Origin of the sequence: Aminobacter sp. SR38, assembly GCF_014843375.1 — a bacterium.
Classification (GTDB): Bacteria; Pseudomonadota; Alphaproteobacteria; order Rhizobiales; family Rhizobiaceae; genus Aminobacter; species Aminobacter ciceronei.
The window spans coordinates 566,156-789,684 of sequence record NZ_CP062112.1; the positions used below are offsets into that span (position 1 = coordinate 566,156).

A 223,529-nucleotide genomic window follows, 5' to 3' on the forward strand; every position below is an offset into this window, starting at 1 on the left:
GACGTCTTCCTCGGCCTGTCGGCAGCCGGTGTGCTGAAGCCGGAACTGCTGTCGGAGATGGCGGACAAGCCGCTGATCCTGGCGCTGGCCAACCCGAATCCCGAGATCATGCCGGAAGTGGCGCGCGCCGCCCGTCCCGACGCGATGATCTGCACCGGACGCTCTGATTTCCCGAACCAGGTCAACAACGTCCTGTGCTTCCCCTACATCTTCCGCGGCGCGCTCGATTGCGGCGCGCGTGCCATCAATGAAGAAATGAAGATGGCTGCCGTGCGCGCAATTGCTGCGCTCGCGCGCGAAGAACCGTCCGATGTCGCGGCGCGCGCCTATTCCGGCGAGACGCCGACCTTCGGCCCCGACTTCCTGATCCCCTCGCCCTTCGACCCCAGGCTGATCCTCAGGATCGCGCCTGCCGTTGCCAAGGCGGCCTGCGAAACCGGCGTGGCGACCCGGCCGATCGCCGACTTCAACGCCTATGTCGACAAGCTCAGCCGCTTCGTCTTCCGCTCCGGCCTGGTGATGAAGCCGATCTTCTCCAACGCCAAGCAGGCAACATCCAAGCGTGTCATCTACGCCGACGGCGAAGACGAGCGCGTGCTGCGCGCCGCCCAGGTGGTGCTGGAGGAAGGGCTGGCCAAGCCGATCCTGATCGGGCGTCCGCATGTCATCGAGGTCCGCATCAAGCGCTACGGTCTGCGCATCCGGCCGGCTGTCGACTTCGACATCATCAATCCCGAGGATGATCCACGCTACCGTCACTATGTCGACCACCTGATCGACCTCGGCGGCCGCCAGGGCATCACGCCCGAGGCGGCGCGCACCATGGTGCGCACCAACAACACGGTCATCGCGGCCATCGCGCTGAAGCGCGGCGATGCCGATGCCATGATCTGCGGCCTGGAAGGCCGTTTTGAGCGGCACCTGCGCAACGTCACGCTGATCGTCGGCGCCCGCGACGGCGTCAAGGATCGCGATCTGTCGGCGCTGTCGATGCTGATCTCGCAGCGCGGCGTGCTGTTCTTCACCGACACCTACGTGACCGTCGATCCGACCGCCGAAGAGATCGCCGAGATGACGATGCTGGCGGCCGACGAGATCCGTCGTTTCGGCATCGAGCCCAAGGCGGCCTTGCTGTCGCATTCGAATTTCGGGTCACGCGACTCGCAAAGCGCGCAGAAGATGCGGGCGGCGGCGGCGATCCTGAAGCGCATCGCGCCGGAACTCGCCAGCGACGGCGAAATGCATGGCGATTCCGCCCTGTCGGAAGTGCTGCGCCAGCGCGTCTATCCGCATTCGACGCTGAAGGGCGAAGCCAACCTGCTGGTCTTCCCAAATCTCGATGCGGCGAACATTGCGCTGACCACGGTCAAGACGATGATGGACGCGCTGCATGTCGGGCCGATCCTGCTCGGCACCGCGCAGCCGGCACACATCCTGACGCCTTCGGTTACCTCGCGCGGCATCGTCAACATGACGGCACTCGCCGTCGTCGAAGCGTCGCAGCGCGCGCACGCGGCGTCCTGATCGGGCACGGGTTAGCCGTCTCCAAAGAAACGGTTAACCTCGTCGGCGCTAGGGTTCGAACTGGGCATGTTCCGCGCGTCGCGCGGCGATGGAAAGCGGGATGTTCGGGCGCGGCAGAAGCAAATTCCCGGTGAAGCGACCAGCCATCGCATTGTTGGCCGCAGTCGCCGTGTCATTGCTGACCACCGGATTGTCGCAAGCAGTCTCGGCGGAATGCCTAGAACTCGAGGTCGAACTGGCCAACTTGCCGACCCAGGCAACCGGCAGCTTCGCCCAACCCGACGAGTTCGCCGCTGCCGCCGCCACCCAGCAAGACCAGATCGACCTCGCCCGCATCAGGGCTTCCGACCTCGGCTGCGACAGGGCGATCTCGGGCGACGTCATCGCTCAGTGCGCCGCGCTGAATGCCAAGATCGCTGAGATGCAGGACAATCTCGGCAAGCTCGACGGCCAGACCGCGCGACCGAACAGGAACGTCCGGCGCGAGCGCATCCGCATTCTTGATGCGATGCAATTCGCGGGTTGCAACGACCAGGGCGAGAAGACGGAAGAAGGCGCAAGCAACGATCCCGCGACGGAGCAAGCCGGCGCGACCGTCATCCGCGGCGGCGAGGCGACCAGCCTGAGCTTCAATGAAAGCTATCCGCAGCACATCGTCATCGGCCGCAGCCAGCAACAAGGCTTGGGCGAATACCGTACCTTGTGCGTGCGCACCTGCGACGGATACTTCTTCCCGATGTCGAATGCAGCCGATGTTTCGGATTTCCAGCGCGACGAGAAGAATTGCGAAGCCAGCTGCCCTGGAACCGAGATCGAGCTGTTTTATCACCTCAATGCCGGCCAGCCACAGGAGAGCATGGTTTCAGCCCGCTCCGGACAGCCCTACCGCAATCTTGCGACAGCCTATCGCTACAAGCGCCTCGACCTGCCGCGCGTTCCGGCCTGCGGCTGCAATGTCAGCCTGGACAGGAATTTTTCGGTCATCGCCGGCGAAGGACGCCCGGTACCGAGCACCCCGCAGGCCAGGCCGGTGGAGGAACCGCAGGCGCCGGTGGTGCCTCGTCCGGCACCAGATCCCAACCGCAAGGTCAGGGCCGTCGGGCCAACGTTCCTTCCCGACCCACAAGCGGCAACAGATCTGCGAGTTCCGGGCCCGACTCAAGACCGGTGAGCGCCAGCCTGAGCGGCATGAACAGCGCCTTGCCCTTGCGGCCGGTCGCTTTCTTCACCTTGGTCGTCCAGTCCTTCCAGACATTGCCGTCCCACGGCTCTTCGGGCAGAAGGTCGAGCGCCTGGCCAACGAATTCGCGGTCCTCGTCGGCGATCTCGGCAGCCGGCTGCGGCCCTTCGCGCAGGATGCGCCACCACGCCACGGCGTCCTGGAGCCTGTCAAGATTGCCGCGAACGGCCATCCAGAACGCTTCGGCATGGTTGCCGCTGACACCGAGCACCATCAGGCGATCACGCACCTCGTCAAAGGACATGTGGTGCAGCAGCGCCCGATTGAGCACCACCAGTTCCTCAGGATCGAACTTCGCCGCCGATTTCGAGGTCGCGGCCGGATCGAACTTCTCGGCAAGGTCGCGAAGGTTGGGCACCGCGGTGACATTCTCCGACGTGCCGACAAGCACGGCGAGCGAGGCAACCGACATCGGTTCGATGCCGCCGTCGCGCAGGCTCTCGATCGACAGCGCACCTGTGCGCTTGGACAGGCCCTCGCCGGACGCCGTCGTCAGCAGATTGTGGTGACCGAAAACAGGAGGCTCGGCGCCGAGCGCGCGGAACAGCGCGATCTGAACACCGGTGTTGGTGACATGGTCGTCGCCACGGATGACGTGGGTGATCTCCATCTCGATATCGTCGACCACCGATGGCAGCGTGTAGAGATAGGTTCCGTCCTCGCGCACCAGCACCGGATCGGACAGCGACGCCAGATCGACGGTCTCCTCGCCGCGCACGATGTCGGTCCAATGGACGTCGGTGCGCTGGGTCTCGAACGGATCGGAGACGAAATTGGGCAGCAGGAAACGCCAGTGCGGTCTGCGCCCGTCATGTTCGTAGGACAGGCGCTCGGCATCGGTGAGCTTCAGCGCCTCGCGGCCATAGACCGGCGGCAGGCCGCGCGTCCGCCGCACCTTGCGGCGCAGGTCGAGCTCCTCGGGCGTCTCATAGCAGGGATAGAGCACGCCTGATGCCTTGAGCTTGTCGACGGCGGCGTCGTAGCTGGCAAAGCGGCGCGACTGGTATTCGGTCTGGTCGGGAAAGATTCCGAGCCAATGCAGGTCGTAGAGAATGGAGTCTGCGAATTCCTGGCGCGAGCGCTCGACATCGGTGTCGTCGAAGCGCTGGACAAACCGCCCCTTGTGCTTGAGGGCGAAGAGCCAATTGAACAAGGCGGTGCGCGCATTGCCGATGTGGATGCGGCCGGTGGGCGAAGGGGCGAAGCGAACTGTAACTGTCATGATCGGGGCGTAGCGGATGGCTTTTGCGTTGACAAGGCGGCGCCCCCGCACCTCTGCACCAGAAATAAAGCAACCAGAGCGCGAATGGAAGCCGACCAATGGGGCTACATCTTCTTGCGGGCCGCTTCAGCATGACGAACGGGCCGCGATCTCTCGCGGCCCGCTCCAGATCTAGACGAGCCCTTTGGTGAGCTCCAGCGCCTGGCGTTCGAACAGGCGGCGGTAGATGCCGCCTTCGCGGCGTACCAGCGCCTCGTGCCGGCCCTCCTCGACGATCTCTCCGCGATCGAAGACGAGCAGCCGATCGAGCGCCCTCACCGTCGACAACCGGTGCGCGATGATCAGCGTCGTGCGCCCGACCATCAGGCGCTCCATCGCCTGCTGGATCAGCACCTCCGATTCCGAATCGAGGCTGGATGTCGCCTCGTCGAGAATCAGGATCGGCGCATCGGCCAGGAAGGCACGGGCAATCGCCACGCGCTGGCGCTCGCCGCCCGACAGCTTGACGCCACGCTCACCGACCAGCGTGCCATAACCCTTGGGCAGACGCTGGATGAATTCGTGCGCGCTGGCGAGCTTTGCCGCGCGCTCGATCTCGGCCTGCGTCGCGCCCGGCCTGCTGTAGGCGATGTTCTCGGCCAGCGAGCGGTGGAACAGGATCGGCTCCTGCTGCACGATCGCGATCTGCGAGCGCAGCGACGACTGTGTCGCCTTGGCGATGTCCTGCCCGTCGATGGTGATCTTGCCGCCGCCGACATCGTACAGCCGCTGGATCAGCTTGACGAAGGTCGTCTTGCCCGAACCGGAATGGCCGACGAGACCGACGCGCTCGCCTGGTTTGATCGACACCGAGAAGTCCCGGTAGAGCGGGTTCGCATGCGTGCCGTAGTGGAACGTCACATGCTTGAACTCGATGCCGCCGTCGCCGATCTGGATCGGCTTGGCGCCAGGCCGATCGGCCACACCGAGAGGCTGGCCTTGGATGTCGACGAGTTCCTCCATGTCATTGACCGAACGCTGCAGGTTGCGGATGTGCATGCCGACATCGCGCAGATAGCCTTGGAGCAGGAAGAACGAGGTCAGCACGAAGGCGATATCGCCTGCACTGGCCTGCCCGCTTGACCACAGGAAAAGGGCGAAGCCGATGATCGCGGCGCGCAGCAGAACCAGCGTGATGTTCTGCGACGTACCGTTGATCGTTCCGCGCATCCAGGTGCGCCCCGTGCGGTGACGCCACTTGGCGATCACCTTGGCGAGACGCCCTTCCTCACGCTCCTCGGCGCCAAAGGCCTTGACCACCGAATTGCAGCTGACGGCGTCGGCCAAGGAGCCGCCGAGACGCGTGTCCCAGCTGTTTGCAAGGCTGGCCGCCGGGGCGACGAAACCGAGCGACATCACCACCGTCTGGGTAATGAAGACCAGCGAGCCCACGGCAATGATCAGGCCCATCATCGGCCAGTGCCATCCCAACAGGATGGTCGAGCCAACAAGCATCACGAAGGACGGCAGCAGCGCCACCAGCAGCGTGTCGTTGAGCAGGTCGAGCGCCCACATGCCGCGCGTCACCTTGCGCACTGTCGAGCCGGCGAAGCTGTTGGCGTGCCAGTCGGTCGAGAAGCGCTGGACGCGGTGGAACGCATCCTGGGCGATGTCGGACATCATCTTGAGCGTCAACTCGATGATGCCGGCAAAGGCGATGTGGCGGAACACCAGCGAGCCAGTGGCAAGTGCCAGCAAGGTGAAGAAAGCGGCGAGCGCCGCATTCCATGCCACCTCGTCAGTCGCCGCGCCACTGGCGACGGCGTCGATCAGCCGGCCCGAATAGAGCGGCGTCAACACGTCGGCCATCGTCGAAATGAGCACGGCCGCCGAGATAACGACGAGCCGGGCCGGTTGGCGTTGCCAGTGCCTGAAAGTGAAACCCAGAACGCTGCGGAAAGCGCCGCCGCGCAGGTCGATACGAAAACGAGCCATGATGCGTTGAGGCGCCGAAACCCGACGCCACCCCTGGAAAAAAGATGTTCAAAGGCGCGACGAATAATTCTTGCTCAATCAGGAAGTCGCGGTACGGCAGCGTCAGATAAAAGGGACGCCGAAGGTGGTTCGCGAGGTCAACGACCTCGGCGTGAACCCCGGGAGGACATGTCATATTCTGGCATTCAGACCTCCCTGATAGTGGCCGCGAAGAATTTGCTTATATCGAAGCATTTTTGCTTAGCCAACCCCCGCGCTGGACCGAAGCGTGTTGTGCCAGTTTCGCAGGCATCATTGGGTGGCACTTGCGCAACAGATAAGTCCATGCTTATCTCATTTCCATGAACGAATCCGAGATATTCCGCGCCCTGTCCGATCCCACCCGCCGTGCCGTACTGGACCGACTGACAGCAGGCGAGAAAAACGCGACGGAACTACGCCAGGGGCTGGAGATCTCACAGCCAGCGATCTCACAGCACATCGCCGTGCTGCGCGGCGCAGGCTTGATCAAGGAAGCGCGTGCCGGCCGGCATGTGAACTACAGCGTCAACCCCGACGGGCTGCGGCCGCTTTTCGACTGGCTCACCCGCTATCGCAGCTTCTGGCCGGAACGTGTCGAGAGGCTGAAGACACTGCTCAAGGAGATGGACCAATGACGGACGCCCAAAGGCAGGAAGAGACAGACGACACCATCGTCGTCGAATGCGAACTGGAAGCCACGCCTGAAAAGGTCTGGCGCGCGCTGACGGTACCGGAGTTCGTCGCAACCTGGCTCGATGTGCCGGCGGCCGACAAGGTCACCGCTGATACGACCGGCCCGGCCTACCGCATCATCGAGGCTCTGCCGTTCTCGCGCGTTCGCTACGCCTGGAACGACGCAACGGTGAGCGAACCCGAAACGGTCGTGACTTTCGACCTCGAAGCGCAGCCGGACGGCGGCACGTGGTTCCGCCTGACCCATAGCGTCGAGACGGCCAGAACCATTGCTTCGCCGGCGAATTCGAACAGCCCGCCGCTGATGCGCGCCGCCGCCTAAGCCCAAACAGTCTCCATTGATGAAAGGAAATTCGCGCATGCGCGACACGATGCAACTCGTCCCTATGGTGGTGGAACAATCGCCGCGCGGCGAACGCTCCTTCGACATTTTTTCCCGGCTGCTGCGCGAGCGGATCGTCTTCCTCAATGGCGAGGTCGACGACAATTCGGCCTCGCTGATCTGCGCGCAGCTGCTGTTCCTTGAGTCGGAAAACCCTACCCGCGAAATCTCGTTCTACATCAACTCCCCGGGCGGCGTGGTCACCAGCGGCTTTGCCATCTATGACACGATGCAGTTCATCCGCTGCCCCGTATCGACTTTGTGCATGGGCACGGCGGGCTCGATGGGCTCGTTCCTGCTGATGGCCGGCGCACCCGGCAGGCGCATCGCCCTGCCCAATGCGAGCGTAATCCTGCACCAGCCCTCCGGCGGCTTCCGTGGCCAAGCCTCCGACATCGAGCGCCATGCCGAAGACATCATCAAGCTCAAGCGGCGCATGACCAGGCTCTATGCCGAGCATTGCGGGCGCACCGAGGAAGAAGTGGCGCGCGTGCTCGACCGCGATTACTTCTTCACGGCGGAGGAAGCCAGGGATTGGGGTATCGTCGACCACGTCTATGACCGCCGCGAGACCGTGGAGAGCATATCCGGGAAGTAGTCGGCTAAACGCCAACCACGGCTGGTGCCGGCTGAACATGGCTTCGCGCGCGGATCCGCCGCGAAGCCAACAGCAGAACAAAGGAAATGGCCAAGCAGTAGACCGCCATCGCCACGATCTGGCCGGGGTAGCTGACGCCGCCGTCGATCAGGAACCCGGTCAGGCCCGGCCCGATTGCCGAGGCGAACACGCCGGCAGAAACGATCAGCGCCCTGATCGAGCCAAGGTGCCTGAGGCCATAGACTTCGGGCCATATGGCACCGAACAGCGTCGTCGACAGGCCATTCGAGATGCCGAGCAGCGCCATGAAGCCGAAGGCGCTCCACTGCGCGTCGACAAGGCCCAGCACCAGGCAGGCCAGCCCCAGAGGCAAGAGCACGAAGTGCAGCAGCGAGACGCCGGAAAAGCGGTCGATGAGCTGGCCGACGACAAGCGTGAAGGCGGCGTTGACCACCGCCGTCACCAGAAAGGATGAGGCAAAGACCTCGAGCGACCAGCCACGCAATTCCACCAGATAGACCTGGTGGAAGAACAAGGTCGTCACGATCAGCCCCGGCGCCATGACGCCGAGCAGCAGCACGTAGAAGATCGGATCGCGAACCACCTCGGCGCGCGTCCAGTCGCGCGCGTCGATCTGGCGTGCCACGGGATCGGACGAGCGCGGCTTACGGTCCACGGCGACAAGCAGCACGATCGCCGGCAGGGCGATGAAGGCAATCATTGCTGCCGCAAGCAGCCAGCCGTTGCGCCAGCCAACGGAGGCGGCGATCAGCACGAAACCCATCGGGATGATAGCGTCGCCGGCGTTGTGGCCGAGGATGACGGTCGACAGCGCGCGCCCCCTTTGCGCCGAAAACCAGCGCGCGGTTGCGGTGTAGGCGGTGTGCACCATCATGCCCTGGCCAAACAGCCGCAGCAGATAGATGGCGACGAACAGGATGACGAGGTGTTGCGACAGTGCCATCGATGCACTCGCCAGCGCCAGCATCGGCACGATGAACAGCGCCACCTTCTGTGCGCTGAAGCGATCGACGATCTGGCCGAGCCGCGGCAGGCTCAAGGCGCTGGCCAGCGTGGCGACCATGTAAAGCGTGCCGAACTCGCCATGGGACAGCCCATAATCGCCACGGATGTCACCGGCCGACAGCGCGATGAACGAGGTCATGCCGAAGGTCGAAAAGAAGGTGAGCAGGAACCCGCCGACCAGCCAGCGCGGATTGTCCCGAACGAAGGAGATGTAGGACACGCCTCTGGTCTATCCTTGGGCTGCCGGCTGCCTCGACAGGCGCATGTACATGCCGTCAGTCGAGGTCACGAAGCCGAATTGTTCATAGAGGCTGTGCGCGTCCGAGGTTCTGAGCGAGAAGCCGGTCACGCTCGCAAGCTCAGGATGGTCGATGAGCGCTTGGATCAGCTTCTTGCCGATGCCGAGGCCGCGCCGCTCAGGCCAGACGATGACGTCGGCGACATAGGCAAAGCAGGCATAGTCGGTGATGGCGCGGGCGAAACCGACCTGCTCGCCGTCGATATAAGCGCCCAGGCACAGCGAATTGTCGAAGGCCCGGCGATGGATGTCGTCGGTCCGGCCCTCGCCCCAATAGCTCGCCTTGATGACGTCCGACGTCTTGTCGAAGTCGATGCGCGACACGTCGAAACTGATCTCGACCTCGGTCATGAACCCTCCGGTCTGCTGGCGGTTTTCAGTTCAGTTCCAGCGACTTAGCCACGATCCCTGAATCTGTTCGTGATCGGGTAGCGGCGGTCGCGGCCGAAATTCTTCCTGGTGATCTTCACCCCGGGTGCTGCCTGCCGCCTCTTGTATTCGGCGATGTAGAGCAGGTGCTCTATCTTGTGGACCGTATCGCGATCATGACCGCGGGAGACGATGTCGTCGACGCCCATCTCGTTCTCGACCAGGCATTCGAGGATGTCGTCGAGCACCGGATAGGGCGGCAGCGAATCCTGGTCGGTCTGGTTGGGCCTGAGTTCCGCAGACGGCGCCTTGTCGATGATGTTTTTCGGAATGACCTCGCCCGAGGGGCCGAGCGCGCCCGGCGGCACATGCGTGTTGCGCCAGCGCGACAGCGCATAGACCTGCATCTTGTAGAGGTCCTTGATCGGATTGAAGCCGCCATTCATGTCGCCATAGAGCGTGGCATAGCCGACCGACATCTCGCTCTTGTTGCCGGTCGTCACCACCATCGAGCCGAACTTGTTGGACACCGCCATCAGGATCGTGCCGCGGGCGCGGCTCTGCAGGTTCTCTTCGGTGATGCCTTCCTTGGTGCCCTCGAACAGCTGCGTCAGCGCATGCGAGAAACCGTCGACCGGCTCATGGATGGGCACGATGTCGTAACGGCAGCCGAGCGCCCGGGCGCAATCCTCGGCGTCCTTGAGCGAATCCTTCGAGGTATAGCGATAAGGCATCATGATCGCCCTGAGCCGCTCCTCGCCGAGCGCGTCGACGGCGAGTGCCGCGCAGATCGCCGAATCGATGCCGCCGGAAAGGCCAAGCACGACGTTCTTGAAGCCGTTCTTGTTGACGTAGTCGCGCAGGCCCAGCAGGCAGGCGCGATAATCGGCCTCCTCGCGCTCGGGGATTTTCGACATTGGCCCTTCGACGCAGGCCCAGCCTTCGTCGCCGCGCTTCCAGGTTGTCATCGCCACCGTCTCTTCGAACTGGCTCATCTGGAACGCCAGCGAATGGTCGGCGTTGATGGCGAAGGAGGCGCCGTCGAAGACGAGTTCGTCCTGCCCGCCGAGCTGGTTGGCATAGAGCAGCGGCAGGCCGCTCTCGATCACCTGACGGATCGCCACCTGATGGCGCACGTCCATCTTGGCGCGATAATAGGGTGAGCCGTTGGGCACGAGCAGGATTTCAGCACCACTCTCGGCCAGCGTCTCGCAGACGCCGAGCTCACCCCAGATGTCCTCGCAGATCGGGATACCGATGCGAACGCCACGGAAATTGATCGGACCCGGCATGTCGGGACCGGGCTGGAACACACGCTTTTCGTCAAACTCGCCATAGTTAGGCAGGTCGACCTTGAAGCGCTCGGCAACGATCTTGCCGTCATCGGCAACGACGACCGCGTTGTGCACGCCGCTCTTGCGCTTGAGCGGCACGCCGATGATGACGCCGGGGCCATTGTCCGATGTGTCCTTGGCGAAATCTTCCGCCGCACGCTCGCAGGCAGCCAGGAAGGCCGGCTTGAGCACCAGGTCCTCCGGCGGATAACCGGCGAGGAAAAGTTCGGTGAACAACACCAGATCGGCACCCTGTCGCGCCGCGTCCGCCCTCGCCTCGCGCGCCTTGGCGAGATTGCCGTTGATGTCGCCGACCGTCGGGTTGAGCTGGGCAACGGCGATGCGCAGGATGTCGGGAGATTTTTTCGTCATGTCAGCGGTTTAGCCTGCGTTGTGAAGTCGGGCAATCGAGTTCGGTTGGGCCATCATTCGCCCATGTAGCTCGCCAATTCCTCGGCCGGACGGTTGACGCCGATCGACATGGAGAGGATGCGCGAGATATGCGCCCGTGGCAGCTTGGTCGCCTTTGCCCATTCGTTGATCTGAGCCTGGATCTTGGCCTGATCCTTCTTGGAGGACGCTGCCTCGCCGATGTCGAGCCCCGCGTCGCGCAGGGCCAGGATCATGTCTTGTGACAGGATGAACGTGTCCCAGCCCAGCCAGCGCAACAGATATTGGCCGGTGTTGCCGCCGAGCCTGCTGCCGTGCTTGCCCAGATAGCCCGTCAGCCCGACCTGGTCGTCGGCCGGCCAGCTAGCCAAGAACTTGCCGAAGCTGCCATGCTCCTGCGAGACGCGTTCGACGAAGGCGGCATTGTCGCGCACCGAGCGGATCTTTTGCGGATTGCGCACGATGCGCTTGTCGGAGGCGAGGTCGTGCCAGAAGTCATCGGGCTGGAACAGCAGCCGCTTCGGCTCGAAATGAAGGAAAGCCTCCTCGAAGCCGGGCCATTTCTGCTCGATGACACGCCAGACGAAACCGGCGGCAAAAACACGCTCCGCCATCGTCGACAGGATCCGGTCGTCAGGGACCTTGGCAAGCGTCGTATTGTCGAACGCCGGCCCCAGCAGCGACTTCAGCACCGCATCGCCGCCCTTGCGCTCCTCAGCGCGCACCCTGATCCTGGCGAAGTCCATCATTCCATTCCCCCCGCAACCGCATCTTGGCGACATCGCCAGCCATCTTCATATAAGGATTCGTGGCTGCCAAGCAGCCGGTTGGAAAGCGGGGGCGTGCAAATGAACAAGACTGTGGCTGACCTTGCCGGAAGATGGCTGAAGCGCGCACCGGAGCATTTGAGCGAACTCGAGCACAAGGTCCTGCAGAGCGCGATCGATCGGCAGCCGGTTTCCCGCAACGTCAATGACAGCGTCGCTCACAATGAGAGCCTGGGCGAGCGACTTGCCGACGGCATCGCCCGCGTCGGCGGCTCCTGGAGCTTCATCCTCTGTTTCCTCGGTTTCCTCGTCGTCTGGACGGTGCTCAATGCCTGGCTGCTGGGATCCGGCTCGTTCGATCCCTACCCGTTCATCTTCCTCAACCTTATCTTGTCTATGCTCGCGGCCATCCAGGCACCCATCATCATGATGTCGCAGAACCGGCAGGCCGAACGCGACCGCATCGATGCCTCGCACGACTATGCCGTCAACCTGAAGGCCGAGATCGAGATCATGGCACTGCACGAGAAGCTTGACGAAATCCGCTTCCAGGAAATCATCCTGTTGCGCGAGCAGGTGCAGCAGCTGACCGTCCAGGTCCAGCGTATCGCCGACGCTTCCGCAGGTCAGTCGCCCACCCGATGATCGACACGCTCCATCACCTCGTCGAACGCTTCGGGCTCCTCGCCGTCTTCATCGGTTGCATGGCCGAAGGCGAGAGCTTTGCCATCCTCGGCGGCTTCTTTTCCCACCAAAGATTTTTCGAACCCTGGAACGCCTTTGCCGTGGCAGCGACGGGCGCCTTTCTGGGAGACACGCTTTTTTTCATCCTCGGACGGCGGTTCTCCAACCATAAATGGGTGCGGTTGCTGCGCCGCAGGCCCGGCTTCAGCCATGCCTTCCGCCTGGTGCAGGCACATCCCAACCTGTTCGTGCTAGGCAACCGCTATGTCTACGGCATGCGGCTCGCCGGCGGCATCGCCGCAGGCCTGTCGCGCATCCCGGTTCCGCTGTTTCTTGCGCTCAACGGCCTCTCCGCGCTCGTCTGGGCAGGCATCTTCGTCAGCCTCGGCTACGTATTCGGCCTTGGCGCCGAGCATATCCTTGGCGATATGCTGAAGGCGCACCACCGGCTGTTTCTGGGACTCGGCATCGGCGTGGCCGTTGCGCTGGCAACGTGGCTGTTGGCCCGCCACATCGCCCGGAAGCAACCGACGGATTAGTCCGAGCCCACGAGTTCCCGGTCGCCGCGATCGAGGATGAGCGGAATGATCAGGTCTTCCTCGTCATCCAGATGTCGCGTCAGCATTGCGACAAGCCGCGCATTCTCGTCGGCATAGGCATCGGCGGCAAAACGTTGCTTGTCCTCGTTCTCCTGCAGCGCCCGAATGAATGCATTGGCCGAACCGGCATTGCGCTCCAGCGCCTCGTGGATGAGGTGATGGTCTGCATCGAGGATGTCGAAGCCGCGCTTCAGCCTGCTTTCGGCCTTGGCGAAGATAGGGAAATAGTGATGGTCCTCGACATTGTGGTGGCCATCGAGATTGCCGAGGAAATGGTTCAGCCGCGGCGCGAACCAGCGGGCGAATTGCTGCGCGTCCATGCGGCCCTCGCGATAATCGCCAATGCCTGCGGTCAGCATGCCGCCCAGCTCGCGGAACATGTCGTGACGCTGCAGCCACATCGAGGCCATGCCATGGACGTTGTCGTGGGCGCGCCAGTCCTCGCGCGGATACTTGGCGACGAGCCAACGCAGGTCCTCCGGCAGGCCGGCGCGCGTCTCGAGGTGGTGGATATCGGCCTTGTCAGCCATGTCGGTCTCCTTTGGTAACCGACATGTAGGTACGCGACCTTCAGATCGGAAGCCCGGCCAGGCGCTCGGCGATGGCATAGACCCAGACGCCCAGCACGATGACGATCGAGATCAGCACGGCGAGCGAGCCGCAGTCCTTGGCAAGTTGGATGTCGATGTTGAATTCGCGGCTGACGGCGTCGCACGCCGCCTCGATGCCGGTGTTCAGCACCTCGACTGTGATCAGGAACAGGATCGATCCGATCAGCAGCGCGTAGCCGCCCCAGGTGCCTGCCACGAACCAGCCGATCGGCAGGGCTGCGACGAGCAGCATGATTTCCTGCTGGAATGCCGCCTCGGAGCGGATCAGTCGCGAGAATGCCCGCACCGAGTTCTGGAAAGCCTTGACCAGCCGCTCCATGGAATGCCCTTTCAATTCGATCGAAGCGGCATCATTTAGCGGCTCGACGCTCAGTCGAACAGATATGAATCGTTGGCAAAGAAGCCGTGATCGACCGAATCGTGCACGCGACGGCCCTTCGCACCCTCACCTGCCGCACCGTAAGCGAAGAAGATCGGCATCAGATGTTCGTCGGTCGGGTGGTTCTCCCCAGGGAAAGGCGCCTTGTCCTTCCAGTGCAGCAGCGCTTCGGTATCGCCGAGCGCCAGCCTGTCGGCGAACCATTCGGTGAACGCATGCACCTTGCCGCCCAGCGCGGGATCGGGTTCGGCTCCGCGCCGAAGCCGACTGAAATAGGCGCGCAGATTGTGGGTGATGTGGCCTGAGCCGATCAGCAGTACGCCTTCGTGGCGCAATGACGCCAGCGCCTTGCCGATGGCATGATGCCAAGCGGCATCGCGACTGGGGTCGATCGACACCTGAACCACGGGAATGTCGGCGTCGGGGAACGCCAGCTTGAGCGGCGTCCATGTGCCGTGGTCATAGCCGCGCTTCTCGAACGTATGCGGCTTCAGGCCGGCTTGATCGAGCATGCCGAACACTCTTTCGGCCAGGGCAGGTTCGCCGACGGCCGGATAGATCATCTTGTAGAGCTCGGGCGCGAAGCCGCCGAAATCGTATATCATGCCCGGCTTGGGGTCCGTCACGACGGCGACGCCGTCGGTCTCGAAATGCGCCGAGACGATCACAATGGCTTTGGGCTTCTCGACGAGACCCGAGAGGCCTTCGAAATAATGGCGCGCCGGCGTGTCGGCCAAAACGATGTCGGGGCCGCCATGCGAAATGAAAAGTGTGGGCAACGAGGTCATGTCATGTCTCCTTGCCCTGAAATATACGCGCTCCTCACTGTTTCGAGCAGAGCGCCGAACCACGACGAAGCGTTCAACAATCGAGAACGATCGACAGTCTCCCGTTCAATCCTCCAGCACTTTGAGCGAAGGCGACGACCGTTCGTATCGCGGCAAGTCGTCATCGACCTCGTAATATGAGCCTTTGTCGGCGATGAAGATGTGATAGCCGCCAACCAGCGACGACGACTCCTCGAACGAACCGGCCATGATCGAAACGTAGCCTTCGTCGTTCGGCTTCCAGAGCATCACCGATGCCGCAACGACTGCAGAAGCCGCGCCGGGCGAAGCTTGACGCGGCAAACCACGTCACGTTCTCACCGCCTTCGATATCGACCATGTCGTCATTGATATTGGTTGCAGCGTAGTAGTGGCCGCTCTGCTTCCGGCACATGTTGCAAAAATTGCGCGACCGGCTCTGGATCGTCGGCAACAGTTCCGTTGTGCCAGTCGGCAAACACCCGAGACAATCCCATCCCAGGCCGGCTACTCATAAATGCGATCGTGGTGCACGTCATGAACGACAATGAACATACAACAACGCTCAGGCCGGCACGGAGCGGGGACGGACGAGCGGTGTTTGACGTGACGCGACATTCGTGCGTGAGCTGGCGAAGGAGCACTATTCCGCCGAACAGACTGCCGGATGGGTGGGCGATCGGACGCCGGACACTTACGAAGCCCTCATTGCCAAAGGGCTGATGGTTGTTGCCGAGCGAGGCGACAGGATCGTCGGCTTCGTCGATTCCGAGCCAGGTGAGGTGACGCGGCTGTTCCTTGTTGCCGACGCGGCAGGATCAGGTCTCGGCAAAAAACTGCTCGAAATCGGCATCCGGAATGCACGAAGGAACCATGAAGGGCCGGTCCGGATAGAATCGACTGTCAATGCCGAGGGCTTCTATCTCCGCCACGGCTTTCGCGCGATCGAGCGAGGCTATTTCTCCCATGGTGTCGGTGGCGACCCGATCGAGATCGTGCACATGGAACTGTGAGCTGCACCGTCTTGCACCAGCAAGGTCGGATCGCTACATCCGCGACATGAAGGTAAAAGACGCCGATATCATCATCGTGCCCGGATACACCAATTCGGGGCCCGCCCACTGGCAGAGCCGCTGGGAAGAAAAGCTGTCGACCGCACGCCGCGTCGAGCAGGACGAGTGGTCGAAGCCGGTCCGCGGGGACTGGACGGACAAGGTCGTCAAGGCAGTGAACGCGGCGGAGCGGCCGGTGGTGCTCGTTGCCCACTCGCTCGGCATTCCGACGGTCATCCACGCCATTCCAGGCTTCAAGAAATTCGTGGCCGGCGGCTTCTTCGTGGCGCCGCCTGATGTGTCCAACCCGGCCCTCAAGCCGAAGCACCTGATGACCTTCGGCCCCTACCCGCGCGATCCGCTGCCGTTTCCGTCAGTCGTCGTCGCTAGCCGCAACGACCCGTATTGCGCGCTCGACGTCGCCGAGGACATCGCGGCGGCCTGGGGCTCGCTGTTCATCGACGCCGGCGATTCAGGCCACATCAACGCCGATTCCGGCCATGGGCCGTGGCCGGAGGGATCGATGGTATTCGCGCAGTTCCTGTCGCGGCTGGAAAGCTAGCCCAAAGACTTCTTGAGGTCCGCCAGAAGACCCGCGGCGCCGGCCGCGATCAGCTGGTGCTCGGAGCCTGTCGCCAGCAACTGGTAACCCATGTCGACGAAACGTCCCGCGATCCTGGGATCGGTGACGTAGATGCCGGCATGCTTGCCGGCGGCACGGGTCCGCCTGCCGACATCGGCGACCGTTTCCATCATCGCTTCGAGTGTCGAGTTGATCGTCTCGCCCTTCGTCCAGGCGATGGAGAAATCACCCGGCCCAAGGAAGATACCGTCGATGCCGGGCGTTTCCAGGATGCCGTCGAGCACGGCAACCGCCGCATGGGTCTCGACCATGGCAAAGGAAACGGTGCGGGCATTGCTTTCCTTCAGCCACTTGACCGAATCCTTGCTGCCGTGACGCGGTGCTGCGAAGGTTGGGCCCCAGGAGCGTTCGCCGAGCGGCGGATATTTCATCGCGGCGGCAAAGCGCCGGGCATCCTCGACCGAATTGACCATCGGCGCGATGACCGCCTCGGCACCAAAGTCGAGCGCGCGGCTCGCCATGTCGAATCGGCCAACCGGAACCCGGACGATCGAATGCTTGCCCGCCCGGAGCACCGGCGCGATCGAGCGCAGCACGCTGTCTTCATTGTGGCCGCCATGCTGCATGTCGAGGGTGACGGCATCGAAGCCTTGCCCGGCAAGGATTTCGACCGTCAGCGCATCCGGCACGCCGGACCAGGCGGTGATGATGGTCTCGTTGGCGTGCAGTCTCTCGGCAAGCGACATCTTTCTCTCCCTCAGGTCGTAGCCATTTCAACCGGAAGCTGGCGTCGGCGCAAACAAAAACCGCCCGGGATGCGGGCGGTTCGTTGGTCCAGGGCTGCAGAAACTCGCGCCCCGGCATCCAGCATTTGGTCTTGATCAGGTGTTCTTGATCTGGTCGATCGCCTGCGCCATCAGCTCGTCCATGGTGCGGCGGATCTGATGATCGGACTGGTCGACGCCGGCGGCGTCGAAATCAGCGCGGATCTTGCGGAAGACGTCATGGTCGCCGGCTTCCTCGATGTCGGAAACCACGACTTCCTTGGCGTAGGCCTCGGCGTCGGCACCCGACTTGCCAAGCTTTTCGGCAGCCCAGAGGCCGAGCGCCTTGTTGCGCCGCGCGTTTGCCTTGAAGCGCAGTTCTTCGTCGAAGACGAACTTGCGCTCAAAACCTTCTTCGCGGTCCTTCATGTTGCTCATGGCAATCCTCCAGGGAGTGGGAAATCGATTCGACTTCCGGTGCATATGATATCGACTTCCTCAAACCAAAAGCCCGCCGCCCGGTCAATACGTCTCTTTTGAGCTGTTTGCCTGTGCGGTGCGGCATTTCCGCAGCAAAAGGCGTTAATTGGCAGGAAATGATGATTGAGCAATTGGCCCGATTAAGATAGAGACCGGCCTTGAAACCCACAGCCGCCGCGGCTTTGCGGCGTGAGAAAGGGACCGGTAGCTTGCCGTCCACCCTTCCAACCAGAGAAACAATCAAATGAAGAGTCGCCGCCGCATCTACGAAGGCAAGGCCAAGATCCTTTATGAAGGCCCCGAGCCGGGTACCCTGATCCAGTTTTTCAAGGACGACGCCACCGCTTTCAACAAGAAGAAGCATGAAGTCGTCGACGGCAAGGGCGTGCTCAACAACCGCATTTCCGAGCACATATTCAACCACCTGAACCGCATGGGCATTCCGACCCACTTCATCCGTCGGCTCAACATGCGCGAGCAGCTGATCAAGGAAGTCGAGATCATCCCGCTCGAGGTCGTTGTCCGCAACGTCGCCGCCGGCTCGCTGGCCAAGCGCCTCGGAATCGAGGAAGGCACCGTGCTGCCGCGCTCGATCATCGAGTTCTACTACAAGGCCGACGCGCTCGACGACCCGATGGTCTCCGAAGAGCATGTCACGGCCTTCGGCTGGGCGAGCCCGCAGGAAATCGACGACATCATGGCGCTGGCCATTCGCGTCAACGACTTCCTCTCCGGCCTGTTCATGGGCGTCGGTATCCAGCTGGTCGACTTCAAGATCGAATGCGGCCGCCTGTTCGAGGGCGACATGATGCGCATCGTGGTCGCCGACGAGATTTCGCCCGACAGCTGCCGCCTGTGGGACGTCGCCACCCAGGACAAGCTCGACAAGGACCGCTTCCGCCGCGACATGGGCGGGCTGGTCGAAGCCTATCAGGAAGTGGCGCGCCGTCTCGGCATCATGAACGAGAACGAGACGCCCCGTCCGACCGGGCCGGTCCTCGTCAAGCACTGACAAATCCAAGCACGGGCGCGAGTAACTTCGCGCCCGACTGTTTTCCATTTCTGCTCCGGAGTGAAATGCCCGTGATCAAGGCCCGCGTCACCGTCACCCTCAAGAACGGCGTGCTCGACCCCCAAGGCAAGGCAATCGAACATGCGCTCGACGGCCTCGGCTTCGGCGGCGTCGGTTCGGTACGCCAGGGCAAGGTCTTCGACGTCGAAATCGACGGCGCCGACAAGGCCAAGGCGGAAGCCGACCTCAACGCCATGTGCGAGAAGCTTCTGGCGAACACGGTTATCGAGAATTACGCAGTGGAGATTGCCTGACGTGAAATCAGCGGTCGTTCTCCTCCCCGGCCTGAACCGCGACCGCGACATGATCGCGGCGCTGACCAAGATTTCGGGCAAGGCGCCCGTTACCGTCTGGCAGACCGACACCGAAATCCCCGATGTCGACCTGATCGCCATTCCCGGCGGCTTCTCCTTCGGCGACTACCTGCGTTGCGGCGCGATCGCAGCCCGCATGCCGGTGATGCGCGCGGTGGCCGAGAAGGCCGCCAAGGGCGTGCAGGTCGTCGGCGTCTGCAACGGCTTTCAGATCCTGGTCGAGGCCGGCCTGCTGCCGGGCGCCCTGATGCGCAACGCTTCGCTGAAGTTCGTCTGCCGCGAAGTAAAGCTCGAGATCGCCAACGCCAACACCGCCTTTACGCGCAACTACGCGGCCGGCCAGATCATCCGCTGCCCGGTGGCGCATCACGACGGCAACTATTTTGCCGATCCCGAGACGCTGGCGCGCATCGAGGGCGAAGGCCAGGTCGTGGTCCGCTACGCCGAGGGCACCAACCCGAACGGCTCGATCAACGACATTGCCGGCATCATCAATGACAAGGGCAACGTGCTCGGACTGATGCCGCATCCGGAAAACCTGATCGAGGCAGCGCATGGCGGCGACGATGGCCGCGCGTTGTTCGAGAGCGCACTCGGGCTGCCCAAGGCAGCCTGAGCGAACCTCCTCCCCTCACCCTCTAAAAAGGCTGGTATCGGCGCATGAAGACTCTGCGGATTCTGGCGGCAACGGCCGCGGTCATCGGCCTCGCCGCCTGCAATTCCGGCCCGAAGACGCCGCCGCCCTCGTCATCCGGCAAGAGCGCTTCGCTGCGTTCGATGGAACAGGTGGCGATCGCTGCGCACAAATGCTGGTTCGCCAGCAAGGATCCGGCCTTCAAGAAGTACCAGATGGCCAATGAGCTCAACAATTTCGGCGGCACGCCGCGGTTCCTGCTTGTTCCCGCCAAGCAGTATGGCGCGCGCCCACTGCTTGTCGTGCAGGCGCAAGGCAATTCGAGCCAGGTCCAGGTGTTCGGTCCGCTGATGAGCGAAGCGCTCGGCGCCCGCATCGGCTCTGATATCAATCGCTGGCGCAGCGGCGACGCATCCTGCGGCGCGGCCGCCTGATCACTCCGGACTGCCAACTCACCCGCCTCTTGTGCCCACTTCGGGGCAAAAGAGGTGGAGGCACCAGGGGCGCGCCTCCACCTAAACCGAACCGTCCGTGGGTCGTGACGGCCCGTGACCATGGGAGTGGGCCGCATCGGCCCGAAAGCCGAACCCGGCTTTCGAAAAATCCGATGCAAAAACGCAAGGATCGAGAGCGCCCACTTATGCGTCCTCACGGACGCACGGCGCTCTAGTCGTAGAAGGGGCGCAGCCCTTCGCGATAAGCGTCGCAGCGTGAAATTCCGATATCGGCGAGCTGGTCGTCGGTCAGCTCCAACAGTGCCAGCCTGGTGCGCCGCCGCTCCATGCCAAATGCCAGCCAGCGCACGAAGCCGCGAAGCCCGCCACGCTTCCTGTGCGGAGATGCAGCCGTGGCAACTCCACCAATTGCATCAATTGTACTCATATCCATTGTCCGCATTGTGTCTATTGGTAACGATTGATCCTATGAATTGACTCACGGACGATAGCAATTTAGGAATTGTCACCATGACAATTTGGCTTCCAGACCTTACATCAGGCTCCGGCCCGCTCTATCTCAGGTTGGCCGAGCGTATCGAGAACGATATCGACAACGGCATACTCGCCTCCGGTGCCAAGCTGCCGCCGCAGCGTGACCTGGCCTACGACATCGGCGTGACTATCGGCACGGTCGGTCGCGCCTATGCGCTGCTGCGCGAACGCGGACTGGTGAGCGGCGAGGTCGGCCGCGGCACCTTTGTGTTGGAACGCAACGGCATCCAGCCATCCATCATCGAGCCGGTTCCCCTGCCCCATGAAGGATCGCGGTCAGTGGAGGCGCCAGCGGGCAAACTGCATTTCGACAGCACGGCTGCGCCCAATGTCGGGCAGAACAGTGCAATCGAGACAATCACCTCGGCGATCTGCCGCGATTATCCCGACGACGTTGCGAGTTACGCCCGGAACTTCCCCGAGCACTGGTTCAGGGCCGGCAGCGCCTGGCTGTCGCGCAACGGCTTTGCCCCCTCGCCCGACACGATTGTGCCGACGCTTGGCGCGCATGCGGCGATCGTTTCGATCATCGCAGCGGTGACGCAACCCGGCGATTTCATCGTGTTCGAGCACCTGACCTATACGCAGGTGGCGCGCAGCGCCGGACTGATCGGGCGGCGCATGGCGCTTGTCCGGTCAGACACCCATGGCATCGACCCCGCTGATTTCGAGGCCGTCTGCGCACAGAAGCATCCGAAGGTCGCCTTCCTGATGCCGACAGTGCAGAACCCGACCGGCGCGACCATGCCGGCCGAGCGTCGCGCCGCGATCGCCGACGTCGCGCGCAGGTACAATGTGCTGCTGATCGAGGACGATCTGTATGGCGCCCTGACCGATGATCGCACGCCGCTGCTGGCGGAATTCGCGCCCGAGCGGGTCTTCGTGGTCGGCGGCCTGTCGAAATCGGTCGCCGCCGGCGTACGCGGGGGCTGGCTGTCCTGCCCGGCGCATTTCCGGCACAGCATCCGCGTCGCCCACAAGATGGTCACCGGCGGCATGCCGTACCTTCTGGCGGAACTGTGCGCGCAACTGGTGCTATCAGGCGAAGCTGCGGCCATTCGCGCCCGCTCGATCGCCGAGATCAATGCGCGTCTCGACATCGTGCGCAAGACGCTCGCCGGCTGCGACTTCAACATCGCCTCCAACATCCCCTTCGTCTGGCTGGCCCTGCCGGAGCCATGGAATTCCGGGACGTTCAAGAATGCCGCCTATGGCCAGGGCGTGCTGGTCGACGACGAGGACGAGTTCAAGGCCGGCCGCTCCGACCAGGTTTTCCACCGCGTCCGGATCGGCATTTCGGCACCGCGCACGCGCAGCGAGGTCGAAGGCGGGCTGATCAAGCTGCGCCGCCTGCTCGACGAGGGTGACGCCGGCTACGACAGCTTCGGCTGAAACCCAGAGATCTCGGGCGGATGGCCGTTTCCGCGCCAGAAAGGGTGACTTTCTGGCCATTGGCAGTATATCCCGGCGCAATCATGCGCTATGGAGCCACCAACGCTCCCCAACGGATTCTGCGATCTACGATGACCATTCAGAATGACGTGAAGATCACCGGCGAACTCATCGCCGCGCACGGGCTCAAGCCGGACGAATACCAGCGCATCCTCGACCTTGTCGGGCGCGAGCCGAGCTTTACCGAACTCGGCATCTTCTCGGCGATGTGGAACGAGCACTGCTCCTACAAGTCGTCGAAGAAGTGGCTGCGCACGCTGCCGACCAAGGGTGACGTCGTCATCCAGGGCCCCGGCGAAAACGCCGGCGTCGTCGACATCGGCGACGGCGACTGCGTGGTCTTCAAGATGGAGAGCCACAACCACCCCTCCTACATCGAGCCCTATCAGGGGGCTGCGACCGGTGTCGGCGGCATCCTGCGTGACGTCTTCACCATGGGCGCCCGCCCGGTTGCCTCGATGAACGCCCTGCGCTTCGGTGCGCCCGACCACCCCAAGACCCGCCACCTGGTTTCGGGCGTGGTTGCCGGCGTCGGCGGTTATGGCAACGCCTTCGGCGTGCCGACCGTCGGCGGCGAAGTGAATTTCGACGCGCGCTACAACGGCAACATCCTGGTCAACGCGTTCGCCGCGGGCCTCGCCAAGACCGACGGCATATTCCTGTCGCAGGCCAAGGGCGTCGGCCTGCCGGTCGTCTATCTCGGCGCCAAGACCGGGCGTGACGGCGTCGGTGGTGCGACCATGGCCTCGGCCGAGTTTGACGACAAGATCGACGAGAAGCGCCCGACCGTGCAGGTCGGCGATCCATTCACCGAAAAATGCCTGCTCGAGGCCTGCCTCGAGCTGATGGCTTCAGGCGCCGTTATCGCCATCCAGGACATGGGTGCCGCCGGCCTGACCTGCTCGGCCGTCGAGATGGGCGCCAAGGGTGACCTCGGCATCGAGCTCGACCTCGACAAGGTTCCGGTGCGCGAAGAGCGCATGAGCGCCTACGAGATGATGCTGTCGGAAAGCCAGGAGCGCATGCTCATGGTGCTGCGTCCCGAGAAGGAGAAGGAAGCCGAGGCGATCTTCGTCAAGTGGGGCCTCGATTTCGCCATCGTCGGCAAGACCACTGACGATTTGCGTTTCCGCGTCATCCACCAGGGCGTCGAAGTCGCCAATTTGCCGATCAAGGAGCTCGGTGACGAGGCGCCCGAATATGATCGCCCGTGGGTCGAGCCGGCCAAGCGCGCGCCGCTGGCTGACGACGACATACCACAAGCCGATGTCGCTGACGCACTGCTCAAGATGCTCGGCGGTCCAGATCTTTCGTCGCGCCGCTGGGTCTACGAGCAGTATGACACGATGATCCAGGGCAACACGCTGCAGCGCCCCGGCGGCGACGCCGGCGTCGTCCGTGTCGAGGGCCACGCCACCAAGGCACTGGCGTTTTCGTCCGACGTGACGCCGCGCTATTGCGAGGCCGATCCCTATGAAGGCGGCAAGCAGGCGGTCGCCGAATGCTGGCGCAACCTGACCGCGACCGGTGCTATGCCGCTCGCCGCCACCGACAACCTCAATTTCGGCAATCCCGAGCGCCCTGAGATCATGGGCCAGTTCGTGCGCGCAGTGACCGGCATCGGCGATGCCTGCCGCGCGCTCGGCTTCCCGATCGTCTCCGGCAATGTCTCGCTCTACAACGAGACCAACGGCCAGGGCATCCTGCCCACACCGACCATCGGCGGCGTCGGCCTGATCGACGACTGGTCGAAGATGGCCAAGGCCTGCTTCGCTCGGGAAGGCGAAGTGATCCTGCTGGTCGGCGGCCCGGCCCAATGGGGCAGCCACCTGGCACAGTCGATCTACATGCGCGACCTGCACGGCCGCACCGACGGCCCGCCGCCGACGGTCGACCTCGAACATGAGAAGAAGGTCGGCGACTTCGTGCGAAAGCTGATCCGCGGCGGCATGGCCACTGCCGTGCACGACCTGTCGTGTGGCGGCCTTGCCGTGGCTCTTGCCGAAATGGCGATGGTCTCCGGCATCGGGGCGACTGTTCCGGGCCTCAGCGGCACCAACCCCATCCCGGTGTTCTTCGGCGAGGACCAGGGTCGTTACCTGGTCACCGTCAAGCTTGACCCGCAGTCGTCCGAGATGCAGGAATTGTGGAACGAAGCCAAGGCGCTCGGTATCCACGCGCCGTGGATCGGAACGACCGGCGGCAAGGAACTGAAGCTGGGCGAGGCACGGGCGGTGAGCGTCGACGAGTTGACCTCGGCTCACGAATCCTGGTTCCCTCGCTTCATGGACAACTGAGCGGGAACGACGACATGGCAATGGACGCACACGACATCGAGCGGATGATCAAGGACGGCATTCCGGATGCCCGGGTGACCATCCGTGATCTCGCCGGCGATGGCGACCACTACGCCGCCGAGGTCGTCTCTGAAAGCTTCCGCGGCAAGACCCGCGTGCAGCAGCACCAGATGGTCTACGACGCGCTGAAGGGCAACATGGGCGGCGTGCTGCACGCACTCGCCCTACAGACCAGCATTCCGGAATAGCCTGATGTCAGGCGCGGCTTCTCAGGGACTGCCCCGGAGAATGTCGCGCCTGCTGGCGCTCGCTGCCTGCGCAGTTATCGCCCCGACCGGGGCCGGCAGGACTCAATCTTCAACCGACTATCAAGCTATTGCCGCGGCGCGGCAGTTTTTCGCCAAGTTCGACCGCGGCGACTTCGCCGGCGCCTACCTGCACTTTGCCAAGCGCAGCCAGGCGGTCATCGGCTACGATTCCTGGCTTGCTTCATCAGCGACGACCGATCCTGTCCAGCAAAGACGTTTCACCAGGACTGTCACCTACGAGCAGCCTGAAGGTCGTCTTGTCGCCGTCGAGTTCGACGGAGAATCGGCTGCGGGCGACAAGGAGTGTGGTTATGTCGTTGTCGATCGTCTGGGCTTGGTCGTCCATGTCGACAGCACCAGAATTCCGGCGGCAGTCCTGAACGGTGTCTCCCGGGAAGAGCTGCTGAAACTCTCTTCATTGCCTGGGTGCGGCTGAGAGGCTGTGTCTCGATCAGGCTGCCCCTTGCACAGGCAAGTTACATGTCTGAAAACGAACCGATCGCGCGCCGCGCCTACGCCACCTTTGCCGACCGCTACGACGCGGCAGCTCCCACCAAGCCCCACAATGCACTCTATGAGCGGCCGGCGTCGCTGGCCCTGCTCGGCGATGTCGCCGGGCTCGACGTGGTCGATGCCGGCTGCGGCTCCGGCATCTGCTCGGAAAAGCTGGCGCGCGGCGGCGCCCGGGTCCGCGGCTTCGACATCACGCCCGAAATGCTGGAACTGGCGCGCAAGCGCTGCGCCGGTCTCGACGTCGCGTTCCACCAAGGCGATCTGGCCAGGCCCCTGGATTGGCTGGCGAGCGGCAGCACCGACGCGATCCTGTGTTCGCTGGCGCTCGACTATGTCGAAGACCTCAAGCCTGTCTTCGCCGAGTTTCATCGCATTACGCGCAGCGGAGGCCGGCTGGTGTTCTCGATGGGCCACCCGATGCGTGACTGGGCCGATCCGCGCGCACGCGGCGGCGCCGACTATTTCGCGACAAACCGCTGGGGCCTGCATTGGGGCGGCTTTGGCGAGCCCAGGCCTTACGTCGAATCCTACCGTCGCCCGCTGCAGGACATTTTGAACGGCCTGAGCGATGCCGGCTGGCGTCTCGACCGTTTTGTCGAACCGCTGCCGGTGGCCGAGATGGCCGCCGTCGACCCCGAACACTTTGCCGAGCTCAGCCATTCGCCTGGGTTCATCTGCGTGCGGGCGATCAAGTAGGCCAGAAGGCCGAGGCCCTCGACATCGATCGCCCGATCTTTTATCCGGGACATTCCACAGAACAGGGGCGCGCGCTGATGTCATTGATCAACGACCTGGTCCAAGGCGTCGTCGACGGCGTGCTGAAGGACATTCTGAAGAAGCCGTCGAGCACCTCGAAGCGCGCCCGCCGCCGCAAGCGGACGACATCGACGAGTTCGGCCACGCTGCGCCAGATCGAGAAGCTTTTGAGGCCAGCCAAGAAGCAGACCAGTCGCAAGCGCACGGTCCGCTCGCGCTCGAAGGCACGCCGCAGCAGCTGACTGACGCCGCAACGCAGGTGCTGCAAGGCAAAAAGGTCACATTTCCGGATTTCGGGTCGACCCGACGCTTGGAATGCTCGACTGTTGCAACCACATAGTGGCAGATGCTAGCAGTCTAACGAACATTGCCGGTCCGCCGGCCAGATCTGAGGTTTAGGTGCGCCATGAGCGGAATCAACGAATACATCGATAGCGAAGTGAAGAGCCAGGATGTCGTGGTTTTCATGAAGGGCACGCCCGGCTTCCCGCAGTGCGGCTTTTCCGGCCAGGTCGTCCAGATCCTCGACTACCTCGGGGTCGACTACAAGGGCGTCAACGTCCTGACCTCGAACGAGCTTCGCCAGGGCATCAAGGACTATTCCAACTGGCCGACCATCCCCCAGCTCTACGTCAAGGGTGAGTTCGTCGGCGGTTGCGACATCATCCGCGAGATGTTCCAGGCCGGCGAACTGCAGTCGTTCCTGGAAGAGAAGGGTGTGAGCGTCAAGGGCGCCGCCTGACCTAAGAATTACCGGCTCCGGCCTGTTCCGGGGTCCCGTTTGTGGCAAATGCGCCGGCTTGCCCGGCGCATTTCCGTTTGAATTGGATTCCGAATGGAACAGAAAGTCGCTCCCAGCGTCCGTCAGGACGCATTCCCGATTCCGCGTTGGGAATTCATCGCGCTGGCCGCCGCATTGATGGCCGTCAACGCGCTTGCCGTCGACATCATGCTGCCGGCGCTGCAGCAGATCGGTGCTGCCCTCAACGTCGAGAGCGAGAACCACCGGCAATATGTGATTACCGCCTATTTCGCCGGCCTCGCACTGGCGCTGCTGGCCTATGGCCCGATCTCCGACCAGTTCGGCCGGCGCAAGCCGCTGCTGTTCGGCCTCGGCATCTATGTGCTTGCGGCCTTCGCGGCGGCATTCGCGCCAAGCTTCGAAACGCTGCTTTTGCTGCGCTTCGTCCAGGGCATAGGTGCTGCGTCGACGCGCGTCATTGCGGTGTCGGTGGTGCGCGATCGCTTCGGCGGGCGGCAGATGGCCGAGATCATGTCGCTGATCTTCATGGTGTTCATGGTCGTGCCGGTGGTGGCGCCCGCCATGGGGCAGATCGTCATGCTGTTTTCGGAATGGCACATGATTTTCATCGTCATGGCGGTGTCGGCGCTGGCGATCACGCTGTGGGCGGCGATCCGCCTGCCTGAGACGATGCATCCCGAGGACCGGCGGCCGCTGTCGGTGATGTCGATCGCCCGGGGCTTCCGCACCGTGCTCACCACGCGCATGTCGCTGTGGTACACGCTGGCCTCGATGACCATCTTCGGCGCACTGTTCGGCTTCATCAACTCGGCGCAGCAGGTCTATGTCGGCCTCTACGGACTCGGCGTGTGGTTCCCGGCAGTGTTTGCGGCCATTGCCGGCATGATGTCGGTGTCGTCGTTTCTCAACTCGCGTCTCGTCGTCAAATTCGGCATGCGCAAGCTGTCGCACGGCGCCCTGATCGGCTTCCTGCTGGTGAGTGCGATCTGGCTCGTCTGGTCGCTGACCGGGCCGGTGCCGTTTCCAGCCTTCATCGTGCTGTTTGCTCTGGCGATGTTCCAGTTCGGCTGGATCGGCTCCAACTTCAACTCGATCTCGATGGAGCCGCTCGGCCATATCGCCGGCACGGCATCCTCGGTGCAGGGTTTCATGCAGACCCTGGGCGGTGGCATGATCGGTGCGGCCATTGGCCAATCCTTCGATGGCACGACGGTGCCGCTGGCGATCGGTTTCTGCAGCGTCGCCTCGATTGGCCTGGTGATGGTGCTGATTGCCGAGAAGGGCAAGCTGTTCCGCGGCCAGCACGATCCGAAGCCGACAGTTGCCGAGGTCCACTGACAGCGTCGACGACGTACAGCCCCTGAAACAGAAACAGCCCGAAAACCTCAAGGTTTTCGGGCTGTTCGTTTTGGTGACCCTGTCGACCTCAGCCAGCCATCAGGCTGGTGAAATCGAACAGCTTGCGATCGAGCAGATGCGACGGACGGGTGTTGGACAGCGCCCGCAGCATGGTGTCCTTGCGGCCCGGCATGCGCTTTTCGATATCGTCCAGCATCGCCTTCATGGCGTTGCGCTGCAGGCCTTCCTGGCTGCCGCAGAGGTCGCAGGGGATGATCGGAAACTTCATGCCCTCGGCGAATTTGGCCATGTCGGCCTCGGCACAGAAGGCCAGAGGCCTCAGAACCATGACGTCGCCCTCGTCATTGAGCAGCTTGGGCGGCATGGCGGCGAGGCGTCCGCCATGGAACAGATTCATGAAGAAGGTCTCGAGAATGTCCTCGCGATGGTGGCCGAGCACCAGCGAGGAACAGCCCTCCTCACGCGCGATGCGGTAGAGGTGCCCTCGCCTGAGCCGCGAGCACAGTGAACAATAGGTGCTGCCCTCCGGCAGTTTCTCGGTAACGACCGAATAGGTGTCGCGATATTCTATGCGATGGGCGATGCCATTGGCATTGAGATAATCGGGCAGCACGTTCTTGGGGAAGTTCGGCTGGCCCTGGTCGAGATTGCAGGCGAGCAGATCGACCGGCAGCAGGCCGCGCCATTTGAGATCCATCAGGACCGCGAGCAGGCCATAGGAATCCTTGCCGCCCGACAGCGCCACCAGCCAGCGCTCGCCTGACCTGGCCATGGCATAGTCTTCGATCGCCTGGCGCGTCTGGCGCAGCAGTCGCTTGCGCAGCTTGTTGAACTCGACCGAGGACGGGGCATCGCGATAGAGCGGGAATGCCCCCTCCGCAGGCTCGGTCAGCGCGTCCTGTTCGTGAATGCCCATCGGTCTGGTCCTTCAATCCACGGCGCGCAGATACGGGACAGCGCTGCCGCCAGCGGTATTCCGCAAATTCAGGCGGCGCGCAAGACATGCGCCCCAAACGAAAAGAGCGGCCGTTGCCGGCCGCCCTTTGAAATTCGATGCTATCCCGGCGCATCGCCAAGATGCGCCCAAGACAGCGAGATTGAACGCGGCGCGAAGCACCGCGCTCTGGGGATTAGCGCGAATAGAATTCGACGACGAGGTTCGGTTCCATCTGCACTGCGTACGGAACGTCCGACAGGCCGGGAACGCGAGCGAAGGTCGCGACCATCTTGTTGTGATCGACTTCGATGTAGTCAGGAACGTCACGCTCGGCGAGACCAACCGACTCGAGAACGATGACCAGCTGCTTCGACTTCTCGCGGACTTCGATCACGTCGCCAGCCTTGCAGCGGTAGGACGAGATGTTGGTGCGCTTGCCGTTGACGTTGACGTGGCCGTGGTTGACGAACTGACGGGCAGCGAAAATGGTCGGCACGAACTTGGCGCGGTAGACGACCGCATCCAGACGCGACTCGAGCAGGCCGATCAGGTTCTCGGAGGTGTCGCCCTTGCGGCGGTTTGCCTCTTCATAGGTCTTGCGGAACTGCTTTTCCGAAACGTCGCCGTAGTGACCCTTCAGCTTCTGCTTGGCACGCAGCTGCAGACCGAAGTCCGAGAGCTTGCCCTTGCGGCGCTGGCCGTGCTGGCCGGGGCCGTATTCACGCTTGTTGACCGGGGACTTCGGACGGCCCCAGATGTTCTCGCCAAGACGGCGATCGATTTTGTACTTAGCGGATTCGCGCTTGCTCATCGCATTTCCCTTCAAAACGTTGCACCCGGAACTTCATGTTCCAGGCGAGGAAAACGCGCCCTCCTCTGGCCCCCGTTTTCGGAGCCTGACAGGATCTTCCACGCACGCATTGCGGAAAAGGTCCACGGGACACGTCAAATGAAACACCGGGCGTTTCGGCCCGGCGTTGGTGGCTAACTAGGCGAAACCGGCTGCAATGTCAACGCTTCCAAGGCAGCCGGCTCACTTCGCATCATGGAAGATGATGCCGAGCGTGAAGCGCTCGCCAGAGCGGATGCGGCTGACGCCGTGGCGCATCTTTACCCGATAGTCGCCGCGCGAACCAGTCTTGGGCCGGTCGTTGACCGCAAACAGCGCGCCATGACCGATGCCGAGCGGAACCACCTCGGCGCGCGACTGCATGCGCGGACGCTGCTCGGTCATGACGAATTCGCCGCCTGCGAATTCGGATTGCGGGTCGGAGAGCAGAATCACCAGCTGGACCGGAAACAGGTGCTCGCCATAGACGTCCTGGTGCAGGCAGTTGTAGTCGCCGGCACCGTATTTCAGGAGAAGCGGTGTCGGCCTTGTCTGGCCGTCGGCGTGGCATTCGGCAAGGAAAGCGTCGAGTTCGCAGGGATAACGCCTTGCGAGCCCCATGCGCTCGTTCCAGCCATTGGCGAAGGGCGCAAGGTGCTCATAGAAGCCGTGGCGCAGGCCCGAGATCACTTCAGGAAGCGGGTTGGCGAAGTATTTGTACTCCCCCGCCCCAAAACCATGACGCTGCATGACGATGCGGCTGCGGAATTGCGCGTCGCGGTCATAGAGCGCGCGCAAGGCCTGGCAGGTCTCGTTGTCGAGCAGCGGACCGGTCGGCGCGACACCAAACTCGTCGAGCTCAGCCAGGATTCGCGGCCAGTCCAGGCCGGCAACGGTGATGTCTGCATTCATGGCGGCGCTCCATAGCTATTGGAGGCCGACGCTATGCCCTCGGGGCTGGCGCCGCATTCCGATTCCTGCGCGGCAACGGTCAGGCACCGAGATCGAACGCCTCCCGCGCCTGGCGCATGTTGTCACGATTGCTTGCGGCCCAGCCGCCGAGCGACGCGATCGGCACGGCAAGCGACTGGCCGAGCTCGGTCAGCCCGTATTCGACCTCCGGCGGGGTTGTCGGCCGCACCGTCCGGGTGACCAGCCCGTCACGCTCCAGCGAACGCAGGGTGACCGTCAGCATGCGCTGCGAGATGCCTTCGATCGCGCGCTTGAGCGCGTTGAAGCGCACCGGCTGCTCCTGGAGATTGATGATGACGAGGATGCTCCAGGTGTCCCCGACACGGTCGAGTACCTCGCGGATCGGGCATGTGCTGCGGCCGTCGGTTTCGAAGCCGGGGGTGGTGTGAAGCAGCGGCACCGCGGTTGCGGGTTTTGTCGGGGCGTTCATGTGGTTCCTCTGACGTAACCTGGGCACGAAATCATGCGTTCTTTTCGCCCTCTTCGGTTCGATCTAAATAGTTATCGTTGGTAACCTGATTACAAATCATACCTGCATTCGCCTGAAATGGCAAAGCAGGCGAACAAGGAGAAGATCATGAAACTCGCTCTCATCGGCGCATCCGGCTTCGTCGGCAACGCGGTGCTCAAGGAAGCCGCTTCGCGTGACCACGAGGTCACAGCCATCGTGCGCACCCCGTCCAAGGTCGCCGCCCTCGACGGCGTCACCGCTGTCAAAGCCGACGTCAACGACATCGACGCGCTGAAGGCCGCGATCTCGGGCAGCGACGTCGTCGTCTCCGCCTTCAATGGCGGCTGGGGCGATCCGGAGATCTATGCCAAGCATCTCGCCGGCTCGAAGGCGATCGTCGCAGCCGCAAAGGCCGCCGGCAAGCGCGTCATCGTCGTCGGTGGCGCTGGCAGCCTCGAAATCGACGGCAAACAGCTGGTCGACGGCCCGCACTTTCCCGAAGCCTACAAGGACGGTGCACGCGCCGCGCGCGACGCCCTTGCGGCCCTGCGCGGCGAGACCGGTCTGGAATGGTCGTTCCTGTCGCCGGCAATCATGATGGCCCCGGGCGCACGCACCGCAAAATTCCGCACAGGTGGCGACCAGCCGGTGTTCGATGCCAATGGCGAAAGCCACATCTCGGTGGAAGACCTGGCCGTCGCCATCGTCAACGAGGCCGAAACGCCTGAGCATACGGGCAAGCGCTTCACCGTCGGCTACTGATCGGCTCGCCGAGGCTCAGTGCCACAAGGGTTTGCCGGACCTCAGTGCTTTGTCCTGTGCTCCGGCAAACCCTTGTGGCTGGTCTCGGCGAACTCCTCGAGTTCCTTTTCGGTCATCGATTCGTACATTTCCTTCGATGCGCCGACGAGTTCGCTCTTCTTGATCTCGCCGCGCTTGGCGGCGAGGGCTGCTCCAGCGGCTTTCTGCTGGGCTTTGGACACGGCTGGCATGGCGTTTCTCCTTACCTCTGGGCCTTAGGACCTCTGGGCCTTTGGACCTCTCGGCTTTGGGAAACGCCTGCCGGACCGTCATGTTCCTTCGACTGTCAGTCCAAAGCCCTGCATCAGCCGGCGCGTGGCAAAATCGGTGCGCTTCGAGGTGAAGACGGCGATGTCGCGGCCGGCGTCGTCGCGCCACTCGCGCGAACCGTCGAGCAAGGACAGCGCGCGGCGCGCGATCGCCTCAGCCGGATCGATCCAGTCGACCGGCCAGGGCGCTGTCTTGCGCATGCGGTTGACCAGGAAAGGATAATGCGTGCAGGCAAGCACGACGATGTCGGTGCGGCGGCCGTCCTGCTCGACGAAGCACGGGGCGATTTCCTCGGCTACCGCCTGTTCATCGACGAAACCCTCGCGCATGTAGGTCTCGGCCAAGGCTGCCAGCCTGTGGCTGCCGACGAGGCGGACATGGCACTTCGACGCCCATTGGGTAATGAGGTCGCGCGTGTACTGGCGTTTCACCGTGCCCGGCGTGGCCAGCACCGAAACGAGGCCCGAACAGGTGCGCTCGGCCGCCGGCTTGATGGCCGGCACGGTGCCGACGAATGGGTGGTCGGGAAAACGCTCGCGGATCGCCTCGATGACAAGCGTCGAGGCGGTATTGCAGGGAATGACCGACAGCTCGGGCTTGAAGCGCTCGAGCAATTCGTCGAACAGGCCAAGGATGCGCTGCTTGAGCGCCGGCTCCTCCCAGTTGCCATAAGGAAATGCCGCATCATCGGCGACATAGACAAAGCGGCGGTCGGGCATCAGCACACGCGCCTCGCGCAGCACGGTCAGCCCGCCAATGCCGGAATCGAACATCAGGATCGGGCGGTCAGTCATTGTCGAGCCCTCTGCCGCCGACCGGCGGCGTGTCGTCCTCGTCGCTTCCGGCGCCACCCGAATGGGCGGCGAGGTCAACCTTGGCCTTGCGTTCGGGATAACCCTTGCCGCGCGGCTCCTTGGGCGAGAAATAGTCGAGCGAGGCAACGACGCCGCGCAGCACCTTGAGCTCGGGGGAGAAGAAGCCGGCCCGGGTCAGCACCGAGCGCAGATTGTCGACCATCTTCGGCTTCTTGGTCGCCGGGCGGAAATAGCCGCGCGCCTCGAGGGCGGATTCGAGGTGATTGAACAGGCCGTGCAACTCGTCCTTGGTCGCCGGCTTCATTTCCGGGCCAGAGAAATTGGTCTGGGTCTCGTCTTCCAGACCTGATTTCATCCACTCATAGGACATCAACAGCACCGCCTGGGCGATGTTGAGCGAGGCAAATCTGGGATCGACCGGGAAGGTGACGATCTCGTCGGCTAGGCTCACTTCCTCGTTGTAGAGACCGAAACGCTCGCGCCCGAACAAAATGCCGGTGCGAAGACCTGACGCGGCGCGGCCGCGCAGCATGCGGCCGGCCTCGACGGGACCGCGCACTTCCTTGAAGCCGTCACGCTCGCGCGCGGTGGTGGCGAAGACGAAGTTGAGGTCGGCAACCGCCGATGCGAGGTCGGGGAAGACCACGACGGCGTCGATGACGTGATCGGCGTTGCTGGCAGCGGAGCGCGCCTTCTCGTTCGGCCAGCCGTCGCGTGGATTGACCAGGCGCAGTTCGCCGAGGCCGAAATTGGCCATGGCGCGCGCCACCATGCCGATGTTCTCGCCGAGCTGCGGCTCGACGAGGATGATCACGGGGGCCGCTGTTGGCATGGGGTTTTCTGACATTGTTGCGATTGAACCGAGAATTGCGCCTTTTGCGCGTCCCTGACATATTCGCGCGCGAAAATGAAGTTCCGGTAAGGGCGAGCCATGGCGGACGATCTCGCGGAACAGATCCGGGCCTTTGTCGGCGACGATCCCAATGTCGGCGAAATCCGTATGTTCGGCGGCACCTGCTTCACGCTCAACGGCAACATGATGGTCGGCACCCTGAAGGACGGCGTCATGCTGGTGCGCGTCGGTGAGGAACAGGAGCCCGCGGCTCTCGCCTTGCCGGGCGCCAGGCGAATGGACTTCACCGGCCGCGAGATGAAAGGCTTCATCATGGTGGCGCCTGATAAGCTGGACGACCGGGCGATCGAGAGCTGGATCGCCATGGCGTCCCGCTTCGTCGGGCCGATGCCGCCGAAGACGGGCTCAGCCAGGCAAAAATGACCTGCGGCACCAGCGACGGCCAACGTCGCAGCCAGGCATTTCATACAATGTCAGCAAACAGGCCGAAGGTCGCAATCGCAATCATTTGCGCCGTCCGATTCGCTTTGGTATAGGGGCCGCACTCCCAATCGTGAACCCTCCGGGACCGGCTGGTTCCAGGCAAAAAGAGGCAATTTCCTATGGCGAAGATCAAGGTGGCCAAGCCCGTCGTCGAACTCGACGGCGACGAGATGACCCGCATCATCTGGCAGTTCATCAAGGACAAGCTGATCCACCCCTATCTCGACATCGACCTCGAATATTACGACCTCGGCATCGAACACCGCGACGCCACCAACGACCAGGTGACCATCGACGCTGCCAACGCCATCAACAAGCACGGCGTCGGCGTGAAGTGCGCCACCATCACCCCTGACGAGCAGCGCGTCGAGGAGTTCAAGCTCAAGAAGATGTGGAAGTCGCCCAACGGCACGATCCGCAACATCCTCGGCGGCACGATCTTCCGCGAGCCGATCATCATGAAGAACGTGCCGCGCCTGGTTCCGGGCTGGACCAAGCCGATCATCGTCGGCCGTCATGCCTTCGGCGACCAGTACAAGGCAACCGACTTCAAGTTCCCGGGCAAGGGCAAGCTGTCGATCAAGTTCGTCGGCGACGACGGCCAGGTGATCGAGCACGACGTGTTCGACGCCCCGGGCGCCGGCGTGGCGATGGCCATGTACAACCTCGACGAGTCGATCCGCGAATTCGCCCGCGCCTCGCTGAACTACGGCCTGCTGCGCAACTATCCGGTCTATCTGTCGACCAAGAACACCATTCTCAAGGCCTATGACGGCCGCTTCAAGGACATCTTCCAGGAGGTCTACGAGAAGGAATTCGAGACCGAGTTCAAGGCGCGCAAGCTCTGGTACGAACACCGCCTCATCGACGACATGGTGGCTTCGAGCCTGAAGTGGTCGGGCGGTTATGTCTGGGCGTGCAAGAACTATGACGGCGACGTGCAATCCGACACCGTGGCCCAGGGCTTTGGCTCGCTCGGCCTGATGACTTCGGTGCTGATGACCCCGGATGGCAAGACGGTGGAAGCTGAAGCTGCCCACGGCACCGTCACCCGCCACTACCGTCAGCACCAGAAGGGCGAGGAAACCTCGACCAACTCGATCGCCTCGATCTTCGCCTGGACCCGTGGCCTCGCCCACCGCGCCAAGCTCGACGACAACGCCGATCTGAAGCGTTTCTCCGAGACGCTGGAACGCGTCTGCATCCAGACGGTTGAAAGCGGCTTCATGACCAAAGACCTGTCGCTGCTGATTGGCCCCGACCAGCCCTGGCTGTCGACCACCGGTTTCCTCGACAAGATCGACGAGAACCTGCAGAAGGCGATGGGCTGATCTGCAACACGACAAGGCCGAACCCAGTGCATGCCGTTCATGTGACGTTTGCGACCGCGAACTATTCACAGGCCAGCAAATTGCTAGCAAAGACGGCATGCCGGTTCGGCCTTGATACCGTTGTCTACACACCGGACCATCCGGTGCTGCGCGATTTGGCGCAACGTTACCCGGCCATAATGAGCGCACGACGCGGTGCGGGCTATTGGCTCTGGAAGCCATTTGTCATCATGGATGTACTGAACAGCGTGCCGGATGGCACGCTGGTTCTCTACACCGACATCGCCATGACATTCATCGCCGACCCCGCGCCGCTCATCGCGCTGGCTGAAAAACACCCTGTTTGTCTCTTCCAGATGGGCAGCGCGATGCTGCAGTCGACATGGACAAAGCGCGATTGCTTTGTCGAGCTGAACGCCGACACCGATGAGTTCTGGTCGCTGCCGCAACTCGTAGGCGGCATTCAGCTTTACCGGGCTGGGCCGGAAGCAAGGCAGTTTGTGTCACGCCTTTCCGAAGCCATGACAAGCGAGGCATGTCTCACTGATGCCCCGAACATACACGGGCTTCCGAACCTGCCTGGCTTCGTCGACCATCGACATGACCAGTCGGTGCTGACGATCCTTGCGAAGAGACGCAACGCAGCGCTGTTTCCCGATCCGTCGCAGTTTGGTCCATGGCAGAACGAGCCAGGCGAACAGCCATTCGGCGAGACAGTCTTTCTCCATCGCCGGCGGAACCAGCCGCTCCACAAGTGGGTGATCCGGCGGCTTCGCCGTCAATATACCGGTGGCCGCGAGTTTATCTGACGACCGCCGGATTTCCCTGCGCCCCCAACTCAGGCCAACGGCAGGTGGATGTCGGTCAGGAGCTCTGATGGCGCCACGTCGCGCGGGTTGTTGAGGTATTCCTCGAACATCAGCGCGTCGCGCAGTTGGCGACCCGATTTCGGCAACCATTCGGCATAGAGCCATTTGTAGGCCATGTGCATCTCGGCATACGGCCCCTTGTGGCGCAGCACGGCGTATTCGCCGCCCTGGATGGCGCGGCGCTCGAGCGGTGCGGCGGCAGGTGCTGACGCATCGGCGCTGACGCAGGCGACCGAGCGCAGTCTGTCCTCCGCAACGAGATCGGGATCGTCGAGATAGATACCGATCATGCGCATGTCGGGCCGCGCCTGGCCGCGGGCGTAGAGCGTGCCGAACAGCTGCTCGAAGGCCTTGCCGATCTGCATGTAGGAGCCCTGATGGGGAACGCCGACGAGGCTGGTGTCGGATACGGTACGGATCTGAACGTCGAACATGTGGGAAGCCTTTCCTCTGTGGGTTTCAAAGAGCTTGTGGCTTCCCTCCCTCCGGTAGCGCGCCGGCGGCATGCCGTAGACGGCCTTGAAGATGCGGTTGAACGACTGGACGTTGGGATAGCCGGACCGTTTCGCAATCTCCAGGACAGTCAGATCCGTTCCCACGATGTCGCCGGCGGCGCGGTGCAGCCTGAGGCGCTTGACCGTGGCGGCAGCCGTTTCACCGTAGATGGCGCGGTAGATCCTGTGCCAGTGGTAGCTCGACATGCAGGCGATGTCGGCCAGGCAGTCCATATCCAGCTCCTCGTCGAGATGCGCGTGGATGTGAGCCGAAACCCTTCTCAGGCGGGTTTCATAGACTGCCCATGCCGTTTCACCGTTCATGCCAACCCCTTGCAAATCGATCGGCCGGACAGAAACATAGCCTGATTTGACAAATCCTGCTGAGTTCAAACCGGAGGTCCCGCACGCCTGCCGCATGACGATCCACGCCCCCCAAACCAGTGGGATAGCGGATGAGGACTGGAAGCGATACAGCTTGAGATTGCAGGCAAACAGCGTTCAGGGGCCAAGCCGATGCTGCATCACGTCGAAATCTATGTGTCGAACCTGGAGAGATCGCATGCCTTCTGGGCGTCTCTTCTCGCGCAGATCGGCTATGAGGAAACCGGGCGCTGGAACGATGGCTTCACGCTCGCCCACGGCAACCATGCCTATCTGACCTTCGTGCAGGTGGCCGAGAAACACGCCCATCGCCCCTATCACCGGTCCGGCGTTGGCCTCAATCATCTGGCCTTTCGCGTGGAAGACAGGACGACCGTCGACAGGCTCAGGCAGGTCTGCCGGGACAACGGCATTCCCTGCCTCTATGACGAGCGTTATCCCTTCGCCAATGGCGGCAGCGACTATTACGCACTGTTCATCGAGGACCCCGACCGGATCAAGGTCGAATTTGTCGCTGCTTTTGAAGACTGATCCGCCGGCCAGCGACCTGGACGTCGAGACGGCCAAATGAAAAGGGCGGGTGCCGAAGCTCCCGCCCTGTCGATTCCCAAGCCTGATCCAGGATCAGCCGGCCATTGCCTGGGCGACAGCCTCGACAGCCTCGTCGGCCTTGGTGGCGTCGGGGCCGCCGGCCTGAGCCATGTCGGGGCGGCCGCCGCCACCCTTGCCGCCGAGGGCCGCAGATGCCACGCGAACCAGGTCGACGGCACTGAGGCGGTCGACGAGATCGGCCGTGACAGCCACGACAGCGCTGGCCTTGCCATCTTCCGACACGCCGATCAGCGTCACCACGCCCGAACCGAGGCCGGCCTTGCTTTCGTCGGCCAAGCCCTTGAGGTCCTTGGGGTCGACGCCTGACACAACTTTGCCGAGATACTTCACGCCAGATATCTCGCGCACCGCATCGGCGGAACCGCCCTGCCCGCCACCCATGGCGAGCCGCTTGCGCGCTTCGGTCAGCTCGCGTTCAAGCTTCTTGCGTTCATCGACCAGGGCTTCGACACGCGTCAGCACGTCGGCTGGCGACACCTTCAGTGCTGCTGCAACCGTCTTCAGGCGGCGGTCCTGCTCGTCGAGGTGACGGCGCGCCGCCTCGCCGGTCAGCGCCTCGATGCGACGCACGCCGGCAGCGACGGCGCTGTCGGAAATGATGCGTACCAGGCCGATGTCGCCGGTGGAGCGGACATGGGTGCCGCCGCACAGCTCGACCGAATAGGGACGGTTGGCCTTGGCACCATGCAGGCCGGTGCCCATCGAGACGACCCGAACCTCGTCGCCATATTTTTCGCCGAACAGCGCCATCGCGCCCTCGGCAATGGCATCGTCGACGCTCATCAGGCGCGTGGTGACGGGGCTGTTCTGGACCACGATCTCGTTCGACATGCGCTCGACTTCCTCGAGCTCCTCGGCCGAGATCGGCTTGTTGTGCGAGATGTCGAAGCGCAGGCGCTCAGGCGCAACCAGCGAGCCCTTCTGCGCGACATGGGTGCCGAGCACCTCGCGCAGCGCCTCGTGGATCAAGTGGGTTGCCGAGTGGTTCGACCGCAAACGCGTCCGCCTGTTGTGGTCGACCTTGAGCTCGACGGCAGCGCCCGTCTTGAGCTTGCCCTTGGTGACCTTGCCGTAATGAACGAACAGGCCGTCGGCCTTCTTCTGGGTGTCGGTCACCTCGACGGCGAAGCCTTCGCCTGAAATGGTGCCGGTGTCGCCCATCTGGCCGCCCGACTCGCCGTAGAACGGCGTCTGGTTGACGACGATGGCGACGATGTCGCCCTCGTTCACGGCATCGACAACGGCGCCGTCCTTGAGCAGCGACAGGATCACGCCTTCGGCCTGCTCGGTCTCATAGCCGAGGAATTCGGTGGCGCCGGTCTTTTCGCGGACGGAGAACCAGACGACCTCGGTCGCAGCCTCGCCGGAGCCCGCCCAGTTGGCGCGCGCCTCGGCCTTCTGCCGCTCCATCGCATCGGTGAAGCCGGCGAGATCCACCGAAATGCTGCGCTGGCGCAATGCGTCCTGCGTCAGGTCGAGCGGGAAGCCGTAGGTGTCGTAAAGCTTGAAGGCGGTTTCGCCGTCGAGCATGTCGCCCGAGCCCAGCGTCTCGGTGGCATCTGCCAGCAGGCCCAGGCCGCGGGCGAGCGTCTTGCGGAAGCGGGTCTCTTCGAGCTTGAGCGTCTCGGTGATGAGTGCTTCGCCACGGACGAGCTCGGGATAGGCCTGCCCCATCTCGCGGATGAGTGCGGGCACCAGTTTCCACATCATCGGCTCCTGCGCGCCGAGAAGCTGCGCATGACGCATGGCGCGGCGCATGATGCGGCGCAGCACATAGCCACGGCCCTCATTCGAGGGCAGCACGCCATCGGCGACGAGGAAGCAGGACGAACGCAGGTGATCGGCCATAACGCGGTAGGAGGCGACATTGCTATCATCCGGGCCACGGCCGATCGCCGAGGACGCGGCATCGATCAAGGTGCGGAACAGGTCTGTCTCGAACACGGTCTCGACGCCCTGCAGGATCGAGGCCATGCGCTCGAGGCCCATGCCGGTGTCGATGGACGGGCGCGGCAGCGAGATGCGCTCTTCCTTCGTCACCTGCTCATATTGCATGAAGACGAGGTTCCAGAATTCGAGGAAGCGGTCGCCATCCTCCTCGGGGCTGCCGGGAGGGCCGCCCCAGATGTGCTCGCCGCGGTCGATGAAGATTTCCGAGCACGGGCCGCACGGGCCGGTATCGCCCATCGCCCAGAAATTGTCCGAGGTGGCGATGCGAATGATGCGGTCGTCGGTGAAGCCGGCGATCTTCTTCCAGTGGTCGGCCGCCTCGTCGTCGGTGTGATAGACGGTGACGAGCAGCTTGTCCTTCTTGAGCCCGTACTCCTTGGTGATCAGGTTCCAGGCAAGCTCGATCGCCTGCTCCTTGAAATAGTCGCCAAAGGAGAAGTTGCCGAGCATCTCGAAGAAGGTGAGATGGCGCGCGGTGTAGCCGACATTGTCGAGGTCGTTGTGCTTGCCGCCGGCGCGCACGCTCTTCTGCGCGGTTGCGGCGCGCGAATAGGAGCGCGTCTCGAGCCCGGTGAAGACATTCTTGAACTGCACCATGCCGGCATTGGTGAACATCAAGGTCGGGTCATTGCGCGGGACGAGCGGACTGGAGGCTACGACCTCGTGTCCGTTCTTCTTGAAGTAGTCGAGAAATGTCGACCTGATCTCGTTCACGCCACTCATATTGCCGCCTTTGATCGCCGCCCTGAACAGATGCACCCCGCCCTTTGCAGGCGGAAATTGGAACTGGCCTTTTAGCCGCCCACCTTAACCCTGTCCAGAAACACCGGACCGGCAATAGCCCGCAATTCCGCCGCCCGATCAGCGAAGCCGTCTTCACAAACGCAAACCGCCGGCACAATGGCCGGCGGTCGCTCAAATCGTCTGTCTTGGGTCTGGTCCAGCGTTCGCCGGACCGGCCCCGAATGCGCCTACATCGCGCCAGCTTCGTCGCCGTCGTCTTCCTCGCGCGAGCCGTTCTCGAGGAACTTCTCGGCGATCAGACCGGCATTCTGCCTGAGCAGCTGTTCGATCTCACGCGCCGCGTCGGGATTGTTGCGCAGGAACAGCTTGGCGTTCTCGCGTCCCTGGCCGAGCCGCTGCGAATTGTAGGAGAACCAGGCGCCCGACTTCTCGACCACGCCGGCCTTGACGCCGAGATCGACGAGCTCGCCGGTCTTGGACACGCCTTCGCCATACATGATGTCGAACTCGACCTGCTTGAAGGGCGGGGCCAGCTTGTTCTTGACCACCTTGACGCGGGTCTGGTTGCCGACGACCTCGTCGCGGTCCTTGACCGAGCCGATGCGGCGGATGTCGAGGCGGACCGAAGCATAGAACTTGAGCGCATTGCCGCCGGTGGTGGTCTCCGGCGAGCCATACATGACGCCGATCTTCATGCGGATCTGGTTGATGAAGATGACCATGGTGTTGGAGCGCGAGATCGAGGCCGTCAGCTTGCGCAGCGCCTGGCTCATCAGGCGGGCCTGCAGGCCGGGCAGCGACTCGCCCATCTCGCCCTCGATTTCGGCGCGCGGCGTCAGCGCTGCAACCGAGTCGACGACCAGCACGTCGATGGCGCCGGAACGCACCAGCGTATCGCAGATCTCCAGCGCCTGCTCGCCCGTGTCGGGCTGCGAGATCAGCAGGTTCTCGAGATCGACGCCGAGCTTGCGGGCATAGACCGGGTCGAGTGCGTGTTCGGCGTCGACGAAGGCGCAGATGCCGCCCTTCTTCTGGGCTTCGGCCACGGTGTGCAAAGCGAGCGTCGTCTTGCCCGAGCTTTCCGGCCCGTAGATTTCAATGATGCGTCCGCGCGGCAGGCCGCCGACGCCAAGAGCTATGTCGAGGCCGAGCGAGCCGGTGGAGACCGTTCCGATCTCGACAACCTGCTCATTGGCGCCCAGGCGCATGATCGAGCCCTTGCCGAAGGCGCGTTCGATCTGCGACAGCGCCGCGTCCAGAGCCTTGGATTTGTCCACCGAATTATCCTCTACAAGCCGCAATGAATTCTGAGCCATGATACATCACCCCGTGGTCGTCAATGAAGGCCGGCAGATCCGGTGCCGATATAATTTTGTATCTGTTTTGTTCTCATTTGGCAAGAGCAGTCAACATACTGATATTTATGGCTAATCACACGCGTGTTCTTTTTTTGTTTTAGAACTGCACGTGATGCGATGTCGCATATGGCGCGAAACGCCGCCGTGAAAATGCGCCCGCGCCGCGATTCGGTTGCCGCCCGCCTCGCCAGACACTAAGTTCCACGCCCGAAACCTCTGCCGGACACCTGCATCATGACGTCACCCAAGATCCTCGCCATCGGAGGCGCCCATGTCGACCGGCGCGGCCGCATGACGGCACCGTTCGTGGCGGGCGCCTCGATCCCCGGCTCGATGAGCGAGGAGGTTGGCGGCGGCGCTTTCAATGCGTTGCGGGGTGCTGTGCGTCGCGGGGCGACCGGCGCCTTGATGTCGGTGCGCGGCGGCGACGCGGCGGGCGACGCCGTAGCGTCGGAGATCGCCGCCAACGGCATCGAGGACCTGTCGGCCATCTTCCTCGACCGGGCGACGCCGAGCTACACCGCCCTGCTCGACCGCGACGGCGACGTGGTCGCGGCACTGGCAGACATGAGCCTCTACGAACTTGCCTTCGCCAAGCAGCTCAGGCGCGCCAAGACGCGTGAGGCGATCGCCGGCACGGATGCCGTGCTGTGCGACGCCAACCTGCCCGAAGCAGCGCTGGCCAAGCTCGGCGAGATTGCCGACAAGCCGCTGTTTGCCATTGCGATTTCGCCCGCCAAGGCGGTGCGCCTGGCGCCGATCCTCGGCAAGCTCTCCTGCCTCTACATGAACCGGCGCGAGGCGGCGGTGCTGGCTGATGTCGCTGCCGATTCCACGCCCGACGCCTTCGCCCGCGGCCTGCGCGCCACGGGGCTCATGCGCGGCGTCGTCACGGCAGGCGGCAGCTCGGTCTTTGCCTATGACGCCGCCGGCCTGATCGAGATCACACCGCCTGCCCCACGCTGGATCGTCGACGTGACCGGCGCCGGCGACGCGCTGGCGGGGGCAACGACGGTGGCGCTGCTGCGCGGCCTGCAGTTGGAGCGGGCGCTGCGCGAGGGCATTGCTGCTGCCGTGCTGGCCATAGAAAGTGCCTCGGCGGTGCCCGATCTCGCCCAGGCAGACTTTGACGCGGCGCTGGCCCTTGTGCCGCAAGCCCGGGAAATGGCATGACGCGGACCAAGGAGACCAACATGACGCCTGAAACCGCCCGCCCCTTCATCGACATCCACGCGCCCGTCGCCGCAGCTCTTGCCGCCGGCAAGCCGGTTGTCGCGCTCGAAAGCACCATCATCACCCACGGCATGCCCTATCCCGACAATTCGGCTATGGCGGCCAATGTCGAGAAGATCATCTCGGACGAAGGTGCGGTGCCCGCAACGATCGCCGTCATCGGCGGCCGCATCAAGATCGGCCTGTCGGACGGCGAGCGCGAATCGCTGGCCATGACCGGCGGCGCAATGAAGCTGTCGCGCGCCGACATCGCCTATGCGGTTGCCGAAGGCCGCACCGGCGGCACGACCGTGGCGGCGACGATGATCGCGGCCCATCTCGCCGGCATCAAGGTGTTCGCGACCGGCGGCATCGGCGGCGTGCACAAGGGCGCCGAGAAGAGCTTTGACATCTCGGCCGACCTCGACGAGCTGGCGCGCACGCCTGTCATCGTGGTCTCGGCCGGCGCCAAGGCGATCCTCGACATCGAAAAGACGTTGGAAGTGCTGGAGACGCGTGGCGTGCCTGTTGTCGCCTACGGCTCCGACATCGTGCCGGCCTTCTGGTCGCGCAAGTCGCCCTATGCGGCACCGCTGCGCCTCGACACAGCTGACAAGATCGCCCGCCTGCATGCGACGCGCGCAGCACTCGGCCTCGACGGCGGCCTTTTGGTCGCCAACCCGGTGCCGGAGAGCGACGAGATCCCGACTGAAACGATGGCCAGCTACATCGAAGCGGCCCAGAAGGCGGCCGAGGCGCAAAACATCTCGGGCAAGGCGGTGACGCCGTTCCTGCTGGCCAAGATTCTCGAACTGACCAACGGCGCCAGCTTGAAGACCAACATCGCCCTGGTCGAGAACAATGCGCGGCTGGCGGCCAAGGTGGCGATCGCGCTGGCCAAGGCGTGAACCGCATTCACGTCAATATTAGAGCTTCATAATATACATTCCGAACAAGCAGGCTTAAGCTGCGGCGCGGCCAGCCTGCCGTCCGGGATTGCCCGGCGGCATCATCGGGGTTTGCGTGATGTCCGACAGTGGCGGGCGTTGCCGACTTCTCAGCATGCAGGCATTCGCGCGCTGCTGCGCTGCCGTAGCGTCTGCGTTGCTGGCATTGTCTGTCATGACCACCCCGGCTTTGGCGCATCGGGCGGCTTCAGGCTGGAACTATCCGCCGGCCTGCTGCCATGGCGACATTGAACATGGCGAGTGCCAGGCCATTCCCGAGAAGTCAGTCAAGGAGAATGGCGGCGGCTGGTCGATCGTGCTGGAGCCCGGCGATCACCGCAAGGTGACGCACCACAACCGCTATTTCGTACCCTATGGCTCGGAAATCCTCTCGGGCGACGGCAACTATCACATCTGCCTGCATCCGACTGAAGAGCACGAGAACTGCTTCTTCGTGCCGCCCGGCGAGATGTGAGGTTATTTCTTGCTGCGCAGTGCCGCCTCGAACGCCTTGCGCGCCCACACGGTCATTTCATCAGGATCGTCGACGGCGCTTTCGGGAATTGTCCAGTAGGGCATGTTGACCGGTCGCCCGCCGGCATCGGTCCAGCGCGTTGCTCCCGCCGCCTCGAAATCGGGCGCGCTCACCGCATCGGCCTTGAGCAGGATTTCGCCACGCACCTCGACGCCGACGATCAGGCCGTCGTGATAGATGCCCTTGCCGCCGAACATCTTGCGGATGGTGACATCGCCAAGGCCGGAGAAGGTCTCGCGGATGGCTTCGTCGCTCATTGGCTGATGCCCCGCTGAGGATCAGGCCTGCGCGCGCGCTTCGGCGAGCGCCTTGAGGTCGGCGGGCTTCAGCTCGACCGACTCACCGCAGCCGCAGGCCGAGCTCTGGTTCGGATTGTTGAAGGTGAAGCCGGTGCGCAGGGTGGTGACCTCGAAGTCCATCTGGGTGCCGAACAGGAACAATGCCGCTTCAGGAGCGACATAGACATGGGCGCCGTCGCGCTCGATGTGGTCGTCCTTGGGGTTCGGCTCGGTCACCAGGTCGACCGTATATTCCATGCCGGCGCAGCCGCCCTTCTTGATGCCGAGGCGGATGCCCTTGGCATTCTCACGGGTGGCCATGATCTCGCGCACGCGGTCGGCGGCCCGGTCGGTCATTGAGATGACGGCGAAGCGTCCCATTCCAGTCTCCATTCACCGCCGGGTTAAAGGCCCGGGGAATGTTTCATTACAGCGCTAAGATGGTGAAGATTGCATGTCGACGCAAGCACCACCGCCTATGCTCAATACCACCCAACCGCGACCTGGGCTTCTTCCGACATGCGGTCGGGCGTCCATGGCGGGTCGAAGGTCATGTTGACCTCGACGCCCGACACGCCTTCGACGGCGCCGACGGCATTCTGCACCCAGCCGGGCATCTCGCCTGCCACCGGGCAGCCCGGGGCGGTCAGCGTCATGTCGATCTTGACGGTGCGGTCGTCCTCGATGTCGATCTTGTAGACGAGGCCGAGTTCGTAGATGTCGGCAGGAATTTCGGGGTCATAGACCGTCTTCAGCGCCGAGACGATGTCGTCGGTCAGGCGCGCCAGCTCGTCGGCCGGGATGGCCGAGGCCGACATGACGCCGTTGCCGCCCGTTTCGGGCGCTGTCTCGTCGGTGGTCGCTGCGATAACGTCTTCCATGGTGCTCATCCGAAGAATTTCCGTGCTTTTTCAAGCGCCTCGGCCAGGACGTCGATCTCGGCCTTGGTGTTGTACATGCCAAAGGATGCCCTGCATGTGGAGGTGACGCCGAAGCGTTTCAACAGCGGCTGGGCGCAGTGGGTGCCGGCGCGCACGGCGACACCCTGGCGGTCGATGACCATCGACACGTCATGGGCGTGGATGCCCTGCAGCTCGAAGGAAACGATGGCGCCCTTGCCGGGCGCGTCGCCGAAGATGCGCAGCGAGTTGATCGAGCGCAGCCGCTCATGGGCGTAATCGCGCAGCATCGCCTCGTGTGCTGCGATGCGCTCGCGGCCGATGCCGTCGATGTAGTCGAGCGCGGCACCGAGGCCGATCGCCTGGACGATCGGCGGCGTGCCGGCCTCGAAGCGATGCGGCGGCTCGTTGTAGGTAACTATGTCCTCGGTCACTTCGACGATCATTTCGCCGCCGCCATGGAACGGGCGCATGCGCTCGAGCAGCTCGCGCTTGCCGTAGAGCACGCCAATGCCAGAGGGGCCGTAGAGCTTGTGGCCAGTCATGACGAAGAAGTCGCAGTCGAGATCCTGCACGTCGATCGGCATGTGGACGGCACTCTGGCTGCCGTCGACCAGAACCGGGATGCCGCGCGCATGCGCGATGCGGCAGATCTCCTTGATCGGCGTCACCGTGCCGAGCGCGTTCGACATATGGGTGATCGCAACCAGCTTGGTCCGGTCGGTCAGGCGCTTCTCGAATTCCTCGACATGGAACGCGCCGAGGTCGTCGACCGGCACCCAAACCAGCTTGGCGCCCTGGCGTTCCCTGATGAAATGCCAGGGCACGATGTTGGAGTGGTGCTCCATGATCGACAGAACGATCTCGTCGCCCTCACCGATATTGGGCATGCCGTAGCCATAGGCAACGGTGTTGATCGCCGAGGTGGCGTTGGAGGTGAAGACGATCTGATTGACATCAGGCGCGTTGAGGAAGCGGCGCACGCTCTCGCGCGCCTTCTCATAGGCATCGGTCGCGGCATTGGAGAGGAAATGCAGGCCGCGATGGACGTTGGCGTATTCGTTGGAATAGGCGTGGGTGATGGCGTCGATGACGACCTGCGGCTTCTGGGCCGAAGCACCATTGTCGAGATAGACGAGCGGCTTGCCATAGACTTCGCGCGACAGGATCGGGAAGTCCCGGCGGATCGCCTCTACGTCATAGGTGCTGGCTTCGACTTTGTTGTCCATCTTCATGCCCTTGCCGTCATCAGCTGTGCCGGACCTTCTCCCCTGGCAAGGGGAGAAGGATCAGGCCTCAGCCATGCGTCGCAAACCAGTTGCTCAGCAGCTCTTCCAGCGGATCGACGACGCTTTCGTCCTCGAGTTCCTCGATGACCTCGGCCAGGAAGGCGCGGATCAGCAGGCCCCGGGCCGACTTCTCGTCGATGCCGCGCGCCATCAGGTAGAACAGATGGTTGTGGTCGATCTCGGTGACGGTGGCGCCATGACCGCAGGCGACGTCGTCGGCGAAGATCTCCAGCTCCGGCTTGGTCGAAAACTCGCCGTCGTCGGACAGCAACAGCGTGTTGCAGGCCATGCGGGCGTCGGTCTTCTGGGCGATCTGGTGCACGTTGATACGGCCCTGGAACACGCCCTTGGCGCGGCCGGTGACGACATTGCGCACCACTTCGGTCGAGGAGGTGTGCGGCACGGCGTGGTCGAGCACCATGGTGACGTCGACATGGCTGTCGCCGGCGAGCAGGTTGACGCCGCGCAGCTTGAAGTCGGCGCCTTCACCTGACGCCTTGACGATGACCTCCTGGCGGACGAGCTTGCCGCCGGCATTCATCACGAACAGGGTCAGCTTGGCGTTCTTGCCGAGTTCGGCCTTGAACTGGGCGAGATGGGTCGCCGTCTCCGGCTGGTCCTGGACGATCAGCCACAGCACCTCGGCATCGTCGCCGACCAGAAGCTGGCTGACGGAACTGACGAGGCCAGCGCCCTCGCCCGTCTGGCGCTCGACGATGGTCGCCTTGGCGCCGGCACCGACACGCACCGGTAGACGCACATGGCTCTGGCCGCCGGCCTGGAGGTTCTGCAGTTCGACAGGCTTGTCCAGCTGGACGCCTGCTTCGATGTCGACGAAATAGCCGTCAGCGACAAAGGCGGTGTTGATGGCGCCGATGGCGTCATCGGTACCGTAGGTGACGAGCGCTGCGGCATAGCTGCCGTCGGTGAGCTTGTCGGCAAGACGCTCGAGGGTAACGCCCTCGATGCTCGACACCGCCTGCGACACGCCATTGGCAAGCGACAGCACGGTCGAACCTTCGATCAGCGGGGCGACCGACTTGGCCTTGACGCTGGCGTCGAAGGCGGGAACGGTAGCCAGAAGGCGGCGCAGATCGGTGTAGTGCCAGGATTCGACGCGGCGCGTCGGCAGGCCGGCCTTGACCTGCTCGATGGCGTCGTCGCGCTTGACCATAATGGCGCCATCGCCGGGAAGCAGCGACAGCCGCTCGCCGAAGGCGTCGACAAGCGCCGCCTCCGCGGGGGTGCGCTGGATTTCAGCACGCATGTTCATGGTCGACACCTCAAGCCGCCTCTTCGATGATCCCGGCGTAGCCGTTCTCTTCGAGTTCGAGCGCCAGCGACTTGTCGCCCGACTTGATGACCTGGCCCTTGTAGAGCACATGGACGGTATCGGGAACGATGTGGTCGAGCAGGCGCTGGTAGTGGGTGATGACGACCACCGCGCGGTCGGGCGAACGCAGTGCGTTGACGCCGTCGGAGACGATCTTCAGCGCATCGATGTCGAGCCCGGAGTCGGTCTCGTCGAGCACGCAGAGCTGCGGCTCGAGCAACTTCATCTGCAGGATCTCGGCGCGCTTCTTCTCACCGCCGGAGAAGCCGACATTGACCGGACGCTTGAGCATGTTGATGTCCATGTCGAGCGAGGCAGCGGCTTCCTTCACGCGCTTGAGAAAGTCCGGGATCTTCAGCGGCTCTTCGCCACGCGCCTTGCGCTGCGAGTTCATCGCCACCTTGAGGAACTCCATCGTGGCAACGCCCGGTATCTCCATCGGATACTGGAAGGCCAAGAAGATGCCCTTGGCGGCGCGCTCGGCCGGGTCCATATCGAGGATCGACTCGCCGTTGTAGAGGATCTCGCCCTCGGTCACCTCATAGTCGTCGCGGCCGGCGAGGATGTAGGACAGTGTCGACTTGCCCGAGCCGTTGGGGCCCATGATGGCTGCGACTTCGCCTGCCTTCACCGTCAGGTTTAGGCCGCGGATGATCTCGATGCCGCTGTCGGCGATACGGGCATGCAGGTTCTTGATCTCAAGCATTTCGTTCAGCTTTCTTCACTTCAGGCGCCGGGCGGGCGGCGCAATTCCTGTCAAAGCCGTTGCCGGCGCGCCGGTCAGATTCCGAATGCGCGCCGCAGCAACGGCAAGAGAGTTGCAGCGATGATGCCGGTGACGGTGCCTACGACCAGCCGCGCGGCGCGCGACTGGAACGACGGTGCCATTGCGGCGAGCCCGCCGCAAACAACTGCGTAGAAGACCGTCGACACCGGATCCATCAGCCGACGCTTCCTTCCAGGCTGATGCCGATGAGCTTCTGCGCCTCGACGGCGAATTCCATCGGCAGTTCCTGGATGACTTCCTTGACGAAGCCGTTGACGATCAGCGCGATGGCCTCCTCCTCGGGAATGCCGCGCTGCATGACGTAGAACTTCTGATCGTCAGAAATCTTCGAGGTGGTCGCTTCGTGCTCGAACTGCGCCGACGAGTTCTTCGCCTCGATATAGGGCACGGTATGCGCGCCGCACTGATTGCCGATCAGCAAGCTGTCGCACTGGGTGAAGTTGCGCGCGTTGGTCGCCTTGCGGTGGGCCGAAACCTGGCCGCGATAGGTATTCTGCGAGAAGCCGGCGGCAATGCCCTTGGAGATGATGCGGCTCGACGTGTTCTTGCCGAGATGAATCATCTTGGTGCCGCTGTCGACCTGCTGGTAGCCGTTCGACACCGCGATCGAATAGAACTCGCCGCGGGAGTCATCGCCGCGCAGGATGCAGGACGGGTACTTCCAGGTGATGGCCGAACCGGTTTCGACCTGGGTCCACGAGATCTTCGAACGGTCGCCACGGCAGTCGCCGCGCTTGGTGACGAAGTTGTAGATGCCGCCCTTGCCCTGGGCGTCGCCCGGGTACCAGTTCTGCACGGTCGAATATTTGATCTCGGCATCGTCGAGCGCAACCAGTTCGACCACGGCGGCGTGAAGCTGGTTCTCGTCGCGCTGGGGTGCGGTGCAGCCCTCGAGATAGGAGACATAAGCCCCTTCCTCGGCAATGATCAGCGTGCGCTCGAACTGGCCGGTGTTCTTCTCGTTGATGCGAAAATAGGTCGACAGCTCCATCGGGCAACGCACGCCCTTGGGCACGAACACAAACGATCCGTCGGTGAAGACGGCCGAATTCAGCGTCGCATAATAGTTGTCGGAGGTCGGAACGACCGAACCGAGATACTTCTTCACCAGTTCCGGGTGCTCGCGGATGGCTTCCGAGATCGAGCAGAAGATGACGCCGGCCTTGGCCAGCTCGTCCTTGAAGGTGGTGACGACGGAAACCGAATCGAACACGGCGTCGACGGCGACGCGGCCCGATTTGTAGACGTTGTCGCCAGCCTCTTCATCCGCCAGTTCGTCGACCGGGGCCGCTTGCTTCTGAACGCCGGCCAGGATTTCCTGCTCGCGGAGCGGAATGCCGAGCTTTTCGTAGACCTTCAGAATCTCGGGATCGACTTCGTCCAGCGAGGTCGGTCCGGGCGTGCTCTTGGGAGCGGCATAGAAGTAGATGTCCTGGAAGTCGATCTTGGGATAGTCGACGCGCGCCCAGTTCGGCTCTTCAAGCGTCAACCAGCGGCGATAGGCACCGAGGCGCCATTCGAGCATCCATTCCGGTTCGCCCTTCTTGGCCGAGATGAAGCGGACAATGTCTTCGCTCAGGCCCTTGGGGGCCTTGTCCATCTCGATGAACGATTCGAAGCCGTATTTGTATTGGTCGACGTCGATCTTGCGGACCTGCTCGATCGTTTCCTGCACAGCAGGCATAAGCGTTCTCCATCCACGCCGGGGTCAAGGCCCGACAGTTTTCAAACTATGGCACCGCTGGAGCGGCGTAAGTTCCATATAGTGTGTTTTTGCCGGGAATTCACCCGGAAGGATGCCTTCGGCGTCCCTGACACACCCGTTCACTGGCCGTTGGGCCAAATTTCCGCCGATCAGGCGGCCTTGGTACGGTCCGTGCGGCGCGAAAGAAGCGCCGCCAGGGCCGTTTCGAATTTCTCCACGTCCGCCTCGGACGTCTGCCGGCCAATCGACACGCGCAGCGCACCCAGATTGTCGGCAAAGCCCATCGCCTTCAGCACATGGCTGGGGCCGACCTTGCCCGACGAGCACGCGGAACCTGCCGAGAGTGCGACGCCAGCGAGATCGAAGGCGATCTGTGCCGTCTCAGCCTTGATGCCCGGAATAGCGAAGAATGTCGTGTTGGCAAGCCGTTCGACTGCCTTTCCGAAGATTTCCGCATCGGAAACAAGCCGCAGAACCGTCTCTTCGAGGCGATCACGCATGGCCCGGACCTCGCCGATCCCGGCCAGCCCGTCCAGAGCGGCGCGCGCGGCAGCGCCAAATCCAGATATCGCCGGCAGGTTCTCGGTGCCGCCACGATGGCCCTTTTCCTGACCGCCGCCCGTCACCAGAGGTGCCGGCATCATCAGGTCGGCTTGGGCGACGATCGCGCCGGCACCCTTGGGGCCGCCGATCTTGTGCGAAGAAAGAATCAGATAGTCGGCATAACCCTCTGACATATCGAGAGGAATGCGGCCCGCAGCCTGGACAGCATCGAGCACCAGCACCCCGCCAGCCACCTTCACCAGTTCAGCAATGGCGCGGATGGGCTGAATGACGCCGGTCTCGTTGTTGGCGGCGTGGATCGCCACCAGCGGCAGGCCTTCCGACTTGTCGTGGGCGGCGAGTGCGGCTTCCAGGCCAACGAGGTCGACGATGCCGTCGCCATCCACGCCAAGTCGCGTGACCCGCTCCACCGGGAAACGGCCGCCATTCAGCACGCAAGGATGATCGGCCTCGGTGACATGGAGACGCGACATGCGCACTGCGCCGCGCCCCATGCGCCAGTCGGGCGACAAAAGCGTTGTCGCGGCTTCGGTGGCACCGGAGGTAAAGACGACATGTTCAGGCCTGGCGCCAACGAGGGCGGCGACATCGCGCCTGGCGTCCTCGATGATCTTGCGGGCGCCCCTGCCCTCGCTGTGAACCGACGACGGGTTGGCCCCGACTTCGAGCGCCGCGACCACGGCCGCACGCGCTGCGGGCAACAGCGGCGCACTGGCATTGTAGTCGAGATAGGCGCGCGGTCCGGCCATTTTCCTGGTTTTTGCCCTGTCAAATCATGTTCGGATGGGAGGACGCGCAATTTCCTTGAAATTCCAAGGCCAGCCGTCCTATCTACCCGCTTTGCCAAATGGGCGGTTTCGCCACCCAGTTTTGAACAGTTCTAAACTAGCTTCTAAGAAGACGCGTCCCTCGCGTCAAGGCTGGGCACAGGATTGTTTCATCGGCCTTGCGTCAAGTGGAGTAGTTTATGCCAGAGGTCATTTTTACCGGTCCGGCGGGTCGCCTGGAAGGTCGTTATCAGCCGTCCAAGGAAAAGAACGCGCCGATTGCCATCATACTGCATCCGCACCCGCAGTTTGGCGGCACGATGAACAACAAGATCGTGTACGACCTCTTCTACATGTTCCAGAAGCGCGATTTCACCACGCTGCGCTTCAACTTCCGCGGCATCGGCCGCAGCCAGGGCGAATTCGACCACGGCACCGGCGAACTGTCGGATGCGGCTGCCGCACTCGATTGGGTGCAGTCGCTGCATCCTGACTCGAAGAGCTGCTGGGTCGCCGGCTATTCCTTCGGCGCCTGGATCGGCATGCAGCTTCTGATGCGCCGCCCGGAGATCGAAGGTTTCATCTCGGTGGCGCCGCAGCCCAACACCTATGATTTCTCGTTCCTGGCACCCTGCCCGTCGTCGGGCCTGATCATCCATGGCGACGCCGACAAGGTGGCGCCGCCGAAGGACGTGCAGGGCCTGGTCGACAAGCTGCACACGCAGAAGGGCATCACCATCACCCAGAAGACACTCCCCGGCGCCAACCACTTCTTCGGCAACGACCCGGAACTGGTGATCGACGAGTGCGCCGAGTATCTCGACCGCCGTCTCGCCGGCGAGCTTTCGGACCCGCGTCCGAAGCGCCTGCGCTAAGAGGAGTTCCGCGCATGTACCAGCCGCCGCTGTTTCGCGAGACCAGGCTGGACGTTTTGCATGCGCTGATCCGCAACCATCCGCTCGGCCTTCTGATCTGCAACGGATCGGAAGGCCCGGTGGCAAATCCGCTGCCATTTCTGCTCGACGCCGACATCGGCCCGAATGGACGGCTGCGAGCGCATCTCGCCCGCGCCAACCCGCAATGGCAGTTGCTGGCTGAAACGCCTGACATGCCGGTGCTGGTGGTGTTCCAGGGCGAGGACGCTTACGTCACGCCATCCTGGTACGAAACCAAGCGCGAAACCGGCAAGGTCGTTCCGACCTGGAACTATGCGACCGTGCAGGTGCGCGGCATGGCGCGTGTCATCGACGACAAGGACTGGCTTGCCGGGCAGATCGCCGCGCTCACCGCCAGCCAGGAAGCCGGGCGGACCGAGCCCTGGCAGGTCTCCGACGCGCCTGATGCCTACATCGCAGCCCAACTGAAGGGCATCATCGGGCTCGAAATCGACATCACCGCCATCGACGGCAAATGGAAGGTCAGCCAGAACCGGCCCGTCGGCGACCGCATCGGCGTCGCTGAAGGCATAGAGGCCGAGCAGAAGCCGGCCGGCGGCATGGCGCAACTGGTCCGCCAGTATGGCGGGCTCGCGGGCGAATAGCCCTTTCGACCTGGAGCCTCTCATGAACATCCGTCCCCGCGTCGCGGCCGACAATGCCGTGCTCGTCGCCATCTGGGAGGATGCCGTGCGTGCCACACATCACTTCCTCGGCGAAGACGACATTCAGTTCTTCCGTCCGCTCGTTCGCGACGACTATCTGCTCGCCGTCGAGGTGCTGGTGGCGGAGGACAGCGATGGCAAGCCGGTCGGCTTCATCGGCCTGGACGGCCCAAAGGTCGAAATGCTGTTCGTCAGCACCAGCCAGCATGGCAAAGGCATCGGCAAGGCGCTGATCGAGCATGTCGGCCGGCTGAAGGGGCCGCTTGCGGTCGACGTGAACGAGCAGAACCCGGGTGGCGTCGCCTTCTATCTGAAATGCGGCTTCAGGCAGGTCGGCCGCTCCGAACGCGACGGCTAGGGAAAGCCATTTCCTCTGCTGCACCTGGCGCAGGCGTCCTGAGGCATGAACGGGATCAGCTTCCGGCCGTTTCGCAGCGACGAGCTAGCAGCTCATGCGGCGTGGTTCGACGATGCCGAGGTGGCACGGCGCGTCGACTTCCCCGGCACGGACTGGTTCGCCTATGTCACGGATCCGGCAAGTCCGGCCCATCTTGTCGTGGCCACGCATGGTGCGAGCGACACTCCGCTTGCCGTGTTTGCAATATGACGAGCAGGATGACGGCGGCATCAGCCTGCTGATCGTGCTCGACCCCAGGCAACGCGGCCAAGGGCTTGGCAAACGTGTGCTGGCGGCCTTGGTCGCGCATGTCAGCGGCCGTTACACCCATATCGACGGCCAAATCGAAAACGACACTCTCGCCTCCATCGCCTGCGTCGAAAGCTGCGGCTTTGTCCGTCAGGCCGAGAAGCCGGACGACGGATTCCTGTTGTACCGAAAGCCACTTGGCGTCGGAATCCCATAAAATGAATCCGGGCCGCCAAGGCGGCCCGGATGTTGCGCCTTACTTGGCCTTCAGGAAGTCGCCGACTTCAAGCAGGACGAATTCGTTGTCGTCAGCCTTGTCGAGCGAGCGGCCGGCCGAGAACGGCAGGTTGTTGTCGTTGCCGACGACGATGTGGCTCTCGTCGACGAGATCGACATTCTCGATGGTGACGAAGGGCATATCATAGAAGCCCTCGCCGCCGCCCTGACGCTTCTTGTTGTCGGGGTCGGCAATCTTCATGAGGTCGATGTAGCCGACCTTGCGCACGGCCTTGCCGACATTGTCGTCAGTCATCTCGATCTTGTAGATGCGCTTGACCTTGGCCGCGCGGGCGAAGCAGTCGGGCTTAGGGGCGTTGGCGTCTGCGCAGGCCTTGTCGGCGGTGCCGGCGCCGTTGTCGCGCTCAATGACGAGCGCTTCGGTGGCGCTGATCATGTTGAAATCGCCGATCGCCTCGCCGCCGTCGGCCAGCGGGTAGAGCCAGCTACGGCCGGTCCATTCCTTCTTGACGGCATCGAACTCGATGACGCGCAGCGCCGTCTTGCCGTCGACCTTCTCGACTTCGCCGTCGGCCATGTAGCGCGGCCCTTCGAGCATGCCGAAAAGCCTGGAGCCGTCCTTGGACATGGCAAGGCCCTCATAACCACCCGAACGCTTGAGGTTGAAGACCGGATTCTTGGCGACCGGATTGCCCGGCAGGGTCAGCGTCGGATGGTCGGGCGAACGGACGGGCTCGCCTTCGGCAACGGTGTCGATGACGTCGGTCAGCTTGCCGTCGAGATCGAACTTCAGCAGATACGGGCCGAACTCCTCGCCGACCCAGAAGCCATCAGCGACCGGCTGGATCGATTCGACGTCGAAATCACCACCGGTGAGGAAGCGGGTGTCGGAGCCTTCGAGCACGATCGGGAACGGCGCCTTGCGGTCGGGATCGGTCAGGAACAGGGTCTTGATGCGGTTCATCGTGCCCTTGTCCCAATCGAACGAGATGTGGTGCAGCATCAGGGCAGCGTCGGTGGAGTTCAGCTTGTTGCCGAAGCCGTTGTCCGACAGCGACCAGAACGTGCCGTCGCCGACGGCCTTGATGCCGGAGAAGCCCTGGACGGGCTGGCCGTCGAAAGGCAGCGACAAGCCGGTCGGACGCACGCCGTCCTTGCCCGGCACAGTGCCGAGGCCTTCGGCGCGCTTGCGGTCGGGCGTGGTGAACTTGCCCGAGCTGCGCAGGTGCTCCGGCGCGTTTTCGGGTGAAGCAATGATCGTGTTCGCCGGCAGGATGGCGTGACCGGCAAGCGTTGCCTTGAATTCCGTCTCATCCGCGAAGGCGGAGGCGGTGGTGAGCGCGAGAACAGCCGCAGCCAGATAGAGAGAGCGTCGCATGTTGGACCCCGATTGGTTGAAGGAACGCCCTCCAGCTAGGTCCGAGCCATGTCGGGCAGGTGACGCCTCGGTGAAACTTTGATGAAGTCCCCTGACGCTGGCGGCAGGACCGCCTAGCGCTTCCGCCGGTCGGTGCTGCTCATGGTGTAGACGTGGGCCTCATGCCCGTTCATCGGTCCGGTGTGCTGGAAGCGCATCCCGATCTTTTCCAGCACGTTCAGCGACGCCGCGTTGTCGACATGGGCAAAGGCGATGAAGTGATCGCCTATCTTTCGGTCGAAGAAGAAGTTGGCCAGGGCTGCGGCTATCTCGGTGGCGTATCCATTGCCCCAGAATTGCGGGGCAATGGCATAACCGAGTTCGAACTGGCCGGTGGCGGCGAACATGGAGAAACCGGCGCGACCGACGAAGCGCGCGTCCTCGCGCCGCTGCAGCTTGAGTTTGGTGATGCCGTGCAGCCGGTATTCCTCGGCCCAGCCCGTCATGCGGCCGGCAGCCGCGTCGCGTGTCCAGGGCTGGCCGGTGATCGACAGATAGCGCGACGCCTGCACGTGCGAATGCAGCCAGACGAGATCGTCCAGGTCCGTGTCGCGCCAGGTCCGGAGCAACAGCCGTGGTGTTTCGAGAACCGTTTCATCTGTCATGTTGCCGTCCATCCGCTCCCTCATTCGTTTCCGGCACCACAAGGGACGCTCCTGTCGGTTGGCAATCCTTGTGATTCCTGCGCTTCAGATGCTAAAGCGCTCGCGTCGCCGATCACATGCACGATCTGCCATGCCAATCGTCCGCCGAGAGAGAAACCATGTCCGCCTTCAAGTCCGATTTCCTGCGCACCCTTTCCGAGCGCGGCTTCATCCATCAGACCTCGGATGACGCCGGCCTCGACGATCTGTTCCGCAAGGAAACCGTGTCGGCCTATATCGGCTTCGATCCGACGGCGTCGAGCCTGCATGCCGGCGGCCTGATCCAGATCATGATGCTGTACTGGATGCAGAAGACCGGCCATCGCCCCGTGCCGCTGATGGGCGGTGGCACCGGCATGGTCGGCGACCCGTCCTTCAAGGACGAGGCGCGCAAGCTGATGACGCCCGAGATGATCCAGTCCAACATCGACGGCATCAAGCAGGTGTTTTCGAACTACCTGACCTTCGGCGACGGTCCGCGCGATGCGCTGATGGTCAACAACGCCGAGTGGCTGTTGCCGCTCAACTATCTCGAATTCCTGCGCGACGTCGGCCAGCATTTCTCGGTCAACCGCATGCTGAGCTTCGATTCCGTCAAGCAGCGCCTCGACCGCGAGCAGTCGCTGTCGTTCCTCGAATTCAACTACATGATCCTGCAGGCTTACGACTTCGTCGAGCTCAACAAGCGCTACGGCCTGCGCCTGCAGATGGGCGGCTCCGACCAGTGGGGCAACATCGTCAACGGCATCGACTTGGGCCACCGCCTCGGTACGCCGCAGCTCTACGCGCTGACCTCGCCGCTTTTGACCACCTCTTCCGGCGCCAAGATGGGCAAGTCGATGAACGGAGCCGTCTGGCTCAATGCCGACATGCTGTCGCCTTATGATTTCTGGCAGTACTGGCGCAACACCGAGGACGCCGATGTCGAGCGCTTCCTGAAGCTCTACACGGCGATGCCGCTCGACGAGATCGCGCGCCTGGCAGCCCTTGGCGGCTCGGAGATCAACGACGCCAAGAAGGTGCTGGCGACCGAGGTGACCGCGATGCTGCACGGCCGCGCGGCAGCCGAACAGTCGGCCGAGACGGCGCGCAAGACCTTCGAGGAAGGCGCGCTCGCCGATACGCTGCCGACGGTCGAGGTGCCAGGCGACGAGCTCAAGGCCGGCATCGGGCTGCTGTCGCTGGTCGTTCGCGCCGGGTTGGCCGCTTCGAACGGCGAAGCACGCCGTCACGTCCAGGGCGGTGCTGTGCGCATCAACGACCAGTCGGTCAGCGACGAGCGTCGCGCGGTGACGACCGCCGACCTGACGCCGGAAGGCGTGGTCAAGCTGTCGCTCGGCAAGAAGAAGCACATTCTGGTGCGCCCGGCCTGACGGGAACGCTGCACTCGGATAACAAAATGGCCGGCATTGCCGGCCATTTTCATATCGGGCGTCCCCTAGCGCTCAGTATTCGAAGATCGACCGGAAGATACCGGGCGCGATCGCGGACAGCGGATTGACGTGCAGCTTGGGCGCATTGGCATCGCCCGAGAGTTTGTAGGTAACGCCAATCAGGCCGCCGTCGCGTCCGTTGCCCAAAATGACGCCGACAAGCGGCAGCTCGCCAAAGATGCGGTTGAGGCCATAGGCCGGCATGAAGGTGCCGGTCATGTTCATCTGGCCCTGCTGGTCGTAGAGCGTGCCCTGGAACGTCGTGCCGATCAGCGGCCCGCGCAAGACGCCTTTGTCCAATGCCAGGTACTTCGAGCGCTTGTCGATCTGGGCGAAACCGCGTTCGAACCTCACCTTGGAGACGTCGATGTCCTTGCGCATCGCCTGGTTAAGGCTGCGATTGTCGCCGGCCGGCTTGCTGGCGACGATCGAGGCCAGCCTCGGTTCATCGACGACCACGAATTCGCGCACATCGACCTGGCCCTTGAGTGGCCCGTCGCCTGAGGATTCCAGCGCGAGCGCCAGCGATCCGCCCTGCATGCGGGCATAGACGTCAAGGAAGCGCAGGATGGCGCCGGCGTCAGCGGATCGCACGTCGAGGCGGCGGCCACCGCCCTGAAGCACGTTGCTGACGGTGATCTGGCCACCGGAACTGGCTGTCGCGTCGACCTTGAGCCCGCCGACCTTTGAGCCGGAGCCCGAATACTCGAGCGTAACGCCCGAAAGCTTCTCGCCGCTGAAGCCGACCAGAGTGTCGACATTGGCAGTGACCGAAATGGAGTTTGAACCGGCTGATTTCGTAGCACTGTCGACGTCGGACATGAACTGCTTGATCAGCGCGCGCGCATCGAGCGAGTTGCCCTTGACCTGGACCGCAAAACCCTTGCCCGAGCGCTTGATGTTGACCGCGACGTCGTCGCCGCGGTTGAGCTGCACCTTGTTGAAGCGCGCCGAAGACAGGCTGCCATTGGCGAGCGCGACGTCGCCCGTGATGGTGAATGTCTTTCCGTCGAGGTTGAAGTCGGACAGCGTCGACCTGTCGCCATCCGACGTCATGGTGAACGACACCTCGGCTGATATGCCCGGCCCCTTGCTCCAGCCGACCCATGGCAGATCGAGCCTGGCCGCGGTCAGGTCGGCCACGATGTGGCGCTTGCCGGGTTCGGGCTGTTCGACATCGACCTTGATGGTTCCCGAGAGCATGTCGGACAGGCCGGGAACAAGCGCGTTGCGTGCCTTGTCGTCGAGCACGAACTGGACATTGCGTTGCTTATCGATGCCATTGTCGCGCAGCGGCTCGACAAGGTCGAGTTCCGCCGGAACACCATTGAGCTTGCCCTTGGCAACGATGACGGCCTTGTCTGGTGTGACGGTGATGTTGCCGTCGGCGTCGGACAGCTTCTGGCCGTCGAACTCCTTGGCCACAGCCAGGCCGTCATAATCGAGCGCCACCTTCCAATCGAGCTTGTCGGTGTCGATGCCGCTGGTCAGCGGAATGTCGGCCTTGACGTTGCCGGTGACGTCGCCCGTCAGCTCCTCCGGCAGGATGCCGACGTGGCGCATGGCATTGATCGGCTCATAGGAAGCCAGTTCGGCGATTGCATCGGCGCTGCCATCGACATCGATATCGAGCGAGCCGATGACCGGCATGACATTGGCCTTGACAACCTTCAGCGTGCCGTTGCTGGCGGCGACGGTGCGGCCGCTGGGCATGAAGACGGTGCCCTGGGACAAGGACACGTCGACGTCGTTGCCGTGGAATTCGACGATGCCCCTGGCATCGCGAATGGGCGGAATGCGGCCGGCGACGTCGAAGCGCGAGCCGTCGATCTCGAAACGACCGAACACTTCCTGGGCGTTGAGCGGCACGCCGTTGCCGAGACGGTCGGGCCTGACGTCGAACTGCACGTTGCCGTCGACGACACGGCCGCCATAGAGATTGTGCAGCACCCAGAGCCGGGCATTGCGGGCCGAAAACCACGGCCACAGCTGCTTCACATGCGCGACCGACATGTCATGGATGGTGAAGGCGACAAAGATGCCGGGCGCCTTGCCGTCGACGAACTGCACCGACGCCTTGCCGAGCGCCTCGCCGCCCGGTCCTGATTTCAGGCCGATCTGCTCGGCAGCGAGCGTGTTGGTGACCACGTCGTAGGTGCCGGCGATCCGCGCCAGGAAACTGAGCGCCGGCTCGGGCGATTCATCAGGCGCCAGGCGCGAGTCGCGGCTGATCAGCTCGAAGCGATAGGCTGGATTGTCGGAAGCATTGCCGGTCGCCGGGCGCGGGCCGAAGCCGCCGGTGAAATCGAATGTCGAACGGCCGGTCGAGACCAGCAGCTTGCGGATGTCGAGCTTGTTTTCGCCGCCGGCAAGGCGAAGGTCGACGGTGACGTCGCCGACAAGCTGGCCGCGTTCGTGCAGATCCAATGTGGATTTGCCGATCGAACCTGTGGCGATCAGTTCGGAACCGTCGCCGCCGATGCCCTCCTGTCCGGTGATCGTCAGTTCGGCAGAGCCGATGCGGCTTGCCTTGGCTGCCGGAATGTCGGCCTTGCCGGCGAAGGGGTCGGTCATCGACACGGTCGCATCGAGCGCTGCGACCCGATTGGCGGCGCTGTCGCGCCGGGCCGCGGCGGCCAATTCGACATCGCGGCCATCGACGTCGAAATTGGCAGCGATACGCAGCTCGCCAGAGCGGGTCTTGGCGAGCGAAGCGTCGATGACGCGCACGACCTTGACCTCACCGCCGGAAGGCAGGACGAAATCGACATTGCCGAGCGCGATTTCGCGCATCGCATCGAACTGGACCGCGTCAAAGCCGCGGCGAATGCCCCGGAACGTCTCGTCCAGCAGCTTCTGCGGATCGACGAGGCCCTGCTCGTTGCGCAGCACGGAACTCCAGTCCGAACCGCCGCCGGCCGGCATCGCATCGACGACGATCCTTGCATCGGAAATGCTGGCATTGCCGAGGCGGACATTGCCGGTGAGCAACGGCACGAGCCGGATGCCGAAGCGCATCAGGCCGGCTTCGGCCATGGGCGAGCCATCCGCGCGGGTGAGCCTGACGTCGGGAACCTCGACCGCGATCAGCCTGAGGCCATCGAGCGTCAGCCGCGCCTGCCCCATCGAGACGTCAACATCGACGCCGGCAAGGCCCTCGATGGCATGTTCAGCCTCTGCACGTAGCCTGTCCTGGCCGAAACCGGAGTAGCCGAGCGCTTCGATGGCGATAATTGCCAGAAGCACAAGCGAGCCAAGGACAGCCACCGCGGCAAGCGCGCAATGGCCGGCACGCCGCCGCACGGAGATACGTGGACGCGGCAGTTCCTGGCCCGCAGCCGACGGCATGGCGCCGAGATCGGTAATCTCATCGCGCCTGAACCGGATTTTCTCGTGCCGGGGCACTTCCTGATCCACGCTATGTCCCGTAGTCGTTTCGGTCGTGGACGAATCCAAGTCCGGCATTCTTAACCTGACATCCTTGCCGGCTCACCCCGTAACTTCAAACAAGGGTATCGATATGTCTGAACTCGAGACAGGCCAAACCGCCCCGCAATTCACGCTGCCGCGCGACGGCGGGGGCATTCTGACGCTTTCCGACTTCGGCGGCAAACCTGTTGTCCTCTATTTCTATCCCAAGGACGATACCTCGGGCTGCACCGCCCAGGCGATCGACTTCACCCAACTCAAGCCTCAGTTCGAAAAGGCTGGAGCGGTGGTCATCGGTGTTTCGCCCGACAGCGCCAAGAAACACGACAAATTCAAGGCCAAGCACCAAATTGGCATCGATCTGGTTGCCGACGAAGAGCGAAAGGCGCTCGAGGCCTATGGCGTGTGGACCGAAAAATCCATGTACGGCCGAAAGTATATGGGCGTCGAACGCTCAACCTTCCTGATCGGTGCCGACGGCAAGATCGCGAGAATCTGGCGCAAGGTGAAGGTATCAGGCCATGCCGCCGAAGTGCTGGAGGCGGTGAAGGCGCTCTAGCGAAAATCGCGCGCTGCGGAACCGATGCCCGCTCCCGACGTTCTCATCCAGACGACCATCAACGGGAGAAGAAAGATGTTCCGCAGCGTCATCCTCTGGATGCTTGGCATTCCCATCCCCATCATCATCCTGCTCTGGCTTTTCCTACGTTAGATCGGGGCCAGTCGACAATATCAGAATAAAGTCCGGTCGCGTATAGTCTCGCCTTATCAAATCCGGCGCAAGATTATCATCGCATGACTTGGACAGACAGGAACCCGCCATATCTTGTTGTGGCGGGTTTTTCTTGTCTTTGCCCATCCGGAAAGCAGGCCGCCGGGCCGATGCGGGCAAAGCTTTGTTAACCCTAATAATGTGTAATCGGATTGTCGCTGTTCGTGATGAGAGTTCGGTCCGGTGAAAGCAGCAAATCAGGCCGCCGTTTTCGGCAGGCGCAAAGAGCCCCATACCGTCATCATTGCACGCGGCAACGAGATCCGGCACTTCACAATACGCCCATGGGTGGCCGCAGCAGCCGGTTCGGCACTCGCCGCGATCGCCATTGGCTACCTCACGGCCACGTCCTATCTCGTGCTGCGCGACGACCTGATCGGTGCCGCGACCGCCCGCCAGGCGCGCATGCAGCACGCTTACGAAGACCGTATCTCGGCCCTGCGCGCCCAGGTCGACCGCATCACCAGCCGCCAGTTGCTCGACCAGCAATTGATGGAAACCAAGGTCAGCGAGCTGCTCGAACGACAATCGCAGCTCAGCCAGCGCAATGTCAGGCTTGGGCCGGTCCTCGACAAGGCGGCGGCCTCAGAGGTGACTGACGCCGCGCCCGCCGGCAAGACAGACGAACGCGCCGACATCACGCCCACGATCGACCACCCCATCGCCTACGCGGCGGCCGACACTGCTGCGGTGCGCCCGTTCTCGTTCTGGTCGACACGGACCGCCGAGCCCGATGGCGAAAGCCGGGCCGACCGGGCCGACAAATTGTTCGTCGCCATCAACAAGTCGCTGCGCAGCATCGAGGACGATCAGGCAAAGCGCATCGGCGCACTTGCCGATAACGCCTACCAGACCGCAGGTGCGATCACCGACGCGCTGGAGAATGCAGGCCTGCCCGTCTCCACGGAAAAATCGGGGGAACTCGGCAAAACGGGCGTGGGTGGCCCGCTGGTGCCGCTCGACAACCCGATGGCCTTCGACAGCCCAATCGCCTTCGAAAGCAAGGTCAAGGAACTCGACGCAGCGCTCGACATGCTGGACCGCCTCAAGACGGAAGCACGCAAGCTGCCGCTCGCCAATCCGGCCGCCGGCCGCTCGATCTCTAGCACCTTCGGGATCCGCACCGACCCGCTGATCGGCACGCCCGCCCTACATTCCGGCATGGACTTCCGCGCCCCCTATGGCTCACCCGCGCGCGCCACGGCCGCAGGTATCGTCACCAAGGCGGGCTGGAACGGCGGCTACGGCCGCATGGTCGAGATCGATCATGGCGGCGGCTTCACCACACGCTACGCCCATCTCAGCAAGATCCTCGTCGCCCCCGACCAGAAGATCGCGGTTGGCGACGAAATCGGTGAGGTCGGCAGCAGCGGCCGCTCGACAGGCCCGCATCTGCACTACGAAGTGCGGCGCGACGGCGAGGCGGTCGACCCGCTGCGCTTCATCAAGATCGGCAAGAAGCTCGGCCAGTATCTCTGAGCCGAGGCAGCCGCCGGTCATCCACCCTGTCGCGCTTCGTGCATCCCGTGCGGTGTGCTCGGCGAATCTGCCCGTAGCAGAGAATCATTCCCCAAAAAGGCGCGAGCGAAAAAACAGCCCCACGGGGTGATTCTCCTGCCGGCACGAATCGCCGGCGATGGACCGTTCCATCGACGCGATTCGCAGTTGCATATCGACGATATGCGGCTGCGCGGATATGTGTGGAGATTGGGATGGATCCTCGGTTCCCGGCACCTTCAGGGAAGGCATTGAAACCTTAATCTAGAGGATCAGTCGGCAAAGGCTAAGCCTTTGAAAAACTGGCGCGAGTGACGGGGCTCGAACCCGCGACCTCCGGCGTGACAGGCCGGCACTCTAACCGACTGAGCTACACCCGCGCTCTGGACGTTGGCGCTGGGCGCCGCGTCGTTGGCGGTGAATTACGGGGTTCGATGGGGAGTGTCAAGCGACATCGAAGAGATAATCGACAAACTTTGTCGTCTATTTTTCGATGTCCACAAAACCGGGCTTTCCGACGCCTCGATCTGCCGCAACGGCATGCATTTGAACTTGCGGATCACAGGCGAACCGCTTATTGGTCCGCCCGGTTGGGGCGATTAGCTCAGTTGGTAGAGCGCTTCGTTTACACCGAAGATGTCGGCGGTTCGAGCCCGTCATCGCCCACCATTTTCCTTCTGATATTGCGATGATTTCTGGCCTCGCGGCTGGATGTGCAAAGTGCCGGACCTGACAAGGCGGCAACTGCCGGCATGGCATCGCCCAGGCGACATCGGCATCTCCACGTTGCCTCCCCCAAACTCGGCGCTAGACTGCCGCCATGGGCTTTCTCCTCTATGCCTTCCTGCCGGTCATCATCATCACGCTTGCCATTGTCGGCGCGCTGGTGTGGCGCGGCATGCAGTTTGGTGAGCTGGCGCGTCATGGCCTGCCGGTGACAGGCATTGTGGTCAGGAAATTCCGCACCGGGTCGGGCAAGGCCGGATCAATGGGGCGGCGGATCGCCTTTTCCTATGTCGGAGCCGACGGGGTCGAGCATCGCCGGGCGGCTACGGTGGCCAGCAGCAAATGGGCAGAGCTTGAGGAAGGCGGGCCAATCCAGCTTGTCTACCTGCCCGCAAAGCCCGGCGTCAGCGCCCCGGCCTGGCTGGTCGAGGACGCACGCAAGGCCCTGGGCAAGGCAACGTCATAGCCGGAAGCGAAAGCCGTTGACGCGACATTGGAAAGGCAGGCCGCGTCTCTTCGAAATGCGGCTTTCTCTGCCAAGCGACTGCCTGTCTGATTGATCAGGCTTTCGCAATAGCCCCTGCAGATCCTTGATTTTGGCCGGGCGCATTCGCCTCGTCCGCGGAACGGTGCATTTCACAATCCACGGTGTGTGCATCGGCAGTTGGCAAGGCAAGAACCGCAATGAACTCGCAATGTTGATGGCGCCATATGAGCAAATTGAAGCTGTTTTACACCCTCGAACAACTCGACAGCATGAAGCAGCTTTGGCTGCCGCCGCAAGCTTTGGGAGAATTTCTGATGCCAGTTCAGTCGCCCTTCAAATCCGACGCGGCCAGGGACAGGGTTCTTGATGACTATGATGCACTGCTGGCGCGATGGCCGGTATCTTATGAAAGCCGTTTCATCGATACCGAATTCGGCAAGGCCCATCTCATCGCTTCCGGCAATCCGACGGCGTCTCCGCTGGTGCTGCTGCATGGCGGGGGTGGCAACGCGACGATGTGGTTTCACAACATCACTGCGCTCGCTGCGACGTTCCGCGTCTATGCTCTCGACATCATCGGCGACGTCGGCAGGAGCACAGGCGCGCGACCAGCCTATGCATCGGGCGGCCATGTCCGCTGGCTGGCGCAAGTGCTCGACGGCCTCGGTCTTGGACAAACGGCGCTGGCGGGTGCGTCTTTCGGCTCATGGTTGGCCGCCGATTTTGCGCTCAAACACCCCGAACGCGTGTCAGGACTGGCATTGCTCGCGCCGCCCCATATCGAGCCGCTGCGTTTGAGCTTCATGCTGAGGGCGGTTGTGGCGACCATTGCTCCAACAGACTCCAGGATTCGCAGCTTTTTTCGCCTGATCTCATCGCCGCACGCGCCGCAACCGACTGGGCTGGTCATGCAGGATTTCGTCACGCGCTGGCAGTCGCAGCGGCAGAGCCCACCGCCGCCGCCAAGGCTGTCAGCAGAGGATCTGCAACGTTTGCCGGCGCGAACCCTGTTCCTGCTGGGGCAAGATGATGCGCTCTACGACGTCAACAAAGCAGCGGCGCGTATCCGCGCCAATGCTCCAGCCTGCAAAGTTTCGCTGCTGGCACAGGCCGGACATACGCTGACAGTGGACAAGCCTCGCGAGGTCAGCGATCTGCTGGTTGCGTTCTTTGCTAGAACTTCAGCACCAGCTGCCCTGTAGCAAGGCGACATCAGAGCCCTGATGACTGCTGCGACCCAGGAACCAGCGCGCATATAGCCGTGATCGCGCGCCCACAATTCACCCTCGTCGCCCAGGCACTCGGCTAACCAGCTGAATTCTTCGCGTAAATCTGCGCCACGGCCCCTTACCGCCGCCGGATCTCATAGGTCTCGTTGATTGAGGACCGCCAACGAACCGCGGCCGCCAAATCCTTATGACATTTTGATTTTCTTGCCGCCGTGGTCACCTCGAAACCCTATGTGCCGAGACGTATTGCTGCCACGCAAGCCGGCGCTCCAAGCGTTGGCGCCATTGGGTGGCGAACGAAAATGTGGTTCAGCGTTATTGATCACGGATTGCAGTGGTACGACCGACTGCAGGTCTTCTCATCGGGGGATCCGTTCGAGCGGTTGGTGCCTCAAAGGGTAAGCACGTCAGGCATCGAGACCGTCGCCGCCATATTCATGGTGGTGTCGATCATAGGTTCGGCCGCCGCGATCCTCGCAAAAATTGTACTTTGAACCGCGGGGACGCCATCTCGCTGGCCCGATTGCGGCGCAGCGACAAGCAATCCATAGTCGCCGCCATCATTGCAGTGCCCAGTTCGGAATCGTCATGCGCCGCGTTTTGCCTTCGCTACCCTCGCTGACGATCTTTGAGGCGGCGGCGCGTCATTCGAGCTTTACCCGCGCCGCCGAAGAACTGAACCTGTCGCAGAGCGCGGTCAGCAAGCAGGTCCAGTCACTCGAATCCTTCCTCGGCCTGCGCCTGTTCGAACGCATCCGGCAGCGCATCGTTTTGACAGAGGCCGGGCAGCTGTATCTCGCCCGGGTGCGCGAGGCCCTGGAGATCCTCGAATCGGCGACGATGGAGGCACTGGCCTTCCAAGGCGGCGGCGGCATGCTCAACATCGCCACGCTGCCGACCTTTGGCTCGCGCTGGCTCGCCTCCCGCATCGGCGGCTTCCGGGCACGCCACCCAAGGATCGCGCTCAACCTGACCGCACGAACATGGCCGTTCGACCTGGTCGAGGAAAACATCGACGTCGCCATCTATTTCGGCGAAAAGCCATGGCCCGGTGGCTTGTCCGACCGTTTGATGGAAGAAGAGGTCATTCCAGTCTGCGCACCCTCGCTGATGGCGCCGGACGGCCCGGTGAACAGCGTTGCCGATCTCGGACGGGTCGCCCTGCTGCATCATCGGGCCCGGCCACGCGCCTGGAAGGACTGGCTGCAAAGAGCCGATGACACCACGGTCAATCCCTTCCACGGCGTGCGCTTCGAACAGTTCGAGATGATCATCCAGGCGACCATCAGCGGCATGGGCATGGCGATCGTCCCAAAGTTCATGATCGAGGTCGAACTGGCCGACGGCACGCTGGTCGCGCCGTTCGGCCGGCCGATGAAGAGCCCGGAATCCTATTTCCTCGTCTGTCCGGAACGGAAGAGCCATTTGCCGGCGGTACAGGCCTTCCGGCAGTGGCTCTTGGACGAGGTGGCTGCGTCCAAACGGCCACGGACCGTCGGTGACCACACGCCACGTCAGCTCGAAACGACAGTTCATTCCGTAGAGGAATGAATTGACGCGATCTTATCGTTTGAACGACCGTCGCCGGCCACTCTACTCTTCCAATCACGACGCCGGAAATTTTCGATCTCGGTTTTGACGCCAGGCCGTTTCTTCCAGGGAGGCGGCTTGACGCAGGCCGAAGCTTTGCCGGAACGGCGTCCAAAGACAAAGGGGAGTGAGCTGATGGGAATGATTGGAAAACGAGCGGCTGGATGCATGCTTTCGCTGGCATTGGCAACGACGGCTGCCATGGCGCAGGAGCCTGATACCGCAGTGGTCCTGCGCATCAGCGATGCAGACCGTTACGACCCGCAGCGCTCCACCGCGCTCGCCGCGGCCGAAATCCTCTACATGGTTGGCGAAACGCTGGTGACGCTCGACCGCGATCTCAAGACCCTCCGCCCCGGCCTGGCCGAGCGTTGGGAGGTCAGCGCCGATGGCCTCACCTACACTTTTCACCTGCGCCGCGACGTCAGCTTCTGCGATGCCAAGCCTTTCACCGCAAAGGCAGTGGTCGGCACGATGGATCGCTGGCTCAATCCGGATTTTCCCGGCGTCAGCAAATGGAAGGCCGGCAAGGTCGAAAGCGTCAAGGCGCTCGACGACTACACCGTCGAATACAAGTTGAAGGAGCCCTATTCGGAACTGCTGTACCAGATGACGCAGTTCAACTTCATCATCATCGATCCGGACCAGGCGACCGCACTGAAGGATGATTTCGGCGTCGCCGCCTTCAACGGCACCGGAGCGTACTGCTTCCAGTCCTGGACCCCGCGCACCCAGACCGTTTTGACCCGCCACGAAGGCTATCGCTGGGGGCCTTCCTTCATGACCAATCCCGGACCGGCAGAGGTGGCGAAAATCGTCTGGAAGATCGTTCCGGAAGAGGCGACCCTTGCCGCCGCCTTGCAGACCGGCGAAGGCGACGTGTCCTTCGCGGTGCCCGCCTGGGCTATCTCCCAGTTGCAGGCTACACCTTCGATCCAGTTGCTGCGGCCCGAAGCGGGCTTCCGCACGCATTATGTCGGCATGAAGATCACGCGCCCCGATCTGGGCGACAAACGCGTCCGCGAAGCGCTCAGCCTGGCAATCGACCAGAGCGCCATCGCCGACGCGATCTTCTTCGGCGAGGCCGAGGCGGCTAGGTCCTACTATTCGGAGGCCGCGCGCGACTTCAATCCTGACATGAAGCTGGACGCATTCGGCTATGATCCCGAAAAGGCCAAGGCGCTGCTCGACGAGGCAGGCTGGGTCTCCAAGGACGGCGGCGTCCGCACGAAGGACGGCAAGCCTCTGTCGCTGATCTTCTATGGCTTCACCGGCGATTCAGACAAGCAGATGGCCGAGACCATCCAGGGTGATCTGCGCAAGATCGGCGTCGAACTGAAGGTCGAGCTCTACGATCCGACGATCGTATGGGGCAAGCTGAAGACCCAGGATTTCGACCTGTATCAGATGAGCTATCCGTATCTGAGCGCGGGCGACGCCATGAACCTGTACTTCCTGTCGTCGAACATGCCGACGCCCAACCGGATGAACTGGAACGATCCCAAGACCGATCAACTGATCGACGCCGGCAACCGCGCGACCTCAGTGGAAGCGCGCTTTGCCGCCTTCGCCGAGGCCGGGGCGATCATCCACGACGCCGTATTGTGGAAGCCTCTGGTCAACCAGAAGCTGGTCGTGGTGGCCGGGTCGCGCGTTGCGCCGTTCAAGCCGCACGGCATCAGCGGTGCGCCCCTATACAACGGGCTGGACCTCAAGCTGGCAAAATGACGGCGACGGTCCACCGCGCCCGGCATGACTGCCGATGCGGTGGACCGCTCGAACGCCAGGATTCGGGCCAGCCCCGAAACCTTGAAATGATGCCCGCTTGGGAGAAGACAACGTGACGCGACAGCTCCTTTGGCGCTTGTTGACCTCGATACCTGTGCTGCTCGGTGTGCTTCTGGTCGGTTTCCTGATGCTTCAGGTCATCCCGACAGACCCCGCCACCATCATCGCCGGACCGTCGGGTACGGCTGCCGAAATCGAAGACATCCGGCGCCAGCTCGGCCTCGACGCCCCGATCATGATGCAATTCTGGTTCTATCTGCTGCGTGTCATGCAAGGCGACCTCGGCCGGTCGATCATCAACAACGCGCCGGTCGCCGGAGAGCTTATGACGGCGCTTGGGCCGACCATCGAACTGATGGTGGCAAGTCTGATCTGGGCGGTCCCGCTTGGCATCCTGCTTGGCACGCTTGCCGCCATGCGCCGTGGGCAGGTCTTCGACCGAGCCGTCACCGCGCTGTCGGTGGCAGGCGTTTCCGTCCCTGCTTTCTGGGTCGGGCTTCTTTTGTTGCAGTTCGCCGCGTTCCGCTGGCAGCTGTTTCCGCTGCAAGGCCGGGGCGGGCCGCTTTGGACGCTCAGCGGATTGCACCATGTCGCCCTGCCGGCGCTGACGCTGGGGCTGATCTTCATCGGGCCGGTGGCGCGGATGACCCGCACCGCGGTTGTCGAGGTGCTGGGCGCCGACTTCATCCGCACCGCCCGCGCCAAGGGGGCGTCTGAGTTCCGCGTCGTCACACGACATGCGCTGCGCACGGCTCTGATACCTGTCGTGACGCTGATCGGCCTGCAGATCGGCTCGCTGCTCGGTGGCGCGGTTATCGCCGAAACCATCTTCGGCTGGCCCGGCATTGGCCGGCTGGCGGTCGGCTCCATCGTCTCCAGCGACTTTCCGATGGCCCAGGGCTGCATCCTCGTGCTGGCCTGCGGTTTCATCGTGGTCAACTTCGTCGTCGATGCGCTCTACGGCCTGCTCGATCCCCGCATCCGGAGCAAGGTCCGATGAGCACTGACACAACCGCCCTCCAGACGGTAAATACCGCCGGCGCTTCGCGACCGCATCTGCTCCGGCGCCTCGCCCGCGATCCCCTGGCACTCATCGCCCTGATCTTCCTGGTCCTCATTGTCGTTGCGGCCATTCTGGCACCCGTTCTGGCGCCGTTCGATCCCTACGACACCAATCTCAGGATGCGGCTCCGCCCGCCGGGTGGCGACCATCTCCTGGGCACCGACACCCAGGGACGTGATCTGCTGACCCGACTGCTTTACGGCGCCCGGACGACACTTGCGCTTGGCTTTGCCAGCATCGTCGTCGGCAGCCTGATCGGCACCAGCATCGGCCTGGCCGCCGCCTTCTACCGCAGGCTCGAGGGACCACTGATGCGGCTGGTCGACATCCTTTTGTCGTTTCCGTCGATCCTGTTTGGCCTCGCTCTGGCGGCCATGCTGGGCGTTGGCATGGACAGCCTGGTGATTGCGCTCGGACTGTCTGCGGCGCCGCCCATCGCCCGCGTTGCCCGTGCCACCGCCGCCTCGGTGATGCAGGCCGAATACATGGATGCCGGCCGCGTGATCGGCCTTTCCGACAGCGCCCTGATCCGGCGTTACCTGTTGCGCAACTGTGCCGCTCCTATCGTCGTCTACTGCTCGCTGCAATTCGGCGAGACGATCCTTCTGGCCGCAGCCCTTGGCTTCCTCGGCCTTGGATTGCAGCCACCGACGGCGGAGCTCGGCAGCATCGCCGCCGAAGGCCGCAGCTTCATATTCCTGGCACCGCATGTCTCGACCGCAGCCAGCCTGCTGATCTTCATGATCGTGCTTTCCTGCAACCTGCTGGGGGATGCGTTCCGCGACCTCACCGACCCGAAGCTGCAGCGATGACCCAAGACATACCCCTCATCGCGGTCCGCGGCTTGCGGGTCGGCTTCCATACCGCCGGCGGCACGGTGGCTGCCGTCGACGACGTCGATTTCAGCGTCCGTGCCGGCGAAACGCTGGCGATTGTCGGCGAGTCCGGCTCGGGCAAGAGTGTCATGTCGCTTTCGCTGCTGCGGCTGGTCCCGAGCGCAATCACTACAGGCGAGATCCTGTTTCGTGGCGATGACCTGCTGACCAAGCCGGCGCACGCGATGCGAGACATTCGCGGCGGCCGCATCGGCATGATCTTCCAGGAGCCCAACACATCGCTCAATCCGGTGCAGACGATCGGCGACCAGATCGTCGAGGCGATCCAGTTGCACGAGGCGGTCGGCAAGGCGGCAGCGCGCGCCCGTGCGGTCGAAGTGCTGGAATTGACCGGCATCCCCTCGCCCCGGGCGCGGATGAAGAGTTATCCGCATGAACTCAGCGGCGGCATGCGCCAGCGCGCGATGATCGCCATGGCGCTGGCCTGCCGGCCGGAGTTGCTGATCGCGGACGAACCGACGACCGCGCTCGACGTCACCGTGCAGGCCCAGATTCTGGACCTGATGCGCGAGCTCAAGGCGAACAGCGGTGCGGCCATCATCCTGATCACCCATGATCTCGGCGTGGTTGCAGAGATGGCCGACCGCGTCGCTGTGATGTATGCCGGCCGGATCGTCGAGATCGCGCCGGTCACCGATCTCTTCGATGGTCCGGAGCATCCCTACACGATCGGGCTGCTCAGCTCGATGCCTTCGATCGACGGCGACAGCGAAACGCTGACGCCGATCGAAGGCAGTATGCCGGATCCGCTGGCGCTGCCCGCCGGTTGCCGGTTTCAGCCACGCTGCCCCTTCGCCATCAAGCGTTGTGCGATTGAGGCGCCGCCGCTTGAGACCGTCAGGCCGGGCCATTTGTCCGCCTGCTGGCGCGCACCTCTCCTGGAAACCCTGACCCAGGGAGGACAACAATGACGTCGCCCACCGATGCATCTGCCCCACTTCTGAAAGTCGAAGGGCTGAGCAAGACGTTCAGCGTCGCAGGCGCCTGGCCATGGCAGAAGCGGACGCTGAGCGCCGTCAATGACATAAGCTTCGGCATCGCCCCGGGCGAAACCCTATCTTTGGTTGGCGAAAGCGGCTGCGGCAAGTCGACAGCCGGACGCATGCTGGTCGGGCTGGCCGCGCCGAGCTCGGGCCGGATCCTGTTCGAGGACCAGGAACTGTCCGGACAGACCGCCGGCGAACAGCGCGCCATGCGCCGGCGTATCCAGTTGATCTTCCAGGACCCCTACGGCTCGCTCAACCCACGCATGACCGTGGGCGAACTGATCGCCGAGCCTGCGCTGCTGCATGGGCTGGCCGACCGCAAAAGCGCCAATGACAGGGTCGCCGAACTGCTTGGCCTGGTTGGCCTGGCAAAGCGGCATGCCGGGCGCTATCCGCACGAATTCTCCGGTGGTCAGCGCCAGCGCATCGGCATTGCCCGCGCGCTTGCTGTCGAACCCAGGCTGATCGTCTGCGACGAGCCCGTCTCCGCGCTCGATGTCTCTGTTCAGGCACAGATCGTCAACCTGCTGCAGAGCCTTCAGGATCGCCTGGGCCTGAGCTACCTGTTCATCTCCCATGGCCTGTCCGTCGTCCGCCACATCAGCCATCGCGTTGCGGTGATGTATCTTGGCAATATCGTCGAGATCGGGCCGAAGGCGGCGATCTTCGACCAGCCGTTGCACCCCTACACCAGAGCGCTTCTAGCCGCCGCACCTGTGCCGCGGCCGGGCGCGCGCCAGGCCAGCGTTGCGCTGGCCGGCGACATGCCAAGTCCGCTCGATCCACCTTCGGGGTGTCGCTTCCACCCAAGGTGTCCGTTTGCGATCGAGCGCTGCCGACGGGATATCCCGGCCCTTTCTCCTGGCGGTGACGGGCGGCTGGTGGCTTGCCACCGCTGGCAGGAAATTCCCGCCTTTCAGGCAAACGCACCCGGCGCACGACACGCGCCGAAAACGACCCGGCTGCTGGCGCTCTATCGCCAGGCGGCCGCCAAATCCAACTCCCGCATGAGCAACAACTGAAGATGTCGACGCAAATCTGGACACGGCTGGACTATGAACGAACGGGCAAGCAGATCGGCAATCTGCATTTCCCACACTCGGTTCATCGCTCCGCTTATGGCACGATCACCATCCCGGTCGGGGTCGTCGCAGGCGGCAAGGGCCCGACGATGCTGCTCACCGCCGGCACCCATGGCGACGAATATGAAGGCCAGATCGCTCTGACCAAGCTTTTGCAGAGCATCGATCCCGCCTCGATCAACGGACGGCTGATCGTCCTGCCGATGCTCAATGCGCCGGCAGCCCTTGCCGGCAGCCGTGTGTCCCCGCTCGACGGCGGCAATCTCAACCGCGCCTATCCGGGCGATCCCCTGGGCGGACCGACAGCAGCCATCGCCGATTATGTCAGCTCCGTGCTGCTGCCTCTTGCCGATTTCTATCAGGATTTCCATGCCGGCGGCTCGTCGCTGAACTATCTTCCGTTCGTTTCCACCCGCCGCAGCGGCGATCCGGACCTAGACAATCGCGCTTTGGCAGCGGCGCGGGCCTTCGGCGCCCCGCACCTGCAGGTCTGGGGTTACAGCCCCGATCCTCGGCTCTCGACTTCGGAGTCGAATCGCCAGGGCATCATCTCGCTGGGCGGCGAGTTCGGCGGCGGCGGGACGGTGTCGCGGCAAGGCCTGGCGCTGATCGAAAACGGTATCCAGCGCCTGCTCGCCCATTTCGGCATGGTCGAGCAGACATTCGCCGAGCCCACATCTCCCGCCATCGAGTTCGAGGTGCTTGGCCGCGACTATTATGTCTACGCGACCGAGGACGGCGTGTTCGAACCCATGACCGATCTCGGCGACCGCATCGAGGCAGGCGCCCTCTGCGGCATGGTCCATGCGGTGGACGATCCGGCGCGCCCAGCTACACCTCAGCATTTCGAGATCTCCGGCATCGTCGTGTGCCAGCGGCACCCGTCACTGGTCGTGCGCGGCGACTGCCTGGCCCATCTTGCAACACCAAGGATCTAACATGGCCGAGCCCATCAACGTCACGCAACTTCTCGACGGCCACGAAGCACCGCAAGGGCTGCCGGCTGCCATGGCGGAGCACCTTGCGGCAAGCCAGTCCGCGCGCGGCCGCATCGTCTTCATTGCGCGCCGGGCCGATGCAATCGTCGGTTTGTTGATCGGGCGCCGGCGGCGCACGGCAACGATGCTGCGGCTATCCCATTTCTGGGTTGATTCCGATGACACCGACCACAACGCCGTCGGCAGCGAATTGGTATCGGCGCTGGAGCAGTTGTCCCTCGACAGCGATATCCTGACCTGGCGCATCGCCGCGGCCTCGGGGGAAGATGACATCCCCACAAGCTTGAGAGGGCTTGCCGGTATCGCTGCGGCGCGACCCGGTGCTACATATTCGGAGCGCCGGCTGCGGAACGACGGGCCAACGGCGAGTTCCAGGACGCCGATTTACACCCAGACAACCGGGTTCACCTGCGGCTCTGCCTCACTGATGATGGCATTTGCCGGCCTCGATCCTTCGTCCGGCATGGACCGCCTTCTGGAGCTGGCGATGTGGCGCGAGGCGACGACGGTGGTGTCGATGGACGGCCCTGGCGGCTGCGATCCTTACGGCCTGGCGCTTTCGGCAACATCGCGCGGTTACGCGGTGAAGGTGTTCATGAGCACATCCGAGGCGATCCTCATCGATCGCGGCAACACCGAAGCCAAGCGCGAGCTGATGAAGTTCGTCCAGGCCGACTTCAAGACCCGCGTACTCGATGCCGGCATCAAGGTCGAGTTGCGCGCCTTCACCATCGGAGAGCTACGAGACACCGTCGCGTCAGGTTCGATCGCTGTGGTCCTGGTAGACCAACGCGAGACCCATGGCCGCACCGCCCCACATTGGGTTGTCGCCCATGCGGTGAGCGAGGAGCATTTCCTCGTCAACGACCCATGGTTCGAGGTCGATGCGCTCGAAAATGCCGCCGATGTCGTCGATCTGCCGATCCGCCATGCCATGTTCGACCGCATGGCCTGGTATGGCGAACCGGCCTATCGCGCGGCCCTGATCATCGGGCCGGCAACTTGATGCGGCTCTGACAGCCCCTCGACAGGCGACCCACGCGTATCGAGACGTCAGCCTGCGGACCGGGCGTTGCCGCCAGCCGGGGAAAGCTGGCGGTCAAGTGCCAGCTCCAGAACACCCCGAACGATGTCGACCAACATTTCCGGTTTCGAAGGACGCTCGGCAGGGTCGAAAGCAAGCCCAATGACCGCACTTTGGCCTCTCGCCGTTACCACCGGCCAGAAGTCAAAGCGTGAAGTGACAGCCGGGTAGATCCCGGCGCGCACGGCAGTCTGCGCCGCCAACGACGACAGTGCCGCCCCTAATTCGGCGTCCTGAAGCTCGACGGCCCCGACAATTTGCTTCACGGAAACCGCATCGTCCGTGACAAGCATCACCACGGCAGGAACCTCGAAGACCCCCGCAAGCACTTCGGAAGTGAGCGAGACGATTGCCTCCGGCTTGTCGGCCGCCACGATGTCGCGGCTGAAGCCTTGCAGGACGGTCGTCTGCCTTCTCAAGCTTGCCGCGTCGGTGGCCCTCCGGCCTGAGGTGAAGGCAACGCTACTCACGACAAGTCCGACGACGAAAAGCAGTGCGATCGCCCAGACGTTCGCCGGGTCGCTGACAGCGAGTGAATAGCGTGGCTCGGTCAGGAAGAAATTGTAGGCGAGCGCGCCGAGTATTGCCGCGCAGAGCGAGGGACCCAGGCCGAAGCTGGCGCCTGCGATGACCACCGGCACGACAAAGATGAGGGAGAGGTTCGGGATCGTTACCCCTAGATCGACACTGACAGCTAGGACCGTCGCAGCGGCCGTCATCACCAGCGCTGCAAGGTAGCCCACCACAACAGGAGAATTTGCCGGGCTCGGAAGCGGATCGGCAGGTGGCATCCGTGTGATCTCCAGATGCGACTTCGAACTGGCACCGACCATTGGCCCAACTCCTGTCCAACAACATGCCGCGACGCGCTACAACTGGTCGACCGAATGGCGGCCAACAGGCCTGCCGCCGCGGCCACCGGCGGTACACATCATAGCACGCTGCCCTGAGGCAATAGTTGGTCAGACGGCCATAAAAGGTCCATGCCGGGCCGAGCCCCGAAAAATAGAATCTTCATAAAGAAACAAAGCTCGGAGCCGCGCTCGGGTCGGAACTGGCCATCCGACGAAAGCCCAAGCGATGCTTCTCAATATCCGCATATGGCGTATTGCTGTGGCAAGCCTGGCCGCAAGAGCAACAACGTTGCATCTCTGGCGCAGCGATTGTCGTTTGGTCGGGCTGTGTGTCGTCCCGGACGATAGGGACCGCTCAGCGCACCAACGGCGCAACCGCGTTTTCTATCAGGCGCACAAGGCTGAGCGCGGTCATCTCGGAGGACTTCGGATTGGTCCTCAGCGGCTCGTTCTCCAGTCTCAGATCGAGCGTGCCGAAGGCGCCGGCGGCACTGATCTCGTGGATGTTGCGCGCGGCCGAGGGATCGGCGACCAGCACGAGGCGCGTACGGTCCAGGCCGATGCCCGACAAGGCCGAGATGACGGCAACGTTTGCATTCTGCGGAAATGCCTCCGCAGCCTGGCGCGCCGTGCCGGCGAAGAACTCGGTGCGCCTGGCCAGCCTGTCCAGGTCGATCATCTCGGCGGCCCGCGTGCCCTTCCAGGCAAGCGGCGGCTTGACGATCGTGTGCCTGACCTCGTCCAGCGGCAGCGCCGAGGCAGCAGCGAGCGCGCCAAGGTCGCCGAGCGCGCCCGAGGGAACGACGATGCGGCTGCCCGTTTTCTCGGCGACAGCCAGGAGAAGGCCAAGCAGCGCGTCGTCGGTGAATGCGCTTGCCGAGGACACGACAAAACTTGACGCATGGCGCAAGGCCGCCTCGCCCCAGATGGCGACCGCCGGGCGGCCGGCCACCTCGATCACCATGTCGATGTCGAGCCCAGCCAGTTCGTGCGGCCCGGTGATCAGGCGGGCACTCGCCGGCAAGCCGGGCCGTTCGAGTTCCGGATCGCGCACGGCGACGGCCACGATCTCGACGCCGGCCGGCTGCCGCTCGGCGAGCAACTCGCCGACCCGTGAGGCGATGGCACCCCAACCGACGAAGCAGAGCCGCAAACGACGCTTGCGCTTGTCAGAGGCCGACATAACGCTGTACCAGTTCGGCGTTGTTGGTCAGGTCTTCGCCGCTGCCTGACCAGACGGTGCGGCCCTTCTCGAGGATGTAGTGACGGTCGGCGAGACGCTTCAGCACGTTGAGGTTCTTGTCGATCAACAGGATCGACTGCCCTTCCGCCTTGAGCGCCTCGATGCAGCCCCAGATTTCGGCACGGATGACCGGCGCCAGACCCTCGGTCGCCTCGTCGAGGATGAGCAGCTTGGGATTGGTCATCAGCGCGCGGCCGACGACAAGCATCTGCTGCTCGCCACCCGACAGTGTTCCGGCAGCCTGTCCGGCGCGCTCCTTGAGCCTCGGAAACAGCGCATAGACGCGTTCCAGCGTCCACGGGTCCTTGCGGCCGAGACGATTGGCTGCGGTGGCGACGAGGTTTTCGCGCACGGTGAGCGTCGAGAAGGTCTGGCGGCCCTCGGGCACCAGGCCGACGCCAAGCCGCGCCACCGTTTCGGGCGTGGCGCCGCAGACGTCGCGACCGGTGAATCGCACTTCGCCCGACAGCGGCTTGAGCAGCCCCATGATCGACTTGACGGTGGTGGTCTTGCCCATGCCGTTGCGGCCGAGCAGCGTCACCACCTCGCCATCGCCGATTTCGAGCGCGACGTCGAAAAGCACCTGGCTGCGGCCATAGGCCGACTGCAGTCCGGCGACGCTCAGCATAACTCGTCTCCCTCGCCCAGATAGGCAGTGCGAACCTCGGGATTGTCCCTGATTTCGTCGACGGTGCCGGTGGCGATGATGCGGCCATAGACCAGCACCGAGATGCGGTCGGCCAGCGCGAACACCGCCTCCATGTCATGCTCGACGAGCAGCATCGAGACCTGGCTCCTGAGACCGCGCAGCATCTCGATCATCTGCTGGCTCTCGACATGGCCAAGGCCTGCCATCGGCTCGTCGAGCAGCAACAGGCGCGGCCTTGTGGCCAGCGCCACGGCAAGCTCGAGCTGCTTCTGCTCGCCATGCGACAGGTTGGCGACCAGTTCGCCGGCCCGGTCGCCAAGACCGGCAGCATCGAGGAAGCCGCGGGCGCTTTCACCGAGCTGGTGCTCGTGGCGGACGTTGCCCCAGAAGCGGAAGCTGTGACCCTGGCGCACCTGGATGGCGATGGCGACGTTGTCGAGCACCGTGTAGTCGGGCAGCAGGCAGGTGATCTGGAAGGTGCGCGCCAGCCCCATCGACACGCGCCTGGCGGTCGGCAGGCTGGTGATCGGCACACCGTCGAGCTCGATCGTGCCCTCGTTCTGCCTGAGCTCGCCCATCAGCTGAGAAATCAACGTGGTCTTGCCGGCGCCATTGGGGCCGATCAATGCGTGGATCTCACCTGGATTGACGGTGAGGTCGACATGGTCGGTGGCAAGCAGGCCGCCGAAACGCTTGACCATGCCCTTGACGTTGAGGACCGGCGTCATGCGCGCCTCCCGAGCAGCCTGCTACCCAGGCCCTGGACGCCGCCCTGGGTGTAGAGGACCACGAACAAAAGGATCAGGCCAAGACCGAGCTGCCAGTTCTCCGTCCATGAGGCGAGGATCGATTCGAGCACGATGAACACGGCAGCGCCGAGCAGCGGGCCGAACAGCGTGCCGACGCCGCCGAGGATGACCATCACCATCAGTTCGCCCGACTTCGTCCAATGGATCATGTCGGGGCTGGCATAACGCAGGAAGTTGGCCATCAATGCGCCGGCAAGGCCGCAGCCCATGCCCGAGATGACGAAGGCCATCAGCTTGTAGCGGTAGGCCGGCAGGCCGATCGCGGCCATGCGCTTTTCGCTCTGGCGCAGGCCGACGATGACGTTGCCGAAGCGCGAATTGACGATGCGCCACAGGACCAAGAAGAACGCCACCGTGATCGCCAGGCAGACATAATAGACGGTCTGCTTGTCGCGCATGTTGAGGCCCGGCAGTTCGTTGGCCCGGCGGATGATCAGGCCGTCGTCGCCGCCATAGGTTTTCAGCGAGACGAACAGGAAGAACAGCATCTGGGCGAAGGCGAGCGTGATCATGATGAACTGCACGCCGCCGGTGCGCAGAGAAAGTGCGCCGATGAGCGCTGCCATCAGGCCTGATATCACCAGCGCGACCGGAATGGTGATCAACAGCTGGTTGGTGCCCGGGATGAAGCCGAACAGCGGCTCGCCCAGCGAATAATGCTGGTAGAGGATGCCGACGACATAGCCGCCGATGCCGAAGAACGCGGCGTGGCCGAAGCTGACCATACCGCCATAGCCGAGCACGAAATTGAGGCTGGCGGCGGCAATGCCGTAGATCAGCACGCGGGTTGCGAGCGACGTCAGCGCGGCATAGCCGGTTGCGTCGGCGACCGCGGGCAGTGCGATCAGCGCGATCAGCACGCCGGCGAGCAAGGCGGGTCGCTTGAGTGTCTTTTCCATGGGCATGTCGGCGCCTGGTTCAGGAATTGCGGATGAACAGGCCCTTCGGCCTGATGAGGAGGACGATCGCCATCAAGAGATAGATGCCCATCGATGAGATACCGGCGCCGAGCGCATCGGCTTCCGGGCCGACCATGACCTGGCGCAAAAGGCCCGGCAGATAGGCGCGCAGGCCGGTGTCGACGACGCCGAGGATGAGGCTGGCGAAAAAAGCGCCGCGGATTGAGCCGACACCGCCGATGACGACGACGACGAAGGTGGTGATCAGGATCTGCTCACCCATGCCGACCTGGACGGCGAGGATCGGACCGGCCATGAAGCCGGCGAGACCGGCCAGAAGCGCGCCAAGGCCAAAGACCAGCGTGTAGAGCAGACGGATGTCGACGCCGAGCGCGCGCACCATCTCGCGATTGGTCGAGCCGGCGCGGACCAGCATGCCGATGCGGGTCTTGTTGATCAGCAGATAGAGCCCGAGCGCCACCAGCAGGCCGACGGCAATGATCGCCAGGCGGTACACCGGATAGACCAGCCCGGGCAGAAGCTCGACCGACCCGCCGAGCATTTCGGGCATCGACACGAACAGCGGCTGGCGCCCGAACAGGATGGTGATGGCCTGGTTGAAGATCAGGATCAGGCCGAAGGTCGCCAGCACCTGGTCGAGATGGTCGCGCTGGTAAAGCCTGCGCACGACGAGGAATTCGATCGCGGCACCGGTGACGGCTGCGGCCGCAAGCGCTGCCGGAATGCCGAGCCAGAATGAGCCGGTCTCAGCGGCCGCCCATGTGCCGGCATAGGCGCCGATCATGTAGATCGAGCCATGCGCCAGATTGATCACGCCCATGATGCCAAAGATCAGCGTCAGGCCGGCTGCCAGCAGGAAAAGCATGACGCCGAATTGCACGCCATTCAGCATTTGTTCGAGGAAGAGCGTCATTGCCTGTCGCTTCGATTGGAAAAACGGGGAAACTGGCGGACGGCACCGCTGCCGCCCGCCGTCGCGAGCCGATAGAGGTTACATCTTGCACTCGGCGGCATAGGCGTCGCCATGGTCCTTGAGGACCTCGCCGACGGTCTTCAGCATCGGCTTGCCGTCGTCGCCCTTCTCGACCTTCAGCGCGTACCAGTTCTGCACCGGGTGCTGGTTGGGGCCGAAGGCGAACTTGCCGCGCACGGATTCGAAGTCGGCCTTGCGCAGGGCGTCGCGGAAGGCGTCCGCATCGTCGAGGCTGCCGCCGGTGGCCTTCAGCGCCGAGGCGTAAGCCAGGGCGGCATCGTAGCCTTGCGATGCGTAATAAGTGACGGGACGGTTGTAGGCCTTGTTCCAGGCGTCCATGAACTTCTTGTTGGCGGCGTTGTCGAAGTCCGCGTTCCAGTGGCTGGTCACGTTGAGGCCTATGGCGGCATCGCCGACCGCTGCGAGCGTGACGCCATCCATCGATGGTTCGGCCACGACCATCGGGATTTCCTTCATCAGGCCCGACTGCTCGTACTGACGCAGGAAGGTGATGCCGAGGCCGCCGGGGTGGAACTGGAACACCACGTCCGGCTTGGCGGCGCGGACCTGGGCGAGTTCGGCGGCGAAATCGGTCTGGTCGAGGCGGGTGTAGATTTCGCCCGCGATCTCGCCCTTGAAGTAACGCTTGAAGCCGGCGATGGCATCCTTGCCGGCCTGGTAGTTCGGGGCCAGCACGAAGGCCTTCTTGTAGCCGAGATTGGTGGCGTTCTGGCCGGCGCTCTCATGCAGGCTGTCGTTCTGCCAGGAGACGACGAAATAGTTCGGGTTGCACTCCTTGCCGGCCATGTTCGACGGCGCGGCGTTGGGGCTGACATAGAAGGCGTCGTTGTCGACGATGTCGGGAACGGTGGCGCCGGCGACATTGGAGAAGACGATGCCGGTGAACAGCTTGATGCCTTGCTCGCTCATGAAGCGCTCGGCGATCTGCTTGCCCTGGCCGGGCTTCAGCCCGTCATCCTCCACAACCAGCTCGACCGGCACGCCACCAAGCTTGCCCTCCTCCAGCGCCAGCATGAAGCCGTCGCGGATGTCCTGGCCGAGATAACCGGCAGGGCCTGACAGCGTGGTGATCATGCCGATCTTGACGAGATCGGCAGCCATTGCCGGAAACGTCGTAAGGGCTGCGATCGATGCGGCAAGAAGTGTTGTCCTCACATTCATCCTCAGTTCTCCTCTGATCGGCGCATTTCAGCGCGCATTGTTGATTGCCAGGTCGGTCGCAAGCCGGTCGGTTGCCTCGATGTCGAGAGGCACGAACAGGAACGAAGCCGCCTCTGCCTTGAGCCGGCCGAAGACAGGGGCGGGAAAGTGGTAGGGCGCAAGCACGGTCGCGTTGGCGGCGGCCTCGGTGAGCAGGCCGATCCGCGTCGTCCGCGCCTCGACCGGATCCTCGCAGAAGTTGCAGACGATGCCGTCGTCACCGAGCTGCAACGGATGATGCACGGCGTCGGCCAGGAACAGCACCTCGCACTCCTCCGTGTCGAGCGCGACCACCACCATGCCGGGCGAATGTCCCGGCGCCGGCTTCAGCCGCAGGCCCGCCGCCACCTCGGCGTCCGAAGCCACCGCCTCGAGGCCGACCGACCGGACGATGGGCAACACGCTATCCGCGAAGGCGCCATGCAGCGTATTGCCGTCGACCGAGGCCTCGTGGACCTTGGTCCAGTGGGTTAGTTCGGTCTGGGCGACGACGTAGCGCGCATTGGGAAAGGTCGGCCGCCAGGTTTCGCCTTTCCGCCTCGTGTTCCAGCCGACATGGTCGGCGTGCAGATGCGTGTTGATGACGATGTCGACGCGCTCGGGCGAAATGCCGAGCGCAGACAAGGTCTGGAGGAACTGGGTTTCGCGGCGATGCCAGGCCGGCCGGTGCGGCCGCTCCTTGCCGTCACCGATGCCGCCGTCGATCAGCGCGACGTAATCAGACGTCTCGACGACATAGCAGTTGAAGCTGAGCGCCACCGTCTCGCCTTGCGGATCGACAGTGCCTGCGGGCGAGCGCCTGGCAGCGGCTTCCAGATCCTCGCGGGAAAGCCCCGCGAAGATCGCCTTTGCCGGCCAGGCGACATTGGCCATGTCGGGAATGCAGGTCACCGTGACTGAACCAGCGTGAAGTTGTTCCAGTTCGATGCCGAGTTCACTTATGCGCTGACGCGTGACCTTCATGCCGTAAGCCGCCTCAAAGGTCGCATTCGCCGGCGAACGGATCGCCATGCGCGCTCAGCAGCTTCTTGCGGGTCTTGAGAGTCATCTCGCCGGCGGCGTCCTTGACCACCTGCATGGCGTACCAGTCCTGAACCGGATGCTGGTTCTTGCCAAAGCTGAAGCTGCCGCGCGTAGTCTTGAACTCGGTCTTGAGCAGCGCCGCACGGAAGGCCTCGATGTCCTCGACATCGCCTTCCGTCTGCTTGAGCGCCGAGGCGATGGCGAGCGCCGTATCATAGCCCTGCGCCGCATACATGGTCGGCGTGCGCTTGTAGGTGTCTGCGAACTTGGCGACGAACTCGCGATTGGTCTCGTTGTCCAAGTCGGTGTTCCATGAACCCGATACGTTCAAACCTGCAGCCGCCTCGCCCACGGCCTTGAGGATGGCGTGGTCCATCGACGGCTCGGCAATGACCATTGGCACGGCACCGAGCAAACCCGACTGCTGGTATTGACGCAGGAAGGCGATACCCAGGCCGCCAGGCTGAAACTGGAACACAACGTCCGGATTAGCCGCCTTGATCTGCGCCATCTCGGCGGCAAAGTCAGTCTGGTCGAGACGCGTATAGATCTCACCCGAAATCTCGCCCTTGAAGTAGCGTTTGAAGCCGGCGATGGCGTCCTTGCCGGCCTGATAGTTGGGTGCCAGCACGAAGGCCTTGGTGTAGCCGAGATCGGTGGCATTCTGGCCTGCACTGCCCTGCATCGTGTCGGTCAGCCACGAGAGAACGAAGTAGTTGGGATGGCATCCCTTGCCGGCGAATTCGGACGGGCCCGCATTGGGGCTGACGAAGATCGCATCAGCGTCGACGATCTCGGGTACCGTCGCACCAGCCACGTTCGAGAAGACGATGCCGGTGGACAGCTTCACGCCCTCGTCGTTCAGAAACTTGTCGGCGATCTGCCGGCCATTTCCTGGCTTGAGGCCGTCGTCCTCCACCAGCACGGTGACAGGCACACCACCAAGCTTGCCGCCTTCCATGTCGATCGCCAGCTGAAAACCGTCGCGCACGTCCTGGCCGAGATAGCCAGCCGGTCCGGAAAGCGTCGTGATCATACCGATCTTGACCGGGTCTTGTGCAAGTGCCCCCGGGGCGAAAAGCGACGCAGCCGCGAAGGTCATGAGCGAAGACTTCAGTTTCATGCCTGGATCCTGAGCTGGAGCGGCCCACTCCTGGGCGAACCGTTGTGACAATGCGGTCGGATTAGAGCTTCACCCAGCCTTCCGGCGGGGTCTTGCCCGGATGCAGCGCGCCGCATTGCGGGCAGGTGCGCGCCTTCTCGTCGGCGTAGAACGCCTGATAGATCGGCGGCAGGTCGCGGACGATGCTCTTCAGCGTGACCTCGACGCGCTTGACCAGCCCGTTGCACTCGAAGCAGTACCATTCGAAGGCGTCGAGCAGGCCGTCATTGCGCTTGGGCTCGACGACCAGGCCGATGGAGCCTTCCTGCGGACGCTGCGGCGAGTGGCGCACATGCGGCGGCAGCAGGAAAATCTCGCCCTCGCGGATCGGTACGTCGTAGAAGTTGCCGTTGTCCACCACCTTGAGCATCATGTCGCCCTTGAGCTGGTAGAAGAACTCCTCGACCGGATCGTCGTGATAGTCGGTGCGCTTGTTGGGGCCGCCGACGACAGTCACCATCAGGTCGGCGTCTTCCCAGATCTGCTGATTGCCGACCGGCGGCTTGAGCAGGTGGGCGTGCTCGTCGATCCACTTCGAGAAGCTGAAGGCCGAAAGGCGTCTGGTCATTGTCGTTCCTCCTTTGGGTCGGCGCGCGAGCGTCGGATTGATCGGTCAGGCTGAAGTCTTCAGCCCACATGCCTCGAAGGCGGCGCGGGTGGCGCGCTTTTCGTCCTCGGTCAGTTCGAGCAGCGGCGGGCGCACGCGTCCACCTGCCTGCCCCAGAAGCTCCTGCCAGTATTTCTGGTGCGAATGCGGCTTCTCGGCCGGGCGCGTGTTCTTGAGTGCTGCGCGCACCGGGTCGAGGCTGTCGCGGATGCGGCGTGCTTCCTCGGCTTTGCCTGACAAGGCAAGGTCGGTGTATTCGCGCATGCGTTTGTCGTGCCTGGTCTGGATCAGATAAGGCGGCGACGAGCAGAGATAGAGCTGCCAGTTGAGCTCGAGGATGTTGTCCAGCCACTCCTCCTCTGAGGCGGTGCTGACGAGGATGCGGTCGCCGGCAAGCCGGGTCAGTTCGGAATACATCGGCCGCGGCACCGAATACTTTATGGCGACCACGTTCTCGATGTCGGCGAGCTTGTTGCACAGTTCGGGGCTCATCAGATAGCCGCTGTCGGGATGGCTCCAGAGGGCTATGCCGATGTCCACCTTGTCGGCGATGGTGCGATAGTAGTTGAGCAGCGTCTCGTCCTGCTCCTTGAAGAAATGCAGGATCGGCGCGTGCACGACGATGTAGTCGGCGCCGCATTTCTGGGCGTGCTTGGCGAGGTCGATGACGACGTCCATGTTCTGGTCGGAGCAGGACATGATGGTCTGGGCGCGGCCGGCGCAGGCGTCGACGGCGAGGTCGAAGCAACGCTTGCGCTCGTCAAGCGACATCGAGAAGAACTCGCCCTGCTTGCCGGCAATGAAGAAGCCGTCAATGCCGAGGTCGCCGATCCAGTGATCGACATTGCTGCGGAAACCGTCCTCGTCGATCGAGAGGTCGTCCTTGAACGGCATCAGGGCGGCGGCCCAGATGCCCTTCATCGTCGCCCTCGAATGGGCCTTGGCGGTCTTCTTGTCGTACTTCATCGAATTGCGAACCTTTACGAGGCGATTGCAGGCTTCGGCTAGATTGCCATGCGGTGGGAGACGTTCTTGGCCACCATGTAGTGCAGGATGCCTTCGACACCGCCTTCGCGACCGAAACCGCTTTCCTTGACGCCGCCGAACGGCGTCTCGGCGACCGAGGCCTCCAGCGTGTTGATCGAGACGTTGCCGGCTTCCAGATCGTCGGTGATCTGGTCGACATTGGCGGCAGAATTGGTGAAGGCGTAGGCGGCGAGGCCGAAAGGCACGCCATTGGCCTTCTCGATCGCCTCTTCGAGCGAGGAGACGGGATTGATCACCGCCAGCGGGCCGAACGGCTCCTCGCGCATGACGCGGGCTTCGTCGGGCAGCTCGGCGAGGATCGTCGGCGGATAGAAATAACCGCTGTTGCGCGGCCGCTCGCCGCCGAGCAGCAGCTTGGCGCCCTTTGAGGCGGCATCCGCAACCAGCATTTCCATCGCCTCGACACGGCGATGATTGGCTACCGGACCCATCTCGACGCCGTCTTCCAGACCGTTGCCGACCTTGACGGCGCGGGCGCGCTCGATGAAGGCCTCGGTGAAGGGCTTGTAGACGCTCTCATGGACGAAGAAACGCGTCGGCGAGGTGCAGACCTGGCCGGAATTGCGCACCTTTCGGATGGCCGAGGCAATGCCGGCCTTCACCGGATCGGCGTCGTCGCAGACGATGACAGGGGCGTGGCCGCCGAGCTCCATCAGCGTCGGCTTGACATAACGGGACGCAAGGCCGGTCAGCGTCCTGCCGACGGCTGTCGAGCCGGTGAAGGCAATCAGGCGCACCTGCTCCTGCGGGATGAGATATTCGGAAATCTGCGCCGGAATGCCGAAGACGAGGTTGAGCACGCCGGCAGGCAGGCCAGCATCATGGAAGGCGCGTGCGATGTGCAGGCAGCCTGCCGGGGTCTCCTCGGCGGCCTTGATGATGATCGAGCAGCCGGCGGCCAGGGCGCCGGCGATCTTGCGCGCCGGCTGGCTCATCGGGAAATTCCATGGCGAGAACGCCGCCACCGTGCCGATCGGCTGGTGATGGACGATGTAGCGGATGCCCGGTTCGCTCGGGATAACGCGACCATAGGTGCGCTGCGCTTCGCCGGCATCCCATTCGAAGAACTCGGCGCCGCGAATGACTTCGAGGCGCGCCTGCTGGAACGGCTTGCCGTGCTCGCGGGTGATGTCGGTGGCAACCTCGTCGATGCGCTCGCGCAGAAGTGCAGCCGCCTTGCGCAGCACCTCGGCGCGGCGGGCGGGCGAGGTCTTGCGCCAGACGGCAAAGCCGCGCTCGGCGGCTTCGAGCGCAGCGTCGAGATCTCCGGTGGATGCGACGGGAACAGCGCCGATCACGCTCTCGTCAGCCGGGTTGATGACAGGCAGCGTTTCCGCCGTCCGCCGCCAGGCGCCGCCGATGTAAAGCTGGAGATCGGGGTAGTTGGACATCGGGCGCCTCGGCTTCGCAATTGGCATCAGTTCGACGGTTCCGGGCAGCGCCCGTGCGTCTTGGTGCCAACATCGACGGAAACCATTATATCGACAAGATGGATTTATCTGATAAATTAAGACTGTTTTTTGTATAAGTTTGCGACGCAGGAGGCCGGCCGCCGGAGCCGTGCGCGGAGGCATCAGTGAAGATCACCATCAAGCAGATCCAGCAGTTCCTGGCGGTCGCCGAGCTCGGCAGCTTTTCGCGCGCCTCGAAGCGGCTGGGCACGGCGCAGCCGGCGCTGTCGCAGGCAATCCGCGATCTCGAGGCAGAACTGTCGGTGCGCCTGTTCGACCGCACCACGCGGCGGGTCGAGCTGACCGATGCCGGCCGCGAGTTCCAGAACTCGGCAACCAAGGTGATCGAGGAGCTGGAGCATGCGGTCGAGGGCGTGCACATGCTGGCCGAACGCCGGCGCGGACGCCTGCGCGTCGCCGCGCCGCCGCTGCTCGCCTCGGTGGTGCTGCCGCAGGCGATTGCCGAGTTCCAGAAGAGTTATCCCGGCATATCGGTGCAACTTGCCGACGTCGGCACCGAGCAGATTGTCGACAGCGTGCGCAGCGGTCAGGCCGATTGCGGCCTCGGCACCTTTTCTCCGGCCGAGGACGGCATAGAAAGGCTGTCTTTGGTGCGCGACAGCCTGATGCTGTTCTGCGACCACCGCAGTCCGTTCTTTGGCGCGGAGACGGTCAGATGGGCGGCCCTGGCGGACCAGCCGCTGATCACGCTGACGCGCGACAGCGGCATCCGGCTCTTGGTCGAGGTCGGCTTCGAGATGGCGCAGATGCCGTTCAAGCCGGCCTTCGAGGTGACGCAGGTGACGACGGCCATCGCGCTTGTCGAAGCCGGCCTCGGCATCGCCGTTCTGCCCACCTATGCGCTGGCGGCGGCGCGGTTCAGGAAGGTCGCCGGCAAGCCCTTGGCCGAACCGACCATCTCGCGCGAGGTGTCGCTGATCCACGCCACCGGGCGCTCGGTGTCGCCTGCCGTCTCGGCCTTTGCCAGTGTCGTGCGCCGCTACGCGCAGCAATTGACGCCGCGCGACGCCAGCTAAGGCTCAGCCCTTGATCAGGCGGAGCAAGGCCTGCGACAGGACCGTGTCCTCCGAGGCAAGGTCGAGCAGGACATCGAAATGATTGCGGCCGGGGATTTCCATCAGCTCCGAGGCAAAACCAGCCTCGCGCCACATCTGGTCATATGCGGTCGATTGCCGCCGGAAACCGTCGGGCTCGCCATCGGCATAGGCAACGACGATCGGGCAGCCGACCCTGGGCAGGTTGGCGGCGGGGCTCAGCCGTTTCACCGCCGCGTCGTCCAGCTTGATCCAGTCCTGCACGAAGGATCTCGAGATCGGCGCGAGCTGGAACAGGCCGCTGATCGGCAGCGCGCCCTTGATGACGTCCTCCGGCACACCTGCCTCGTCATGCCAGCCGCCCGAGAGCACCGCTCCGGTCAGATGTCCGCCGGCCGAGCTGCCGCCGACATGGATGCGCGCGGGATCGATGCCGAACGCACGGCCATTCTTCCACAGGAAGCTGATCGCCGCCCTGACCTCGCGCACGATCTCGTCGAGCGACGCCTCGGGCGCCAGCCGGTAATCGACCACGGCGGTGGCGATGCCGTTCTTCGCCAGCATATCAGCCATGAAGGCGGAATCGTGCTTGGAGAGCATGCGCCAGTAGCCGCCATGGATGAACATGAACACCGGCCGCGCCTCGCCTGAGGTGCCGTAGATGTCGATCGTCTGGCCGCTCTCTTCGTCGTAGACGACGTCGAGATGCGTGGCATGGTCCCGCATCTCCTCGGAACGGCTTCGGTAGCCACGCATTGCCGCCTCGAAGACCTCGGGCGTCACGGACGCCCGCGCGCCATAGTCGCGGTCGAGGACGTCACGCGGCCAGTTGGCTTCTTCGGCAAGCACGCTCATGCACACCTCCTGTCAGGCGACGAAGGCACGGATGGTGTCGGCCACCACCTTGGGCTGCTCGAGCGTCGGGAAGTGCGTTCTCCCGGGCAGCTTGTTGGGCTTGTACCAGTCGTTGCCGGCAGCGAAATCGAGCTGCGCCTCAGCATATTCCGGCTCGAAAGGCTGCGAATAGATGTGGGTGATCGGACGCTTGTCCTTCAGTGCCGCCATGCGCTGCATCGGGTTGCCCCATTTGCGGTAGGCCTTGCCGATCTCGCGGCCGGACCGCGCCCACATTTCGAAGCTGTACTTGGCCATCTCGTTGTTGACGTGATTGACGATGTCCTGGCTCTCGGTGTCGCCGATCCAGTAGTTGAAGAAATCGCCACGGCCGTTTTCCCAGTTGGTGCGATCCTGGATGTGGTCGATCATACGGAAGAAGTCTTCGTTCGGCGTGGTCTGGATCCAGTCGATGACGACGGTGCGCGGGATGCGCGCCACATCAAGACGATCGGTCACCTCGATATTGGCCCAGCCGCCATGCGAGGTCGACACCGGCACCAGCCTGTCGATGTTCATCTTGTCGAGGAAGGCTGCGACGTCGGACGCCTGGTCGTCGACGGTGAAGTCGCCGTCATGCTCGCGATGCTCGCCATGGCCGCGCCAGTCCAGGCGGATGACGCGATGGGTCCTGGCGAGCTCGGGCGCCAGCGTCTTGAACAGGCGGTGGTCCTGGCACCAGCCCGACAGCAACAAGAGCACCTCGCCCTCGCCTGCCTCGTCGTAGGACAGCGTGTTGGCGCCGATCTGGATGGATTTCATCTGAAGTCTCCGAAGTCTGGGGCGCACAGCACCCAATGTTTGCTGGTCAGGCGAGCGGCTCGGTGGCGGTCGGCTGATAACGCGCCGTCTTCATGCGCTCGGCGCCGAGTTCGCGGCTCTTGCCGGTGATCTTCATCACCTCGGAGCGCAATTCGTCGGGCCAGAAATTCATGTCGCCGAGCCGCTCGGCGGTGTCTTGCGTATGTTCGGTGATCGGGCGTTCGCGCTCTTCCCATGCAGCCAGCGCCCGGTCGATGTCGGGCGCATCGGCCACGGCGGCGGCAAGCCCAAGGCCGTTCATCAGGGCGCAACCGCCGCCCTGGCCGAGATATGGCGGCATGGCGTGTGCTGCGTCACCCAGGATCGCCGTGCGGCCCTTGCTCCACTTCTTGAGCTTGACCACCTCGAAGGCGTCCCAGCGGCCGGCATCGCCGAAGCGCGAGACCAGATGGGCGAGATGCGGGAAGGATTGGGTCCACAGCGCGCGGTCGACCGGAACCTTGAGCGCTGCCGCATCGTCGGCGGCGCAGCACAGCGCGACATAGAGATCGGTGGCGCTGGCCGGCGTGTAGAGGATGCGGCGGGTGCCGGTGAAATATTCGATGTAGCGGTCGCGGTCCTCTGCCGGCACGTCGGCGTCGTCGCGGCCGATCAGCATGCGGATGGCGCCATAGCCGAGATGCTTGCGGTACATCATCAGGTCGAGCGAGTCGCGCAGCTTCGAGTTGATGCCGTCGGCGCCGACGACGAGGTCGGCCTTGCGCCTGGAACCGTCGGCGAGCAGCAATTCGCCCTCCGGCGTCGCGCCGACCGCTTCCGAATTGGTCAGGATCTCGACGCCGCTGCGGCGGCAGGTATCGACCAGTGAATTGATGAGCTGCTCGCGCAGGATGGTGATCAGCCTGGCGTCGCCCTGGCCGTTGATGGGGATTTCCTCCATCGTCGTGTTGTCATGGTCACGGGTGTGGAACTGCGGGCCGACATGGGCGCCGGCGACGGCCTGGTCATAAGCGCCGATGGCCTTCAACACGCGCAGGCCGTTGCTCCAGATGTAAATGCCGGCGCCGAAGGTGCGCAGGTTCGGCGCGCGCTCGTGCACCGTCACCGACCAGCCGCGCTGGGCCAGTGCGGCAGCCGTGGTGAGCCCGCCAATTCCAGCGCCTGCGATCTCCGCATGGCGCCTGGTTCCGGTTTTGTCGGTCATGTCTGGATTGTCCTCCCCGTGCGACAGATCCTGCCGACGTCTGGGGCCTGGCCGCAATGGGGCGCCTCAGGCCGAAAATGCCTCCGCGCGCTGGCAACGCCTTGCGCCGCCAACGCCTCCTCCAGACAAGTTTCCAGCGATTGGACATTCAGACAAGTGAATTCTCTGGAAATTCCTATGAGGATTTGGAATATCAATCTGGCATAACGACTTGAAAGTGAGGCTCCGATGAAACTCGTCACCAGCCGTCTCACCATCCGCCATTTGCGCATGGTCGTGGCGATCGTCGAAGAGGGCAATCTGGTGCGCGCCGCCAAGCGGCTGAACATGACCCAGTCGGCGGTGACCAAGGCGCTGCAGGAAATCGAGGCGCTGACCAAGGCGAGGCTGTTCGACCGCACCAATCGCGGCGTCGTGCCAACGATGTTCGGCGACACGCTGGCCGAGCACGCGCGCCTCGTCATCACCCAGCTGGCGCATGCCGAGGAACATCTCGCCGACCTGCGCGACGGCACCGGCGGGCGCGTCGCCATCGGCACCTTGCTGTCGGCGTCTGCCGAATTGCTGCCGACGGCCATCGCCCGCCTGCGCAAGGAGCGGCCCAAGCTCGTGGTCAAGATCGTCGAGGGCACCAATGACGTCTTGATCCCGGCACTGCGCGCCGGCGAACTGGACATGGTTGTCGGGCGCCTGTCCGAACAGCGCGACCGGCTGAATGTCGTCCAGGAGGTGCTGATGGACGATATCGCCTGTGTCGTGGCGCGTCGCGGCCATCCGCTGGCCGAGCGCAGCGAGCTCAGCCTCGCCGACCTGATCGGCTGGGAGTGGATCCTGCCGCCACAGGAAACCAGCCTGCGCCGCCAGATCGACATCGCCTTTCGCGAGGAAGGCCTCGAGCCGCCGTCGCATGCGGTGGATTCCGTTTCGCTTCTGACCAATCGGGCGCTTTTGATCGATGCCGACTATCTCGGCGTGTTCCCCGCCCAGGTGGCGCGCCGCGAGGCTGCCGCCGGCGCCATCGTCATCCTGCCGGTGACCTTGCGCGCCACGGCCATGCCGATGGGCATCACCACCCGGACCAATGCGCGGCTGTCGCCGGCGGCCGAAGTGCTGGTGGAGACGCTGCGCCGCACCGCCGCCGACCTGGCGCGCCATGACGTATAAGTAATCGCTGGACGATTGATATTCCCAGACGTCATGGCTGGATGACGAGTTTTCCATTTACCGGAATGCTGGTTGGGCCAAGCTTGGGCGATTGGACAACACTGCGGAGGAGCAGCTGTTGCCTGCGGTTTCTGCCCGACGACGACCGGCGAGCTGATGCGCCGGCCACGGGCAGCGTCCGCCTGCCCTGCTGCCCCTCCCTTTGAAGCGTCCACCGCGACGGCCAGCACAGCCCGCGATCGAGGATTGCGGAGGCTTTGCCCGAGCGGTGGGGAATTTTGGGGAAGAGGAATAATCTGATGCATTTCAAGGGAATCTTGTCGGCCGCCGCCCTGGCTTTGTCGGTCAGTGCGGCCTATGCCGAGGACCCGCTCAAGATCGGCATGATCACGACGCTTTCGGGTCCCGCCGGCTATCTCGGCCAGGACATCCGCGACGGCTTCCAGCTCGCCATCGATGCCAACAAGGGCCAGCTCGGCGGCAAGGCGGTCGAACTGGTGGTCGAGGACGACAGCCTGAAGCCGGGCAATGCCAAGCAGATCGCCGACAAGATGCTGTCCGAGCAAGGCATCAAGCTGTTCACCGGCATGGTGTTCGCCAACGTCGCCTTCGCCGCGCTGCCCGACATTCTCGACGGCGACGCGATCTATGTCAGCGCCAACACCGCATCCGCCACCTTCGCCGGCAAGGAATGCCACCCGAACTATTTCGTCAGCTCGTGGCAGGACGACAGCCAGGGCGAAAGCGCCGGCGCCCTTGCCCAGTCGCTCGGCTACAAGAAGGCCTTCCTGATCGCGCCGAACTACCAGGCCGGCAAGGAAACGATGGGCGCCTTCAAGCGCTTCTACAAGGGCGAGGTCGTCGGCGAGACCTACACCGGGCTCGACCAGACCGACTTCGCCGCCGAGATGGCGCAGATCCGCGCCGCCAAGCCCGACGTCGTCTATGAGTTCGAGCCGGGCGGCCTCGGCATCGCCTTCATGCGCCAGTACCAGCAGGCCGGCCTGCTCAAGGACATCCCGATGGTCGTCCATCCGGCGTCCCTCGACCAGGTCATCGTCGGTGCCGTCGGCGACGCCGCTCTCGGCGTGAAGGTCACCAGCCACTGGAACGACGACTTCGACAATCCTGTGAACAAGGACTTCGTCGCGGCCTGGAAGGCCAAGTTCGGCGACCGTCCGATCACCTATTATGCCGCCCAGGGCTATGACGCAGCACTTCTGATCGGCACCGGCCTGGAAAAGTCGGGAGTCGACGACCTGCCGGCCTTCCGCAAGGCGCTGCTGACGTCCGAAATCCCGTCGGTCCGCGGTTCGTTCAAGTTCGGCCCCAACCAGCACCCGGTGCAGGACTGGTATTCGCTCAAGGCGGAAAAGGGCGCTGACGGCAAGATGGTGCTCAAGACCGAGAGCAAGGTGCTGACGGCGCACAGCGACAGCTACGCCGCCGACTGCAAGATGCCGACGGACTGATCGACAAAGGAGACACGCGTCCCGGGGCGGGGTGGTCCCGGGACGCGCACTCGACCAAGATGCGCGACGGGGCCTGCAGCCCCGGCAGCAGTGGCTAGGTGTTTAGTCCCGGCATTTGATGGGTTGGATTAACCCGAAACCGTTTTGGCTCTTTTTCCCAGATTTTGCAGATGAACTCATAGGGTGTGAGGCCCTTGAGGGTCTTGAGCCTGCGCGCGAAGTTGTAGGCTGAGATGAAGTCGGCGAGGTGCCGACGCAGTTGATCGTGGTCGTCATAATGGAAGCGCTTGACGGTTGCCTCCTTGATGGTTCGGTTCATCCGCTCGACTTGGCCATTGGTCCAAGGATGGTTGATCTTTGTGAGCCGGTGCTTGATGCCATGCTTGTCGCAAATGTCATCGAAGACGTGCTGAGGGGCGTGCTGATCGCAGGTCCGATTGGTGAACTGGATGCCGTTGTCGGTTAGAATGGTGTGGATGGCATAGGGCACGGCCGCAATCAGATCTTGAAGGAACTGGACCATCAACATCTTGCCCGCCGTCTCGTGCAATTGCGCATAAGCAAACTTGGACGTTCGATCTATGGCAACGAAGAGACGCAGCTTACCCTCGGCGGTCTGCACCTCGGCGATATCGATGTGGAAATAGCCGATCGGATAGGCTTCGAACTTCTTCTTGGCCGGTTTGTCGGCGTCCACCTCCGGCAGTCTCGAAATGCCGTGGCGTTGAAGGCAACGATGCAAGGACGAACGCGTCAGGTGTGGGATCGTCGGCTGCAGGGCATAGAGGCAATCATCCAGCGGCAGCTGCGTATGCTTGCGAAAGGCGACGATGGCTGCTTCCTCTTCGAGGGACAGCACCGTCGATCTTGGTTTGCTTGGGCCGGTCGGAAGATCGGCAGTCGAGGTTCGGTGCCGCCACTTCGCAACCGTCTTCGGATCGATGCCATAGCGCTTGGCGAGCTTCTTCAGGCTCTCTTGACTATTTTGTATTGCTCGACGGACTGCCTCTGTCGTCGTGGCGCGACCGTGTAGAATCTGTCCCATAGCGCATCCTTCCATTCGGAAGAAAACATCGCACCATTAAAGCTCGGGATCAAACACCTAGGCTCTCCGCTGAGCGACTGGCCTCAGGCAGTTGCAGCGTGGCTGCCGACGTAGAAGACCTCTCGGTCAAGCAAAGCGATGTCCTTGGTATCGATGCTGCTTTCGGGGGCTGTTCAGCATTTCCCCACACACGTGTCAGCTTCTTGCCAGCCCGGCGAGACAGCTTTACCCATCGTCATACGGTAATCCCCTTCGGCATGTGGATTTTCTTGGCTTTGCAGGCCAATAACCATCAAACACTTGATGTGATGAAGGTCGGCGGCAGGCAATTGGGTGTTGACCTTTGATCCATCTGGCTTTCCGATTGCAGCCGGAAATCGACGAAGGGCAAGATGCTGAAGACACCAGGGGCGGACAAGGAAGGTGCAGCTGAGCGTCGTGCGATCAGCGCGGATCTGATTGCGGTGCTCGTCGCGGCCCCCAACGGAAATCCTGTCGTGCTCACCGTCAAGGAGGGCACCACCCTGCCCTCGGGCCCATTCGCGCTTGGCCATCGTTCGCTGCAATCGGGACTGCGCGACTGGGTGGAGCAGCAGACCGGCCACCCGCTTGGATACATCGAGCAGCTCTACACCTTCGCCGACCGCGACCGCAGCATCGAGGAAGCCACCCGTCGGGTGATTTCGATCAGCTATCTCGGCCTGACGCGCGAAGAGCCCTCGCACCGCACGCCGCCGGGCAGCTGGCGCAACTGGTACGAATTCTTCCCCTGGGAAGACCACCGTACGGGCGCGCCCGCAATTATCGACGACATCATCGTGCCGCGCCTGCGTCAGTGGGCTGATGCTGCCGAGCAACAGGACAAGCGGCAGAACCGGCTGCGCCGCGCCGCCGGCGCCTTCGGCTTCGACGACCGTCACTGGAACGAAGAGCTGGTGCTGCAGCGCTACGAGTTGCTGTTCGAGGCAGGTCTGGTCGAAGAGGCGGTGCGCGCGAAAGGCGACACGAATGCCCCTGCCGTGCCGGGCCGGACCATGACCGGCGATCACAGGCGAATCCTCGCCACCGGCATCGGCCGCCTCCGGACCAAGATCAAATATCGCCCCGTCGTGTTCGAGCTGATGCCGCCGGCCTTCACGCTGCTGCAGTTGCAGCGCGCGGTCGAAGCACTGGCAGGCGTTACCGTGCACAAGCAGAATTTCCGCCGCCTTATCGAGCAGCAGGACCTGGTCGAGGAAACCGGCGAAATGAGCGCCGACACCGGTGGACGCCCGGCGAAACTGTTCCGTTTCCGCCACGCCGTGCTCGACGAACGTCTGGTCGCCGGCACCAAATAGCCAATTCGCGGCTTGACAGAGCTTATGCTCATGCTAAGCATATGCCCCAATTATACTCAGTTCGAGCATAATAGGAGCAACGATGTCTGGCATGACCCCTTCCGCCGCCTCGCTCTATGACCGCGTCCAGCGCGTCATTCCCGCCATCGAGTGGCCGGTCTTTTCCGATGACATCGACGCCATCCTGCGCCTCAAACGCGAGCGCAACGCCGTCATCCTGGCGCACAACTACCAGACACCGGAAATTTTCCATTGTGTCGCCGACATCGTCGGCGACAGCCTGGCGCTTGCGCGCAAGGCGATGGAGGTCGAGGCCGACGTCATCGTGCTCGCCGGCGTGCATTTCATGGCCGAGACCGCCAAGCTGCTGAACCCGTCCAAGACGGTGCTGATCCCCGACATGGGCGCCGGCTGCTCGCTGGCCGATTCGATCACGCCCGAAGACATCCGCCTGCTGCGCCAGCGCTATCCCGGCGTGCCTGTTGTCACCTATGTCAACACGTCGGCCGCGGTGAAGGCGGAATCGGACATCTGCTGCACTTCGGGCAATGCCAAGGCGGTAGTGGAATCGCTCGGCGTGCCGCGCGTGCTGATGCTGCCCGACGAATATCTGGCGCAGAACATCGCCGCCCAGACCGACGTCGAGATCATTGCCTGGAAAGGCCATTGCGAGGTGCATGAGCGCTTCACGCCCGAAGACATCCGCGAGATGCGCGCCGCCCATCCCGGCGTTACCGTGCTGGCCCACCCGGAATGCCCGCCCGAGGTCGTTGCCGAAGCCGATTTCGCCGGCTCGACGGCCGCGATGTCCGACTATGTCGGCCGTGAGAAGCCGGCCCGCGTCGTCCTGGTGACGGAATGCTCGATGAGCGACAACGTCGCCGTCGACCATCCCGACGTCGAGTTCATCCGGCCGTGCAATCTGTGCCCGCACATGAAGCTGATCACGCTCGGCAATATCCGCTCCGCCCTCGAACGCAACGAACACGCCGTGACCATCGACCCGGCCGTCGCCGAGCGCGCCCGCCTCGCCGTCGAACGGATGCTTGCGGTATGACCGACGTCGCCCGCCTGGCCGGACGCCCCGTCATCATCGGCGGCGGGCTCGCCGGCCTGATGACGGCGCTCGAGCTGGCGCCGGAGCCGGTCGTGTTGCTCTCTGCCGCGCCACTGGGCAGCGACGCCTCGAGCGCGATCGCGCAAGGCGGGCTCGCAGCGGCAATGGGCGACGACGACTCGCCGGAGTTGCATCTCGCCGACACGCTGGCTGCCGGCGACGGCCTGTGCGACGAGGCAATCGTCCGCAGCATCGTCGAGGCGGCGCCACGGGCCATCGACAGGCTCGCCGCGCTGGGCGTCGCCTTCGATCGCGATGCCGGCGGCACCCTGCAGCTTGGGCTCGAAGCCGCCCACGCGCGCAGGCGCATCGTGCACGCGGCAGGGGCCGCGACCGGACGCGAACTGATGCGCGCGCTTGTGGCCGCTGTCCGCAACACCGCGTCGATATCAGTCGTCGAAGGCTTCGCGGCGCGCCGGCTGCTCGTCGAAAACGGTGTCATCGCAGGCGTTCTCGCCGCCGGCGGCACCGGCAGCATGGCGCTCGCCACCGGCCGCGTCGTGCTCGCCACGGGCGGGGTCGGCGCATTGTTTCGCGACACGACGAACCCGCTCGGCTGCTTCGGCCAGGGCCTGGCGCTCGCCGCGCGCGCCGGCGCGGCATTTACCGACCTCGAATTCGTCCAGTTCCACCCGACCGCGCTCGACGGCGTGCTGCGGCCGATGCGGCTGATCAGCGAGGCGGTGCGCGGCGAAGGCGCTGTACTGATCGACGAAACCGGACGGCGCTTCCTCGCCGAGCTGCCGGGCGCCGAGCTTGCCACGCGCGATGCGGTTGCGCGCGGCGTCCATCGCCATCTCGCCCGCGGCCACCGGGTGTTTCTCGACGCCCGGGCCTGCCTCGGCGCAGGTTTTGCCGACCGCTTTCCGACGATTGCGGGCTACTGCAACGACGCCGGGATCGACCCCGCGCGCGAGCCGATCCCGGTGCGTCCCGCCGCGCATTATCACATGGGCGGCGTGGCGGTGGACCGCGAAGGCCGCAGCAGCGTGCCGGGCCTGTGGGCCTGCGGCGAGGTCGCCTCATCCGGGCTGCATGGCGCCAACCGGCTGGCCAGCAACTCGCTGACCGAAGCCGTCGTCATGGCCGGCTGGGTGGCACGCAGCGTCGCCGCCTCCGCCGATACGCACCATGTGGCAAACGCCTTGCCGCCGGTGCCTGTACGCCCCGATCCGGCTTTTGCATGCGACATCGTCTCGTCCTCGCTGGGCGTCTTGCGCGACGGCGAAAGCCTGCGCGAGGCGGTTGCGGCACTGCTGCCGATTGCCAGCGGCAATTCGCCGGCAGCCGATCCCGCCGCCGTGGCGCTGATGATGGCCGTCTCGGCGCTCGGCCGCGAGGAAAGCCGCGGCGCCCATAGCCGCAGCGACTTCCCCCTGCGCAGCGCCGCGGCGCGCCGATCGCGTATCACGCTCGACGCGGCACAGCAGGCCGCGGCCTCGCTCGATTTCTTGCCCATTGCCCGGAGCGCCTGACGATGCACCTCTCACCCCTGCCCCGGATCATGCTCGAGCCACTGGTGCGCGCCGCCCTGCTGGAAGACCTCGGCCGCGCCGGCGACATCACCACAGATGCCATCGTGCCGGCGGACCACCGGGCGACAGTCGTGCTCGTCTCGCGCCAGCAGGGCGTCGTAGCTGGTCTCGACCTGGCAGGGCTTGCCTTCAGCCTGATCGAGCCCGCAATCGAGATGAAGGTCGAGAAGCCCGACGGCAGCCGCCTGGTTCCGGGCGACGTCATCGCCACACTCAGCGGGCCTGCGCGTGGCCTGCTGACCGGCGAACGCGTCGCGCTGAACTTCCTGTCCCATCTCAGCGGCATCGCCACCGCCACCGCTGGCATCGTCGATGCTGTTGCCGGCCACAAGGCGCGCATCGTCTGCACCCGGAAAACGACGCCCGGCCTGCGCGCACTGGAGAAATACGCCGTGCGCTGCGGCGGCGGCTCCAACCATCGCTTCGGCCTCGACGACGCGGTGCTGATCAAGGACAACCACATCGCGATATCGGGCGGTGTTCGCCCGGCCATCGAGCGCGCCCGGGCCAATGTCGGCCATCTGGTGAAGATCGAGGTCGAGGTCGACAGGCTGGAACAGCTGGACGACGTGCTGAAACTCGGTGTCGACGCCGTCCTGCTCGACAACATGCCCCCTGATACCTTGACTACGGCCGTCAAAATGGTCGCCGGACGGGCGATCACCGAAGCCTCGGGCCGGGTCAACCTCACCACCGCCCCCGCCATCGCCGCCACCGGTGTCGACCTGATTTCCGTCGGCTGGCTGACCCACAGCGCACCGATCCTCGATATAGGACTGGACACGGCCCCCTGACCGGGGCAATGGTCCCGCCCCGGGTGGGGATGGCAAGGACACGTCTTGGCAATGGAGAGCGCATGAACGCCGATTTGCACCTGAACGCAGCCGCAACCGAGATCAATGCCGCGCGTCCGCAGTGGAGCCGCGCGGAAGCCCAGGCGATCTACGATTCGCCCTTCAACGACCTGCTGTTTCGGGCACAGACCGTCCATCGCGAGAATTTCGACCCCAACCGGGTGCAGATGTCGCGCCTGCTGTCGATCAAGACAGGCGGCTGCCCTGAGGATTGCGGCTATTGCAGCCAGTCGTCGCGGCATGAATCCGGCCTCCAGGCCTCCAAGCTGATGGAGGTGCAGCGTGTTCTGGCCGAGGCGAAGAAGGCCAAGGACGGCGGCGCCACCCGCTACTGCATGGGCGCTGCCTGGCGCAGCCCCAAGGAACGCGACATGGACGCCGTCGTCGCCATGATCGAGGGCGTCAAGGATCTCGGCATGGAGACCTGCATGACGCTCGGCATGCTCGATCTCGGCCAGGCCCAGCGCCTGAAGCAGGCCGGACTCGACTATTACAACCACAACATCGACACCTCCGAGCGCTACTACAGCGAGATCATCACCACCCGCACCTTCGCCGACCGGCTGGATACGCTGGCCAATGTCCGCGACAGCGGCATCAAGGTCTGCTGCGGCGGCATCGTCGGCATGGGCGAGGAAAAGGCCGACCGCGTCGACATGCTGTTGACGCTCGCCAACCTGCCCGAGCATCCCGACTCGGTGCCGATCAACATGCTGATCCCGATCGAGGGCACGCCGCTCGGCGAAGCCGATCCGATCGAGCCGATCGAATTCGTCCGCACCATCGCACTTGCCCGCATCATGATGCCGAAGTCGCATGTGCGCCTGTCGGCCGGCCGCACGGCGATGAGCGACGAGATGCAGGCGCTGTGTTTCTTTGCCGGTGCCAACTCGATCTTCGTCGGCGACACGCTTTTGACCGCCGAAAACCCCGGCGAAGACAAGGACACGGCGCTGTTCCGTCGTCTCGGCATCCAGCCGATGGAGCTCGACGCGGGGTGACAGGGCGGGCTTTGCTCGACCGCTACGAGGCCAGCCTGCGCGGGCTGGCCCGCAAGAGTCGGCTGCGTGCGCTGAGCGGCCGAGCCGGGCTCGATTTCGCTTCCAACGACTATCTCGGACTGGCCGGCAGCAAGCGCATGGCCGATGCGGTCGCCGCTGCCCTCGCCAACGGTACATCGGTCGGCGCCACCGGCTCGCGGCTGTTGCGCGGCAACGACCCCGAACACGAGGCACTGGAAGAGAAGGCCGCGAGCTTCTTCGGTGCCGAACGGGCGCTGTTCTTCGGCGGCGGTTATGTCGCCAATTTCGCCGTGCTCACCACCTTGCCGCAAAAAGGCGATCTGATCGTGCTCGACGAGCTGATCCATGCCAGCGCCCATGAAGGCGCGCGCGCCGGCCGCGCCGAGGTGGTGGAAGCAAAGCACAATGACGCCAGCGCTGTGGACGACGCCATCCGGAGCTGGCGCACGGGCGGCGGCACCGGACGTGCCTGGATCGTCACCGAAAGCCTCTACTCGATGGATGGCGATTTCGCCCCGCTCGACGACCTCGCCGAAGTCACCGACCGGCACGAGGCCTTCCTGTTCGTCGACGAGGCGCATTCGACGGGCGTCTACGGCCCCGATGGGCGCGGGCTGGCGCACCATCTCGAAGGCCGCGACAATGTCGTCGTGCTGCACACCTGCGGCAAGGCGCTGGGCGCATCGGGCGCGCTGGTCACGGCCTCGGCGGTTTTATGCGACTATCTCGTCAACCGCTGCCGACCCTTCATCTATGCCACGGCGCCCTCGCCGCTGATGGCGGTGGCGTCTGCCACGGCACTCGACATCATCGCCGACGAACCAGAGCGGCGCGAGCGGCTGGCCAGGCTGGTGAAGCTCGCCGGCGACAAGGCGGAGACGCTTGGCTTTGTGCCAAGCGGATCGCAGATCCTGCCCATCGTCATCGGCGACAATGCGCGCGCCATGCAGCTTGCCGAAGCGCTGCAGGCGCGCGGCTTCGACGTGCGCGGCATCCGCCCGCCGACAGTGCCCGAGGGCACGGCGCGGCTGAGAATCTCGCTGACGCTCAATATCGGCGAGGACGATGTTTCCTCGCTGTTTGCAGCCCTTCAGCAGGAATGCTCGCAATGACGGCGCTGCCCAGGATCGTGGTCACCGGCACCGACACCGGCATCGGCAAGACCGTGTTCGCCGCGGGCCTGACCGCCCTGCTCGACGGCGTCTACTGGAAGCCGGTGCAGTCGGGCATCGAGGACGAGACCGACAGCGAGATCGTGACCCGCCTCGCCGGCCTTGCGCCTGAACGGGTGCTGCCCGAGGCGTGGCGGCTGAAGGAGCCGCTGTCGCCGCACCGCGCTGCCGAACTCGACGGCGTCGAGATCGACACCGACGCGCTCGCTTTGCCCGCCACCGCACGGCCACTGGTCGTTGAAGGCGCCGGCGGGCTGATGGTGCCGGTCAACCGGCGCACGCTCTACATCGATGTCTTCGCGCGCTGGGCGGCACCGGTGGTGCTCTGCGCCCGCACCGGCCTCGGAACGATCAACCACACGCTCTTGTCCATCGAGGCCTTGCGCGCCCGCTCGGTGCCGCTGCTGGGCATAGCCTTCATCGGCGACGAGATGGCAGACACCCAGCGCACCATCGCCGAGATGGGCAAAGTGCGTGTGCTTGGCCGCCTGCCCCGGCTCGACCCGCTGACGCCCGAAACGCTCGCCGAGGCCATGCGGACGAGCTTCAACGCGGCCGACTTCCTGGAGGCCCAGCTGTTGCAGGCAAAGCCATGAACCGTTCCGCCGTCTGGCATCCCTTCACCCAGCACGCCACCGAGCCCGTGCCGCCCGTCATCGCGCGCACCGAGGGCGCCTATGTCGAAACGACAGACGGCAAGCGCATCCTCGACGCGATCTCCTCCTGGTGGGTCATCACCCATGGCCACCGCCATCCGAAAATCGTCGAGGCGATCCGAAATGCCACCGAAACACTCGATCAGGTCATCTTCGCCGGCCTGACCCACGAGCCAGCGGAAAAATTGGCCTCGGCACTTGTCGAGATGGCGCCGTCAGGCCTCGACTGGGTGTTTTTTTCCGACAGCGGCTCGACCAGCGTCGAGGTGGCGCTGAAGATGGCGCTCGGTTTCCACCGCAACAATGGTTCTCCGCGCTCGCGCCTCGTCGTGATGGAGCACAGCTATCATGGCGACACCATCGGCACGATGAGCGTCGGCGAACGCGGCGTGTTCAACGCCGCCTACGACCCGCTGCTGTTCGAGGTCGACACCATCCCCTTCCCCGCAGCCGGCCGCGAACAGGAGACGCTCGACCGCTTCGAGGCTTTGACCCGCGACGGCAAGGCTGCTGGCGTCATCGTCGAACCCTTGGTGCTCGGCGCCGGCGGCATGCTGATCTATCCGGCCCGGGTGCTGACCGAGCTCAAGCGCATCGCCGAAAAGTCCGGCACGCTGTTCATCGCCGACGAGGTGATGACCGGATGGGGCCGCACCGGAACCATGTTCGCCTGCGAACAGGCTGGCATCACGCCCGACATTCTCTGCACATCGAAGGGCCTGACCGGCGGCTCGGTGCCGCTGGCAGCCACGCTCGCCACCGACGCGATCTTCCGGGCGCATTTCTCCACCGATCGCGCCAAGACCTTCTTTCATTCGAGCTCCTACACCGCGAACCCCATCGCCTGTGCTGCGGCCCTCGCCAATGTCGGGATTTGGCGCGACGAGTCGGTGACTGAGCGTGTGGCGGCCTTGTCGAAGATGCAGGCGGAGAAGATCGCGCGCTTCAACGGCGATGCACGTTTCGAGAACGTGCGCACGGCCGGCACCATCGCCGCCGTCGACCTGCGTGTCGGCAAGGCAGGTTATCTCGCCGAAGTCGGGCCGAAGATGCGCGCATTTTTCCTCGAGCGCGGCCTCCTGGTCCGGCCGCTCGGCAATGTCGTCTACCTATTGCCGCCCTATTGCGTCACCGCAGCCGAGCTCGACCGGCTCTATGACGCCGTCGACGAGGCCGCCGAGCTGGCGAAGAGCGGATGAGCCGGACCGCGCGCATATCGGGCTTCGGCCACCATGTGCCGGGCCGCAAGGTCGAGAACGCCGAGATCGAGGCGAGCCTCGGCCTCGACGCCGGCTGGATCGAAGGCCGCACCGGCATCCGCTCACGCTACTGGGCCGAGCCTGAGGACACGTTGTCCGACCTCGCGGCACATGCCGGGGAGATGGCGCTGCAGCAGGCTGAAATCGCGCGCGAGGATGTCGGCCTGCTTTTGCTCGCCACCTCGACGCCCGACCACCTGTTGCCGCCGAGCGCACCTCTGGTGGCGCATAAGCTCGGCCTCGCCAGGTCGGGCGGCATCGACCTCGCCGGCGCCTGCGCCGGTTTCATCTATGCGCTGACCTTCGCCGACGGTTTCGTGCGTCTGCACAACAAGCCGGCGATCGTCATCGCCGCCAACATCCTGAGCCGCCGCATCAATCCGGCCGAGCGGGCAAGTAGCGTGCTGTTTGCGGACGCTGCCGGAGCGGTCGTGCTGACGCCTTCCGACGACGCGGGCCACGGCATTCTGGGTGCGTCCGTTTCCGCCGATGGCGGCGGCTACGGCTTGATCCAGATCCCCGCCGGCGGCAGCAACCGGCCCTTCTCGGACGAACTCGACATCACAGAGACGCGCATGACCATCGCAGATGGACGCGCGGTGTTCGCCAAGGCGGTCGAGATGATGAGCCGTTGCTCTACGGAGGCGCTTGCTGCGGCAGGCCTGGAGACATCAGCCGTCAGCCGCTTCGTGCCGCACCAGGCCAATGCCCGTATCTTCAATGCGGTGGGCAAGTCGCTCGGCATCGCCGACGACAGGATCGTCAAGACGATCGCCGACTACGGCAATTCGTCGGCGGCGACGATCCCGCTGTCACTGGCGCTGGCGCATCGGACAATGCCGTTCCGGCCGGGCGAGACGCTTTTGCTCTCGGCGGCAGGCGCCGGCATGACCGGCGGTGCGTTGGTGGTTGGAATGTAGCGTCGCGCCGGCTGGCGTATCAGGGAGGAACAATGCGCAAGATCGTCGCCGGCAAGCTGCACGGCATCCATGTCACCGAAGCCAACCTCAATTATCACGGCTCGATCACGCTCGACCCCGACCATTGCGAAGAAGCCGGCATTCTGCCGATGGAGTTCGTCGAGATCTGGAACAAGAGCTCCGGCGCGCGAATCTCGACCTATGTCATCCTCGGCGAGCGCGGCTCACGCTGCTGCATCCTCAATGGTGCTGCCGCCCGCACATGCCAGGCCGGCGACCAGGTCATCATCTGCAATTCGGTCTATCTGAACGAAAGCGAGATCACCGCGCTCAAGCCGCGCGTCCTGACCTTCGACAAGGACAACCGCATCGCCGACCGGCTGACATATTCGGTCGAGCGCGACCAGGCCGGCCGCTACAACTTCTCGATCCTTGACGAAGCCAGTGCCAGGCTTCCGATCCCGGCACTGGTCAGCAGTCATTAAAGCCTGTTCCATTCCGATGAACCGGAACGGGGCTCTGTCTTCTTGCCGACGCATGATCTTTTCCGAAAACCGGTCCCGTTCTTCGGGATCATGCCTTGGAGCCGGGCCGACAGACGGCCCGGCATCAATCTGGTTCTAGCGGCGTTCGAGATGCTCGACGGCGAGGAAGGCAGCCTTGGCGGCCAGCGACAGCTGCGTGGCGGCCTCGACGCGCGCCGGCGTGTAATAATGCTCCTCGTGCAGCATGTTGACGGTGCCCAGCATGACGTCGCCGACAAAGACCGGCCAGTTGAGCACCGAACCGCAGCCGAGCGACCAGATCAGCTCGTGATCGGGGAAGACGTCGGCAATGTCCTTGATGGTGTTGGCGACGAAGGGCTTACGCTGGACGTGGATCGTCTCGAACCAGTGGGTGCGGTTGATCGGCTTGGTGCCCGAAACGGGATAGGCATCGGGATGGCTGGTGTAGGTGCGGCCCGAAACTTCGGTCGCCCAGTCGAGCTTCATCACGGTGAACAGCTTGGCGCCGACGATCACGTCTGCCAGAGCCTGCAGCGCCGCCCACACGCCCTCGACCTCTGACGTGGTCGCAATGGCGGCATCGAAGGCGGCCAGCGCCTCGGCGAAATTGGTCTCTGTCATGATGTACCTCTATTTCAAGTCTTGGGAAGAGACGCGCTGAACCTGGTCAGTTCGCGCGAATAGGGATCGACGAGCTCGCCGCGCTTGAGCTGGTCGACATCAGCTACCTCGACGACCCGGCCATGGCGCATCACGGCAAGGCGGTCGCACAGGAACGACACGACGGGCAGATTGTGCGTGACCATCAGATAGGTCAGCCCCTGCTCGCGGCGCAGGCGCTTGAGCAAATTGAGGATTTCCGCCTGTACCGAAACGTCGAGCGCCGAGGTCGGCTCGTCCAGCAACAGCATCCTCGGCTTGAGGATCAGCGCACGGGCAATCGCCACGCGCTGGCGCTGGCCGCCCGAGAGCTGATGCGGAAAACGGAAGCGGAAGCGGCGGTCGAGGCCGACCGACTGCATCACCTCGTCGACGCGCGCGCCGCTGTTGCCGATGCCGTGGATGGTCAGCGGCTCGCTCAGCGTCGCATCGACAGTCTTGCGCGGATGCAGCGAACCATAGGGGTCCTGGAACACCATCTGGCATTGCCTGGCAAAAGCACGGTCGATGCCATGGGTGCGCGGCTCGCCGAAGACCGAGATCGAGCCGGTCCAGCTTTTGGCCATGCCGGCAATGGCCTTGAGCACGGTGGTCTTGCCCGAGCCGCTCTCGCCGACAAGCGCAAAGCTCTCGCCCTCGGCGACTTCGAAGCCGATGCCGTGGGTGACCTTCGAATCGCCATAGGAGATGTCGAGATTGTCGATGGCCAGCGCCGTCATGTCGAAGCCCCAGTACGTTCGAGGACAGGAAGCTCGTCGCGGCTCTCGTCGAGGCGCGGGATCGAGGCGAGCAGGCCCTGCGTATAGGGATGCCTGGCGTTCCTGAGTTCGCCGGCATCGCACTCCTCGACCACCTCGCCGCTGCGCATCACCAGGATGCGGTCGCAATAGGCCGAGACGAGGTCAAGGTCGTGGCTGATCAGGATCAGCCCCATGCCCTTGCGCTTGACCAGGTCGTCGATGATTTCGAGCACCTGGGCCTGGACCGAGACGTCGAGCGCCGAGGTCGGCTCGTCGGCGATCAGAAGATCGGGCTCCGGGATGAGCATCATCGCGATCATGACGCGCTGGCCCATGCCGCCCGAGACCTCGTGCGGGTAGAGCCCGAGCACCCGCTCCGGATCGTTGATGCGCACCGCTTCGAGCATGGCGAGCGTACGGCTGCGGATGTCGCTGCGCGCCAGCTTCTGGTGGGTCAGCAATGCCTCGGCGATCTGATCGCCGATGGTCATGACCGGGTTGAGCGAGAATTTCGGGTCCTGCATCACCATAGAAATGCGCGCGCCGCGGATCGAGCGCATTTGCTTTTCCGACAGCGACAGGAGGTCGGTGCCGTTGAAGGTCATCTCATCTGCGGTGACCCGGCCGGGCGAGCGGATCAGCCGCAGGATCGAGCGGCCGGTCATCGACTTGCCGGAGCCGCTCTCGCCGACGATGCCGAGGCGCTCACGGCCGAGCGTCAGCGACAGGCCCTTGACCACGTCGACAGGACCACGCGCCGTCGGGAACGTGACCTTCAGGTTGCGGATTTCAAGCAGCGCAGTCATTGCCGATCTCCATGCTTGGGGTCGAGCACATCGCGCAGGCCGTCGCCGAGGAAACAGAAGCCGAGACTGACGATGACGATGGCAAAGCCGGGCATCGTCGCCACCCACCACTGGTCAAGGATGAAGGAGCGGCCGCGCGAGATCATCGCGCCCCATTCCGGCAGCGGCGGCTGGGCGCCGAGACCGATGAAGCCGAGGCCGGCGGCGGTCAGGATGATGCCGGCCATGTCGAGCGTGACGCGGATGATCATCGAGGAGGTGCACAGCGGCAGGATGTGGTTGACGATGACGCGGAACGACGAAGCGCCCTGCAGCTCGACGGCCGCAACGAACTCCGAATTGCGGATGGTCAGGGTTTCGGCGCGGGCGATGCGGGCATAGCCGGGCCAGGTCGCAATCGCGATGGCGATGATGGCGTTCTGGATGCCGGGTCCAAGTGCTGCCACGAAAGCCAGCGCCAGGATCAGCTTCGGCATCGACAGGAAGATGTCGGTGATGCCCATCAGGATGCGATCGACCCAGCCGCCGAAATAGCCGGCGACGGCGCCGATGATCAGGCCAACGGGCGCGGCAAGGACGGCCACCAGCGCCACGATCATCAGCGTGATGCGCGCGCCGTAGACCACACGGCTCCAGATGTCGCGGCCAAGCTCGTCGGTGCCCATCCAGTTGTCCCAGCTCGGCGGCTTGAGCCGCATGGCAAGATCCTGGCCGACGGGCGAATGGGTGGCGATCCAGGGCGCGAACAGCGCCACCAGGATCAGCGTCAGCACGATGACCGCGCCGACCATGGCGAGCGGGTTGCGCGCCAGCGCGCGGCTCAGCCGGTAGCTGCGGCCAAGCCGGGCCTGCAGGCGCGAGGACGGCGAATCGTCGAGAAGCCAGTCACGTCCAGTAGCCATCAGCGTGCCCTCGGGTCGAGGACGCGGTAGAGCACGTCCGAAATCTTGTTGATGCCGATGAAGACGGCGCCGATGACCAGCGTCGCGCCCAGAACGGCGTTCATGTCGGCATTGAGCAGCGCTGTCGTCAGGTAGTTGCCGATGCCCGGCCAGGAGAACACTGTCTCGATCATCACCGACCCTTCGAGCAGGCCGGCATAGGACAGGCCGATGACCGTGATCAGCGGCACAAGGATCGGCCGGAAGGCGTGGCGCCACAACACCAGCCGCTCCGACACGCCCTTGACGCGGGCGGTGGTGACATATTCCTGCGCCAGCTGGTCGAGCATGAAGGACCGCGTCATGCGGGCGATGTAGGCAAGGCTGAAAAAGCCAAGCACCGCAGCCGGCAGCGCGATATGGGTCAGCGCGTTGACGAAGATCTCGGTGTCGCCGGCAATCAGGCTGTCGATCAGAAGCAGGCCGGTGACCGGCTCGACCAGGCCATCGTAGAAGATGTCGATGCGGCCAGGACCGCCGACCCACTGCAGCTTGGCGTAGAACAGCGCGAGCCCGACGAGACCGAGCCAGAACGCCGGCACCGAATAGCCGAGCAGGCCGACGACGCGGATGACCTGGTCGACGAGGCTGCCCTGGCGGCTGGCGGCATAGACGCCCATCGGCACGCCCATCAGCACGCCGATGATGATGCCGATCGTCGCCATCTCCAGCGTTGCGGGGAAGACCCGGGCCAGATCCTCGGCGACGGGCCGGCCCGTCGAGACCGACATGCCGAGATCGCCTGTCAGCACATTGCCGACATAGTGGAAGAACTGGACGACCAGCGGCTTGTCCAGGCCCATCTCGATGCGCACGGCCTCGTAGACGGCGCGCGGGGCGCGGTCGCCGACGACGGCGAGGACCGGATCGATCGGCACCACGCGACCGATGAAGAAGGTGATGGCAAGGAGGCCGAGGAAGGTGAAGGCAACGGCGACGATGACGCCGAGCAGGCCCTTCACCGTTTTCCAGGCGTGCCGCGCGTTGCGCGACGAGCCGCCAGGCCCAGTTGGAAGCGCCTTGGCGGCGGTAGAGGTTTCTGATGCCACGCGGTCTTTGTTCCTACCACATTGGCCGCGTCGCGGATGCGGCACGGATGTTTTCTGTCGAGCAAAATTCTGCTTGGACTATACAAAAAATTTTGGTTAGATCAAAAAAATTTTGATGGGAGCAAAAAAGCGTGTCCTCGGAGGCCAGCAAAAACACGCCGTCGAGCCAGCCCAAGGTTGGCGCGCTGATCCGTGCCCGCCGCCGCCAGCTTTCGATGACATTGCAGGAATTGTGTGACGCCGCAGGCATTTCGGTCGGTTACCTCAGCCAGGTCGAACGCGATCATGCCACCCCCTCGCTCGGCACCCTCGCCCAGATCGCCCGCAGCCTCGACGTGGGTGTGGATTATTTCATCGCCACGCCCAGCGCCGAGGATGGATTGACCCGCGCGGCCGAGCGCAACCGATTCTCGGTCGACGGCTCGTCGATCGTCTATGAGCGCATCGCCGCCGACTTCACCGGCAACGTGCTCTCGTCCTTCGTCCTCAATGTCCCGCCAGGTTACCGCTCCGAGACGGTCAGCCATGAAGGCGAGGAAATCCTGTTCATCCTCGAAGGCTCGATCACCCAGCGCCTCGAGGACGAAGAGATGGTGCTTTCGGCCGGCGACAGCCTGCATTTCCGCGGCAATCGTCCGCATTCCTGGTCGAACGACACCCAACAGTTCGCGCGCATGCTGTGGACCGGCACCTTGCCGATGTTCAGGTCGCGCACGGAGCATCCGGCCCTGCGCGGTTCACGGGCCGAAGAGAAGACAACGGGAACCAAAAAGGAGAGAAAATGATGAAACTGTTCAAAGCCGCGCTGCTCGCCGCGGCGCTGGCGATGCCGATGACGCCCGCCATCAGCCTTGCAGCCACGCCCGCAGGCGTGCTCGTGGTGGCGCAGAACATCGACGACATCGTCAGCATCGACCCGGCCGAGGCATACGAGTTCTCATCGGGCGAATATGTCTCCCAGACCTATGACCGCCTCGTCCAGTACGACGCCGCCGACACCAAGACGCTGGCCGCCGGCCTCGCCAAGGAATGGGCCGTCGACGACGCCAACAAGACCATCACATTCACGCTGCGCGACGGCGTCAAGTTCACCTCGGGCAACCCGCTGCGCGCCGAGGACGTGGTCTATTCGTTCAAGCGCGTCATCGTGCTGAACAAGGCACCGGCCTTCATCCTGACCCAGCTCGGCTGGACGCCCGAGAATTTCGATTCGATGGTCAAGGCCGACGGCAACAAGGTCGTCATCAAATATGCCGGCGACTTTGCTTCGGCCTTCGTGCTCAACGTGCTGGCCGCCCGTCCGGGTTCGATCGTCGACGCGGTGACGCTGCAGGCCAACGAGGCCAATGGCGACATGGGCAATGCCTGGCTGAAGTCGAACTCGGCCGGCACCGGCCCGTTCGTGCTCAAGGCGTTCCGCCCCGGCGAGCTGATCAACCTGACCGCCAACCCCGACTATTTCAACGGCGCGCCAGCCATCAAGGGCGTCATCATCCGACACGTCGCCGAAGCCGCGACCCAGCAGCTGCTGCTGCAGTCGGGCGATGTCGACATGGCCAAGAACCTGACCTCGGACCAGATCGCAACGCTTGCCGGCAGCGACAAGGTAACCACCGAGACCTATCCGCAGGCGGCCGTGCACTTCCTGTCGTTCAACCAGAAGACCGAATCGCTGACACCGCCGGCCGTATGGGACGCCGCCCGCTACCTGGTCAACTACAAGGGCATGACCGACACGTTCCTGAAGGGCCAGATGCAGACGCACCAGGCCTTCTGGCCGAAGGGCTTCCCGGGTTCGCTCGACGAGACGCCCTACAGCTACGATCCGGCCAAGGCCAAGCAGATCCTGGCTGACGCCGGCATCAAGACGCCGATCAAGGTGACGCTCGACGTCATCAATTCGACGCCGTTCACCGACATGGCGCAGTCGCTGCAGGCAAGCTTCGCCGAAGCCGGCATCAACTTCGATATCGTGCCGGGCACCGGCTCGCAGGTGATCACCAAGTACCGCGCCCGCACGCATGAGGCGATGCTGCTGTACTGGGGGCCCGATTTCATGGACCCGCACTCCAACGCCAAGGCTTTTGCCTACAACACCGACAACTCCGACGGAAACTACCAGTCGACCACCACCTGGCGTAACAGCTGGGCGGTTCCGGAAGAGCTGAACAACGAGACCAAGGCAGCTCTCGCCGAGGCCGACCCGGCCAAGCGCAGCGCAATGTATGTCGACCTGCAGAAGAAGGTGCAGGAGAAGTCGCCGATCGTCGTCATGTTCCAGGCTGCGACCCAGGTAGCGCGTGCCAAGAACGTCGAAGGCTATGTCAACGGCGCAACCTCCGACTTTGTCTATTACCGCCTCGTCAAGAAGAACTGACGAACCGGCCTGGCAGGGACCGCCCATTGCGGGCGGTCCCATCGCCCTCACCTCACATTACCCCTCCCCAAATCCGAAGAAGGCAGAGACGATGTACGAAGAGCGGATGGCGCGGCTGCGCGAGCGCATGGCTGAGACGGGAACCGACCTAGTGGTCGTTGGTCCCTCCTCGCACCTTGTCTGGCTCGCCGGCATGTCGCCGCATGGCGACGAACGCCCGGTGCTTTTGATCGTGTCGCAGACGCATGCCGGCTTCCTGATGCCGGCCCTGAATGCCGACAGCCAGCGTCCCTACACCAAGCTGCCCTTCTATCCCTGGGCCGATGCTGATGGTCCGCAGGCGGCCCTGGTGCAGCTTCTCGCCGATTGCGGCGTTGGGGGCGGCACCGTCTCGGTTGCCCTCGACGAGACCATGCGCGCCGATTTCGCGCTGCTTGCGCTCGATGCCCTGCCCGGTGCTGCGCGCAGCTTCCTGAACGACACGGTGAGCTTCCTGCGCGGCAAGAAGGACGAGGCCGAATATGCGCTGCTCAAGATGAACGCAGTGCTCAATGACGGTGCCATGAAGGCAGGCTTCGCCGCGCTCAGGGAAGGCGTGACCGAACTCGAAGTCGGCAAGGCCATCCGTGACTTCTACGCAGCCAATGGTGCGACCGGAGAATTCGTCAGCGTCTGCTTCGGCGAGAACGGCGCCTTCCCGCACCATCACACCGGCGACCGCAAGCTCAAGGCGAACGAGGCCGTGCTGATCGATATCGGCGGCCGCAAGGACGGTTATCCCTCCGACATGACCCGCGTCGGCGTGTTCGGCGACAAGCCGGAAGGTTTTGACGAGGTGCACGGCGTGCTTGAACGTGCCGTGCAGGCAGCAATCGCCGCCGCAAAGCCCGGCGTTGCCGCCAAGGAGGTCGACAAGGCCGCCCGCGACGTCATCACCGCCGCCGGCTACGGCCCGAACTTCCTGCACCGCACCGGCCACGGCCTGGGCATCGACATTCACGAGCAGCCCTATATCACCGGCACGTCGGAAACGATCCTGCAGGAGGGCAACGTGTTCTCGATCGAGCCCGGCATCTATCTGCAGGGCCGCTTCGGACTGCGCCTGGAAGAGATCGTCATCCTCCGCGGCAACCGCGCCGAGGTGCTGTCGGACCTGCCGCGCGAGGCATTCCTGGTCAAGGCCTGAGCGCTTGCCAATACAGCCAAACTCGCAAAGGGCCGCCGCAGCGGCCCTTTTTTGTTGAACCCGGGCCACTCCATCAACGCCCCATTGTCGACCTGCCGCGTTCCGGTGCAATCTTGCGCCTTGGGACGTTGGAGTTGCGCTGGAGGGGCGATGCGTTCTGTGCTGGTGGCGGTGATCGCCCTGATCTCGATCGATGCAAAGGCTGCGGAACAGAGCTTCCCGGCCGACGGCGGCCTCGTCTACTTCAACACGCCCTCTGGCAATGTCGGCTGCCAGTACACGCCGGCCGGCGGCTCGGACGTCTACAAGCCCGAAGATGGCGGCCCGGAACTCGGCTGCGACCGCATCGAGCCGACCTATCTCAGGTTCATCCTCGGGAATTCTGGAAAAGCCAAGCGTTATCAGAATGTTGGCGACAGCGGATGCTGCGACGGCTCCCACGCGCTCGACTATGGCAACAGCTGGAGGAAGGGCCCGTTCAGCTGCACGTCGGACAGATCCGGGCTGCGCTGCAGCCGCAATGACGGCCATGGCTTCTTCATCAGCCGGTCGAAAACCCAGGTCTACTGAAGCGCGAGACCACCCGCTGCGCGCCTGGCTTCAGGCAAAAGAAAAGCCGGGCAAGCCCGGCTTTTCGATCAGTATCTTGGCTGGAAAGCGATCAGTTGACCGCGTCCTTGAGGCCCTTGCCGGCCGAGAACTTCGGCACGGTGCGAGCCGGGATCTTCACTTCTGCGCCGGTCTGCGGGTTGCGGCCGGTCGACTCCGCGCGTTTTGACACGGTGAAATTTCCGAAACCGACAAGCCGGACATCGCCGCCATTCTTCAGTTCGCCGGTGATGACGGAGAACACCGCATCAACTGCGGACTGCGCATCGCCCTTGGAAAGCTTGGAAGCTTCGGCGACGGCGGACACTAGTTCGTTCTTGTTCATTCAAATTCCCTTCCATGAGAAAACCGGGACATTAGACTCAGCCGGTAGGACACGGACTTTAGGAAAAACTTCGGGCACAACCAAGTCGAAAAGGGGCAAAAAGCCCGGAATTCCGGGGTTTTTTCACATGAAAAAGCCGGGCGCGAGCCCGGCTTTTTGTTTTGACGGCGACTTTAGATACAACTAATGGGCGAAGCCCTTGCCGGCATCCTCGCCGGCATCCGACTTGGCCGCGGGAACATCGACCGGTTCGGTCCACTCGATCGGCTCCGGCATCCTGACGAGTGCGTGACGCAACACTTCGCCAACCCGCGAAACCGGGATGATCTCCATGCCGCTCTTCACGTTTTCCGGAATCTCCGCCAGATCCTTGGCGTTGTCTTCCGGGATCAGCACCTTCTTGATGCCGCCGCGCAGGGCTGCAAGCAGCTTCTCCTTCAGCCCGCCGATCGGCAGGATGCGGCCGCGCAGCGTGATCTCGCCGGTCATCGCGACGTCGGCCCTGACAGGAATGCCGGTCAGGATCGAAACGATCGCAGTGGCCATGGCGGCACCTGCGGACGGACCGTCCTTAGGCGTGGCGCCCTCGGGCAAGTGCACGTGGATGTCGCGCTTGTCGAACAGCGGCGGCTCGACGCCGAAGTCGAGGGCACGGCTACGGACATAGGATGCCGCAGCCGAGATCGACTCCTTCATGACGTCGCGCAGGTTGCCGGTGACCGTCATCTTGCCCTTGCCGGGCATCATCACGCCTTCGATCGTCAGCAGTTCGCCGCCGACCTCGGTCCAGGCAAGCCCGGTGACCACGCCGACCTGATCCTCGCCTTCGACCTGGCCGAAGCGATAGCGCTGCACGCCGAGATAATCGTCCAGATTGGCAGCGGTGACCTTCACCGACTTCTTCTTGGTCTTGATGATCTCGGTGACGGCCTTGCGCCCGAGCTTCATCAGCTCGCGCTCGAGGCTGCGCACGCCGGCTTCACGGGTGTAGAGCTGGATCACGGCACGGATCGCATCTTCGGAAACCGAGAACTCCTTGGGCTGGAGCGCGTGGTCGCGGACAACCTTCGGCATCAGGTGCCGCTTGGCGATCTCGACCTTCTCGTCCTCGGTGTAACCGGCGATACGGATGATCTCCATGCGGTCCATCAAGGGCGCAGGGATGTTCAGCGTGTTCGCCGTCGTCACGAACATCACGCTCGACAGGTCGTATTCGACTTCGAGATAGTGGTCCATGAACGTTGCGTTCTGTTCCGGATCGAGCACCTCGAGCAGCGCCGACGACGGATCGCCGCGGAAGTCCTGGCCCATCTTGTCGATCTCGTCGAGCAGGAAGAGCGGGTTGGACTTCTTCGCCTTCTTCATCGACTGGATGACCTTGCCGGGCATCGAGCCGATATAGGTGCGGCGGTGACCGCGGATCTCGGCCTCGTCACGCACGCCGCCGAGCGCCATGCGCACGAACTCGCGGCCGGTCGCCTTGGCGATCGACTTGCCGAGCGAGGTCTTGCCGACGCCGGGAGGACCGACGAGGCACAGGATCGGCCCCTTCAGCTTCTTCTGGCGGCTCTGCACGGCGAGATACTCGACGATGCGGTCCTTGACCTTGTCCAGGCCGTAGTGGTCGGTGTCGAGCACCTCCTGGGCAAAGTGCAGGTCCTGCTTGACCTTGGAGTTCTTGCCCCACGGGATCGACAGGATCCAGTCGAGATAGTTGCGCACGACGGTGGCTTCGGCCGACATCGGCGACATCGACCGCAGCTTCTTGAGCTCGGCATCCGCCTTTTCGCGGGCCTCCTTCGTCAGCTTGGTCTTCTTAATGCGCGCCTCGATCTCGGCAGCCTCGTCGCGGCCGTCCTCGCCCTCGCCGAGCTCCTTCTGGATCGCCTTCATCTGCTCGTTGAGATAGTACTCGCGCTGGGTCTTCTCCATCTGCCGCTTGACGCGGCTGCGGATGCGCTTTTCCACCTGCAGAACGGAGATTTCGGCTTCCATGAAGCCCATCGCCTTCTCGAGCCGCTCCTTGACGGACAGCGTGCCGAGCATCTCCTGCTTCTCGGTGATCTTGATCGCGAGATGCGAGGCCACCGTATCGGCGAGCTTGGAATAGTCCTCGATCTGGCTGGCAGCACCAACCACTTCGGGCGAAATCTTCTTGTTCAGCTTGACGTAGTTTTCGAAGTCGGAAACCACCGAACGCGCCAGCGCCTCGACCTCGACCTCTTCCTCTTCCGGCTCGCTCAGGATGAGCGCGTGGGCCTCGTGGAAGTCGGACTTGTCGGTGAAGGACTGAATCTTGGCGCGCGTCGTGCCTTCGACCAGCACCTTGACGGTGCCGTCGGGCAGCTTCAGCAGTTGCAACACGTTGGCAAGCGTGCCGATGTCGTAGATCGCATCGGGCTCGGGATCGTCGTCGGCGGCATTCATCTGGGTCGCAAGCAGGATCTGCTTTTCCTGACCCATCACCTCTTCCAGGGCCTTGATCGACTTCTCACGGCCCACGAACAGCGGGACGATCATGTGCGGGAACACGACGATGTCGCGCAACGGCAGGACTGCGAAGGTACCTTCGCTGGAAGAGCGGGATATTTTGGCCATTGTCCAACCTTTCATTTCGCAGCCGCGCGAGCGCCAACCGCGAATCTCATATTAACGACCATGGACGGTTCCGCCTACCGCCGATTACCGCGCGGCATTACAGCACGAAAACCCACCCATCGCCTCTTCTCCGTTAGTTGGAGCTTCGCCGGGTAAACATCAAGGCCAATCCCCAACAGGTATGGCACACGTTTCCCTGAAGTCCCAAAATGAAGTCCCAGAATGCGGAACGGCGCCGCTGGGGCGCCGTTCGCTGGAGCGGTAGTTCGTATCGCCGCATCATGCGGCAGGCAATTCGCCAAGCCTTGGGTCGCCAAGCCTTGGGTCGCCAAGCCTTGGGTCGCCAAGCCTCAGGCGCTGACGCTGCCCTTCTTTTCCTTCTGTTCGGAGTAGATGTAGAGCGGCCTTGCGCTGCCGGTCACCACCTCTTCCGAGATCACGACTTCCTGGACGCCTTCCAGCGCCGGAAGCTCGAACATGGTGTCGAGCAGGATCGCTTCCATGATCGAACGCAGGCCGCGGGCGCCGGTCTTGCGCTCGATGGCGCGCTTGGCGATCGCCGAGAGTGCGTTCTCGTGGAACGTCAGGTCGACATTTTCCATCTCGAACAGGCGCTGGTACTGCTTGACCAGGGCGTTCTTCGGCTCGGTCAGGATCTGGATCAGCGCAGGCTCGTCGAGGTCCTCGAGCGTCGCCAGCACGGGCAGACGGCCGACGAATTCGGGGATCAGGCCGAACTTCAGCAGATCCTCTGGTTCAACCTGGCGGAACAGGTCGCCGGTGCGGCGGTCCTCAGGCGAAGCGACATTGGCGCCGAAGCCGATCGATGTCTTGCGGCCGCGATCCGAGATGATGCGGTCGAGGCCGGCGAAGGCGCCGCCGCAGATGAACAGGATGTTGGCGGTGTCGACCTGCAGGAACTCCTGCTGCGGGTGCTTGCGGCCACCCTGGGGCGGCACGGAAGCGACTGTACCTTCCATGATCTTCAGCAGTGCCTGCTGGACGCCCTCGCCCGAGACGTCGCGGGTGATCGAGGGATTGTCCGACTTGCGGCTGATCTTGTCGATTTCGTCGATGTAGACGATGCCGCGCTGGGCGCGCTCGACATTGTAGTCGGCCGACTGCAGCAGCTTGAGAATGATGTTCTCGACATCCTCACCGACATAACCGGCCTCGGTCAGCGTCGTCGCATCCGCCATGGTGAACGGCACGTCGATGATGCGGGCGAGCGTCTGGGCCAGCAGCGTCTTGCCGCAGCCGGTTGGGCCGATCAGCAGGATGTTGGACTTCGCCAACTCGACGTCGTTGCTCTTCGAAGCGTGCGCGAGACGCTTGTAGTGATTGTGGACGGCCACCGACAGCACGCGCTTGGCGTGGGGCTGGCCAATGACGTAGTCGTCCAGAACCTTGAGGATTTCCTGCGGTGTCGGCACGCCCTCGCGCGACTTCACCATCGAGGTCTTGTTCTCCTCGCGGATGATGTCCATGCACAGTTCGACGCATTCGTCGCAGATGAAGACGGTCGGGCCGGCGATGAGTTTGCGTACCTCATGCTGGCTCTTGCCGCAGAACGAGCAATAGAGCGTGTTCTTGGAGTCGCCGCCGCCGTTGCTGACCTTGCTCATCTTGTCCAAGTCCTTTCACTGCCGCCCGGCCGAAGGTCTGGCTCCGGGGCGCATATGCAATCTAACGACGGACGCCGCCACCGCCATTCCCTGGCCGCCGCAACGATTTCCGTACACTCACATTCCAGAAGTCGCTGCAACGAGTCGCGGCACCCTTGAACAACGCTAAGCCGTCGAAGCTCAACGCCACCTTAACGTAGGCCGACGCTTCCATCGAGGGAACAGCAAAATGTGTCCGAAATGCCGCAGGGCACCTCAAAAATGCGAGATGTGGCCCTGCAGGCAGGTCGCAGCGTCCAATCACGAAGCCGTGGCACCCTCAGCGACGTCGCGGCTTTCGATGACCTTGTCGATCAAACCAAAGTCACGCGCCTCGTCGGCAGTCATGAAATGGTCGCGGTCGAGCGTCCGTTCAATGGTGTCATAGTCCTTGCCGGTGTGCTTGACGTAGACCTCGTTGAGGCGACGCTTGAGCTTGATGATGTCCTGGGCGTGGCGTTCGATGTCCGAAGCCTGGCCGGAGAAACCGCCGGAGGGCTGGTGCACCATGATGCGGGCGTTCGGGGTTGCGAAGCGCATGTCCTTGTGGCCGGCGCAGAGCAGCAGCGAGCCCATCGAGGCGGCCTGGCCGATGCACAGCGTCGATACTGCCGGCTTGATGAACTGCATGGTGTCGTAGATCGCCATGCCCGAGGTCACCACGCCGCCCGGCGAGTTGATGTAGAGGTTGATCTCTTTCTTCGGGTTCTCGGCCTCGAGGAACAGCAACTGGGCGCAGACAAGCGTCGCCATGCCGTCCTCGACCGGACCGGTGATGAAGATGATGCGCTCCTTGAGCAGGCGCGAGAAGATATCGTAGGCGCGCTCGCCGCGATTGGTCTGCTCGACCACCATCGGAACGAGGTTCATGTATGTTTCGACGGGGTTCTTCATCGACTGTCCCTTTATCGTGAGGGGATTCCGGCGCCGGACGGGCAGAATCGGTTCAGAGGCTTTGCCCTGTAAATAGGATGCCGCCTCACCATTGCGCAAGGCCGGTGAACACCCGTGATTTCAGCTATTGCTAACTTTCGCTGCGACAGCTGGCTCAATGCTCGGCACTGGTACTTTCCATGCCTGCTGCGGTAGTGGCTCCTCTCAAATGACGCTCGGCTGTCGGTTGAGCGGATATCCGGCCTTGATGACGATCTCGATGGCCTGTTTTGCGGACACCAGCTATCGGAGCGATCATGAGGGAAGCCAAAGACCAGGAAACGATCCGGTTCTACTCGAACGAGGCAGAAACCTACACGGCCAGGGGCCAGCCGGCGAGCAGGCACCGTCTCCACGACTTCATGGCCCGCCTGCCCGCCGGCGGCCGCGTGCTGGAACTCGGATGCGGCGCGGGACAAGACAGCGAGGCCATGCTTGCCGAGGGCTTCGACGTAACGCCGTCAGATGGTACGGAGGCAATCGCGGCGGCGGCCGCGAGACGCCTTGGCCGAACCGTCAAGGTCCTTCTGTTTGACGACATCGACGAAATCGACGCCTATGACGGCGTGTGGGCCAATGCCTGCCTGCTGCATGTGCCGCGCGAACATCTACCGGCAATCATTTCCCGTGTTCAGCGGGCACTGGTCCGCGGAGGGGTGTTTTATGCAAGCTTCAAGGCGGGCGAGGCCGAGGGGCGTGACCGCTTCGGAAGGTACTATAACTACCCTTCCCCGGAATGGCTGGCAGGCGCATATGGCGACCGCGGCTGGAACGGGCAAATCGAAATCACCAGCCGCAGAGGCAGCGGCTACGACCGCCAGCCAACCGACTGGCTTCATGTATTCGCCACCAAAGCCTGAGTGGCTGGGGTGCGCCCCGAGGATCTAAAGCAATGAAAAACGACGCTAGGCACTGGTCCAAGGTGGAACTGCTGCACGAGACCGTCACCAATCCGAACATCCATGTTCGCGGCACGCACAGCTACTACAGCGATGCCTGGTCGGGATCGTTCGAGGACAGCGTGGTGCGGTATCTCTATGGCGACGCCTACAGCCTCAAGGCATGGCAGCCGGCCTGGCCGATCGACCAGCTCCACATCGGCGACTATGTCTGCATCGGCGCAGAAGCGGTGATCCTGCTGGGCGGCAACCACACGCACCGCACCGACTGGTTCAGTCTCTATCCGTTTCCGGAGTTCATTCTGGATGCCTATGCCGGCAAGGGCGACACGATCATCGGCGATGGCGCCTGGATCGGCATGCGCGCCATGATCATGCCGGGCGTGACCGTCGGTGAAGGCGCCATCATCGCCTCGGGCGCGATCGTGACCAAGGACGTGGCGCCCTACACGATCGTTGCCGGAAATCCGGCCGTGCCGATCAAGACGCGTTTTGCGCAGGCCGTTGTCGACAGATTGCTGGCGCTCAAGGTCTACGAATGGCCCGCGGAGAAGTTCGAGGCGCTGAAGCCGCTGCTATGCGCCAACGAGATCGACGCGCTGGCATCGGCGTCGGAAAAATTCGATGCGGGGCGAAGCTGACGCTCAGAGCCGGATCACGTACTCCTTGCGAGTCGTTTCAAGCACTTCCCAGCTTCCTTTGAAGCCGGGCCTGAGGACGAAGCTGTCGCCGGCCCGCACCGTGCGGGCCTCGCCGCCCTCCTCCGAGATGACGGAGACACCCGACAGGATGTGGCAGAACTCCCATTCGTCATATTCGATGCGCCATTTGCCCGGCGTCGACTGCCAGATGCCGGCATAGAGCCCGCCATCGGCCTCCTCGGCATTCCAGGTGGTGAATTTCGGGTCTCCCGAAATCAGACGGCCGCCTGCCGGCGCGCCTGCTTCCGGCTCGATGCCATTGACGTCGATGGTCAGAAATCTTGGCAAGATCGCACTCCCAAACAGCAAGAGGCCTGGCAAAAGCAAAAGGCCCCGGCAGCACACGCTGCCGGGGCCAAGTCTTGCACGGGCGATCAGGCCTTGGCCAGCGCCTGTTCGAGGTCGGCGATGATGTCGCTGACATCCTCGATGCCGACCGAGAGGCGGACGACGTCGGGTCCGGCGCCTGCGGCGATCTTCTGCTCGTCGGAGAGCTGGCGATGGGTTGTCGAGGCGGGATGGATGACGAGCGACTTGGTGTCGCCGATATTGGCAAGGTGCGAGAACAGCTCCAGGCCCTCGACGAACTTGACGCCCGCTTCGTAGCCGCCCTTGAGGCCGAAGGTGAAGACCGCACCGGCGCCATTGGGCGAATACTTCTTCATCAGCGCATGGTTCTTGTCGCTCTTGAGGCCGGGATAGGCCACCCATTCGACCTTGGGGTGGTCGGACAGCCAGCCGGCGACGGTCAGCGCATTGTCGCAATGGCGCTGCATGCGCAGCGGCAGGGTCTCGAGGCCGGTGAGGATCAGGAACGAGTTGAACGGCGAAATGGCGGGGCCGAGGTCGCGCAGGCCGAGCACGCGGGCGGCAATGGCGAAGGCGAAGTTGCCAAAGGTCTCGTGCAGCACGACGCCGCCATATTCGGGCCGCGGTTCCGACAGCATCGGATACTTGCCCGACTTCGACCAGTCGAAGGTGCCGCCGTCGACGATGACGCCGCCGATCGAGTTGCCATGGCCGCCGATGAACTTGGTCAGCGAATGGACGACGATGTCGGCGCCATGCTCGATCGGGCGGATGAGGTAGGGGCTTGCCAGCGTGTTGTCGACGATCAGCGGCAGGCCGTGCTTGCGGGCGATGTCGGCGATCTTCTCGATGTCGACGAAGGTGCCGCCGGGATTGGCCAGGCTCTCGATGAAGATCGCCTTGGTCTTGCCGTCGATCTGCTTGTCGAAGCTCGAGATGTCGTTGGTGTCGGCCCAGCGCGCTTCCCAGCCGAAATTCTTGAAGGCATGGCCGAACTGGTTGATCGAGCCGCCATAGAGGCGGGTCGCGGCGACGAAATTGTCGCCCGGGCGCATCAGATTGTGGAACACCAAAAGCTGGGCGGCGTGACCGGAGGCGGTGGCAAGCGCCGCCGTGCCGCCTTCCAGCGCTGCGATGCGCTCCTCGAGCACGGCCTGGGTCGGGTTCATGATGCGGGTGTAGATGTTGCCGAAGGCCTTGAGCCCGAACAGCGAGGCTGCGTGGTCGGCATCGTCGAAGACATAGGACGTCGTCTGGTAGATCGGCGTGGCTCGTGCGCCGGTTGCCGGATCGGGCTTGGCGCCGGCGTGGACGGCAAGCGTGTTGAAACCAGGGGCGCGCTGGGACATCTTTTTCCTCCAAAGAATAGGTTCGTCAAATCAGCTGGCATCTTTGGCCAAGGCCGCGGCGGAAAGCAAAGACGAAAATTTCACATCTGCCGCGGCAGGCAGAGATTATTTGCGCGGCATTGCAAAAACCCGGACGAATGCCGGACTATTTTGCGCGGATGCCGAAACTCTGGAAACCCTCGCGCATGACAGGGCGCTTCGAGGAGAGCACGCCGGAATTGACGCCGTTCCAGCCGATTTCGCCGGCAAGCCGCGCATATTCGATCTTGGGGCAACGGTTCATGACGACCTTGATGCCCGCAGCCTCAGCGCGCGCGGCGGCCTCGTCATGGCGAACGGTCAACTGCGTCCAGATCACCTTGGGCAGCGGATCGAGCTTGAGCACCTCGTCGACGATGCCTGGCACGGCAGGCGACGCCCTGAAAACATCGACCATGTCGATCGGCGCGGGGATGTCGGCAAGGCTGGCATATGTCATGCGGCCAAGGATGTCCTTGCCGGCATGTCCGGGATTGACCGGAAAGACCTCGTAGCCCTTGTCGATCAGATATTTGGTGACGAAGTAGCTCGGCCTGACGTCATTGGCCGACGCGCCGACGACGGCGATCGTCTTCACCGCATTCAGGATTCCGGCGATGTAGGCGTTGTCGTAGCTGTCGTGGTTCATCTGTCGTTGTTCATGGCCGCGTCGTTCGACGGCACTGGATACCGGCTTTCGAAAGCGTGTGCAAACACACGTCACGGCAGCGAGATCGAGCCATCCTCGGCGATCGGGAAATCGGGATTGTGGGCCACTTCCCACAAATGGCCTTCGGTATCGGCGAAATAGCCGTACCAGCCGCCCCAGAAGGCGCGCTGCGCCGGCTTGACGATGCGGCCGCCTGCCCTTTCGGCCGTCGCCAGGATCTCGTCGACCTCCGCCTCGGAGCGCGTGTTGTAGGCAATCGACACACCGGAGAAACCGCCCTTGCCGCCGGGAACGCCGGCGTCGGCAGCCAGCTGGTCGCGGCTCCAGAGACCGAGCACGATGCCCCCCATCTGGAAGAAGGCGACACCCTCGGTGATCGACTGGTTCCGCCTGAGCCCCATTGCTTCATAGAAGCGCACGGCGCGGCCGAGATCGTCCACTCCAAGTGTTACAAGCGAAAGGCGTTGTTCCAAACCTATTCTCCTGTCCAGTCGGCCTGGCGCTTGTCGATGAATGCGCCAATCCCCTCCTCGGCATCCTTTGCCAGCATGTTGTCGACCATCACCTTCGCCGCATGGTCATAGGCTTCGGCAAGGCTCATCTCGGCCTGGGCGTAGAACGCCTCCTTGCCGATCTTCAGCGTCAAAGGCGATTTCGAAACAATGGTTTGCGTATATTTGCCAACAATGTGATTCAGGTATTCACGCGGCACGACGCGGTTGACCAGACCGAAGTCGCGCGCTGTCGTGGCGTCGATGGTCTCACCCGTCAAAAGCATCTCCATCGCCTGCTTGCGCGAGACGTTGCGCGAGAGCGCGACCATCGGCGTCGAGCAGAACAGGCCGATATTGACGCCGGGCGTGCAGAAGGTGGACTGATCGGAGGCAATGGCGAGATCGCAACTGGCGACGAGCTGCAGGCCGGCCGCGGTGGCGAGGCCGTCGACCTCGGCGATGACGGGCTTGGGGTGGCGCACGATCGACTGCATCAAAGCCGAGCAGCGCGACATTGTGAGCTCGAAGAAGGCGCGGCCGCGATCAGCATCGCTTCGGTGTGCCGTCAGTTCCTTGAGGTCATGGCCGGCTGAAAACACGCCGCCCTCGGCGGCGATGACGATCACCCGGATCGCCTTGTCGTCCATGGCGCCATCCAGCTGTGCCTGAAGTGCTGCCATGGTCGCGACCGAGAGCACGTTAGCCGGCGGATTGGAGAGCACCAGACGCAGCACGCCCTTATCCAGACTGGCCCAAACCGGACCTTCCGGTGTGCTACGTTTGATGGCGACGATTTCTGCCATGGTGTCCCCTGAGCGAGTTCAGTGCGGCGAAAGACGAATCGCCAAAGTCGAGCCTCAGCCATATACGTTTGCACACAAACTTGGTTCCAACCATGTGAACGTGGCGAACTCGACGGTTCATCCGGCAAGCCTAGAAATGGGGCCGGGGCGCATGGTGGGAAAGTCGATGGAAAGAGCTATATGCCCGAGCAGCACGGACTGACGCCGACGATGACGGCGAACGAGGTCAACGATCTCCTCAAGCAGGTCTACCCTCAGCTCAACGAACAGTACGACTTCTACCGGGTGACGGAGGTTTTCCCGGGTGGATGCTCCGTGCGCCTCAACGCCGACGAACGCCATCTCCGGCCCGGCGGCACCGTCTCGGGCCCGTCGCTGTTCACGCTTGCCGACATCGGCGGCTATGTCTGCGTGCTGAGCCACGCCGGACCAGACGCCTTGTCGGTGACGACGAATCTCAACATCAGCTTCATGCGCAAGGCCGAAGCCGGCCCGATCGACGGCCACTGCCGAATTCTGAAGCTCGGCAAGAGCCTGATGGTGTTCGACATCGACATCGTCGCCGGCCCGGACCGGCAGACGGTGGCGCACGCAACCGGCACCTATTCGATCCCGCCGAAGCGCCAAACGACACGGTAAAATAATACCACACTCATAACATCTTGTTTTTGCTTCATATTACAAGACGACTGCCTTTTTTGGCTCGCTTGACGGGCCATCAGCCCTCGCCTATAAGCCCATCCAAAGCAGCGGTCCGCAAAGGCCGCCGTTTTGTTATTGGCGGCAGGCCTGGCCGAATGCCAATGAAAGCAACAAGAAACGCCTTCTCTTGAAGGTCCGAACCGAAAGCATAAGACCATGACAACCTTTTCGCAGAAGCCTGCGGACGTGGTGAAGAAGTGGGTGCTGATCGACGCCGAAGGTCTCGTCGTCGGCCGTCTCGCCACCATCGTCGCCAACATCCTCCGCGGCAAGAACAAGCCGACCTTCACCCCGCACGTCGACGACGGTGACAATGTCATCATCATCAACGCCGACAAGGTCGCATTCACCGGCAAGAAGTTCACCGACAAGGTGTACTACTGGCACACCGGCCACCCCGGCGGCATCAAGGAGCGCACCGCGCGCCAGCTGCTCGAAGGCCGTTTCCCTGAGCGCGTGCTCGAGAAGGCCGTTGAGCGCATGATCCCGCGTGGCCCGCTCGGTCGTCGCCAGATGAAGAATCTCCGCGTCTATGCAGGCGCCGACCATCCGCATGTCGCCCAGCAGCCTGTGACGCTCGACGTCGGCGCGCTGAACGCCAAGAACAAGAAGGCCTCGTAATCATGGCTGATCTCAGCTCGCTCGCAGAACTCGGCACCGTCGCTGCAGCCGCACAGCCGGCAGCTCCGGTCCACGTCCAGAAGCTCGACAAGAGCGGCCGCGCCTATGCCACCGGCAAGCGCAAGAACGCCATTGCTCGCGTCTGGATCAAGCCGGGCACCGGCAAGATCATCGTCAACGGCAAGGAATTCGCGACTTACTTCGCGCGCCCCGTGCTGCAGATGATCCTGAACCAGCCGATCGTCGCGGCTGCTCGCGTCGGCCAGTACGACGTCATCGCCACCGTCGTCGGCGGCGGTCTGTCGGGCCAGGCCGGTGCTGTTCGTCACGGTGTCTCCAAGGCGCTGACCTACTACGAGCCGACGCTGCGCGGCGTGCTCAAGAAGGGCGGCTTCCTGACCCGCGACAGCCGTGTCGTCGAGCGTAAGAAGTACGGCAAGGCCAAGGCCCGCCGTTCGTTCCAGTTCTCGAAGCGCTAAGCGTTTCGCAGTCCGGATTTCGGAAAAGGCCGCCTTCGGGCGGCCTTTTTCTTTTCCGCATGCTGTTCCGGCCGGCCTGGCTTATGCTTGGAAGCGCAACTTCAAGCCGCCGGTGGAAATCACCATGGTCCGCATGCTCGCACTGGCAGTCGCCATAGCCTTTGCCGCTGGCCCAGCAGAGGCCGCGTCGAACAAGTTTCTCAAGCGGGCAACCTCGTTCGACAGTTGCTGGATGCGCGCCTATGACAAGGCGATCGAAAAGGGTGCCGACGCGCGAAAGGCCGCCGGCAAAGCCGACAGCCACTGCAACAAAAAGGGCAAGAGGCTTCTCAAGGAGGGCGGCTCGAAATATTCGCTCAAGGACCGGCGCAAGGCGCTTCGGGGCTCGAGAGCGTATTAGCCCCTTCCCGCGGCATCAGTTGGTCGGCGGCTGGGATGCGCCCGCCTGGCCTGCGACAGAGGCCACGGGTTTTTCCAATTCGGCATAAGGCACACGATAGCCATTGGCGGCCAGCCAGTTGATGGCTGCACGCGGCTCATCGGTCTGGATCATCGTCGCGCCGCGTTCGGCCCAGAAGCCGAACACTTCGTTGGGAAACCCGGCGGCCACCGCCAGTTCGTCGCCGCGGCCGCCGGCGAGATAGCCACCCGGTTTGTTGACGATGGCATGAGTGTCAACCCAGATGTGCCAGTTGCCGCGAATGGCCGCTGCCTTGACCCTGGCCGAAAACAGCGGCCCGCCAGATACGGTCATTGTTTCGGTGTCGCCGCGCCAGGCAATCATCTCCACGGCATTTGCGGCGAAAGCCTTGCCCGATGCCTCGACGAAAGCGGGGTCGCGCACGGCGTCGTCAGCCATGATCGGCATGAACTGGAACCCTTGCCCCACCCGCGCCATCACCGCCTTCACGGTGGCGACACGCTCGGCATTCCACAGGTTCGCCTTGACCACCACCTGCTCTTCCATCTCCATGGCGCGCGCCAGCGCAACCATGTCGATGAGGTCGGCGGTGTCGAGCTTGTTGTCGAGATTGACCAGGATCCTGCCCTTGGCGACCGACAGATATTCCCGCAGCGTCGGCACTGTTTCGGCGGTGACAGTGCCGGTACCCTCGACGACGAGCCGGCATGTCCTGAGCTCGTCCATGGCGCGGGTTACGACCTCGCCCGTGCAGTCGGTGGTACGGTCGAGCCAGCTGTCATGCATGACGATCAGTTCGCCGTCGGCGGAGCGGCGGATGTCGATCTCGACCATTTCGGCGCCGAGAGAGATCGCATCGCGCAGGGCGGCGATGGAGTTTTCGGCAAAGCGCCGCTTGCCGTCCTGCAGGCCGCCTGCCCTGTGCGCCACGACCATCACATGGTCACGCCACTGATTGGCATTTTCGAAGCGCGCGAGGATCTCTTCGGAACGAGAACCGGCATGGCCAGACGTCGCCAGAGCGAGGGTCAGCAAGACCGAGACTGCGCCTGCCAGAACTGTCCGCATGGGAATCGCTCCATGGCTTGATATGCCTGGAGCGACCTAAAAGGCGGCGATGACATGGGCGTGAAAGACAGATGACAGGGCGATGAATGCAGCTGTCACACGCAATTCGCCATGGGGCTGGCATGTTGGTTCAGGCTTCTGTAGTTCTTGCGCCTCGCAATTCTGAACGACCGAATTCCGAAAGACCGAATAAGGAAACTGCCCATGCCCTCTTCGTCGATCGATCACGCCTTTACCGCACGCGGCCCCAAGGGTCGCTCGGGTGATCCGACCTATGCAGGGGCATTGTCCTTCATGCGCCGCAAGTATTCGAAGAATGTCACTGGGGCCGAGGCGGTGGTCTGGGGCATCCCCTTCGACGCCGCCGTCACCAACCGGCCGGGCGCACGCTTCGGCCCGCAGGCCATCCGTCGCGCCTCGGCGATCTTCGATTGCGACCCGCAATACCCGTTCAACCGCGACCTGTTCGACGACCTCGCCGTCATCGACTATGGCGACTGCCTGCTCGACAGCGGCAACCACCAGAAGACCCCTGTTACAATCGAGCGCGAAGCAGCCAAGATCCTGAAATCGGGCGCCTTCCTTTTGACGCTCGGCGGCGACCATTTCGTCACCTGGCCCGTGCTGAAGGCGCATGCGGCGATCCACGGCCCGATGGCGCTGGTGCAGTTCGATGCCCACCAGGACACCTGGCCTGACGACGGCAAGCGCATCGATCACGGATCGTTCGTGGCGCGCGCCGTCAAGGACGGCATCATCGACCCCGATCGCTCGATACAGATCGGCATCCGTACGCACGCGCCCGACGATTGCGGCATCAAGATCCTCTACGGCCACGAGGTCGAGGAGATGCGCGCTGCCGACATCGCCTATGCGATCGCCGAACGCACCGGCGGCAAGAAGACCTATGTCACCTTCGACATCGACTGCCTCGACCCGGCCTTTGCGCCCGGAACCGGCACGCCGGTGGCCGGCGGCCCGTCCTCGGCCAAGATCCTGTCGGTGCTGCGCCAGATGACCCAGATCGACATCGTCGGCGCCGACATCGTCGAGGTTGCACCGGCCTATGACCATGCCGATATTACGGCTATCGCCGGCTCGACGGTCGCCATGCATTATCTCGGCCTGTTGGCCGAGAAGAAGGCGCGCGACAAGGCCTGAGGCATTGAATCAACGGCTTGCGGACGAGAGTCCGAATTTGGCCATAACCACCTGAAATAACGAATTTTTCGACGGACGGCAGACAATGAAACCGAAAATCTTCATCGACGGCGAACACGGTACCACGGGCCTCCAGATCCGCACGCGCCTCGCCGCCCGCGACGACCTCGCCGTGCTGTCGATCCCGGAAGCCGAACGCCGCAACGTCGACCTCAGGGCCGAGCGCCTGCACGAGGCGGATGTCGCCATCCTGTGCCTGCCCGACGATGCCTCGAAGGAAGCCGTCCGCATTCTCGAAGGCAACAACTCGACCCGCATCATCGATACGTCGACGGCGCATCGCGTCCACCCCGACTGGGCCTATGGCTTTGCCGAGATGGACGCTGCCCAGCGCAAGCGCATCGCCGATGCACGGCTCGTCGCCAACCCGGGCTGCTATCCGACCGGCGCGATCTCGCTGATCCGTCCGCTGGTCGCGGCCGGCACCTTGCCGGCCGACTACCCAGTCAGCGTCAACGCCGTTTCCGGCTACACCGGCGGCGGCAAGCAGATGATCGGCCAGATGGAGGACGCCTCGCGCCCCGACCACATAGCTGCGCCGCACTTCCTCTACGGCCTGCCGCTGATGCACAAACACGTTGCCGAGATGAAGCAGCATGGCCTGCTCGAGCGCCGCCCGATCTTTGCGCCCTCGGTCGGCCGCTTTGCCCAGGGCATGATCGTCCAGGTGCCGCTGCATCTCGCCGACCTCAATGGCTCGGCCTCGATCGCCGACATCCACGCAACGCTTGCCGCGCACTATGCCGGACAGGACATCGTCGAGGTCGTGCCGCTTGAGGTCAGCGCCAAGCTCGACCGGCTTGACCCGACCGAGCTTGCCGACACCGACCGCATGAAGCTCTATGTCTTCGGCACCGAAGGCCAGGGCCAGGTCAACCTCGTGGCGCTGCTCGACAATCTCGGCAAGGGTGCTTCGGGTGCCGCTGTCCAGAACATGGACCTGATGCTCGGGCTCAAGCACTAGGAATGGATCAGGCTGCTATTCCAGGTCGCTGGCCAGATGAGTGGAATGTCAGCGATCCCCAGCTGATTGCCGAGACCTTTTCCAGCCGCATCTGGAAAGTGCGGCTGGCCGACGGCAAACCGGCCGTGGTCAAGGCGCTCAAGCCGTTCGACGATGTCGCCGACGAATTGCGCGGCGCACATTATCTGAGCTGGCGCGACGGCGTCGGCGCCGTGCGCCTGCTCGGCTTCGAGGGGCACGACATGCTGCTCGAATATGCCGGCGAGCGATTGCTCGTCGATGAACTGAACGAACACGGCGACCGCCACGCCACCGACATCGCCAACGAGGTGATGGCGCAGCTGTTTTCGCCGTCCGACGTCCAGCCTCCTGCCGATCTGCAGCCGCTGCGGCAGCGCTTCGACAGCCTGTTCAAGAAGGCCGAACTCGATCGCGACGCCGGGCTTGCAAGCCCCTACCGGGACGCATCAGTCATTGCCGAGCGGCTGCTGTCCGATCCGCACGAGCTGCGCGTGCTGCATGGCGATCTGCATCACGACAACATCCTTTTCGGCGAGCGCGGCTGGCTGGTCATCGACCCCAAGGGCATCCTTGGCGATCCGGGTTTCGACGCGGCGAACTTCTTCTACAACCCGCTTGACCGGCACGACGACCTCTGCGTCGATCCTCAGCGCATCGCCCACATGGCCGAGGTCTTCGCCAGGACGCTGGGGCAGCGCCCTGACACGATCCTGGATCACGCCATCGCGTGGGGCTGCCTGTCGTCGTCCTGGCACGCCGAGGACAAGAGCGACGAGGACGAGGCGAGCGAACTCGCCGTCGTCGCAGCCGTCAGAGCTGTTCGCGCTAGTTTCTGACCGCGACGTCGTTTTCAAGGGGATATGCCCCCTTGGTCGCGCGCCAATGCGCCGTGGCAAAGATCAGCACGATCAGCGCAAAACCCTGATGCAGCAGCGCCCAGTGCATATGCGCCTGCATCAGCAAGGTGCCGACGCCGATTGCCGCCTGCGCAACGATCAGCAAAGCCAGCACCCAGGCCCGGCGGGAATGGGTCGTGCGCGGCGCCTGCGTCATTGTCGTGAACGCATGCCAGAACGCCACGACCAGCACCGTATAGGCGAACATGCGGTGGACGAACTGCACGGTCTTCGGGCTTTCGAAGAAGTTGCGCCAGACGGGCTCGATGACCAAAAGGTCGCCGGGGATGATGGCGCCGTCCATCAGCGGCCAGGTGTTGTAGGAAAGGCCGGCATGCAGGCCGGCAACCAGGGCGCCGAGATAGATCTGCAACATCACCAGCAGCACCATGATGCCCGCGAAGCGCTGGATGCGCCGGTCCGCCGGCGCCTCCGAATAGGTCGCAAGGCCGCGCGCGATGTAGGCGACAGCGGTAACGATGATGCAGGCGAAGGTGAGATGGATCGCCAGCCGGTACTGGCTGACCGAGACACGCTCCGACAACCCCGAGGCGACCATCCACCAGCCGATGAACCCCTGGAACCCGCCGAGCGCCAGCAGGCCGACGAGGCGCGGTTTCAGCCGCCGCTCGAGGCGGCCCGAGATCCAGAAGAAGGCGAGCGGAATGGCAACGAGGAAGCCGACGCCGCGGGCGAGCAGGCGATGAGCCCATTCCCACCAGAAAATGCCCTTGAACTCGTCAACGGTCATGCCCTTGTTGATCTGCTCATATTGCGGGATCTGCTGATACTTCTCGAACTCCTCCTGCCATTCGGCCTGGTTGAGCGGCGGAATGACGCCGTGGATCGGCTTCCATTCGGTGATGGAGAGACCGGAGCCGGTCATGCGGGTGGCGCCGCCGACCATGACAAGCGCAAACAGCACCAGCAGCACGAGATAAAGCCAGCCGCGAACCAGCGTGCGGTTGCGCAGCTCCCTGTTGCGCTCGGCAAGCGGTGCGGCAGTGTTGGTCATGGCTGACATTACAATCTTTCCCGGCAATCGTTCCCGGCTCATCGAAACCGCGGGACTGGTGGACCATGATGGCCCCGCTGGCAAGTTCGGCCCACGCGACACGCAGTCGCGCCGGCCACCCTACCCGGTTGCACCGGCTGGCCAGAGCGACTATGCGAAGCCTGGACAAAGGATGAAGAAATGCCCGTGCGCGTCAAGAAGCTGATCGGAACCGTGCTGCTGGTGCTGCTGGTCGTCGTCTACGCGCTGATCGCGACCATGGTGGCTGTTGCCCAGCTGTCGCAATCAGGCCCTGTCACCCACCTGCTGTTCTTCTTCCTCAGCGGCCTGCTCTGGATCCTGCCTGCGATGCTGATCATCAAATGGATGGTCAAGCCATCCAAGACCGCCGGTCACTGAACCTACACAGTCACGAGCTTGCGACCGCCATTGGTGATCAATGTCGTCGCGCCCGACAGCATGGCGCGCATCGATGCGAGATCCTGGTAGCGGCCGTTGACCGAAATCCGCGGCAAAGCATGCATATGCGCGGCATGGCCGGGTACAAGAACGCCGTGCCGGGTCGTGACCGCCGACACGAAGCCGGCCTGGCGCGCCAGATGGGTCTCGCGCATGCCAGCCGCCGCCGCATAGCCGTAAGGATAGGCGAAATGCTGCGGTGCCTCGCCCAATTCGGCCTCGATCAGACTGCGCGAGCGGTGCATCTCGCGCAGCGCCTTGCCGGCTTCGAGGCGCTTGAGATTGCAGTGATGGACCGTGTGGGCCCCGATCGTGACCAGCTTGTGGCTGGCGGCTCGCCTGATCTCGGTCCAATCCATCAACAGGTCGCGGTTCGGCGCCGAGGCGTCGACGCCAACCTGCTCGGCCAGGCCGCGCAGCACCTGCCGCTGATCTTCTTCCGACACTTCCGACGTCAGCCAGTCGGACAGTTCAAGGAAAGCGCCTTTGCGGTCACGCGGCGTGGTGCATTCGAATGTGCGTTGCTCGCCCATGACCGTGGCCGTCACCGGCTTGCCGGCTTCGACGATGTCGTCGAGAACCTCCCACCACAGGTCGGCAGCACCCGAGGTGAGCCCCGGCGCGACATAGATGGTGATGGGCGCGCCATGGCTCTCGAGAACCGGCAAGGCCTCGATGAGATTGTCGCGATAGGCGTCGTCGGCAGTGAGCGCTGCGAAGGGCCCCGTCGTGCGGCCGGAGCTCAGGCGGCCGACAACCTCATCCATGGAGACGAAGGCATAACCGAGCCGCTTCATCTCGCCGATGAGCACGTCGAGAAAGCCGGGCGTTATGGTCAGATGACGATTGGGGCCGTCGGGCCGGTCGAGCAGCGCACTGACCCGGTGCAGCATGAGGATAACGCCGACGCCGCCCACCAGCGGCTTGGCCAGAGCGCCAAGCCCACCATATCCGATCAGCAGGAAAGCCAGCTTTCTGGCTATGTCGATCATTCCTTCACCTTTGGCGCCTAGGCTCGGTGGCGTCGAGCATACCGAGGAATGCTCCATATATGCCGACCAATAGCCGGCAAGGATTGAAGTATGGTTGACGCTACTGCCCCCAGCGAAAACAATGCCTTGCTACGTCATGCTGCCGCCACCGGCAACGCGACGACGGCAGTTGTGCTGGCGGCTTCGTGCGATGCGTTGAGCGCCTACGGCAAGTTCACCACCATCCATGCGCCGGCCCAGAGCCCGGAATGGGTTGCCGCCTGGATCGAGACCAGCAAACCCGACGCCATCCTGGCCACTTTGAGCGCCAATGGCCGGCCGGTCATGTCGCTTGCCCTTGAAGTCGTCCGTGAAGGGCCGTTTCGCATTGCCAGGTTCCTGGGCGGCAAACATGCCAACGGCAACTTTCCGGCTGCCGACAGGAACTGGCTTGCGGCGGCCAGTGCCGATGACATCAGCGTCCTCGTCCGCGCAATCGGCACGGCCCGGCCGGATATCGACCTCGTTGCCTTCGACCGCCTGTTCAGCGACCTCGATGGCCTGCCCAATCCATTGCTGAGGCTGCCGTCGGCGCCGAGCCCGAATCTCGCACTTGCCGTCGATCTCGACGGCGGCTTCGAGCGCGTGCTGACGCGAACCAGCGGCAAGAAGAAGCGCAAGCGGCATCGCAGCCAGGAGCGAAAATACGAAGCTCTCGGCGGCGCACGGCGCACGATGGCAACGACGACCGTCGAGGCCAATGCCATGCTCGACGCGTTCTTCGCCATGAAAGAGCAGCGCTTTGGCGCGATGGGCATCACCGACGTGTTTGCCGAGACCAACGTACGCACATTCTTCCGCAAGCTGTTCGTCGACGCGCTGGCAAGGGAACATCCATCCTTCGTCCTGCACGGGCTCGAAGTCGGCGGCAAGTATCGCGCGGTGACCGGCTCGAGCCGTGCCGGAAATCGACTGATCTGCGAGTTCGGCGCCATATCAGACGACGAACTGGCCCATGCCAGCCCAGGCGAATACCTGTTCTTCGACAACATATCCGAAGCCTGCGGCCAGGGCTTCGGTGTCTACGATTTCAGCGTCGGCGACGAGCCTTACAAGCGGCAGTGGTGCGACCTCGAGATCCAGCATGCCGATGTGCTGGCGCCGCTGACGGCCAAGGGCCGCGTCTATGCGCTTGGCCTGAGGTCGCTGTCGCGCGCCAAAAGCGTCGTCAAGAACAACGACAGGATGTGGGCGCTGATCAAACGCTTGCGTTCAGGCGTGCGCGGCAAGCCGGCCGCGGCGGCGCCCCCCGAAGAAGATTAGCTCAGGCAGCCGTCCGCGTCGGCTGCGGCGTCGTCGGCAAGTGATGGCCGACCGGGGTCACCAGGATGACGTCCTCGTAGCCGCCGGCGCGCAGGCCGTCGGCGACATAGGCAATCTCATCGTCATGGCGGAGGAAGCTGACCAGCACCTCGGTGCCGTCGCCGACCAGCCGCGTGATTTCGCCGGCGTCGGCCGGGCCGCATTCGACGACGACGAGGTCATAGGCGGTCGTCAGCGAGTCCATGATGATCGGCAGACGGTCGGCGGCACGCATGGCGCGCGCCGGATCGGCTGTGCCGACCGGCATGACATCGCAATCGGAATAATGGTCGGCGCGGATGACATCGGTGAACTGGGCTTCGGAGGCGAGCAGGTTGGTGATACCGGGATAACGGCCACCATCGAGCATCGGCCCTGCCGCGGCACCCGAAGCGGTCAAATCGAGCAGCAGCACGCGCAGGCCGGAATCGGCGACTTCGCGGGCAACCAGTACCGCCGTTGCTGCCGCATCGTCGCCCTCGGGTGAAACGAAGATGGCACGCGCGGCACCCCCGGCAATCAGCCTTTCCGCCGCCGTCTCGATGCTGATGCCGCCATGGGTCGGCGCTTGCATGGGTTCTGCAGCAGGCTCATCGGCGACGGCAAGATCGTCCTGCGTATCGACCATCTCCTGCGGCTCGCCGTCGACGTCGGCGAGCGGAGCTGCAACCGCCGGCTCTTCTGCTTCAACCCAGGCCCTGGGCGCATCATCTTCCGGCAGCTCGGCGGCGTGGCGCGCCGGCATCGCCACCGTCACAGGTGTAACGCGGGCGCCGGCGGCGGGGCGCATGGCGCGACCGGAGAACAACTCCTGCAGCAGGGTGAAGATCGCCATCAGCAGCAGCGAACCGACGAAGGCGGCGCCGACGATCGGGACGACCTTGGGAAAGTAGGATTCGGACGGAACGATCGCTGTTGAAAACACGCGCGCGTCGACCGGCAGATAGTTGCGGTCCTGACGCGACGCGGCCTCGCGATAGCGGGTGAGATAGGATTCGAGCAGCGCGCGCTGGGCCGCGGCCTCGCGCTCCAAGGCGCGCAGTTCGACCTCCTCCTCGGAGACGCGGGCCGACTCGACCTTCAGCCGGTTGAGGTCGGCGACAAGCTGTTTTTCGCGCAGGTCGGCGCTGCTGGCCTCGTTGAGCAGTCCGACAAGCACCTTTTCAGCCTGCGAGCGGATCTGCGCGTCGAGGTCCGAAAGCTGGGAATTCAGAGCCCGGATGCGCGGATGATTGGGCAAAAGCGATGTCGAAAGATCGGCGATATCGGCGCGCAGCTGAATCTGGCGCTCGCGCAGGCGCTGGATCAGGCCAGATGACAGCACCTCCGGGATGGCGTCGATCGACCCGCCGCCCTTCAAGGCCTGGCGCACGCTCTGCGCCGTGGCCTCGGCGGCCGAACGGCCGGCACGGACACGCGACAGTTCGCTCGAAAGTTCGGACAGCTGCTGGGTGGCAAGTGCGGAATTGTTCTGCCCGACGAGCAGGTCGGATTGCGAGCGGAAGCTGGCGACCTTGGCCTCGGCATCCTTGACGCGCTTGTTGAGGTCGGCGATCTCCGGCTTCAGCCAATCGGTCGCCTCGGTGCTCGACTCGAGCTTCGAGCCGCGCTGGAATTCGAGATAGGCCTCTGCGATCGCATTGGGCACCGCTGCCGCAAGCTTGGGATCGGCCGAAGAGAACTGGATGACGATGACGCGCGATTTTTCGACGCGATAGACGGTCAGCTGTTCGCGGAATGCCTTGAGCACGCGCTCTTCGGGCGGCAGCTCGCTGGGATCGCTCTTCAGCCCGGCAATCACCAGCAGGCGCGATATCGTCGACATCTCCGAAGCGGCGTCGAACTCCGGCAGGCTGGCGAGGTCGAGCTTCCTGGCAACCTGCTTGAGGATGTCGGTCGAACCGATGACCTCGACCTGGCTCGTCACCCCCTCCTCGTCGAGGATCGGACGTTCGTTGTCGCCGCTGCCGTCGGGCCGGGTGAAGACGGACTCGCGCGTTTCGATCAGAAGTCGGGTCTCGGCGCGGTATTTCGGCGTCGCCAGCGAAGTCAGCACGAAGGCAAGAGCAGTGACGGCAACCGAAAACAGCAGCAGGCGCAGCCAGTTCCTCGCAAGACTGGCGAAGAGCTGACGCAGATCGACATCGACATCACCGGCAGTGGATTGGACGCCAGACATGCAGTTCCTACTCCGAGGCTGAGCAGACTGCACGGTAAACAAACATGGTAACCCATGCGTTAACGGCGCAACCTCGTATACAACCCAGGCCAAGCAAGATGGGCCACGTCCTTTACCGGGCATTAACCCTAACAAGTCGATAACTGGCGCGAACCAATACTCCGCTGCATGGCGGCAAGCCGTCGAAGGTGTGTCTGCAGAAATGAAAAGCTCCCTTCCCATTTGCCATGCGCTTCTCGCAGCCATGCTGGTCGTCAGCGGCTGCTCGAGCTACCGCCCCGCGCCTGCTGCCTTTCATGAAGTGCTCGACCAGCCTTACCGTCTCGGCGCCGGCGACCGCATCCGCGTCACCGTCTTCGAGCAGGAAAGCCTGACCAACACCTACAGCGTCGACCAGTCGGGCTACATCTCCTTCCCGCTCGTCGGCGGCGTCCCGGCGCGCGGCTATACTGCGCAGGAGGTCGAAAAGGCGCTGGCCGCCAAGCTGCGCCAGGGCTATCTGCGCGATCCCGACGTTTCCGTCGAGGTCGATCGCTACCGGCCGATCTTCGTCATGGGCGAAGTGGGTGCGGCCGGCCAGTACTCCTATGTTCCCGGCCTGACCGTCCAGAAGGCCGTGGCCATGGCCGGCGGCTACAGCGCCCGCGCCAACCAGGGCAATGTCGACATCACCCGCGACATCAACGGCAAGGTGATGACCGGCCGCGTGCTGACCACGGACCCGCTTCTGCCCGGCGACACGGTCTACGTGCGCGAGCGGCTGTTCTAAGCCGCCGTGCCGCAGACCCCGCCCCGCCAGCTCAGGATCGTCCATTGCTTCAGGTCGCCGGTCGGCGGCATCTTCAGGCATGTGCGTGATCTGACCGAAGCCCAGGTGGCCGCCGGCCACCAGGTCGGCATCATCTGCGACTCGACCACCGGCGGCGAGCACGAGGAGCGCCTGTTCGAGGCGATCCGGCCGATGCTGGCGCTCGGCATCAGGCGCACGTCGATGCAGCGTCATATCGGGCCAGGCGACATCGCGGCGGGCTGGCGCACCTACAAGATCATCAAGGAATTGCGGCCGGACGTGCTGCACGGGCATGGCGCCAAAGGTGGTGCCTATGCGCGTGCGTTCGGCTCACTGTTGCGGGTTTCAAGGTATTGCGTGGCCCGCCTCTATTCGCCGCATGGCGGCACTCTGCACTATGACGAAAGGACGATGACCGGAAAGCTGTTCTTCGGGCTCGAACGCCTGATGGAGCGTTTCACCGATCATCTGCTGTTCGTCTCCGACTACGAACGCCGCACCTTCATCCGCAAGGTCGGTGAGCCGCGCGTGCCCAACAGCCTGGTCTATAACGGCCTGCGCGACGCGGAATTCGAACCGGTAGCGGCTCAGCCCGATGCCGCCGACTTTCTCTACATCGGCATGATGCGCGACCTGAAGGGTCCCGACATGTTCATCGACGCGGTGAAGGCGGCAAGGCAGGAACTCGACAAGGACGTCACCGCTGTCATGGTCGGCGACGGCGAGGATCTGCCGCGCTACCACGCGCAGGTCGAAAGGCTCGAGCTCGACGGCAAGATCCGCTTCCTTGCGCCGATGCCGGCGCGCCAGGCATTTGCGCTTGCCCGCTTCGTCGTCGTGCCGTCGCGCGCCGAGGCGATGCCTTACATCGTGCTCGAGACACTTGCCGCCGCAAAGCCGATCGTGGCGACCGCCGTGGGCGGCATTCCGGAGATTCTCGGAGCCCGGTCGCCGGCGCTGGTCAATCCGGACGCTGGCGAAATCAGCCTGAAGATGATCGAGGCCTTCCGGTCGCCTGCTGCCTATGCCGCCGCGATGCCCGACACCGCCGAGCTCAAGGCCCGTTTCGGCGTCGACGTGATGGCCCGCGAAGTCGAGAAAGCCTACTTCTCCGCGCTGCCGAAAAAACGCGCCTGAAATACGCTACAAGACAATTTTGTTGCTCAAGGGTTTCTTAGCTCATCTTTGATATGTCAATCTGGCAAACGGGCGACCGGCCAACAGATCGACGACGATGAACAACTTCGACCCAAAGCGCCGCTTCACCCCGGAAGCCGTGAAGGCGGCTGACGGCGACGGCAAATCGACCGACAAGGCCAAGCTGAGCAATGTCGCGCAAGAGGTGGCAGCGCAGTACCGTCGCGACACCATGTCCCCGGTCATGCTCAGCGGCATCCTGCGCCTGACCGAATTCGGCATGCTTTTCGTCACGGGCTTGGCACTCTATGCCTATCACGTCGGATTCCTCGGCCATCTGAGCTGGCAATATCCGCTGGTCATCCTCGCCGCCTCGCTGGCCGCGATCGTCCTTTTCGAGATCATGGACTGCTACCAGCTGCAGTCGCTGATGCGGCCGGGCGTCTCGCTGGGACGGATGGCGCTGTGCTGGGCCACCACCTTCGCCCTGATGGCGGTCACCGCCTTCTTCATGAAGGTTTCGGCGGAGTTTTCGCGCCTGCTGTTCGGCAGCTGGTTCGTCATCGGGCTGGCGCTGCTCGTCGTCCAACGCCTGATCATGGCACGGGTCATCCGGCGCTGGGCCCGCAACGGCCGCATGGAGCGGCGGGCAGTCATCGTCGGCGGCGGCAAGGCAGCCGAAGTGCTGATTCGCTCGATCGAGCAGCACCCCTACAACGACATCCGCATTTGCGGCATCTTCGACGACCGCGACGACCGGCGCTCGCCGCCGATCGTCGCCGGCTATCCCAAGCTCGGCACCGTCTCGGAACTGTTGGAATTCGCCCGCATCGCGCGCATCGACATGCTGATCGTGTCGCTGCCGCTGACGGCCGAAACCCGGGTTCTGCAGCTGCTCAAGAAGCTCTGGGTGCTGCCCGTCGACATCCGCCTGTCGGCGCACTCCAACCAGTTGCAGTTCCGGCCGCGCTCCTATTCCTATATCGGCGCGGTGCCGATGCTCGACATTTTCGACAAGCCGATCAACGACTGGGATTCGGTCGCCAAGCGCGCCTTCGACATCATCTTCAGCCTGTTCGGCATCGTCGTCTTTTCGCCCGTCATGCTGGCAACCGCGATCGCCATCAAGCTCGACAGCAAGGGCCCGGTGCTGTTCAAGCAGAAGCGCCACGGCTTCAACAACGAGGTGATCGAGGTCTACAAGTTCCGCTCGATGTTCACCGAGCTGTCCGACCCCTCGGCGAAAAAGACGGTGACCAAGAACGACCCGCGCGTCACCCGCGTCGGCCGCATCATCCGCAAGACCTCGATCGACGAGCTGCCACAGTTCTTCAATTCGCTGTTCGGCAGCCTGTCCCTGGTCGGCCCGCGCCCGCATGCGATTGCGGCGCAGTCGCACAACCTGCTCTACAATGAAGTGGTCGACGGCTACTTCGCCCGCCACAAGGTCAAGCCCGGCGTCACCGGCTGGGCCCAGATCAATGGCTGGCGCGGCGAGATGGACACCGACGAGAAGATCCGCAAGCGCACCGAGTTCGACCTCTACTACATCGAGAACTGGTCGCTCTGGTTCGACATCAAGATCCTGTTCCTGACGCCGATCCGCCTGCTCGACACGGAAAACGCCTATTGAGCGCGATCAGCTATGATCTGCCGCGGGCCGCGATCAACGCCAAGCTGATCGGGCTCATCTCCACCGGCGCCATTGCGCTGGGCGTATTGCTGTCGGGTTTCGTCATCCGCGAGCCGGCGCCTTACGAACTCTACATGGCCGGGCTGATCGCGGTGTGGTCGCTGTTTGGCCTGCGCATTTCGCGTGCCATCACCCCGTTGCTGGTGCTGATCGTGACCTTCAACATCGGCGGCATGATTGCGATGACGCAGATGGCGGAGCTGATGAACACGCCGCTCTATCTCGCCGTGTCGCTGTTCCTCGGCTTCACCGCCATCTTCTTCGCCGCGGTCACCGAAGCCGATCCGAGGCTGTTCAGGGTGATCTTCCTGTCCTGGGTGGCGTCGGCAGTGGTTACCTCGGTGCTCGGCATGCTCGGCTATTTCGGCGCCGTGCCCGGGGCAGAGATGTTCACCAAATATGGCCGCGCCGCCGGCGCCTTCCAGGACCCGAACGTCTTCGGGCCCTTCCTCACCTTGCCCGGCATCTACCTGCTCTACCGCGTGCTGACCGGCAATCCGCTCAAGATGGCGATCTATGCGGTGCCGCTGCTCATCGTCACCGGCGGCATCTTCCTGTCGTTCTCGCGCGGCGCCTGGGGGCTGTTCGGCGCCTCGGCCATCCTGCTCACCGGCTTCCTGTTCCTGCAAAGCGACAGCGGCAGGTTCCGGCTGCGGATCGTGGTGATGAGCATTGCCGCCATCGCGCTGCTGACCGTCGCATTGCTGATCGTGCTGCAGATCCCCAGCATCGCAGAACTGTTCACCACACGCGCCCAGCTCGTCCAGGACTATGACGGCGCGCGGCTCGGCCGCTTCGCCCGCTACGCAATAGGCTTCCTCCTGGCGACGGAGAAACCCTTCGGCATCGGACCGCTGGTGTTCGGCCAGATCTATGGCGAGGACACACACAACATCTGGCTCAAGACGCTGATGGACTATGGCTGGCTCGGCTTTGCCAGTTACCTCTCGCTGATCGTCTGGACCGTCGCCGCTGGGTTCCGCATCCTGCTGCGCAACCGGCCCTGGCAGCCCTACCTGCTGTCGGCCTATGTCGTCTTCCTCGGCCATATCGCGCTCGGCACCGTCATCGACACCGACCATTGGCGCCACTTCCACCTGCTGCTCGGCCTGATCTGGGGCTCGATCGCGCTCGAAGCCCGCCACCAGCGTGCCCAGACCTCGCCCGCCGACTGACGCCTCGCCCGGTTTCTGACTCGCCGGCGACGGGCCCCGTTGCACACAAGATTCGCGTTTTGTGAACGGTCCGGCACCGCTTTGCCGGCTCAACTCAGCGTGACCGCTTTGTGAATCAGAGTGACCGATCAGCCTATGGCAATCGGAAAGGTAGGCGCCTATCTCACAGTGGTCAGCGAGACGGCAAAACAACAACCGCCGCTTTGCTACCGGAAAAAGAAAGGAATACCCCCATGAAGAAGATCATCCTCGCCGCTTCGGCAATCACTCTGATGTCTGGTGCGGCATTTGCTTCGTCTGCAGAAGGTGTTGTTGCCAAGTTCGACCCGGCCGTTCGCGTCATTACGCTCGAAAGCGGCCAGAGCTACTCGGTTCCGCGTGACGTTGCTATCCCGTCGATCCAGACCGGCGAGAAGGTTTCGATCCAGCTCAACGACGAAGGCGACAAGGTACAGGGGGTCCTCCGCTAAGCGGAAACCGCGATATCCCTGAACTGCCGATACCACCGAAAAAGCCACGGGCCCTCCCACCCGTGGCTTTTTTCGTTTGCGACGCCTGGCTCGCGGCACGAAGCGCAGATCCGCCCCATCGACCGCTACCTTGCCTCACACAGCATACACGGACGCACAGTTTCGCTCCGCAAGCCTCCACAATCCACACACGCACGACAATCCGGACACGCAGGGCCTGGCTGCGACCACAGCCATCCGCACTACGGCGCAACCAGACTCGATGTTGCGCCAGGGTCGTTGCGCACAACTGCGCCGATTTGTGAACGGTCCGGCACCGGTTTGCCGGCTCAACTCGGCGTGACTGCTTTGTGACCGAGAGTGACCGCTCCAGCTATGGAAATCCAAAAGTTAGGTGCCTATCTATAAGTGGTAAGCGAACCGACAAAACAACGAACCGTCGATCCGCTACCGAACATTGAAAGGACTAAAACAATGAAGAAGATCATCCTCGCCGCTTCGGCTGTCGCAATGATGTCAGGTGCCGCATTTGCTTCCTCCGCGAACGGCGTTGTTTCTCAGTTCAACGAGCAGGCGCGCGTCATTACGCTCGAGAGCGGCCAGAGCTACACCGTCCCGCGCGACGTCGCCATCCCGGCGATCCAGGCTGGCGAAAAGGTATCGATCCAGCTCAACGACGAAGGCGACAAGGTCAATGCCGTTCTCCGCTAAAGCGGAACAGCCTTGACGGCCTGACTTGCCCCACAAGCTGGCCACTTCTGCAAAAAGCCATGAGTCCTCCCACCCATGGCTTTTTTGCGCTTCAAGACATGCCTGACACGGGGTCCGTAGGCGAAAACAATCGCGCGAACGGCCGTTCGCCATCAGAGTTTCAACGATCCCGCGGCACGTTCGCGTGATCGAAACGTGTCTCGAGTTTACCTGTCAGCGTGTAACAAGCACGGCCAGCTGATCGTAGTTGACGGTATCAGCAAGGTGCCCCGCAGCAAAAGCAGCACCTCGCACAACCCCATCAGGAGAACGATCATGAACAAGCTCATCTTGGCTGCCGCCGCATTCGCACTCTTCTCCGGCTCGGCTCTCGCCTCCGACGCCAGCGGCGTCGTCACCCGCTTCAACGCCGACACCCGCGTCATCACGCTCCAGGGCGGCGACAGCTACACCATCCCGCGCGATGTCGCCCTGCCCTCGGTCAAGGTCGGCGACAAGATCTCGATCCTCTTCAACGACGAAGGCGACCAGATCCGCAACGTGCTGGCCGGCCCTGACATGATGTAAGCCCGCCACGGCAAGACGACAGTGAAGCCATGGGCGCACTCCACGCCCATGGCTTTTTGTTGCACCCGGTCACGCCTGTTGCGCCCGGCCCGGCCGCGGCCGACCTCTGCCCGAAAGTTCTCGGGCGATCGGAACTTCAAGCCGGTGCGACACCGTGACAGCGACAAAAGCGCGTGAGCTATTCGTGTTAGTTGTTTACCGAACCAAACCAACGGCAGGCCGTTTCTTCTCTGCACAAAGCAATTGGCGTCTCCCTCCCGGATCCAAGCTTTGGTCATCAAGCAACAGGAGAAGTACAATGAGAAAGCTCATCCTTGCCGCCTCCGCCCTCGCCCTCATGTCGGGCGCAGCCCTTGCCACCGAGGTCGATGGCACCGTTGCCAAGTTCAACCCGGCGGTCCGCGTCATCACGCTCACCAATGGCGAGAGCTTCACCATCCCGCGCGACGTCGCGATCCCGCCGCAGCTGGCCCCCGGCAAGCGGGTGGCCATCGACCAGCATGACAACGGCGCCAAGATCGAAGCCGTGATGGTGGGCGCGGCAAGCTAGCGTCCGGCCCATCCTCCCACCCCGCAGGTAGCAGACAACGCCATGGACGCCAGCCAGCGTCCGTGGCGTTCTTCCTTTCGACAAGAGGTGCGGACCACGAACCAAGGGCCACCGCCCTTGACGCGGTCGGCAATTCGAACCTCAGGTGCCATCCAGGGCAGCGAAAAATGGGCACAGTGTCTGGATTCGAACCGCCCAGTCCGGGGCCTGCTGCAAGCCCACACGCCCTCTGATACGGTCAAAGGTACCGCCATTCCCGCCGGCAGGAGAAGCCATGAGCGACCTGACTACTGCGATCCTTGTTGCGGCAAACGCGCATCATGGCCAGGTCGACAAGGCGAGGCAGCCCTATATCCTGCATCCGCTCCGGGTGATGCTTGCGGTCAACAGCGACGAAGAACGGATAGCCGCCGTCCTGCATGACGTCGTCGAAGACACTGATGTCACTTTGGACGAACTGCGGAGCAAGGGGTTCGGTGTTGCGGTTGTCCAAGCGGTCGACGCGCTCACACGCCGGGATGATGAACCCTATGTCGACTTCATCAAGCGCGCGCGCGCCAACGAGATCGCGCGACGCGTCAAGATCGCCGACATCCTTGACAACACCAACCCCGACCGCGTGCGGGCCGCTGGGCTTGGGGAGCAACATCTCGATCGCTACCGCGAAGCACTTCAAATGCTGACAGACGCCGAGAGCCAATCCTGATCGCCGACCACCTGCACCACCGCAGTCGACGGCAACACCGTCCGCTGCAACGGCCCTGCGCCTGACAGCACGGCTCGGACAAACCATTCTCGACGCCGAAAAGATCGAAGCGAGATGATAAATGTAAACCTTGGGGAAATCGGCAAACCGCAACCTGGGGGATGGCGGTTAAGTCTTTGTTCTAATGGTCGGAGTGGCCGGATTCGAACCGACGACCCCTTGACCCCCAGTCAAGTGCGCTACCGGGCTGCGCTACACTCCGGACCGGTCGCGATGTATCTTGATATGACCGCTTCGGTCAACCCAATTCGTCGGCTTTCCCGCCAACTTCTTCATTCGCGAGCAGAATATTCTAGTCGGCCTGACCGGCCTCAGCGAACCTGGTCGAGCAGGCGCTTGCATTCGAGCAGGTCAAACAGCGCCTCCTGCAGCAAGGCGCGGTTGTCGCGCGACAGCTTGCCGGAATCGGCTGCCACCGGCCCCTCGTCGTCGCCCTTGCCCAGGCCGAAGAAGCGGCGGCTCGGCTTGGCGCGAGCCTCACCGACCACCATCTCCTCATCGGGGCCACGCGGCTGCGCTGCCGGCGTCAGCGGCGCCTCGGCCTGCTTGCGCTGGGCGATTGCCTCGACGGCCTTCATGTCGCCGCTGCCGATGGCGACCAGGAACTGGTTGCCATTGTCGCGCAACAGCTTCTGCACGCCCTTGATGGTGTAGCCCTGTTCGTAGAGCATGTGGCGGATGCCCTTGATCAGCTCGACATCCTGCGGCCGGTAATAGCGCCGGCCGCCGCCGCGCTTCATCGGCTTGATCTGGGTGAAACGGGTTTCCCAGAAGCGCAGCACATGCTGCGGCAGATCAAGGTCTTCGGCAACTTCGCTGATGGTGCGGAAGGCGTCGGGGCTCTTGTCCATGGTCGCCACTTTCGCAAAAAACGATTCGTGATCCATTTCAGCGCTTTGGGCAACAACATTCAAGCCCGGTGCGAATCACGCACCAGGCTATCAACCGGATTATCGGGAGCTGGCTGCCTACTTCGAGGCCTTGGACTTGCCGTTCTGGTGAGCCCGCAGGATGCGGCTCTTGAGCACGTTGGATGCCTTGAAGGTCATCACCCGGCGCGGCAGGATCGGCACTTCTTCACCCGTCTTGGGGTTGCGGCCGACACGTTCGTTCTTGTCGCGAACGTGGAAGGTGGCGAAAGACGACAATTTCACCGTCTCGCCACGCACGATTGCTTCGCAGATTTCGTCGAGAACGGTTTCGACCAGCTGCGCCGATTCCGTGCGCGACAGGCCGACTTTCCGATAGACGGATTCAGCGAGGTCGGCACGTGTCAGTGTCTTTCCCCCCATGCGACGGGCCCCATCCTCATTATCTGAAATCCAGCAACGCGCCGGAGGTTAAGTAATTGATCCGTCAAGGTCAAGGACCGATCCGACGACCTTTTCAAGACACCGCGCGGAGGCCTGAGCCTGCGCGCTCACCACCTCACGAGCACGGCGCCCCAGGTGAAACCGCCGCCCATCGCCTCGAGCATGACAAGGTCGCCCTTCTTGATGCGTCCGTCGGCAACGGCAGCCGAAAGCGCCAGCGGCACCGAGGCTGCCGACGTGTTGCCGTGCAGATGCACCGTCACGACGGCCTTTTCCTCGGCAATGCCGAGCTTCTTGGCCGAGGCATCGATGATGCGCTTGTTGGCCTGGTGCGGCACGAACCAGTCAAGTGTGTCGGCTGATACACCGGTCTGGGCGAAGACGTCCTCGATCACGTCGGTGATCATGCCCACCGCATGCTTGAAGACCTCGCGGCCTTCCATCTTGAGATGGCCGACGGTGCCGGTGGTGGACGGACCGCCATCGACATAAAGCTTGTCCTTGTGCGTTCCGTCGGAGCGCAGGCTGGCGGCCAGCACGCCGCGGTCGGCGATGGTGCCCGCACTTTCTTCAGCTTCCAGCACCAGCGCTCCGGCGCCGTCGCCAAAAAGCACGCAGGTCGAGCGGTCGGTCCAGTCGAGAATGCGCGAAAACGTCTCGGAGCCGATCACCAGCACGCGCCTGGCAAGGCCGCCCTTGATGTAGAGGTCGGCGGTGGTGACGGCATAGACGAATCCACTGCACACGGCCTGCATGTCGAAGGCGAAGCCATGGCGCATGCCGAGCCGGTTCTGGATCTCGACGGCTGTGGCGGGAAAGGTGTTGTTCGGCGTCGAGGTGGCGAGCACGATCAGGTCGATGTCGTCAGGCGTCAGGCCGGCATTGTCGAGCGCTGCGCGGGCCGCAGCCTCACCGAGCGAGGCCGTCGTCTCGTCGTCGGCGGCGATGTGGCGCTGGCGGATGCCGGTGCGCTGGGCGATCCACTCGTCCGAGGTCTCGACCATGCCTTCGAAATCGGCGTTCTTCATGATGCGGCGGGGCAGCGCCGAACCAATGCCGCGCACAACTGATCTGATCACGTTGAAAAATCCTATTCCTGATCTTCGACCGCGGCCGCGGGGCGACCCATTGCAGCATGCGGGTTGCGTGCATGAAACAGGTCGAGGTCTGCCTCGATACGGTCGAGCAGCCGGTTCCGGACCATATCATAGGCCATTTCGATGGCAGCGGCGAAGCCGTCGGCGTCAGCGCCGCCATGGCTTTTCACCACGATACCGTTGAGGCCGAGGAAGACGCCGCCATTGGCGCGGCGCACGTCCATCTTCTCGCGCAGCCGGTCGAAAGCGCCCTTGGCAAAGAGATAGCCGATCTTGGCCATCAGCGTGCGGCTCATCGCTTCGCGCAGATAGCCGGCGATCTGGCGTGCCGTGCCTTCGGCGGTCTTGAGCGCGATGTTGCCGGAAAAGCCCTCGGTGACGACCACGTCGGTGGTGCCCTTGCCGATGTCGTCGCCTTCGACGAAACCCTGGTAGTTCATCGAGGCCATGTTGGCCTCGCGCAGCATGCGCCCGGCTTCCTTGACCTCTTCCTGGCCCTTGATCTCTTCGACGCCGACATTGAGCAAGCCGACAGTCGGCCGATCGATGCCGAACAGGGCGCGCGCCATGCCGGTGCCCAGAATGGCGAAATCGGTGAGCTGGTGCGCATCCGCGCCAATGGTGGCGCCGACGTCGAGCACGACGCTCTCGCCGCGCGCCGTCGGCCACAGGGCGGCGATTGCCGGGCGGTCGATCGTCGCCATGGTGCGCAGGCAGAATTTCGACATCGCCATCAGCGCGCCGGTGTTGCCGGCGGAGACGCAGGCGTCCGACGTGCCCGACTTGACCGCTTCGATCGCCTTCCACATCGACGACTTCCAGCGCCCCTGGCGCAGCGCCTGGCTCGGCTTGTCGTCCATGCGCACGGCGACCTCGCAGTGCACGAACTCGCTGACGGCAGCAAGCTTGGGATACTTGGCCATCTCGGGACGGACCACTTCTTCGCGGCCATAGATGATGAAGCGAATATCGGTGCGCCTGATGGCGACCTTGGCCAGGGCAGGAATGATCACGGAAGGGCCGTGATCGCCACCCATGGCATCAATGGAAATCTTGATCACGCGTCGGTCATCTCACTGTTGGCGTAGCTGGGCACGCAAAAGTCCGGCGAAAGTAACGGTTTTGGGCAACCGCACAACCGGGATTACGCGAAACGGCAGGCGTTTTCAAAGCTTCTTGGATATTAGGCGGAGCTTTTTCTGGAATTCGCTCTCGACTGGCTCGACATCGTCATCGTCAGTACTGGCGACCGCGACGCCGGTCTTGCGCGGATAAGGGTCGATGGCGAGGCCGAAGAACTCCTCGGCCAGCGCGCCCGCATCGATGGTGTCGCCGGTGAAAGTTTCGGGCGCGTCGGGGCCCTCGGCGTCGAGCAGGATTTCGCCGGCCGCGTTGAAGCCCTGCCTGGCAAGCTTGGAGTCCTCGGGCAGGAAAACGCCCTCGACATCCTCGTCGATCACCGCCTCGACAGGCTCAAGCGTGACGACGCAGGCCTGGGTGATCGCTGCCTGGACCCGACCGCGGACCTTGACGCCATTGCGCTTCCACTTGGTGACAAGCAGGTCCGCCTTGTAGCGTTCGACCGACGTCAGGCCATGCACCTCAGCCAATGCGGCACGCTGGGCGGCATCGGCATCGACTGTCACAGCCATGCCCTTCTGCGGCAGCCTGGCGACATTGACCTTGAAGGAAACCGGACTCTGGGTCTCGTCAGGCATCATGGGGTGGCCTCCTTCAGGCTGCCTGTGGCGCCGGATATGACAATTTGCCGGCACATATGTCTTCCGACGGCTGCTCGGCAAGAGCGCGATTCGCCGCAAAGACATATTCGGCGAGTGCTGCGGCTTCCGGCCAGTCCTGCACCTCGGGGCGGACATTGCGCAAAAGTGCTGCGGCAAGCGCCGGATGATCGTCGCCTTCGAGCGCGTTCTTGTAGGATTCTGTGCGGCCGTAAAACATCTTGGCCAGCTTCTTCATGCGCTTGGGCACGCCGACGTCGCTGATGCCGAGCTCGCGCAGCGAATGGTCGACATCGAGGAAGAACTCGTCGATCAGGCGCTGGGCGATGTCGGCCGCAGCCCCCGGCTCGCCGCGCAAACGATGCTGAAACAGGAACATGTGCAGCGAAAGCATCTCGAAACGGCCAAGCGGCGTGTCGGGAACATTCCATGCGGAATAAAAAGGTTCCTGCCGCGCGGCTGCCACGATTCGTGTATAGAGCGCCTCGGTGATGGCGCGATTGGCCTGGCGTTCACGGCCAAACAGACGCTTAAACATTTTGAGGGCGGTCTCCCGGGGACCCGTTTCGCTTAGTGGCCTTGTTGCATCGGCGCGCAAGCTGGTTTACCGGTTTTGCGGCTTCGCGCAAGCAGGGGCTCTGGCACGACAGGATGGAGTTGTTGTTGCACTCGCTGAAATTCAAGATGCCATTTTCGTTGCGTCCGGCTGGCGCCGTGTCGCTGATCGTGGCCGCTGCCGCGCTGTCGGCATGCAACACCTCGAAGACGTTCGGTGACCTGACCCCCAGCGAGACGCTGACCCAGGGCTATGTCATCGACCAGCAGTCGATCGACTCCGTGCCGGTGGGCTCGAGCCGCGAGCAGGTGCTGCTCGCTCTCGGCACGCCGTCGACGACGGCGACCTTCGACAATGAGGTGTTCTACTACATCTCCCAGACGCGCCGGCGCGCCGTCGCCTTCGCCAAGCCGAAGCTGATCGAACAGCGCGTGCTGGCCGTCTATTTCGGCGCCGACGGCCGCGTCTCGAACATCGCCAATTACGGCCTGCAGGAAGGCAAGGTGTTCGACTTCATCTCGCGCACGACGCCGACCGGCGGCAAGGACCAGAACTTCCTCGGCCAGCTGCTTTCGGGCGCCGGCAAGATGGGGTCGAGTGCTGCCAGCAGCATCTTCGGCAGCTGATCCGCCCACTGAGGTTCAGAAATCTCAGGCAACAGGACCCGCGGAAGCAATTCCGCGGGTTTTTCTTTGGGCTGGACAAGGCCTACGAAAAGCCCCGCCCGCAGAGGCTGCGGACGGGGTCCCTGGATCTGCCTCAGAGAGGCAAGCAGTTCGGCAGGGTCAGCCGCCGCTATGCGCGAGCACGGCGAGCAGCAGAAGGGCGACGATGTTGGTGATCTTGATCGCCGGGTTCACTGCCGGGCCGGCAGTGTCCTTGTAGGGGTCGCCGACGGTATCGCCTGTCACCGAAGCCTTGTGGGCCTCGGAGCCCTTCAGGTGCTTGACGCCGTCCTTGTCGGTGAAGCCGTCCTCGAACGACTTTTTGGCGTTGTCCCAGGCACCGCCGCCTGAAGTCATCGAAATCGCAACGAACAGGCCGTTGACGATGACGCCGAGCAGCGAGGCACCGAGGGCGGCAAAGGCCGAGGCCTTGGAGCCCGAGATCAGCAGCACGCCGAAATAGACGACGAGCGGCGCCAGCACCGGCAGCAGCGACGGAATGATCATTTCCTTGATCGCCGCCTTGGTCAGAAGGTCGACGGCGCGGGCGTAATTGGGCTTCGAGGTGCCCTTCATGATGCCCGGATCCTCGCGGAACTGCTTGCGCACCTCCTCGACGATCGAGCCTGCGGCACGGCCGACGGCGGTCATTGCGATGCCGCCGAACAGATAAGGAATGAGGCCGCCGAAGATCAGGCCGGCGACGACGTAAGGGTTGGACAGATCGAACGACACCGTGCCGATGTCGGCGAAATACGGGAACTGCGCGCTGTTGGCGGCAAAGTACTGCAGGTCGTAGCTGTAGGCGGCAAACAGCACCAGAGCGCCGAGACCGGCCGAGCCGATGGCGTAGCCCTTGGTGACGGCCTTGGTGGTGTTGCCGACCGCATCAAGCGCGTCGGTCGAATGACGCACTTCCTTGGGCAGGCCGGCCATTTCGGCAATGCCGCCGGCATTGTCGGTGACCGGGCCGAAGGCATCGAGCGCCACGATCATGCCGGCAAGGCCGAGCATGGTGGTGACGGCAATGGCCGTGCCGAACAGGCCGGCAAGCTGGAAGGTGGCGATGATGCCGCCGACGATGACGATGGCCGGCAGCGCCGTCGATTCGAGCGATACGGCCAGGCCCTGGATCACGTTGGTGCCGTGACCGGTGACCGACGCCTGGGCGATCGAATTGACCGGGCGCTTGTTGGTACCGGTGTAGTATTCGGTGATGACGACGATCAGCCCTGTTACCACCAGGCCGATCAGGCCGCAGATGAACAGGTTCTGACCCGTGATCACGACACCACCCCCGGTGCCGATTTCACCCCAGCCGACAGTCAGCGAGGTCGCCGCCCCCAGGCCGACGATCGAGAGAAGGCCGGTGACGATCAGCCCCTTGTAGAGCGCGCCCATGATCGAGCCGTTGGAGCCGAGCTTGACGAAGAACGTGCCGACGATCGAGGTGATGATGCAGGCGCCGCAGATGGCGAGCGGGTAGAGCATCACGTTGGAGAGAACCTCGGTTCCGCCGAAGAAGATGGCGCCGAGCACCATGGTGGCGACGACGGTCACGGCATAGGTTTCGAACAGATCGGCGGCCATGCCGGCGCAGTCGCCGACATTGTCGCCGACATTGTCGGCGATGGTTGCGGGATTGCGCGGATCATCCTCGGGGATGCCGGCTTCCACCTTGCCGACGAGATCGCCGCCGACATCGGCACCCTTGGTGAAGATGCCGCCGCCGAGACGGGCAAAGATCGAGATCAGGGAAGCGCCGAAACCGAGCGCCACCAGCGAATCGATGACGACGCGGTCGGCAGGCGCATGGCCCATCGGGCCGGTCAGAACGAGATAGTAGACGGAGACGCCAAGCAGAGCGAGGCCGGCCACCAGCATGCCGGTGATCGCACCCGACTTGAAGGCGATGTCGAGGCCGGCGGCGAGGCTGTTGGAGGCGGCCTGCGCAGTGCGCACATTGGCCCGGACCGAAACATGCATGCCGATGAAGCCGGCAGCACCTGAAAGCACTGCACCAATCAAAAAGCCGATCGCCGCGGTCGCGGAAAGCAGCCACCATGCGAGCAGGAACATGACGACGCCGACGATGGCGATGGTGGTGTATTGGCGCGCCAGATATGCCTGCGCACCTTCTCGGATGGCGGCGGAGATTTCCTGCATGCGCGCATTGCCCTGGTCGGATGCAAGCACCGACTGAGTCGCCCAGATGGCGTACAGGACAGATAGCAGGCCGCAGGCGATGACGACGTAAAGCATTGTCATTGCCAATTTCTCTTCCCTGATTGTGCCCGGAATTCCCCTCCCCGGGCTAGTGAACGAGACCGGCAGCCTCTCATTGGTTTCCGGCCCCTGGCGAACAATCCGAAACAGGGCAGCGCACGTCAAGATATCGAAAAGGTGTTTCTCGGCTTTCGCCGCCCCGTTATTGCCGACAACAGAGCTTTGGAGCGCCGTGCGTCCGGATAGACGCACAAACAACGCGCCAACTCATCAGCTCTGCGCATCATGCTTTCCGAACATCGATTCCGATTTTCGGAGCATCAGGCCAGATCACGATCCGGCTGATTGACGAAGATCAGCACCGCCAGCATGGTCATGTAGAATTTGAAGGCGGCGTCCTGGCCGTTCCATGTGCTTGACTGCCACATGGCGAACCATTCGCCGCCAACGACCATGAAGCCCAGGAACCAGACCAGGAACCCCATGGTGGCGCCGATGACGACGAAGCCCTTGGCGTCATCGAACTGCCGGCCCGAACCTTTGCGTGCCTGCCAGAGTTGCAGCGCGGCGATCAGGAACAGCACGCAGGTCAGCGCCTCGCCGAAGATGATCAACCAGTAGCCGACGGTCCACAATGTCGGACTGGTGATCGAGCGATACATCAGCGCGTTGCCCGGGAAAGTGGTGTCCATGCTCAGGACGTGCTGGACGAAGGCGAAGTTGGAGCCGTAGTCGGTGATATTGCCGAACGCCACGAGAAAGGCGAAAGCTGCAAGACAAAGACACATCACGATCTTAGAGAGACGCCAAACCATGGCAAAAACTCCTTCAAATGGCAGACCGGGGCATCAGCCAGATCAATCACCGAGTCTCGGCGGCGGCGCAACTGCCGAGACGATCGAGGTGACGCTGACCGGCTCGGCGCGGATCCATGCCGGCAAGGCGGGGTTGGAGGGTGTGCTCGGCACGCTTGCGCTTTCGCCACAGTGCCAGACGGGCGACGTGGTGACGGTGTCGGCAAACGGCGCCAGTCACGACTTCGCCGTGCTGCGCCGCCGCTGGATCGTGGGTGCTACGGGCAACCGGCTCGAGATCACGCTCGACTATCCGGCGCGTGGCCGGTAGGCCGCTCAGGCCACCTGCCCCATGCGCCGCGCTGCCATGCGCTCCAGCGCCGACAGCGCGTCATAGATCAGAACGGCAAGGGCCGCGACGATCAGCCCGCCCTGCAGGACGAAGGCCAGATTGTTGGATTGCAGCCCGGCGATGATGACCTCGCCGAGGGTCTTTGCGGCAACGGTCGAGCCGATGGTGGCAGTGGCGAGACTGATGACAACCGACAGCCGGATGCCGGCGAGCATGACCGGCAGGCAAAGCGGCAGCTCGACCTTGGTGAGACGCTGCCAGCCGGTCATGCCGGCGCCGCGGGCCGCCTCGACGATGCTGGGCGGCGTGGTGGTGAGGCCGGTCAGCGTGTTTTCGAAGATCGGCAGCAGGCCGTAGAGGAACAGCGCAATCAGCGTCGGCTTCTCGCCGAAGCCGACGGCGGGAACGGCAAGCGCCAGCACTGCGACCGGCGGAAAGGTCTGGCCGATATTCACCAGGCTGCGCGACAAGGGCAGGAATTCGGCGCCGATTGGCCGGGTCACAAGGATGGCGAGTGCAACCGCAACGACGATCGCCGCAGCGGTGGCGATGGCGACGGTGCGCAGGTGCAGCAGCGCCAGCGACAGCAGGCTGCCCTGGTTGTAGATCGCCGGTGCGCCATTCTGGGTCAGCGGCCTGAGCAGCGGCTCGAACCACAGCGGATTGCTCAGGAACGCCACCAGCAGCGCCAGCAGGCACAGCCGCAGCAGCAGCGGAAGCCAAGCCTTCATTGCGGCCTCGCGGCACGTTTCACAAGGCCTTCGACCGTCACGCGGCCAAGGGCAGCACCATTTTCGCCCGTCACCGGCATGGCGGGGCGTCCCGACCACAACAGCTCGGCGAGCGCATCTCGCTGGCTTGCCCCGGCACGGATGCCCTCGCCTGCCGCCGGTCCCGGCTCGACGGCATCACCGACGGTGCCGAGCGACAGAAGCTTGAACGGACGGTCGGAGGCACCGATCAGCGTCTCGACGAAATCGCTGGCGGGATTGGCCAGGATCTCGGCCGGTGTCGCATACTGGACGAGCTTACCGGCATCCATGACGGCGATGCGGTCGCCGAGGTGAACCGCCTCCTCCATGTCGTGGGTGACCAGGATGATGGTGGTGCCGAAGCGCTTCTGGATCGCGAGCAGGTCTTCCTGCGCCTTGGTGCGGATGATCGGGTCGAGCGCGCCGAAAGGTTCGTCCATCAGAAGCACGTTGGGCTCGGCGGCGAGCGCGCGGGCGACGCCGACACGCTGCTGCTGGCCACCCGACAACTCATGCGGATAACGCGGGCCAAAGGCTGCGGGATCGAGTTGCAGCAAGGCCAGCAACTCGTCGACCCGCGCCTTGATGCGCGCGGCGTCCCAGCCGAGCAGCGCGGGAACGGTGGCGATGTTCTGCGCCACGGTACGGTGCGGAAACAGACCATTGCCCTGGATGGCGTAGCCGATGGAGCGGCGAAGCTCATGGCCCGGCACCGAGCGGTTGTCTATGCCGTCGAGCCTGATCGTGCCGGAGCTCGGCTCGACCAGACGGTTGATCATGCGCAACAGCGTCGTCTTGCCCGAACCGGAGGTGCCGACGATCACGGTGACCGTGCGCGGCTCGATGACCATCGAGACGTCGTCGACGACAGTGGTCTCGCCGTAGCGCTTGGTGATGTGGTCGATTTCGATCATGCGGCAGCCACTTCGGTGGATTTGCGGGTCGCGACTGTTTCGACCACTGCGTCGAGAATGATGGCGGCGGCAAAGGCAAGCGCCACCGTCGGCACGGCGCCGAGCAGGACGAGATCCATCGCCGTCTGGCCGACGCCCTGGAAAACGAAGACCCCGAAACCGCCGCCGCCGATCAGCGCGGCGATGGTGGCAAGGCCGATGTTCTGGACCAACACGATTCGGATGCCGGTCAGGATGACGGGAAAGGCGAGCGGGAACTCGACGCCGCTCAGCCGCTGCCAGCCCGTCATGCCCATGCCGCGCGCCGCGTCATTGGCTGCACGCGGCACGCCGGCAAGACCGACGACGGTGTTGGCGACCACCGGCAGCAGCGAATAGAGAAACAGCGCGACGAAGGCCGGTGCAGCACCTATGCCGCGAATGCCGAGCACTGAGGCGCCGGGAACATTGGCGGCGACCCAGCCGAGCGGCGCGATCAGGATGCCGAACAGCGCAATCGACGGAATGGTCTGTATGATGTTGAGCACGTTGAGCACGCCGTCCCGCAACGCCTGGACACGGTGACACAGGATGCCGAGCGGCAGGCCGACAAGGGTGGCGGCAAAAAGCGAGCCGAGGGCCAGTTCGACATGACGCCGCGCCTCGTTCCAGAAACTGTCAGCGCGATTGGCGTATTCCTTGAGGATCGACAGACTGTCCCATTGGCCCGAGGCGAGCAGAAGCCAGATTGCCGCGGCGCCGATGCCGAGCACGACAACGCGCCCGACCGGCGACAGTTGCAGCCGGGTCAGGACATCGGCGAGCAGAAGCGTGAAGGCAAAGATCAGCAGCCAGAAGCCGGAGGCCGGCGATATCCGGGCAAAGGTGTTGCCTTCAGGGGTCAGGTGGCTGCCGGCGACGCCGATGAGCAATGCGAGCGACGCAAGCGTCACAGCGGCGGCGCCGAGCCGTGCCACCAGGGGCGTCCTGAACAGGGCAATGAGGCCGGCAGCAACCAGAACGGCAAGCAGAACCGCGCCGAGCGGCTGCGGCAGGGCCTCGATGATCGAACGCGGCTCGCCAGCGACGATGCGGTTGGCGCGGAAAATGGCAAATGGCGCCGAGAAGGCGCCATAACAGGCGATCAGGGCGATCACCACGCCAAGCTTGTCGAACCTGATGCTCACGACTGCGATGCGTCCCCGGTTCCCCTGGCGCGCACCCCGATGCATGACCCCGACAATCGATGGCGATTGTCGCACGGGATCATTCACCGAGTTCCTGTCTTGCAGTGCCGTGCGTCCGGAAAGGACGCTCGGCGCCGTAAGCGAGCACGCGCCGGAAGAGCTTACTTCAGAAAGCCGTTCTTCTTCAGGAAATCTTCGGCGACGGCCTTGGCTGGCTCACCGCCGACCTGGACGCGGCCGTTGAGCTCCTGCAGCGTGACCAGATCGAGCTTCTCGAACACCGGCTTGAGCAGCGTTTCGATCTCCGGATGCTCCTTCAGCACGGTCTCTCGGATGATCGGCGCCGGCTGGTAGACCGGCTGCACCCCCTTGTCGTCGTCGAGCACGACGAGGCCGGACGGCGCGATGCCGCCGTCGGTGCCATAGACCATGGCGGCATTGGCGCCGTTGGTCTGGTTGGCGGCCGCACCGATCGTGGCGGCAGTATCACCGCCGGAGAGCGTGATCAGCTGTTCGGGCTTGAGGGTGAAGCCATAGGTGGTCTGGAAGGCCGGGAGGGCTGCGGCCGAGTTGACGAATTCGGACGACGCGGCCAGCACGACGGTGCCGCCGCCGGCGACATATTTGCCGAAGTCGCTAAGCGTGGCGAGCTTGTTGGCCTCGGCCACGTCCTTGCGCAGGGCGATCGCCCAGGTGTTGTTGGCAGGCGACGGCGACAGCCAGACGATCTTGTTGGCGTCATAGTCGAGCTTCTTGGCGGTCTCGAAACCCTTGGCGGCATCCTTCCACAGCGGATCGTCGGCCTTTTCGAAGAAGAAGCCCGCATTGCCGGTGTATTCGGGATAGATGTCGATCTCGCCTGCGGTGATCGCCTTGCGCACGACGGGCGTCGCCCCGAGCTGGATGCGGTCGGTGGTGGCGATGTTGTTGGCGTCGAGCACTGCCTTGATGATGTTGCCGAGCACGCCGCCTTCGGTGTCGATCTTGGACGACACCACCACCTGGGCGCTCGCGGCACCCGTGGCGAGGCCGAGCGCGATCGCCGCAGCCGCGATGGATCTCTTGTACATGAAAAGCCCCTTCTCACTTCAGGATTTCGGTGGCCGCATATGAGCATGGCGACCCAGCTTCCGTCGGGGCATACGGTTTCACAATGCGCAGGGGCAGCGCAATATTTTTTTGAATATCAAAGAAAATCGGGAGGACCTCCTCCCGACAACGTCTTGTCAGGAGCAGCCTGTCAGGTGGGCTGCCGGCGCTGCGCCAGGGACAGCGTGGCCAGCGCGGCGAGACAGATGGCGCTGACCGGGAAGACGATCCAGTTGAGCGTGTCCCAGCCATAGGCGTTGTAGACCGCGCCCGACATCAGCGAGGCGAAGGCAACGGCGCCGAACAGGACGAAGTCGTGGAAACCCTGGACCTTGCTCTTCTCGGACGGGCGATAGGCCGTCGATACGATGGCCGTTGCACCGATGAAACCGAAATTCCAGCCGAGACCGAGCAGGATCAGCGCCGTCCAGAACTGCCACAGTGCGATGCCCGACAGGGCGACGATTGCGCAGGCGATCAGCAGCAAAAGGCCAAAGGCAACGACACGCTCGGCGCCGAAACGCTGGATGACGCGGCCGGTGAAGAAGCTGGGACCGAACATCGCCATGACGTGCCAGGAAATGCCCAGCGTCGCCTCGTCAGGCGAGAAACCGCAGCCGACCATGGCCAAGGGCGCGCCGGTCATCACGAAGCTCATCAGCGTGTAGCTGCCGACAGCGCAGGTGAGTGCAGCGGCGAAACGTGGTTCGGTGACGATCTCCTTCAGCGGCCGCGCGCCGGCCTCCGAAGCCGCCTGGTGATCGTGAACCGGTTCCTTGACCCTGAGGAAGGACAGGATGATGGCGCCGACGGCGGCCAGGCCGATGATCGAGGCGAAGGAGCCGGCAAACATCACGGGCGCGAACAGCTCGCGCGTGAAGATGACGATCTGCGGCCCGATGATGGCGGTGATGATGCCGCCGGCGAGCACGAAGGAGATCGCATTGGCCTTGAACTGGGGCGGCGCATTGTCGGCGGCGGCGAAGCGGAATTGCTGGACGAAGGCACCGCCGGCGCCAAGCAGCACGAGGCCGAAGACGAAGAGCCAGAACTCGGCACGGAACAGCGCGAGCGTGGCGACCGCGCCGCCGATGGCGGTGACGGCGGTGCCGAACATGAAGCCGCTGCGCTGGCCGATCCTGCGGATGATGGCCGCCGCCGGCAAGGCGCCGATCGCCAGACCCAGGCTGAAGCCGGTGATGGGAAGGGTCGCCAGGGACTTGTCGGCGTCGAGCAGATAGTAGCCGGCGAGACCGCCGATGGCGAAGGAGATCGGGGCGGCGGAACCGATGATGGCTTGCGATGCGGCGAGAATATAGGCAGTTCGCCGCGCTTCGCGTTCGCCACCGGTCATAATGCGTCCTTGCCCTTGCCTTCGCCGCGCAGCTTGCGCGAGACACGATCCAGTACGGCGTTGACGAGCTTGGGCTCGTCTTCGATGTAGAATGCCTTGGCGATGTCGACATATTCCGACACGATCACCGCCACCGGCACGTCCTGGCGCTTCATCAATTCATAGACGCCGGCGCGCAGGATGGCGCGCAATGTCGAGTCGAGACGCGACAGCGGCCAGTCCTCGGTCAGCGACTGGCGGATGACAGGATCGACGACCTTCTGATTTTCGACGACGCCGGCAAGGATGGCGCGGAACCACTGGGCGTCGGCCTCGCGGTAGAGCGCGCCGTCGACTTCCTTGCCGAGGCGGAACGCCTCGTATTCGGCGGTGATTTCGAGCAGGCCGCTGCCGGCCACGTCCATCTGGTAGAGCGCCTGGACGGCGGCCAGACGGGCAGCGCCGCGCTTGTTGGCGTGGCGGACTGGCGGCTGGCCGTTATCTTCGGAAGACGTCACGAGCGGGCTGCTCCGAGTTTTTCGCGCACGGCGATCATAGTCAGGGCCGCGCGCGCGGCAAAGCCACCCTTGTCGCCTTCGGTGCGGCGGGCACGCGCCCAGGCCTGGTCGTCGTTTTCGACCGTCAGAATGCCGTTGCCGATGGCAATCGACTCGCCGACCGACAGATCCATGATGGCGCGGCAGGATTCGTTGGCGACGATATCGAAATGATAGGTCTCGCCGCGGATGACGGTGCCGAGGGCGACATAACCGTCATAATGGGTGCCTTCGTCGTCGGCCGCATCGAGCGCGAACGAGATCACGGCCGGGATTTCAAGCGCGCCGGGAACCGTGATCACGTCATAGCCCGCGCCGGCGGCATCGAGTGCGGCCTTGGCGCCGTCCAGCAGCGCGTCCGAAAGGTCGTCGTAGAAGCGCGCCTCGACGATGAGGAGCTTCAGTTTCTTGTCGTTGGCCATGTAAAATCTCCGGCAGGAGCGGCTGACTTAGGCCGAACCGGATGAGTTCGCAAGCGAAGTGTTAAGGCCTGTGGCAGGAAACCGCTGTCCAGCGAGCGGCGCCAGTGTCCGGCGTCAGCGCCCGGCGTCAGAGCCCTTCCCTTGCCGCCTCGGCCAGGCGCGCGGCATAACGCGCCATGGTGTCGATCTCGAGATTGACCCGGTCGCCGACCTTGCGCTCGCCCCAGGTCGTCACCTGCAACGAATGATGGATCAGCAGCACGTCGAAGCGGGTGGCCTCGACCTTGTTGACGGTCAGCGACGTCCCGTCGAGCGCAACCGAGCCCTTGGGCGCGATGAACCTGGCCAGCTCGCGCGGCGCCTCGAGGCGGAAGCGCACCGCTTCGCCCTCGTCCTCGCGGGCGATGATCTCGGCCATGCCGTCGACATGGCCCGAGACGATGTGGCCGCCGAGCTCGTCGCCGATCTTCAGCGCCCGCTCGAGATTGATCCTGCTGCCGGCCTTCCAGTCGCTCGCCGTGGTCAGTCGCAGCGCCTCTTCCCAGGCCTCGACCTCGAACCAGCGGGCGTTCGAGGTTGCCTCGGGCAGCGCGACCACGGTCAGGCAGACTCCGGAGCAGGCAATCGAGGCGCCGATGTCGATGGTCTTCGGATCATAGGCGGTGTCGATACGCAGGCGCACGCCCTGGTCGAGCTGGGCTGCGGACGCGACTGTGGCCACGTCGGTGACGATCCCGGTAAACATCAGATTTCCCTTATCCATTCGGCGAAGCTGTCCTCGCCGTAGCGCGCCTCGCGCACGAGCGTGAACTCTGCCGGTATATGGTCGCGGCCAATGGGGGCCGCAATACCGTCGGCGCCGATGGCCTCGGGGCCGTAGAACAGTGCGATACGGTCGACCAGCCCCTCGTCGAGGAAGGCGCGCGCGGTGTCGGCGCCGCCTTCGACGATGATGCGCGACATGCCCTGGTTGCCGAGATCCTCGAGCAGCTCCGGAAGGGCGACGCGGCCATCATAGGTCTCGGTGGCCAGGAACTTCACCCCGGCGCGTTCCAGCTCCGCCCTGTTGGCGGCGTGGCTCTCGGAACAGGCGGCGACGATGACCGGAACGTCGGAGGCCGAGCGCGCCAGTTTCGAAGTCGCGGGCAGCCGGATGAGCCGGTCGAGCACGATGCGGGCCGGCGAACGGCTGCGCAGCCCGGGCAGGCGCACGGTGAGCTCGGGGTCGTCTGCGATGGCGGTGCCGATGCCGATCAGGATGGCTTCGCATTCGGCGCGCATGACATGGACCTGGCGGCGGGCGATCTCGCCAGTGATGCCGATCTGCCCCTCGCCGCGGCGGCCGATCATGCCATCGGCGGAAAGCGCAAGCTTCAGAATCACTTCCGGGCGCTTTCTCATCGAACGATTCATGTAACCGGCAAGCTGGTCGGCGGCCTCGCGGGCCAGAACGCCCTCTTTGACTTCGATGCCGGCTGAGCGAAGGATCGCGTAGCCCTTGCCGGAAACACGCGGGTCGGGATCGCTGGCGGCGCCGACGACACGGGTAATGCCCGCGTTGACAAGCGCGTTGGCGCAAGGCGGGGTGCGACCGTGATGGGCACAGGGCTCGAGCGTGACATAGGCGGTGGCGCCGCGCGCCAGCTGACCCGCCTCGGCGAGTGCTTCGGCTTCCGCATGCGGCCGCCCGCCAATGGCGGTGACGCCGCGGCCGACGATGACGGGCCCATTGCCGTCATCACGGACGATGAGCGTGCCGACCGCCGGATTTGTCGATGTCAGTCCGAGATGCTTGCGCGACAGCCTGATTGCGGCCGCCATGAAACGGCGGTCTGTCCTGTCTTGCCCGGATGCACTGATATCGACCATCGTTCAGCTGGCTTCCTCGTCGCCCTTCAGTTCGCCCAGCACCTCATGGAAGTCCTTGGCCTCGCGGAAATTGCGGTAGACGGATGCAAACCTGACATAGGCGACGTCGTCGAGCGTCTTCAGCGCCTCCATCACCAGGCGACCAATCTCGCCCGACGGAATCTCGGTTTCGCCGGAGCTTTCGAGCTGGCGGACGATGCCGGTCACGGCGCGCTCGATGCGCTCGGGATCGACATTGCGCTTGCGCACCGCGATCTCGACCGAGCGAGCCAGCTTGTCGCGGTCGAACGGCACCTTGCGGCCGGTCTTCTTGAGCACGACGAGGTCGCGCAGCTGGACCCGCTCGAAGGTGGTGAAGCGGCCGCCGCAGACCGGGCAGATGCGCCGGCGACGGATCGCGGCACCATCCTCGGCCGGACGCGAGTCCTTCACCTGCGTGTCTTCAGACTGGCAATATGGGCAACGCATCGTTCAGCCTTGTCATTCGAATCCCCGACCGCAAAAGGCTTAATGCATCCTCCGGAAAAGCAGAAGCCCCATGCCGGGATGACCGGCACGGGGCTTCGAAATGTGGAAGGCCCTTATGGCCCCGGATCAGCCGAGATAGGGATAGAGCGGGAAGCGCTCGGTCAGGCTGACGACCTTCTGCTTGACCGCCGCTTCGACGGCAGCGTTGCCCTCGTCCGAATTTGCGACCTTGAGGCCGTCCAGCACTTCGGTGATCAGCTGGCCAATCTCGCGGAACTCGGCTTCGCCGAAGCCCCGCGTGGTGCCTGCCGGGGTGCCGAGACGCACGCCCGAGGTGACGAAGGGCTTTTCCGGGTCGAAGGGAATGCCGTTCTTGTTGCAGGTGATGTTGGCGCGGCCCAAAGCTGCCTCGGCGCGCTTGCCGGTGGCGTTCTTGGGGCGCAGGTCGACCAGCATCAGATGGTTGTCGGTGCCGCCCGAAACGATGTCGAGGCCGGTGTCCTTGAGGCTTGCGGCCAGCGCCTTGGCGTTGGCAACGACATTGGCGGCATAGGTCTTGAACTCGGGCTTCAGCGCTTCGCCGAAGGCAACGGCCTTGGCGGCGATGACATGCATCAGCGGGCCGCCCTGCAGGCCGGGGAACACGGCCGAGTTCATCTTCTTGGCGATGTCCTCGTCATTGGTCAGGATCATGCCGCCGCGCGGACCGCGCAGCGACTTGTGCGTGGTGGTGGTGACGACATGGGCGTGCGGCAGCGGCGACGGATGCACGCCGCCGGCGACGAGACCGGCGATGTGGGCCATGTCGACCATCAGATAGGCGCCGACTTCATCGGCGATCTCGCGGAAGCGCTTCCAGTCCCAGATGCGGGAATAGGCGGTGCCGCCGGCGAGGATCAGCTTCGGCTTGTTCTCGCGGGCAAGGCGCGCGACCTCGTCCATGTCGAGCAGGTTGTCGTCCTTGCGCACGCCATAGGAGACGACCTTGAACCACTTGCCGGACATGTTGACCGGCGAGCCGTGGGTCAGGTGACCGCCCGAATTCAGGTCGAGGCCCATGAAGGTGTCGCCCGGCTGCAGCAGCGCCAGGAACACCGCCTGGTTCATCTGGCTGCCGGAGTTCGGCTGGACGTTGGCGAACTTGCAGTCGAACAGCTTCTTGGCGCGCTCGATGGCGAGCTCTTCGGCGACGTCGACGAACTGGCAGCCGCCATAATAGCGCTTGCCGGGATAACCCTCGGCATATTTGTTTGTCATGATCGAGCCCTGGGCCTCGAGCACGGCGCGGGAAACAATGTTTTCCGAGGCGATCAGCTCGATCTCGTGGCGCTGGCGACCGAGCTCGTTGCGGATCGAGCCGAAGATCTCGGGATCAGCCTCCTCGAGCGGGGTTCCAAAGAAGGTTTCGAGGTGTTTCGAAGCGGCCATCGGTTCTGATCCTTGCTGTTCCGGGGACTGGTCCGGAGGGGCATCGGGGAAGTTCGGCGGCCATTAACATACTTGCCCCAGCGTCGCCACGTGCGGTGCGAAATTTCGTGGTCGCATTTGGACCAAACGGCCACTGCGACCGAAAAAGGGGCAGGTCCACGGAGCGATACCTCGGAACACCCGATCGCTGGGACTTCGCGAACGAAACCTTCTTCCCGTGCTTGGCGTCAAGTTTCAGGAGTTCAATCGCAACGACGCATCCGAAATTGTCAAAGAGTTCAGGACAGCGTCAAACGCCGGGCTATTGTTCTTCCGGGGTCCGGAGGGGCCAGTGCTGATGGAAGTGCACTTCTTCTCGGCGGACGAGCAGCAGCATCCATTCGCCAATGTCGGCACCGATACGAAAAAGGCCGCCCCGAGGGACGGCCTTTCGAAAGGTCGCTGCGGCCCGGTCAGAGAGCCGAGGTGATCTGCAGCTCGTCGACGCCGTCGCGGCCATAGATGTCGTCGCGGAACTGCACGACACCATCGCCGGTCGACCATGCCGAGACGTAGGTGAAATAGACCGGCACCGGGTTGGTGACGGGGACCGGGGTGTTTTCGCCCGACTTGATGGCCTGCTCGAAATGCGAGCGGCTCCAGCCCGGCGTGTCGCGCAGGATCCAGGTGACGAGGTCGCGCACGTTCTGGACGCGGACGCAGCCCGAGGAATCGAAGCGCATCAGCTTGCCGAACAGGCTCTGCTGCGGCGTATCGTGCATGTAGACGCCATCCGGGCTCGGGAAGTTGATCTTCACCGACGCCATGGCGTTGTTGGCGCCCGGATCCTGGCGGAAGCGGTACTTCGCCGCCTCTTCGGTCGACCAGTCGACATTCATCGGATCGACTTCGCTGCCATCCGGCGCAAACAGGCGGATCTTGTTGTCGGTCAGATAGTTCGGGTTCTTGCGCATCAGCGGGATGATGTCCTTGCGGACGATCGACACCGGTGCGTTCCAGTACGGGTTGACGACGATCTCGTTGATCTTCGAATTGACGATCGGCGACTGGCGGTCGACCTTGCCGACGATTGCGGTGTGGCGCAGCACGACGCGGTCGTTTTCGACAGCTTCGACCTGGGCGGCCGGAATGTTGACGTTGACATAGCGCTGGCCGAGCGTGCCGGCCTGGGCCTGGATGCGGCCGAGATTGGTCTCGAGCTGGCCGAGGCGGATCTGGGCGCTGATGTTCATCGCCGCATAGGTGTACTGGCCCATGACGCCATCGTCAGGCAGGCCGTGGCGTGCCTGGAAGCGCTTGAGGGCGGCATCGACATAGGTGTCGAACGAATCGGAAAGGCCGGCGCGCGGCGACAGGTCGCCCGAAATCATCAGGCGCTTGCGCAACACCTGGACATCGGGATCCTCGACGCCGAGGCGGAGCTTCTTGGTCGCCGGAACGACCGGCCAGCCGCCCTGGGCGACGATGTTCTGATACTGGGCAATCGCCTGCTGGGTAAAGGCTGCCGTCTGCGCGGTGAACACCGGCAGCGTGCTGGCGACCTTGGCGCCCTGGCTGACGCGGGCATCGAACTGGTCGTCCCAGTTGCCGCGGCGCGACGAGCCGAGAACTTCGCCGATCACGTCCTGGGCACTGGCTGCCCCCGACAAGGCTGCCATGGCGATCGCGCCGGCACCGGAGAGAAAGAAACGGCGGCTAGTTTTCATGGACGTTCCAGACATATTCGCGCAACACAACCGGCAGGAAAACTCCCGCGACGACGATATGACGGCCATACTTAACAATTAGCCAACCATAACCCGGCATCACCGACACGTGAAACGCGACTTCATCGCACGGGTTGCTGACGGCCGAACAGGCAGATCTGGCACATCACAGCTTTTCCGATAGTCATTCGAATATGGCGGCAACATGGCTGGCGCACCTTCCATTGGATGTCGGCGCGCTAAAAAAGGAAGGACCGGTGCATTTCTGCAACCGGCCCTGCGACTGGAGGTCGTTCCTTTTGGGTGGAAACGCTTACATGCGGTAAGCGATGGTGTCGTTCCAGAAGCGGTCGAGGCGCTGCAGGGCGCGGTTCATCTGCTTGAACTCGTCGGTGTTGATGCCGCCGACATGCTCGATCGAACCGACATGGCGGTCATAGAGGCCGGCAACGACCTCGGCCACGTCCTGGCCCTTCGGCGTCAGGCTGACACGGACCGAGCGACGGTCGATGCGCGAGCGCTGGTGATTGATGAAGCCGAGCTCGACAAGCTTCTTGAGATTGTAGGAGACGTTCGAGCCGAGATAGTAGCCGCGTGAGCGCAATTCGCCGGCGGTCAGTTCCGCATTGCCGATGTTGAAGAGCAGCAGAGCCTGGATCGCATTGATGTCGCTGCGGCCGTTGCGATCGAACTCATCTTTGATAACGTCAAGAAGACGACGATGAAGTCTTTCAACAAGCTGCAGGGATTCCATGTAAAGCGAACGGATCGCTTCGTTACGGTCCTCGGAAACCATGGCGGGCTTGGCCGCCTGACGCGAATTGATCATTGTCTTTGCCTCTCTGTTTTCGCCTGGTGACTTTTTTGTTTGATGTCACCTTGATCGCGAACTTATCGAATACCCATAAAATTCGACTTAAACGTCAGGCTTAACAAGGGCTTACCGAGGACAGGTTTCGAAAGAGGGTTAACGAAACCCACTTCGAGTAAGAATAATTAACCTTGTATTTTACGGAGTGTCGGCCAACGCACTGAAAGCGTTGGCCAGAGCAATTCCAGGAAAGCCGTGAGGCGGCATTCCGCCCGGAGTTGCGCGAAACAAAAAAAGACGGAGATCGTCCGCGGTCCGAAGGAAAGCGGAAACGCCCTAATGCGCGGCGCGGCGCCTTTTCAGGTGCAGGACAATGCGGAAGGCCGCGTAGATCAATGCCACCGCGACGTGGGAGACGACGATCAGCGGCCTGTTGCCGAACAGTTCGGGGAAACCGGCATACATCACGACTTCGGTCGCAGCGCAGATGAACCAGATGACCGGCCCCCAGGATGACAGCATCCACAGGCCGATGGCGGCAAAGGGGAAAAACACCGACAGCGTCACCGCCGCGACCTGCCAGTGGATCGGCATCAGGTCGAAACGCCAGAGCGGGCCGTCATAGAGACCGATCAGGCGCACCCAGTAGAGGATGCCGAACAGCAGGCAGTAGCCGGCCACCACACGCAGGAACAGGGCGAAGGCGCTTTCTATCGCCGACGGATGCATCTCGCGCAGGCGGCTTGCACTGTCGGTCACAGGGCAAGTTCCCGGTCGCCGAGCGTTTCGAAATAACGGTCGATGTCGAGCGGGTCGACATCCTCGAGCCGGGCCGGATGCCATTGCGGCGTCGAGCCCTTGTCGATGAGCACCGCGCGGATGCCTTCATAGAAGTCGCGGCCGGCGAGCATGCGGTTGAGGATGCGGAACTCCATCCGCATGCAGTCCTTCATCGACATGGTCAGGCCGGCCCTGACCTGCCGGAAGGCAACCGACAGGCTGGTGGGCGAACGCTGCAGGATGGTGGCGAGCGTCTTTTTGGCGAACTCGCTCGAATCCGTCTCCAGGCTGGCGATGACGTCGGACAGCGTGGGCGCGGAGAAGTGCCGGGCAATCGCTTCCAGCGTCTCGCGCTCGGTCTCGCGCTTGGCCGGCCGGAAGAAGTTGCGCAGCACCGCCTCCGTGTCGCCGGTCTCGCACAGCCGCTCCAAGAGCCCGATCTGGCCGTCGGCCGAGATCGTGTGCGTCGCCAGCCCCGACCACAGCGCGTCGCCGTAGCCGATCCTGTTGCCGGTAAGCGCCAGATACATGCCGAAATGGCCGCCGAGGTCGGGCAGAAGATGGCTGCCGCCGACGTCGGGGAAGAAGCCGATGCCGACTTCGGGCATGGCGAACTGCGCATTTTCGGTCATCACCCGGTGCGAGCCGTGACAGGAGATGCCGACCCCGCCGCCCATGACGATGCCGTCGATGAAGGAAATGTAAGGCTTGGGATAGCTCTGGATCTGGGTGTTGAGCCGATATTCGTCGGCGAAGAAGTCGACCGGCGGATTGCCGGCGAGACCGGCGTGATAGACGTGCAGAATGTCCCCCCCGGCGCAAAATGCCCTGCCCTCGGCCTTGACCACGACGATGGCCACGCTGGGGTCGACTTGCCAGGCGGTGAGCGCGCGCGACAGCGCCAGGACCATCTTGTGGGTCAGCGCGTTCAGCGCCTGCGGCCGCGTCAGGGTGACGATGCCGGCGGCTCCGGAGCGCTCGAAGCGGATTTCGTCGTCGCCGCCAAAGTCCATGTCCACTGGAATCCCTCACATCAGGCTGAGTGTGCAGAGCTAATGGGCAGCGCATGGGTGCGTCAATGCCGCAGGTCACATCCTGCATCTTGGTCTTGGGCAAACCGGCATGCTAAAAACTGCACAATTGCCGGAGAATGCCGATGAACAAGTTTACCCCAGCCAAGCCAGCGGGCGCCCGCAGCGTCGACGAGATCACCGGCAGCCGCCGCCTGCGCCGCATGCGCAAGGCCGACTGGTCGCGCCGGCTCGTCCAGGAAAACCGCCTGACGGTCGACGACCTGATCTGGCCGATCTTCATCATCGACGGTGAGAATCGCAAGGAAACGATCCCGGCCATGCCCGGTGTCTATCGCATGTCGGTCGATCTCGCCGTCAAGGAAGCGGAGCGCGCGGCAAAGCTCGGCATTCCGGCACTTGCCACCTTCCCCAATGTCGAGATGGGGCTGCGCGACCAGACCGGCGCGCACATATTGGAGCGCGACAACATCATCAACCGCGCCACCCGCGCCATCAAGGCAGCGGTGCCGGAGATCGGCATCATCACCGACGTCGCGCTCGACCCGTTCACCAGCCACGGCCATGACGGCATCCTGCGCGACGGCATCATCGTCAATGACGAAACTGTCGCCCAGGTGGCAGCCGCCGCCGTGCTTCAGGCCGCGGCCGGCTCCGACATCATCGCCCCTTCCGACATGATGGACGGCCGCATCGGCGCCATCCGCGACGCGCTCGACGACAACGGTTTCCATGATGTCGCGATCATGTCCTATGCGACCAAGTTCGCGTCGGCCTTCTATGGCCCCTATCGCGAGGCGATCGGCACGCAGGGCCTGCTCAAGGGCGACAAGAAGACCTATTACATCGACCACGCCAATTCGGACGAAGCGGTGCGCGAGGCCGAGCAGGACCTCGCCGAGGGCGCCGACATGCTGATGGTCAAGCCCGGTCTGCCTTATCTCGACATCATCCGCCGGCTGAAGGACGAGTTCCGCGTGCCGACCTTCGCCTATCAGGTGTCGGGCGAATATTCGATGATCAAGGCAGCCAGCGCCAATGGCTGGATCGACGGCGAAAAGGCGATGCTCGAAAGCCTGCTCGCCTTCAAGCGCGCCGGCTGCGACGGCATCCTGACCTATTTCGCGCCCGAAGTGGCCGAGATGCTGAAGGGCTGAGGCGAGAGCTTCCCCGACAGGATTTCTGCCCTCGCGCGCCGGGATTCTTGAATCCGGCGCGGCAATTCCCATTTGTTTTCCGGCGCGGGCAATCTCGTCCGCCGATAGAGGAAGTCATGACCGCACGCGTTCTGGACGGTGAAATCATCAACAGCAGGCTCGACGACAGCCGCGCCTATGACGGCGTGCGCACCCGCCGCATCCTGGCGTTCCTGGTCGACTATCTGATCGTCGGTCTCCTGATGATCCCCTTTGCTATTGTCATCTTCTTTCTTGGCGTGCTGACGCTCGGCCTCGGCTGGGCGCTGTTCGGCATCCTGTTTCCGGCTGTGGCCCTCATCTACATCTGGATGACGCTCGGCGGCCCGAACCAGGCCACCACAGGCATGCGCATGATGGGCATCCGGCTCGACCGCCTCGACGGCAGGCCGATCGACGGCCTTCTGGCGGTGGTTCATTCGGTGCTGTTCTGGGCCGGCAATGTCGTTCTGACGCCGCTGGTGCTCCTGGTGTCGCTGTTTTCCGACCGCAAGCGCACGCTGCATGACCTGCTGCTCGGCACGGTGGTCAGCCGCAGCGACAGCTAAAATGGCCATTCGGCGAGTCAAAACCGGCACTTGCGCCAAAATGTGAAGGCAAAGATTGGGCCTGCCTTCACATTCATGTTGAATTTTTCGCCGGCAGCGCCAAGCTAGGGAACATTGATTGGGAGTCTTCCTGACGCTCGATGACGCAGCATCCGACCCATTCCCCTCAGTTCTTCCTGACGGCGCCGTCCCCCTGCCCCTATCTCGAGGGTCAATTCGAGCGGAAGGTCTTTACCCATCTCGTCGGTGACAAGGCCCCCGAGATGAACGACCTGCTGACGCAAGGCGGCTTCCGCCGTTCGCAGAACATCGCCTATCGCCCGGCCTGCGAGACCTGCCGCGCTTGCGTCTCGGTCCGCATCCTGGCCCAGGAATTCAAGGCCACGCGCAACATGCGCCGGGTGATCGAGCGCAACTCCGACCTCGTCGGTGCGATGCACGACGCCGAGCCCTCGACCGAGCAATATTCGCTGTTCCGTTCCTATCTCGATGCCCGCCACCGCAGGGGCGGCATGTCCGACATGACGGTGCTCGACTATGCCATGATGGTCGAGGACACCCATGTCACCACCAAGGTGATCGAATATCGCCGCCGCGGCCCCGACACCTTCATCACCGGCCAGGGCCAGGGCGAGCTGATGGCAGTGGCATTGACCGACCAGATGTCGGACGGCCTGTCGATGGTCTATTCCTACTACAATCCGGAAATGGACGAACGCTCGCTTGGCACCTTCATGATCCTCGATCATATTGCCCGCGCGCGCGCCATGGGCCTGCCCCACGTCTATCTGGGCTACTGGGTCAACGGTTCGCGCAAGATGAACTATAAGGTGCGCTTCACACCTCAGGAGCATCTCGGCATGAAGGGCTGGGAGCGCTTCGAAGGCGACATCTGAGCACGTCCGGCCCGTTTCCACGCTGCCGTCGACCATCTGGCAGGGGAAATCAGTGGCGGACACCCAATCGAACCACTCCAAGGGACTGCTGCTGACCGGCATCGGCGGACTGGCGCTGACCGTCGACATCCCGCTGATCAAGCTCGCCGACGGCAACAACTGGTCGATCCTGCTGATGCGCAGCGGCACGACCTTCATCGCCGCCATCATCATCTGGCTGGTCTGGCGCGCGCTGAGCCCGAAGGCGCCGCAGCTCATCCCAGGCCGCGCCGGCCTCCTCGTCGCCGGCCTCTACGGCATCGGCTCGATCACCTTCATCACCGCCGTCTACAACACCTCGACCGCCAATCTGGTGTTCATCCTCGCCTTCAACACGGTATTTGCCGCCGTGCTGTCGTGGATGTTTCTGCGGGAAAGGCCGCGGCCGGCAACGCTGCTGGCCATGCTGGCGATGGTCGGCGGGGTGTCGATCATCGTCGGCAGCTCGATCGGCACCGGCCACCTGTTCGGCGACCTGATGGCGGTGTGTTCGGCCTTCTGCATCGCCTCGGCCATCACCATCTCCCGCTCCAGCGGCAAGGACATGGGTTTTACCGCGCTTGTCGGCGTGCTGCTGCCGGGGCTGGTGGCGGCCTATATGGTGTCCAAGACCGGCTTCAGGGTCGATGCACCGTGGTGGATCATCTTCAACGGCGCGGTGATCATGCCGATCTCGTTCTTCTGCCTCGCCAACGGCCCGAAATACATTTCCGGGCCGGAGGTTGCGATGTTCTACCTGCTCGAGACGGTCATGGCGCCGATCTGGGTGTGGATGATCTTCGCCGAGGTGCCGACCCGCAACAGCCTGATCGGCGGGGCGATCCTGATCATCACGCTGATCGCCCACTCGGCCTGGCAATTGTCCGAGGGGCGCAGGCGCCGGGCGAGCCTGGCACGACAGCTGGCGTAGCCAGCCGGCCCTTTCAATGCCGGGACCGCAGGAACTGCCCGCCCCTAGCCGGCCTGATTGGTCGGCACGTCGTTGCGGATCGCCTCGATGCTGCGCGGCGTGTCGCTCTCAGGCAAGGCGTTGGCTGCGGCCAGCATCGCCGCTTCGTCGGTCAGCTCGACCTCGCGCAGCCATTCGCGCCAGATCGCGACAAGCAGCGCCATCAGCACCGGGCCGATGAACAGCCCGAGAAAGCCCATCGTCTTGACGCCGCCGATGAGGCCGAAAAAAGTGGGCAGGAACGGCAGCTTGATCGGCCCGCCGACAAGCTTGGGGCGCAGCGTCTTGTCGACGATGAACAGCTCGATCGAGCCCCAGGCAAACAGCGCGACACCGGCAATCGGCGAGCCGCTGGCAACCAGATAGACCGAGACGAGGGTGAACGACAAAGGCGCGCCGCCGGGGATCAGCGCCATGAAGCCGGTGAGCACGCCGAGCGTCACCGGCGACGGCACGCCGGCCACCCAATAGGCAAGGCCCAGCACCACACCCTCGCCGATGGCGATCAGCGTCATGCCGGTGACGGTGGCGCTGATGGTCTTGGGCACGACGCGCGAAATGCGCTCCCAGCGCATCGGCAGGATGCGCTCGCCGAGCCGGTCGAGTTGGCCGACGAAGGTTTCACCGTCGCGATAGGTGAAGAACAAAGCGATCAGCATGAACAGCAGCGTCAAGAGGATGCCGAAGGCGCTGCCGCCGGCAGCAAGCACGCCGCGATAGATGCTGCCGATGTTGGCGCCGCTGAGCAGTTGGGCCAGTTCGCCGATGGCGCCGGGATGGCCGACATAACGCGTCCATTGCTCGTTCAGCCACTCGCCGACAACCGGCAGGTTGTTGATCCATTGCGGCGTCGTCGCGCCGTGACGATTGGTTTCGACAGCCCAGCCAACCCAGTCGCGGATTTCGTTGACGGCGTAGGTCGCAGCAAATGAGATCGGCACGACGAGGAAGGCGATGATGAACAGCAGCGCAAGCGTGGCGCCAATGGTCCTGTTGCCGTCGACGGCGACGAGCAGCCTGCGGTAGAGCGGCCAGCTGGCGAAGGCAATGACGAGCGCTGCCAGCACCGGCACCAGGAAGCCATGGAAGAAATAGATACCCGCCGCGACGATCAGCACGAGCAGCCAGCGCGCCGCCGAAAGCGGCGGCACCAGAGCGGCACGCATCGGCTGGGCCGGGCCGAACAGCCTCTGCTCTCGCTCCGGCTTACGGGGATTGGTCACGTTCAAGAGCCTGGATCTCCTCGGCCCTGAAGTGGACCCGATTGATGCCCGGCGCGCGGTTCGGCGCCGGTGGGGAGATCATAGAGGCTATTGCGGTGCCGCGCACGAAAACTTTGCCGCACCGCACGCGTTCATTCCCTCATTCCGGCCCTCATTCCGGATTTCTTGTCCTTGCGCAATTCCCGGGAAACCCGCGGCACGGTTTCCCCAGGACTTGCGCTAGCCGAAGCGGCCGGTGCGCGGAAAGCCCTTGGGGACCATGCGTCCGGCGGTGGCGCGGGTGCCAATCCACTCGAGCAGTTCCTCGCGCGACCGGGTGAAGGTGCGCTCCGCCGAATCCAGCCAGCTCAGGCCGGCCTCCATCGTGAAGGTCTTCACGTCGAGCACGCCGCCGTCCTTGTATTTCTGGAGCCTGACGCCCTTGCCACGCGTCATCTCGGGGATCTGCTCGAGCGGGAACACCAGCATCTTGCGGTTCTCGCCGACGATGGCGAGATGATCGCCAGTCAGCGGGATGCAGCGCTTGGCTTCGTCGGGCGCCTTGACGTTCATCACCTGCTTGCCCTTGCGGGTGTTGGCGATGACCTCTTCCTCGGGCACGGTGAAGCCGTTGCCTTCATGGCTGACCAGCAGGAGCTTGCGCTTGGGCTCGTGGACGAAGGCGGTGACGATGTCCTGGTCGTTGTCCATGTCGACAATGATGCGGATCGGCTCGCCATGGCCGCGCCCGCCCGGCAGACGGTCGGCGCCGATGGTGTAGAACTTGCCGCCCGTGGTGAAGACCAGGATCTTGTCGGTGGTCTGGGCCGGGAACGCCAGCTTGAGGCTGTCGCCCTCCTTGAAGGTGAGCTGGGAATAGTCGGCCAGATGCCCCTTCATCGCGCGCAGCCAGCCCTTTTCCGAGACGACGACCGTTACCGGCTCCTTCTCGATCATGGCGTGGTGGATGTCGGTCAGGTCATGGTCCGGCGCTTCGGCAAAAACGGTACGGCGCTTGCCCAGCTCGGTCTCGGGACCGTAATGCTTGCGGACCTCGCTCACTTCCCACTTGATCGTCGCCCACTGCTTGGCATCGGACGCCAAGAGCGCCTCGATCTGCTTCTTCTCAGTGCTGAGCGCGTCATGCTCCTTGCGGATCTCGAATTCCTCGAGCTTGCGCAGCGCCCTGAGGCGCATGTTGAGGATGGCTTCGGCCTGATTGTCGGTCAGGTCCCAGCGCGCCATCATCGTGCGCTTCGGCTCATCCTCCTCGCGGATGATGCGGATCACCTCGTCGATGTTGAGGTAGGCGATCAGATAGCCGCCGAGAATCTCGAGGCGCTTTTCGATCTCGCCGAGGCGGAACTTCGAGCGGCGGACGAGCACCTCGCGCCTGTGGTCGAGCCATTCGCGCAAGACGCTCTTCAGCGACAGCACGTTCGGCACCTTGCCGCGCGACAGCACGTTCATGTTGAGCGGGAAGCGGCTTTCGAGCTCGGTGAGCTTGTAGAGCGATTCCATCAGCAGGCCCGGATCGACGGTGCGGCTCTTGGGCACCAGGACGACACGGATGTCTTCGGCCGACTCGTCGCGGATGTCTTCGAGCAGTGGCAATTTGCGGGCGATCAAAAGCTCGGCGATCTTCTCGATCAGACGCGCCTTCTGGACGCCGTAGGGGATCTCGGTGACGACAAGGTTCCAGGTGCCCCTGCCCTGGTCTTCCTGCTTCCACATCGCGCGCACGCGGAAGCCGCCGCGTCCGGTCTCATAGGCATTGACGATCACCGCCCAGTCGTCGTCGATGCTGCCGCCGGTGGGGAAATCGGGCCCACGCACCTTGCAGGCGAAACGCAGCTCCGCATCGTCCTTGATACGCTCCCACTCGCCCGGCGAGGTCATCAGGTCGGTGACCGAGGCATCGGGATTGTCGATCAGGTGAAGGGCGGCACTGCACAGCTCGGCTGCGTTGTGCGGCGGGATCGACGTCGCCATGCCGACGGCGATGCCGGACGAGCCGTTGGCGAGAAGGTTCGGAAACGCGCCCGGCAGGACGACGGGTTCTTCGTCTTCTTCGTTATAGGTAAGGCGATAGTCGACGGCGTCCTCGGTGATGCCTTCGAGCAGCGACACCGACACATCGGTCATGCGCGCTTCGGTATAGCGCATCGCGGCAGCACTATCGCCGTCGATATTGCCGAAATTGCCCTGGCCGTCGATGAGCGGGTAGCGGACCGAAAAATCCTGTGCCAGGCGCACCAGCGCGTCATAGATCGACTGGTCGCCATGCGGGTGGAACTTGCCCATGACCTCGCCGACGATGCGGGCACATTTGGCGAATCCCTGGTCGGGATTGAGCCTGAGCAGCCGCATGGCGTGCATGATGCGGCGATGGACCGGTTTCAGTCCGTCGCGAACGTCAGGCAGTGCCCGGTGCATGATGGTCGACAGCGCATAGGCAAGATAGCGCTCTTCGAGCGCCTTCTTCAGATCGACCGGTTCAATATTGTCGCCGCCACCGTTTCCGGGCGGCACAAGCCCTTTTCCCATGGCTTGGGACTAGCGGAACGGGCGATTCGCGACAAGCCTTATCGCCAAATGCAAGAGCCGTCGGCGTCGGAGTGCGACAAATCTGCCCGCTCGCTAAAGTAGCAATCACGCGATCAGGGGGTCATTCACCATTTTTGCGCGTGTTGCACTGCGGTGATTGCCTTTTGGATCGAATTGCGGCCATTGTCGTCACGTCGCCTTCTTCCGGTCCAGTTCGTGGCTGACGTAAGGCTGAATCATTTCAAAGTCTCAGGGATCTATGATGACGCAACACCGCTCTGCATTCCGCAAGCTCGCACTCACGACCTTCCTGTTCTCGCTTCCGCTCAATGCAGCGATGGCCCAGGATGCCACCGCTGTCGCCGAGCGGCTCAAGTCGGTGCTGGCCGGCCAGAGCCTGACGCTTGGCTGGAGCAGCGTCACCGGCGACGCGTCCGAAGCGGTCATCGAAGGTGCGACCATCGCCATGGACGGCGAAGGCAAGCCGCTGTCGATCGGCAAGCTCACGCTCAGCGGCATCACCGAGGAGAATCGCGGCTTCAAGATCGAAACGATCACCACCGAGCCCTACAGCCTCAACGAAGGCCCGACCAAGGTCGAGGTCAGCCCGCTGACGCTCGGCAACGTCACGCTGCCGGCCACCGACTCGACCGACATCCTGGCCTCGTTCCTGATGTATGAGACCGCCAATCTCGACACTGTCAGCGTCAAGGTCGGCGACAAGCAGGCCTTCCAGATGACCAATTTCGCAGCCGAGGTGACGCCTCCGGCCGACGGCAACGCCATGGAGTTCACCGGTTCGGCCGAAAAGTTCACCGCCGACCTGACCCTGGTGGAAGACCCGCAGTCGAAGGCTGCGATCGAGGCGCTCGGCTACCAGAACATCTCGGGCGACTTCCAGATGGAAGGCACCTGGCAGCCGACAGACGGCCGCATGGCACTGTCGAGCTACGACATCACCGTCGACAATGCCGGCACGCTCGGCATGACCTTCGACCTCGGCGGCTACACCGTGGAATTCCTGAAGTCGGTGCAGGAACTGCAGAAGAAGATGGCCGCCCAGCCGGAAGGCGCCGACAACTCGGCCCAGGGCATGGCCATGCTCGGCCTGATGCAGCAGCTGACCTTCAATGGCGCAACCGTGCGCTTCGACGACGATTCGGTGACCAACAAGGTTCTCGAATACGTCGCCAAGCAGCAGAACATGACGGCCAAGGACATTGCCAACCAGGCCAAGGCGATCGTGCCGTTCCTGATGATGGAACTGAACAATCCGGAGCTGTCGACCCAGGTGACGGCGGCCGTCACCGCCTATCTCGACGCGCCCAAGTCGATCGAGATCGCCGCCAAGCCGGCCTCGCCGGTCCCGTTCGCCCTGCTCGCCGCAAGCGGCATGTCGAACCCCAAGGACCTGCCCAAGACGCTCGGCCTGACGGTGACCGCAAACCAGGACTGATCCTGGCCGCGACATCAGAAACGCAAAAGCCCGGCAGCGATGCCGGGCTTTTTTGTTGAGCCGAAGCGTCGCTTGCGCAGATCGCCTGAGTTTCGTTCTTGGTTGCGGCAGCAAATCAGCACTGACCCGGTCGCCACAACTCGAAACGTAAAAGCCCGGCAGCGATGCCGGGCTTGTTTGTCGAGTCAAAAGAGTCGCTTGCGCGGATCGCCTAAGCCTCTTTCTTGGCCACCGCGACACGCAGCGACAGCTCGCGCAGCTGCTGCGGGGTGGCTTCCGACGGCGCGTTCATCAACAGATCCTGCGCCTGCTGGTTCATCGGGAACAAAGTCACTTCACGCAGGTTCTTGGCGCCGACGAGCAGCATGATGACGCGGTCGACGCCGGCAGCCATGCCGCCATGCGGCGGGGCACCGTACTGGAAGGCGCGGTAGAGGCCGCCGAACTGCTCCTCGACCTCCTCGCGCGTCTTGCCGGTCAGCTCGAACGCCTTGACCATCAGCTCGGGGAGCTGGTTGCGGATCGAACCGGAGGCGATTTCGAAGCCGTTGCAGACCATGTCGTACTGGTAGGCCTTGATGGTCAGCGGATCCTGGTTGTTCAGCGCATCCAGGCCGCCCTGCGGCATCGAGAACGGGTTGTGGGCGAAATCGATCTTCTTTTCTTCTTCCAGCCATTCGTAGAACGGGAAGTCGATGATCCAGCACAGCTCGAAGCGGTCGCGGTCGACGAGGTTCAGCTCCTCGCCGGCGCGGGTGCGGGCAGCACCAGCAAACGAGACGAACTTCTTGGGATCGCCGGCGACGAAGAAGGCAGCATCGCCGTCGGACAGGCCAAGCTGCTGGCGGATGGCTTCGGTGCGCTCCTCGCCGATGTTCTTGGCGATCGGGCCGGCGCCTTCGAGCTTGTCGCCTTCCTTGCGCCAGAAGATGTAGCCGAGACCCGGCTGGCCCTCGCCCTGCGCCCACGAGTTCATGCGGTCGCAGAAGGCGCGGCTGCCGCCTGTCCTGGCCGGGATCGCCCAGACCTCGACCTTCGGGTTCGAGGCGATCATGCCGGCGAACACCTTGAAGCCAGAGCCGTCGAAATGGCTGGTGACTTCCTGGATCTCGATCGGGTTGCGCAGGTCGGGCTTATCGGTGCCGTAGGTGCGCAGCGCGGTGTCATAGGGAATGCGGCGGAACTGTTGAGTTACCGGCTTGCCGTCGGCAAACTTCTCGAACACGCCGCGCATCACCGGCTCCATCGTGTTCCAGACGTCTTCCTGGGTCACGAAGCTCATTTCGAGGTCGAGCTGGTAGAATTCGCCCGGCAGGCGGTCAGCGCGCGGGTCTTCGTCGCGGAAGCAGGGCGCGATCTGGAAGTACCGGTCGAAGCCGGCGACCATCAGCAGCTGCTTGTACTGCTGCGGCGCCTGCGGCAGCGCGAAGAACTTGCCGGGATGGATGCGCGACGGCACCAGGAAGTCGCGCGCGCCTTCCGGCGACGAGGCCGTCAGGATCGGCGTCGAATATTCAGTGAAACCCTCGCCGGTCATGCGGTTGCGCATTTCGGCGATGATCTTGGTACGGGCGACGATGTTCTTGTGCAGCGTTTCGCGGCGCAGATCGAGGAAGCGGTACTTCAAGCGAATGTCTTCTGGATAGTCCGGCTCGCCGAACACCGGCAGCGGCAATTCCTTGGAGGCCGACAGAACCTCGATTTCCTGGGCAAAGACTTCGATCTCGCCGGTCGGCAGGTTGCCGTTGACGGCTTCCGCCATGCGCGCCTTGACCTCGCCGTCGACGCGGATGACCCACTCGCCGCGCACCGTCTCGGCGGCCTTGAAGGCGGGCGAATCGGGATCGGCGACGATCTGGGTCAGGCCGTAATGGTCGCGCAGGTCGATGAACAGCAGGCCGCCGTGATCTCGCACGCGATGCACCCAGCCGGACAGGCGAACGGCGGCGCCGACGTCGGATTTCCTCAATTGAGCGCAGGTGTGGCTGCGGTAACGATGCATGGCAAATTTTCCGGTTCAGGCTGTTTGGACGTCACGCCGGGGCGACAGCTGCGCCCGGGCCTAAAATTTGGCGCGAAAAGCGCATGGGTGCCCGGTTTTGTCAAGGTAAAGCGGTTTTAAGAGCGCTCAGGCGCAGGGTCAAAACCGCTTCTTCAGCCAAACCCTGGAATGTCCGGCCGGGTAATCGTCGATGCGGCCGAACTCTTCATATCCCAATCGCTTGTAGAACTCCGGCGCCTGGAACGTATACGAATCGAGGTGAACGCCGATGCAGCCGCGCTGCCGTGCCACCTCCTCGGCCCGGGCAATCAGCCGCTGGCCAAGGCCCTCGCCGCGATGAGCGCTGCTGATCCACAGCCATTCGACAAACAGCCAGGTGTATTCGGACGACCCTTTGAGGCCGCCGGCGACCGAGCCATCCTTGCCATGGGCGACGATCCAGAGATCCTGGTCGTTGTGCGGACCGGCGGTGTCGAAATTATAGGCGTTCAGCCCCTCGCCGATGAAGCGGGCCGTTTCCTCGTCGATGCTGGTGCTCACTGTCAATGTCGTCATCGCGGCCTCGTCTGTCCCTCACAATCCAGCCAGCGGTCCACTTGTCAGGGATGAACCGGGCCGCGCGCGCACGCTAGACGCTGCCGCGGCAGCGACGTTGGCGCAGTCGACGGAATATGTCGCACCAGCGGCTGTCCGGCATTGACCGATCGGGCAAACTGTAGCCACCTCAGCTTTTGTACTGCGTTGCCTGATGTCCTCCATACGCCCCCTCATCCCGCTCCTGATCACCGCCGGCATCCTGTTGGGCGGCAACGGCCTGCAAAGCACCTTGATTGCGCTGCGCGGCGCACAGGAGGGATTTACTGCCTCGACCATCGGCCTGATGGGGACCTGCTATTTCGTCGGGTTCCTGCTCGGCTGCCTGTTCATCTCACGCATCATGAAGGCCGTCGGCCACGTCCGGGCTTTCGCGGCACTCGCCGCCATCGCCGCCTCGGCAACGCTGACTTTGGTTCTCGTCATCGACCCGGTGATGTGGTCAGTGATCCGCTTTGCCACCGGCTTCTGCTTCGCCGGACTGTTCACGGTCATGGAGAGCTGGCTCAATTCAGGCGTCTCCAACCACGACCGTGCCCGAATCCTGGCGATCTACCGCATCATCGACATCGGCTCGGTGACTGGCGCGCAGTTCATGATCCCGGTCTTCGGCGCCGGCGGCTTCACCATCTTCGCCATCATGTCGATCATGATCACACTGTCGTTGGTGCCGGTCTCGCTGGGCGACCGCTCCAATCCGACACCGCCCGAAGACGTCAAGCTCGACCTCAAACGCGCCTGGCAGATTTCGCCACTCGGCAGCATCGGCTGCATCTTCGTCGGCGTCACCAACAGCGCCTTCCGCACGCTGAGCCCGATCTATGCCGAGCAGATCGGCTTGTCGGTGACCGACGTCGTCACCTTCGTCAGTGTCGGCATCATCGGCGGTGCGCTGGTCCAGTACCCGCTCGGCTACATGTCCGACCTGTGGGACCGTCGCAAGGTGCTGCTCGTCACCACTGCCGGCGCCATGGCCTCCGCGCTGATGCTGGTCTTCCTCGCCGGCAATTCGCCGCTGGCCAACTTCGTCTTCGTCTTCATCTTCGGATCGTTCGCCATGCCGCTCTATTCGCTGTCGGCAGCACATGCCAACGACCGCGCCGAAAAAGGCGAATTCGTGCTGATCAACGCGGCATTGATGCTGTTCTATTCCGTCGGTGCCATCGCGGGACCCTTCGTCGCCTCACTGGTGATGGAAAAGTTCGGCCCGCATTCGCTGTTCAGCTTCAGTGCGGCCGTCTATGTCGTGTTCGTCGCCGTCATCATCTACCGCATGGGCTCGCGCTCGCCGGTGCCGGCCGGCCACCGCGGACGCTTCATCGCCCTGTTGAGGACGTCCCCGATCTTTGCCCGGCTTGCAGGCCGAAACAGCGCTGCAAACGGCAGCGATGAGGGCTAGACTCCGTGATCGGACGTGCAAGTGCTTGACGAAAGGGCGCTCGGCTGAAATGGAAAGACAACGCGTTCTGATAAAAGCAATATTATGCATGTAATAACGACCCAGGACGAACTCGAAACCGTCATAGCCGCTCTCGAAAAGTCCAACTTCGTCACGGTAGACACCGAGTTCATTCGCGAAACCACTTTCTGGCCCGAGCTCTGCCTGATCCAGATGGCAGCGCCCGGCGTTTCCGCACTGGTCGATCCCCTGGCGCCCGACCTCGACCTCAAGCCATTCTTCCGGCTGATGGCCAATGAGGCGGTGACCAAGGTTTTCCATGCCGCCCGCCAGGACATCGAAATCATCTTCCATCTCGGCGCACTGATCCCGCACCCGGTGTTCGATACCCAGGTCGCCGCCATGGTCTGTGGCTTCGGCGACAGCGTCTCCTACGAACAGATCGTGCAGAAGATCACCGGCGGACGCATCGACAAGTCATCGCGCTTCACCGACTGGCGCCACCGCCCGCTGTCGGAAAAGCAGCTCGACTATGCGCTGGCCGACGTCACCCACCTGATCGACGTCTACAAGCATCTTGTCACCGAGCTCGAGCGCGAGAATCGCGCCCACTGGCTCAATGAAGAGATGGAGGTCCTGACCTCACGCGAGACCTACGACCCGCATCCCGAGGACGCCTGGAAGCGGCTGAAGATGCGCCTGCGCAAGCCGCAGGAACTGGCCATCGTGCAGGCAGTGGCTGCCTGGCGTGAGCGCGAGGCGCGCGAGCGCAACGTGCCGCGTGGCCGCGTGCTCAAGGACGACGCGATCTACGAAGTCGCCCAGCAGGCGCCACGCGATGCAACCGCACTTGCCCGACTGCGCACCACGCCCAAGGGCTGGGAACGTTCGTCGTCGGCGACGGCGCTGCTCACCGTCGTCAACGCGGCGCTCGAAATTCCGCGCGACCAGATGCCCAAGCTGCCCAAGACATTCCAGCCGCCGGAGGGCTCCAGTGCCGCCTCCGAGCTGCTCAAGGTCCTGCTGCGGCTCGTCTCGGAGAAGGAAGGCGTTGCCCCCAAGGTGCTCGCTTCGGGCGACGATATCGACCGTATCGCCGCAGAAGGCGAAGCTGCCGACGTCCCTGCCCTGCAGGGCTGGCGCCGTTCGGTGTTCGGCGAGGCAGCACTGAAGCTGGTGCGCGGCGAACTGGCCATCCGCTTCGACAAGCGCCGGATTTCGGTGTTCGAGGTCAACAGCTGAACGGCCTGTTCGGCGCGGTCAGACCGCGCCGGCAAGGTGCAGCGCAAACCAGATCCAGATCAGCGCGAGAAGCAGCGCGCCAAGAATGAAGGCCCTGCTGCGATACTTGACCCTGTTGGCGGTCAGGTGGAACCAGGCATGCGCATAGCGCGACGCCACGAACAGCCAGGCCAGCACCAGCGCCACATATGAAACGCCCGACGTCACATAGAGCGACAGGCAGGCGGCGTAGAACAGCACCGGCAGTTCGAACTGGTTGATGATGTTGTTGGCGGCGGTGACGCTGGATTCAGGTTCGGTGGACCGCGTCTTGAACTGATTGATCCGCGCTTCGCCGGACCGGACAGCATTCCTGCGCCTGGCCGAAAGTACGGCATAGACGATGTAGACCAGCAGGACCTGGGCAAGCATGGGCCAGAAAATCGTGGCCTGGTTCATAAGCATCCCCTGAATAAAAGCAGATAATCACAAGAATATCCGTCACAACACTTCATCTTGTTTAACGGAGAATTCACTGGCGCGGACGAGACTAGGGACGAAAAGCACAGTCCCATGATCGGCCAAACATGATGCTTCCCGCAACCGCCAACCGCTTTCAGCCGGCCCTTTCGGTCATCCAGGCCCACGAACGCACGATGCGCGAGGATTGACGGCCACGAACCGCCCGGGAGCGAAGGCACGTCACGGCTTGCTCGCCCGCTACCGAGTCACCGAGCCGGTCGAATCCGAGAAAGAAGCAGAAATGCTCGATACGGCTCTAAGCCTGTCAGCCAGCCCTGTGGCTTCCAATGTCGGCCGAATTTGATCGGTTGCGCTTCGCCGCCAGGGCAAAGGCAGCGATGACGACAACCGGCACCGCCAGCAGTGCGAACTTGGTCACGACAAGCGCCGAGACCAGCGACATCGACCTTGAGCCGGCCGATGCCGGGTCGGACAGGATGCGCGCAACGACGATGTTCTGGGCATAGTCTGATATCATATAGGGCAGCACCAGGGTCAAAGCCGTGACCGAGCGCATGGTTTCGGACAAGCTCGAAAAACGCTTGAGACGCTCGCCTGATTTCAGCATCAGGCTGACCAAAGTGGCTGACAGCAGTGCCGGGAAGATCAGATCGAAGGTCAGATAGTGCCAGACGAGAATGATCTCGGCACCCGGCCGCCCCATGGCCGCGATCCAGGCAAAACCCTCGGCCTCGGAGAAACCGAGAAAACGCAGGTCGAGCGACGGCAGGCCGCCGCTCAGGCTGCGGAAATAGAGGAACTCCAGCATCGTCATGGCGGCGAAGACCGCCGCCGTGGCGACACATAATGCGGCCGCGTGGCGCCGCAGCCGCAGCACCATCAAATCACATGCCGCCCGGATAGTTCGGGCTTTCGCGGGTGATGGTCACGTCATGCGCGTGGCTCTCGCGCAGGCCGGCGTTGGAGATGCGCACGAAGGTGGCGCGCTCGCGGAAATCGGCCAGGGTGCGACCGCCGACATAACCCATGGCAGCCTTGAGGCCGCCGGCGAGCTGGTGCAGCACACCGCCGACCGGGCCCTTGTAGGGCACCTGGCCCTCGATGCCCTCAGGCACCAGCTTGAGCGTGTCGCGCACCTCGGCCTGGAAGTAGCGGTCGGCCGAGCCGCGCGCCATGGCGCCCACCGAGCCCATGCCGCGATAGGCCTTGAACGAGCGGCCCTGGTGCAGATAGACCTCGCCCGGGCTTTCCTCGGTGCCGGCAAGCAGCGAGCCGATCATCGCAGCGCCGGCGCCAGCGGCAAGCGCCTTGGCCAGATCGCCCGAATATTTGATGCCGCCGTCGGCAATGACCGTGACGCCGGACTTCTGGGCAGCCTCGACGGCCGACATGATGGCCGAAAGCTGCGGCACGCCGACGCCTGCGACGATGCGCGTGGTGCAGATCGAGCCTGGTCCGATACCGACCTTGACGGCGTCGGCACCTGCATCGATCAGCGCCTGGGCGCCGTCGGCGGTGGCGACGTTGCCGGCCATGATGCGGACCGAGTTGGAAATCTTCTTGGCGCGGGCAACTGCGTCGAGCACGCGCTGCGAATGGCCATGCGCTGTGTCGATGACGAGCAGGTCGACGCCGGCATCGATCAGCCGTTCGGCGCGCTCGAAGCCGTCATCGCCGACGCTGGTGGCCGCTGCCGCCCTGAGGCGTCCCTGCGCATCCTTGGAAGCGTTCGGGTTGAGCTGCGACTTCTCCATATCCTTGACGGTGATGAGGCCGACGCAATTGCCATGCTTGTCGACGACGAGCAGTTTTTCGATGCGGTGCTGGTGCAGCAGGCGCTTGGCCTCGTCCTGCTCGACCGTCTCCTTGACGGTGATCAGGTTCTCGCGGGTCATCAGCTCGTAGACCTTCTGCGCCGGGTCGGAGGCAAAACGCACGTCGCGGTTGGTCAGGATGCCGACAAGACGGCCGGTCTGGTGACCGCCGGTGCCGCCATTCTCGACGACCGGAATGCCTGAAATGCCATGCGTGCGCATCAAGGTGAGCGCGTCGGCCAGCGTGGCATCCGGGCCGATGGTGACGGGATTGACCACCATGCCGGATTCGAACTTCTTGACCTGGCGGACCTGCTCGGCCTGCTCGACCGGGGTGAAATTGCGGTGGATGACGCCGATGCCGCCGGCCTGGGCCATGGCGATGGCAAGGCGCGCCTCGGTCACCGTGTCCATGGCCGCCGAAATGATCGGTACGTTGAGGTCGATATCGCCGGCAATGCGGGTGCTGATGTCGGTCTCGCCGGGCATGACCTCGGAATGGCCGGGCTGCAGCAGCACGTCGTCAAAGGTCAGCGCCAGAGCGCCGGTGGAGGATTCGATGATTTTTGCCATGGCCAACCTCGGAATGCGTGAAGGGACGCTGGAACCATTGGTATGCAGCGTCGACTCGTCTTTTCCCTTTCAGGATTGGCGGTGGCTGGTACCACGTCTTCGAAGCGATGAAAAGCGCATGATGACGGCCAATTGCACGCCGCGCAGATCGGCCGGCTTGCGCCCGGCACGACAAACATGGCGGCAAGGACGACAACGACTTCCTGTCGACACATCCGCCAACCCCGGAACGCATCGCCGAGACGATGCGTTTTGCCCGCGAGGCCGGCACCTCGAAGTATCTGGCCCTGAATTGCAAAGGGCGCTGGCTACGGACATATCAAGGCATCCGTGATAACGCTCGGTTGCGGTCGAACCAGCGACCGCCTTGCGTCAGACTTCCTGCCTCCCCCGGACTTGCCCCGCGTGAACAGAACCACCCCGCTGATCCTTGCCGTCGCCCTGTTCATGGAGAACATGGATTCGACCGTCATCGCAACGTCCTTGCCGGCGATCGCCACCGACATCGGTACGAGCCCGATCGCGCTCAAGCTGGCGCTGACGGCCTATCTCGTCTCGCTCGCCATCTTCATCCCGATCAGCGCCTGGATGGCCGACCGCTTCGGCGCCAAGCTGGTCTTCCGCGTCGCCATCGGCGTGTTCATGCTGGGCTCGGTCGCCTGCGCCGTCTCTGGTTCCCTAGGCGAGTTCGTGCTGGCGCGCTTCCTGCAGGGCATGGGCGGATCGATGATGACGCCGGTGGCGCGCCTGGTGCTGGTGCGCACAACTGAGAAGAGCGGGCTGGTGTCGGCCATGGCGACGCTGACCATCCCTGCCCTCATCGGCCCACTGATCGGCCCGCCGGTCGGCGGCTTCATCACCACCTTCTTTGCCTGGCACTGGATCTTCCTGATCAACATCCCGATCGGCGCGATCGGCATCTGGCTGTCCGGGCGTTTCCTGCCTGAAATCCCGCCCGAGCCGACACGCCCGCTCGACGTCACAGGCTTCTTCCTCTCGGCCATCGCCGCCTCGGGCATCGTCTTCGGCCTGTCGGTCGTCAGCCTGCCGGCATTGCCGCCGGTCGTTGGCGTCGTGACCATCGGCATCGGCGTGATCAGCGCCCTGCTCTATGTCAGGCACGCCAGGGGCAGGGATTACCCGCTGCTGCAGCTCAAGCTGTTTTCCAACCCGGTGTTCCGGACGGCCATTGCGGGCGGATCGCTGTTCCGCATCGGCGTCGGCGCGACGCCGTTCCTCTTGCCGCTGCTGTTCCAGCTCGGCTTCGGGCTGACGCCGTTCCAGTCCGGCATGATCACCTTCGCCACTGCTGCGGGCGCGCTGTCGATGAAATTCGTGGCGCCGCGCATCCTGCGCACTGTCGGCTTCCGCACCGTGCTTCTGGTCGCCTCGGGCGGCTCGGCCTGCCTGATCGCCGCCAACGGCTTTTTCACGGCCGAGACGCCTTACCTGGTGATCCTGTCGGTGCTGTTCCTCGCCGGCTTCCTGCGCTCGATGTTCTTCACCTCCACCAACGCTCTGGTGTTCGCCGATATCGAGCCGGCGCAGAGCGGCCAGGCAACGTCGATTTCGGCGGCCGCCCAGCAGATCACGGTGGCGCTCGGCGTTGCCGTCGGCGGCGGCGCGCTGGAGTTGTGGAGCGTGTTCACAGGCCAGGCCATCGGAGGCGCAGGCTTCACCTTCGCCTTCCTGGTCATCGCCGTCATCACGGCCCTGCCGATGCTTTTGTTCGCGCGGCTGGCGCCCGACGCCGGCAAGGCTATTTCAGGTCATGGCGGGCAGAGGCCCACAGCCGAAGAGCCGCAACAGCTATGACGGGTCGGGGGCAGCCCTGCCCTTGAAGTCCTTGGCGAGCAAATAAAGCTCGGCCGATTCGTCGCGCGAGGCCGGCGGCTTGACGTGATGGACGCTGCGGAAATTCTGCTTGAGCAGGTTCAAGAGCTCGGCCTCAGTGCCGCCCTGGAAGGTCTTGGCCAGGAAGTGGCCGCCCGGCTTGAGCACCGAAATGGCAAAATCGGCGGCGACCTCGCACAGATGCATGGTGCGGATGTGGTCGGTGCGGCGGTGGCCCGTCGTCGGCGCCGCCATGTCGGAGAGCACGACGTCGGGGGCGCCGCCGAGCGTTTCCGAAAGCCGCTGCGGCGCGGCGTCATCCAGAAAATCCATCAGCAGCACGGGCGCACCGGGCACGGCATCCATTTCGAGATAGTCGATGCCGACGACATGCGGGTTCTCGGCGGTCGAGCCGGTGCGGGCCGCCGCCACCTGGCACCAGCCGCCGGGCGCGGCACCGAGATCGATGATCTTCATGCCGGGCTTGAGCAGATGATGCTTGTCGTCGATCTCGATCAGCTTGTAGGCCGCGCGCGAGCGGTAGCCGTCGGCCTTGGAGCGCTGGACATAAGGATCGTTCATGTGGCGCTCGAGCCAGCGGCGCGACGATTCCTTGAGGCCGCGCTTCTTCTTAATCTTGGTGCGCATCACGCGTGTCGCGCCTGCCGCCACCTCCGGCTTTGTCGGCTTCTTGGTCATCTCATTTGTCCGTTTCGCCAGTTGCGGCGCCACACGCCGTCATCGGCCATCAATTCGCTCAATATGCCTTCGCGCAAGCCCCTGTCGGCGACACGCAGCCTTTCCGACGGCCACACCGCGCGGATCGCCTCGAGAATGGCGCAGCCGGCGAGCACCAGGTCGGCCCGGTCGGCACCGATGCAGGGATTGGCGACGCGCTGCTGGAAATCCCAGCCGAGCACTTTTTCGACCATGCGGTCGACGCTTGAGCCGTCCATCCACAGGCCGTCGACGCGGCGACGGTCGTAGCGGTCGAGTTCGAGATGCACGCCGGCCAGCGTGGTCACCGTTCCAGACGTTCCCAGGAGGTGGAATTTCGGGCTGGAGACGATGTGGCTCAGGCGGTCGCGCCCGTCGAAGGCGCGCAGCCGCGTCGCGACATCCTCGACCATGGCGGCAAAGATCTCGCGCGTCACCGTGCGGCCGCCGAATCGCTCGGCGAGCGAGACGACGCCGACAGGCAGCGAGGTCCACGAGACGATATGATTCGCCAGGCGCGGCGAACGATGGCGCGAGACGTCGATCAGCGCGATCTCGGACGAGCCGCCGCCAATGTCGAACAGGACGACGCCGTCGGTGTCGCGCTCGACCAGCGAGCCGCAGCCGGAAACGGCAAGCCGCGCCTCGGTCTGGCGGTCGATGATCTCGAGCTTGAGGCCCGCTTCGCGTTCGACGCGGTCGATGAACTCCGCCCCGTTCGCTGCCGTGCGGCAGGCTTCGGTGGCGATCAGCCGCGCCTGCCGGATCTTGCGGTTGCGCAGCTTGTCGCTGCAGACCTTGAGCGCCTCGACGGCGCGGTCCATCGCCGGCTGGCCCAGCCGCCCCGATGCCGACAGTCCCTCGCCCAGCCTGACGATGCGCGAGAAGGCATCGATGACACGGAACTGCCCGGGCCTGCCTGGTACGGCGACCAGCAAGCGGCAATTGTTGGTGCCGAGGTCGAGCGCGGCAAAGACCGGCAGCTCGGCCGTCGGCACGCGACGTGCCAGCTCGGCCTGATCCGGCCTGGGTGCGGGACCAGGTTTTGCCGGCGGCATGTTCGGCTTGAGTGCGGCCGGCGGGATGGCTGTTTCAGCCTGTCCGCCGCCGGCAACGGGTTGTGCGCCATCGCGCGCAAAAACCTTGCGCCCGCGCCGGCGCTTGCGCCTTTTCCGGGTCTTTGTCTTGTGTTGCGCAGCGTCCCCTTGGCCGTGACCGTTGACCGGTCGTGCGGCGGCCTCACGGCCCTTTTGAGATCGGCCGGCGCTGTGACGCGACGACCCATCCCGGGAGACACCCGCATCCGACGCGTCAGCGCCGGGCTCGCGGTCCTTCACCTTGCAACTTCCTTCTGGCGCCGCGCGAACCTTTCGGACGCTGCACGCGCATCTCATCTTGTGTTGCGGCCACAGTATCAGCGTGCGCGCCGATCACCAAGGCCGCCCGCGTCGTAATTTGCCGCCCGGCATGCCGGACGCGCCGGGCTTGCGCACAGAAAACCGCAGCTCGGGTTGAATAGCCGGCTTTGATGGGGCAAAGCTGGAACCCCACCCGGTCGTGCGAGCGGACGCATAGCCACAATACGAGGTATCGAAACGCCAGACCGAAAGGAGTGGGCAAGCGCAGCCGCATGAGAATCAAGGACTTTATCTGGCCCGTCATCGGGCTCGGCGCCGTCGCCGTTTCTGCCTGGCTGCTCTACAATGAGTGGCGCGAAATCTCCCTCGACGATGTCTGGAGCGGGCTCGCCGCCATCCCGCCGCATGGCTGGATCCTGTCGGCATTGAGCTCCGTCGTCGCTTATGCCGCGCTTGCCGGCTATGACCACATCGCCCTTCTGCACCTGCGCAAACGCGTGTCGTGGTTCTTCGTCACCGTCTGTTCCTTCACCACCTATGCGCTGTCGCACAATATCGGCGGCTCGGTGTTTTCGGGCGCCGTCATCCGCTATCGCGCCTACGCCAGCAAGGGGTTGACCGGCCAGGATGTCGGCGTCCTTGTCGGCATCTGCTGGTTCACCTTCGTGCTGTCGAGCGTCTTTGTCGGCGCCGTGGTGATTCTGCTCGAGCCCGGCCTGCTCGACCGCTACACCGAAGGCAGCCATGAAGGCTGGTGGATCGCACTCGGCATTGCCATGCTCGTATCAGTCGCGGCTTACGTCTTCGGCAGCTGGCTGCATCTCAAGCCGCTCGCCATCCGCAGCTTCCGCCTCTATTACCCGTCCCTGCCCATCGTCGCGCGCCAACTGATCATCGGCCCGCTGGAAATCCTGGCAGCGGCTGCGATCATCTATTTCGCCCTGCCCACTGAGAACAATCCCGGCTACCTGATCGTGCTCGGCATCTTCCTGGTCTCGTTTGCGGTGGCGCAGGCATCACATGCGCCGGGCGGCCTCGGCGTGCTCGAAGTGGTTTTCCTCACCGGCCTGCCGGAAATGGACCCGGCAACCGTGCTTGCCGCGCTTTTGGTTTTCCGCCTGTTTTATCTCATCATTCCGCTCATTCTCGGCATCGTCGCCGTGCTTGGGTTCGAGCATTCGCAGTTCGGACGCAGCGGCAACACGGACAAGAGCTGAAAACCAAAATTGCCGCTGTCTGTGGGGTTGACTATTTCCCGGCGGCGGCTAAAAGGCGCGCACCGGCGGCGTTGAACAAGCGTCGCGGCCGACACCAGATCGGCCTTGCTGGGGAATAGGTTAACGGTAGACCCACGGACTCTGACTCCGTTAGTCCTGGTTCGAATCCAGGTTCCCCAGCCAAATTTTCTCTAAAAGCCTTTAATCCCTAAATTCATTCCAGTACTGCCGGACCCCGTTTTGGTTGCTCACCAAAGCCTAATACCAATCCTCCCCCTTTATCTCCATCAGCATCTTGGGGGGCACTCCGCTGAGCCCGGCGACACGAGGCTTACACGGCTTTGCTGGAGGAATGCCCCGCCAGGCGCTTGTCTCACCCTGCACGCCATGGAGCGGCACCTTCCTTCCGCATAGTCAGCAGGCGGCCGTCTCGGCTGCTGGCAACTTCGCAGCCATGTACTTCGTGGCGCAGATTGCCTTCTGAGCGAGCTGATCTGGTTATGCCCGCGTGGACATCGTCCAACCCGCCTGGAACGCGACAGCATGTCTACTTCAAAGGAGATGTAGAGAGCCGAGAACGCCTAAGTTTGGTAAGTTGCAATCCGTGGCAAATACAATTTTGATCAAGCAATCTGGGATTATGTCGGCAGGTTCAAACGCTAAGCTGGCGTCCGCTGCCGGGTTCGGGCTGGGGGAGCGATGTTCGGTTGGATTCGGAAGGCAAATGCCGTCAACGTGGCGACAGAAGCTTGCGTGCAACTGGTACGACTGAAGGAAATGGATGGCGGCATCCCGCCGGGGTTTTGGCGTGACCCCTATGTACTTGGATATTTTGGCGGGATGATCCGGGTGCTGGCTGCGTTCAGCTCCAACAGTAAACTCGCCGGCGAAGATTTGGGGAGAGTGATCACGAGCACGCTGGCGAAGCTGACAGGAGCTCGCGGCAGGGAGGTCGTACAGAATTACCTGACGGCGACGAGGGAGATGGACGACGATTTTAAGCTGGGCGTGCTCCACGCACAGAAGGTCATGATGATCCTGTACGGATCAAACCATTTCGACGATGATGCCGACGTCATCATCGCGAAACATGCATCAAAGTACATGGCGGATGCCGGTGCGATCGTCGGTGTAAAGCTGAGCGAGCAGGGGCAGATATCGAGCTATCTGACGCGGAAATACTTCCTCGACGGAGTCAAGCAACGGCTAGGCGCGACCTGAAGAGTTCAGCCGGTTGCCTATGATGCACCCTGCTGTGATCGGCTGTCTGTCGGCACCGAAGCGAGGCGATGCAAAGCATTGCGACTGCCAGCCTGGCTGCCCTGCCCCACGCCCAGCGCGCTGCCCTGCCCCACGCCCAGCGCGCCGCCCTCGCCCTGCCCCACAAACCTCACCGTGCGCGCAGCACGCTCGGCAGGATGCCGAAATGTTCCTTGAAGCTTTTCGAGAAGTAGGACGCCGAGTCGAAGCCGCAGGCGATGGCGATGTCGGTTACCGACATATCGGTCATTTCGATGAGTTGGCGGGCGCGGCGGAGCTTGAGTGTCAGATAATGCTGCCGTGGCGTGGTCGACAAATGGCGCTCGAACAGGCGTTCGATCTGGCGCCGCGACAATGACACCTCGCGGGCGATGTCCTCAAGCGACAGCGGATCCTCGATGTTCCGCTCCATCAGCTGCAGGATGCGCGACAGCTTCTTGCCCCCGCTGCCGAAACGCAAGCCGGGCAGCAGCGACTGGGCGCTCGCCCCGTCGCGCCAGCGGTCGGCGGCGAGATGCTGGCAGATGGTGCGCACCAGCTCGACGTCGCCATGCTGCCCCACCAGATCCATCGCCAGGTCGAAGCCGGCAAACGCGCCGGCGCAGGTGACGATGGAGCCGTCGCGGACAAACAGTGCATCGTCGATGGCAAGGCCGTAAAAGGTCTCGTACAGCGCCGCCATCTTGCCCCAGTGGATGGTGCAGCGAGCCCCGTCCAGCAGCCTGGCGTCGGCGAGCAGCCAGGTCGCGGTGCCCAAGGCATAGATCGGCACGGCGGCGCGGTGGATGCGGCGCAGGAAATTGCGCAGTTCGCAGGTGCCGTGCTGCTCGACGCCCTCGCCGGCGCAGACCAGCACGGCTGTGTGGCGGCACGCGGTGACCGCCGCCTCCTCGGCAAAGATATTGCCCGCCACCGCCAGCGCCATGCCGCTGGCGCAGACCACCTGACAGCCGTCGAGGCTTGCCAGCTGCCAGCGGAACAGCTCCCTGCCCGACAATGAATTGGCGAGCTTGAGCGGCTCGATCATCCATGCCAGGCAGAGCTGCGAGAAACCGGGCAGGAGCAGGATATGGAAGCTCGACACCTCGGATGTCGTGGACGCGCCGGGGGAGCGTGCGGCGCGTGGTCGGGCTTCAGGATCAAACGATGTGGGCCTGTGAGCGATGTTCACGTGCCTCTCCTCCCGATGTCATTATTGCCGTCGTCAGCCTTTCGAGCGGCGGATTTCGATGAACGGCAAGGAGACAACGGTGGCCGGGACCCGCCCGATGGCCGCACCCTCGTCGTCCTTCAGCTCGACATCGACAACCGTGCCAGGTGACGACAGCTCGGCGGGCAGGAAAGCGAAGCTGATGGCGCGCTTCAGCGTCGGGCTGAAGGCAAGGCTCGAGGCGCGGCCCACCGGTTTGCCGGCGTGGGAGGTACCCTTGTGGAAGATGGGCATCGAGCCCCAATACGCCCGGGACAGTGCGGTGCCGTAAGCGCTGTTTTCGGCAGCCGCGGTAACGATCGCGCTGGCGTCATAGTGCAACCCGACGAAGCGCCGCCCCGGCTCGGCCGCAGCGGCCTGAAGCGCCTGCTTGCCGACAAAATCGCTGCCGAAATCGATCAGCCGCCCAAGGCCGGCCTCGATCGGCGTGATGTTCAATTCGTCTGTGACGTCGACGCGCGCGGTGCGGGGATCGGGACCTGCGCCGTTATAATCGGCCGAGACCAGGATCAGGCCGGCCTCGATGCGGGCGACGTCAACGGCATATTCGCCGGCCGGCAAAACGCCAAATGGCTGACCGACAGCCTGCAGCTCCCGCCACACCGCAGCCCCCGCTGCCCTCGGCACCCAGAGCTCGAAGCCGAGTTCGCCGGTGAAGCCTTGCCGGGCAACAAGAATGTCATGGCCGGCAATGGCGGCGCGTCCGATCTGCGAAAATTTGAGACCGGACCAGTCGCGGCCGGTCGCCGCCTGCATCAGGTCGAAGGCGCGCGGCCCCTGCAGCGAGAGGATGCCATAGTCGTCGGAGGCGTTGCGGATCGTAACCTGCAGGCCGCCGGCCTGACTGGCAAACCATGCGTGGCTTGTTTCACCCGAGACGATGAACCAGTCGTCCGCCAGGCGGAGAACCAGGCCGTCGCCGACCATAAGGCCGTCGCGGTTGCACCATGGCGCATACATCACGTGGTCGACCGCAAGCCGCGTCATGTCGCGGGTCATCAGCCGGTCGACGAGGCGATGCGCGTCGGGGCCACGCAGCTCCATCTTGGGCAGCGGCGACATGTCGATCATGGCTACCGCGTTGCGGATCGCCGCCAGTTCCTGCGGCATGCTCGTATAGACGTCGGAGACGATGTATTTGTCCCACTGATACCACCAGGTGGTCCGCATCTCGGCGCTCGTCGCAGCATGGAACGGTGTGCCGTTGCCTGCCAGTTCAGCCTTGTCCTGCACTGTCTTTCTCCTCCTGACGTGAGTGTCTTGACTGTGCAGCCAGCGGGGCGCGGAGAGAATACCGCGCCAACGGCAATGCATATCCCTGATTAAAGCCGGGATGGAACTTATCCAACAGCGGTCTTACTCTGCTTTACCTGAACAAAGCAGAGGGTGTGCTGGCATGGACTCCATCGTCGACGTCGGCCACGGTTTCGCCTTCGGCGAGGCGACCTATTCCCGCGGCGGCGTCTATGGACCTTTGTCGAGGCAGTATGTCAGCCTGATCTTCGTCCATGAGGGGTTGATCAGGGTCACCTGCGACGACGAGAAAACGACCCTTGCGGGTGGGCAAGCCGCCTTCTTCAAGAATGACCGCCTGTTCCTGATCGAGATGGAACGCGACATCCTGCACCGGGTGGGATGGTGCGAAGGCGTACCCGGCAAGATCTGGGCAAGCGGGCCCTCGCCGCTCGCCGGCGCCTCGCCTGTCGTCGCTCTGACCGAAAGACTGGCCGCCCTGCAGCGCATCGGCGTCGAGCTCGGCTTTTCCTCGAGCACCGGCCTCAACGACGTGCGCAATGCCGTTGGCTACGCGCTCTACACCGCCTTCTTCCATGAGGCGCGGCTCAGCGAACGCGACCGCTTCGTTCCCAGGCACGTCCTCAGGGTGAAACGGCACATGGATGAAAACATGGACAAGGACATCACTGTCAGCGCGCTTGCCGCCATCGCCAACCTGTCGCCGCAACAGCTGATCTCATCGTTCCGCAAGCACCTTGGCGTCACGCCGATGCGCTATCTCTGGCAGATCCGGGCCAATCGCGGCCGGGCCCTGCTGCTGCAAAGCGGCCTGTCGGTTTCCGAGATCGCCTATCAGTGCGGCTACAAGAACCCGTTTCATTTCTCGCGCCACATCAGGCAGAATTTTGCGATGACGCCGACCGAGATCCGCGCCAACAAGGGCTATCGCCCGCCGAGCGACGTGCTGGAAAACCCCGGCAATACCGCGTTTTGATCTCAATGACGAAACAGGCGACATGCCGGAAGCATGCCGCCTGTTGGAAATGGTACCGTAGTCGAGCCTGCGCCCGGTCATTCCCTGGCGTAGGGGATGCCGAGCCTCGCCGGCTGGCCCGAGCGGAAGCGCAGGCCCATCAACAGGCCGATCGAAGCGAGATAGGGCAGCGCGAGCAGCAGCTGGTGCGGAACCTGGGCGCCGACCACCTGCAGGTGAGTGGCGAGCGACTCCAGGAAAGCGGAGGCCGTCACCGCGATCAGAACGCCCATTGGCCGCCAGTTGCCGGCGATGAGTGCTACGATGACGATCCAGCCGCGACCGGCGGTAAAATCGGCAAGGAAGCGGTCGGAAAAGCCGAGCATGAGGAAACCGCCGCCCAGCCCGGTCATCGCACTGCCCAGCATGACGGCCAGATATTGCCGGGCCGAAACGCTGAGCCCCTTGACGTCGAGCGCCTTGGGATTTTCGCCGAGGCAGCGCAGTTCGAGCCCATAGCGGCTGCGATAGAGCAGGAACCAGACGACCGGTACGACCAGCAGGGCGACATAGGTGAGCGCCCGCTGCGAAAACAGCACCGGGCCGATGACCGGGATGTCGGACAGCAGCGGGATGTCGACGTCCTGAAAGCCGGAGAATATCGGCTGCGCCCGGCCCTGGATGTAGCTCTGGAACCAGTAGAGCGTGAGCCCGCCGGCCAGAAGGTTGAGGCCGAGACCGGCGATGAAATGGTCGACGCGCAGGGTCGCGGTCATGAAGGCGATGACGAGGCCCATCAAGGCGCCGGCAACGATTGCCGCAAGTACCGCCAGCCATAACGAACCGGTCAGCGTGGCCACCAGATAGGCGGCAAAGGCGCCGGTCAGCATCGTGCCCTCGACGCCCATGTTCCAGATGCCGGCACGCTGGGTGATCAGCTCGCCCATCGCCGAGAACAGCAAAGGCGTCATGATACGGATGGTCGAGGCGAGGATGCTGATGATGATCGCTTCCTGGAACAGCTGGCTCATTGGACGGCAACCTTCATGACGATGCGATAACGCGCCAGCACACCGGCGCAGAGGAAGAAGAACAAGGTGATGCCTTGCATTGCCGGGACCAGCGAAGCCGGCACGTCGCCAAGCACCCGCATATAGACGGCGCCACTCGCCAGGCCGCCGAAGAACAGCCCGGCAAAGACGGTTCCTATCGGGCTCAGGCCGCCGATCATGCCGACGATGATGCCGGCATAACCAAGGCCGATGAGATTGTCGGCGCGCAGGCGGTGAGAAACGCCGAAAAGCTCGATGGCGCCGGCAAGGGCGGCAAGTGCTGCACTCGCCATCATGATCACGCTCACCGTGCGGGCGATGTCGACGCCCTTGTGGCGCAAGGCCTCGGGATTGTAGCCCAGGCCGCGGATCTCATAACCCAAAGGCGCGCGCGACATGACCAGCGCGCAGATGGCGGCAGCGAGCAAGGGCAAAAGCACCCCGGCATGCAGTCGGCTGCTGCCGAACAGCGCCGGCAGGAAGGCCGTATCCGGCAGCATCGGCGACTGGTGGTAGGCAATCGTGCCGCCCGTCTCGCCCCAGGGGCCGCCCTGCAGCAGCCATGACAACAGGTAGACGACGAGATAGTTGAGCATGACCGTCGAGATGATCTCGTTGACGGCAAAGCGGTTGCGCAGCACCGCAGCGATCCAGCCGAGCCCCATGCCGGCCGCCATGCCAAGTGCGAGCACGCCGGGGAAAAACAGGAGCGGCGGCAGGCCGGCAAGCAATTGCGCGCCGAGATAGCCGCCCATCGCCCCGGCAAAGACCTGCCCTTCCTGGCCAATGCTCCAGATCTGGGCGCGGAAGGCGATGACAGTCGCAAGGCCTGTGAGGATCAGCGGTGTTGCCTTGACCAGCGTCGCTGCCAGCGCCTTGGGCGAGCCGACCGAGCCTTGCAGCAAGGCGCCGAAGACCTCGGCCACATTGGCGCCCGTCGAGGCGATCAGGATGGCCGATACCGCGAGGCCCGCGACAGCGGCCATGATGAAGGACAAAAGCGTCCAGAGCGCGTTCGCCTCCACCCTGCGTTCGAAGACGATCATGCCGAAACCCTTTCCTTGCTGGCCGCGATGCCCCCACGGCGGCCGGCCATCATGACGCCGACTTCGGCAACCGTTACCGTCCTGGGGTCGACGATGCCCATGATCTCGCCCTTGAACATCACGGCGATGCGGTCGGCGAGGCTGAACAGATCGCTGAGCTCTTCGGAGGCGAGCACGATGGCAAAGCCCTCGGCGCGCTTCTTCAAGAGTTGCGACTGCACATATTCGATGACGCCGACGTCGAGGCCGCGCGTCGGCTGGTTGGCGAGCACCAGGCCCGAGGCATGCAGGAACTCGCGGGCGATGATGATCTTCTGGGCGTTGCCGCCCGACAGCTTGCCGGCCGCAACATGTTCGTCGCGCGTGGCGATCTGGTATTCGCCGATCATCTCCCGGGCCAGGCCGGTGATCGCTTCGCGATCCATCAACGGGCCGTTGCAGTATTTCGGGCTGCGCTGCCAACCAAGGACGACATTCTCAGCGACGCTGAACTCGGGAACCAGTCCTTCGCGGAAACGGTCGTCGGGAATGTGGCCGACGCCGCGGTCCATCATCGCCCGCGGCGACATGCCGGCCACCTCCTCGCCCTTGAAGCGGATCGAACCGGCGGCGGGCCTGCGCACGCCGCAAAGCACCTCGAACAGTTCCTTCTGGCCGTTGCCGGCAACACCGGCAATGCCGAGAATCTCATGCTGCGCGACCGAGAAGGAGACGTCCTTCAGCACCGCATCGCCCCAGAAGCCGCGCGCCGACAGGCCCTCAACGGCGAGGATGGTTTCGCCGGGAGCCAGTTCGGGCTTGGTGACAGTGAAGGAGATGTCGCGGCCGACCATCAGCCTGGCCAGCTCGTCGGGCGTGGTGGCGGGCGTGTCGAGCGTCGCCACCACCCTGCCCTTGCGCAGCACCGTCACCCGGTCCGACTGCATCACCTCGACCAGCTTGTGGGTGATCAGGATGATCGACATGCCGCGGGCGCACATCTTGCGGACGATGTCGAACAGCACCTTCGACTCGCCCGGCGTCAGCACCGCCGTGGGTTCGTCGAGGATCAGGATCTGCGCATCGAGGTAAAGCGCCTTGAGTATCTCGACCCATTGCTGGCGCCCGACAGGCAGCTCCCAGACATAGGCGTCGAGGTCGAGATCGATGCCGTAGCCGTCGCAGATGCCCCTCAGCTTCTGGCGCGCCTCGGCGGCGTTCAGCCGCCAGCCCGAGCGCTGCGTGCCGACGATGATGTTTTCGAGCACGGTGAATTCGGGAACGAGCACGAAATGCTGGTGCACCATGCCGATGCCGTGACGGATGGCGTCCATCGGCGAGGCAATCTGCACAGGCTGATCGCGCAGCAGGATCTCGCCCTTGTCGGGCCGGTAGAAGCCGAAGATGCAGGACGAAAGCGTCGACTTGCCGGCGCCGTTCTCACCGAATAGGCAGTGGATCTCGCCGCGGCGAAGATCGAAGTCGACATTGTCGTTGGCGGTGACCCCGGCGAACCGCTTGGTCAGGCCTTCGACACGCAAGGCAGTGGACATGAGAGGTACCCAATTTCGAGTGAGCGAAGGCCGCGGCAGGCTAAGGCGCCCGTCGCGGCCGGGCTTTCAACAGGGAATTACTTGGCCTTCGGATCAGAGACGTCGACAGGCACCTCGAAACTGCCGGCCATGATCTTGGCCTTGAGCTCGTCGATTTCCGTCTGGACCGCGGCGGGCACATTGCCCTGCAGCTCGGCATTGGGCACCACTGCCGAGCCGCCGTCCTTCATCGCGAACCAGCGCTTGTCGGTGTTGCCCTGATAAGGCTTTCCTTCCGCCTTGTGCGCCCACCATTCGTCGACGATCCAGCTGACATCGGGATCCCACTGCGCCACGGCGCTGGACAGCACGGTCGACGGCGAGAACGATTTCTGGTCCTGGAAATTGCCGAAGCACAGGATCTTGGCTTCCTCGCACGGCTTGAAATTGCCGGTGAGCTGGAAGATCAGGTCGGCGCCCGTGGCGATCTGCGCCTTGGTGTATTCACCTGCCTTGGCCGGGTCGTACCAGGATTCGATGAAGGCGACGGTGCGCTCGACGGCTGGGTTTGCCGCCTTGGCACCAGCGAAGAAGGCATTGATCTCGTCGTTGACGTCATCGGCCGGGAAGGTTCCGACGGCGCCCAGCCTGTTCGACTTGGTCAGCTTTCCAGCGGCATATCCAAGCAGATAGGCCGGCTCGTGGACACGCTTGTAGACCCAGTACTGATTGCCGCCGAGCCCTTCATTGCCCGAGCCGACGACGACGAAGAGAATGTCGGGAAACTCTTCCCGCAGCTTCTTGACCTGGTCGGAATAGGTGCTGTGGGCCCAGATGACGTCATATTCGCCACTTTCGGCAAAAAGCCGCATGGCATCGCCTGCATCGTCGCCCCACAGCGGGTCGGTGTATTTCCAGGTGATGTCGAGCCCGTGCGGCTTGGCCACTTTTGCGCGTTCTAGCGCCTCGATCAAGGTGCCATCCCAGGCACTCTCGATGCCGGCCGACAGGATGACGGCGATGTTGAGCTTGTCAGGGTCGGCTGCCGCTGCGCGCTCGGGACTGCCTGTCATGGCTGATATGGCAAGCATCGCCAAGACCGCCAGCCTTCTAGCGAGATGTTTCAACATAGGATCGTACCTTTCCCTCTGGTGTTATTGTCCGGGTTCTATCCCGTCTGTTCTTGTTGGTTGGGCCGCCTCCTCCTCGAGCCGGCCTGGTCTCAATTGGTGACGTGCGCCTCCTCCGGCTCGGCCATCAACAGGTCGATATCCCTGGTCCACTCGGCCCGCCAGGCGCGCCTGGTGCTGTCGTCGAGCCAGGCCGCATCGAGAGAATTCAGCGCCAGCGCGGCAAGGCTCGCCCGGTCGAGCGACATGGTTTCGGCAAGCAGCCGGTATTCCTTGGCAAGGTCGGTCTGCAGCATGGGCGGGTCGTCGGTATCGACCACCAGCTTGAGACCGGCGTCGAGCATGGTGCGGATCGGGTGGTCGGCGGCGGTAAGGTCGCGCCAATGTGTGAGGATGACTGTCGAGCTCGGGCAGACGGTGAAGGCGATGTCCTCGGCGATGCAGCGCGCGACGAGATCGGGATCTTCCATGACGCGGTAGCCATGGTCGATGCGCTCGACGCCGAGCAGGTCGAGCGCGTCACGCACATTGGCCGCAGGGCCGCCCTCGCCGGCATGGGCGGTCAGCCGCATGCCCGCCTTCTTCGCCTTGTCGTAGACCGGTTTGAACGGCGCCGGCGGAAACGGCTCCTCGTCATAGTCGAGGCCGATGCCGATGACCTTGTCGGAGCGGAACGGCAAAATCAGCTCGAGGAATTCGAAGCTGCGATCGAGGCTCAGCTCGCGATTGATCGCCGGAATGAGCCGCGACACCAGGCCGAAGTCGCGCTCGGCGTCGTCCATCGCCTGGAGGATGCCGGAAAACATGGTCTGGTAGCTGATGCCGGCATCCTGATGCACCTGCGGGCTGAAGAAGAATTCGGTGTAGCGGCCGCCGGCTTTGGCGACATGTTCCAGCGCCTCATAGGCAATCAGGTGGAAATCGTCTGCGTCGACGACGGAGCGCGCGACGAGATCATAGACTTCGAGGAAATCGACCAGATTGTCGTAGCGGTAAAGGTCCTCGACCTCGTCGAAATCAGGCAGCGCGACATTGTTCTTGCGCGCCAGCTTGAGGAACGTCCTGGCCTTGACCGCACCGGCCAGATGCAGATGAAGCTCTGCCTTGGGCAGGTTCCGCACGAATTGTTCCAGTTGCATCATCTTTCCCTTGGTGGCTTCCTTCTCGGGCCTGCGGCCCTCGCGCTTCGCTGCCTGGTGAACCTTCAGTGCCGCATGGAAAACACCCTTCCGGCCTAGAGATCGAGGATCAGCTCGGCGCTCAGGGCGCGCGAGCAGCACAGCGTCATGTGGTCGGCACGCTGCCTGTCGGTCAGAACGAGATCGCGATGGTCCGGCTCGCCCGAAACCACCCGCGTCACGCAGGTGCCGCAGATGCCCTGTTCACACGACACCGGAATGTCGATGCCGTTGTCGGCCAGCACCTCGACGATGCTTCGCCCCGGCGCGACGTCGAAGCTGTGGCCGGTACTCGCCAGCGTGATCCTGAACGGCTGGTCGGATTGCGCCTTTGGTGCCGCGTTGGCGAAATACTCGCGATGCACGGCATCCGCCGGCCAGCCTGGCTTGGCCCTGGAGACCACGGCGTCGAGAAAACCTGAAGGACCACAGGCGTAGAGATGCGCGCCTTCCGGCCGATAGGCCAGCAACCTGTCCAGGCTCAGCAGCTGCGCCGGAGGGCCGTCATCGAGATGGAACCTGACCTTGCCGGCAAAGGGCGAGGCCTCGATTTCGTCGCGAAAGGCCAGGCGGTCGGCGCTGCGGGCGCAATAATGGAACTCGAAATCCCGCCCCAGCGACGATAGCCGATAAGCCATGGCCAGGATCGGTGTGACGCCGATGCCGCCGGCCAGCAGCAGCGAAAACGGCGCGGTTTCATCGAGCTCGAAGGCGTTGCGCGGCCTGCTCGTCTCCAAGGCATCGCCAACGTCCAGCCTGTCGTGGACATAAGCCGATCCGCCACGGCCGCCAGGCTCGCGCAGCACGCCGATTGCATAGCGGTGACGCTCGCGCGGATCGTTGCGGAGCGAGTATTGACGCGTCAGGCCGCCGGGCAGGAACAGGTCGATGTGAGATCCCGCCGTAAACGCCGGCAAGGGTGCGCCGTCCGCTGCAACGAGGTCGACTGCCACGATGCCCTCGGCAGAGGTCCACTTGCGTGCGATCTGCAGCCGCAGCCTGTTTTCGGCTACCGGTGCCGAGGGCGCGAGCCCGTTTCTCGTGAACGCCATGGTCAAGACGCCCTCCTCCATTGCTGGGCTGCCTGGCCGTCGAGCTGTCCTGGTCGGGCGCCAAACACGGCCTGGTGAAGGAAGCAGGTTTCGAAACGGATCGGCATCGTCTTTCCCTGATATCTGCAGTTGCGATGTGCTGCGGGATCAACTCGCGATCGGCGCACCAAGGCCAAATTTGCGGACCAGCCCACGGCGATATTCGAGCGACATGCGATCCGACGGCACGTGGATCTCCTCGGTCAGATCGAGCGGCAGTTCCTCGGGATGCTGCTCCTCGACCATCGGCTTGTCCTCGTCGTTGATCAGCAGCGCATCCTTGACCCAGTAGTCGGTATCCGGATCGCCTGACGTGTCGGTCATCATCTGGAAGATGCGTGTCTCGCGCGCCGAGACCGGGCAGACGGTGTCGGCGAAGTAGACGACGTAGTCGGATCCCTGCGGATCGATCTTGATCAGGGTGGAGAACGGATAGGTCAGCTCGTAAGTATAGACCACGTCGCGCTCGTCGCCTTCGACGCCGTCGTCGAAGCGGTTGAAGCCTTCATGATAAGGCAGCTCGAAGCGCAGGCCATAGTCCGTCTGCTCGACGTCGTAAGGCGGGATCGGATCGGCCGTGCTGCCGCCGAAGCTCTGGGTGTGAACCCAGGGAAAATGGGCAACGTCGTTGAAGTTCTCGACATGCCGGCTTGCTGCTGCATACCAGGTGCCTTCGGGCACATAAACCTTGCGCAGGGCCGGGTTGGAAATGCCGTCCCACTCCGGCAGCTGCCAGATCGCCTCACCCTTCAGGCACGTCCAGATGATGCCGTAGCGCTCGACCGAGGCGTAGGTTTCGAGGCGCAGCTTGGGAGGTATGCGCCCTTCGGAATTGGCGATCGACGGGATCTTCGAACAGGCGCCGTCATGACCGAAATGCAGCCCGTGCATCGGACAGACGATCTGGTCGTCAGCCATCCAGCCGGCGCTGATGCGGGTGCCGCGATGCGGGCACAGATCGCGCGCCACAGTGATTCCGGCGGATGTCTTGTAGATCACAAGGTCGACGTCGAGCAGCTTTGCCCGCACCGGCTTGTCGGCGATGTCGTGAACGAAGGCGATCGGATGCCAGAACGAGGCGAGGATATGCCAGTCGCTGGCGGCAAATGTGCAGCCGCGCGGCAGCTCGTCTCTCGTCTTGGAATGGTCGGCTGGCAGAAACACGTTTTTCCTCCAGAGGATGCGTCTTGCTGGCATGTCCAGGCGGCGTGACCGGCTCGCCCGTTGATGTCTGGAGTATTCCGCAGCCCCTGTTTTCACGGAATGCCTGCGTCGGCCGAAAACATATCTGACGTTAAGACCACATTCTTCTTATCTTTGACGACGCATTGAGCCGTGTTAGGAAAACGCATGGCACGGCAAGCGAGGCCTTGGCTATGCGCGCATTCATCGACAATGGAAGAGGCTTCGCCTTCGGTGAGGCGATATATCCGGCAGGCGGCGTCTATGGCCCGCTCAAGGAGCGTTATGTGACCTTGCTGATCATCCATGAAGGCAAGGCAAAGGTCATCTGCGACGACGAGGAGACGGTGCTGGGTGCAAGAAGCTGCGGCTTCTTCCGCAACGAACGCGGCCTGTCCATGGAATATAGCGAGGGGCGGCACACCAGGGTGAGCTGGTGCGAGGGCTATGCCGGCGACGTCAGCGAGGCGCTTGCCTCGCGGCTGCGTTCGCTGCCGACCCGCATTCCCCTGCCACAGCGCATCGAGAGCATCCAGCGGCTCGGGGTGGAGCTCGGTGCCGGCTCGAGCTCCAACCTCAACCAGTTGCGCAATGCGCTGGGAGAGTCGATCTTTCTTGCCTATTTCCATGAAGCGCAGATGTCCGAGCAGGAGCGGCAGACGCCGCGTTCGGTTCTGCGCGCCCGCTTCTATATCGACGAGAACTACGAGAAGGAGATCACGGTCGACCGCCTCGCCGCGCTCGTCGGCGTCACGCCGCAGCATCTGGTTTCGTCGTTCCGCAAGCATATCGGCGTCACGCCGGTGCGCTATCTCTGGCAGGTCAGGGCCTCGCGCGGCCACTTCCTGCTGCTGCAGACCGGCCTGCCGATCTCCGACATCGCCTATCAGTGCGGCTACAAGAACCCGTTCCACTTCTCCAGGCAGATATCCGAACAGTTCGGCCTGTCGCCGCGCCAGGTGCGCGAAAACAAGGGCTACCGCATGGCAAGCGACGTCGCCGAAGGCGCCGGCGACACGGCCTATGGCATGGCGCTTTCAGACAAGACGGTGCTCCAGCCCGAGGCGTCAGCGACGATGACGGCAATCGAGGACCCGACCGACCCCACGGGTGCACGGGAGGTCTAACCGACCGCCGCGCCGGCGCCGGCCACCGGGCAAACAGGTCCAGCCAGGGCGATGACTTCCCGTGGTAGACGTCATCTGGAGCGCGGGAAAGACCGACGGACCCGGATCACGGCCGGCGCAGGCGGGCCTGCCTGGCGATGTCCGGCCGCAGTCCGGATCTGGCGGCAGCCCGACTGGTCGCGAGATGGGAACGGCTAGCTTCTGAGTTGGCTGGGAAGGCTGCCAAAATGCTCCTTGAAGCTCTTCGAGAAGTAGGACGGCGAGGCAAAGCCACAGGCAATGGCAATTTCGGTCACCGGCATTTCGGTGAGCTCCAACAGCTGCCGGGCCCGCCCGAGGCGCAGCTTGATGTAGTATTGGCGCGGCGTCGTCGACAGCAGTCTCTCGAACAGGCGCTCGACCTGGCGGCGTGACAATGACGCCCAGCGGGCGATGTCGATCAGCGGCACTGGATCCTCGATGTTGCGCTCCATCAGCTGGATGATCTGGAGCAGCTTGCGTCCGGTGGCGCCATGGCGGAGGCCCGGCGGGGCCGACTGACAGCTTGCGCCGTCGCGCCAGCGGTCGGCGGTCAGGTGCTGGCAGATGGTTCGGGCAATCTCGATGCCGCAATGTTGCTGGACGAGATCGATCGCCAGGTCGAAGGCAGCGAAATCGCCGGCACAGGTGACGACCTGGCGATCGCGTATGAACAGGGCGTCATCGATTTCGATGTTGTGGAAGCGCTCGGCGAAAGCCGCCAACTTGTTCCAGTGGATGGTACAGCGCTTGTCACCGAGCAGCCCGGCATCGGCTAGCAGCCAACTGGCGGTGCCCATGGCATAGACGGGCACCCGACGCCTGGCGGCATGGCGCAGCATGCTCCTCAGATGTGGACCGCCCTGCCCCTCCACCTCCTGCCCGGCGCAAATCAGCAGCGCCGGCGGCCGATCAGACTGGACGGCGACCCCGTCGAAGCATCCTTGAACACCAATTGAAATGCCGCTGGCACTCACCACCGGCAAGCCATCGAGACTTGTAAGCCGCCACTTGAACGGCGACCTGCCGGACAAGCTGTTGGCGAGATTGAGCGGTTCGGTCAGCGCTGCGAGCGACAATTGCGAGAACCCGACCAACAGCAGGATTTCCATGTCGACCCCATCGCCTGGCTCAGGCACGAGACCGGAGAGTGGACTGCTCGCCGGCCTGAAATCCGTTTGCTTGCAGGGCGCATTCATCGCTTGCTCCTCCTGGCTTCCCCTCTCTTGCTTCGTCAGTTCGCCCGCCGGCGCCGAAACTCCTCAAGCCACGACAGCGATTTCTCCCACCCGCCGAAGGGAAAGACGTGCAGGAAGGTCTGCGCACCACAGCTCGATGCCAGGCCAGCCTCGATGGCCTCGATCAGGTCGCCGGGGTCCTTGTCGGCAAGTACGTTGAACAACCCGACGCCGGAGCGGCGGAGTGCTGCGAGCGATGGCCCGACACCGCACATCATGGCGAACTTGATCAGCTTGGTCAGCGACGTGACGCCGGCCACTCCGAGATGGACCGGAATGCTCGGGTAGGCGCGATGCAGATCGTTTGTCCAGGCCGCCATCATCGCCCCGTCGAAGGCGAATTGCGAGACGATGCGGGGAGCAAGGTCGCGGTCATGGCAGATGGCGATCTTGCGCAGCAGCGCATGGGCGAGCGCGCTCCGGCCGATTGCGGGATGGCCCTCAGGGTAACCGCCGATGAAGGCCGTCCGGATCGTGCTGTCGGCGATGACGGGATGGGCAAGCAGGTCGGCAGCATCCTCAAGCGGCCCGTTGGCGGCAAGCGGGTTGCCGCCGACAAACAAGGCCTCGGTGACGCCGTTGCGGCTATGGGCGCCGACGAGGTCGACGAACTCCTTCGGTGACGCGAAATGCCTCGCCCCGAAATGCGGCACGGGCACGAAACCTGCCTGCCTGAGCTGCCTCGCCGCCTCGACCTGCAAGGCCAGAGGCTTGCCTTCGAGATGGGTCAGGAAGACACGTGAGCCCTCGGGAAAAGCCGTTTCGAGCGGCAGGAATCCCGCGGCCTGCGCCGGCGCCAGCTCGAGTGACACGCCCTCGGCGACAAGGTTCGGCGAATTCTCGGGTGTAAGGCGATGCTTGGGTTCGGGCATTTCGGATCTCCGGGCAAAGAGGGAGCAAGCGCCGGCTTGGGGGCCGCGGCGGGGACTGTGAAGGCGCAGGAGGTTCAGCCCGGGATCAGGGCGGGGAGAAGTCGTAGGCGCATTTCGGCCGGGCCGCCGCAACGCCCGTCCACATCTCGCCGGCCATGTCGGAGGTGTTGCTCATGACCTGCTGTAGCTTTCGCCAAGTGCTGCCGGCTGTCGGCTCTTTCCCCTGGCCATGACGATGATGGCGATGGAGATCACGTAGGGCAGCGCCAGCAGCAGCTGGTAGGGAACCGCCGCGCCGATCGCCTGGCTGTGGGTCGCCACGGACTCCAGGAAGGAGAAGGAAAGCACGGCTGATGTCACCCGAAGCGGATGCCAGTTGCCGGCGATCAGCGCGACGACGACGAGCCAGCCACGGCCGGCGGAAAGCTCGGGAACGAAACGGTCAGAAAAGCCGAGCATCAGGAATGCGCCGCCAAGGCCGGTCAAGGCACTGCCGAAGATGGTCGCGGCATATTGCCGGGCCACGACGTTGAGCCCCATCGTGTCGAGTGCCGCCGGGTTCTCGCCCAGCGCCCGGAGTTCAAGCCCGGTCCTGGTACGGTACAGGAATGCCCAGACGACGGGCACCAGCGCGAAGGCGGCGTAGGTCAGAAGGCGCTGGTCGAACAGCACGGAGCCGATGACGGGGATATCCGAGAGATAGGGAATCGGCACGGTGCCGATGCTGTCGAAGGTCGGCTGCGCCTTGCCCTTCACGAAGCTGCGGAACCAGAACAGGGTGAGCCCGCTGGCGAGCAGGTTGATGCCCAGCCCGGTGATGAAATGATCGACCCGGAGCGTCACACTGAGGAAAGCGGTGATGGCCCCCAGCACCATGGCAGCTGAGATCGCCAATGCGAATGCGGTGAGGTGATCGCCGCTGACGGCGTAGGCGATGTAGGCGATGAAGGCACCGGTCAGCATGGTGCCCTCGACGCCGACGTTCCAGATGCCGGCGCGCTGGGTGACCAGCTCGCCCATGGCCGACAACAGCAGCGGCGTGGCGATGCGGATGGTCGCCGCGAGCAGGCTGACGAAGATGGCTTCCTGAAACAGTCCGCTCATTTGGCCGAGCTCCATGTGAGGCGGTAGCGGGCCAGTGCCGTGCCGCAAAGGACGAAGAGAAGGATGGTGCCCTGCATCGCCTGGATCAGGGAATCCGGGACGCCGCTCTGGATGCGCATGTCGACGGCGCCCGAGGACAGGCCGCCGAACAGGATGGCGACCGCCACGGTTCCGGCCGGCCGCAGGCCGCCGACCATGGCAACGATGATGCCGCCATAGCCGAGGCCGAAGAGATAGTCGGCCTTCAGCCGATGCTGGACGCCGAGCAGCTCCACGCCACCCGCAAGCCCGGCAAGCGCACCGGACAACAGCATAGTGACCAGCACGATGCGCGGCACATCCATGCCCATGAAGCGCAAGGCGGTCTGGTTGGCGCCGAGCGCCCGCATGTCATATCCCGATGACGTGCGTTCGAGCAGGAGATGGACGGCAATCGCAGCCAGAAGCGCAATCACGATGCCGGCATGCAATGGCCCGGCCAGATGCGGCAGCCAGGCCGTCTGCGCCAGCAGCGGCGTCTGGTGGTAGGCGACCGTGGTGCCCGCTTCCGTCCATGGTCCGCCCGACAGCAGAAAGGACAGCAGATAGACGATGATGTAGTTCAGCATCACCGTCGAGAAGATCTCGTTGACCTCGTAGCGGTTGCGCAGAAGCGCTGCGATGCCGGACATCGTCGCGCCGCCGAGCATGGCGCCGGCAATCGCCAGCGGCCCGACGACAACAAGCGGCGCATCGGCCAGCGACGACGCGACCCAATAGGCCCCCATCGCGCCGGCATAGACCTGGCCCTCCTGGCCGATGCTCCAGATCCGGGCGCGGAAGACGACGACAGCGGCGAGCCCGGTGAGGATCAGCGGCGTGGCGGCGACGAGCGTGCGCAGCATGGCGCGCTGGCTGCCAAGGGCGCCGCGAAAAAGCGCCTCGAAGGCGGTCGTCACGTCGGCCGAGGACAGTTTCAGCAACATTGCGGTGGCGACGAAACCCGCCAGTATCGCCAGGCCATACGAAGCGCCCTGCCAGAGCAGGCTGGAACCATGGCGTTGTTCGAGCTTAATGTGCATGGGCGTCTCCTCCCGAAACTGCCTGGCCGGCCATCATCAGGCCGAGATGCTGCGGAGTGGTGCCTGAAGGGTCGACCACGCCGACGATCTTGCCGCGGTGGATCACGGCGATGCGGTCGCAGAGGGTCATCAGGTCGTCGAGCTCTTCCGAAGCCAGGAGGATGCCGAACCCCTCGGCCTTCTTGGCCAGAAGCTGGCGGTAGACATAGTCGATGACGCCGATGTCGAGGCCGCGCGTCGGCTGGTTGGCAAGCAGCAGCGACGTGCTGCGCTGCAGCTCGCGCGCCAGGATCACCTTCTGCGCATTGCCGCCGGACAGGCGGTCGACACGAGTGCCGCTGTCCCTCGCCGCGACGCGGTACTCGGACATGCTGTCGGCGGCAAAGGAACTGATCGCCTTGCGGTCGAGGAACGCCCCCTTGCGAAAGGCGCAGTCGTGGTGCCTGCCGAGCACGATGTTGTCGGCGATGGTGAAGCTGCCGATCAGCCCCTGCAGATAGCGGTCGTCAGGAATATGGCCGACACCGAGATCGATGACGTCCCTTGTCGATCCCGCAGTTACGTCCTTGCCGTCGATGCTGATGCGCCCGGCCTCGAGCGGACGCACCCTCATGATGGTCTCGAACAGCTCGCGCTGGCCGTTGCCGGCAACACCGGCGAGGCCGACGATCTCGTGCGCGCGCACCTGGATGCTCAATCCGTCGAGGACGCGGTGGCCGCGCTCGCCATTGACGTAGACGTCGCTCAGATCGAGCACGATCTCGCCCGGCGTCTCCCTGTTGTGGTCGTAGGACGGCGAAACCTTGCGTCCGACCATCAGCACCGAAAGTTCTTCAGGAGATGTCTCGGCGGTCTTGAGCGATGCGACCAGCTTGCCGGCGCGCAGGACGGTGACACGGTCCGAACGCATCACCTCGCGCAGCTTGTGGGAGATCAGCACGATCGCCATGCCGGCGTCGCGCATGCGCTCCAGTGCCGCCATCAGGCGGTCGGATTCCTGTGGCGTCAGGACCGCCGTCGGTTCGTCGAGGATCAGGACCCGCACGCCCAGGAACAGAACCTTGATGATCTCGACCCACTGCTGCAGGCCGACCGGCAGTTCCTCGACGATGGCGTCAGGAGAAAGCGCGACGCCATAGTCGGCGCACAAAGCTGCCAGCCGCCGCCGCGCTGCCCTGGTGTCCAGGAACAGCCCCCGGCCGCCGGCACCAACCAGAATGTTTTCGATGACGCTCAGCCGTCCAACGAGCTTGAAATGCTGGTGGATCATGCCGATGCCGAGGCGCAGCGCTTCGGCCGGCGAACGCAGCCGCATCGGCCTGCCGTCGATGGCGAGCGCGCCGCTATCGGGCTGGACATAGCCGTAAAGGCAACCGGACAGCGTGGATTTGCCGGCGCCGTTCTCGCCGAACAGGCAATGGATCTCGCCGGCATGTATGTCGAGCGACACGTCGTCCAGCGCAACGACGTCGCCATATCTCTTGCTCAATCCGCTGGCCTGCAACGCAACAGTCATTTGCCTAGAACTCCTCCGGCGCATCAGTGCAGTTCGTCGCGCCCCGCCGCTCTCCTCACCGGCGGGGCGCCCCAGGTCCGCCTATTGCGAAACCGGCAGGGCGGTATCGAGCGGCACCTTGAAGCTGCCGTCGCGAATGGATTTCTCGGTTTCGGCAACCTTCGCCTTCAGCTCGTCCGGGACCTTTTCGGCGAGCGCGTGGTAGGGCGCGAGCGCCACGCCGCCTTCGGCCACGGAAAACCAGCGCGGCTCTGCGTTGCCCTGGTACGGCTCGCCCTTGGTGGCGTGGTTCCACCACTCATCAATGACCCAGTTGATGTCGGGGTCCCAGAGCGCGACCGCGCTGGTCACCACGTTGTCAGGGGCAAAGTAGTTCTCGTCGGCCTTGCTGCCGAAGCAATAGATCTTGTTGAGCTTGCAGGCCTCGAAGTTCCCGGTGAGCTGCAGGATGCCGTCGATGCCGGTCGCCACCTGGGCGTTGGTGTATTCGGCTGCTTTGCCCGGGTCGTACCAGGACTCGACGAAGGCAACGCGCTGCTTGATGTCGGCGCGCATCTGCCGGGCGCCAGCGAAGAAGGCATTGATCTCGTCATTGATGTCGTCGCCGGGAAAAGTGCCGACCACGCCGAGCGAGCCCGACTTGCTCATACCGCCGGCCAGCATGCCGCTGAGGTAGGATGCCTCGTGGACACGCTTGTAGATCCAGTACTGGTTGCCGCCCAGCGGCTGGTTGCCCGAGCCGACGACGGCAAAGGCCATGTCGGGGAACTCATCCTTGACCTTGGCGACCTGGTCCGAATAGGGCCCGTGGCCCCAGATGATCTGGTAGTCGCCTGTTTCGGCATAGATGCGCATCGCCTCAGCGGCATCGTCGTCGAACACCGGGTCGCCGACGGTCCATTCCACCTCCAGCCCGTGCGGCTTCTGCGCCTTCACCCGCTCCAGCGCGGCAATCAGGCTGCTCTGCCATGACGACTCGACGCCGCCGGTGAGCACCAGCGCAATCTTCACCTTTGTCGGCTCATCGGCGAAGGCCGAGCCGGCAGCGACAGCGCAGACGGCCGCGACTACCGCAATTGTTGCTTTGCGAAGCATCGACATTTCCAAGGTTCCTCCCTTTGTCGTTCGCGGACGGGCCCTTTCCGGGCTCCGGCCGCATCTTTGCAGGCTCAGGCGGAGCGCTTCAGCGCGGTGAACGGTGTCGCGACCTGGCGGGTCGATACCAGCCCGAGCACGCGCCCGGTCTCGTCGGTCCATTCGGCCTGGATGTCGGTGCGCCCGACTTCGATCAGCTCGGCGCCCAGGCAGGCGAAGCCGATGATCGCCCCGACCGTCGGGCTCCAGGTGACGCTGGTGGCGCGGCCGACGACACGTCCCTCGCGGACGAGCTTCATCGCCTGCCAGCGAACGCGCGGACACAAGTTCGGCGACGCGTTGGCGCGGCGGTAGAGCGCGTAGATCTCGTCGGTGTCGAAGACCAGTCCGGTAAAGCCGTTGGCGGCGTGACCGTTGGCACCCTGCGCTTCGAGTGCGGCCTTGCCGACGAAGTCGCTCTTGCTGAGATCGACGAGGCGTTCGAGCCCGAGCTCCCTCGGCGTGACCAGGTTCTCGCCGTCGAGAACGCCATGGGCGAACTGCAATTCCGGGCCTGCGCCGGTGTAGTCGGCGCGGATCAGGATGATGCCGGCCTCGACACGGGCGATGTCGGCGGCGTATTCGCCCGCCGGCACGATGCCGAAATCCTGCCCTGCCCGGCGCACCGCTGCCCAGACCGCGGCGCCATCCTCGCGGTTCAGCCAGATCTCGTAGCCAAGTTCGCCGGTGAAGCCCTGCCTGACCACGTCGACCTCGGCACCGCCGATGATCGCCTTGCGGATGCGGGAGAAGCGGAATTTGTCCCAGCTCTCGCCGGTCGCCTTTTCCAGCGTCAGCGTCGAATTCGGCCCCTGCAGCGACAGGATGCCGACCTCGTCGGTCACATCGCGGATCGTGACGTCGAAACCCTTTGCATGGCGCTCGCACCATTCGACGGCCGAGTCACCCGACAGGCGATAGACATTCTCGGCGATGCGCAGCACCAGCCCGTCGGAGACGACGTGCCCGCTCTCGGCGCAGAGCGGCGTGTAGATGGCATGACCGATCTCCATGCTGGCGACCGAGCGGGTAATCAGCCGATCGAGCAAGGCAGCAGCACCTGGTCCGGCAATCTCGGCCTTGGGCAGCGGCGACATGTCGATCATCGCGCCCGTCGTGCGGATCGCCCGAATCTCCTCCTCGACGCCGCTGAACATGTCCGGCACGAGGTAGCGGTCCCATGCGTACCACCAGCGCGTCGCATTGTTCGCACTCGAATGGCTGTGAAACGGGGTACCCTTGAATTCCATGGTGGCTCCTGCCCTCTGTGGTCCGTTCATTAGCCGGACGATATGAAAGCGGGGGCTGACCGTGAATGACTTTGAGACCTAGAAACATGTCTCTATGTCAGATAACCTTGGGCTAGAGAGCCATCACCGCCAGCGATTTCAGACCGGGAGGCTTGCATGAGTTCGATCGTTTTCGCCGGCGGGCAGACCTTCTCGTTCGGTGAGGAAACTTACGAAAACGGCGGCTTCTTCGGTCCGATGAAGCTCGCCTATCTGCAGATCCTTGCCGTGTTCGAGGGCCAGGCCAAGGTCGGCAGCGATGATGGGGACTTCGAGGTAAATGCCGGCGAAGCGGCGCTGATCCTCAATCGCACGCCGATTTCCTTCCTCTATCCACGCGACAGGCACACACGCGTCGCCTGGTGCGAAACTGCGCCGTCGGCGGTCTCGAGCCTGATCATGAAATCCTGGCGCAGCGGACCCGACATCGTGCCGCTCGACAACCGCATCCACCAGCTGATGCTGCTCGGCGTGGAACTCGGGGGATCATCGCGCAGCGGCGTCAACGAGGTGCGCAACACCATCGGTCAGGCGCTTTGCAGCTCCTTCACCCTTGCCGTGCAGGACAAGGAAAAGCTCGGCGCCCTGCCCGATGTCGTGCAGCGCGCCAGAGCCTTTGTCGACGCCAATTTCAAGACCCAGATCACGGTGGCCGATGTTGCGGAGGCGGCGATCGTCAGCCGACAGCACCTGACCTTGCTGTTCGTCAAGCATATGGGGCTGACCCCTGCCCGCTACATCTGGCATGTCAGGGCCTCGCAGGGCGCTGCCATGCTGATGAACAGCGGCACGCCGATCGCTCGGATCGCCTATGAATGCGGCTACCAGGACCCGTTCCATTTCTCGCGCCATATCCGCAAGGCTTTCGGCCAGACACCGCGCGAGCTCAGGAGCGGCAAGGGCTTCCGCATATCGTCGATCGACGCCGAGGAACTGGAGAGCACATCCTTCTAGTCATCGTCCCCTGCCGCTACGGCTGCGGTTGGGCGGTCCCGCCGACCTTACATCTGGATATGTCTTCATGCCTTCGCGGCATGTCACAGGCAGCGGCGATCCCCTAGTGTACAAAAGCCGCGCCTAATAAGCCCATACAAACTAGTGGCGTCCCGAACCCGCCCTGCACTTCCCTCGCCACGTCGCGGGGGGCGAACCCTTCGTTCGGGTTGCACCAGGCGAGGACCGGAGGTGCGGTGCCGGCTGCTGCAGCCGGCCCGACAACCAAAACGAGGGGACTGGAATGCGATTGAACAGACTTGCGCCCGCGCTTGCCGGCGCCACCCTTCTGGCTGCCTCCGGCACGTCAGCCGTCCTGGCCGCCGATGCCGAAAGCGTCGACTATGTCCGTGTCTGCGACGTCTACGGCACCGGCTTCCACTACATTCCCGGCACAGAGACCTGCCTCAGGGTCGGCGGCTACCTCCGTCTCGAAACCGGCTTCGGCCCGCTGTTCGGCGTCGATGTCGACAGTGACGGCGACCGCGACACCTATTACACGCTCGCCCGTTTCCAGCTGCAGACCGACGCGCGAGCCGAAACCGAGTTCGGCACGTTCCGGACCTATGCCTACATTAATTTCCAGCACAAGCGCGACGCCGCCGACGCCGTGCAGAGCGCCGAAATCGAGATGGCGATGATCGAGCTCGGCGGCTTCTTCGCCGGCGTCAACGATTCCTTGTTCATCACCCAGACCTATTATGCCGGCGGCGTCTCCAACGACGCCATCGTCGGCTACGGACCGTTCACCACCACCATGCTCGGCTACAAGTGGGCAGGCTCCAACGGGCTGTCGCTGACGCTTGCGCTCGAAGGCGGCTGGAACGGCGACGTCATCGACAGCTACATGCCGCGCGTCGTGCTCGGCGGCGGCTACGCCAGGGACTGGGGCGGCATCACCGCGGTTGTCGGCTACGATTCCGTCACCGAGGAATGGGCCGGCAAGCTCAGGCTCGACGTAACCGTCAACGACAGGATCTCTCTCTGGGCAATGGCCGGCGCCAAGACCGACGACAGCGACCCCTACTCCCAGTTCTACGGCGTCTGGGGCGGGCGCTGGGCCGTCTGGGGCGGCGGCGCGGCCAAGCTAACCGACAAGGCGACCTTCAACCTGCAGCTCGGCTACGACGCACAGGAGAATTTCGACGCCGTCGCCAACATCGCCTGGAAGGTGGTCGACGGCCTGACCGTCTCGCCCGAGATTGGCTATTACGACAATTTCGACATGCCCGACGCCGACGCCATCGGCGGTTTTGTCCGCATGCAGGCCGACTTCTGACGGCAGCATCCTCCCAGGCTGTCTCTCACGGCGTTCGGTTCCTGCACCGGACGCCGTTTTCGTTCAGTCCCTGGAGAGCGGTCTGCCGGCCTTGCTGACGGATATGCCAGGCTCAAGACGTTGCGTCTCTCCTGTCGCCGCAGCTTGAAGCTGCCGGTCCGCTGCCGACCTGAAGGCAAATACTAAGGCAAGTACCTTATTTTCCTTGACCGGCGCTTTCGGTTCGATTACTAAGGCACATGCCTTACCATTCTACGCCACTCGATCTTGCCTTTCACGCGCTCAGCGACCCGACCCGCCGCGCGGTGGTGTCGCGGCTGGCTGCCGGCGAAGTGGCGGTCAGCGCGCTGGCCGAACCTTTCGACATGGCCCTGCCCTCCTTCGCGCAGCATCTCAAGGTGCTGGAAGAGTGCGGGCTGATCGTCAGCGAGAAGCGCGGGCGCAGCCGCTGGTGCCGGCTGGTGCCACAGCGCTTCGACGAGGCGGCGGACTGGATGGAAGCGGAACGCCGGCGCTGGGCCGAGCGGCTGGATCGGCTGGAAACCTATCTGGACAAGACGGAAGAGGAAAAAGGACATGAATAACCTGTTTGAGACCTGGTCGCTCGACCGCGAAATCGTGCTGGTGAAGCTGCTCAACCACCCACGCGACAAGGTCTTTGCCGCCTGGATGGACCCCAAGGCACTGGCGCAATGGTACGGCCCGGCCGGCCTCGCCATCGAGAGCCACGAAGCCGATATCCGCGAGGGCGGGCTCTGGCGCTTCGACATGGTCGGCGTCTTCGAGGGCAAGCAGCAGCGCTTCCCTAACCTGATGCGCTTCCTGGAGATCGTGCCGAACGAGCGCATCGTGATGGACTACGGCACGCCCGCTTCAGAGGATCCCGACCGTTTCCGCGTCACGGTGACCTTCGACGAACAGAGCGACGGCAAGACCGTGCTGACCATGCGCCAGCTCCACCCCAGCGCCAAGCGGCGTCAGGAGGTCATCGGCTTCGGCGCGGTCGAATACGGGCTGCAGACGCTGGACGGCCTCGCCGCCTGGCTGGACCGCTAGACCTTTGGCGGCGCGGTGCGGATGACGACGACGGTGCGGGGGTGAGCCCCGCCTCGTCATTCGTGTGCGGCGATCACCTCGAGAAAGGCGGGGCCATAGCGGTCGAGCTTGGCTTCGCCGACACCGGGCACGTTGGCCATATCAGCGCGTGACGCCGGCCTGGCTGCGGCCAGCTCGATCAACGTCTTGTCGTGGAAGATGACATAGGGCGGCACGTTCTGGGCCCGCGCGATCTCGGTGCGTTTCCGCCTGAGCGCCTGGAACAGGTCCTGATCCGCATCGCTGACGGCAGCCTGGGCCGCGCTGCGCGCGACCTTGCCGCGCCTGGCGCGCACTGGAGCCGGCACGCGCAGCATCAGCGTTGGCTTGTCGCGCAGGAATTCGCGGCCGGCTGATGCAATCGACAGGCCGCCATGGCCAGCGAGATCGACGTCGACGAGGCGCAGCGCGATCAGCTGGCGCAGGATCGCCCGCCAGGTGCGGTTGTCATGTTCGGTGCCGATGCCGAAGGTGGAAATCCTGTCATGGCCGAACTGGGCGGTGCGCTCGTTGTCGACGCCCAGAAGCACGTCGACGACATAGGCCTGCCCGAAACGCTCGCCGGTGCGGTAGATGCAGGACAGCGCTTTTTGCGCCGAAATGGCACCGTCGAACAATTTCGGCGGCTCGGCACAGGTGTCGCAATTGCCGCACGGTTCGCACTCGTCGCCGAAATAGGACAGCAAAACCTGCCGCCGGCAGCTTGCCGTCTCGGCCAGGCCCAAAAGCGCATCGAGCTTCTGCCGCTCCATGCGCTTGCGCTGGTCGGGTGCATCCGACTCCTCGATGAAGCGGCTGCGCAGCGCGATATCGTCATAGCCATAGAGCATCAGCGTGTCGGACGGCAGGCCGTCACGGCCGGCGCGACCGGTCTCCTGATAATAGGCCTCGATGCTGCCGGGCAGGTCGATATGGGCGACGAAGCGCACATCCGGCTTGTCGATGCCCATGCCGAAGGCGACGGTGGCGACCATGATCACCGCCTCGCCATGCTGGAAGCGCATCTGGTTGGCCTCGCGCGCCGCCTTGTCCATGCCGGCGTGATAGGCCAGCGCATCATAGCCGAGGCCCTTGAGCCAGGCGGCGGTCTCTTCGGTCCGGCGTTTCGACAGGCAATAGACGATGCCGCTTTCGCCCTCGTAGCGCTTGAGGAACTCCTTGAGTTGGGCGCGCGGATTGTCCTTTTCCTCGATGGCGTAGCGGATGTTGGGCCGGTCGAAACCGGCGATGAAGGCGTCGACCTCATCGATTTCGAGATGCGACAGGATTTCCGCGCGCGTCGGCTCATCGGCGGTTGCGGTCAGCGCCATGCGCGGGGTGCCGGCAAAGCGCGAGACGATGGCATCGAGCTGGCGATAGGACGGACGGAAGTCGTGCCCCCACTGCGACAGGCAGTGCGCCTCATCGATGGCGATCAGCGACAGCTTCACGCTCTCCAGCAACTCCAGCACATCGGGCCGCAGCAAGGTTTCAGGCGAGACATAGAGCAGGTCGAGCGCACCGGAGCGGATATCGCGCCACAGCGCGCGGCGGTCGTCGGGCGACAGGTCGGAGTTCAGCCCGGCCGCCCGCACCCCTGCCTGCCTGAGCGCTGCCACCTGGTCGGCCATCAGCGCCAGCAGCGGCGAGACGACGAGCCCCATGCCGGGACGGACGATCGCGGGAATCTGATAGCAGAGCGACTTGCCGCCGCCCGTCGGCATCAGCACGAAGGCATTGTTGCCTGCAATGACATGCTCGACGATCCGCGCCTGCGGTCCCCTGAACGCATCATAGCCGTAGACGGTCTTGAGGATGTCGAGAGCGGTGGCGGTCATCGGGCAGCACGGAGAATCATCTTGACCTCGTTCATAGCAGCTTCGCCGCCCTGACGATCATCGCTGCGCCTTTTTGTCGGTCTGCCTGTTGGTGGTGTCCTCAACCTGTCCATCTGTACCCCAGGGCAAGCCGCCACCCCAGGCACCGGCCTTTTCTCCCGGTTCCCATTCCTTCCTGGAATACCGTTAGTCCCAGTCGCTATGCGTGATGCACCCTCGATGCTGATAGCGTGTCCCCACTCTCAACCGATCGACCCAACTGATCGACCCAAACTGATCGACAAAGTCCGATGCCATCGCTTCACAAACTGATCGTCCTGAAGAGGATCTTCGCCGAATTGCTCGGCGCCTGCATGCGCGAACGGTATCACCCGGAACGGCACTATATGCGCGGCCCCGGCCCCGCCACGCTGAGCAAGGCGATGTCCGCCGACATGCCGCTTCGAGGTGGTCCGCGACAAGCCGAACAGGCCTAGCAGCCATAAGTAGCGGGCTTCCAGCCGAACCCCGAGCAGCCATTTCATGAGAAGTATCGCGGGTGGGCATTTATCTCCCGATTGCTGAGATGTCGGTCAATGTGTTCGTGCTCCTTGCGATGGGTGCGGCGGTCGGCTTCCTGTCTGGTATGTTCGGGGTCGGCGGCGGTTTCCTGATCACGCCGCTTCTGATCTTCTACAACATCCCGCCCGCCATCGCTGTCGCCACCGGCGCCAACCAGGTCATCGCCTCGTCCTTTTCGGGTGCGCTCGCCCATCTCAAGCGCGGCACGCTCGACTTCAAGCTCGGCACGGTGCTTTTAATCGGCGGTATCGCCGGCTCGGCGGCCGGCGGCTTCGTCTTTGCGCTGCTGCGCGCCATAGGCCAGCTCGACCTGTTCATCTCGCTGCTCTACGTCGTCTTCTTGGGCACCGTCGGCGGGCTGATGCTGATCGAAAGCGTCAATGCGCTGCGCCTCACCAAGGGCGGCGTGCCGCCGGCCTTGAAGAAGTCGGGCCAGCACAACTGGATCCACCGGCTGCCCTTCAAGATGCGCTTCCGCACCTCAAAGCTGTTCGTCTCGGTCATCCCGGTGCTCGGCATCGGCGCCGGCATCGGCTTCCTCTCCGCCATCATGGGCGTCGGCGGCGGCTTCATCATGGTGCCGGCGCTGATCTACCTGCTCAAGGTGCCGACCAACGTCGTCGTCGGCACCTCGCTGTTCCAGATCGTCGTCGTCTCGGCCTTCACCACCCTGGTGCACTCCTCGACCAACCAGACCGTCGACATCATCCTGGCGCTGGTCTTGATGGTCGGCGGCGTCGCCGGTGCCCAATATGGCGCCAAGGCCGGCCAGAAGCTGCGCGGCGAACAGCTGCGCGCCCTGCTTGCGCTGCTGGTGCTGGCGGTCGCCTTGCGCCTCGGCTTCGACCTGTTCGTCAAGCCGCAGAACCTCTATTCGCTGACCGGCGTGAGCGGGCTTTTGTGATGCGGGTCGCTACGTGTCTCGCAGCCCTGATGCTGGCGGCAGCCCTTCCGGCCCGCGCCCAGGAGCCGGCGCATCCCGAAAGCATCCAGATCGGGCTCTCGACCGACCGCGTCGCCATCACCGCCGACTTCGCCGGTGCCGACCTCACCATCTTCGGGGCGCTCGAAAACGCCGACCCGCTGATCAACCGCCAGGGCCGCTACGACGTCTATGTCGTGCTCGAGGGTCCGGCGCGGCCGGTGGTGGTGCGGCGCAAGAGCCGCGTGCTCGGCATGTGGATCAACACCCAGTCCGAGACCTTCGTCAACGTGCCGATGTCCTATTCGGTGGCGACCACCCGCCAGCCGCAGGACATCACCGATCCCAACAACTACCGCCAGCTCTCACTGGGCGCCAACAACATCTACATGGAGCCCGAGGACAAGCGCGACAGCCCGCTGACCATCCAGGAGTTCACCGAGGCGCTGCGCGAGCGCAAGCTGGCGACCGGGCTCTACTCCGACAATATCGGCGGCGTGCAGTTCCTGTCGCAGAGCCTGTTCCGCGCCACGCTGCACCTTGCCCCCAACGTGCCGGTCGGCACCCACAAGGCGCGTGCCTTCCTGTTTCGCAACGGCATCTTCATCAAGGAAACCTCGGCCCAGCTGGCCATCGTCAAGTCGGGCTTCGAGCAGACCATCTTTCGCTTCGCCACCGACCACGGCTTCGGCTACGGCCTCTTCGCCATCGGCCTCGCCATGCTCACCGGTTGGCTCGGACGGATCGTCTTCAGGAAGGATTGAGCGAGGCGTCGCAGGCTTGGTGGTGATGATTGCCGAGCGCGGGCTCTCCAATTCGTCATCCCAGAGGCTTGGCCCGAGCATCCATGCCGTGAGGGTGACGAAGGTTATGCAGGGTGCAGAAAGTGCACACGTTCCGAACCGTCTGCGCGCTGCCGCGAGGTCACGGCATGGATCCTAGGGTCTCCGCGACGGAGCTGCGCTCCTGCTTCGCCCTAGGATGACGACGTCACATAGGTTTTCGGCTAATCACCACGGTTGGCGCTTGGCAGGCTTCAGGCTGGTATTTAGCAGGCGTTTGCGGCAACCGCTGATCATCGCTGGGAGCTCCCTGCCAATCGCCGCCATTGTTAGCTGACCTCGGGCCCCACCCCTTCGTCATCCTAGGGCGGAGCAGGAGCGCAGCTCCGTCGCGGAGACCCTAGGTGTTTGATCCCGAGCTTTAATGGTGCGATGTTTTCTTCCGAATGGAAGGATGCGCTATGGGACAGATTCTACACGGTCGCGCCACGACGACAGAGGCAGTCCGTCGAGCAATACAAAATAGTCAAGAGAGCCTGAAGAAGCTCGCCAAGCGCTATGGCATCGATCCGAAGACGGTTGCGAAGTGGCGGCACCGAACCTCGACTGCCGATCTTCCGACCGGCCCAAGCAAACCAAGATCGACGGTGCTGTCCCTCGAAGAGGAAGCAGCCATCGTCGCCTTTCGCAAGCATACGCAGCTGCCGCTGGATGATTGCCTCTATGCCCTGCAGCCGACGATCCCACACCTGACGCGTTCGTCCTTGCATCGTTGCCTTCAACGCCACGGCATTTCGAGACTGCCGGAGGTGGACGCCGACAAACCGGCCAAGAAGAAGTTCGAAGCCTATCCGATCGGCTATTTCCACATCGATATCGCCGAGGTGCAGACCGCCGAGGGTAAGCTGCGTCTCTTCGTTGCCATAGATCGAACGTCCAAGTTTGCTTATGCGCAATTGCACGAGACGGCGGGCAAGATGTTGATGGTCCAGTTCCTTCAAGATCTGATTGCGGCCGTGCCCTATGCCATCCACACCATTCTAACCGACAACGGCATCCAGTTCACCAATCGGACCTGCGATCAGCACGCCCCTCAGCACGTCTTCGATGACATTTGCGACAAGCATGGCATCAAGCACCGGCTCACAAAGATCAACCATCCTTGGACCAATGGCCAAGTCGAGCGGATGAACCGAACCATCAAGGAGGCAACCGTCAAGCGCTTCCATTATGACGACCACGATCAACTGCGTCGGCACCTCGCCGACTTCATCTCAGCCTACAACTTCGCGCGCAGGCTCAAGACCCTCAAGGGCCTCACACCCTATGAGTTCATCTGCAAAATCTGGGAAAAAGAGCCAAAACGGTTTCGGGTTAATCCAACCCATCAAATGCCGGGACTAAACACCTAGGATCCATGCCGTGACCTTGCGGCAGCGTACAGACGGTTCAGAACGCCTGCTCGTTCTTCCACCCGCCTGCCTTCCGTCCGCCCTACCGGAGCACCGACGATGGCGGGATCGGCCCTAGCCGTTGGCGCGGATGAAGGCTTCGATGTCCGCCCGCGTCGGCATGGACGGTGCGGTGCCCGGCTTCTGCACCGAGAGTGCCGCGACCGCCGCGCCGAACCGCACGGCATCGACCGGGTTGCGGCCTTCGGCAATCGCAACGGCGAAGCCGCCGTTGAACGCGTCTCCCGCCCCCGTCGTGTCGACGACCTTGGTTACCTTGAAAGCCGGGACGAAATGCGTGCCGGCCTCGCCGTGCAGCAGCGCGCCCTTGGCACCCAGTGTGATGAGCGCATTGCGGGCGCCACGCCTGACCAGGCTGGCTGCCGCCTGCAGGGCGCCCTCGTCCGTTGCCGTGTCGATCCCGGTCAATGTCGCGGCCTCGGTTTCGTTGGGGGTGACGAAATCGCAATTGACGTAGATGGCGTCGTCGACCGACAGCGCCGGCGCCGGGTTGAGGATGGTGGTGACGCCATGGCCGCGTGCCAGGCGAAGCCCTTCGATGGCCGTCTCGATGGGCTGCTCGAACTGGGTGACGAAGACCCTGGCGCCGCTGATTAGCCCTTCCGCGGCGCGGACATCGGCGGGGCTCAGATTGGCCGCAGCACCGCTCTCGATGATGATCGCGTTGTCGCCCGTCCTCAAGGAGACGAAGATGAACGCCGCCCCCGTCGGAGCGGCCTCGTCGATCAGCACATGCGAGGTATCAACCCCATCCTGCGACCAGGTCTGCCTGGCCATGTCACCGAAGGAATCCTGCCCGACACGGGTGATCATGGCGGAACGCGCGCCAGCCCGTGCAGCTGCGATCACCTGGTTGGAGCCCTTGCCGCCCGGCCCCATGGCAAAACCCTGGCCAAGCAGCGTCTCGCCCACGACGGGCAGGCGCTCGGCCTTGAAGGCCAGGTCGGCGACAAAGGTTCCAAGCACGACGATATCGGCACGAGCCATCAGAATACCTCCCAGTTTCAACGCAGACTTCAGTGCAGGAATCTGGCCGCCGCCAGCCGCAGGCATTGCTCGAACGCCTGATGGTCGGTGTACAGCCTCTCTGCCGCAACCTCGCGCGTCACGATCGTGCCGCCACGCGCCTCTATGCCGCCGTCGAGCATGAGATTGTCGATCATCTCGAAATCTTCGACGGCCAGTCCATCCGGCCCCCGCGGCCTGCCCTGGGCGTCGGCCTTAATGTGCCCGTCATAGAGCACAGCTACCCGAGCATAGTGATCGCCAAGCACATTGGAAAACGCATAGGCGGGGCAGCCGCGGGCGCACATGAAGCCGAGTTCGAATGCCGTACCGATGTCCGCCGCGATGCCACGGAATGGCGTCAGATTGGCGATGATCATGTCGGCGCTCATCATCAGGCGTTCGTTGATCGAGCTGATGGCAAGCCCTTTCGCCCTTTTGGTATCGGTCGCCGGCACTTCGAGATCGCCGGGAGAGACCGGAACGAAGCCGTAGCGCCTGGTCAATTCGATCTTGCGATCAAGCACCTCGCGCGCATTGGGCAGGAAGACTTCGGGGCCGGCAAGGTAGATTTTCATGAAGGCGTGCTCTCGTGAATTGCGGGATTAGGGCAGTAGGGGAATAAGGCAGTAAGG

The 223,529-nt window shown here is 63.7% G+C and carries 229 protein-coding genes and 4 tRNA genes (1 of these 233 cut by a window edge); 111 read left to right on the forward strand and 122 right to left on the reverse strand.

Translation table 11 applies throughout. From position 1 onward, the window contains the following. Both IG197_RS02800 and IG197_RS02805 read left to right on the forward strand, forming a co-directional pair. Positions 1–1,524: the 3' portion of an NADP-dependent malic enzyme gene (locus IG197_RS02800; protein ID WP_192316806.1), read on the forward strand. Its footprint begins 795 nt before the window's first position; the window shows 1,524 of its 2,319 coding nt (coding positions 796–2,319); its start codon lies off the left edge, out of view; it ends in the stop codon at positions 1,522–1,524. A gap of 130 nt (positions 1,525–1,654) precedes the next feature. After that, positions 1,655–2,695, forward strand: coding sequence for a DUF2865 domain-containing protein (locus IG197_RS02805; RefSeq protein WP_192316808.1), 1,041 nt, complete (start codon positions 1,655–1,657; stop codon positions 2,693–2,695). Here IG197_RS02805 and gltX read toward each other — a convergent pair. Together gltX and IG197_RS02815 are read right to left on the reverse strand one after the other, a co-directional pair. After that, on the reverse strand, positions 2,613–3,986 hold the full coding sequence (gene gltX, locus IG197_RS02810; RefSeq protein ID WP_192316810.1) for a glutamate--tRNA ligase: 1,374 nt from the start codon (positions 3,984–3,986) through the stop codon (positions 2,613–2,615). The genes IG197_RS02805 and gltX overlap by 83 nt on opposite strands. A gap of 171 nt (positions 3,987–4,157) precedes the next feature. Next, complete coding sequence (locus IG197_RS02815; RefSeq protein WP_192316811.1) at positions 4,158–5,960, reverse strand: ABC transporter ATP-binding protein; 1,803 nt, start codon at positions 5,958–5,960, stop codon at positions 4,158–4,160. Positions 5,961–6,301: 341 nt separating this feature from the next. On the opposite strand from IG197_RS02815, the gene IG197_RS02820 reads away from it, so the two are divergent. The 3 genes from IG197_RS02820 to IG197_RS02830 are packed head-to-tail and all read left to right on the forward strand — an operon-like array spanning position 6,302 to position 7,654. Next, positions 6,302–6,616 (forward strand): helix-turn-helix transcriptional regulator, encoded by a 315-nt coding sequence (locus IG197_RS02820; protein WP_067962565.1) that lies wholly within the window; start codon positions 6,302–6,304, stop codon positions 6,614–6,616. Further along, entirely contained in the window at positions 6,613–6,996 is a 384-nt protein-coding gene (locus IG197_RS02825) for an SRPBCC domain-containing protein (protein WP_067962567.1), read from the forward strand. The genes IG197_RS02820 and IG197_RS02825 overlap by 4 nt, the downstream gene beginning before the upstream one ends. A 37-nt stretch (positions 6,997–7,033) precedes the next feature. Beyond that, positions 7,034–7,654, forward strand: coding sequence for an ATP-dependent Clp protease proteolytic subunit (locus IG197_RS02830; protein ID WP_067962570.1), 621 nt, complete (start codon positions 7,034–7,036; stop codon positions 7,652–7,654). Between the two features lie 4 nt (positions 7,655–7,658). Here the strand turns inward: IG197_RS02830 and IG197_RS02835 are convergent, their stop codons facing one another. From IG197_RS02835 to IG197_RS02850, 4 genes are read right to left on the reverse strand one after another with little or no spacing between them, the layout of a single operon-like run. After that, positions 7,659–8,900: an MFS transporter gene (locus IG197_RS02835; RefSeq protein ID WP_192316813.1), complete on the reverse strand. Its 1,242-nt coding sequence runs from the start codon at positions 8,898–8,900 to the stop codon at positions 7,659–7,661. A gap of 9 nt (positions 8,901–8,909) precedes the next feature. Beyond that, entirely contained in the window at positions 8,910–9,329 is a 420-nt protein-coding gene (locus tag IG197_RS02840; protein ID WP_182573857.1) for a GNAT family N-acetyltransferase, read from the reverse strand. Positions 9,330–9,373: 44 nt separating this feature from the next. Further along, complete coding sequence (locus IG197_RS02845) at positions 9,374–11,053, reverse strand: NAD+ synthase (protein WP_192316815.1); 1,680 nt, start codon at positions 11,051–11,053, stop codon at positions 9,374–9,376. 53 nt (positions 11,054–11,106) lie between these two features. Next, the gene (locus IG197_RS02850; RefSeq protein ID WP_192316817.1) at positions 11,107–11,820 is read right to left on the reverse strand and encodes a DNA-3-methyladenine glycosylase I; all 714 of its coding nucleotides are present in this window, start codon (positions 11,818–11,820) and stop codon (positions 11,107–11,109) included. A gap of 99 nt (positions 11,821–11,919) precedes the next feature. Between IG197_RS02850 and IG197_RS02855 the strand changes: the two genes are divergently transcribed. Then, positions 11,920–12,483, forward strand: a complete 564-nt coding sequence (locus tag IG197_RS02855; protein WP_192316819.1) for a DUF1003 domain-containing protein — start codon at positions 11,920–11,922, stop codon at positions 12,481–12,483. Then, positions 12,480–13,061 carry a DedA family protein gene (locus IG197_RS02860; RefSeq protein ID WP_192316821.1) on the forward strand — a complete coding sequence of 194 codons (582 nt, stop codon included), beginning with the start codon at positions 12,480–12,482 and terminating at the stop codon, positions 13,059–13,061. The genes IG197_RS02855 and IG197_RS02860 overlap by 4 nt, the downstream gene beginning before the upstream one ends. Here the strand turns inward: IG197_RS02860 and IG197_RS02865 are convergent. The 4 genes from IG197_RS02865 to IG197_RS36140 all read right to left on the reverse strand — a co-directional run bounded on the left by IG197_RS02865 (position 13,058) and on the right by IG197_RS36140 (position 15,187). Next, entirely contained in the window at positions 13,058–13,651 is a 594-nt protein-coding gene (locus IG197_RS02865; protein ID WP_192316823.1) for a hemerythrin domain-containing protein, read from the reverse strand. The two genes, IG197_RS02860 and IG197_RS02865, sit on opposite strands and share 4 nt — an antisense overlap. Positions 13,652–13,691: 40 nt before the next feature. Beyond that, positions 13,692–14,051, reverse strand: a complete 360-nt coding sequence (locus IG197_RS02870) for a diacylglycerol kinase (protein WP_067962590.1) — start codon at positions 14,049–14,051, stop codon at positions 13,692–13,694. A 50-nt stretch (positions 14,052–14,101) separates the two neighbouring features. After that, a complete protein-coding gene (locus tag IG197_RS02875) occupies positions 14,102–14,899 on the reverse strand; it encodes a class III extradiol ring-cleavage dioxygenase (RefSeq protein WP_192316825.1) in 798 nt (265 codons plus the stop codon). 105 nt (positions 14,900–15,004) lie between these two features. Then, a complete protein-coding gene (locus IG197_RS36140) occupies positions 15,005–15,187 on the reverse strand; it encodes a hypothetical protein (RefSeq protein WP_246765290.1) in 183 nt (60 codons plus the stop codon). A 350-nt stretch (positions 15,188–15,537) separates the two neighbouring features. Here IG197_RS36140 and IG197_RS02885 point away from each other — a divergent pair, with 350 nt between their 5' ends. Together IG197_RS02885 and IG197_RS02890 are read left to right on the forward strand one after the other, a co-directional pair. Continuing rightward, positions 15,538–15,930 (forward strand): GNAT family N-acetyltransferase, encoded by a 393-nt coding sequence (locus IG197_RS02885; RefSeq protein ID WP_246765291.1) that lies wholly within the window; start codon positions 15,538–15,540, stop codon positions 15,928–15,930. A gap of 46 nt (positions 15,931–15,976) precedes the next feature. Beyond that, a complete protein-coding gene (locus tag IG197_RS02890; protein WP_192316827.1) occupies positions 15,977–16,531 on the forward strand; it encodes an alpha/beta hydrolase in 555 nt (184 codons plus the stop codon). Here IG197_RS02890 and IG197_RS02895 read toward each other — a convergent pair. Further along, complete coding sequence (locus tag IG197_RS02895; protein WP_192316829.1) at positions 16,528–17,298, reverse strand: HpcH/HpaI aldolase/citrate lyase family protein; 771 nt, start codon at positions 17,296–17,298, stop codon at positions 16,528–16,530. The two genes, IG197_RS02890 and IG197_RS02895, sit on opposite strands and share 4 nt — an antisense overlap. A 135-nt stretch (positions 17,299–17,433) precedes the next feature. Continuing rightward, positions 17,434–17,754 (reverse strand): DUF1476 domain-containing protein, encoded by a 321-nt coding sequence (locus IG197_RS02900; protein WP_067962605.1) that lies wholly within the window; start codon positions 17,752–17,754, stop codon positions 17,434–17,436. A gap of 286 nt (positions 17,755–18,040) precedes the next feature. On the opposite strand from IG197_RS02900, the gene purC reads away from it, so the two are divergent. The 4 genes from purC to IG197_RS02920 all read left to right on the forward strand — a co-directional run bounded on the left by purC (position 18,041) and on the right by IG197_RS02920 (position 20,250). Further along, positions 18,041–18,808, forward strand: a complete 768-nt coding sequence (purC, locus tag IG197_RS02905) for a phosphoribosylaminoimidazolesuccinocarboxamide synthase (RefSeq protein ID WP_067962607.1) — start codon at positions 18,041–18,043, stop codon at positions 18,806–18,808. A gap of 71 nt (positions 18,809–18,879) precedes the next feature. After that, a complete protein-coding gene (gene purS, locus IG197_RS02910; protein ID WP_067966646.1) occupies positions 18,880–19,122 on the forward strand; it encodes a phosphoribosylformylglycinamidine synthase subunit PurS in 243 nt (80 codons plus the stop codon). Between the two features lies 1 nt (position 19,123). Further along, positions 19,124–19,798 carry a phosphoribosylformylglycinamidine synthase subunit PurQ gene (gene purQ, locus IG197_RS02915; protein WP_185910145.1) on the forward strand — a complete coding sequence of 225 codons (675 nt, stop codon included), beginning with the start codon at positions 19,124–19,126 and terminating at the stop codon, positions 19,796–19,798. Positions 19,799–19,842: 44 nt separating this feature from the next. Next, entirely contained in the window at positions 19,843–20,250 is a 408-nt protein-coding gene (locus tag IG197_RS02920; protein WP_192316831.1) for a hypothetical protein, read from the forward strand. A gap of 232 nt (positions 20,251–20,482) precedes the next feature. Here IG197_RS02920 and IG197_RS02925 read toward each other — a convergent pair whose 3' ends face one another. After that, a complete protein-coding gene (locus IG197_RS02925) occupies positions 20,483–20,698 on the reverse strand; it encodes a DUF1127 domain-containing protein (RefSeq protein WP_246765292.1) in 216 nt (71 codons plus the stop codon). Between the two features lie 83 nt (positions 20,699–20,781). On the opposite strand from IG197_RS02925, the gene IG197_RS02930 reads away from it, so the two are divergent. The 8 genes from IG197_RS02930 (at position 20,782) to IG197_RS02965 (ending at position 28,232) form a co-directional block, all read left to right on the forward strand. Further along, positions 20,782–22,197 carry a PLP-dependent aminotransferase family protein gene (locus IG197_RS02930; protein WP_192316835.1) on the forward strand — a complete coding sequence of 472 codons (1,416 nt, stop codon included), beginning with the start codon at positions 20,782–20,784 and terminating at the stop codon, positions 22,195–22,197. A 131-nt stretch (positions 22,198–22,328) separates the two neighbouring features. Further along, positions 22,329–24,554 carry a phosphoribosylformylglycinamidine synthase subunit PurL gene (gene purL / locus IG197_RS02935; RefSeq protein ID WP_192316837.1) on the forward strand — a complete coding sequence of 742 codons (2,226 nt, stop codon included), beginning with the start codon at positions 22,329–22,331 and terminating at the stop codon, positions 24,552–24,554. 14 nt (positions 24,555–24,568) lie between these two features. Further along, complete coding sequence (locus IG197_RS02940) at positions 24,569–24,802, forward strand: BolA family protein (RefSeq protein ID WP_067962623.1); 234 nt, start codon at positions 24,569–24,571, stop codon at positions 24,800–24,802. Between the two features lie 40 nt (positions 24,803–24,842). Beyond that, on the forward strand, positions 24,843–25,298 hold the full coding sequence (locus tag IG197_RS02945; RefSeq protein ID WP_192316839.1) for a hypothetical protein: 456 nt from the start codon (positions 24,843–24,845) through the stop codon (positions 25,296–25,298). A 44-nt stretch (positions 25,299–25,342) separates the two neighbouring features. Beyond that, complete coding sequence (locus IG197_RS02950) at positions 25,343–26,071, forward strand: class I SAM-dependent methyltransferase (protein ID WP_192316841.1); 729 nt, start codon at positions 25,343–25,345, stop codon at positions 26,069–26,071. Positions 26,072–26,148: 77 nt separating this feature from the next. Beyond that, positions 26,149–26,373, forward strand: a complete 225-nt coding sequence (locus tag IG197_RS02955) for a hypothetical protein (protein WP_067962630.1) — start codon at positions 26,149–26,151, stop codon at positions 26,371–26,373. 164 nt (positions 26,374–26,537) lie between these two features. Then, positions 26,538–26,873 (forward strand): Grx4 family monothiol glutaredoxin, encoded by a 336-nt coding sequence (gene grxD, locus IG197_RS02960; protein WP_067962632.1) that lies wholly within the window; start codon positions 26,538–26,540, stop codon positions 26,871–26,873. 93 nt (positions 26,874–26,966) lie between these two features. Continuing rightward, positions 26,967–28,232, forward strand: a complete 1,266-nt coding sequence (locus IG197_RS02965) for a multidrug effflux MFS transporter (RefSeq protein ID WP_371746504.1) — start codon at positions 26,967–26,969, stop codon at positions 28,230–28,232. Between the two features lie 88 nt (positions 28,233–28,320). Here IG197_RS02965 and ttcA read toward each other — a convergent pair whose 3' ends face one another. The 4 genes from ttcA to IG197_RS02985 form a co-directional block, all read right to left on the reverse strand. Next, on the reverse strand, positions 28,321–29,169 hold the full coding sequence (gene ttcA, locus IG197_RS02970) for a tRNA 2-thiocytidine(32) synthetase TtcA (RefSeq protein ID WP_192316843.1): 849 nt from the start codon (positions 29,167–29,169) through the stop codon (positions 28,321–28,323). Positions 29,170–29,383: 214 nt separating this feature from the next. Continuing rightward, the gene (rpsD, locus tag IG197_RS02975; protein WP_067962637.1) at positions 29,384–30,001 is read right to left on the reverse strand and encodes a 30S ribosomal protein S4; all 618 of its coding nucleotides are present in this window, start codon (positions 29,999–30,001) and stop codon (positions 29,384–29,386) included. Positions 30,002–30,223: 222 nt separating this feature from the next. Further along, positions 30,224–30,931, reverse strand: coding sequence for a 2OG-Fe(II) oxygenase (locus IG197_RS02980; RefSeq protein ID WP_192316845.1), 708 nt, complete (start codon positions 30,929–30,931; stop codon positions 30,224–30,226). A 79-nt stretch (positions 30,932–31,010) separates the two neighbouring features. Further along, positions 31,011–31,421, reverse strand: a complete 411-nt coding sequence (locus IG197_RS02985; protein WP_192316847.1) for a helix-turn-helix domain-containing protein — start codon at positions 31,419–31,421, stop codon at positions 31,011–31,013. 147 nt (positions 31,422–31,568) lie between these two features. Between IG197_RS02985 and IG197_RS02990 the strand changes: the two genes are divergently transcribed. After that, positions 31,569–32,204: an NAD(P)-dependent oxidoreductase gene (locus IG197_RS02990; protein ID WP_154385523.1), complete on the forward strand. Its 636-nt coding sequence runs from the start codon at positions 31,569–31,571 to the stop codon at positions 32,202–32,204. A 41-nt stretch (positions 32,205–32,245) separates the two neighbouring features. Here the strand turns inward: IG197_RS02990 and IG197_RS02995 are convergent, their stop codons facing one another. The 3 genes from IG197_RS02995 to IG197_RS03005 all read right to left on the reverse strand — a co-directional run bounded on the left by IG197_RS02995 (position 32,246) and on the right by IG197_RS03005 (position 34,160). Next, positions 32,246–32,434, reverse strand: coding sequence for a DUF3008 family protein (locus IG197_RS02995; RefSeq protein ID WP_067962645.1), 189 nt, complete (start codon positions 32,432–32,434; stop codon positions 32,246–32,248). A gap of 78 nt (positions 32,435–32,512) precedes the next feature. Further along, positions 32,513–33,307: a glutamate racemase gene (gene murI / locus IG197_RS03000; protein ID WP_067962648.1), complete on the reverse strand. Its 795-nt coding sequence runs from the start codon at positions 33,305–33,307 to the stop codon at positions 32,513–32,515. Next, positions 33,300–34,160 (reverse strand): RNA methyltransferase, encoded by an 861-nt coding sequence (locus IG197_RS03005; protein ID WP_246765293.1) that lies wholly within the window; start codon positions 34,158–34,160, stop codon positions 33,300–33,302. Before IG197_RS03005 ends, murI begins: the two co-directional genes overlap by 8 nt. A 99-nt stretch (positions 34,161–34,259) precedes the next feature. Here IG197_RS03005 and IG197_RS03010 point away from each other — a divergent pair, with 99 nt between their 5' ends. From IG197_RS03010 to IG197_RS03020, 3 genes are all read left to right on the forward strand, one after another. Next, on the forward strand, positions 34,260–34,604 hold the full coding sequence (locus IG197_RS03010) for a TfoX/Sxy family protein (protein ID WP_192316850.1): 345 nt from the start codon (positions 34,260–34,262) through the stop codon (positions 34,602–34,604). Positions 34,605–34,783: 179 nt separating this feature from the next. Next, a complete protein-coding gene (locus IG197_RS03015) occupies positions 34,784–35,995 on the forward strand; it encodes an NADP-dependent isocitrate dehydrogenase (RefSeq protein ID WP_192316852.1) in 1,212 nt (403 codons plus the stop codon). Positions 35,996–36,036: 41 nt separating this feature from the next. After that, entirely contained in the window at positions 36,037–36,804 is a 768-nt protein-coding gene (locus tag IG197_RS03020) for a hypothetical protein (protein ID WP_192316854.1), read from the forward strand. A 29-nt stretch (positions 36,805–36,833) separates the two neighbouring features. Here the strand turns inward: IG197_RS03020 and IG197_RS03025 are convergent, their stop codons facing one another. Continuing rightward, positions 36,834–37,682, reverse strand: a complete 849-nt coding sequence (locus IG197_RS03025) for a GyrI-like domain-containing protein (protein WP_192316856.1) — start codon at positions 37,680–37,682, stop codon at positions 36,834–36,836. 192 nt (positions 37,683–37,874) lie between these two features. Between IG197_RS03025 and IG197_RS03030 the strand changes: the two genes are divergently transcribed. After that, entirely contained in the window at positions 37,875–38,273 is a 399-nt protein-coding gene (locus tag IG197_RS03030) for a VOC family protein (RefSeq protein ID WP_067962669.1), read from the forward strand. 93 nt (positions 38,274–38,366) lie between these two features. Here the strand turns inward: IG197_RS03030 and alaS are convergent, their stop codons facing one another. Next, complete coding sequence (gene alaS, locus IG197_RS03035; RefSeq protein ID WP_192316858.1) at positions 38,367–41,027, reverse strand: alanine--tRNA ligase; 2,661 nt, start codon at positions 41,025–41,027, stop codon at positions 38,367–38,369. 248 nt (positions 41,028–41,275) lie between these two features. Then, positions 41,276–42,364, reverse strand: a complete 1,089-nt coding sequence (recA, locus tag IG197_RS03040; RefSeq protein ID WP_067962672.1) for a recombinase RecA — start codon at positions 42,362–42,364, stop codon at positions 41,276–41,278. Positions 42,365–42,640: 276 nt separating this feature from the next. Here recA and IG197_RS03045 point away from each other — a divergent pair, with 276 nt between their 5' ends. From IG197_RS03045 to IG197_RS03055, 3 genes are all read left to right on the forward strand, one after another. Continuing rightward, positions 42,641–43,579 carry a carbohydrate kinase family protein gene (locus tag IG197_RS03045; protein WP_192316860.1) on the forward strand — a complete coding sequence of 313 codons (939 nt, stop codon included), beginning with the start codon at positions 42,641–42,643 and terminating at the stop codon, positions 43,577–43,579. Positions 43,580–43,599: 20 nt separating this feature from the next. Next, positions 43,600–44,526 (forward strand): pseudouridine-5'-phosphate glycosidase, encoded by a 927-nt coding sequence (locus tag IG197_RS03050; RefSeq protein WP_154385608.1) that lies wholly within the window; start codon positions 43,600–43,602, stop codon positions 44,524–44,526. A 214-nt stretch (positions 44,527–44,740) separates the two neighbouring features. Then, complete coding sequence (locus tag IG197_RS03055; RefSeq protein ID WP_192316862.1) at positions 44,741–45,040, forward strand: hypothetical protein; 300 nt, start codon at positions 44,741–44,743, stop codon at positions 45,038–45,040. Between the two features lie 2 nt (positions 45,041–45,042). On the opposite strand, the gene IG197_RS03060 is transcribed toward IG197_RS03055, so the two are convergent. The 9 genes from IG197_RS03060 to IG197_RS03100 all read right to left on the reverse strand — a co-directional run bounded on the left by IG197_RS03060 (position 45,043) and on the right by IG197_RS03100 (position 52,704). Continuing rightward, positions 45,043–45,357: a TfoX/Sxy family protein gene (locus IG197_RS03060; RefSeq protein ID WP_154385529.1), complete on the reverse strand. Its 315-nt coding sequence runs from the start codon at positions 45,355–45,357 to the stop codon at positions 45,043–45,045. Positions 45,358–45,378: 21 nt separating this feature from the next. Continuing rightward, entirely contained in the window at positions 45,379–45,759 is a 381-nt protein-coding gene (gene sufA, locus IG197_RS03065) for a Fe-S cluster assembly scaffold SufA (protein WP_067962685.1), read from the reverse strand. A gap of 101 nt (positions 45,760–45,860) precedes the next feature. Next, positions 45,861–46,259: an SUF system Fe-S cluster assembly protein gene (locus IG197_RS03070; RefSeq protein WP_192319547.1), complete on the reverse strand. Its 399-nt coding sequence runs from the start codon at positions 46,257–46,259 to the stop codon at positions 45,861–45,863. Between the two features lie 5 nt (positions 46,260–46,264). Further along, positions 46,265–47,506 (reverse strand): cysteine desulfurase, encoded by a 1,242-nt coding sequence (locus IG197_RS03075; RefSeq protein WP_192316864.1) that lies wholly within the window; start codon positions 47,504–47,506, stop codon positions 46,265–46,267. Between the two features lie 67 nt (positions 47,507–47,573). Next, positions 47,574–48,839, reverse strand: coding sequence for a Fe-S cluster assembly protein SufD (sufD, locus tag IG197_RS03080; RefSeq protein WP_192316866.1), 1,266 nt, complete (start codon positions 48,837–48,839; stop codon positions 47,574–47,576). A gap of 10 nt (positions 48,840–48,849) precedes the next feature. Then, positions 48,850–49,605, reverse strand: coding sequence for a Fe-S cluster assembly ATPase SufC (sufC, locus tag IG197_RS03085; protein WP_192316868.1), 756 nt, complete (start codon positions 49,603–49,605; stop codon positions 48,850–48,852). 74 nt (positions 49,606–49,679) lie between these two features. Beyond that, positions 49,680–49,841: a hypothetical protein gene (locus IG197_RS03090; protein WP_154385534.1), complete on the reverse strand. Its 162-nt coding sequence runs from the start codon at positions 49,839–49,841 to the stop codon at positions 49,680–49,682. Next, positions 49,841–51,370, reverse strand: coding sequence for a Fe-S cluster assembly protein SufB (gene sufB / locus IG197_RS03095; RefSeq protein ID WP_067962692.1), 1,530 nt, complete (start codon positions 51,368–51,370; stop codon positions 49,841–49,843). Before sufB ends, IG197_RS03090 begins: the two co-directional genes overlap by 1 nt. A 170-nt stretch (positions 51,371–51,540) precedes the next feature. Beyond that, positions 51,541–52,704, reverse strand: a complete 1,164-nt coding sequence (locus tag IG197_RS03100; protein WP_192316870.1) for a cysteine desulfurase family protein — start codon at positions 52,702–52,704, stop codon at positions 51,541–51,543. A gap of 218 nt (positions 52,705–52,922) precedes the next feature. Here IG197_RS03100 and IG197_RS03105 point away from each other — a divergent pair, with 218 nt between their 5' ends. The 5 genes from IG197_RS03105 to IG197_RS03125 are packed head-to-tail and all read left to right on the forward strand — an operon-like array spanning position 52,923 to position 55,185. Next, positions 52,923–53,597: an alpha/beta hydrolase gene (locus tag IG197_RS03105; protein ID WP_067962698.1), complete on the forward strand. Its 675-nt coding sequence runs from the start codon at positions 52,923–52,925 to the stop codon at positions 53,595–53,597. Positions 53,598–53,611: 14 nt separating this feature from the next. After that, positions 53,612–54,262 carry an FMN-binding negative transcriptional regulator gene (locus IG197_RS03110; RefSeq protein ID WP_067962699.1) on the forward strand — a complete coding sequence of 217 codons (651 nt, stop codon included), beginning with the start codon at positions 53,612–53,614 and terminating at the stop codon, positions 54,260–54,262. 22 nt (positions 54,263–54,284) lie between these two features. After that, a complete protein-coding gene (locus IG197_RS03115; protein ID WP_192316872.1) occupies positions 54,285–54,680 on the forward strand; it encodes a GNAT family N-acetyltransferase in 396 nt (131 codons plus the stop codon). A gap of 45 nt (positions 54,681–54,725) precedes the next feature. Further along, entirely contained in the window at positions 54,726–54,929 is a 204-nt protein-coding gene (locus tag IG197_RS03120) for a hypothetical protein (protein ID WP_192316874.1), read from the forward strand. Continuing rightward, on the forward strand, positions 54,910–55,185 hold the full coding sequence (locus IG197_RS03125; RefSeq protein ID WP_192316875.1) for a GNAT family N-acetyltransferase: 276 nt from the start codon (positions 54,910–54,912) through the stop codon (positions 55,183–55,185). Before IG197_RS03120 ends, IG197_RS03125 begins: the two co-directional genes overlap by 20 nt. Positions 55,186–55,224: 39 nt before the next feature. Here IG197_RS03125 and IG197_RS03130 read toward each other — a convergent pair whose 3' ends face one another. Then, entirely contained in the window at positions 55,225–56,583 is a 1,359-nt protein-coding gene (locus tag IG197_RS03130; RefSeq protein WP_192316877.1) for an esterase-like activity of phytase family protein, read from the reverse strand. 113 nt (positions 56,584–56,696) lie between these two features. After that, a complete protein-coding gene (locus IG197_RS03135; protein ID WP_192316879.1) occupies positions 56,697–57,227 on the reverse strand; it encodes a GNAT family N-acetyltransferase in 531 nt (176 codons plus the stop codon). Between the two features lie 158 nt (positions 57,228–57,385). On the opposite strand from IG197_RS03135, the gene tyrS reads away from it, so the two are divergent. After that, a complete protein-coding gene (gene tyrS / locus IG197_RS03140) occupies positions 57,386–58,639 on the forward strand; it encodes a tyrosine--tRNA ligase (RefSeq protein ID WP_192316881.1) in 1,254 nt (417 codons plus the stop codon). Positions 58,640–58,711: 72 nt separating this feature from the next. On the opposite strand, the gene IG197_RS03145 is transcribed toward tyrS, so the two are convergent. Next, positions 58,712–62,116: a DUF3971 domain-containing protein gene (locus IG197_RS03145; protein WP_192316882.1), complete on the reverse strand. Its 3,405-nt coding sequence runs from the start codon at positions 62,114–62,116 to the stop codon at positions 58,712–58,714. A gap of 103 nt (positions 62,117–62,219) precedes the next feature. Between IG197_RS03145 and bcp the strand changes: the two genes are divergently transcribed. Together bcp and IG197_RS03155 are read left to right on the forward strand one after the other, a co-directional pair. Continuing rightward, complete coding sequence (bcp, locus tag IG197_RS03150; protein ID WP_067962714.1) at positions 62,220–62,687, forward strand: thioredoxin-dependent thiol peroxidase; 468 nt, start codon at positions 62,220–62,222, stop codon at positions 62,685–62,687. 396 nt (positions 62,688–63,083) lie between these two features. Then, positions 63,084–64,379 carry a M23 family metallopeptidase gene (locus IG197_RS03155; protein WP_192316884.1) on the forward strand — a complete coding sequence of 432 codons (1,296 nt, stop codon included), beginning with the start codon at positions 63,084–63,086 and terminating at the stop codon, positions 64,377–64,379. A 321-nt stretch (positions 64,380–64,700) separates the two neighbouring features. On the opposite strand, the gene IG197_RS03160 is transcribed toward IG197_RS03155, so the two are convergent. Further along, positions 64,701–64,777: transfer RNA gene (locus IG197_RS03160), tRNA-Asp, on the reverse strand. 213 nt (positions 64,778–64,990) lie between these two features. On the opposite strand from IG197_RS03160, the gene IG197_RS03165 reads away from it, so the two are divergent. From IG197_RS03165 to IG197_RS03220, 12 genes are all read left to right on the forward strand, one after another. After that, a tRNA-Val gene (locus IG197_RS03165) sits at positions 64,991–65,066 on the forward strand. Positions 65,067–65,217: 151 nt separating this feature from the next. Next, positions 65,218–65,589, forward strand: a complete 372-nt coding sequence (locus IG197_RS03170) for a DUF3592 domain-containing protein (protein ID WP_192316886.1) — start codon at positions 65,218–65,220, stop codon at positions 65,587–65,589. Between the two features lie 245 nt (positions 65,590–65,834). After that, positions 65,835–66,812, forward strand: a complete 978-nt coding sequence (locus IG197_RS03175; protein ID WP_192316888.1) for an alpha/beta fold hydrolase — start codon at positions 65,835–65,837, stop codon at positions 66,810–66,812. Positions 66,813–67,141: 329 nt separating this feature from the next. After that, positions 67,142–67,333 carry a hypothetical protein gene (locus tag IG197_RS03180; RefSeq protein WP_192316890.1) on the forward strand — a complete coding sequence of 64 codons (192 nt, stop codon included), beginning with the start codon at positions 67,142–67,144 and terminating at the stop codon, positions 67,331–67,333. Positions 67,334–67,427: 94 nt separating this feature from the next. Further along, complete coding sequence (gcvA, locus tag IG197_RS03185) at positions 67,428–68,390, forward strand: transcriptional regulator GcvA (RefSeq protein ID WP_192316892.1); 963 nt, start codon at positions 67,428–67,430, stop codon at positions 68,388–68,390. 207 nt (positions 68,391–68,597) lie between these two features. Beyond that, on the forward strand, positions 68,598–70,157 hold the full coding sequence (locus tag IG197_RS03190; protein ID WP_192316894.1) for an ABC transporter substrate-binding protein: 1,560 nt from the start codon (positions 68,598–68,600) through the stop codon (positions 70,155–70,157). Between the two features lie 112 nt (positions 70,158–70,269). Beyond that, complete coding sequence (locus tag IG197_RS03195; protein ID WP_165915944.1) at positions 70,270–71,217, forward strand: ABC transporter permease; 948 nt, start codon at positions 70,270–70,272, stop codon at positions 71,215–71,217. Continuing rightward, the gene (locus IG197_RS03200; protein WP_192316896.1) at positions 71,214–72,092 is read left to right on the forward strand and encodes an ABC transporter permease; all 879 of its coding nucleotides are present in this window, start codon (positions 71,214–71,216) and stop codon (positions 72,090–72,092) included. Before IG197_RS03195 ends, IG197_RS03200 begins: the two co-directional genes overlap by 4 nt. Then, positions 72,089–73,087, forward strand: a complete 999-nt coding sequence (locus tag IG197_RS03205; protein ID WP_192316898.1) for an ABC transporter ATP-binding protein — start codon at positions 72,089–72,091, stop codon at positions 73,085–73,087. Before IG197_RS03200 ends, IG197_RS03205 begins: the two co-directional genes overlap by 4 nt. Continuing rightward, positions 73,084–74,184: an ABC transporter ATP-binding protein gene (locus IG197_RS03210; RefSeq protein ID WP_192316900.1), complete on the forward strand. Its 1,101-nt coding sequence runs from the start codon at positions 73,084–73,086 to the stop codon at positions 74,182–74,184. Before IG197_RS03205 ends, IG197_RS03210 begins: the two co-directional genes overlap by 4 nt. A gap of 2 nt (positions 74,185–74,186) precedes the next feature. Beyond that, positions 74,187–75,182, forward strand: coding sequence for a succinylglutamate desuccinylase/aspartoacylase family protein (locus IG197_RS03215; protein WP_192316902.1), 996 nt, complete (start codon positions 74,187–74,189; stop codon positions 75,180–75,182). Between the two features lies 1 nt (position 75,183). Continuing rightward, a complete protein-coding gene (locus IG197_RS03220) occupies positions 75,184–76,248 on the forward strand; it encodes a peptidase C39 family protein (protein WP_192316904.1) in 1,065 nt (354 codons plus the stop codon). A gap of 47 nt (positions 76,249–76,295) precedes the next feature. Here IG197_RS03220 and IG197_RS03225 read toward each other — a convergent pair whose 3' ends face one another. From IG197_RS03225 to IG197_RS03280, 12 genes are all read right to left on the reverse strand, one after another. After that, the gene (locus IG197_RS03225) at positions 76,296–77,159 is read right to left on the reverse strand and encodes a DUF4118 domain-containing protein (protein ID WP_192316906.1); all 864 of its coding nucleotides are present in this window, start codon (positions 77,157–77,159) and stop codon (positions 76,296–76,298) included. A 376-nt stretch (positions 77,160–77,535) separates the two neighbouring features. Then, complete coding sequence (locus IG197_RS03230; protein ID WP_192316908.1) at positions 77,536–78,363, reverse strand: aspartate dehydrogenase; 828 nt, start codon at positions 78,361–78,363, stop codon at positions 77,536–77,538. Next, the gene (locus tag IG197_RS03235) at positions 78,350–79,051 is read right to left on the reverse strand and encodes an ABC transporter ATP-binding protein (protein ID WP_192316910.1); all 702 of its coding nucleotides are present in this window, start codon (positions 79,049–79,051) and stop codon (positions 78,350–78,352) included. The genes IG197_RS03230 and IG197_RS03235 overlap by 14 nt, the downstream gene beginning before the upstream one ends. After that, positions 79,045–79,800, reverse strand: coding sequence for an ABC transporter ATP-binding protein (locus IG197_RS03240; protein ID WP_192316912.1), 756 nt, complete (start codon positions 79,798–79,800; stop codon positions 79,045–79,047). The genes IG197_RS03235 and IG197_RS03240 overlap by 7 nt, the downstream gene beginning before the upstream one ends. Then, complete coding sequence (locus tag IG197_RS03245; RefSeq protein WP_192316914.1) at positions 79,797–80,780, reverse strand: branched-chain amino acid ABC transporter permease; 984 nt, start codon at positions 80,778–80,780, stop codon at positions 79,797–79,799. Before IG197_RS03245 ends, IG197_RS03240 begins: the two co-directional genes overlap by 4 nt. Positions 80,781–80,799: 19 nt before the next feature. Further along, the gene (locus IG197_RS03250) at positions 80,800–81,714 is read right to left on the reverse strand and encodes a branched-chain amino acid ABC transporter permease (RefSeq protein WP_192316916.1); all 915 of its coding nucleotides are present in this window, start codon (positions 81,712–81,714) and stop codon (positions 80,800–80,802) included. Positions 81,715–81,792: 78 nt separating this feature from the next. Further along, complete coding sequence (locus IG197_RS03255; RefSeq protein WP_192316918.1) at positions 81,793–82,956, reverse strand: ABC transporter substrate-binding protein; 1,164 nt, start codon at positions 82,954–82,956, stop codon at positions 81,793–81,795. Between the two features lie 27 nt (positions 82,957–82,983). Next, positions 82,984–84,006, reverse strand: coding sequence for an MBL fold metallo-hydrolase (locus IG197_RS03260; protein WP_192316920.1), 1,023 nt, complete (start codon positions 84,004–84,006; stop codon positions 82,984–82,986). Continuing rightward, complete coding sequence (locus tag IG197_RS03265) at positions 83,972–85,141, reverse strand: ABC transporter substrate-binding protein (RefSeq protein WP_192316922.1); 1,170 nt, start codon at positions 85,139–85,141, stop codon at positions 83,972–83,974. The genes IG197_RS03260 and IG197_RS03265 overlap by 35 nt, the downstream gene beginning before the upstream one ends. Before the next feature lie 61 nt (positions 85,142–85,202). Then, positions 85,203–85,748, reverse strand: a complete 546-nt coding sequence (locus IG197_RS03270) for a 3-hydroxyanthranilate 3,4-dioxygenase (RefSeq protein ID WP_067962779.1) — start codon at positions 85,746–85,748, stop codon at positions 85,203–85,205. Positions 85,749–85,793: 45 nt separating this feature from the next. Next, entirely contained in the window at positions 85,794–86,753 is a 960-nt protein-coding gene (locus IG197_RS03275; protein ID WP_192316923.1) for a dihydrodipicolinate synthase family protein, read from the reverse strand. A gap of 38 nt (positions 86,754–86,791) precedes the next feature. Beyond that, positions 86,792–88,225 carry an NAD-dependent succinate-semialdehyde dehydrogenase gene (locus IG197_RS03280; protein ID WP_192316925.1) on the reverse strand — a complete coding sequence of 478 codons (1,434 nt, stop codon included), beginning with the start codon at positions 88,223–88,225 and terminating at the stop codon, positions 86,792–86,794. 185 nt (positions 88,226–88,410) lie between these two features. Between IG197_RS03280 and IG197_RS03285 the strand changes: the two genes are divergently transcribed. Beyond that, positions 88,411–89,322, forward strand: coding sequence for a LysR family transcriptional regulator (locus tag IG197_RS03285; RefSeq protein ID WP_192316927.1), 912 nt, complete (start codon positions 88,411–88,413; stop codon positions 89,320–89,322). Positions 89,323–89,325: 3 nt separating this feature from the next. Here IG197_RS03285 and IG197_RS03290 read toward each other — a convergent pair whose 3' ends face one another. The 3 genes from IG197_RS03290 to IG197_RS03300 are packed head-to-tail and all read right to left on the reverse strand — an operon-like array spanning position 89,326 to position 92,200. Continuing rightward, on the reverse strand, positions 89,326–90,195 hold the full coding sequence (locus IG197_RS03290; protein ID WP_192316929.1) for an alpha/beta hydrolase: 870 nt from the start codon (positions 90,193–90,195) through the stop codon (positions 89,326–89,328). Positions 90,196–90,207: 12 nt separating this feature from the next. Continuing rightward, a complete protein-coding gene (locus tag IG197_RS03295) occupies positions 90,208–90,996 on the reverse strand; it encodes an alpha/beta fold hydrolase (protein WP_192316930.1) in 789 nt (262 codons plus the stop codon). 46 nt (positions 90,997–91,042) lie between these two features. Then, positions 91,043–92,200, reverse strand: coding sequence for an NAD(P)/FAD-dependent oxidoreductase (locus IG197_RS03300; RefSeq protein WP_192316932.1), 1,158 nt, complete (start codon positions 92,198–92,200; stop codon positions 91,043–91,045). Positions 92,201–92,428: 228 nt separating this feature from the next. Between IG197_RS03300 and IG197_RS03305 the strand changes: the two genes are divergently transcribed. Both IG197_RS03305 and IG197_RS03310 read left to right on the forward strand, forming a co-directional pair. Beyond that, positions 92,429–93,364: a LysR family transcriptional regulator gene (locus IG197_RS03305; protein WP_192316934.1), complete on the forward strand. Its 936-nt coding sequence runs from the start codon at positions 92,429–92,431 to the stop codon at positions 93,362–93,364. 299 nt (positions 93,365–93,663) lie between these two features. Then, positions 93,664–94,836 carry an ABC transporter substrate-binding protein gene (locus IG197_RS03310; RefSeq protein WP_192316936.1) on the forward strand — a complete coding sequence of 391 codons (1,173 nt, stop codon included), beginning with the start codon at positions 93,664–93,666 and terminating at the stop codon, positions 94,834–94,836. Positions 94,837–94,930: 94 nt separating this feature from the next. Here the strand turns inward: IG197_RS03310 and IG197_RS03315 are convergent, their stop codons facing one another. After that, on the reverse strand, positions 94,931–95,881 hold the full coding sequence (locus IG197_RS03315; RefSeq protein WP_192316938.1) for an IS481 family transposase: 951 nt from the start codon (positions 95,879–95,881) through the stop codon (positions 94,931–94,933). Positions 95,882–95,979: 98 nt separating this feature from the next. Here IG197_RS03315 and IG197_RS03320 point away from each other — a divergent pair, with 98 nt between their 5' ends. From IG197_RS03320 to panD, 11 genes are all read left to right on the forward strand, one after another. Further along, on the forward strand, positions 95,980–96,228 hold the full coding sequence (locus IG197_RS03320) for a hypothetical protein (protein ID WP_192316940.1): 249 nt from the start codon (positions 95,980–95,982) through the stop codon (positions 96,226–96,228). A 45-nt stretch (positions 96,229–96,273) separates the two neighbouring features. Then, a complete protein-coding gene (locus IG197_RS03325) occupies positions 96,274–97,218 on the forward strand; it encodes a hypothetical protein (protein WP_067966686.1) in 945 nt (314 codons plus the stop codon). 82 nt (positions 97,219–97,300) lie between these two features. Next, positions 97,301–98,275: a quinolinate synthase NadA gene (gene nadA, locus IG197_RS03330; RefSeq protein WP_192316942.1), complete on the forward strand. Its 975-nt coding sequence runs from the start codon at positions 97,301–97,303 to the stop codon at positions 98,273–98,275. Beyond that, complete coding sequence (locus IG197_RS03335; RefSeq protein WP_192316944.1) at positions 98,272–99,810, forward strand: L-aspartate oxidase; 1,539 nt, start codon at positions 98,272–98,274, stop codon at positions 99,808–99,810. The genes nadA and IG197_RS03335 overlap by 4 nt, the downstream gene beginning before the upstream one ends. A gap of 2 nt (positions 99,811–99,812) precedes the next feature. Beyond that, positions 99,813–100,664, forward strand: a complete 852-nt coding sequence (gene nadC, locus IG197_RS03340; RefSeq protein WP_192316946.1) for a carboxylating nicotinate-nucleotide diphosphorylase — start codon at positions 99,813–99,815, stop codon at positions 100,662–100,664. A 62-nt stretch (positions 100,665–100,726) separates the two neighbouring features. Beyond that, positions 100,727–101,725: a biotin synthase BioB gene (gene bioB / locus IG197_RS03345; RefSeq protein WP_192316948.1), complete on the forward strand. Its 999-nt coding sequence runs from the start codon at positions 100,727–100,729 to the stop codon at positions 101,723–101,725. Continuing rightward, positions 101,722–102,858: an 8-amino-7-oxononanoate synthase gene (locus tag IG197_RS03350; RefSeq protein ID WP_192316950.1), complete on the forward strand. Its 1,137-nt coding sequence runs from the start codon at positions 101,722–101,724 to the stop codon at positions 102,856–102,858. The genes bioB and IG197_RS03350 overlap by 4 nt, the downstream gene beginning before the upstream one ends. Beyond that, positions 102,855–103,514 (forward strand): dethiobiotin synthase, encoded by a 660-nt coding sequence (gene bioD / locus IG197_RS03355; protein ID WP_192316952.1) that lies wholly within the window; start codon positions 102,855–102,857, stop codon positions 103,512–103,514. The genes IG197_RS03350 and bioD overlap by 4 nt, the downstream gene beginning before the upstream one ends. Further along, positions 103,511–104,773 (forward strand): adenosylmethionine--8-amino-7-oxononanoate transaminase, encoded by a 1,263-nt coding sequence (locus tag IG197_RS03360; protein WP_192316954.1) that lies wholly within the window; start codon positions 103,511–103,513, stop codon positions 104,771–104,773. The genes bioD and IG197_RS03360 overlap by 4 nt, the downstream gene beginning before the upstream one ends. Then, positions 104,770–105,753: a beta-ketoacyl-ACP synthase III gene (locus IG197_RS03365; RefSeq protein ID WP_192316956.1), complete on the forward strand. Its 984-nt coding sequence runs from the start codon at positions 104,770–104,772 to the stop codon at positions 105,751–105,753. The genes IG197_RS03360 and IG197_RS03365 overlap by 4 nt, the downstream gene beginning before the upstream one ends. A 32-nt stretch (positions 105,754–105,785) precedes the next feature. Beyond that, positions 105,786–106,238, forward strand: a complete 453-nt coding sequence (panD, locus tag IG197_RS03370; RefSeq protein WP_192316958.1) for an aspartate 1-decarboxylase — start codon at positions 105,786–105,788, stop codon at positions 106,236–106,238. Between the two features lie 135 nt (positions 106,239–106,373). Here the strand turns inward: panD and IG197_RS03375 are convergent, their stop codons facing one another. The 5 genes from IG197_RS03375 to IG197_RS03395 are packed head-to-tail and all read right to left on the reverse strand — an operon-like array spanning position 106,374 to position 110,359. Beyond that, positions 106,374–106,880 carry a GAF domain-containing protein gene (locus tag IG197_RS03375; protein ID WP_192316960.1) on the reverse strand — a complete coding sequence of 169 codons (507 nt, stop codon included), beginning with the start codon at positions 106,878–106,880 and terminating at the stop codon, positions 106,374–106,376. Positions 106,881–106,894: 14 nt separating this feature from the next. Beyond that, positions 106,895–107,638, reverse strand: a complete 744-nt coding sequence (locus IG197_RS03380; RefSeq protein WP_192316962.1) for an ABC transporter ATP-binding protein — start codon at positions 107,636–107,638, stop codon at positions 106,895–106,897. Then, positions 107,635–108,465, reverse strand: coding sequence for an ABC transporter ATP-binding protein (locus IG197_RS03385; protein ID WP_192316964.1), 831 nt, complete (start codon positions 108,463–108,465; stop codon positions 107,635–107,637). Before IG197_RS03385 ends, IG197_RS03380 begins: the two co-directional genes overlap by 4 nt. Beyond that, complete coding sequence (locus IG197_RS03390) at positions 108,462–109,367, reverse strand: ABC transporter permease (RefSeq protein WP_067962843.1); 906 nt, start codon at positions 109,365–109,367, stop codon at positions 108,462–108,464. The genes IG197_RS03385 and IG197_RS03390 overlap by 4 nt, the downstream gene beginning before the upstream one ends. Further along, on the reverse strand, positions 109,367–110,359 hold the full coding sequence (locus tag IG197_RS03395; RefSeq protein ID WP_210346918.1) for an ABC transporter permease: 993 nt from the start codon (positions 110,357–110,359) through the stop codon (positions 109,367–109,369). Before IG197_RS03395 ends, IG197_RS03390 begins: the two co-directional genes overlap by 1 nt. Positions 110,360–110,586: 227 nt before the next feature. Between IG197_RS03395 and IG197_RS03400 the strand changes: the two genes are divergently transcribed. The 4 genes from IG197_RS03400 to IG197_RS03415 all read left to right on the forward strand — a co-directional run bounded on the left by IG197_RS03400 (position 110,587) and on the right by IG197_RS03415 (position 114,588). Beyond that, positions 110,587–111,240, forward strand: coding sequence for a helix-turn-helix domain-containing protein (locus tag IG197_RS03400; RefSeq protein WP_067962845.1), 654 nt, complete (start codon positions 110,587–110,589; stop codon positions 111,238–111,240). Further along, positions 111,240–112,832, forward strand: coding sequence for an ABC transporter substrate-binding protein (locus IG197_RS03405; protein ID WP_192319549.1), 1,593 nt, complete (start codon positions 111,240–111,242; stop codon positions 112,830–112,832). The genes IG197_RS03400 and IG197_RS03405 overlap by 1 nt, the downstream gene beginning before the upstream one ends. Before the next feature lie 91 nt (positions 112,833–112,923). Continuing rightward, positions 112,924–114,018, forward strand: a complete 1,095-nt coding sequence (locus IG197_RS03410; protein ID WP_192316968.1) for a Xaa-Pro peptidase family protein — start codon at positions 112,924–112,926, stop codon at positions 114,016–114,018. A gap of 150 nt (positions 114,019–114,168) precedes the next feature. Then, positions 114,169–114,588: a DUF6636 domain-containing protein gene (locus tag IG197_RS03415; RefSeq protein ID WP_246765294.1), complete on the forward strand. Its 420-nt coding sequence runs from the start codon at positions 114,169–114,171 to the stop codon at positions 114,586–114,588. A 91-nt stretch (positions 114,589–114,679) separates the two neighbouring features. On the opposite strand, the gene IG197_RS03420 is transcribed toward IG197_RS03415, so the two are convergent. The 4 genes from IG197_RS03420 to IG197_RS03435 form a co-directional block, all read right to left on the reverse strand. Then, positions 114,680–114,952, reverse strand: coding sequence for an HU family DNA-binding protein (locus tag IG197_RS03420; protein ID WP_018427423.1), 273 nt, complete (start codon positions 114,950–114,952; stop codon positions 114,680–114,682). A gap of 183 nt (positions 114,953–115,135) precedes the next feature. Continuing rightward, the gene (gene lon / locus IG197_RS03425) at positions 115,136–117,550 is read right to left on the reverse strand and encodes an endopeptidase La (protein ID WP_067962855.1); all 2,415 of its coding nucleotides are present in this window, start codon (positions 117,548–117,550) and stop codon (positions 115,136–115,138) included. 350 nt (positions 117,551–117,900) lie between these two features. After that, positions 117,901–119,175 (reverse strand): ATP-dependent Clp protease ATP-binding subunit ClpX, encoded by a 1,275-nt coding sequence (gene clpX / locus IG197_RS03430; protein ID WP_067966693.1) that lies wholly within the window; start codon positions 119,173–119,175, stop codon positions 117,901–117,903. 300 nt (positions 119,176–119,475) lie between these two features. After that, on the reverse strand, positions 119,476–120,108 hold the full coding sequence (locus IG197_RS03435) for an ATP-dependent Clp protease proteolytic subunit (RefSeq protein ID WP_067962859.1): 633 nt from the start codon (positions 120,106–120,108) through the stop codon (positions 119,476–119,478). 296 nt (positions 120,109–120,404) lie between these two features. Between IG197_RS03435 and IG197_RS03440 the strand changes: the two genes are divergently transcribed. Then, positions 120,405–121,007 (forward strand): bifunctional 2-polyprenyl-6-hydroxyphenol methylase/3-demethylubiquinol 3-O-methyltransferase UbiG, encoded by a 603-nt coding sequence (locus IG197_RS03440; protein ID WP_192316970.1) that lies wholly within the window; start codon positions 120,405–120,407, stop codon positions 121,005–121,007. 32 nt (positions 121,008–121,039) lie between these two features. Then, a complete protein-coding gene (locus tag IG197_RS03445; protein ID WP_182573823.1) occupies positions 121,040–121,687 on the forward strand; it encodes a CatB-related O-acetyltransferase in 648 nt (215 codons plus the stop codon). A gap of 3 nt (positions 121,688–121,690) precedes the next feature. Here IG197_RS03445 and IG197_RS03450 read toward each other — a convergent pair whose 3' ends face one another. From IG197_RS03450 to IG197_RS03470, 5 genes are all read right to left on the reverse strand, one after another. After that, positions 121,691–122,035, reverse strand: a complete 345-nt coding sequence (locus tag IG197_RS03450) for a cupin domain-containing protein (RefSeq protein ID WP_192316972.1) — start codon at positions 122,033–122,035, stop codon at positions 121,691–121,693. An 86-nt stretch (positions 122,036–122,121) separates the two neighbouring features. Beyond that, positions 122,122–123,405, reverse strand: a complete 1,284-nt coding sequence (locus tag IG197_RS03455; protein WP_067962865.1) for an O-acetylhomoserine aminocarboxypropyltransferase — start codon at positions 123,403–123,405, stop codon at positions 122,122–122,124. 145 nt (positions 123,406–123,550) lie between these two features. Beyond that, positions 123,551–124,072, reverse strand: a complete 522-nt coding sequence (locus IG197_RS03460) for a CoA-binding protein (protein WP_067962867.1) — start codon at positions 124,070–124,072, stop codon at positions 123,551–123,553. A 71-nt stretch (positions 124,073–124,143) separates the two neighbouring features. Next, positions 124,144–124,566 carry a VOC family protein gene (locus IG197_RS03465; RefSeq protein ID WP_067962870.1) on the reverse strand — a complete coding sequence of 141 codons (423 nt, stop codon included), beginning with the start codon at positions 124,564–124,566 and terminating at the stop codon, positions 124,144–124,146. Positions 124,567–124,568: 2 nt separating this feature from the next. Then, complete coding sequence (locus tag IG197_RS03470; RefSeq protein WP_192316974.1) at positions 124,569–125,390, reverse strand: enoyl-CoA hydratase; 822 nt, start codon at positions 125,388–125,390, stop codon at positions 124,569–124,571. A 180-nt stretch (positions 125,391–125,570) separates the two neighbouring features. On the opposite strand from IG197_RS03470, the gene IG197_RS03475 reads away from it, so the two are divergent. From IG197_RS03475 to IG197_RS03490, 4 genes are all read left to right on the forward strand, one after another. Beyond that, entirely contained in the window at positions 125,571–126,029 is a 459-nt protein-coding gene (locus IG197_RS03475; RefSeq protein WP_192316976.1) for a PaaI family thioesterase, read from the forward strand. Positions 126,030–126,248: 219 nt separating this feature from the next. Next, entirely contained in the window at positions 126,249–126,713 is a 465-nt protein-coding gene (gene rplM / locus IG197_RS03480) for a 50S ribosomal protein L13 (protein WP_067962880.1), read from the forward strand. A 2-nt stretch (positions 126,714–126,715) separates the two neighbouring features. Further along, positions 126,716–127,192 (forward strand): 30S ribosomal protein S9, encoded by a 477-nt coding sequence (rpsI, locus tag IG197_RS03485; protein ID WP_067962883.1) that lies wholly within the window; start codon positions 126,716–126,718, stop codon positions 127,190–127,192. 124 nt (positions 127,193–127,316) lie between these two features. Beyond that, positions 127,317–127,592, forward strand: a complete 276-nt coding sequence (locus IG197_RS03490) for a hypothetical protein (RefSeq protein WP_192316978.1) — start codon at positions 127,317–127,319, stop codon at positions 127,590–127,592. A gap of 15 nt (positions 127,593–127,607) precedes the next feature. Here IG197_RS03490 and IG197_RS03495 read toward each other — a convergent pair whose 3' ends face one another. Continuing rightward, positions 127,608–128,681, reverse strand: coding sequence for a glycerophosphodiester phosphodiesterase family protein (locus IG197_RS03495; protein WP_192316980.1), 1,074 nt, complete (start codon positions 128,679–128,681; stop codon positions 127,608–127,610). Between the two features lie 204 nt (positions 128,682–128,885). On the opposite strand from IG197_RS03495, the gene speB reads away from it, so the two are divergent. From speB to IG197_RS03510, 3 genes are all read left to right on the forward strand, one after another. Continuing rightward, entirely contained in the window at positions 128,886–129,842 is a 957-nt protein-coding gene (speB, locus tag IG197_RS03500; protein WP_192316982.1) for an agmatinase, read from the forward strand. 85 nt (positions 129,843–129,927) lie between these two features. Further along, entirely contained in the window at positions 129,928–130,866 is a 939-nt protein-coding gene (gene argC / locus IG197_RS03505; RefSeq protein WP_192316984.1) for an N-acetyl-gamma-glutamyl-phosphate reductase, read from the forward strand. Between the two features lie 2 nt (positions 130,867–130,868). Then, positions 130,869–131,723 (forward strand): aminoglycoside phosphotransferase family protein, encoded by an 855-nt coding sequence (locus IG197_RS03510; RefSeq protein ID WP_192316986.1) that lies wholly within the window; start codon positions 130,869–130,871, stop codon positions 131,721–131,723. Here IG197_RS03510 and IG197_RS03515 read toward each other — a convergent pair. Next, complete coding sequence (locus IG197_RS03515; protein ID WP_192316988.1) at positions 131,713–132,807, reverse strand: COX15/CtaA family protein; 1,095 nt, start codon at positions 132,805–132,807, stop codon at positions 131,713–131,715. The two genes, IG197_RS03510 and IG197_RS03515, sit on opposite strands and share 11 nt — an antisense overlap. 171 nt (positions 132,808–132,978) lie before the next feature. On the opposite strand from IG197_RS03515, the gene IG197_RS03520 reads away from it, so the two are divergent. Next, positions 132,979–133,197, forward strand: a complete 219-nt coding sequence (locus IG197_RS03520; protein ID WP_067962901.1) for a DUF2842 domain-containing protein — start codon at positions 132,979–132,981, stop codon at positions 133,195–133,197. A gap of 2 nt (positions 133,198–133,199) precedes the next feature. Here IG197_RS03520 and IG197_RS03525 read toward each other — a convergent pair whose 3' ends face one another. Continuing rightward, a complete protein-coding gene (locus IG197_RS03525) occupies positions 133,200–134,249 on the reverse strand; it encodes a polysaccharide deacetylase family protein (protein ID WP_067962904.1) in 1,050 nt (349 codons plus the stop codon). 90 nt (positions 134,250–134,339) lie between these two features. Here IG197_RS03525 and IG197_RS03530 point away from each other — a divergent pair, with 90 nt between their 5' ends. Beyond that, the gene (locus tag IG197_RS03530) at positions 134,340–135,551 is read left to right on the forward strand and encodes a GNAT family N-acetyltransferase (RefSeq protein WP_192316990.1); all 1,212 of its coding nucleotides are present in this window, start codon (positions 134,340–134,342) and stop codon (positions 135,549–135,551) included. 1 nt (position 135,552) lies between these two features. Here IG197_RS03530 and IG197_RS03535 read toward each other — a convergent pair whose 3' ends face one another. Beyond that, positions 135,553–137,769, reverse strand: coding sequence for an exopolysaccharide transport family protein (locus IG197_RS03535; protein WP_192316992.1), 2,217 nt, complete (start codon positions 137,767–137,769; stop codon positions 135,553–135,555). A 202-nt stretch (positions 137,770–137,971) separates the two neighbouring features. Between IG197_RS03535 and IG197_RS03540 the strand changes: the two genes are divergently transcribed. From IG197_RS03540 to IG197_RS03580, 9 genes are all read left to right on the forward strand, one after another. Further along, positions 137,972–138,538 (forward strand): polysaccharide biosynthesis/export family protein, encoded by a 567-nt coding sequence (locus tag IG197_RS03540; RefSeq protein ID WP_192316994.1) that lies wholly within the window; start codon positions 137,972–137,974, stop codon positions 138,536–138,538. 6 nt (positions 138,539–138,544) lie between these two features. Next, the gene (locus IG197_RS03545) at positions 138,545–139,696 is read left to right on the forward strand and encodes a glycosyltransferase family 4 protein (protein WP_192316996.1); all 1,152 of its coding nucleotides are present in this window, start codon (positions 138,545–138,547) and stop codon (positions 139,694–139,696) included. 97 nt (positions 139,697–139,793) lie between these two features. Beyond that, a complete protein-coding gene (locus IG197_RS03550) occupies positions 139,794–141,329 on the forward strand; it encodes an undecaprenyl-phosphate glucose phosphotransferase (protein ID WP_067962920.1) in 1,536 nt (511 codons plus the stop codon). Further along, on the forward strand, positions 141,326–142,564 hold the full coding sequence (locus tag IG197_RS03555; RefSeq protein WP_192316998.1) for an O-antigen ligase: 1,239 nt from the start codon (positions 141,326–141,328) through the stop codon (positions 142,562–142,564). The genes IG197_RS03550 and IG197_RS03555 overlap by 4 nt, the downstream gene beginning before the upstream one ends. A 233-nt stretch (positions 142,565–142,797) precedes the next feature. Further along, complete coding sequence (locus IG197_RS03560) at positions 142,798–143,034, forward strand: DUF1344 domain-containing protein (protein ID WP_192317000.1); 237 nt, start codon at positions 142,798–142,800, stop codon at positions 143,032–143,034. 474 nt (positions 143,035–143,508) lie between these two features. Beyond that, on the forward strand, positions 143,509–143,745 hold the full coding sequence (locus tag IG197_RS03565) for a DUF1344 domain-containing protein (RefSeq protein WP_067962929.1): 237 nt from the start codon (positions 143,509–143,511) through the stop codon (positions 143,743–143,745). A 315-nt stretch (positions 143,746–144,060) separates the two neighbouring features. After that, on the forward strand, positions 144,061–144,312 hold the full coding sequence (locus IG197_RS03570; RefSeq protein WP_067962934.1) for a DUF1344 domain-containing protein: 252 nt from the start codon (positions 144,061–144,063) through the stop codon (positions 144,310–144,312). Between the two features lie 298 nt (positions 144,313–144,610). Then, positions 144,611–144,862: a hypothetical protein gene (locus IG197_RS03575; protein ID WP_192317002.1), complete on the forward strand. Its 252-nt coding sequence runs from the start codon at positions 144,611–144,613 to the stop codon at positions 144,860–144,862. Between the two features lie 274 nt (positions 144,863–145,136). Then, entirely contained in the window at positions 145,137–145,568 is a 432-nt protein-coding gene (locus tag IG197_RS03580) for an HD domain-containing protein (protein WP_192317003.1), read from the forward strand. A gap of 185 nt (positions 145,569–145,753) precedes the next feature. Here IG197_RS03580 and IG197_RS03585 read toward each other — a convergent pair. The 7 genes from IG197_RS03585 to IG197_RS03615 all read right to left on the reverse strand — a co-directional run bounded on the left by IG197_RS03585 (position 145,754) and on the right by IG197_RS03615 (position 150,315). Next, positions 145,754–145,830, reverse strand: a tRNA-Pro gene (locus IG197_RS03585). 109 nt (positions 145,831–145,939) lie between these two features. Further along, complete coding sequence (locus tag IG197_RS03590) at positions 145,940–146,479, reverse strand: MerR family transcriptional regulator (RefSeq protein WP_192317005.1); 540 nt, start codon at positions 146,477–146,479, stop codon at positions 145,940–145,942. 117 nt (positions 146,480–146,596) lie between these two features. After that, positions 146,597–146,920, reverse strand: a complete 324-nt coding sequence (locus IG197_RS03595; RefSeq protein ID WP_067962942.1) for an integration host factor subunit alpha — start codon at positions 146,918–146,920, stop codon at positions 146,597–146,599. A gap of 128 nt (positions 146,921–147,048) precedes the next feature. Then, positions 147,049–148,020, reverse strand: coding sequence for a beta-ketoacyl-ACP synthase III (locus IG197_RS03600; RefSeq protein WP_182575608.1), 972 nt, complete (start codon positions 148,018–148,020; stop codon positions 147,049–147,051). A gap of 11 nt (positions 148,021–148,031) precedes the next feature. Further along, positions 148,032–149,099, reverse strand: a complete 1,068-nt coding sequence (plsX, locus tag IG197_RS03605) for a phosphate acyltransferase PlsX (RefSeq protein WP_192317007.1) — start codon at positions 149,097–149,099, stop codon at positions 148,032–148,034. 105 nt (positions 149,100–149,204) lie between these two features. Then, complete coding sequence (locus IG197_RS03610; protein ID WP_067962952.1) at positions 149,205–149,759, reverse strand: DUF177 domain-containing protein; 555 nt, start codon at positions 149,757–149,759, stop codon at positions 149,205–149,207. A 13-nt stretch (positions 149,760–149,772) separates the two neighbouring features. After that, complete coding sequence (locus IG197_RS03615; RefSeq protein ID WP_067962955.1) at positions 149,773–150,315, reverse strand: ubiquinol-cytochrome C chaperone family protein; 543 nt, start codon at positions 150,313–150,315, stop codon at positions 149,773–149,775. 113 nt (positions 150,316–150,428) lie between these two features. Here IG197_RS03615 and IG197_RS03620 point away from each other — a divergent pair, with 113 nt between their 5' ends. Continuing rightward, positions 150,429–150,959 (forward strand): outer membrane protein assembly factor BamE, encoded by a 531-nt coding sequence (locus IG197_RS03620; protein ID WP_182575606.1) that lies wholly within the window; start codon positions 150,429–150,431, stop codon positions 150,957–150,959. Positions 150,960–151,118: 159 nt separating this feature from the next. Here the strand turns inward: IG197_RS03620 and IG197_RS03625 are convergent, their stop codons facing one another. Further along, positions 151,119–153,266: a sodium-translocating pyrophosphatase gene (locus IG197_RS03625; RefSeq protein ID WP_192317009.1), complete on the reverse strand. Its 2,148-nt coding sequence runs from the start codon at positions 153,264–153,266 to the stop codon at positions 151,119–151,121. Between the two features lie 278 nt (positions 153,267–153,544). Next, positions 153,545–154,039 (reverse strand): DUF2165 family protein, encoded by a 495-nt coding sequence (locus tag IG197_RS03630; RefSeq protein ID WP_067962961.1) that lies wholly within the window; start codon positions 154,037–154,039, stop codon positions 153,545–153,547. Here IG197_RS03630 and IG197_RS03635 point away from each other — a divergent pair. Further along, entirely contained in the window at positions 154,038–154,349 is a 312-nt protein-coding gene (locus IG197_RS03635) for a hypothetical protein (protein WP_192317011.1), read from the forward strand. The genes IG197_RS03630 and IG197_RS03635 overlap by 2 nt on opposite strands. Positions 154,350–154,354: 5 nt before the next feature. On the opposite strand, the gene IG197_RS03640 is transcribed toward IG197_RS03635, so the two are convergent. The 11 genes from IG197_RS03640 to glyA form a co-directional block, all read right to left on the reverse strand. Beyond that, on the reverse strand, positions 154,355–155,101 hold the full coding sequence (locus tag IG197_RS03640; RefSeq protein WP_192317013.1) for an ABC transporter permease: 747 nt from the start codon (positions 155,099–155,101) through the stop codon (positions 154,355–154,357). After that, a complete protein-coding gene (locus IG197_RS03645; RefSeq protein ID WP_192317015.1) occupies positions 155,098–156,036 on the reverse strand; it encodes an ABC transporter ATP-binding protein in 939 nt (312 codons plus the stop codon). Before IG197_RS03645 ends, IG197_RS03640 begins: the two co-directional genes overlap by 4 nt. Further along, on the reverse strand, positions 156,033–157,247 hold the full coding sequence (locus IG197_RS03650; RefSeq protein ID WP_192317017.1) for an ABC transporter permease: 1,215 nt from the start codon (positions 157,245–157,247) through the stop codon (positions 156,033–156,035). The genes IG197_RS03645 and IG197_RS03650 overlap by 4 nt, the downstream gene beginning before the upstream one ends. A gap of 116 nt (positions 157,248–157,363) precedes the next feature. Next, the gene (locus IG197_RS03655; protein WP_192317019.1) at positions 157,364–158,272 is read right to left on the reverse strand and encodes an ABC transporter substrate-binding protein; all 909 of its coding nucleotides are present in this window, start codon (positions 158,270–158,272) and stop codon (positions 157,364–157,366) included. 170 nt (positions 158,273–158,442) lie between these two features. Next, positions 158,443–159,645, reverse strand: coding sequence for an MFS transporter (locus IG197_RS03660; RefSeq protein ID WP_067962975.1), 1,203 nt, complete (start codon positions 159,643–159,645; stop codon positions 158,443–158,445). Continuing rightward, positions 159,642–160,142, reverse strand: a complete 501-nt coding sequence (gene nusB, locus IG197_RS03665) for a transcription antitermination factor NusB (RefSeq protein ID WP_067962978.1) — start codon at positions 160,140–160,142, stop codon at positions 159,642–159,644. The genes IG197_RS03660 and nusB overlap by 4 nt, the downstream gene beginning before the upstream one ends. Continuing rightward, positions 160,139–160,603 carry a 6,7-dimethyl-8-ribityllumazine synthase gene (ribH, locus tag IG197_RS03670; RefSeq protein WP_067962980.1) on the reverse strand — a complete coding sequence of 155 codons (465 nt, stop codon included), beginning with the start codon at positions 160,601–160,603 and terminating at the stop codon, positions 160,139–160,141. The genes nusB and ribH overlap by 4 nt, the downstream gene beginning before the upstream one ends. A gap of 127 nt (positions 160,604–160,730) precedes the next feature. Further along, positions 160,731–161,348: a riboflavin synthase gene (locus IG197_RS03675; protein WP_067962983.1), complete on the reverse strand. Its 618-nt coding sequence runs from the start codon at positions 161,346–161,348 to the stop codon at positions 160,731–160,733. After that, entirely contained in the window at positions 161,348–162,472 is a 1,125-nt protein-coding gene (gene ribD / locus IG197_RS03680) for a bifunctional diaminohydroxyphosphoribosylaminopyrimidine deaminase/5-amino-6-(5-phosphoribosylamino)uracil reductase RibD (protein ID WP_192317020.1), read from the reverse strand. The genes IG197_RS03675 and ribD overlap by 1 nt, the downstream gene beginning before the upstream one ends. 3 nt (positions 162,473–162,475) lie before the next feature. Beyond that, positions 162,476–162,940, reverse strand: a complete 465-nt coding sequence (gene nrdR / locus IG197_RS03685; protein ID WP_067962991.1) for a transcriptional regulator NrdR — start codon at positions 162,938–162,940, stop codon at positions 162,476–162,478. A 126-nt stretch (positions 162,941–163,066) separates the two neighbouring features. After that, a complete protein-coding gene (glyA, locus tag IG197_RS03690) occupies positions 163,067–164,368 on the reverse strand; it encodes a serine hydroxymethyltransferase (RefSeq protein ID WP_067962994.1) in 1,302 nt (433 codons plus the stop codon). Between the two features lie 217 nt (positions 164,369–164,585). Here glyA and IG197_RS03695 point away from each other — a divergent pair, with 217 nt between their 5' ends. Continuing rightward, positions 164,586–164,837: a hypothetical protein gene (locus IG197_RS03695; RefSeq protein WP_192317022.1), complete on the forward strand. Its 252-nt coding sequence runs from the start codon at positions 164,586–164,588 to the stop codon at positions 164,835–164,837. Here IG197_RS03695 and IG197_RS03700 read toward each other — a convergent pair. The 4 genes from IG197_RS03700 to IG197_RS03715 form a co-directional block, all read right to left on the reverse strand. Next, positions 164,821–166,074, reverse strand: coding sequence for a murein L,D-transpeptidase (locus tag IG197_RS03700; RefSeq protein WP_192317024.1), 1,254 nt, complete (start codon positions 166,072–166,074; stop codon positions 164,821–164,823). The genes IG197_RS03695 and IG197_RS03700 overlap by 17 nt on opposite strands. 313 nt (positions 166,075–166,387) lie before the next feature. Next, positions 166,388–166,903, reverse strand: coding sequence for a transcriptional regulator LdtR (ldtR, locus tag IG197_RS03705; protein WP_154385581.1), 516 nt, complete (start codon positions 166,901–166,903; stop codon positions 166,388–166,390). 318 nt (positions 166,904–167,221) lie between these two features. Beyond that, entirely contained in the window at positions 167,222–167,614 is a 393-nt protein-coding gene (locus IG197_RS03710) for a DUF6163 family protein (RefSeq protein WP_210301627.1), read from the reverse strand. A 26-nt stretch (positions 167,615–167,640) separates the two neighbouring features. Then, positions 167,641–168,678, reverse strand: coding sequence for an enoyl-CoA hydratase/isomerase family protein (locus IG197_RS03715; protein ID WP_192319553.1), 1,038 nt, complete (start codon positions 168,676–168,678; stop codon positions 167,641–167,643). 143 nt (positions 168,679–168,821) lie between these two features. Between IG197_RS03715 and hemB the strand changes: the two genes are divergently transcribed. The 4 genes from hemB (at position 168,822) to IG197_RS03735 (ending at position 172,285) form a co-directional block, all read left to right on the forward strand. Further along, a complete protein-coding gene (hemB, locus tag IG197_RS03720) occupies positions 168,822–169,853 on the forward strand; it encodes a porphobilinogen synthase (protein WP_192317026.1) in 1,032 nt (343 codons plus the stop codon). Positions 169,854–169,969: 116 nt separating this feature from the next. Beyond that, complete coding sequence (locus IG197_RS03725; protein ID WP_154385584.1) at positions 169,970–170,440, forward strand: RDD family protein; 471 nt, start codon at positions 169,970–169,972, stop codon at positions 170,438–170,440. 140 nt (positions 170,441–170,580) lie between these two features. Continuing rightward, positions 170,581–171,336, forward strand: a complete 756-nt coding sequence (locus IG197_RS03730) for an arginyltransferase (RefSeq protein WP_067963014.1) — start codon at positions 170,581–170,583, stop codon at positions 171,334–171,336. A gap of 52 nt (positions 171,337–171,388) precedes the next feature. Continuing rightward, complete coding sequence (locus IG197_RS03735) at positions 171,389–172,285, forward strand: DMT family transporter (protein WP_083948608.1); 897 nt, start codon at positions 171,389–171,391, stop codon at positions 172,283–172,285. Between the two features lie 44 nt (positions 172,286–172,329). Here the strand turns inward: IG197_RS03735 and IG197_RS03740 are convergent, their stop codons facing one another. Further along, the gene (locus tag IG197_RS03740; RefSeq protein WP_154385618.1) at positions 172,330–173,490 is read right to left on the reverse strand and encodes an AI-2E family transporter; all 1,161 of its coding nucleotides are present in this window, start codon (positions 173,488–173,490) and stop codon (positions 172,330–172,332) included. A 276-nt stretch (positions 173,491–173,766) separates the two neighbouring features. Next, complete coding sequence (parC, locus tag IG197_RS03745) at positions 173,767–176,073, reverse strand: DNA topoisomerase IV subunit A (protein ID WP_192317028.1); 2,307 nt, start codon at positions 176,071–176,073, stop codon at positions 173,767–173,769. 262 nt (positions 176,074–176,335) lie between these two features. Between parC and IG197_RS03750 the strand changes: the two genes are divergently transcribed. Continuing rightward, the gene (locus tag IG197_RS03750) at positions 176,336–177,529 is read left to right on the forward strand and encodes a hypothetical protein (protein ID WP_067966715.1); all 1,194 of its coding nucleotides are present in this window, start codon (positions 176,336–176,338) and stop codon (positions 177,527–177,529) included. Between the two features lie 211 nt (positions 177,530–177,740). Here the strand turns inward: IG197_RS03750 and aspS are convergent, their stop codons facing one another. Together aspS and IG197_RS03760 are read right to left on the reverse strand one after the other, a co-directional pair. Continuing rightward, positions 177,741–179,531: an aspartate--tRNA ligase gene (gene aspS, locus IG197_RS03755; RefSeq protein ID WP_067963025.1), complete on the reverse strand. Its 1,791-nt coding sequence runs from the start codon at positions 179,529–179,531 to the stop codon at positions 177,741–177,743. 138 nt (positions 179,532–179,669) lie between these two features. Beyond that, positions 179,670–180,086 (reverse strand): N-acetyltransferase, encoded by a 417-nt coding sequence (locus IG197_RS03760; RefSeq protein WP_192317030.1) that lies wholly within the window; start codon positions 180,084–180,086, stop codon positions 179,670–179,672. Positions 180,087–180,279: 193 nt separating this feature from the next. Between IG197_RS03760 and IG197_RS03765 the strand changes: the two genes are divergently transcribed. Together IG197_RS03765 and rnd are read left to right on the forward strand one after the other, a co-directional pair. Continuing rightward, on the forward strand, positions 180,280–181,524 hold the full coding sequence (locus IG197_RS03765) for an MFS transporter (protein ID WP_067963033.1): 1,245 nt from the start codon (positions 180,280–180,282) through the stop codon (positions 181,522–181,524). An 84-nt stretch (positions 181,525–181,608) separates the two neighbouring features. Further along, complete coding sequence (gene rnd / locus IG197_RS03770; RefSeq protein ID WP_192317032.1) at positions 181,609–182,766, forward strand: ribonuclease D; 1,158 nt, start codon at positions 181,609–181,611, stop codon at positions 182,764–182,766. A gap of 18 nt (positions 182,767–182,784) precedes the next feature. Here the strand turns inward: rnd and IG197_RS03775 are convergent, their stop codons facing one another. The 3 genes from IG197_RS03775 to guaB form a co-directional block, all read right to left on the reverse strand. After that, positions 182,785–183,204 (reverse strand): MAPEG family protein, encoded by a 420-nt coding sequence (locus tag IG197_RS03775; protein WP_192317034.1) that lies wholly within the window; start codon positions 183,202–183,204, stop codon positions 182,785–182,787. Between the two features lie 328 nt (positions 183,205–183,532). Beyond that, positions 183,533–184,108 (reverse strand): hypothetical protein, encoded by a 576-nt coding sequence (locus IG197_RS03780; protein ID WP_192317036.1) that lies wholly within the window; start codon positions 184,106–184,108, stop codon positions 183,533–183,535. A 4-nt stretch (positions 184,109–184,112) separates the two neighbouring features. Then, positions 184,113–185,615, reverse strand: coding sequence for an IMP dehydrogenase (gene guaB, locus IG197_RS03785; protein WP_067963042.1), 1,503 nt, complete (start codon positions 185,613–185,615; stop codon positions 184,113–184,115). Positions 185,616–186,020: 405 nt separating this feature from the next. Here guaB and IG197_RS03790 point away from each other — a divergent pair, with 405 nt between their 5' ends. Then, positions 186,021–187,430 carry an MFS transporter gene (locus IG197_RS03790; RefSeq protein ID WP_192317037.1) on the forward strand — a complete coding sequence of 470 codons (1,410 nt, stop codon included), beginning with the start codon at positions 186,021–186,023 and terminating at the stop codon, positions 187,428–187,430. On the opposite strand, the gene IG197_RS03795 is transcribed toward IG197_RS03790, so the two are convergent. Together IG197_RS03795 and IG197_RS03800 are read right to left on the reverse strand one after the other, a co-directional pair. After that, positions 187,425–188,147, reverse strand: a complete 723-nt coding sequence (locus tag IG197_RS03795) for an RlmE family RNA methyltransferase (RefSeq protein ID WP_154385590.1) — start codon at positions 188,145–188,147, stop codon at positions 187,425–187,427. The genes IG197_RS03790 and IG197_RS03795 overlap by 6 nt on opposite strands. After that, on the reverse strand, positions 188,144–189,559 hold the full coding sequence (locus IG197_RS03800; RefSeq protein ID WP_371746505.1) for a Ppx/GppA family phosphatase: 1,416 nt from the start codon (positions 189,557–189,559) through the stop codon (positions 188,144–188,146). Before IG197_RS03800 ends, IG197_RS03795 begins: the two co-directional genes overlap by 4 nt. A 236-nt stretch (positions 189,560–189,795) precedes the next feature. Here IG197_RS03800 and IG197_RS03805 point away from each other — a divergent pair, with 236 nt between their 5' ends. The 3 genes from IG197_RS03805 (at position 189,796) to IG197_RS03815 (ending at position 191,961) form a co-directional block, all read left to right on the forward strand. Further along, complete coding sequence (locus IG197_RS03805) at positions 189,796–190,740, forward strand: YbhN family protein (RefSeq protein WP_067966720.1); 945 nt, start codon at positions 189,796–189,798, stop codon at positions 190,738–190,740. 109 nt (positions 190,741–190,849) lie between these two features. After that, positions 190,850–190,923 (forward strand) — tRNA-Gln (locus IG197_RS03810). Between the two features lie 516 nt (positions 190,924–191,439). Beyond that, positions 191,440–191,961, forward strand: a complete 522-nt coding sequence (locus IG197_RS03815) for a hypothetical protein (protein WP_154385593.1) — start codon at positions 191,440–191,442, stop codon at positions 191,959–191,961. A gap of 169 nt (positions 191,962–192,130) precedes the next feature. Here the strand turns inward: IG197_RS03815 and IG197_RS03820 are convergent, their stop codons facing one another. Both IG197_RS03820 and IG197_RS03825 read right to left on the reverse strand, forming a co-directional pair. After that, the gene (locus tag IG197_RS03820) at positions 192,131–193,171 is read right to left on the reverse strand and encodes a GlxA family transcriptional regulator (protein ID WP_192317041.1); all 1,041 of its coding nucleotides are present in this window, start codon (positions 193,169–193,171) and stop codon (positions 192,131–192,133) included. Positions 193,172–193,204: 33 nt separating this feature from the next. Continuing rightward, entirely contained in the window at positions 193,205–194,443 is a 1,239-nt protein-coding gene (locus IG197_RS03825) for an aminomethyltransferase family protein (RefSeq protein ID WP_192317043.1), read from the reverse strand. Positions 194,444–194,606: 163 nt separating this feature from the next. On the opposite strand from IG197_RS03825, the gene IG197_RS03830 reads away from it, so the two are divergent. Further along, positions 194,607–195,440: a helix-turn-helix domain-containing protein gene (locus IG197_RS03830; RefSeq protein WP_192317045.1), complete on the forward strand. Its 834-nt coding sequence runs from the start codon at positions 194,607–194,609 to the stop codon at positions 195,438–195,440. 77 nt (positions 195,441–195,517) lie between these two features. Here the strand turns inward: IG197_RS03830 and IG197_RS03835 are convergent, their stop codons facing one another. The 7 genes from IG197_RS03835 to IG197_RS03865 form a co-directional block, all read right to left on the reverse strand. Beyond that, positions 195,518–196,450 (reverse strand): ABC transporter permease, encoded by a 933-nt coding sequence (locus IG197_RS03835; RefSeq protein ID WP_192317047.1) that lies wholly within the window; start codon positions 196,448–196,450, stop codon positions 195,518–195,520. Then, positions 196,447–197,517, reverse strand: coding sequence for an ABC transporter permease (locus IG197_RS03840; RefSeq protein WP_192317049.1), 1,071 nt, complete (start codon positions 197,515–197,517; stop codon positions 196,447–196,449). The genes IG197_RS03835 and IG197_RS03840 overlap by 4 nt, the downstream gene beginning before the upstream one ends. Then, entirely contained in the window at positions 197,514–199,049 is a 1,536-nt protein-coding gene (locus tag IG197_RS03845) for an ABC transporter ATP-binding protein (RefSeq protein ID WP_192317051.1), read from the reverse strand. Before IG197_RS03845 ends, IG197_RS03840 begins: the two co-directional genes overlap by 4 nt. 77 nt (positions 199,050–199,126) lie before the next feature. Beyond that, a complete protein-coding gene (locus tag IG197_RS03850; RefSeq protein WP_246765296.1) occupies positions 199,127–200,119 on the reverse strand; it encodes a BMP family protein in 993 nt (330 codons plus the stop codon). A gap of 131 nt (positions 200,120–200,250) precedes the next feature. Further along, positions 200,251–201,297: an adenosine deaminase gene (gene add, locus IG197_RS03855; protein ID WP_210346894.1), complete on the reverse strand. Its 1,047-nt coding sequence runs from the start codon at positions 201,295–201,297 to the stop codon at positions 200,251–200,253. A 95-nt stretch (positions 201,298–201,392) separates the two neighbouring features. Beyond that, positions 201,393–202,388 carry a PDR/VanB family oxidoreductase gene (locus IG197_RS03860; protein WP_192317056.1) on the reverse strand — a complete coding sequence of 332 codons (996 nt, stop codon included), beginning with the start codon at positions 202,386–202,388 and terminating at the stop codon, positions 201,393–201,395. Between the two features lie 147 nt (positions 202,389–202,535). Further along, positions 202,536–203,591 (reverse strand): aromatic ring-hydroxylating dioxygenase subunit alpha, encoded by a 1,056-nt coding sequence (locus IG197_RS03865; RefSeq protein ID WP_192317058.1) that lies wholly within the window; start codon positions 203,589–203,591, stop codon positions 202,536–202,538. Positions 203,592–203,803: 212 nt separating this feature from the next. Between IG197_RS03865 and IG197_RS03870 the strand changes: the two genes are divergently transcribed. After that, positions 203,804–204,736 (forward strand): helix-turn-helix domain-containing protein, encoded by a 933-nt coding sequence (locus IG197_RS03870; protein WP_192317059.1) that lies wholly within the window; start codon positions 203,804–203,806, stop codon positions 204,734–204,736. Between the two features lie 194 nt (positions 204,737–204,930). Here IG197_RS03870 and IG197_RS03875 read toward each other — a convergent pair whose 3' ends face one another. The 7 genes from IG197_RS03875 to IG197_RS03905 all read right to left on the reverse strand — a co-directional run bounded on the left by IG197_RS03875 (position 204,931) and on the right by IG197_RS03905 (position 212,929). Beyond that, positions 204,931–205,953, reverse strand: coding sequence for a GlxA family transcriptional regulator (locus tag IG197_RS03875; protein ID WP_192317061.1), 1,023 nt, complete (start codon positions 205,951–205,953; stop codon positions 204,931–204,933). Between the two features lie 35 nt (positions 205,954–205,988). Next, a complete protein-coding gene (locus tag IG197_RS03880) occupies positions 205,989–206,864 on the reverse strand; it encodes a methylenetetrahydrofolate reductase (protein WP_192317063.1) in 876 nt (291 codons plus the stop codon). Positions 206,865–207,035: 171 nt separating this feature from the next. Then, positions 207,036–207,968, reverse strand: coding sequence for an ABC transporter permease (locus IG197_RS03885; RefSeq protein ID WP_192317065.1), 933 nt, complete (start codon positions 207,966–207,968; stop codon positions 207,036–207,038). Then, positions 207,965–209,029 carry an ABC transporter permease gene (locus IG197_RS03890; protein ID WP_192317067.1) on the reverse strand — a complete coding sequence of 355 codons (1,065 nt, stop codon included), beginning with the start codon at positions 209,027–209,029 and terminating at the stop codon, positions 207,965–207,967. The genes IG197_RS03885 and IG197_RS03890 overlap by 4 nt, the downstream gene beginning before the upstream one ends. Continuing rightward, positions 209,019–210,545, reverse strand: coding sequence for an ABC transporter ATP-binding protein (locus IG197_RS03895; RefSeq protein ID WP_192317069.1), 1,527 nt, complete (start codon positions 210,543–210,545; stop codon positions 209,019–209,021). Before IG197_RS03895 ends, IG197_RS03890 begins: the two co-directional genes overlap by 11 nt. A gap of 81 nt (positions 210,546–210,626) precedes the next feature. Further along, entirely contained in the window at positions 210,627–211,640 is a 1,014-nt protein-coding gene (locus IG197_RS03900) for a BMP family protein (RefSeq protein ID WP_246765297.1), read from the reverse strand. A 74-nt stretch (positions 211,641–211,714) separates the two neighbouring features. Beyond that, the gene (locus tag IG197_RS03905) at positions 211,715–212,929 is read right to left on the reverse strand and encodes an aminomethyltransferase family protein (RefSeq protein ID WP_192317073.1); all 1,215 of its coding nucleotides are present in this window, start codon (positions 212,927–212,929) and stop codon (positions 211,715–211,717) included. A gap of 156 nt (positions 212,930–213,085) precedes the next feature. Here IG197_RS03905 and IG197_RS03910 point away from each other — a divergent pair, with 156 nt between their 5' ends. From IG197_RS03910 to IG197_RS03925, 4 genes are all read left to right on the forward strand, one after another. Next, entirely contained in the window at positions 213,086–213,922 is an 837-nt protein-coding gene (locus tag IG197_RS03910) for a helix-turn-helix transcriptional regulator (RefSeq protein ID WP_067963102.1), read from the forward strand. Positions 213,923–214,205: 283 nt separating this feature from the next. Continuing rightward, positions 214,206–215,240 (forward strand): porin, encoded by a 1,035-nt coding sequence (locus tag IG197_RS03915; protein WP_192317075.1) that lies wholly within the window; start codon positions 214,206–214,208, stop codon positions 215,238–215,240. Positions 215,241–215,479: 239 nt separating this feature from the next. After that, positions 215,480–215,824, forward strand: a complete 345-nt coding sequence (locus IG197_RS03920; RefSeq protein WP_192317077.1) for a helix-turn-helix transcriptional regulator — start codon at positions 215,480–215,482, stop codon at positions 215,822–215,824. Continuing rightward, entirely contained in the window at positions 215,817–216,296 is a 480-nt protein-coding gene (locus IG197_RS03925) for an SRPBCC family protein (RefSeq protein WP_192317078.1), read from the forward strand. The genes IG197_RS03920 and IG197_RS03925 overlap by 8 nt, the downstream gene beginning before the upstream one ends. Positions 216,297–216,352: 56 nt before the next feature. Here the strand turns inward: IG197_RS03925 and recQ are convergent, their stop codons facing one another. Then, positions 216,353–218,152, reverse strand: coding sequence for a DNA helicase RecQ (recQ, locus tag IG197_RS03930; RefSeq protein ID WP_192317080.1), 1,800 nt, complete (start codon positions 218,150–218,152; stop codon positions 216,353–216,355). 290 nt (positions 218,153–218,442) lie between these two features. Here recQ and IG197_RS03935 point away from each other — a divergent pair, with 290 nt between their 5' ends. The 4 genes from IG197_RS03935 to IG197_RS03950 all read left to right on the forward strand — a co-directional run bounded on the left by IG197_RS03935 (position 218,443) and on the right by IG197_RS03950 (position 221,829). Further along, positions 218,443–218,628: a hypothetical protein gene (locus IG197_RS03935; protein ID WP_192317082.1), complete on the forward strand. Its 186-nt coding sequence runs from the start codon at positions 218,443–218,445 to the stop codon at positions 218,626–218,628. 62 nt (positions 218,629–218,690) lie between these two features. Then, positions 218,691–219,617: a sulfite exporter TauE/SafE family protein gene (locus IG197_RS03940; RefSeq protein ID WP_067963116.1), complete on the forward strand. Its 927-nt coding sequence runs from the start codon at positions 218,691–218,693 to the stop codon at positions 219,615–219,617. Next, positions 219,617–220,399, forward strand: a complete 783-nt coding sequence (locus tag IG197_RS03945; protein WP_192317084.1) for a TIGR02186 family protein — start codon at positions 219,617–219,619, stop codon at positions 220,397–220,399. The genes IG197_RS03940 and IG197_RS03945 overlap by 1 nt, the downstream gene beginning before the upstream one ends. 479 nt (positions 220,400–220,878) lie before the next feature. Further along, positions 220,879–221,829 carry an IS481 family transposase gene (locus IG197_RS03950; protein WP_192316938.1) on the forward strand — a complete coding sequence of 317 codons (951 nt, stop codon included), beginning with the start codon at positions 220,879–220,881 and terminating at the stop codon, positions 221,827–221,829. Between the two features lie 114 nt (positions 221,830–221,943). On the opposite strand, the gene rbsK is transcribed toward IG197_RS03950, so the two are convergent. Continuing rightward, the gene (rbsK, locus tag IG197_RS03955; protein WP_192317086.1) at positions 221,944–222,876 is read right to left on the reverse strand and encodes a ribokinase; all 933 of its coding nucleotides are present in this window, start codon (positions 222,874–222,876) and stop codon (positions 221,944–221,946) included. A gap of 29 nt (positions 222,877–222,905) precedes the next feature. After that, positions 222,906–223,472: a nucleoside 2-deoxyribosyltransferase gene (locus tag IG197_RS03960; protein WP_192317088.1), complete on the reverse strand. Its 567-nt coding sequence runs from the start codon at positions 223,470–223,472 to the stop codon at positions 222,906–222,908. Between the last annotated feature and the right edge of the window lie 57 nt (positions 223,473–223,529).

What these genes read in the sequence shown, in the direction of transcription:
- gltX (WP_192316810.1), bottom strand. Translation starts at nt 3,986, where the DNA reads ATGACAGTTACAGTTCGCTTCGCCCCTTCGCCCACCGGCCGCATCCAC.
- IG197_RS02815 (WP_192316811.1), bottom strand. Translation starts at nt 5,960, where the DNA reads ATGGCTCGTTTTCGTATCGACCTGCGCGGCGGCGCTTTCCGCAGCGTT.
- IG197_RS02820 (WP_067962565.1), top strand. Translation starts at nt 6,302, where the DNA reads ATGAACGAATCCGAGATATTCCGCGCCCTGTCCGATCCCACCCGCCGT.
- IG197_RS02825 (WP_067962567.1), top strand. Translation starts at nt 6,613, where the DNA reads ATGACGGACGCCCAAAGGCAGGAAGAGACAGACGACACCATCGTCGTC.
- IG197_RS02830 (WP_067962570.1), top strand. Translation starts at nt 7,034, where the DNA reads ATGCGCGACACGATGCAACTCGTCCCTATGGTGGTGGAACAATCGCCG.
- IG197_RS02840 (WP_182573857.1), bottom strand. Translation starts at nt 9,329, where the DNA reads ATGACCGAGGTCGAGATCAGTTTCGACGTGTCGCGCATCGACTTCGAC.
- IG197_RS02845 (WP_192316815.1), bottom strand. Translation starts at nt 11,053, where the DNA reads ATGACGAAAAAATCTCCCGACATCCTGCGCATCGCCGTTGCCCAGCTC.
- IG197_RS02850 (WP_192316817.1), bottom strand. Translation starts at nt 11,820, where the DNA reads ATGATGGACTTCGCCAGGATCAGGGTGCGCGCTGAGGAGCGCAAGGGC.
- IG197_RS02855 (WP_192316819.1), top strand. Translation starts at nt 11,920, where the DNA reads ATGAACAAGACTGTGGCTGACCTTGCCGGAAGATGGCTGAAGCGCGCA.
- IG197_RS02860 (WP_192316821.1), top strand. Translation starts at nt 12,480, where the DNA reads ATGATCGACACGCTCCATCACCTCGTCGAACGCTTCGGGCTCCTCGCC.
- IG197_RS02865 (WP_192316823.1), bottom strand. Translation starts at nt 13,651, where the DNA reads ATGGCTGACAAGGCCGATATCCACCACCTCGAGACGCGCGCCGGCCTG.
- IG197_RS02870 (WP_067962590.1), bottom strand. Translation starts at nt 14,051, where the DNA reads ATGGAGCGGCTGGTCAAGGCTTTCCAGAACTCGGTGCGGGCATTCTCG.
- IG197_RS02875 (WP_192316825.1), bottom strand. Translation starts at nt 14,899, where the DNA reads ATGACCTCGTTGCCCACACTTTTCATTTCGCATGGCGGCCCCGACATC.
- IG197_RS36140 (WP_246765290.1), bottom strand. Translation starts at nt 15,187, where the DNA reads ATGCTCTGGAAGCCGAACGACGAAGGCTACGTTTCGATCATGGCCGGT.
- IG197_RS02890 (WP_192316827.1), top strand. Translation starts at nt 15,977, where the DNA reads ATGAAGGTAAAAGACGCCGATATCATCATCGTGCCCGGATACACCAAT.
- IG197_RS02895 (WP_192316829.1), bottom strand. Translation starts at nt 17,298, where the DNA reads ATGTCGCTTGCCGAGAGACTGCACGCCAACGAGACCATCATCACCGCC.
- IG197_RS02900 (WP_067962605.1), bottom strand. Translation starts at nt 17,754, where the DNA reads ATGAGCAACATGAAGGACCGCGAAGAAGGTTTTGAGCGCAAGTTCGTC.
- purC (WP_067962607.1), top strand. Translation starts at nt 18,041, where the DNA reads ATGAAGAGTCGCCGCCGCATCTACGAAGGCAAGGCCAAGATCCTTTAT.
- IG197_RS02920 (WP_192316831.1), top strand. Translation starts at nt 19,843, where the DNA reads ATGAAGACTCTGCGGATTCTGGCGGCAACGGCCGCGGTCATCGGCCTC.
- IG197_RS02925 (WP_246765292.1), bottom strand. Translation starts at nt 20,698, where the DNA reads ATGAGTACAATTGATGCAATTGGTGGAGTTGCCACGGCTGCATCTCCG.
- IG197_RS02930 (WP_192316835.1), top strand. Translation starts at nt 20,782, where the DNA reads ATGACAATTTGGCTTCCAGACCTTACATCAGGCTCCGGCCCGCTCTAT.
- purL (WP_192316837.1), top strand. Translation starts at nt 22,329, where the DNA reads ATGACCATTCAGAATGACGTGAAGATCACCGGCGAACTCATCGCCGCG.
- IG197_RS02940 (WP_067962623.1), top strand. Translation starts at nt 24,569, where the DNA reads ATGGCAATGGACGCACACGACATCGAGCGGATGATCAAGGACGGCATT.
- IG197_RS02945 (WP_192316839.1), top strand. Translation starts at nt 24,843, where the DNA reads ATGTCGCGCCTGCTGGCGCTCGCTGCCTGCGCAGTTATCGCCCCGACC.
- IG197_RS02950 (WP_192316841.1), top strand. Translation starts at nt 25,343, where the DNA reads ATGTCTGAAAACGAACCGATCGCGCGCCGCGCCTACGCCACCTTTGCC.
- IG197_RS02955 (WP_067962630.1), top strand. Translation starts at nt 26,149, where the DNA reads ATGTCATTGATCAACGACCTGGTCCAAGGCGTCGTCGACGGCGTGCTG.
- grxD (WP_067962632.1), top strand. Translation starts at nt 26,538, where the DNA reads ATGAGCGGAATCAACGAATACATCGATAGCGAAGTGAAGAGCCAGGAT.
- IG197_RS02965 (WP_371746504.1), top strand. Translation starts at nt 26,967, where the DNA reads ATGGAACAGAAAGTCGCTCCCAGCGTCCGTCAGGACGCATTCCCGATT.
- ttcA (WP_192316843.1), bottom strand. Translation starts at nt 29,169, where the DNA reads ATGGGCATTCACGAACAGGACGCGCTGACCGAGCCTGCGGAGGGGGCA.
- rpsD (WP_067962637.1), bottom strand. Translation starts at nt 30,001, where the DNA reads ATGAGCAAGCGCGAATCCGCTAAGTACAAAATCGATCGCCGTCTTGGC.
- IG197_RS02980 (WP_192316845.1), bottom strand. Translation starts at nt 30,931, where the DNA reads ATGAATGCAGACATCACCGTTGCCGGCCTGGACTGGCCGCGAATCCTG.
- IG197_RS02985 (WP_192316847.1), bottom strand. Translation starts at nt 31,421, where the DNA reads ATGAACGCCCCGACAAAACCCGCAACCGCGGTGCCGCTGCTTCACACC.
- IG197_RS02990 (WP_154385523.1), top strand. Translation starts at nt 31,569, where the DNA reads ATGAAACTCGCTCTCATCGGCGCATCCGGCTTCGTCGGCAACGCGGTG.
- IG197_RS02995 (WP_067962645.1), bottom strand. Translation starts at nt 32,434, where the DNA reads ATGCCAGCCGTGTCCAAAGCCCAGCAGAAAGCCGCTGGAGCAGCCCTC.
- murI (WP_067962648.1), bottom strand. Translation starts at nt 33,307, where the DNA reads ATGACTGACCGCCCGATCCTGATGTTCGATTCCGGCATTGGCGGGCTG.
- IG197_RS03005 (WP_246765293.1), bottom strand. Translation starts at nt 34,160, where the DNA reads ATGCCAACAGCGGCCCCCGTGATCATCCTCGTCGAGCCGCAGCTCGGC.
- IG197_RS03010 (WP_192316850.1), top strand. Translation starts at nt 34,260, where the DNA reads ATGGCGGACGATCTCGCGGAACAGATCCGGGCCTTTGTCGGCGACGAT.
- IG197_RS03015 (WP_192316852.1), top strand. Translation starts at nt 34,784, where the DNA reads ATGGCGAAGATCAAGGTGGCCAAGCCCGTCGTCGAACTCGACGGCGAC.
- IG197_RS03025 (WP_192316856.1), bottom strand. Translation starts at nt 37,682, where the DNA reads ATGAACGGTGAAACGGCATGGGCAGTCTATGAAACCCGCCTGAGAAGG.
- IG197_RS03030 (WP_067962669.1), top strand. Translation starts at nt 37,875, where the DNA reads ATGCTGCATCACGTCGAAATCTATGTGTCGAACCTGGAGAGATCGCAT.
- alaS (WP_192316858.1), bottom strand. Translation starts at nt 41,027, where the DNA reads ATGAGTGGCGTGAACGAGATCAGGTCGACATTTCTCGACTACTTCAAG.
- recA (WP_067962672.1), bottom strand. Translation starts at nt 42,364, where the DNA reads ATGGCTCAGAATTCATTGCGGCTTGTAGAGGATAATTCGGTGGACAAA.
- IG197_RS03045 (WP_192316860.1), top strand. Translation starts at nt 42,641, where the DNA reads ATGACGTCACCCAAGATCCTCGCCATCGGAGGCGCCCATGTCGACCGG.
- IG197_RS03050 (WP_154385608.1), top strand. Translation starts at nt 43,600, where the DNA reads ATGACGCCTGAAACCGCCCGCCCCTTCATCGACATCCACGCGCCCGTC.
- IG197_RS03055 (WP_192316862.1), top strand. Translation starts at nt 44,741, where the DNA reads ATGACCACCCCGGCTTTGGCGCATCGGGCGGCTTCAGGCTGGAACTAT.
- IG197_RS03060 (WP_154385529.1), bottom strand. Translation starts at nt 45,357, where the DNA reads ATGAGCGACGAAGCCATCCGCGAGACCTTCTCCGGCCTTGGCGATGTC.
- sufA (WP_067962685.1), bottom strand. Translation starts at nt 45,759, where the DNA reads ATGGGACGCTTCGCCGTCATCTCAATGACCGACCGGGCCGCCGACCGC.
- IG197_RS03070 (WP_192319547.1), bottom strand. Translation starts at nt 46,259, where the DNA reads ATGGAAGACGTTATCGCAGCGACCACCGACGAGACAGCGCCCGAAACG.
- IG197_RS03075 (WP_192316864.1), bottom strand. Translation starts at nt 47,506, where the DNA reads ATGGACAACAAAGTCGAAGCCAGCACCTATGACGTAGAGGCGATCCGC.
- sufD (WP_192316866.1), bottom strand. Translation starts at nt 48,839, where the DNA reads ATGAACATGCGTGCTGAAATCCAGCGCACCCCCGCGGAGGCGGCGCTT.
- sufC (WP_192316868.1), bottom strand. Translation starts at nt 49,605, where the DNA reads ATGCTTGAGATCAAGAACCTGCATGCCCGTATCGCCGACAGCGGCATC.
- IG197_RS03090 (WP_154385534.1), bottom strand. Translation starts at nt 49,841, where the DNA reads ATGGATCCGGTGTCGACGGTCTTCTACGCAGTTGTTTGCGGCGGGCTC.
- sufB (WP_067962692.1), bottom strand. Translation starts at nt 51,370, where the DNA reads ATGCCTGCTGTGCAGGAAACGATCGAGCAGGTCCGCAAGATCGACGTC.
- IG197_RS03100 (WP_192316870.1), bottom strand. Translation starts at nt 52,704, where the DNA reads ATGGCCGGACCGCGCGCCTATCTCGACTACAATGCCAGTGCGCCGCTG.
- IG197_RS03105 (WP_067962698.1), top strand. Translation starts at nt 52,923, where the DNA reads ATGCCAGAGGTCATTTTTACCGGTCCGGCGGGTCGCCTGGAAGGTCGT.
- IG197_RS03110 (WP_067962699.1), top strand. Translation starts at nt 53,612, where the DNA reads ATGTACCAGCCGCCGCTGTTTCGCGAGACCAGGCTGGACGTTTTGCAT.
- IG197_RS03115 (WP_192316872.1), top strand. Translation starts at nt 54,285, where the DNA reads ATGAACATCCGTCCCCGCGTCGCGGCCGACAATGCCGTGCTCGTCGCC.
- IG197_RS03120 (WP_192316874.1), top strand. Translation starts at nt 54,726, where the DNA reads ATGAACGGGATCAGCTTCCGGCCGTTTCGCAGCGACGAGCTAGCAGCT.
- IG197_RS03130 (WP_192316877.1), bottom strand. Translation starts at nt 56,583, where the DNA reads ATGCGACGCTCTCTCTATCTGGCTGCGGCTGTTCTCGCGCTCACCACC.
- IG197_RS03135 (WP_192316879.1), bottom strand. Translation starts at nt 57,227, where the DNA reads ATGACAGATGAAACGGTTCTCGAAACACCACGGCTGTTGCTCCGGACC.
- tyrS (WP_192316881.1), top strand. Translation starts at nt 57,386, where the DNA reads ATGTCCGCCTTCAAGTCCGATTTCCTGCGCACCCTTTCCGAGCGCGGC.
- bcp (WP_067962714.1), top strand. Translation starts at nt 62,220, where the DNA reads ATGTCTGAACTCGAGACAGGCCAAACCGCCCCGCAATTCACGCTGCCG.
- IG197_RS03170 (WP_192316886.1), top strand. Translation starts at nt 65,218, where the DNA reads ATGGGCTTTCTCCTCTATGCCTTCCTGCCGGTCATCATCATCACGCTT.
- IG197_RS03175 (WP_192316888.1), top strand. Translation starts at nt 65,835, where the DNA reads ATGAGCAAATTGAAGCTGTTTTACACCCTCGAACAACTCGACAGCATG.
- IG197_RS03180 (WP_192316890.1), top strand. Translation starts at nt 67,142, where the DNA reads ATGTGGTTCAGCGTTATTGATCACGGATTGCAGTGGTACGACCGACTG.
- gcvA (WP_192316892.1), top strand. Translation starts at nt 67,428, where the DNA reads ATGCGCCGCGTTTTGCCTTCGCTACCCTCGCTGACGATCTTTGAGGCG.
- IG197_RS03190 (WP_192316894.1), top strand. Translation starts at nt 68,598, where the DNA reads ATGCTTTCGCTGGCATTGGCAACGACGGCTGCCATGGCGCAGGAGCCT.
- IG197_RS03200 (WP_192316896.1), top strand. Translation starts at nt 71,214, where the DNA reads ATGAGCACTGACACAACCGCCCTCCAGACGGTAAATACCGCCGGCGCT.
- IG197_RS03205 (WP_192316898.1), top strand. Translation starts at nt 72,089, where the DNA reads ATGACCCAAGACATACCCCTCATCGCGGTCCGCGGCTTGCGGGTCGGC.
- IG197_RS03210 (WP_192316900.1), top strand. Translation starts at nt 73,084, where the DNA reads ATGACGTCGCCCACCGATGCATCTGCCCCACTTCTGAAAGTCGAAGGG.
- IG197_RS03215 (WP_192316902.1), top strand. Translation starts at nt 74,187, where the DNA reads ATGTCGACGCAAATCTGGACACGGCTGGACTATGAACGAACGGGCAAG.
- IG197_RS03220 (WP_192316904.1), top strand. Translation starts at nt 75,184, where the DNA reads ATGGCCGAGCCCATCAACGTCACGCAACTTCTCGACGGCCACGAAGCA.
- IG197_RS03225 (WP_192316906.1), bottom strand. Translation starts at nt 77,159, where the DNA reads ATGGTCGGTGCCAGTTCGAAGTCGCATCTGGAGATCACACGGATGCCA.
- IG197_RS03230 (WP_192316908.1), bottom strand. Translation starts at nt 78,363, where the DNA reads ATGTCGGCCTCTGACAAGCGCAAGCGTCGTTTGCGGCTCTGCTTCGTC.
- IG197_RS03235 (WP_192316910.1), bottom strand. Translation starts at nt 79,051, where the DNA reads ATGCTGAGCGTCGCCGGACTGCAGTCGGCCTATGGCCGCAGCCAGGTG.
- IG197_RS03240 (WP_192316912.1), bottom strand. Translation starts at nt 79,800, where the DNA reads ATGACGCCGGTCCTCAACGTCAAGGGCATGGTCAAGCGTTTCGGCGGC.
- IG197_RS03245 (WP_192316914.1), bottom strand. Translation starts at nt 80,780, where the DNA reads ATGGAAAAGACACTCAAGCGACCCGCCTTGCTCGCCGGCGTGCTGATC.
- IG197_RS03250 (WP_192316916.1), bottom strand. Translation starts at nt 81,714, where the DNA reads ATGACGCTCTTCCTCGAACAAATGCTGAATGGCGTGCAATTCGGCGTC.
- IG197_RS03255 (WP_192316918.1), bottom strand. Translation starts at nt 82,956, where the DNA reads ATGAATGTGAGGACAACACTTCTTGCCGCATCGATCGCAGCCCTTACG.
- IG197_RS03260 (WP_192316920.1), bottom strand. Translation starts at nt 84,006, where the DNA reads ATGGCGATCCGTTCGCCGGCGAATGCGACCTTTGAGGCGGCTTACGGC.
- IG197_RS03265 (WP_192316922.1), bottom strand. Translation starts at nt 85,141, where the DNA reads ATGAAACTGAAGTCTTCGCTCATGACCTTCGCGGCTGCGTCGCTTTTC.
- IG197_RS03270 (WP_067962779.1), bottom strand. Translation starts at nt 85,748, where the DNA reads ATGACCAGACGCCTTTCGGCCTTCAGCTTCTCGAAGTGGATCGACGAG.
- IG197_RS03275 (WP_192316923.1), bottom strand. Translation starts at nt 86,753, where the DNA reads ATGAAGTACGACAAGAAGACCGCCAAGGCCCATTCGAGGGCGACGATG.
- IG197_RS03280 (WP_192316925.1), bottom strand. Translation starts at nt 88,225, where the DNA reads ATGTCCAACTACCCCGATCTCCAGCTTTACATCGGCGGCGCCTGGCGG.
- IG197_RS03290 (WP_192316929.1), bottom strand. Translation starts at nt 90,195, where the DNA reads ATGAGCGTGCTTGCCGAAGAAGCCAACTGGCCGCGTGACGTCCTCGAC.
- IG197_RS03295 (WP_192316930.1), bottom strand. Translation starts at nt 90,996, where the DNA reads ATGAAATCCATCCAGATCGGCGCCAACACGCTGTCCTACGACGAGGCA.
- IG197_RS03300 (WP_192316932.1), bottom strand. Translation starts at nt 92,200, where the DNA reads ATGACCGACAAAACCGGAACCAGGCGCCATGCGGAGATCGCAGGCGCT.
- IG197_RS03305 (WP_192316934.1), top strand. Translation starts at nt 92,429, where the DNA reads ATGAAACTCGTCACCAGCCGTCTCACCATCCGCCATTTGCGCATGGTC.
- IG197_RS03310 (WP_192316936.1), top strand. Translation starts at nt 93,664, where the DNA reads ATGCATTTCAAGGGAATCTTGTCGGCCGCCGCCCTGGCTTTGTCGGTC.
- IG197_RS03315 (WP_192316938.1), bottom strand. Translation starts at nt 95,881, where the DNA reads ATGGGACAGATTCTACACGGTCGCGCCACGACGACAGAGGCAGTCCGT.
- IG197_RS03325 (WP_067966686.1), top strand. Translation starts at nt 96,274, where the DNA reads ATGCTGAAGACACCAGGGGCGGACAAGGAAGGTGCAGCTGAGCGTCGT.
- nadA (WP_192316942.1), top strand. Translation starts at nt 97,301, where the DNA reads ATGTCTGGCATGACCCCTTCCGCCGCCTCGCTCTATGACCGCGTCCAG.
- IG197_RS03335 (WP_192316944.1), top strand. Translation starts at nt 98,272, where the DNA reads ATGACCGACGTCGCCCGCCTGGCCGGACGCCCCGTCATCATCGGCGGC.
- nadC (WP_192316946.1), top strand. Translation starts at nt 99,813, where the DNA reads ATGCACCTCTCACCCCTGCCCCGGATCATGCTCGAGCCACTGGTGCGC.
- bioB (WP_192316948.1), top strand. Translation starts at nt 100,727, where the DNA reads ATGAACGCCGATTTGCACCTGAACGCAGCCGCAACCGAGATCAATGCC.
- bioD (WP_192316952.1), top strand. Translation starts at nt 102,855, where the DNA reads ATGACGGCGCTGCCCAGGATCGTGGTCACCGGCACCGACACCGGCATC.
- IG197_RS03360 (WP_192316954.1), top strand. Translation starts at nt 103,511, where the DNA reads ATGAACCGTTCCGCCGTCTGGCATCCCTTCACCCAGCACGCCACCGAG.
- IG197_RS03365 (WP_192316956.1), top strand. Translation starts at nt 104,770, where the DNA reads ATGAGCCGGACCGCGCGCATATCGGGCTTCGGCCACCATGTGCCGGGC.
- panD (WP_192316958.1), top strand. Translation starts at nt 105,786, where the DNA reads ATGCGCAAGATCGTCGCCGGCAAGCTGCACGGCATCCATGTCACCGAA.
- IG197_RS03375 (WP_192316960.1), bottom strand. Translation starts at nt 106,880, where the DNA reads ATGACAGAGACCAATTTCGCCGAGGCGCTGGCCGCCTTCGATGCCGCC.
- IG197_RS03380 (WP_192316962.1), bottom strand. Translation starts at nt 107,638, where the DNA reads ATGACGGCGCTGGCCATCGACAATCTCGACATCTCCTATGGCGATTCG.
- IG197_RS03385 (WP_192316964.1), bottom strand. Translation starts at nt 108,465, where the DNA reads ATGACTGCGCTGCTTGAAATCCGCAACCTGAAGGTCACGTTCCCGACG.
- IG197_RS03390 (WP_067962843.1), bottom strand. Translation starts at nt 109,367, where the DNA reads ATGGCTACTGGACGTGACTGGCTTCTCGACGATTCGCCGTCCTCGCGC.
- IG197_RS03405 (WP_192319549.1), top strand. Translation starts at nt 111,240, where the DNA reads ATGAAACTGTTCAAAGCCGCGCTGCTCGCCGCGGCGCTGGCGATGCCG.
- IG197_RS03410 (WP_192316968.1), top strand. Translation starts at nt 112,924, where the DNA reads ATGTACGAAGAGCGGATGGCGCGGCTGCGCGAGCGCATGGCTGAGACG.
- IG197_RS03415 (WP_246765294.1), top strand. Translation starts at nt 114,169, where the DNA reads ATGCGTTCTGTGCTGGTGGCGGTGATCGCCCTGATCTCGATCGATGCA.
- IG197_RS03420 (WP_018427423.1), bottom strand. Translation starts at nt 114,952, where the DNA reads ATGAACAAGAACGAACTAGTGTCCGCCGTCGCCGAAGCTTCCAAGCTT.
- lon (WP_067962855.1), bottom strand. Translation starts at nt 117,550, where the DNA reads ATGGCCAAAATATCCCGCTCTTCCAGCGAAGGTACCTTCGCAGTCCTG.
- clpX (WP_067966693.1), bottom strand. Translation starts at nt 119,175, where the DNA reads ATGAGCAAGGTCAGCAACGGCGGCGGCGACTCCAAGAACACGCTCTAT.
- IG197_RS03435 (WP_067962859.1), bottom strand. Translation starts at nt 120,108, where the DNA reads ATGAAGAACCCCGTCGAAACATACATGAACCTCGTTCCGATGGTGGTC.
- IG197_RS03440 (WP_192316970.1), top strand. Translation starts at nt 120,405, where the DNA reads ATGAGGGAAGCCAAAGACCAGGAAACGATCCGGTTCTACTCGAACGAG.
- IG197_RS03445 (WP_182573823.1), top strand. Translation starts at nt 121,040, where the DNA reads ATGAAAAACGACGCTAGGCACTGGTCCAAGGTGGAACTGCTGCACGAG.
- IG197_RS03455 (WP_067962865.1), bottom strand. Translation starts at nt 123,405, where the DNA reads ATGTCCCAGCGCGCCCCTGGTTTCAACACGCTTGCCGTCCACGCCGGC.
- IG197_RS03460 (WP_067962867.1), bottom strand. Translation starts at nt 124,072, where the DNA reads ATGAACCACGACAGCTACGACAACGCCTACATCGCCGGAATCCTGAAT.
- IG197_RS03470 (WP_192316974.1), bottom strand. Translation starts at nt 125,390, where the DNA reads ATGGCAGAAATCGTCGCCATCAAACGTAGCACACCGGAAGGTCCGGTT.
- IG197_RS03475 (WP_192316976.1), top strand. Translation starts at nt 125,571, where the DNA reads ATGCCCGAGCAGCACGGACTGACGCCGACGATGACGGCGAACGAGGTC.
- rplM (WP_067962880.1), top strand. Translation starts at nt 126,249, where the DNA reads ATGACAACCTTTTCGCAGAAGCCTGCGGACGTGGTGAAGAAGTGGGTG.
- rpsI (WP_067962883.1), top strand. Translation starts at nt 126,716, where the DNA reads ATGGCTGATCTCAGCTCGCTCGCAGAACTCGGCACCGTCGCTGCAGCC.
- IG197_RS03490 (WP_192316978.1), top strand. Translation starts at nt 127,317, where the DNA reads ATGGTCCGCATGCTCGCACTGGCAGTCGCCATAGCCTTTGCCGCTGGC.
- IG197_RS03495 (WP_192316980.1), bottom strand. Translation starts at nt 128,681, where the DNA reads ATGCGGACAGTTCTGGCAGGCGCAGTCTCGGTCTTGCTGACCCTCGCT.
- speB (WP_192316982.1), top strand. Translation starts at nt 128,886, where the DNA reads ATGCCCTCTTCGTCGATCGATCACGCCTTTACCGCACGCGGCCCCAAG.
- argC (WP_192316984.1), top strand. Translation starts at nt 129,928, where the DNA reads ATGAAACCGAAAATCTTCATCGACGGCGAACACGGTACCACGGGCCTC.
- IG197_RS03510 (WP_192316986.1), top strand. Translation starts at nt 130,869, where the DNA reads ATGGATCAGGCTGCTATTCCAGGTCGCTGGCCAGATGAGTGGAATGTC.
- IG197_RS03515 (WP_192316988.1), bottom strand. Translation starts at nt 132,807, where the DNA reads ATGTCAGCCATGACCAACACTGCCGCACCGCTTGCCGAGCGCAACAGG.
- IG197_RS03520 (WP_067962901.1), top strand. Translation starts at nt 132,979, where the DNA reads ATGCCCGTGCGCGTCAAGAAGCTGATCGGAACCGTGCTGCTGGTGCTG.
- IG197_RS03525 (WP_067962904.1), bottom strand. Translation starts at nt 134,249, where the DNA reads ATGATCGACATAGCCAGAAAGCTGGCTTTCCTGCTGATCGGATATGGT.
- IG197_RS03530 (WP_192316990.1), top strand. Translation starts at nt 134,340, where the DNA reads ATGGTTGACGCTACTGCCCCCAGCGAAAACAATGCCTTGCTACGTCAT.
- IG197_RS03535 (WP_192316992.1), bottom strand. Translation starts at nt 137,769, where the DNA reads ATGTCTGGCGTCCAATCCACTGCCGGTGATGTCGATGTCGATCTGCGT.
- IG197_RS03540 (WP_192316994.1), top strand. Translation starts at nt 137,972, where the DNA reads ATGAAAAGCTCCCTTCCCATTTGCCATGCGCTTCTCGCAGCCATGCTG.
- IG197_RS03550 (WP_067962920.1), top strand. Translation starts at nt 139,794, where the DNA reads ATGAACAACTTCGACCCAAAGCGCCGCTTCACCCCGGAAGCCGTGAAG.
- IG197_RS03560 (WP_192317000.1), top strand. Translation starts at nt 142,798, where the DNA reads ATGAAGAAGATCATCCTCGCCGCTTCGGCAATCACTCTGATGTCTGGT.
- IG197_RS03565 (WP_067962929.1), top strand. Translation starts at nt 143,509, where the DNA reads ATGAAGAAGATCATCCTCGCCGCTTCGGCTGTCGCAATGATGTCAGGT.
- IG197_RS03570 (WP_067962934.1), top strand. Translation starts at nt 144,061, where the DNA reads ATGAACAAGCTCATCTTGGCTGCCGCCGCATTCGCACTCTTCTCCGGC.
- IG197_RS03575 (WP_192317002.1), top strand. Translation starts at nt 144,611, where the DNA reads ATGAGAAAGCTCATCCTTGCCGCCTCCGCCCTCGCCCTCATGTCGGGC.
- IG197_RS03580 (WP_192317003.1), top strand. Translation starts at nt 145,137, where the DNA reads ATGAGCGACCTGACTACTGCGATCCTTGTTGCGGCAAACGCGCATCAT.
- IG197_RS03590 (WP_192317005.1), bottom strand. Translation starts at nt 146,479, where the DNA reads ATGGACAAGAGCCCCGACGCCTTCCGCACCATCAGCGAAGTTGCCGAA.
- IG197_RS03595 (WP_067962942.1), bottom strand. Translation starts at nt 146,920, where the DNA reads ATGGGGGGAAAGACACTGACACGTGCCGACCTCGCTGAATCCGTCTAT.
- IG197_RS03610 (WP_067962952.1), bottom strand. Translation starts at nt 149,759, where the DNA reads ATGATGCCTGACGAGACCCAGAGTCCGGTTTCCTTCAAGGTCAATGTC.
- IG197_RS03615 (WP_067962955.1), bottom strand. Translation starts at nt 150,315, where the DNA reads ATGTTTAAGCGTCTGTTTGGCCGTGAACGCCAGGCCAATCGCGCCATC.
- IG197_RS03620 (WP_182575606.1), top strand. Translation starts at nt 150,429, where the DNA reads ATGGAGTTGTTGTTGCACTCGCTGAAATTCAAGATGCCATTTTCGTTG.
- IG197_RS03625 (WP_192317009.1), bottom strand. Translation starts at nt 153,266, where the DNA reads ATGACAATGCTTTACGTCGTCATCGCCTGCGGCCTGCTATCTGTCCTG.
- IG197_RS03635 (WP_192317011.1), top strand. Translation starts at nt 154,038, where the DNA reads ATGGCAAAAACTCCTTCAAATGGCAGACCGGGGCATCAGCCAGATCAA.
- IG197_RS03630 (WP_067962961.1), bottom strand. Translation starts at nt 154,039, where the DNA reads ATGGTTTGGCGTCTCTCTAAGATCGTGATGTGTCTTTGTCTTGCAGCT.
- IG197_RS03640 (WP_192317013.1), bottom strand. Translation starts at nt 155,101, where the DNA reads ATGAAGGCTTGGCTTCCGCTGCTGCTGCGGCTGTGCCTGCTGGCGCTG.
- IG197_RS03645 (WP_192317015.1), bottom strand. Translation starts at nt 156,036, where the DNA reads ATGATCGAAATCGACCACATCACCAAGCGCTACGGCGAGACCACTGTC.
- IG197_RS03650 (WP_192317017.1), bottom strand. Translation starts at nt 157,247, where the DNA reads ATGCATCGGGGTGCGCGCCAGGGGAACCGGGGACGCATCGCAGTCGTG.
- IG197_RS03655 (WP_192317019.1), bottom strand. Translation starts at nt 158,272, where the DNA reads ATGTACAAGAGATCCATCGCGGCTGCGGCGATCGCGCTCGGCCTCGCC.
- IG197_RS03660 (WP_067962975.1), bottom strand. Translation starts at nt 159,645, where the DNA reads ATGACCGGTGGCGAACGCGAAGCGCGGCGAACTGCCTATATTCTCGCC.
- ribH (WP_067962980.1), bottom strand. Translation starts at nt 160,603, where the DNA reads ATGGCCAACGACAAGAAACTGAAGCTCCTCATCGTCGAGGCGCGCTTC.
- IG197_RS03675 (WP_067962983.1), bottom strand. Translation starts at nt 161,348, where the DNA reads ATGTTTACCGGGATCGTCACCGACGTGGCCACAGTCGCGTCCGCAGCC.
- ribD (WP_192317020.1), bottom strand. Translation starts at nt 162,472, where the DNA reads ATGGTCGATATCAGTGCATCCGGGCAAGACAGGACAGACCGCCGTTTC.
- nrdR (WP_067962991.1), bottom strand. Translation starts at nt 162,940, where the DNA reads ATGCGTTGCCCATATTGCCAGTCTGAAGACACGCAGGTGAAGGACTCG.
- glyA (WP_067962994.1), bottom strand. Translation starts at nt 164,368, where the DNA reads ATGGCCGCTTCGAAACACCTCGAAACCTTCTTTGGAACCCCGCTCGAG.
- IG197_RS03700 (WP_192317024.1), bottom strand. Translation starts at nt 166,074, where the DNA reads ATGAAAACTAGCCGCCGTTTCTTTCTCTCCGGTGCCGGCGCGATCGCC.
- ldtR (WP_154385581.1), bottom strand. Translation starts at nt 166,903, where the DNA reads ATGATCAATTCGCGTCAGGCGGCCAAGCCCGCCATGGTTTCCGAGGAC.
- IG197_RS03710 (WP_210301627.1), bottom strand. Translation starts at nt 167,614, where the DNA reads ATGCATCCGTCGGCGATAGAAAGCGCCTTCGCCCTGTTCCTGCGTGTG.
- IG197_RS03715 (WP_192319553.1), bottom strand. Translation starts at nt 168,678, where the DNA reads ATGGACTTTGGCGGCGACGACGAAATCCGCTTCGAGCGCTCCGGAGCC.
- hemB (WP_192317026.1), top strand. Translation starts at nt 168,822, where the DNA reads ATGAACAAGTTTACCCCAGCCAAGCCAGCGGGCGCCCGCAGCGTCGAC.
- IG197_RS03725 (WP_154385584.1), top strand. Translation starts at nt 169,970, where the DNA reads ATGACCGCACGCGTTCTGGACGGTGAAATCATCAACAGCAGGCTCGAC.
- IG197_RS03730 (WP_067963014.1), top strand. Translation starts at nt 170,581, where the DNA reads ATGACGCAGCATCCGACCCATTCCCCTCAGTTCTTCCTGACGGCGCCG.
- IG197_RS03740 (WP_154385618.1), bottom strand. Translation starts at nt 173,490, where the DNA reads ATGCGTGCCGCTCTGGTGCCGCCGCTTTCGGCGGCGCGCTGGCTGCTC.
- parC (WP_192317028.1), bottom strand. Translation starts at nt 176,073, where the DNA reads ATGGGAAAAGGGCTTGTGCCGCCCGGAAACGGTGGCGGCGACAATATT.
- IG197_RS03750 (WP_067966715.1), top strand. Translation starts at nt 176,336, where the DNA reads ATGACGCAACACCGCTCTGCATTCCGCAAGCTCGCACTCACGACCTTC.
- aspS (WP_067963025.1), bottom strand. Translation starts at nt 179,531, where the DNA reads ATGCATCGTTACCGCAGCCACACCTGCGCTCAATTGAGGAAATCCGAC.
- IG197_RS03760 (WP_192317030.1), bottom strand. Translation starts at nt 180,086, where the DNA reads ATGACGACATTGACAGTGAGCACCAGCATCGACGAGGAAACGGCCCGC.
- IG197_RS03765 (WP_067963033.1), top strand. Translation starts at nt 180,280, where the DNA reads ATGTCCTCCATACGCCCCCTCATCCCGCTCCTGATCACCGCCGGCATC.
- rnd (WP_192317032.1), top strand. Translation starts at nt 181,609, where the DNA reads ATGCATGTAATAACGACCCAGGACGAACTCGAAACCGTCATAGCCGCT.
- IG197_RS03775 (WP_192317034.1), bottom strand. Translation starts at nt 183,204, where the DNA reads ATGAACCAGGCCACGATTTTCTGGCCCATGCTTGCCCAGGTCCTGCTG.
- IG197_RS03780 (WP_192317036.1), bottom strand. Translation starts at nt 184,108, where the DNA reads ATGGTGCTGCGGCTGCGGCGCCACGCGGCCGCATTATGTGTCGCCACG.
- guaB (WP_067963042.1), bottom strand. Translation starts at nt 185,615, where the DNA reads ATGGCAAAAATCATCGAATCCTCCACCGGCGCTCTGGCGCTGACCTTT.
- IG197_RS03795 (WP_154385590.1), bottom strand. Translation starts at nt 188,147, where the DNA reads ATGACCAAGAAGCCGACAAAGCCGGAGGTGGCGGCAGGCGCGACACGC.
- IG197_RS03800 (WP_371746505.1), bottom strand. Translation starts at nt 189,559, where the DNA reads ATGAGATGCGCGTGCAGCGTCCGAAAGGTTCGCGCGGCGCCAGAAGGA.
- IG197_RS03805 (WP_067966720.1), top strand. Translation starts at nt 189,796, where the DNA reads ATGAGAATCAAGGACTTTATCTGGCCCGTCATCGGGCTCGGCGCCGTC.
- IG197_RS03815 (WP_154385593.1), top strand. Translation starts at nt 191,440, where the DNA reads ATGTTCGGTTGGATTCGGAAGGCAAATGCCGTCAACGTGGCGACAGAA.
- IG197_RS03830 (WP_192317045.1), top strand. Translation starts at nt 194,607, where the DNA reads ATGGACTCCATCGTCGACGTCGGCCACGGTTTCGCCTTCGGCGAGGCG.
- IG197_RS03835 (WP_192317047.1), bottom strand. Translation starts at nt 196,450, where the DNA reads ATGAGCCAGCTGTTCCAGGAAGCGATCATCATCAGCATCCTCGCCTCG.
- IG197_RS03840 (WP_192317049.1), bottom strand. Translation starts at nt 197,517, where the DNA reads ATGATCGTCTTCGAACGCAGGGTGGAGGCGAACGCGCTCTGGACGCTT.
- IG197_RS03845 (WP_192317051.1), bottom strand. Translation starts at nt 199,049, where the DNA reads ATGTCCACTGCCTTGCGTGTCGAAGGCCTGACCAAGCGGTTCGCCGGG.
- IG197_RS03850 (WP_246765296.1), bottom strand. Translation starts at nt 200,119, where the DNA reads ATGCTTGCCATATCAGCCATGACAGGCAGTCCCGAGCGCGCAGCGGCA.
- add (WP_210346894.1), bottom strand. Translation starts at nt 201,297, where the DNA reads ATGCAACTGGAACAATTCGTGCGGAACCTGCCCAAGGCAGAGCTTCAT.
- IG197_RS03860 (WP_192317056.1), bottom strand. Translation starts at nt 202,388, where the DNA reads ATGGCGTTCACGAGAAACGGGCTCGCGCCCTCGGCACCGGTAGCCGAA.
- IG197_RS03870 (WP_192317059.1), top strand. Translation starts at nt 203,804, where the DNA reads ATGCGCGCATTCATCGACAATGGAAGAGGCTTCGCCTTCGGTGAGGCG.
- IG197_RS03875 (WP_192317061.1), bottom strand. Translation starts at nt 205,953, where the DNA reads ATGAATGCGCCCTGCAAGCAAACGGATTTCAGGCCGGCGAGCAGTCCA.
- IG197_RS03880 (WP_192317063.1), bottom strand. Translation starts at nt 206,864, where the DNA reads ATGCCCGAACCCAAGCATCGCCTTACACCCGAGAATTCGCCGAACCTT.
- IG197_RS03885 (WP_192317065.1), bottom strand. Translation starts at nt 207,968, where the DNA reads ATGAGCGGACTGTTTCAGGAAGCCATCTTCGTCAGCCTGCTCGCGGCG.
- IG197_RS03890 (WP_192317067.1), bottom strand. Translation starts at nt 209,029, where the DNA reads ATGCACATTAAGCTCGAACAACGCCATGGTTCCAGCCTGCTCTGGCAG.
- IG197_RS03895 (WP_192317069.1), bottom strand. Translation starts at nt 210,545, where the DNA reads ATGACTGTTGCGTTGCAGGCCAGCGGATTGAGCAAGAGATATGGCGAC.
- IG197_RS03900 (WP_246765297.1), bottom strand. Translation starts at nt 211,640, where the DNA reads ATGCTTCGCAAAGCAACAATTGCGGTAGTCGCGGCCGTCTGCGCTGTC.
- IG197_RS03905 (WP_192317073.1), bottom strand. Translation starts at nt 212,929, where the DNA reads ATGGAATTCAAGGGTACCCCGTTTCACAGCCATTCGAGTGCGAACAAT.
- IG197_RS03910 (WP_067963102.1), top strand. Translation starts at nt 213,086, where the DNA reads ATGAGTTCGATCGTTTTCGCCGGCGGGCAGACCTTCTCGTTCGGTGAG.
- IG197_RS03915 (WP_192317075.1), top strand. Translation starts at nt 214,206, where the DNA reads ATGCGATTGAACAGACTTGCGCCCGCGCTTGCCGGCGCCACCCTTCTG.
- IG197_RS03920 (WP_192317077.1), top strand. Translation starts at nt 215,480, where the DNA reads ATGCCTTACCATTCTACGCCACTCGATCTTGCCTTTCACGCGCTCAGC.
- IG197_RS03925 (WP_192317078.1), top strand. Translation starts at nt 215,817, where the DNA reads ATGAATAACCTGTTTGAGACCTGGTCGCTCGACCGCGAAATCGTGCTG.
- recQ (WP_192317080.1), bottom strand. Translation starts at nt 218,152, where the DNA reads ATGACCGCCACCGCTCTCGACATCCTCAAGACCGTCTACGGCTATGAT.
- IG197_RS03935 (WP_192317082.1), top strand. Translation starts at nt 218,443, where the DNA reads ATGCCATCGCTTCACAAACTGATCGTCCTGAAGAGGATCTTCGCCGAA.
- IG197_RS03945 (WP_192317084.1), top strand. Translation starts at nt 219,617, where the DNA reads ATGCGGGTCGCTACGTGTCTCGCAGCCCTGATGCTGGCGGCAGCCCTT.
- IG197_RS03950 (WP_192316938.1), top strand. Translation starts at nt 220,879, where the DNA reads ATGGGACAGATTCTACACGGTCGCGCCACGACGACAGAGGCAGTCCGT.
- rbsK (WP_192317086.1), bottom strand. Translation starts at nt 222,876, where the DNA reads ATGGCTCGTGCCGATATCGTCGTGCTTGGAACCTTTGTCGCCGACCTG.
- IG197_RS03960 (WP_192317088.1), bottom strand. Translation starts at nt 223,472, where the DNA reads ATGAAAATCTACCTTGCCGGCCCCGAAGTCTTCCTGCCCAATGCGCGC.